The sequence below is a fragment of the Mesorhizobium sp. CCNWLY176 genome, from assembly GCF_037153935.1.
In the GTDB taxonomy this organism is placed as follows: Bacteria; Pseudomonadota; Alphaproteobacteria; order Rhizobiales; family Rhizobiaceae; genus Mesorhizobium_M; species Mesorhizobium_M zhangyense.
In genome coordinates, this window is the sequence record NZ_JBBBDZ010000007.1 from 1 (window position 1) to 224,739 (window position 224,739).

Genomic DNA, 224,739 nt, shown 5'->3' on the forward strand with positions numbered 1-224,739 from the left:
ATTACGGACCACCAGCAAGCCTCTTGAAGACACTTAAAACTTGGATCAAACAACAAATCTCCTAGGACAGCCCCAAATTTAAAGTGCTTTTTCCTAGTGCACGCACTTTGCCGTACGTCGCAACGCTGCTGAACATAACGGCACTAACATTCTTAAATTCTTCACGGCTGAAAATGCCGAGCGGCAGAGCCACATCACCATTTTTCAAAAAGGTCTCGCGGCCCTCCTGGTCGTATAGCAGCCGTTGCATTGCGACGTCGCCTAACTGGAAGCTATCAGGAGTAGCAAAATTATGGAGGGCGATAACATACGGCCTATCTCTGACATGAGGCAGCGTAGAGTATCGCCTTTCATAAAGACGCCGCTTGGCATCAAGGCTGTTATAAAAGCGAGCTAGAGTTTCGGTGTATCGCTGTTCGATATCCTGGGATCTTGTCAGATCGGATAGCGTCTTTTCCCATTCCGCCTTTGCACCCATCGCGTGGCTCGATATGACAGCCTCGATTAATAGTGGGACATCAGATGCCACAAAATCAGGGGCCTCATGGGAAAAGTCTATTCCAATCCCAAGGCTTTTCATCACTGCGAAAAGGTAGAGTTCCCACCAGCAGGAATTGAACGTCAATTGAAATTCCTGAACGAATTTCCCGTCTCTATCGACGAACCCTTCGGCCCATTGGGACAGAACCTCCCGGACATCCCAATCGGTGTCCGAGAGCATTCTAATGAAATTGGGGTGCTGCCTTGAAAGAGGAACGACTGGCGTAAAGAGATCAATGGACATGATTTGACCGCGTCATGGTTCCGAGACGGAATGAATGATTGAGAGCAAAGCCAAATCAAAAAAACAGCTGGTCCGGCTATCCAGAATTGGTCATTTGCTATCGTTCTCCTCAAGAGGGCCGCCGCGCTCCAAAATGGCCTTGCCCTTCAGCGAGGATGTCGTCCTAACGACGGTCAAAACAAATGTTCTCGACTTGTCCTGGATTGTCTGGGGACCTCGTTTGGCACTCGCATCGAGCATTTCGTCAAAGCGACTGCGTGCTTCCTCAATTGTCCAGATGCCTGTCCCAATAGACATTGCCTTCTCCACGTCACTAGTCATGGGCAGCGGATATATACGCCACCGTGGACATCACCGCTATTAACGGAATGCCGGCGATTTTATTGCTTACGTATGGTTTTCGTACGTCATATTTCAATTCGAGATCGCCGTGAGCCCTCCCGAGATGTTTATTCTCGACACGAATGTGTTGAGTCAGTTTGCATATAGGAAACCACATCCCGGAATTTTGTCGTGGCTGCAAAACCTATCTGCCTCTGTTGCCATCCCATTCGGTGCCGTCATCGAAATCCAAAGGGGCATTGAGAAACTCTCGCTGCACGACAGCGTCCGTTCATCTGCGTTACAAGAATGGCTGCAATCTCTTCTTGTGTCGGATATCCCATTTTTGGGCATGGACGCACCTACAGCCCAGCTCTATGCGAGAATGACCGCGGTTCCCGCGCTACGTGACTTCTGGATGCCTCCCGCAAATGCGAAGACACCAAAGCTCGGTCAGGATCTGTCCATCGCTGCCACCGCCATTATCCATAATGCCCCAATCGCGACGATGAATACCAAAGATTTTCTGCGGATCAATGGCTTCTTCCCACTCCCTGGGGTGTTTGATCCCGCGGCCGCTACATGGTCAGTAGCGCCCGCAAATTGGGGCATCCATCATCAGCCTGTGTGCATTCAATAATACGATGGGCTGTTTCGGAAACTAGGCTCTGAATCTGTGATTTGCGTGGTGTTCCCTTGAGAGTTCAAGGATATGTCCGCATTGATAGCTGCGAGCAGCGGTCATGCTCTCGACGGCACGGCGTGTTCCGTCATTCGTCATCTGCAGATAGTGTTGAGTCGAGGTCGACCTCGACGTCCCCGACCAGCGCTTCCAGCCGATCACGCAGCGCCCCGTCGAAGGCCTGCAGCCGCTCGGGGTGGGTCTGTATATCAGCTTCAAGAAAATCGAGAGATGCGCCGAGCACCGGGTCGGCAGCGCCGCGACAGGTAATGCCGCGAACAGTTTGTGTGATTAATCTGAGCCACCGCGACCCCTTGGAGTTGCTGGCCAATACCAAGCGCTCGATGTCGGAGCCTGCGACTTCGCCAAGTTGAAGCAGTCGTTGGCTGATTTCCTCCACTGCTTTCCTATGCCTGACGATCAACATTTTTGCTCTGCGGAACTCGCTATTTAGTGTTGCATCCACCAATCTTCGCAGGTCTGAATCTTGTTGCAGAAGTGAGAACAAGTGGCGATCTTCGTCGGAGCTGCGGTATTGAAAGCTATTGCCCAGGCCGTAGCTGGCCTCCATTCGCAACCCGCTCATGGTCGCCTGATGGAGATCTGATCCTTCTCGACCACCAGCTCCCGCCGAACGGCAGCCGAGAATTACGTCTTCAGCCGCCATACCACCGAGTGAAAGCGCAATACCGTCGAGATATTGATCTCGCAGTCGCTCCTGCACTTGTTCACCCTGGAATACTGCGCCCCCACCTTGGCGAATTCCCGAAATCGTCGGATCGAAGTGCTCCAAAATCGTGATCTTCTCCAACTTGCCGACGCCCAGGACGAGCCCCACAACAGCGTGCCCAGCTTCGTGAATAGCTGCTCGGTGACGAACTCGGGCCGGAACAGGAAGCAACGCTGGCAGCGCCCCAATCAGGTCGTCCATGAACAATGGGCGTTTTGAACGGCGTGCCGATCTGCGGGCATTACGGACGAGCATTTCCAAAGATGCGCCAGACCAACCTTCAGTCCGCTTACATAGCTGTTCCAGGTCGCAATTGCAGAGATCGTTGCGTAGGTGCCATCTTAGAATTCCGTGGCGTCCTTCATGGTCTGGGTTTTGAATTCTCAAATGGCGATCGAAGCGGCCTGGGCGGGTGAGCGCCGCATCAATCAAAGCTGGTTGATTGCAGGCTCCTACAACGACAACTCCCTCGCGGCCTTCGACGCCATCCATGCATTCGAGGAGTGCCGATACAACTTCGGTCGAGTATTGACGGTTATGGCCATCAAAGTGCTCACGATCACCGATCGCATCGATCTCATCGAGGAATACAACACTGGGCACATTTGCCTTCGCCTCTTCGAAGGTTTTGCGCATGGCCTTCAACATCTCTCCAAGATGGCCTTGGGATTGCCATCGCGCGACCGATCCCAGAACTAAGTGGGCGTCGCAACTGCGGGCCAACGCAGCAGCAAAGGTGGTCTTCCCGGTTCCGGGCGGCCCAGACAAAAGGAGCCCCCTGTCGACCTCACTCCACTGAATTTTTCCAGATCGCCAGTCCGCCAGATCTACCGCTAATTGCTTTCCCCATTCGCATGCCTCGCCGAGTCCATGCAGGTCCTCGAGAGTTGGAGCCGAGTTAGATCGTGGTGTTTCCGTCTTGTGCTCAATGGCAAGCTTCATGCGCTCGATAGACGCAGCAATCGACCTGCCCCTTCGAAGCCCTGCCGCAATGATGGGGAATGGTAGGGCTGAGATGAACTCTGCCTGAGTTTTGTTGGCTTTTTCATTTAGGCATAATCGGCAGGCCGCCGAAATATGCTCGGGCGTCGGTTTTTCAACGTGAACGATGGCGTCAGCCATAATCGCAAAATCACTGGGCAGTGCTTCTAGGGCTTCCGCGACCACAAGAACCTGGGCGTAGTCGCGCAACGCTGCAGTCAGACTTGCATCGTTGGATTTCGATGACCCTTTGCATTTTCGGCCAATCACAATGGAGCGGTCATCTTCGAGGTCGAATACACGGGCGAAGTTACTCGTCGCGATTAGGCGTGCAGCTTTTTCGTAGACCTCGATGTCCGCATTTTCTGGGATGACAATGCCAATCACGGCGGGCAACCCCCTCTGCAGGTTGCGCTGTCCGCGGCATGCTTTGACGATTCCGCAATAGGCGAGAAAAGTGGTCGGAGATTTGTTCAGTTTGTTCCGAAATTTTTTCATATCGTTGGTCACCATGCGGCTAATGCCACAGCGTATTTTCAACTGGCGGCATTGGCGGTGAGATTGGGATCAGGAGCGACAGCGCCTGACTGTGGTCTCTGGTCCAATTCTGGCCCCGTCGAGATCAGCCTCGACGAAACGATGCAGGATGAGCGAAGCGAGACCAGCTATCGCGCGGGTTTCATGGAAGACGGGCAGGCATTCCGCGAACGTCAGCGATCCTTGCTCGTCGAGAGCGGCAAGCAGCCGAATTCGATCGCCTAACGGACACTGCCATCGGGCGTAGCGAAGCAGATCGCGGGAATTCTCTAGGCGAAAGCCAGATTGAATTTCATGGACTGACGAAGATTGATATCCCCGTCCTGATGATCGAACGGCTTCAGCAATCCAAGCGTTTTCGACAACACCGCTTGCAGCGTCATGCAGCCAGACTTCGCCCGGCCCTTCGACAAGGAAATCAGGAACGTGAAGTGTGGTTCTTCTACGAAATGCGATGGGCAAACACGACCAAGACTGCACGTCGGGGTCTGTATCAAGAAGACAAGCCAAATCACGTGCGAGTTGGCTGCGAAAAAGAGGCTCACCAAGGCACCTGACCGTGCCTTTAGGTTTAAAGCTATTACCTGCCGCCTTCGCTCGAACAGCAGCAAGGTACTCGTCAGAAATGCTCGGCTGGGTAGACATCTGTCACTCTCAAACGCGGTACTGCAACGAGTCGCTGCGGATTGGCAGCGAGCGGAGCAGTCAACGTATGAGATGTGTCAGATGAGTTGTCATGTCCGGAACAAATAGCGAACAAGTATGCCCCGGTCAACCAGGAATTTAGGGTCGCGGGGTCTTCCGCAGCCTACCTGGTTTTGGCTGTTTATTGTGTTCTGCTGCTAACCGCAGCATGGCTGCCCTTCGCCCTTCGCGGGTCCACAGCACGAGCTGGTTGCCTTCTGCTCGGCCAGCCAGCGATCCCTGGGCTTGCAGCTTGCGGCCCTCGGCAATAGCTCGACGCGAACATGGCCATCGACAATGACGGGTTTCGATGCCTTGTGAAGTTGCATTGGCGCGACGCCATCGCTGACCTCGAATGTGAGCTTTGCCGTAGGATCAAGCGCCAGATGCTCCGTGACCTTGCGGATGATGGCAGTGAACTTGCCCGATGGCATATGCGTGCGTTCACCCTCTTCGACATCCCATAGCTGAATGAAAATCTCGGTCCAGGATTCATGGTTGGCACCGCAGTCCAGTGCAGAGAACGCGCCAGCCTTGACCTCGGTGACGTGATAGCCGGGTTTCACAGGCCTCCCGTCATAGCTGAACAGCAGTGGCATATCCTTGTGCTCTCCGAGGAAGTCGAGCAGTTCGCCAATCGTGATGTCTTCAAAAGCGGTTTGGGTGGCCAATTTAAATTCGCGGTTGTCAGGAGTGAGCATCTGCGTTATTCCTCGTTTTGACATTTCTAGGATTATTGAAATATGGATGAACGTCAAGCTCTAATCGCGTTTGGGGCTATGTCCCAGGAAACCCGCCTGAAGATCGTCCGCCTGCTGGTGAAGGCAGGTCCAGAAGGCATGGCTGCTGGCAATATCGCCGAAGCGGCAGGGGTATCGGCCTCAAACGTATCGTTCCATCTCAAGGAACTCGAGCGTGGTGGGCTGGTCGCTGCTCGCCGCGACTCGCGATCGATTGTGTATTCAGCAGAGTTTCAGGCGTTGAGCGGCCTGATCCGCTTTCTGATGGAAGATTGCTGTGCCGGAAACCCGGCAATATGCGCACCCGCCCTCGTCCCGTCGTGCTGCGAACCAGCGGATATAGTTCAATGATTGTCCTGGGTGAACAGGTCACTCCTGATGATCAGGATTTCATCGCTGCTCTCGAAGCAGAGCAGTTGCCGATCGACGATCTCGGCGAAAACGGCCGCCTGTTCTTCCGCTTCACACAGAACGGCACGCCAGTAGGTTTCGGTGGTTTCGAAGCACTTGGAGAGCACGTGCTTCTCCGTTCAATCGTTGTTTTCCCGCAATTTCGCGGTCAGGGGATCGGCCATCTCATTGTCGAAAGCTTGCTGGAGCATGCCGCCTCGCTTGGCGCGAAAAATGCCTATCTGCTGACAACATCTGCCGCCGACTTCTTCGAAGCTATCGGATTCAAGCAAATCGGACGCGATGGAGTTCCGCCAGAAATACTCTCAACACGGCAGGCATCGTCACTTTGCCCGTCAACTGCCACCTTCCTGACCCGCCCGGTTTCGAACCGAGCCGCCATTCCCCAGGCCTCCAGCACCACGGAGATCATCCGATGACCGACCGCATCTACAATGTCCTGTTCCTGTGCACCGGAAACTCTGCCCGCTCAATCCTCGCCGAAAGCATCCTGCGTCAGGAAGGAGCTGGCCGCTTCAATTCATTCTCTGCAGGTAGCCAGCCCAAGGGCACGGTGAACCCCTTCGCACTGAAGGTTTTGAAAGCCCTCGATTACCCCTCCGATGGTTTCCGTTCGAAAGCCTGGGACGAGTTCGCGGCGGCTGGTGCACCCGAAATGGATTTCGTCTTCACTGTCTGCGACGACGCGGCTGGCGAGGTCTGTCCTGTTTGGCCAGGGCAACCGATGACCGCCCATTGGGGCATCGAGGATCCTTCCAATGTCGAGGGCACCGACATCGAGAAGGAACGCGCCTTCAGTACTGCAGCCCGCTTCATGAAGAACCGCATCATGGCGTTCCTCAGCCTGCCGCATGCCTCGATCGGCCGCATGGCGCTCGACCACCATCTTAAGGCTATCGGTAAACTTGAGGGAACGACCTCGAAAAGTACGGACGCAGCCTGATCATGTCGACATTCGAACGCTATCTGACCCTCTGGGTCGCACTGTGCATTGTCGTTGGGATCACCCTCGGCCATCTCATGCCGGGAGTATTTCAGGCAATCGGTGGTGCGGAGATTGCCAAGGTCAACATCCCTGTCGCCGTTCTGATCTGGCTGATGATCATCCCGATGTTGTTGAAGATAGACTTCGCCGCTCTCGGTGAAGTCGGCCGTCACTGGCGCGGCATCGGCGTGACACTGTTCATCAACTGGGCGGTCAAGCCGTTCTCGATGGCGCTGCTCGGCTGGCTCTTCATTGGCTGGCTGTTCCGGCCCTATCTGCCGGAAACACAGATCGATTCCTACATTGCAGGCCTGATTATTCTGGCTGCGGCCCCTTGCACGGCCATGGTCTTCGTCTGGTCGAACCTGACCAAGGGCGAGCCGCATTTCACGCTGTCGCAGGTGGCGCTCAATGACGCCATCATGGTGGTCGCCTTCGCGCCGATCGTCGGCCTGCTGCTTGGCCTGTCGGCGATAACCGTGCCATGGGACACACTCGTCCTCTCTGTCGTTCTCTACATCGTCATTCCCGTTATCATCGCTCAACTGGTGCGCCGCAGCCTGCTTGCGTCTGGTGGCCAGGCCGCGCTGGATAATCTGCTGCGGACGCTGCAGCCATTATCGCTTGTCGCACTTCTGGCGACCCTTGTTTTGCTGTTCGGTTTTCAGGGCGAACAGATCATTGCGCAGCCCACGATCATCGCGCTGCTTGCCGTTCCGATCCTGATCCAGGTCTATTTCAATTCCGGACTGGCCTACCTGCTCAACCACATTTCTGGTGAACAGCATTGCGTTGCAGGACCGTCCGCGCTGATCGGTGCATCGAACTTCTTCGAGTTGGCCGTCGCCGCCGCCATCAGCCTGTTCGGGTTCAGCTCTGGTGCCGCGCTCGCCACCGTCGTCGGCGTCTTGGTCGAAGTCCCAGTGATGCTTTCGGTTGTCTGGATCGTGAACCGCAGCAAGGGCTGGTACGAGCGCGGCGCGGCCGTCACTGCAACCAAGGAAGCCGAAAGGACCGCATGATGGACGTCACCATCTATCACAACCCCGATTGCGGCACATCACGCAACACACTGGCGCTGATCCGCAATGCGGGCATCGAGCCGACCGTCATCGAATATTTGAAAACGCCGCCGACACGCACCGTTCTCAAGGACCTGATCAGCAAGGCCGGCCTCACCGTTCGCGAGGCGATCCGGGAAAAGGGAACGCCCTACACGGACCTTGGCCTTGACGACCCGACGCTGACCGACGAAGACCTGCTCGACGCCATGATGGAACACCCGATCCTGATCAACCGCCCTTTCGTGGTGACGCCATGGGGTGTGCGGCTCAGCCGTCCATCTGAGATCGTGCTCGAAATTCTCCCGGTCCCGCAGAAGGGGCCCTTCGCCAAGGAGGATGGCGAACTGCTGATTGATGCCGAAGGAAACCGCGTTGCCTGACCTGCCCAACATTGTGGACGAAGCGCTTCAGCTTCCCGACCTCGTGCGGCTATCCAAGCCGTTCCCGACCCACAAGCCGCGCATCCTGCTGCTCTATGGTTCGCTGCGTGCCCGCTCCTACAGCCGCTTCCTGGCCCAGGAGGCAGCACGCCTGCTTGAACATTTCGGAGCGGAAACCCGCATCTTCGATCCGACCGGTCTTCCCCTGCCCGACGGAGCACCGATCGACCATCCAAAGGTGCAGGAACTGCGCGAACTGTCGCTCTGGTCCGAGGGTCAGGTCTGGTGCAGCCCCGAGCGTCATGGCGCTATGAGCGGTGTCATGAAATCTCAGATCGACTGGATCCCCCTTGCCGTCGGGTCAATCAGGCCGACGCAGGGACGCACGCTTGCGGTCATGCAGGTGTCTGGGGGCTCTCAGTCCTTCAATGCGGTCAACCAGATGCGTGTTCTCGGCCGCTGGATGCGGATGATCACCATTCCGAACCAGTCGAGTATCGCCAAAGCGTATCAAGAGTTCGATGAGGCTGGCCGGATGAAGCCTTCCTCCTATTACGATCGTGTCGTCGATGTCATGGAGGAACTCGTGAAGTTTACCCTGCTGACCAGGGACGTTTCCGGTTACCTGACTGACCGCTACAGCGAGCGAAAGGAAGATGCCGAAAAACTCGAAGCGCGGGTCAAGCTGAAGGCCATCTAGTCATCAAAGGTGTCGATTCAACGGTGCTGCCAAACCTTCACAGCGGACACCACCAGGATCAGGGAAAGAACGGGCAGAAGCACATTGCCAGGCACTATGCCAAGCAATCTCCCACCTATGAAGGTGCCGACAATCGAGCCCGCAGCCATGATCAGAAGGAATGTCCGGTTGCGTTTCAGGACGGAGAAGCTCTGATCCCTGCTGTAGCGGGCAAATCCGGCAATCGTGGTTGGCAGGCTCACAGCCAGGGAAAGGCTGCCTGCCAGCTTCACGTCGGCACCGAATAGCAAAATCAGCGTCGGTATGAGGAGTTCACCGCCAGCTACGCCGAGCAGTGAAGCAACAACACCGATAAAGAAGCCCGCCACTATGCCTGCCGCAATGAGATAGCCTCCGCTCAGGCCAGCCGCGCTGTTGCCATCGTGCCCCAGCAGCAGAACGACGGCCATCAGGACAAGCAGAATGGCAATGATCCTGAAAAGGGTTTCCGAACTGAGCCGCGTCGCCCATCCAGCTCCAACCCATGCCCCGAGAATGCTTCCGGCAAGCAAATTGGCAATCACTCCCCAGTTCTGAAGCAATTCCGCGGCGGGGATGGTCTGCATACGGAACGGCAAAGCCGTTGCAACGACCACGAGGCTCATGGCTTTATTAAGAATGATTGCTTCGAGTGGCCCAAACCGAAACAGACCAATGAGAAGTGGCAGCCTGAATTCGGCACCGCCCAAACCTATCAATCCGCCCAACGTGCCAATGACAGCACCGCCGCCAAACGCTGCCACTCCCGATCGCGAGGTAACTTCGGAATTCTCATTCACTCGCGTCGTCTCCGGGATGGTCTCGATGCCTGACACCTCAATGCACCATTGCAGGTTCAGTTTGCAAACGCACGTTGGCTGTCTTCGGACTGTTATATTTCGACGATTCTCGAAATATAGATTGACGACGTTGGAAACAGCAATTAGCCTATTTCCATGAATATCGAAACAGCAGCAAAACAGCTGGAAGCCCTCGGCAATCCGACACGATTGCGGGTCTATCGAGCACTGGTCCGCGCTGGCGAGGAAGGCCTGCCCGTCGGTCATCTGCAGGAGAAGATCGGCATTGCCGCATCAACCCTTTCCCATCATCTCCATCGCCTTATCGCAACGGAACTCGTCACCCAGGAACGGCAAGCAACGACGCTCATATGCCGTGCCAACTACCCGGTAATGCATGGCCTGCTGGGTTTTCTTGCCGACGAATGTTGCGCGGACGCGGTCTTAATCAAGCGAGACGATGCCGCCTGATTTCTCTCTTTTTTGACGTCAATTTCAGTAATCCCGGAAGAATGGAATATGGCCTCGGCAGTTTCAATTGAGCATCGTCGCAGCGCCATCATCTGGGGATTGGGTCTGACCCAGATCATCGGTTACGGCACGCTCTATTACAGCTTTTCCATCCTCGCTCCCGACATGGCCCGGGATTTTGATTGGTCCCAGGAATGGTTGTTCGGGGTGTTTTCCGCTGCCCTGATTGTCGGTGGACTGGCGGCTCCGACGATCGGCCGCTGGATGGATCGTTACGGGGCTGGCCGCACGATGTCATTTGGATCGGTAATCGCGGCAGTTGCCCTGCTGCTGTGCGCCTTTGCACCAGAACGGGTGACCTTCATTGCGGGAATGGTGGTCATCGAGATCGCTTCGGCCTTCGTGCTCTACAATGCGGCATTCGCTCTTCTGGTCCAGATCACGCCGCAGACGGCGCAACGAAGCATTACCCACCTCACGCTGATTGCGGGTTTTGCCTCGACGTTGTTTTGGCCAATTACCTCCCAGCTTCATGAGCATCTGACATGGCGCGAAGTCTATCTGGTCTTTGCGGGCATCAATCTACTCGTCTGCCTTCCAATCCATTGGTGGTTGGCATCAACGATGAAGGCAATCAAGGTACGTGAGGCTTCGGCCTCGACGTCGGGGTTTGCAGCGGTGATTGGGAACATTTCGAATGAAGACCGATCAAGAGCATTCGTGTTGTTGGCTGTCGGCTTCGCGCTGGAAGGATTTGTGCTTTCAGCCCTCCTGATTCACATGGTTCCACTCCTGACCGCGGTCGGCATGGGCACAACCGCGGTTCTGGTCGGAACGGTTTTCGGTCCCTCCCAGGTCTTCAGCCGCTTCATCAATATGCTGTTTGGAAAAGGCCTGTCGCCACTGGTTCTGGCGGTCATCTCCGCCGCTTTCCTGGTCCTGGGCCTTTGCGTACTGCTGACCACAGCGCCATCGATATACGGCGGCATTGCTTTCGCCATACTCTTTGGTCTCGGCTCGGGCCTGATGAGCATCGTCCAGGGGTCCCTGCCCCTGCATCTCTTCGGCTCGGTCGGCTACGGGGCTATGTTGGGGCGGATTTCGGCCATCCGTCTCATCGCCTCAGCCCTAGCACCGTTTCTGTTTTCGTTCCTGATGGTTCACGTCGGAACATGGTCCGCACTTTCCGTCGCCATTGTGCTCGGCGTTGCTGCAGCGATAGCTTTCGCCAGCATCGGCTGGGGTCGTCGGGCACCAAAATTGGCACTCGACGCAGATGGACTACGAACGGATTGAGTATCTTGCACTACAAATTGAATGCTCGGCTACGCACTGGTACGATGCTCGGTGCTGACATCAAACTCGCCGGACCACCGTCACTCGCGGCTGGCCTGCTCATAGTGCTAGTCGGCGCGTCACACGCTACTGCGATTGGTGGCGTTGACCTGATGTTGAGCTACCAATGACTTCGACGCGTCTCCCCTCCCCCAAGAACTTGTTCGTTTACATCGTGCCGCCAAGCACCTGTGAAATGGTCCTCGCGGGGCGTCTGGAGATCGACACGCAGGTAGCAGCTGAAAATACCAGTCGATTTGAGTACGAACATTCGTATGTCAGTAGGCCAGACGCGGTGCCGCTAGATCCCGTTGAATTGTATACCGTTTCTGAAGGCACATTCATGTCTCGCCACGGTAACGCACTTTTTGGTGCTCTGAGGGATGCCACGCCCGACGCTTGGGGCCGAGCCGTCATTGACCGCATTCTTTGTGATACGGCATCGGAAATTGGTTATTTGTTGCAATCACCTGATGATCGGATGGGCGCGGTGGTCTTCGGCCAAAGCAGGTTGCCGCCACCGCCGAAGACCCACTTCAACTCCTTCACGGACCTTGAACGACTGATGAAAGTAGCCGATGCGATCCACGAAGGTTCCGTCGCAAATGTCGATCTACTGCAGAGATTTGCAACCTCAATGGGAGGTGCCCGACCCAAAACAGTCGTCGAGCTCGAAGGTTCGCTGTGGCTCGCCAAGTTTTCCAAGCCGAACGACAGGTACGACGTCGCTCGTATTGAACACGCAACCATGCGCCTTGCCGCTGAATGCGGGATCGATGTTGCCCATACACGCACCATCTCGATCGGAGAACGTTCCATCTTACTGGTAAAGCGGTTCGACCGTGAGCTTACCGACAGAGGATGGCTACGCCATCGGATGGTGAGTGCGCTTACCGTCATCCAGGGAGCGGAGAATGAGCATTCCAATTGGAGCTATGTCCGCCTGGCTGATCGAATTCGTCAGTTTGGAAGCGCGGAAGGTCGAGATCGGGCTCAACTGTTTCGCCGTATCGCTTTCAATATGCTGGTGAACAACGATGACGACCATCCTCGCAATACTGCGATGATCTCGGATGCTAACCAGGGATGGCGGCTGTCACCAGCGTATGACCTCGTTCCCAAACCCGTTCTCTCCCAAGAACGCTATCTTGCTATGGAAGTTGGCATCGCTGGCCGGATCGCGACGCGCCAAAACCTTCTGTCTCAATGCCAACGTTTCGGCCTAAATATCCCCACTGCCGAAGCCATAGTCGAGGAAATTAGATCAATCATAGAGCGGCGTTGGTACGATATTTTCCGGGAGTCGGGTGTGCCTGAGGCGGATTGTGAAGCGGTTAGGGGCGCAATGCTTAATCCAGGATTTGAGTGGAAAGCAGAACCTGCCTAAATCACCAACCATTTCCAGTCTTGTGATGCGCCGCGAGTGCCTGCTCCTGCCCAGACGACAATGAGCGTTTGGAGCACAATTCTCCTTGACGGGAACTGGCACTGACCCGCGTGACGGTGCCCAAAGGCTATTCTCGTAGGCGGCCCAGAGCGCCGCACTCCGAGGCAATTATGCCTCAAAACTCAATCGACGAGTAACGCCAGACCAGACACATCTGCTTTTTGAAACGCTGATCGAATAGCGGTTTCCATAGAGTTGACCAATTCTCGGGCAGCGCTGCTCCCTTTCGAAAGCACGAGCTCGGAATCTCCTAGTGATGGCAGGAAGCCTGCACCATCAACCCGCAGATCGGCCGTCATCGAAATTTGCGGAAGCACTCCGATGGCCGTGCCAGCTGCAATAGCCGACCTCACCCCCGCCAGGCTTTCGCTTGTGCAAACCACCTGGAAATTGACCCCCGACGCCTCCAACAATTCGAGACAGCGAACCCGCCACCAGCAGGCTTTATCGAACAAAGCAATGGGAAGAGGATTTCGGCCCGAAACTTCCGTGAATGCTGAAGCAGCCCATATGGCTGGCTCTCTATGGATCACGATATCGGCTGGCGACACCTCCTGCGGAGAATGGAGGGCAAGATCGAGTTGGCCCCGTGAAACCAAATCTGGAAATTCTGTGCTGGAGCCGCAGCGAACCACCACTTGGGCATTTGGTTGCGCTTCCGAGAATGATGCCAGTATCGAAGCCAATACCCGTTCGCCATACTCATCAGGTATGCCGATCCGGATTTCTCCGCTGGGTTGCTGTCCTCTCATCTCCATGACCGCGTGATCCAGGATCGAGGTCACCCGTCGCGCAACGGGAAGCAAACGCTCCCCTTGCGCCGTCAACGCCACGCCCCGTCCATGCCGCTCGAAAAGCTGGTGCCCGACGGTATCCTCCAGTTTTTGAATTTGCAGGCTAATTGCCGATTGGGTTCGAAACAGTTTCCCCGAAGCACGGCTCACGTTTCCTTCCTGAGCCACCACCAGGAAAGTTCGCAGGAGGTCACTCTCGAGCTTAGGGAACAAGCTATCGTCAGAACTCATGGCTGATATATATACTATTCGTTTTTCTCATGAAAGTAGACCGCCTATCGTCATGGACAGGAGGCCTGCATGTCCATTTCAGACACCATTCCCCGCCAATTTCGGCTGTCCGTCTGGCTAATATCGATCGGCCTGGTCTCGTTTGCCGCATTCTGGTGGCCGAGAATTGCCTTGGACTTGCTTCGGTTCGTCGCTGCCAGTTTCCTCGACGTCGCAGTGCTCATAGGCATTGGTCTTCTCTTGTCGTCTTGGGTAACGGCAAGTGGTGCAGGCGCGATCTCCGCACAGATTTTCAAGGGTCGCCCCGTCTCGACCATCGTACTGGCGTCCATTGCGGGAACGCTTACGCCTGTCTGCGGGGTAACAGTCCTCCCCCTGATGACGGGCCTTCTAAAGTCGGGAGTTCCACTAGCTCCTATCATGGCGTTTTGGTTGTCATCTCCGGTAACCGATCCAGCGATGTTCGCGGCAACCTGGGCAACACTTGGTCTTTCGTTTGCCGTGGCCAAAACGCTCAGTGCACTATGGCTCGGAGTGTTTGCTGGGGTTGCAACCACGGCGTTCGGCAGCACCCAGGCAGTGAGAAATCCACTTCGTCGATCAGCGACGATTGGAGTTGGATGCGCCACCGCAGCGACTCAAGGGTTCAAGGCCTGGGTTTGGAGTGACCGCGAAAGAAGTCGAATGTTTTGGGCGGATTTCCTGCAGACAACCAAGCTCGTTACAACCTGCCTCACCTTGGCTTTTGCCGCGGAGTTCCTATTGCGTGGTTTTTTGCCCGAACACTTGCTGGCGGACTACGTAGGGGCCAACTCGTCGTACGCGATTCCACTGGCCGTCTCCGTGGGTGCCCCCATGTATTTGGACGGATATGCCGCCCTCCCCATGGTTCGTGCTCTTCTCGATCTGGGAATGTCTCCCGGAGCAGCACTCGCCTTTTTGGTTTCTGGTAGCGCGGTCAGCATCTGGGGGGTGCTTGCGGTGGTCCCGATCCTGCGGACATCGACTCTTGTCCTTTTCGTTGCATTGGCCGTGATCGGTTCGCTGGTTGCTGGATACTGCTTCGACTGGTTCTGGAACCTGTACTGATGCTTCGCCTGTTCCGACGCTTGGCGACGTACCTTCAGCGAGCAGTGATGTCTCCTTCTCCGAAGCGACGTCTGCTTGCGGAACTCGACCAAAGATTGCTGGACGATATAGGCATCACCCGCGAACAGGCTAGGGAGATCGACGGAAGAACCGCGCTTCGGTGTGACAGATCAATGAAGGCGGCTGAAAATACCGTCCCCTTTCCCGCTTCCAAGATTGGGGAGGGCAAAAATGAAAATAATCGCCACTTAGCAGCGAAGATTTGAAAACTTTTGCGACTTAACGCGTTCCGCTAGTCTCACAGTGCCCCCTTGATGGACGCGAAAGTCGCCTCTATTGCATGACTTTCTAGGTGTTTTTGCGAGAGCAGCTAAACGATTTACATAGGCTGCGAAAGGTCGAGATTGCTTGGCCTGCCAACGTATCGACCTAGTCAGGGCGTGAATGCATCCAATTTCATAGGGTAGAAATGGTTGGCACGAGCGACCGCATACTGATCATGGGTAACGGAGGTTCTGGCAAGACTTGGCTGGCCGGAAGCCTTGCTGAAATTTCGCAGCATCCTGTGATTCATCTGGACGATATGCACTGGGAGCCTGGTCATTATGGCATAGCTCGAGAAAGAGAATTCAGAGACAAATTGGTAATGGAAGCAGCAGCGGCCGAGCGCTGGATCATGGAAGGAGTGTACGGTCAGTTGGTCAATATGGTCCTTTTCCGAGTTACCGTGTTGATCTGGCTGGATTTGCCAGAGGAAGAATGCATCGCCAATGCTCAAAGACGCGGCATCCAAGGCGGAGGGAGTGAAACTCGTTTTCAGGACCTTTTGAAATGGATTGCAGAATACCGGGCAAGAAAGAACAACTGGAACTCATTTGAGGCGCACGCGAAGCTGTTCGACGCCTACCCCGGTCCAAAACTGCGTCCCAGAAACCGCCCTGAAATCGCTACCTATTTGGACGCGGTGTCTGCTCAGGGCGGAAACTGAAATTAGCGGACCCGCAACTACATCAGGAAGTGGCGCGTTTAATCAGTAATATTAGGGTGTTGAAAACGGCGTCGGAGCATGCCTTCTTACGTCATGCCAGCCTTCTTCTACGTGCGCTTTAAACCAAATTGCACCGCTGAAATGGCATTTTAACTACCTATCGATCGACGACCTGCTGGGGAGAATTCTCCAAGATTTGTTGCACCAGAAAGCAATCGAGAACTGTGTGAAATGGCTAACGCTGTCGATGAGCGGCACGCGATAGGATGATAGCAGTTGGAAGTCTCTTGGTGTCAGGTTTCTCAGAGCGTAGTGCCACTCACACTTGGGTGAGATTAGAGCGGCATCAAATGATGCGGGCCACGATAGCTATGGCAATTTCGCGCTATCAGCGGTGATAGTGTTGGTGCCGCATTCCCATTTTTTGCATCGGAAAGGGCTCTAGGTGATCACGGCCGGAAAGACGCAATAACATTTTTAAACAGGCTCCCAATCGGGGAAGGCTGCTTTTCCCTCCTCTGATCAGTGAGTAAACCTATTTTCCTCAACTTTATCTCGATCGCCTGCTTCGAGACCTTAAACTCTGACGACAGAGTTGACAGTAATTGATCATAAGGCTGCGAGTTACACGGCTGGTCGTCGACAAATATGTAGCCATGCCCTCGATCTCGGATGTCAAACTTGATCCGGGCTAGGTCAACTTCGGCGCAAAATACGTGACTGGGCAATAAAACATTGGACGCGAAGGAATTGGCTTGGAACTCAAGCCGCTCATAATTGAAAGCATGAACGGCCTCTCCGTCGACAAACAAATCTCTTTCAACGATTGTTTCTGAACGAAGATACCGATCGTGCTTCAAACAAAAATGCCCGATCTCGTGTCCCAGGGTAAACCGTTCTCGATTACTGTTCGCGTGAGAATTTATCGTGATCGATTTGCGATCGAAGTTTGCTGAACCCAGTATGGGCGTGCCATCCTCATCCTCAATTAACTGCTCACTGAATTGCAGGTTTATGGAGAGCATAGAACAAATTTTCTCGAGATCGACGGGGCCAGATTTGTAGCCCACCTGTTCCAGGATCTCCTGAGCTGATTTTTCTATCTGTTCAGCGGTGAGATACGGCACAGATACTCGGGCGCTTCCATCTTCGATCTCATCATCGACGGATAGCCCCGGTTCAAGGCTACGAAGAAAGTGATTGATGGTGCCGAAAAATTTTCCGTCATGAAAAGCCGAGAATTTCAGGGACTTAATAGGACGTTCGTTCCGAAAGATTTGTGATTTTACGAAACGATTCTCGAAACAAAAACTACCACTGCGATCGGCTACGACTTCCAGCCCAGCCCCGTCGTATTTCACGATCCCCATGGATCTGCTTCTGGCGAGATTATCCGCACCGGATTGCAAACGCGAAGATACGACTAAAACACCTTTAGCCGCGTGCCTGAAGATCCGCCCCAATTTATCCGAAAAATCAGTTACGCAAGTCTCCGGAATGCCACCTTCGTAGTTTTTGCACTCAAAAACAATGTAGGAGAATGGACTGGTCCTGCCCTTTTGGTAAATCTCGATAACAACGTCGAATTGAACTTCAGCCTCTCGCTCCTTGCAGTAGTAACCCTTCTTCTTGAAGATCTCGCAGTTTTCTGATGGGTGTAAGCCGTAAACAAGTTCACCTCGACGCTTTTGTTCAAGGAGATACTCATAGAAATTATCTTCCAGCTTATCGCCCTTTTCCGTGGAATTCACGAGAGGCCCTCAACTTTGGCAACAGGAGGATGATATTCCAATATTTTACGCCAATTTACTATTTCCAAGTCGGTGGCGTCTTCAGGGCCGCGCGACGCGTCGATCTGTGTGTGATTTAACTCGCGTTGACCCGACTGCGGCTCCCGCCGTCAACAAAGCGATACTAGGGTGGCACGGATGCGACTGGCCAGACTCTCTGCTCCGGGTGTCGAAATCCAGGTCTGCCAAGCAACGTGAGCCGCACGACCTTCTGTCAATCGGCCCGCAAAGAGGTTTTGCGCGGCGGGCTTCGGCAGTGCGACAGCATCATGAAACTCGAAATCGCGCGTCCATCTGACGGCAGCAATCCAATCGGACTTATCGAGGTTGTGGGGTTTAAGAGAAATCCGAGGAAAAGGCCCATCAGTGCCAAGGATGCGGGACTTCACCTCAATCTTCCCGTAGGTCGGAGACAGAACGTCGCTGCCACGATTGTTCCCGCCGACGACTTCTCCATCGGTGGAAATCGCTACAGCGAGTTCAGCGAGAAGCTGGTGGCTGATGCTATCGTACCGCTTTATGCACTTTGCCGTCCGCAGGATTTGGTACATTTCTGCCGCGTCGTCGCGGGCATGGGTAGCCTTCAACTCAATCTCCATCCAGGGCTTCAAGACTTTGTAAAAACGATGGCCACTTCGGGCCGACTGCGGTCATGGGTAAATCCCTGGAAAGCGGATTCCAGACGAAGGCGTATAGGACAACGTAAGAGCAGAACATCGATTACGGTTTTGCCTACAATGAAGTGGGAAAGGCCATCACGTCCGCGTGCTGCAGGTTCTCGAGGGCAATACGCCTCCTCGAAAGGGTCTCGTGATATTCTTGGGCCTCGATGTCCTTGAAGAAAGGGGCTCCAGGAGCAAGACGCTTGACCGCTGCTTCAACATCGTCGAGCGATGCCCGAAAGAATTCCTTGCGGAAATTCTGAGAGTTGACTCTCGTAGGCTCAAATTCGCCATGAAGCGCCCTTTCAAGGGTCGGAGCGTCGTCGCTGTAAATTATGGCGTGCGTATCAAAAATGAATGGCACGCTTGCGTCCCCAAGCTCGCGCACTCGATCCATCGGATCCAGGCGACGCGTAAGCCCAATTTTGACGACGTCCTCTCCAAATGATCCGATGTTTGAGATGATGTAGACGTATCCGGAACGGGTTCTTTCTGCCATCGCCTGGGCACGTTCGACCTTGGCATGCGCCTCGGCCAATTCCTGCTCCAGCATTTTTATCTGATCGCTGAAAGCATCGAGTTGTGGACCAACAATCTTGGCAGCCTCGAGCTTCGCCTTGGCCAGCAGGTCGGCATAATGCTGCTCCTCATCCTGAGCTTCCTCCATGTCACGCAAAAGCCTTTGCTCCTCCCGCGCGAGACGAGCTGTCTCCGCACGTTCGTCCCGTTCCGCCTTCAGTTTCTCTCGATATTCATGGGTCAGGTAGAGTTCCTGAAGCTTCAGCTTGAGATATTCGCTGGCGATAACTGTCGAATTTGATGCATTGAGTTTGTCAATCTGCTCCTGGGCGCGAACGATACGCTTCTCCATCGCATTGACATTGTTCCAGCGTGTGTTGGCAATCGCAGCCTCGCATTCATTGTTGAATGCCCGCAGGGTCAGTCGAATATTCCGGTTCGTCATGGTCTGGCCCTTTGCCGAACTACCATTAACGGTCCAATTGGTTGTGGAGATAACCGCCGTCTTGTCCGCAACCTTCTTTTTCTGCTGTTCCCGAACCCTAACAATTGCTGCCTTGTATTCTTCACTGTCAGTGAAATCGAAATGGGGCTCATAAACGCCCATCTCAGCAAATGCGAGACGATCATCGAAGATTGCAACCTCAGCGATCATGCGGTCGTAAATCTGCTTTTTGTCCTTATAGGCACCTCGCAAGGTTTCGATTTCGTCCTTGGCTGCAGCAATGACATCGCCGAGACGTACCGCTTCCGTATCGAGATCAACCAAACCGCCGAAACGCGTCTCGAGGTATTGAACCCGCGTTTCCGCCTCCTTCTTGGCTGCCTGCAGTGCTTTGATGGCTGTCAGAGATTTTTCGATAAGTGCATTTTTCTCATCGATCGACACATGAGCGGCTCGAGCGCTCTTTCTCGATCGCCACCATTTGTATGACGTGAAAATAAGGAAAAACGGCATCGTCAAAACGACGAGCGCTATCACAACGGTAATAACTTGCGACTGATCCAAAGCACTCCCCCGAGCCTGCAACAATAGTTCCCGCTTGATAAGCAAATTGTCAATTCAGAGCTTTGAGAATCCATTGTTCAGCTATTCGATATAGCCGGGATGAATATCCTGGGGCTATGATATAGATCGATTTTTGCATGTATCGGCATATCTCGAAGTCTCGTCGCCGTTTCGATCGTGACCTCCAGCGGCTTGATTTCCATTTTGAGCACCAACGCCCGTAACCTCGCGAAGCGGGATGCAATCCATGCACTAGGCGGCCAATACATTTTCCCACGCGGAGGAACACATCAAGAACGAATGCAAGTGAAATTAGTCAAGAGGAATATTTTCTTCATGACCAGAGATTGATATTCTGCGTTTGAAATTCGTTAGGATTCGAGATCAAGCGAGCAACTGCAGTGAAGGTATTTATCGATGCGAACCTCATCATTCAGACCGGGAAGCCGCCTGGTGGTCCGTTGTTTTCACGAGTTATTGATCTGGTAAACGCAGGGTACGTCACAGTCGTCACTACTGACCTGACCATCTCGGAGGTTGCCAAAAAACACACCCTGAACGACTTTGAGGTGGTCAAGGAGGTCGGTCGCCCGCATTTTCGGAAACTCCTGCACGAGCTATTCAACGTTGACCTTCCTGACTTTGGGAAGGATGACATCCGTGAAATGCTGTCTAAAAAATATCTTGCCGAGACAGAAAAGATGTTTGCCGCGTTGAAGGCCAAAATCCTTACGATTGACGACATCAAGCCATCAGTCGTTTTCAATTCCTACAGTGCAGCTAAGGGATTCTTTGCTGGTGAGAGCAAACGGGATCAATTCCCTGATGCTTTCATCTTTGAATGCCTGAAGGCAGAAGGGACCGCAGAGTCACCATTGACGCTCGTAACCGACGATAGAGATTTCACAGCTCCTTCGCGCGAGATCGAGCACCTGGTCATCGTGAAATCAATCCCCGACCTCTTCAAGAAACTCGGTTTTGAAGTGGAGGCTCCAGACCTCAATGAGTTCTTGGAGGCGCAGGCGGCGGACCTGCGATCAAAGATTGAAGCGGATCTGGATGGTTGGGAACTCGGGGCCAGCGATATCGTAGATGCAGATATCGACATTGAAAAACTGGACGCCTTCGATCTATCTGATCTGACGGTCTTCAAGCCAGTTGATCGCGAAGACTTCATTTTGTTGACTGGAACCGCATCCGTAACTTTGTCGGTGACGTATAGGCATCCAGACTGGGAAAACGGCTATCGAGATCCTGACGATCGTTCTTGGATGCCTTATGGCACCGTAGAAGGGGAGACCACGATCACCATTATCGAGAAATTCTCGATGGCGATCGAGCCGGATGAAGATGGGAAGCCACTTGCGATCAACGAGCTTTCTTTCCGGAATAGCTTCTTCCACGTCGACATCCAGCCTGACGATGGATGGCCATATAAGTAAAGTTAATCCGAGGCTCCCTTCTTCGCCACCACGTCGAGACGAGAAAAATAGCCATTGTCCTAGATAAATTAACTGCCAGCTTAGCATGGCAGGGTGCGGACTTAACCCTTTTTGGACCGCGGCTATCTGCAGCCAAAACTGCTGCAATCGCCAATATCCGCCATTTCTTGTAGTAATGTGAGTTTTGATTAATAAAATTTGTGATCAGACGTCTGTCATATATTCTAGAAAATTAGGTGATTCGAAAAATCTGTCAGCTCCTTGGCTTGGGGGACTGGAATGCTCGAACGGAAATATTTTCCTTGTTTCAGCACGCGTGCGTTCGAATTTATGGCGTACTCGCGTTGCTCAAATTCGGTGAAAGACTCAATCCTTCCCGTCATAACGTTAACTCGTCAAAAACTTGCAGAGTCCTTTTCTGACACTTTTGACCTCGTCTCCGACGCCGCCGAAGGCAGGCCAATAATCCTGGATTTTGATACGACTCCACGTGTGGTGACCTCTGCAGAGGAAGCAGCAGCGATCCGGCGGCAGAAGGCGGCAAAACGTGAAGCCCTAGACGGAAAGAAGCCGCGCGAACGAACCGAAAAGGAACTGGCTCGTTATGCTGAACTGAGGAGACGGACAGAGCAGTTCAATGCGCATTTGCGCGGGTTTTTAGAGCCTCGACATGGTGCGGCCGCATGGATAGCGATGGCGGGCGCGCATTCAGGTGTTGTGCCTGTGGTGCGTCTGACATCCATGGAGGCCGTGAACGGTCAAATCGCTGTGGCGAACCAAAATATTTATCCTGTGGCATTTCGGATCGATCCGGAAAATCCCGAAGAAGTTGCCATGGCTGGCGCAGGAATAGCGGCCCTGCACAATCCAGGATCGTCGTACCTCCTTCTCGATTCAGGATTCGTGCGCAACCGCGCATCGAGCTCTGCCGCAGCCACCGAAGCCGCACTCCAGCAACTGAAGAATTCGGCAGGAGAAGCTTTCGGGGTCAGCCGTAAGGTCGTTATCAGCGGCAGCTTTCCGGCTTCCTCACTCCGTGAACTGCCGCGGCTGCTGCAGATGGAAGAAAGACTTCATCACGACAGCATATCTGGCTCATGGTCCGTCGAATACGGGGATCATGCTTCGCTACCGAAAAAGTCAAACAGAAAGGGAGGCAACGGTTGGTTCCCGCATGTCGACCTTACATTGGATCGCCACTGGAGGGTGGAGCTGGAAGAACGCAATTCTGATCCGACCGGTTATGTACGTTGCGCAAAAAAGACCGTCAACTCCGATGATTGGAAAAGACGCACGCAGTGCTGGGGAACTTCTGTGATCGAGGAAGTTTCCGCTGGGACGACGACAATCGACAAAACAAAATTCGTCGTACCTGGACCTTGGATTGCAGTGAGGGCCAATCAACACATCAGTCGACACGCTGCGTACAAATGACGGTGTTCCTGCCGAAGGCTCCTATTTCAAATGACTTTTGAAACTCGGCACGCCTCTTGAGCAGGCTCCGAACCTCGGCTGCTAGATTCTGTTTTCGGATGGCACCCATGGCCCGACGGGACAGCTCACTGTAAGGTGCCGTGCGAATTCCCGAATCCAAGCCAAAGCGTTCGAGCAGGATCACAAGTTCTTCCCGCTCAAGCAAAAATGTCAAAGCTTCAGGATCAAGGTGTTTGTTGATGCGCCCGCGACGCAAGGTTTTGAGATGAATCTCACCTGACGTTTTCGCCGTTGCCTTCACGATGGACCACCAATCGGGCACCATAGTCACGGCGTTGTTGAGATGTCGGTCTCCGACTACCAACGTCATTTTGTCGGCTGCGCCGCCAAAATATGTCGCCTGTCTGCCCAATCTACTAAGGGTGTCCAGATCGCTTTTGATCTCCACCCCTTCCAACTTGCCATTTATGACCGCAATATCGAGCCGCCCCGATCCTCTTGCCGTCTTCAACTCTTCAACGATCACTGCATCATCGTCAGCATGCCGCGACACCAGCGCCGCCTTGACTGCATCTCGAATCATTCGGTCGTTGGTCGGGGTAAATCTACGAGGGGCCATCGTCCACAAATCCGTTTTATCTACGATCACCGCAGGTGCAGCGAGTATCAAGTCCTTTAACGGTCACAATTAGATTGTTGCCCGCAGACCAGTTAAGAAATGACATCCCTCCCAGGCAGCGGCGCGCTTCATCGGCAAGTTGTTGCTATGCGGCTTTCCGAAGCTCTGCAATCTTCTGGAATTCCGAAAGAATGTCCGGATAATATTCCGCCATATGCCGCACTACCCTCGCGTTTTCCAGGAGGCGAGCCACATAACCAGTTGCGAGAACGACATCAAGGTGATCGCTCCCGTAGTCTTGCTCAATAGCTCTAAATTCCCGATCGAGCGTGGCGGATTCGCTCTCCATCATCTCAATCTTTTGCTGACTCAGCCCTCGCACGGTTTTGGTTCCGCGAACAAGTTGGCCTTCAGGTGTAGCAGCGACAAGTGACTTTGCGTAACTAACGGAATACTTGTTCATCGCGATCATTAGTTCCACCGCTTCGATTTGCCTAATCGACTTCAGTTTCTTGAATTCGCGGATCGTGTTAATGGGAACATGCTTGTCCTTGAGCAGTTCGACGGCCTCTGGACATATACCATCCAGCAGGCTCCGCTTGTGACGGATGGTGTCGATGTTGACGTTCAACGCACGCGCGAGCCGTTCTTCTGGTACTCCCTTTTCGATCGCTTTCAGGATCATTTTGTGTTCCTGAATGATTGCAATGCGGCTAACTCGTTTGTTGTAGGTAAATGCCTCGTCTTCCGTAGCTACTAGACACACGACCTCCGTATCACCTCTTGATCGAAGTATGTCGATACGGATATGACCATCGAGCAGATGGAAACGGGCACCGTCAGATCTGTCCCTTATTACAACCGGGGGTTCTATGATGCCGACCTCCGCCATCGAAGCAGCGATCTGGGCATACTTCACCGATTTTATGATTGCTGGCGTAAGTTGCCTGAGCGGCATGATATCGGCGATCGCAATTCGCAGACTAGAGGTCTCGAATGCGAGTTTCACGGACAATGCCTGGCGTGCTCCGTTCATCGCTTTTCTTCCTGGGGAGAACCGAGGCGCAGAGCCAGATTTTTGGGCAGCGTTCTAAGGCCTTCATTGCAAAGTAGGTCACGGAATTGATCATCGGCCAGCAGTCTGCGCATAGCCTCAGCAATCAAGATCAGTCGGTTTTTCGCAGCTTGTGCACGCTTTACCAACATGCGTTTCCGTTCCGTATCCTGCTGATAAGCATGGAGAAGGGCTTCAGTCGACATTTCGGGTGGTTTGACGCGCTGATCGTTCTTCAGTCCCTTTCCCTGGAGGCGTCGCTGCTCCACCAGCCGTTTTGCAGCCAGAAGTTTGCGTCCTCGGAGCAGGTTCTTTTCATACGCGCTCTGAAGTGCCGCCTGCACGTCTTGATCATCCGCCTCTGCAATATCCAGCGCGACGCTAAAGGGGATATGACCGGATTCAACCGAACGCAGCAATCGCTGCTCGCCATTTTCAAGAAGCCTGATAACGGCATAGACGTACTCCGCTGTCAGACCCGTTTTTCGTGCGATGTCTGCCACACGATGACCGCGCTGATTCATGCCACCAATATCCTGCAGCAGGTCGATCGCCCTGTGCTGCCGCCGAGCACAGTTCTCGACTAGGCTTGCGACAAGGCAATCTTCTGGATCGGCGCTAACTACGAGTGCAGGGACCTCACGTTGACCAAGTGCCTTGTAGGCTTCAAGCCTGCCCTGACCGCAGACAAGATCGTAGTACGGCCCTCCAGCTTCGGCACGACGGGTAACCGTGATCGGGCGCTTCAGTCCGATTTGAGCTATGTTGTCGACTATCTCTTTGAAGCCTCGTTTGTTGCGAATCCTTGGATTGACTACGGTGATCCTTCCTATGGGGATCATTTCGATCCGCTGTGCTGGAGTGGCAGACATCATGCAGCCTCCTGTAGAGGAGCCCGGGAAGTCATGGAATAAAAGGATTCCAGTGTGTCAAAACGGTAGGCATCGAGCGACAGGCCATTATGGTCGCAAAGATGCAGGATGGCGGAGTGCATATCCATGCGTGGCAATAGATAATAGTCCTGCACTCGCTCGTTCGAAGCATCCATTCGGATGGCGATCGTCAAATCAGGATTGAGAACAGTGTCGAACCGCAGCTTCCAGCGACGCGACCCTGCGCGGGTATGGAAGCAGCGGACGATAACGATGCTTGCGATGAACTCGTGGTTTATCGCAAGCATGTCTGTATCTGGGTCCTGCTCGACTTCACCCCCAGCATCCCTGATGCCCTCGAGCGCTGCCGCCACCACCTGAGGATGCATTTTTCGCAGTGTACGATTTATTTCTAGATATCGGTAATCGTGTTCCGGTACGAAACCTACGAGGGCATAGGCACGCAACAGGCTGCCAAAGCGTGACAAATAGGAACTGCTTGAAGGACAATCCTCGGTCTCGTCGATTATCATTCCCGAAAGGTGACCGCACTTTTCAAGAATTCCTGCAAGAAGATCCAGCATTCGTTCGTCCGACAAGCGCTCCGACCTCTTTGCAATGATCGCCTTTGCCTGGCTGAACACATCCTTGCTCACAATCGGTCGGAAGACATTATCTGCCCGTATCCAAGAATCCTCTGAAACCTTTACGCGCGACTGCTTCAACTTGAATGAAGTCCTGCCCCATACATTGTTCCCGATGTATTTCTCATTGATTAGGAGCTGGTGAACTGTCCCTCGTGTCCATTGCCGACCAAGGTCAGTCAAAAGGCCACGGGAGTTTAGTATTTCAGCTATCTCCCGTTCTGCACGGTTCTCAGCGACGAATTGATGATAGACTTGCCTCACGATCCGAATTTCACTCTCCGGTCCGGGCACAAGGATGACCCGATCAGTCGCGATGCTCTTGTGTTCTCCCTGACCTAGCTCACCCTTGGGATTGCCGTTCTGGTCGACGAGCACCCGACGCAGGCCATAACCAGCCGGGCCGCCTTGACGGAAGCCGAGGCGGATGAGGTGCGATTGCCCCGCGAAAACTTTTACCGAAAGCTCGCGACTATATTCCCCAGCCATTGCCCGTTTGACTGTCTTCACGATGGAAGAGCCAATGCTGCCGTCATTCTCGAACTGTTCAGCACAGTAGTGCACTCGAATTCCGGCGCGTTTGCACTGGAGTTCAATTGCTGCGGCCTCGTCCGGGTCCTGGAAGCGTCCCTAACGGCTCACATCGTAGACGAGGATTGCCGCATAGTCGGCACGTCCCGTTTCGACATCGTCCAGCAAGGTCCTCAGAGCATCCCTGCCGATAAGACGAAGCCCGCTTTTACCTTCGTCGGCATATGTCAGGACGATTTCGAATCCTCGCTCGTCGGCATATCGCCGTATCGCAGCGACCTGATTGTCGGTCGAATACTTCTGATGTTCCGTCGACATACGGACGTATTGGGCGGCCCTTATCCTAGAAGTTGGGGATTGGGATTCGTTCCCGTCCGTCTGGTGCCATTTGATTACCATTGCGGGCCACGAGCGAAAAAGCAGAAAGCTTCGTATTAATCTAGCTCAAGGAGCCGGAAATATGTTTCCAAAAAGCGGCAATAAATTACCGCTTGGACAGCCAGGCGAAGGCGAAGCGGCCTATGCAGCCGCCATATCAAATGCCCTAATCTCTGAGGTCGGCTCAAGTCACGTGGCGACAAAGACTGTAATGTTGTGGTCGGGCGCGAGCGAGCGGAGCGCAAGACATTGGCTGAATGCGGATTACGGTCCAGGGGGATGGCATCTTATTCTACTGGCACGCAATTCAGCTGCGGTAACAAAAACCATCTTACAACTTGCTGACCGCGGCGGCCTGGAACTGACTCTTGAGATCACGGCAGTGCGCTCTGCATTAATCCGAGCGACCGCCATCATTGATGCATTGGCTACAGAGACGTGATCCTCCCGACCCGCGGCCGCCCAACATCCACCAATGTCAGCCCGTTAACTTTGATCGACAAGTTGCAATTTAGGATCTTGCCAAGCAAATGGGCTCCTGCCATAAGCCGCCTCCCGACGACAGCTCGGGCAGGACAGGGTTAAACCATGAACGCCAAAATCATATCGAAATGTGTGTGGGACATCCGCGCAACGGCCTAATGGCATCGGTATGATTGTCCGATGCCACGAAGCATCGGAATTCGATTTCCCACCTCAACAAAATCTTCATAGCCTGTGATTTGTGACGTGTTGATCATCGACACGCACCTATCGCAGCTTGTTATCTGACGTTCCGCGTCAGGTATTTCAACGTTCATCTCGTCCAGAGATGGACATCTCCAACCGTCGTCAACAACAACCAGCCAAAGGAGGCAACAATGATCTATTTATCCCCCCTCGCCGCCTCCAGCGGCTCAACGGCACAAATCCACATAACGCGCTGATCTCCCGGACCACGGTCCGAAACAACAGCACCGGGGAGAATTCAAACACCTCCCGGATTTCAGACAGCTCGGCCGCACCCTGCGTGCCGACAACAGGAGATTTGTGCCCATGTCGAACAAGAGTACCAGCAATCTGCAGCCCACCTTGGGTGGACCGCGTCGCAAGCACGGTCGTGCATTAGCTCGTGCAGGTATTACTCCGCAATCAGCCCGCGCAGGGCAATTGTGGATTCCCCCATCTGCATCACTTGCGTCACGAAAGATCAGTTTTCGTTCGAGAGGGTCTTTTCGGGGAACGATTGTGAACGCTCGAGCCAATCGGGAGATGCATTACGAAAGCACTCTCGAGCGGGATGCAATGTACATTCTGATGGCTCGTCGGAACGTCGCTGAAATCCGCGATCAGCCACCTGCTGTTCGCTATTTCGACCGGGACGGTCATTCTCGGCATCATTGGTTCGACCTTGAAGTACACCTGACCAACGGGACCCGGTATGCGTTGGCAGTCAAGCAAGAGTCCCAGGTCGATCGCAGTGGCATTCTCGAAACACTCGACTTGATCCGCGAACAACGTCCAGCAGGTTGCGCAGAACACATCGCGCTCAGAACCGAGCGACAGATCACTCGTGTTCGCGCTGATAACGCACGGCTGATCGTAAGGGCAAATGGCTGCCGCAGGGAAGACGACGTCGAGCAGATGCGGACATTTGTCCAAACACTGCGAGGCTCGGCGAAGATTGGTGACGTGCTGAGGGCGTCGAACGCTGATGCGCGTGGTTTCATGGCCATTGTGTGCCTCATCTTCGACGGAGATCTGGTCACCGTCGGAACCAATCCCATTACGTCTGAAACGCAGATCCACCTGAGTGGCACCGAACAAATCGGAGGGAGGTGAATTGATGACAACTGAACCAATCGCACCTCGTTGGGCATATGGCATCTACGACAAGATCGTCGTGGACAACACCGAATACGTCCCGGTTTCTAGTGACACGGACTCGCATCTCCTCCGTCGGGTTGCGGCCCCAGACCTTTGTGAATCCTTTACGCACGAGGCACTCTTCGATCTGCACAACGCAGGTCGTTTGAGGCGTTTCAAGAACTTTTACTTCTCGGTAAAGGCCAAGGCTCGCAAGGTATCAGTCGAGGTTCGCTTGTCGGATCTCAGCAAGGTTCAACAGGCGAAGGTGCTATGGCGGAAGGAATATTGCGATCGGTTCCTCCGCATGGAGGTCAATGCCGAGGCGAACCGCTCCGACGAATCTATGCTGCAGGCGATCAGAACGATCGCGCCAGCCGTAAATGCTATGGAGATCAACTCTCAATCTGGCTCAACGCGCTGCGGGTCCCAGGCTATGGTACGCCAGGCCCCCAGCCCTACCGCATTGCGAAAGTGGCTTCGGAAGTACCAGGCTTGGCACTACGACCCAATTGTTCTTCGTGACAATTACGGACTCAGCGGAAATCGTAAGCAGCGACTGCAAGACGAGGTCTACGCAATCCTAACCAGCGTTGCCAAGCAGTACGCGGACCCGCTGAAGCCGAGCAAGGCCTCGATTTACGAAGCACTTCTCACAGAGTTCCGACTGGTCAATCAGCAGCGCCAGGCCCAGGGCTTGGCCCAGTTTGCCATTCCCAGCATGCAATCGCTTCGCAGGGAAATCGCAAAGCTCGACGACTTTCGGGTGATGGCGGCTCGAGAAGGTGAAGAGAAGGCGAAGAAGCATTTCTATCTTGTGAGAGGCGGCCTTGGAGTTAGCCGCCCGCTCGAACGAGTGGAAATGGATGACTGGAATGTCTCATTGAAGACGCTGCTGGAAAAGGCAGGGGTCTGGAGCCGTTTGCCGAAGGAGGCAAGGCGCGAGGCTGAGCAGAGACGCGTTTGGGTGTCCGCAGCGATTGACTGTGCAACGCGTTGCATCGTCGGACTATATTTCATTGATGGCTCTCCCTCGTCTGAGGCCGCCATCAATACTCTGCGCATGGTGGTCAGCGACAAGTCCCAGTCGGCCAAGGCGGCTGGTTGCCAAACGCCTTGGGACATGGGCAGCGCAGGTATCGAGACAATCTGCACCGACACTGGTTCCTCCTTTGTAAGTTATGAGTTTCGAGCCGCCTGCGCGGCACTGCAGATTGAAATCATGTTCCCGCCAGCGGGCCTGCCGCAAATGCGAGGCCGGATTGAGCGCGTCTTCTCGACTTTTCACCAACAGCTCGTCGCCCGCTTCCATGGTCGGACGTTCGAAAATGTAGTCGCGAAGGGCGATTACAATGCGGAAGCGATGGCCGTAATCGACGCGGACGAACTGCGGACGATGCTTACTCGATACGTTGTGGATGTTTATCACAACACCCCACACGAAGGCCTCGGCGGAGAAACCCCTCGTAACGCCTGGATCAGGCTGAATCGCCAATTCTCAACAGAGCAAACCCTCGACGAGGATGTTGCTCGTTCAATCTTCGGCACGACGATGGATCGAATGATCCGCAAGGAAGGTGTCGAGTTGTTCGGCCTTTTCTACCAAGACATCAAGCTGCAGGAGCTCCGCCGCAACAACCAAAAGAAGACTGTTCTTGTCCGCGTCGACCAAACAGACCTTGGTTTTGTTTCTGTTCGCATCGAAGGCGGCTGGCTGACTGTTGCATGCACACGGCCGGGCATGGACGGCGTCAACCTTCACGAATGGGTTGCCGCCAATGAGAAGATCAGGCGGGAATTCGCCGAACAAGCGAAGATTAGTCACGATGTTCGGTTGCAGGCCATCGAGGACATTCGAAACTTTTCGAAGGCGGCAACCGAACGCGCTGGGCTTGAGCCACCTACCTATTCCTCTGACCAGGTCATCAAGCTTGCCCGTTGGGGTGTCAGTGGCCGCCGCTCAGAGGAAATGGATGCTGATGGCGGCGATTTCCTCGCGGACGAGGCTGTCGATACCAGCATCGGCGAGTCGACCGTACTTGGCCAAGTGCTCGATGCCGCTGGTGCTGGCGCTGCTGTCGGTTCCGACGATGGCGTCCTCAATGCCCACGACGATGCCGTTTCCACTGCCGACGACGATGACGACATGTTTATGGAGATTTGAATTGCCTGATATTGCGGAAGTGGACTTTGCACCAACCGACGGAATTGCTCCTGTAGATCGCGCGGAAATCATGAAGCGCGTGCTCAGCGTCTATATCGGACACAAGCGCGACCAGCTGCTCGAAGCCGAAATCGACAGACTTATTGAAAGCTGCGAGATGAGCAAGGCTATAGGCCCTGAGCACTCCTCACGGGTGGGAAGACTCGCCGAGGGGCGAATTCTTGCTGTCATGGGAAAGCCAGGCGCGGGCAAGACACGGGCGCTAGAGCGAGTTTTTCGGAAGCGTGAAGAGTTCTGGGGAAGTTCTCATGGGCAGGAAAACTCGCACCTCATTTCTGTGAAGGCTCCGTCCCCGTGCACGCTGCGACAGCTGGGAAACACGCTTCTCCAGGCGCTCGGCTATGATGTGCAGAGAGAACTTCGGGAAAATGTCGTCTGGGACATGGTCCGCCATCGGCTCCAGGTCCGAGGAGTTCGCTATGTACATATCGATGAAATCCAGCACGCAGTCGAAAAGGCGAACCGCAACGAGCTGCAAAAGGTCAGAGACACGCTGAAGGCCCTGCTGCAGCAGCCTGAGTGGCCAGTTTGGCTCATTCTGTCGGGCAAGCCCTCCTTTGCCAGTTTCATTGAGGACGATACCCAACTCAAAAGACGAAGCCGCTTTGTTTCCTTCGGAGATCTCAGTCTCGCTGACGACGCCAAGTTGATCAGGAATACGTTGAGCTGGATCGTAGAAAAGCGAGCTGAACTCGAGCTAGCCACTGCTTCCCTCGGGGAGCCCTTTTTTGCGCGATTGGTACACGCTGCCGAGGGGCAGTTCGGCATTCTGGTCGAGTTCGTACAGGACGCCATCCATGAAGCGCTCATTGAAAGATGCGCGACGGTGAAGTTGGAGCATTTCGCCAAGGTGTACGAGGCCCGCTCCGGTTGTTCTCGTGACCGGAACGTCTTTACGGCAGATCAGTGGCATCTGATCGACGTCTCCATGGCTCTGCAAGATAACCAAGTCGACGATCACCAGGTCGAGGACATCCAGTCTGAAAAGAAAGTGAGGGATAAGAAAAACAAATGACGCCGCAGCTACCAATCAACATGACAGTACCCATTGGCCGAGGAGAATTGCCGTCGAGTTTTGCCTCGCGAACGGCCTTCGTAAATCGGCGCAGCGCGCGCGACTTTTGTTTGGACATGGGCTTCAAGTTCCAGGATGTGGTCGACGGCAAGCCAGAGGCATTGGCCAGATTGGCTCACTGTGGCCGTTCGGTCGTCGATGTACTGGATCGGTCTGCATTCCGTCGTGTCGAAGCACGTCTCTTTGAATTCAACGGGGAAATCATCAGTCGCAGTGGGCTGCTGAGAGGACGCGTTCGCGCTTGCGCTTCATGCCTGATGGCGGACATGGAGCAAATTCAGTGTGAAAGCGAAGCCCGACCATATCAGAGAGCACACTGGCTGATCGGGCATATCAGAACCTGCCCGCATCATGATGAAGCTCTGATCGACGTTGCTCACGATCTCGCCCCTAATGGTCTACACGACTTCACGAAGATGGTTATTCCGGTTCTGCCATCGCTGGCAGCACTTCGTGAGAGCTCCGCACGACGGAAGCCGTCAACGCTGGAACATTACCTGCTCTCACGTTTGAACATGGGGAGCCATACACCGAACTGGCTGGATCGCTTCCGTCTCGATGCGGTCGGCAAGCTGTGTGAGATGCTCGGGGTGGTAGACGCCCATGGTGTCAGAGTGCGCCTGAACGATCTTACCGAAGATCAGTTTTTCGAAGCCGGAACTCGCGGATTCGAAATTGCCTCACAGGGTGAAGCCGACATCCGGGAACTTCTTGCAAATCTTCAGAGAAGACAAGATCCCGCCAAAAAAGCTGCTGGGCCGAAGTCAGCCTTCTATCGCCTGTACGAGTGGCTCGCTCACGAGTCCGAAGATGCCGCCTTCGATCCCCTGCGTGATGTTGTTGCTCGACACTGCATTGAGACGATGCCGCTGGGGCCAGGAGATGAGCTCTTCGGGAAACCGGTTCATCAACGGCGGCTACATTCTATCCATACCGCCTCGCGTGAATACGGAACTCACCCGAAGCGGCTTCGCAAGCTGCTGCACCTAGCTGGTTATCTAAGCGACGAGGCTAATTCGCAGGTGGACGACCATGCATTGTTCAATGCGGAAGCGGCGCACGAATTCATCGAACGAGCCATCGACGCCCTCACCTTCAAGGAAGCTGCCAATTATCTCAACGTCCCACGTCCCCATGACGTCTCGCTTCTAGACAGTAGGTACGTCACGCCCATCGTCGATGCCGATCGGCAAACGCTGAATCATTATGCATTCGATCGAGATCGATTGGATTCATTCCTGAAGCTTCTGCTGTCAGAAGCATCCGTTTTGGCTCCCGGTGAGGATGGCTTCGTCGGCATTCTGGAAGCAGGGAAACGCGCTTGTTGCGGAGTGATGGAGATCGTGGATCTCATCATGGACAAGAAACTGAAGGTTCGGACGTCGCCTTCCGAGAGAGGTTTCCTTTCGGCGATGGTGGACTTGTCAGAGCTACGATCGCTCGTGAGGCTGGAAGACCACGGAGGCATGTCGCTTCGACAGGCAGAAAAATCCTTGGGCGTAACCACGGGCGTCCTAAAAGCGCTTGTCATGCACGGCCACCTCCCCAGTCGAGTCGAGGTCAATCCGATCAATCGTTGTCCGCAAACGGTGATTGATCCAGCCGACATGACGATTTTCAAAACGACTTATGTCTCTCTCATGCAGCTCGCCGAGGAAACTGGCATTCATTTCAATCGCCTGAAAATGGAGTTAGTTGGCATTCCGCTGGCGATGGATCGAGACCTCATCGGTTCCCGTTTTTACCACCGTTCATCGATCCCACCTCTATGATTTGAGCATCTAGGTTCGAATGCAAAACCCGGCTCCGGCCGGGTTTTCTTTTGTCCGCACGCCACTGAGGCATTTTATTGCGTTTGCGCAGAGGCAAATCATTGGGTTTTCTCACCGAACCCAGAGGCAGTCTGGTATAAAATATCGTTTTAATTCAATGGTTTATGATGCTTTCAAGGCATTCTATTGGGTTGGTGACAGCAGCAGCAGCTGCTGCTGTCGCTAAACGCATAGTTTGGTAACAAATACCCAAAAGTCGCCTCAAAATACCCAAAGGTCCGCCGAATGGCGGACCTTTGTTCGAGAAATCTCACGAAGGCCAAGGAGCCAAACTTGGACGTTCGCGATAATATTGGCAAAAGTGGCCGCCGTTTCCGGATCACAAACCATTGCCGAGCTTTGGATACTGCATCCCGCCGCAGGACTGAACGGCCGCAGCTCGATCGATCTGGTTGCCACACCGTTCGGTGCTACCCTCGTCGAGCCATATCTCGAACGCTTGGAAGATGGGGTTTATATCTAAGGATCTTTCAGATCCGTCGCCGGGCAACCGCAGTTTAGCGGCAGCACGGCTTTTCGTCAGATTTTGGCGACCCACAGCAAGATGCCAACGACCTCGCCTGTTCAGCCAGCCATCGATCACGCGGCTTGCAGCTCGCCGGACGGGGTGAGAGTTCGACGTGAACCTCGCCATTGACCACGGCCGGCATGGATGCTTGATGAAGTTGCATGGGAGCAATGCCGTCGCTGACCTCAAAGGTCAGTTTTGCGCTCATGTCGAGTGATAGGTGTTCCGTCACCTTGCGGATGATCGCAGTGAACCTTCCCGACGGCATGTGGGTCCGTTCGCCCTCTTCAACATCCCACAGCTGAATGAAAATTTCGGTCCAGGATTCCGGATTGGCACCGCAGTCCAGTGCGGAAAACGCTCCGGCCTTAACCTCGGTGACGTGATAGCCGGGTTTCACCGCCCGCCCGTCATAGCTGAACACCAGTGGCATATCCTTGTGATCTCCGAGGAAGTCGAGAAGGACACCGATACCGATATCATCAGCGATGATTTTTACAGGCTGCTCAAATTCGAGGTTGTCAGGGGTAAGCATCTACGTTATTCCTCATTTTGACATTTTTAGGATTGTTGAAATATGGAAGAACGTCAAGCTCTCATTGCCTTCGGAGCAATGTCCCAGGAAACCCGGCTCCGGATCATCAGACTTCTCGTGAAAGCAGGCCCGGACGGAATGGCTGCCGGCAACATCGCCGACGCAGCTGGTGTCTCGGCGTCCAACGTTTCGTTCCATCTCAAGGAACTGGAACGTGGTGGTCTTGTTGCAGCCCGGCGTGAGGCTCGATCGATCGTCTACACAGCCGAGTACCAAGCTCTGAGCGGTCTGATCCGATTCCTCATGGAGGATTGCTGCGCTGGAAACCCTGCCATTTGCGCTCCTGCCCTCGTTCCGTCCTGCTGCGAACCCGCGGATACGGTGCAATGAGCGTCAATGTCGAACCGATCGCGCCTGACGCTCAGGATTTCGTTGCCGCACTCGAGGCAGAGCAATTGCCGATCGACGATCTGGGCGAAAACGGCCGCCTGTTCTTCCGCTTCACGCAGAACGGCATGCCTGTAGGTTTCGGTGGTTTCGAAGCACTTGGAGAGCACGTGCTTCTCCGTTCAATCGTTGTTTTCCCGCAATTTCGCGGTCAGGGGATCGGCCATCTCATTGTCGAAAGCTTGCTGGAGCATGCCGCCTCGCTTGGCGCGAAAAATGCCTATCTGCTGACAACATCTGCCGCCGACTTCTTCGAAGCTATCGGATTCAAGCAAATCGGACGCGATGGAGTTCCGCCAGAAATACTCTCAACACGGCAGGCATCGTCACTTTGCCCGTCAACTGCCACCTTCCTGACCCGCCCGGTTTCGAACCGAGCCGCCATTCCCCAGGCCTCCAGCACCACGGAGATCATCCGATGACCGACCGCATCTACAATGTCCTGTTCCTATGCACCGGAAACTCGGCCCGGTCGATCCTCGCCGAAAGCATCCTGCGCCAGGAGGGGGCTGGGCGCTTCAATTCATTCTCTGCAGGTAGCCAGCCCAAGGGCACGGTGAACCCCTTCGCACTGAAGGTTTTGGAAGCCCTCGATTACCCCTCCGATGGTTTCCGTTCGAAAGCCTGGGACGAGTTCGCGGCGGCTGGTGCGCCCGAAATGGATTTCGTCTTCACCGTCTGTGATGATGCAGCCGGCGAAGCCTGCCCGGTCTGGCCGGGACAACCGATGACTGCGCACTGGGGCATCGAGGATCCTTCCAATGTCGAGGGCACCGATATCGAGAAGGAGCGCGCCTTCAGCACCGCTGCCCGCTTCATGAAGAACCGGATTATGGCGTTCCTCAGCCTGCCGCATGCTTCCATCGACCGGATGGCGCTCGACCATCACCTGAAAGCCATTGGTCGTCTTGACGGTTCAAGCTCAAAGACCACGGACGCTGCCTGATCATGTCGACATTTGAACGCTACCTGACCCTCTGGGTCGCCCTGTGCATTATCGTGGGCATTGCGCTCGGCCACCTTATGCCGGGGGTATTTCAGGCAATCGGTGGTGCCGAAATCGCCAAGGTCAACATCCCTGTCGCTGTCCTGATCTGGCTGATGATCATCCCTATGCTGTTGAAGATAGACTTCGCAGCCCTGGGCGAAGTCGGCCGTCACTGGCGTGGCATCGGCGTGACGCTGTTCATCAACTGGGCAGTCAAACCGTTCTCGATGGCACTGCTTGGCTGGCTCTTCATCGGCTGGCTGTTCCGGCCCTATCTGCCGGAAGCCCAGATCGACTCCTACATCGCCGGGCTGATCATTCTGGCGGCTGCCCCCTGCACCGCCATGGTCTTCGTCTGGTCGAACCTGACCAAGGGCGAGCCGCATTTCACCCTATCTCAGGTCGCACTCAATGACGCGATCATGATGGTCGCCTTCGCCCCGATCGTCGGCCTGCTGCTTGGCCTTTCGGCCATCACCGTGCCGTGGGATACGCTCGTCCTGTCGGTCGTCCTCTACATCGTCATCCCCATCATCATCGCACAGCTGATGCGGCGCAGCCTGCTCGCATCAGGCGGACAAAAAGCCCTCGACCGCCTCTTGCGAACCTTGCAGCCGCTATCGCTCATCGCGCTTCTGGCAACCCTGGTTTTGCTGTTCGGCTTTCAGGGAGAACAGATTATTTCGCAGCCCACGATCATCGCTCTGCTGGCCGTTCCGATCCTGATCCAGGTCTACTTCAACTCCGGGCTGGCTTACCTGCTCAACCGCATTTCTGGCGAACAGCATTGCGTTGCAGGACCGTCCGCGCTGATCGGTGCATCGAACTTCTTCGAGCTGGCCGTGGCCGCTGCCATCAGCCTGTTCGGCTTCAGCTCTGGTGCCGCACTCGCCACCGTCGTCGGCGTCTTGGTCGAAGTCCCAGTGATGCTCTCGGTCGTCTGGATCGTGAACCGCAGCAAGGACTGGTACGAGCGCGGCTCGGCCGTCACTGCAACCAGGGAAGCCGAGAGGACCGCATGATGGACGTCACAATCTATCACAATCCCGATTGCGGCACGTCCCGCAACACGCTGGCGCTCATCCGCAATGCGGGCATCGAACCGACTGTCATCGAATACCTGAAAACGCCACCGACGCGCGCCGTTCTCAAGGACCTGATCAGCAAGTCTGGTCTCACGGTTCGCGAGGCGATCCGGGAAAAAGGAACGCCCTACGCGGACCTCGGCCTCGATGACCCAACGCTGTCCGATGACAACCTGCTCGACGCCATGCTGGAACACCCCATCCTGATCAACCGTCCGTTCGTGGTGACGCCATGGGGTGTGCGGCTCAGCCGTCCATCCGAGATCGTGCTCGAAATTCTTCCCGTGCCTCAGAAGGGACCCTTCGCCAAGGAGGACGGCGAATTACTGATCGATGCTGAAGGAAATCGAATTGCCTGACCTGCCCAACATTGTGGAAGAAGCGCTTCAGCTTCCTGATCCCGCCCGGCTGTCCAAGCCATTCTCAACCCATAAGCCGCGCATTCTGCTGCTTTATGGTTCGCTGCGCGCCCGCTCCTACAGCCGCTTCCTGGCACTGGAGGCAGCGCGGCTGCTTGAACATTTCGGGGCCGAACCTCGCATCTTCGATCCGACCGGCCTTCCCCTACCCGACGGCGCGCCGACAGACCATCCAAAGGTGCAGGAATTGCGCGAACTGTCACTCTGGTCAGAGGGCCAGGTCTGGTGCAGCCCGGAGCGTCATGGGGCCATGAGCGGCGTCATGAAATCCCAGATCGACTGGATCCCTCTTGCCGTCGGCTCGGTTCGTCCGACGCAGGGGCGCACGCTTGCAGTCATGCAGGTGTCCGGAGGATCGCAGAGCTTCAACGCAGTCAACCAGATGCGGATTTTGGGCCGCTGGATGCGCATGATTACCATTCCCAACCAGTCGAGTGTCGCAAAAGCGTATCAAGAGTTCGATGAAGCGGGGCGAATGAAGCCGTCCTCTTATTACGACCGCGTCGTCGACGTCATGGAGGAACTCGTGAAGTTCACGCTGCTGACCCGGGATGTTTCCGGTTACCTCACCGACCGCTACAGCGAGCGCAAGGAAGATGCCGAGAAACTGGAGGCAAGGGTCAAGCTCAAGGCTATCTAGGATACGGCACCCGGCACCGGTACAAAGGACCGCAGCACATCGATCAAGTGCGGGACGCGTGCTGCGCGATCCCTCACTTTTGCCATCAATTTCAACAATTCCGGAAGAACCGAATATGGCCTCGGCAGTTTCAGTTGAGCATCGTCGCAGCGCCATCATCTGGGGATTGGGCCTGACCCAGATCATCGGTTACGGCACACTCTACTACAGCTTCTCCATCCTTGCTCCGGAAATGGCCCGCGATTTCGACTGGTCTCAGAAATGGGTGTTCGGGGTGTTTTCTGCTTCCCTGCTTGTCGGCGGGCTCGCGTCACCCTTCATCGGCCGCTGGATGGACCGTTACGGGGCTGGGCAGATGATGGCGCTCGGATCCATCGGTGCAGCACTTGCCCTCCTGCTGTGCGCCTTTGCGCCAGAGCGGCTGACGTTCATTGCGGGAATGGTCGCGATCAAGATGGCGTCGACCTTCGTCCTCTACAATGCGGCATTCGCCCTTCTGGTCCAGATCACACCGCAAACGGCGCAACGAAGCATCACCCATCTCACGCTGATTGCTGGTTTTGCCTCGACACTGTTCTGGCCGATTACCTCCCGGCTCCACGAACATCTGACATGGCGCGAAATCTATCTCGTCTTTGCGGGCGTCAACCTCTTCGTCTGTTTTCCGATCCATTGGTGGTTGGCGCTAACGATGAAGGCGATCAAAGTGCGTGAGGCTTCAGCCCGAACGTCAGCTGTTACCGCGGTCGTTGGGAGCATTTCGACCGAGAACCGTTCAAGAGCATTCATTTTGATGGCCGTCGGCTTCGCACTCCAAGGATTTGTGCTTTCAGCCCTGCTGATTCATATGGTGCCGCTCCTGACCGCTGTGGGAATGGGCGCAAGTGCGGTTTTGGTCGGAACGGTATTCGGTCCTTCCCAGGTCTTCAGCCGCTTCATCAACATGCTGTTCGGAAAGGCCCTATCGCCGCTGGTTCTGGCGGTCATCGCGGCCGCTTTTCTGGTCCTGGGCCTGTGCGTATTGCTGACCACTGCGCCATGGATATCCGGCGGCATCGCTTTCGCCATACTCTTCGGCCTCGGCTCGGGTCTGATGAGCATCGTTCAGGGGTCATTACCGCTGCACCTGTTCGGCTCAGACGGTTATGGAGCGATGCTGGGACGAATCTCCGCAGTCCGTCTCATCGCCTCGGCGCTGGCCCCGTTTCTGTTCTCATTCCTGATGGCTCACATCGGAACATGGTCCGCGCTTTCCGTCGCAATCGTGGTCGGCATTGCCGCAGCCATGGCTTTTGTCAGCATAGGCTGGGGCCGTCAGACACCGGAATTGGCGCAGGAAACATAGACCGACGCCCTCGAAATCGACCTTGTACTGCAGGTAGGGTATCTGCAGCTTCAGGCCGCGGGGATTTCCCGATATCGGCAGAGCTGTGATCTCGAGCGCCTGGCTACGCTCGACCGGAAACTTCCGGTTTCTGAAACGATGAGCGAAGGTTTCCTTACAAGAGCGCTACTGTACAACGACGGAGGCAGTGAAGGTGTAGCCAACGCCATAGACGACCTTGATCGGTACCGCCAGATTGATTTGTTCCTCCAGTTTGCGGCGTAGCCGACTGACGACGGCATCGAGATGCCGGTTGTCGAAGTTCGCTCTGGGACGGGCAACGGTTTCTATAAGATCCTCGCGCTGGCAGATCTCTCCACAGTTGCTGCACAGCACACTCATAAAGGCGAACTCGGTTGCGGTCAGTTTGAGCGAACGGTGATTGGGCGCGATCAGCATCCAGTTCGTGCCGTCAAGCACCCACTGATCATTGTTGCCGTTCGCAGAACCAGGCAGCTCTCCCGTCCGTCGCAGCAAGCTGCGAATCGCGGCTTCGATCTCACGCAGTGTGCTGTGCTTGACCAAGTAGATGTCGGCGCCGCTTTCAAAGCCACGGATACGGTCTGCGCTTTCGCCAAGTGCTGTCAGCATGATGATGCCGCAGGCACGTGACTTGCGGATTTCGGCTGCCAGCTCGAATCCATTCCCATCGGGCAGCCCGACATCCAGGATGATGACAGCAGGCGCACTGCCGTCCGCGAGCGCCTGACGCAATTCCCGCGCTGTGGCTACACCTTCAGCCGTAAAGCCTGTCAGCTCCAGGAAATCAGCCAGATCCTTACGCAGCCGGGGCTCGTCCTCAACGATCAGAATATGCGTCATGCCGTCAGTTCCTCCAGCGAAGATTGATCTGTCGCTTCGCTTGACAGAGGCAGTTTCACGATCGCCGTCATGCCCTGGCCGTCGTTGGCCAGCAACTGCAGCTTGCCGCCATGATAGACGAGCAGCTTTCGTGAAGAGTAGAGGCCGAGGCCGGTTCCGGTTCCGGCCATCGTATTGGAGGCCCGGAAGAAGCGCCTGCCGATCTTGTGACGCTCGGCCTGCGGAATGCCCATGCCATGATCACGGACTTGGACGACCACATTTCGACCTTCCCTACGCACATCGATATCGACCGGCTTGTTCTCTGGCGAATATTTGAGCGCGTTGTCGATGAGGTTGATAAGGACGGTCGCCAGCATTTCGGGATCGGCGAAAAGCGAAACGGCATCGTCTTCGACGGTGAAGATCAGGCGCTCACCGCGTTCGGTCATCTCGAAATGCAGTCGCACATCCGCGATCAGGGAATCGACGCGTATCGTCTCCGGCCGGAACCCGCTGTCGCGATCATTGGCCATGAAACGGTCGATCAGGGAAAACAGGCGATTGAGCGCCTCGCCAATTCCGACGATGCGTTCCTTGGTCGCTTCTGGTGACCTGTTCCCGACAAGGCCGATCATGTCGACAGCGTTGCGGATAATGGCGAGCGGGGTGCGGAACTCGTGACTGACGACGCGCATGAAGTCCGCCTGCTCATCGCGAAGCGCGCGTTCGGCCTCAAGGCTTGCGTTCAATCGGCTTTCCAGCCGCCGTCGTTCCTGCACCTCTCGCGACAAGGCAGCGTTCTTCTCACGCAGGTCGGCGGAGAGCCGGGAACTGACCATGAAGAGCAGGCAGGCGAAAAATGCGATCAGGAACAGCGTGCCTTGCAGCAGATACCAGGCGTTGCGGTCGGCCAGAATCGGGCCGCTCTGAAAATCGGCAGGCAGCAGATATTCGATGACGCTCTGGATGATGCTGGCGGCCATATACTCGGCGAGTATTCCAATTGTTATCCAGCGCAGAAGCGTCGGCTGCGTGCGGTCTCGCATCAGCCCGAGGCACATCACCGACATGATCATGACGGTAAAGAAAGTCGACGTGTGGATACGGATCGCTATGTTAGCCGGGTCGACTGCAACAGCGGCGCTCCAGGCAACGATCTGGAAAATGAGTAGCGAAACACCGATCCAGGTATAGCGCGGCTGTCCCAGAAAACGGGCCAGGCCCTCGGCGAGCAGCACCAGCCCCAGCTTGATAACCGTATTGTGCAGGACGATAGCCAATGCGGCTGGTTCCGTGCCGCGAACGATCATCAAGAGAAGTCCGACAGCAATCGCGGCAAAACCTGCGGCAAGGAACTTGAGTTCGTAGAGATGTCGCCAAGCCTGCCAGACGAAAACCCAGGCGACCGCCTGCAGGCTTGCGGTTGCAAGAGTGACAACCAGAACGGTCTTGAGGTCAAGCATCCCTGAATGTTCGCACGGGGTCCCCCTGCCGCACCTCTTGCCGCTTTGAAGCTAAACCTTGCAGGAGTTGAGCGAGGAGGCAAGTGCGGCGCGCGCGCTGCAAGAATTGGTCAGAATTCAATAGAATTGATCGGTGGAATTGTCGGTCGCCATGACCTTATCGTGATCTGGATTTCGATGCGGCACTGACAAATCCCTCCGCGAGGCGATCTGGTTCGCCTGACGGAGTGTCAAGATTTGGAGAGGATTGTCCGGGCGATGCCGAGAGGGGCGTCGTGCGGGTGATCTTGCAACGCTCTCCGCCGCACGAAGTAGTGGTCGACCGCCCTGATGGTCGATCCATATCGGCGGGGGGTGAGCATGACGTTTCGCGGTGGACACCGGAACATCGTCACTGATGGCGGCAAGGCGTGTCCTGTCAGATCGCCATTGTCCCGGCTCGTGCTCTTCCTGGCGCTTCTGTTTTCCGGCCTCGGTTTTGCCGCATCGGCACAAGCGCAGACGGCCATCGTCACATGGGATGAACCGGTACCGGTCTCGGCCATTGGGGGGCCTAGCGGTATGTTGAGCAGCGGCGATGCCGTGGACGTCGGCACGATTGTCACGTTCAGGATCGATGTCCTCACCGGGATGACGTATCGCAGTCCGCCGAGCGGCTGCGACATCTCCCATGACGATGGGGACACGTGGCGCGCCACCATAACCGAGACATGCCACGTCACCATCCAAACCAGTATTATTACGATGTTCGCTACCGGGCCGACCGAGGTTGCGATCGGCGAAAACTACACGAACCCCATCTTTGTGAACGGTGGGGATAGCCCGTTCACCTTTACGCTGGTGTCAGGAGAACTGCCGGATGGCATCAGGCTTTCCGATGGCGGCACGTTGTCGGGCACGCCGAGAGAAGAAGGACGTTTCGACTTCACGGTTCGCGCGACAAATGAATACGGGCATTTCGGGACACAGTCCTTAACGCTGACGGTCTTTGGCGCGGGCTCCGCGCCAACGATTACCAACGTCTCGCCGTCCACAGGCCCGGCGGAGGGTGGCACCAGCGTGGTCATCACCGGCACGAACCTGACCGATGCGACGGCGGTGACTTTCGGCGGTGCCCCGGCGGCCAGCTTCGCGGTGATCACCGATACGGTGATCACCGCCATAACTGAAGCGCATGCGCAAGGCCCGGTCGACGTGGCGGTGACGACACCCAACGGCAGCGCCACTGCGGCAGGCGCGTTCACCTACGACGCTCCCGTGGTGCTGTCGCTGTCGATCGACGACGTCACCGTTGTCGAGGGCGATTCCGGCAGCACCTTTGTCACCTTCAACATAACGCTCGACCGGACCGTGCCGCAGTTCAGGGAGGTGACATTCGATATCGCCACGGCCGATGGTACAGCCACCGCAGGCGTCGACTACGTGGCTCTCAGCGGCACCGGCGTCAGCATCGGTCCGGGGTCTATCGGCGGGCCTGTCACGGTACAGATACTCGGCGACACACTCAGCGAACCGAACGAAACCTTCTTCGTGAACGTGACGAATGTCGTCGGAGCGACGGTGGTCGACGGCCAGGGAGTGGGGACGATCGTCGACAATGATACGTCGGCAGCACCAACGATCACCAGCATCTCGCCGACCAGCGGCCCGACGGCCGGCGGCACGAGTGTCGTTATCACCGGCACCAACTTGACCGGGGCGACGGCGGTGACTTTCGGCAGCACTGCGGTGATAAGCTTCACGGTCGACAGCGCTACGCAGATCACCGCCACGACATCGGCGCATGCGGCAGGCCCGGTCGACGTGGCTGTGACCACGCCCGGCGGCAGCGCTACCGCGGCAGGCGCGTTCACCTACGACGCTCCCGTGGTACCGCGGCTTTCGATCAATGACGCGTCAGCGGTCGAGAGCAACGGCAACGTCGCCTTTACCGTGTCGCTCGATTCCCCTGCCGGGCCAGGAGGGGTTACATTCGACGTCACCACGGCCGACGGTACGGCGATCGGCGGCGAGGATTATCACACCCACAGCGGGTCCGGTTACATACCGGCGGGCACCAATGTCTATTACCACTCCGTCGGAATGATTGACGATGCGCTTGACGAAGCGAATGAAACCTTCTTCCTCAACGTTTCCAATGTCGCTGGAGCGGTGATAGCAGACGGCGTAGGACAGGGAACCATCGTCAACGACGATACAGCCCCGACAATCACCGGCATCGCGCCGCCGAGCGGCCCCTCGGCCGGTGGCACTACGGTGACGATCACGGGAACAGACTTCACCGACGCGAGCGCCGTGAGCTTCGGCGGCACGGCGGCGTCCAGCTTCACGGTCGACAGCAACACGCAGATCACTGCCACGACACCGGCGCATGCGGAAGGCCCGGTCGATGTGGTGGTGCTCACGCCCAGCGGCGGCGATACCGCGACCGGCGCGTTCACCTACACCGCTCCCGTGCTTCCGTCGCTGTCGATCAGCGACGTCACCGTGTCCGAAGGCAACTCCGGCCAGACATGGGCCGTGTTCACCGTGTCGATCGACCAGGCGACCTCAACTGCGGTGACGATGGACATCGCCAGCGCTGATGGCACCGCCATCGCCGGCGACGACTATCTGACCAATGCCGTCAGCAGCGTAGGAATCTCGCCGGGGGTTACCAGCCGCCAGTTCGACGTCAGAATACTCGGCGATACTCTCAACGAACCGGATGAGACCTTCTTCGTGAACGTGACCAATGTCGTTGGCGCGACAGTGGTCAAGGGGCAGGGTGTGGGGACGATCGTCAACGACGATGTAGCCGCCCCGACGATCGCCAGCGTCGCACCCACCAGCGGCACGACCGAAGGCGGCACGAGCGTCGTCATCACCGGCACGGACCTGACCGGCGCGACAGCCGTGACGTTCGGCGGCACCGAGGCGACCAGCTTCACGGTCGACAGCGCCACGCAGATCACCGCGACGACACCAACGCATGCGGAAGGCGCGGTCGACGTGGTGGTGACCACGCCCGGCGGCAGCGCCACCGCGACGGGCGCGTTCACCTATGAAGTGCCTGCCTCGAACGACGCCAGTCTTTCAAACCTCTTGATCAGTGCAGGCACTCTGAACCCGGCCTTCGCTCCCGGCACCACCGGTTACACCGTGTCCGTTCCGAGCACCGTCAGTTCGCTAACCCTGACCCCTACGGCCGCGGATACCGGTGCGACGATCACCGTCAACGGCCAAAGCGTCACATCGGGATCGGCTTCATCGGGGATTTCACTCGCAACTGGCGACACAACCATCACGGTTGTCGTGACAGCACAGGACGGGACGACGACAAGAACCTACACGGTCACTGTCACACGCGCCGAACCAACGATCACCGTCGGCCCGAACGCGCTGCCGGGTGGATCGGTGGGCAGTGGCTATGGGCCGGTGACTTTGACGGCCAATGGCGGCACAGGGCCTTACAGTTTCGAGGTGACGGCCGGCAACCTGCCTGCAGGATTGTCGCTCAGCATCAGCGGAGAGTTCAATGGCACCCCAACCGTGGCCGGAAGCTTTACCTTCACCGTGACAGCTACCGACGACAACGGATTCACCGGCACCCGCGAGTACACGCTCGCCATCGACGCGCCAACGATCACGATCGCTCCAGACACACTACCGGGCGGATCGGCAGGCGTGGCCTATGAACCGGTCGCCATGACCGCCGATGGCGGCGAAGCACCCTACGCCTTCAGCGTGACGACCGGTGATCTGCCTGAGGGCCTGTCGCTCGCCACGACCGGCGAGATCAGCGGTACGCCGACCGAGGCCGGCAACTTCACCTTCACCGTAACGGCAACCGACGACAACAACTTCACCGGCACCCGGGAGTACACGCTGGCCGTCGATGCACCGACGATTTCGATCGCTCCAGACACACTGCCGGGCGGATCGGCAGGCGTGGCCTATGAACCGGTCGCTATGACCGCCGATGGCGGCGAAGCACCCTACGCCTTCACCGTGACGACCGGTGATCTGCCTGAGGGCCTGTCGCTCGCCACGACCGGCGAGCTCAGCGGCACGCCAACCGAGGCCGGCAACTTCACCTTCACGGTAACGGCAACCGACGACAACGACTTCACCGGCACCCGGGAGTATACGCTGGCCGTCGATGCGCCGACGATTTCGATCGATCCAGACGCGCTTGCGGACGGTGTGGCTGGCTCAGTCTATGGGCCGGTGGCCCTGTCCGCCGACGGTGGCACCGGGCCTTACGGTTTCAAGGTGACGGCTGGAGACCTACCCGCAGGATTGTCGCTCGCCACGACCGGCGAAATCACCGGCACACCGAACGAGACTGGCAGCTTCACCTTCACGGTAACAGCCACCGACGACAACGACTTCACCGGCACCCGAGAGTATACGTTGGCCATTGGCGCGCCGGCGATCACGATACATCCGGACTCGTTGGCAGACGGGACGGCCGGCTCGGCCTATGGGCCGGTGACACTGACCGCTGACGGCGGCAACGAGCCTTACAGTTACGAGGTGACAGCCGGCGACCTGCCAGCAGGATTGTCGCTCAATACTGGCGGTGAGTTCGCCGGCACCCCAACCGAGGCCGGAAGCTTCGCCTTCACCGTGACCGCAACCGACGACAACGGATTCACCGGGGCACGGCGACTCTCGCTTTCGATCGCCGCCCCTGAGATCGAAATATCGGTGCCGCCATTGGCTGATGGCAGGGTCAATTCAGTTTATGAAATGGTGCAACTGTCTGCCTCGGGAGGCACAGCGTCCTATGAGTTCGCCGTGACCGGGGGTAAACTGCCTAAGGGCATCGTCCTTGCGGCTGACGGCGCATTGTCCGGGACGCCAACGGAAGCCGGCGACTTCTCGGCCACAGTGACGGCCACCGATGGTCTCGGCTTCACCGGGACTGCCAATCTTTCAATTAAAATCAGAAACCTCAATGTCCCGGTCGCCCGGGACATGACATTGGAGGTCATGTCCGGAACCCGCGGCTCCATCGATCTCACGAAAGGAGCAACCAACGGCCCGTTCACCCGAGCCGATATCGCGGTCTATCCCGCGACCGAGGCAGGCAAGGCATCCATCAGGGGCGATCGCGCTGCCTATATGCTGGATTTCGCGGCTGCCGGCACCTTCGCGGGATCGGCAAGCCTGCAATACACGCTGTCGAACGCCGATGGGCGCTCGGCCCCAGCCACGGTGACACTCAACATCATCGCGCGACCCGATCCGTCGCAGGACCCCGAGGTAATTGGCCTTTTGACGGCCCAGGCAGAGGCAGCGAAGCGCTTCGCCAGGACGCAGACGGATAATTTCAACCGCCGCCTTGAGCAGCTTCACGACGAAGGCGAGCGCCGGCGCAATTCGATGAACGTCAATATCGGCCTTACGCAGCGCGATTCAGATCAGGCAGCCTATGCAGAAGAAGACGAACGCGATCCCGTCGCGGACGCCTTCCGCAGGATGGACGCCGGCAAGAAGGAAAGCGAGACGCCTGCTTCCGGTTCTGCCGACTACAATCCTCTCGGCAACTTCGCGGTCTGGTCGGGAGGCTATGTCAATTTTGCGGAAAGCGACAATGGAAGCATTGATCTCGACAGCACGCTGGTAGGCGTTTCCGGCGGCGTGGACTATCGCTTCACTCCCAAATTCGTGGGCGGCCTCGGCTTCGGTTACGGCCGTGACAAGACCGATGTCGGGGGCAACGGAACGGAAAGCCGTGGGCGAGCATGGTCCATGGCCGCCTATGGCAGCTACAAGCCGACGCCGGAGATATTCATTGACGGCTTGATCGGCTACGGCCTCATGGATTTCGACAGCCGCCGCTATGTCACGGCAACTGGAGATTTCGCCACGGGATCGCGCGGCGGGCAGCAGATCTTCGGTTCGCTGACGGCTGGATACGAATATCGTCAAGACCGCTGGCTGCTCTCGCCATATGGAAGACTGGAAGCCTCTCGCTCCAAACTCGACGCCTTTTCGGAGAGCGACGGCGGTATATGGGGGCTGACCTATGGCGACCAGACCATCGACACGCTTTCCGGTATCCTTGGGCTTCGGCTCGAATACGCGTTGTCTATGGACTGGGGCGTCTTCAAACCTCGTGCCAGGCTCGAATACACCCACGATTTCGAGGGATCGAGCCGCGCGAGCCTTGGCTACGCCGATATTGGCACGCTGCCGTATTCAATCGATATCGATCAGTTCTCCAGGGACCACCTGACAATCGGACTGGGCTTCGACGCACAGATCGGTGACGCCTGGAACCTCGGTTTCGACTACCAGACCGCCTATGGAAGCGGCGGGCAAAGTCAGGATCACACCTTCGCCATCAAGGTTGGATCCCGTTTCTGAGACTTCACCAAAATGAGATCAAAACAGCCAGACCGCGGAGATCTGCCGCCAACTTTGGAAAGATTGACGTCGGTTGCCGCATGCGTAAAAAATGATGATGCGTCTGGGCGGAGGGACAACCTCATGATGCATGAACAATGGCAAAAGCAAACAGGATCAATTCTCCGAGTCACGCTCTTGGCGATCCACAATATCAGACGCATTGTCAGTTTGCGTTGGAGCCTTCGGTGATCAAGTTGCTGGAAATGGCAACTGCCGCCGGATGGGATGCCGCGCAGGTTTCCTATGCAATCATGATGCTTGCTGCCACCAATCTGAAATCCTCGAACAACGTCCCGGATCAACCGTGAACTACGAGCAACGCTACGATTGGACTGGTGCGAGAACGCGCCGCCGCTAGCGCAGCGCTCAGAGTCATATTTACGGGACGTATCGATTAGTCGGGGCTCGAAGATCTATTGCCCCTTCTGGGTCAGGAAGAAACACCGGTCCTACAACCCTGACCTTGCGTTCGGGCTCGAGCGGACGGGCCGTCGTTTCAACACTCCCCTGTGTCTGGACAATCACGTCCCTTTCCTGGTCCCTTCCCAAGTCCGCCGATATTTTCGGATCAGCTACCGGATTCGGTTCCTCGACAGGAGCAGCGGTTGGACTGGTCGAGGACGTTGCCTCGTTCGATGGTGCGGGCTCGGCCACAGCTTCTGAAGCGCCCTGCCCGTTGCAGCTGCAGTTTGGCGGGCGAGCCAGGCTTTCTCGCCTGTACAGATATGCCGTGGGCATCTCGGAATAAGGCTTGCCATCGACGGCTGAAATCATGGCGGCGGACTCGTTGCGGATATCCGGCGCCTCCTCCCCCTCTTTAACCTCCTCGACCATTTGCGCATCGTTTTCCTGAAAGAAAACCTGCATCTCAGTGCCGGGACACATAGCCTGGCAATTCCGAAGATCGCGCGAGAACTGACGCCGGGACGATGAAAAGGACATTGGGAAGTAATAACCGTCGCATGTCCGCACACAGACGGTCCGATATTCACCAGGGATGGATTTCATACTCTGCCGCGCGTTTGTCGGCTGCATTGTCCTGGCCTGCTGCGGCTTCGGTCGCGAGGTCGAGCGTTGAACTGGCCTGATCTTGCGCTGCTCGCGAGGCTCCATGGCGCGATTGAGCTTCTGATCGGTGAGGTAGTTACCCCGATCCGAGTCAGCCACCAGGATTATACGGAAACGTTCACTGCCATTTAAACCAGCCGCAAATTGACGGACGGCGCGCATGTCGGCCAAAGCCGGCGCAACCGCAAGGCAGAAATATGCAACAATCCCGAGTGTAATTCCGTTCGTTACGGCCCGCATCTGCCCTCCGAAACGTATTTCTCAGCAAAGCCATATGCTAACATATGTTAGTTTTTAGTTTCCTATGTCAACCGATCGTGTCATCTTTGCCACGCGGCGGACCTGAAAGGGAGCGCCATTGGCCGGCGTGGTCCCCCTCATCCTCCCCGATTGCGCCGGCCTCTCATCGGAGCAACTCGGTCTCCGGCAACGTAATGCCGTGACGGAGACTTGGCTCTGCTGGTCCGGGATAGATTTTGGAATCCAGCGCTGAAGAGACGCAATTTCGCTGGACGATGACGCAAAAAATCGCCGCCCGCGTCCCGCTGGCCTCAACCGACGAAATCAACGAATTCCGGCTGAAACACGTGGCCGTCCCTATGCACCCGGATGGCGGCATGTTCGCGCAAATGGGCAGGAACCAGCAACATATCCTCTGCAACGCACTCGGACAGCAGGGCGTGGCGCGTCGTCCACGCCAGGCCGGCGTCCGAACACAGCGAACTCGAAACTTCGGGCAGGCGAAGCTGGAAGGGACTGTGCAATGCGTCTGAACAGAGAATGGCCTTCTTCCCCTCTCGCTCGACCCTGAGCCCCACCATGCCCGGCGAATGTCCCGGCAGAGGCACGAGCGTCAGTCCCGGGCAGATCTCATGATGCGGTTGAACCCAATCGACCATTCTGCCCGGAAGCGGAACCACACTATCCGCATAATATGAGGGCGGCTCGGCTTGAGCGCGCATATGGTCGCGCTCAATGCTGGGGATGAGATAGCGCGCATTCGGGAACGTAGGCTGCCAGGTGCCGTCCATCCATTGCGTATTCCAGCCGACATGATCGACATGGATATGGGTGCAGACAACCAGATCAACCGTCTCCGGCGCAACACCGTGTTCGCCAAGGCTATCGAGAAAACCAGTATTCTTTCGCCCGTGCCATTCCGGACGATGCCGCGGCTTTTCTTCGCCGATGCCCGTATCGACGATAATGGTCAGGCCATCCACTTTGACAATGAAGCTTTGAATCGCAAGCCGGACGACACCGTTCGAAAAGTCCAGATACGATGGTTCCAGCCAGCTCTGCTCTCCAGCAAGAGAAGCGAGATCCAGTTCCGGAAACAGAAAGTCGACACGCGGCTCGAACTCCTGCTCGAGGACCGAGACAATCCGGCAATCGCCAATCTGGAGCATCTTTGCACGACCGATTCTGAGTGCGGTTTCACACCGCATCCGTTGATTTTATGAGATGCAGCGGCCGCCGGGCATAGCGCAAAACGGACGGGAACGATGGCTCCCGTCCGCAGTTTTTACGATGGATCAGGGCCGTTTCATTTTGCAGTCGGCGCTGACCGGAAGCGACGTTTCTTCAGCACTCAGGACCTTGACCGGCTCAAACCCCATATCGGTATCATCGACCTTGTCGCGAGCGTTCTTCGAAACTTTGGTGATGACCAGTGGCAGCTGGATCTGATGGTCCTCGGCACGCATCGAAAGCTTGCCGTGGGGCCAGTCGACCTGCACGGTTTCCAGAGACTTGGCGAGGTCGTTGACCGCGACCTTGTCCGCCTTTGGCAGCGCGGTAATCGCAGCGCCCAGCATGCTCAGCGTCTGAACGCTGTTGTTCATGTAGGCGACAGGGTCACGTCCGGCAGCTGCTTTGAATGCAGCACGATATTTCTCGCCGGCTTCGCCGCTTGCTTCGGCGTTGAACAGTTGTGCGCTGTGGCTATCAAGAGCAGACGCGCCTGCGGCGGCCAAGTTTCCAGGCTCGTCAAGGAAGGTGCTCGCAAAACGCGCCTTCAGTCCAGAGGCCGATGCCGCCTGGAGGATGAGCCGCAGATCGCTTCCGCTGCTGGCCGTAAAGATCGTGTCGGGCGCGGTGGCGCGAACTTTCTCGATGAACGGCGAAAAGTCCTTGATCTTGAAGACGTCGTGGCGCGTCTGGCCGACCAACTTGTAGCCGTAGGTCTCGGCATTCTGCCCGACCGCCGCCTCCATCTCGCGGCCCATCGTGTAATCGGGCTGGAGGGAATAGACCTTTTCACCCAGCGACCCTTCGTCCTTCATGACCTTTGCCAAAGCGTTCTGCCGGATGAAGGGTGTTGTCGTGAAGTGGAAGGAATAGAAGTCGCAATCGGAGCCGATGAAGTTCGATCCTTCCGAGCCGACGATGAGCAGCATGGCCGGATCGTCCGGATTGCGCTGGTTCCAGCGGCGGATGTCCGCCAGGTTCTGCGCAGCCAAAGGCGAAGTTCCCGCACCGATGAAGACGCGCGCACCGTCGGCAATCGCCTGCTTGAAGCGATCGGCAGCACCCTGCGTCGTTCCGGAATCGTCATAGACGCTAATGTCCAGCGTGTTGCCGGTTTCGCCGGCGGCTTCGTTGAACGGTTTCTGGACGAAGCCGATCGTGGGATCGTACATGGCGCCGATAAAGGCCAGCGGCCCGGTCTTCGGCGTCAGGAAGGCGACTTTCACGGGTTCTGCAGCGGCTGTGCCTAGAGCAATGGCCGATACCGCCGCGGAGATCGCAAGGCGCAATAATTTCATTGGTTTCCTCCACTTGGTCAAACAAGCTGGGCCGGCCGAGCCGCTATCTCAGCCAGCATCCACCGTCAGCTTGTCCTCAACTTCGCAGACCGGTATCAGCTCGGGCGAAAGCTATGCAGGGCATATCTATATGTCAATAGACTATCTTTTAGCTTTAAAGCAGTTGAGACGGCATCTTCAGCCCGTCTCAGATAGACCGTTCGCCGCATCCGAATGGTCCGACAGCCCGGCAAGGACGTCGATCGATTGCAGGGCACGGTCGGATGGAATAGCGTCGAGGTTGCATCTTGAGTGGACTCTCCGGGACACCCACATTATGCGCTGGGACCTGAAACGACATCGAATCTCGGAGCAATGAGATGAACACGCTGAGCACCGAGCCTACCTGTCATGCCGATACCGACGCCCTGCTCCCGAGACCAGGTCGTTTCATCCGGCCTGGGCTTGCAAGCGTTTTTCGCTCCCTTGCTCTTTGTGCTTTGGTCTTTTCCGCAACGATTGCGGCTTCGGCATTCCCGGCTCGCGCGCAGGACTGCAGAAGTTCGCCGGCGATTGGAATGAACTGGAGCGGCTGCAACAAGAAGCAGATCATACTCGGGGGCAGCAATCTCGAAAACGCCAATCTGTCTGATACCGATTTCTCGCAGACCGACCTCAGCGGTTCCAATCTCAAGTCGGCGAACCTGGAAAAGGCGACCTTGGTGCGCGCTTCGCTTGCAGGCGCCAATGCCGACAAGGCAAACTTCGCCAAGGTCGAAGGCTATCGCTGTGATTTCTCGGACGTTTCGGCCGAAAACGCCTCCTTTGCCAGTTCCGAATTGCAACGGACCAATTTCAGCAATGCGCATCTTACCGGCGCCGATTTCGAGAAGGCCGAGCTCGGCCGCGCCAGTTTCGACAAGGCGGTGTTGACCGGCACCCGTTTTCCCATGGCCAACCTTTCGCGCGCCAGCTTCGTCGGCTCGGTTTTCGAAGGCGCGATAGACTTCGACCGCGCTTTTATGTTTCTGACAAGAATCGAAGGCGTGAACCTGTCCGCAGCAAAAAACCTGCAGCAAGGACAGGTCGACCTGGCCTGCGGTGACAGCACCACGAAGCTGCCGGCCGGCCTGACGGTACCGGCAAGCTGGCCCTGCTCCGCCGCCGACTGAGGCGCGGCAGCCCTCAACATGTGCCAGTCGCTTGGCATGGCACTGCGCGAAGGCACCGAATTGAGAACCATACTTGCAGCTCCGATTGTGAATTGACCTTGCGATCGACGACAGGAACCGGAGAAATCTCATCCTTTCTATGAATTGACGTGCAGGGATCGGCAAAGCAAACGTGGCTTGCGACCAAGATATGGCTTCGGGAAGGAGCCGGATCCAGGCAGAGGAGAAGAGGCTAAAGTTTCGGGAGGAAACATGGTCGGACACTTACCCGCCCTTCATGCAGACCGCATTCAGGCCGCGATCACTTCGGACGCCGCAGCGAAGTCCGCTCTTGTAGCGTCCTGGCGACGTTCATCATCCTTGCATCAGCTCGATCCGGCAGAACGCAAATCCCCCAGGCACCTGACCGAGGCGGAACTGAGGGAAGCGCGACAGAAGATCGAGCCGCTGCTTGCCGCCGCGGGTCCCAGCCTGGACAGGCTCTATCTGGCCGTCGGCGGCGTCGGTTGCTGTGTACTCCTGGCCGACCGAGACGGCGTGCCCGTCGAGCGCCGCGGTGCACCATCCGACGACGAGACGTTTCATTCCTGGGGCCTGTGGACCGGCTCCGTCTGGAGCGAGGACAGCGAAGGCACCAACGGCATCGGCACCTGCCTCGTCGAGCAGCGCGCGCTGACCATCCACCGCGACCAGCATTTTTTCACGCGCAACACCGCGCTCAGCTGCACCACCGCCCCCATCTACGATCACGAGGGCAATCTGGTCGCCGCACTCGACGTATCCTCCTGCCGCGCAGACCTGACGGAAGGCTTTGCCAATCTGATTTCGATGGCGGTCATCGACGCTGCACGCCGCATCGAGGCGGAGAATTTCCGCATGTCATTCCCGATGGCACGCATTCTGCTGGCACCGACGATCGACAAGAGCGTCGGCGCGCTTGTCGCCGTCGATGCCGACGATCTCGTGGTCGGCGCGACGCGCTCTGCACGGCAGGCGCTCGGCATCACGCCGGATTGCCTTACGCGCCCTCTCCCGGCAGTCGATCTGTTCGGCGCAACACGGGGCGAACCGGAGAACCTTGCCCATGCCGAGCGCAGCGTCCTGCAAAGGGCGCTTGCCCGCGCGGATGGCAACGTCACCGCCGCAGCCCAAGTGCTGGGCATCAGCCGCGCCACACTGCATCGAAAGCTGAAGCGTCTCGACGTATCGCGCACGCATTGATTTTGTGCCTGCGAGGTGTCGCAGTCTTGCGACACCAAGGGGCTGCAATCGCGGCCGTACGGGCTGACAACGCATGAAGCAGCGCCGATCCTGTCTCTCGAAACGCCGCATCCTGTGGCGTCGCTTCTCGGGAGGAAGACATGAACAAGGTTGAATTTTCCCGCACGGCCAAGGTTCCCTTCGCCAAGCGCTACGACAACTTCATCGGCGGCAAATGGGTCGCGCCCAAATCCGGAAAATATTTCGAAAACATCTCGCCTGTAACCGGCCGGCCGCTCGGCGAAATCGCGCGCTCGGATGCGTCCGATATCGAAGCGGCCCTTGATGCGGCCCACAAGGCAAAGGACGCCTGGAGCAAGACTGCCGCAGCGACACGCGCCGACATGCTGCTCAAGATCGCCGACCGCATGGAGGAGAACCTCGACCTCCTCGCTCTGGCCGAGACCTGGGACAACGGCAAGCCGATCCGTGAATCCACCGCAGCCGACGTGCCGCTCGCCATCGATCATTTCCGCTATTTCGCCGGCGCATTGCGCGCACAGGAAGGCAGCCTCTCGCAGATCGACGACGATACCGTCGCCTACCACTTCCATGAACCGCTCGGCGTCGTCGGCCAGATCATTCCGTGGAACTTCCCGCTTCTCATGGCCTGCTGGAAGCTCGCGCCGGCGCTGGCTGCCGGCAACTGCGTGGTGCTGAAACCGGCCGAACAGACGCCCGCCACGATCATGCTCTGGGCCGATCTCATCGGCGATATCCTGCCTGAAGGCGTGCTCAACATCGTCAACGGTTTCGGCCTCGAAGCCGGCAAGCCACTGGCCTCCTCGCCGCGCATTGCCAAAATCGCCTTCACCGGCGAGACGACGACCGGCCGGCTGATCATGCAATATGCCAGCCAGAATCTCATCCCGGTGACGCTGGAACTTGGCGGCAAGTCGCCCAACATCTTCTTCAGGGATGTTGCCTCCGAGGATGACGATTTCCTCGACAAGGCGATCGAAGGCTTCGTCATGTTCGCGCTCAACCAGGGCGAGGTCTGCACCTGCCCGAGCCGCGCGCTGGTGCATGAGAAAATCTATGACAAGTTCATGGAAAAGGCACTGAAGCGCGTCGAGGCAATCGTCCAGGGCGACCCGCTCGACCCAGTGACGATGATTGGTGCGCAGGCATCCAGCGAACAGCTCGAAAAGATCCTGAGCTATTTCGACATCGGCCGCCAGGAAGGCGCAGAAGTGCTGACAGGCGGCGAACAGAACCACCTGCCCGGCGATCTCGCCGGCGGCTACTACGTCAAACCGACGATCTTCAAGGGCCACAACAAGATGCGCGTCTTCCAGGAGGAGATTTTTGGGCCGGTGGTTTCGGTCACCACCTTCAAGGACGACGACGAGGCTTTGTCGATCGCCAACGACACGCTCTACGGCCTTGGCGCCGGCATCTGGACCCGCGACGGCACACGCGCCTATCGCTTCGGCCGCGCCATCCAGGCCGGCCGCGTCTGGACCAACTGCTACCACGCCTATCCGGCGCATGCTGCCTTCGGCGGCTACAAGCAGTCCGGCATCGGCCGTGAAACGCACAAGATGATGCTCGATCACTACCAGCAGACCAAGAACATGCTGGTCAGCTACAGCCCGAAGAAGCTCGGCTTCTTCTGATCGCCTCCTGAGCATCGGACCGAAAAGTGGAACCCGGTTTTCGGAATATTCCGATGCTCATTCAAAGTGTTAGATCGTCCATTGTGCGTCCGAATGGACGCACGGCGATCTAAGGCGTCGGCGGCGTGGTCGAAATGGCCACGCCGCCTCATCTTTTATCAGGGAGTATCCGCATGCTGGAAAAAGTTTCTCTGGGAAAGGTCTCATCCACCCCGGAAGCGGAAGCGTTCCTCGCCGAAATCATCGCTGATCACGGCCCCGTCCTTTTTCATCAATCCGGCGGCTGCTGCGACGGCTCCTCACCCATGTGCTACCCGCGCAGCGACTTCATCGTCGGCGATCAGGACGTACTTCTGGGCATGATCGGCGAGACGCCGGTCTATATCAGCGCCTCGCAATTCGAGGTGTGGAAACACACCGACCTCATCATCGATGTCGTGCCCGGTCGCGGCGGCATGTTCTCGCTCGACAATGGCCGCGAGAAGCGGTTCCTGACGCGCTCGACGATCTGCGCGGTTCCATGAAGCTCCCTGATCTTTTCAGTGCCAGGCAAGCAGAAACCAAAGACAGACACTCGACGAAATTTGGGCCGTGTGTTGTTGCACAGCATGAGCCTGCCCGCGCTTCCCTCTGAAAGCGCAGGCGTTTTTCGCAGTAGAGCTCCCCTACTTCTTCGCCTCTTCCACCACCTCGTCCCATGTCTTCACCTTGGTCTGGCCGTCGAGGAACGGCAGCGTGGTCGAAACCAGTTCGGGTGCGAAGAAGACGTCATAGTGGGTGCGGTTGGGGATGATCGCCAGACGGTTCTGCGACATGGTCTCGCGCATCCAGCCGGCGTCCTTCAGCCCACCGCCGAGCAGCTGATAGAACTTCACGATATGCTCGGGTTTGTACATGTCGCTGTCGGCGAACACGATCATGACCGGCATTTTCAGCGTCTTGACGTCTTGCGAATAATCATAGTCCTGGCGCATGAAACTCCCCATCTGGCCGAGCAGTTTCGGGAAATCCTCCGGCTTGGGTGCCACCTCTCCTTCTCCCCTTGTGGGAGAAGGTGGCCGAGCGGAGCGAGGTCGGATGAGGGGTGTTGGCCGGAATGCGGCGATGGGCGGGCAGCCTGAAGGCCTTTCCTGGAACGGATCACTCCGTCCAACACCCCTCATCCGTCTTGGCGCTGCGCGCCAATCCACCTTCTCCCACAAGGGGAGAAGGGAGAGAGGTGCCCTTGCTAAGCCACCATCGGCTCCAGCGCCAGCCGGCGGCGGCCGCCGGGCGCGCGCAGCGGTCCGAGCGAGGAACGCGGTACAACGAGATCCATGCCGCGCGCGACAGCGGAGGCGACCGAATTGCTGTTCTGGGTCAGGAAGGAATAGCGCAGGCCCGAAGCGGCGATGCGGTTCACCGTCCTCATGCCCCGCGCCCAGCGCGCCGCGATCTCGCGATGAGGCGCTTCCAGCAACAGCACGGTGCGCGACGTCGGGCGGATATGGAATTCCGGGCAGTACGCCAGATTGCGGCGCGCATAGTCGGTTTCCACGGCGGTCAGCCGGCCGAAGATCGAGAAATAGTTGAAGGTGCCGTCAGGATTGCTCGCCCCGCCATTGATCTCGTAGAGCGGCCGCCCGCCGGGGTCGACCCAGACGATGAAATTGTGGCTCGGCACCCCGGCAAAGCGCGGAATCGGGTACGAACCGAACAGGATTCGGTGCTTCATGGCGGAACGGCTTTTCACAGGAATTCTAGCGTAGATTCCTGTTTATTCGTTTCGCCGTCTAATGCAATCGATTGGCCGATCAAGCTTTGTTTATTGCAGTTTGATGACGCGAGCCGGCAAAAATATGTGGGTGCGTTTTGCAGCCAGCCATCACCTGAATGTCGACACACCCTAGCCGCGCCGCGCGACCAGTATTCCGGCAAGGACGATAATCCCGCCAACTGCCTGCATGATGCCGATCGTTTCGTTGAGCAGAAGCCACGCCAGTATGGTCGCGACCACAGGCTGGATCAGCAGCGTCAGCGACGAGAAGGCCGCCGGCAGCCAGGCCAGCGCGAAGATGATCAGCCCCTGCCCGCCGGCGTGGGTAATCCAGGCAAGACCGAGCAGAATCGCCCAGCCGAACAATGTGAGAGGCCAGAACCCGATTTCGAAGAACAGCGCCAGCGGCAGCATGCAGACGGCTGCCGAGCCGGTCGTCCACAGCATGGTAGTCAGCGTCGAATAACGGCTGCGAACCTTTCCGAGCGCGAGGATGTAGCCGGCATAGAAGACCGAGGCGATGATGGCGATGACGTCGCCCTTGATGTCGCCGCCGCCGAGGGCTGCCGGCCCGCCCTTGAGGATGACGACGCCGGCCAGCGCCAGAGCGAGCCCGGTGAGGAAAATGCGGCTGATTTTCGTGCGGAAAAGAAGCCAGCCGCCCAGCGTCACGAAGATCGGCGCCATGTTGGCGAGCAGCGTTGCATTGGCTACCGACGTCAGGTGAAGCGAGATGTGCCAAGCGACAAGATCGCCGGCGAGCATGACGCCTGGCACGCACAGGCCGATATAGTCGGAAAACCCGGCAGGCCGCGCATCGGCCTTGCCACGCGCCGGGCTGGCCGCCTGCCAGGCGAGAAGCGGCAGCATCCCCAGCGCCACGCGCCAGAACGCAGTCGTCATCGGCCCGACCTCGGAAAGCCGCACGAAAATCGGCGAGCAGCCAATCACGATGCCGCCAAGGAGCAACGCGGCCAGCGCCCAGCGTTGCGATCGCGGGATCGCTGGCGCGGTGATGGAGGTGCTGCTCATGGACATTAAACTCTGGCGGCCGAAAGGACTATGGGCGCATCCATAGACCCTTGCGGCCACCAAAATCACAGCCAGCGCGGCTTAAGCGGCGGTCCAGCCAGAGCGGAGCGATCGTTTTGATAACTCGCCCTGCCGAGGCATATGGCGTGGGATTTCGAGAACCGGAGCGGAATGGACATTAGGTCCATGAGCACCGGAAGCGCAGAAAACCGCGTCAGATGACCGGCAGGACGAGTTAGGAAACGATCTCTCAGTAGTCGATGACGCCGTCGAGGGCATAGTGCTTCACCGTCTTGCGGTTGGCGATCAACTCGTCGACCGTCGGCTTGCCGGTCATTGCGCGCGAAATGGCGATCTTGGTCGCCTCGTAATTGGTGCGGTAGAGATCCTTCTTGTCGAGGTTCTCGTCCTCGGCGCAGCGCGGATCGAGCCAGATCATGATGATCATGCACAGTTCGTCGGCCTCGTCCTTTGGCAGGATGCCCTCGGCAAGGCAGTCGACGATGGCGTCGCCGGTGGCGGCCTGCACGACGCCGCCAAGCAGCTCGGCATAGGCCATGTTCTTGATGGTGACCTTCGTCGTCATCATCGTCGCCGGCTTCACCTGCTGGTTCAGGTCGCGCACGACGAACATGCGGGTGTGGCCCTTCACCTGCCCCATCATCGAGGCGAAAGCCTGCCCCACCGGCCCGCGTACCGAGCCGATCAGAACCTCGGGCATCGCGTCCGTCGCCTGTCCTTCGGCCGCAAGCACCGTCGCCTCGCCCGTGCGGAACCAAATATCAGTCATGATTTTTTCCTCTCGTGAATATGGCGCGCAACTTATCGGGCAGGCCCGGGCCGGTCCACTGGCCAGAACGTCACAATCTGTCGTTCAGGGGCACGGATTGCCGACACGCTGGTGAATGTCGTCGACGGCCTTCTGCATCTCGTCGGTCCAGGTTACGTCGGCAGCCGCCAGCGCCATTTCGAGCTGCGGAATCGAGGTGGCGCCGATGATGTTGGAGGTCACGAACCAGCGGCTCGTCACATAGGCGTTGGCGAAGAGCGCCGGTTCCATGCCGAAGTTTCTGGCAAGCTCGTTATACGCGAGATGTGCCTCGGCGGCATAGGGCGTCTCGTAGCGCTGGGCGCGATTGAACAGCGTGGTGCGCGCGCCTTCAGGCCGCGCGCCGTGGTCGTATTTTCCGGTCAGATAGCCCTGCGCCAACGGCGAATAGGCAAGAAGGCTGACATCCTCGCGTTCGCACACTTCGGCAAGATTGACCTCGAATGTGCGGTTGACGAGGTTGTAGGCGTTCTGCACCGAGGCTGCGCGAGGGCCGATGCCCTTGTCGCTCTCGTTAAGAAAGCGCATCACGCCCCAGGAGCTTTCGTTGGACAGGCCGAGATGCCTGATCTTGCCTGCCTTCACCAGTTCGTCGAAGACAGCAAGCGTCTCGGCGATCGGCGTTTCATCCTCGGCGCGCTTGCCCGGCTCAGTAGCGATACGCGTCGGGTTGGAGCCCCAGGGGATAAGCCGATCCGGAAAATGGATCTGGTAGAGATCGATATAGTCGATCTGCAGCCTTTTCAGCGATTTCTCGACCGCATCGAAGATGTCGGCGCGCACCAGCTTCGACGGCCGCCCTCCCCGGAACCATTCATTGGAAGTGCGGCCGACGACCTTGGATGCAAGCACAATGCTGTCGCGGTTGCCGCGCGCCTTCATCCAGTTGCCGACGATGATTTCGGTGCTGCCCTGCGTCTCGGGCTTCGGCGGGATCGAATAGAGCTCAGCCGTATCGAGAAAATTCACGCCTCGCGAGAAAGCGAGGTCCATCTGGGCATGACCCTCGGCCTCGGTGTTCTGTTGTCCCCACGTCATGGTTCCAAGGCAGATCCTGGAAACGGAAAGGTCGGTGCGGCCAATGCGGCGCTGCTGCATGGAAAATCTCCGGAACTGGAAGGGTATTTCGCGTGGTCACGCTGGGAAGGATGCCTCAGCATAAACCGGAGACGGCCCCGTCGCCAAGCAGCGGCAGCCAAATTTACTCGCCGTCCGGACAAATCCGTAAAAACTGGCGTCAGCGCTTGGCTGGCTTGGCGGCCCGCCGCTTGGCGTCGTCGATCAGCATGTTGGCGACCTGCATGCGCACCATGGCGCGCTGGCGCAGATGCGGCGCCACGCGGTCGGGATGATTGTGGAAAGCAAAACTCCGACGGAGCCGGCCAAAGTCGGCACTCGCTTTTGCCGCCGCCAATCCAAGTTCCTTGGCAATCTCCTCGGGATCTATCGGCGGCAGCTTTTCGATCTCGGCTACCTCGTCAGCCGCCAGCCGATCAAGATTTGCGAGCAATGCAGCAAAGCCTGCCTCGAAATTCTCGGAAACGTCGCGATATTCGGCGGTAGCGGTCTCCGTCGAGACTTTGATCCGACCGGAATGAAGCTCATCGGCAACGGACATATAATCGAACGGCACCGATGGGCGGGGAGATGCCTCCTCGAATGGAGCCGGATTGACGAAAAGATCGTCAAGCAACGAGGCAAAATCGCGGTTGGTATTTGTTCCCAAGACAGGCTCCTCTGCCGTCAACGCGCGACTGGCCATTTCGCTCCCGACAGTAGGACAGCGCTCGTTAAAAATAGCTTGGCGCGATGAGAAGAAATTTAGGCGCCAACGGTTTCGTGCAGACCGCTTCTCCAAAAATGCGGGCCGCACCGAAATGCAGCCCGAATGCGTCTTGCGACGAGGAAAAACCGGCTTTCGACCGGCATGGGAAAATACGGGCCGCGCGGAAGAAAGTTTCAGCCCGGGTTTTGATGAAACACATGGCAGCCATGCAATTGCTGCTCTGCACAATGAATATAAATCGATTATATTGGTTATGGGAGGACCAACGAAGGGTCCTGATCATGAAGTTCCTGACTGAAATGTTCACCAGCCGGCGCCACCGCGAAAACAGCCGCTACCGCGCCGCGTTCCAGATGCTCGACGCGATGAGCAATGCAGACCGCGCCGACATCGGCGTAAAACCTGCCGATTTTCCGCGCATCGCTCGCGAAATGGCTCTCAAATAACAGCCAACGGTCTCCGGCGCCTCGCGCCGGGACGACTTTTGCTGCGGATGTTTGGCCGTCACGACCACGCCGCATTCCATGGCAGATACTATCCGTCGAATGGGAGATTCGCGGATGAAACGAATAGTGCTCGCCGCCCTTGCCTCGAGTCTGGTTGCCGCTTCGGCGCTGGCCGCCGAGCCAACCTATCTCGACAACCGTTCCGACGCCGCCTCGCTTATCCGCTCGCTCTACAATGCGGTTAATCGCCAGGAATATTCCCGCGCCTGGGACTATTTCGGCGATACCAAGCCTGCGAAGGATTACGAGGCCTTCGTCAAGGGGTACGAGAACACCACCGAAGTGCAGGTCGTCACCGGCGAAGCCAGCGCCGAAGGGGCCGCGGGAAGCACCTATTTCAGCATTCCCGCCGCGATCCTCGCTCGCAAGAAAGACGGCAGCGAAGCCGTGTTCGGCGGGTGCTACACAGCGCGTCTCGTGAACCCCCAGCTACAGGAACAAACCTTTACCGGCCTGCGCATAGAAAAGGGTGATCTGAAGCCGAGCGACAAACCGCTGGGGGAAGCCCTGCCCGCCTCATGCGGCGATGGTCCGGCTCCGACGCCCAAGGATGCCGTTCTGGAAGAGGCCAGAAACGCATTTGCCGCCACCCATTCCAAGCAATGCACCTCGCTTGCGCCCGGCCAGCCCGACGACGCAATAAAGCCCGAAGAGCACACCATCTCGTTTCATCCCGCCGGCAGCGCCGAAAGCGACCCTGAGCAGAAGGCACGGCTTTTCCGCTTCTTCTGCCTGGCTGGTGCCTACAACGAAATTCACGTCTATTACCTGGCCGACGAGACGAATGGCGTGCGCGAACTGCATTTCGCGACGCCCGAACTCGACATTCATTACGAAGGCGGAAACAGCGAGGGCAAGGTCGAGGCAATCAACATCATCGGTTACCGCAGCGAAAACCAGCTCATCAACTCATCCTACGACGAAGCTACCAAGACTATCACCTCACACGGCAAATGGCGTGGCGTTGGAGACGCCTCCTCAGACGGAACCTGGCTGTTCCGCAACGGCGATTTCACCCTCGTGCAATACGACGTCGATGCTTCCTATGACGGCGAAATCAACCCTGAATCGGTCATCGACTACAATACGGCCCCTTAAATCGCGGTCCAAAAATGACCGCGAAACAATGGGATAGCGTCACCGCTTGAGAGAAAGCATCCAGTTGAGAACCTCACGCCAGTCGGTCATGCGTATCGGCGTGCCATGCGTACCGGTCTCGAAGCGGACGAAGCGGGTCGGATAGCCGGGCGACTTGGCCGAAATCGACCGGAAGAATGCCTCCTGCTTGTCGATCGGAAAGACCGGGTCCTTGCTGCCCTGCCCGAAGAAAACCGGTACTTTACGCTTGAACGCAGGGCTGATCAGGAAGCCGTCATCCCACAGCGACCCCAGCAGCAGCAGGCCAGATATCCGGGGCGCGATGGCTTTGTCAGCGGCAAGTTTCCAGCACAAGGCACCGCCCATCGAACCGCAAGCCACGAACACCGGCGCGCCGGGCGATTGCTCCGCGTAATGCGCGATCAGTGCGGAAATCTGTGCGGCACCCTTGTCGCCGAAATCCGGGAAATCGGGTGAGAGGTAAAGGCCGCCATTTGCGGCCATCAGGTTCTTCACCCGGTTGAAATTGCCGCCGAAGGTAAAATCGTCGACGCCCTGCTTACGGCTGCCACCCTGCCCGTGCAGATAGACCGTAATCAGCCTGGCATTCTGCTGCGTACCGACCGCGACGTGCCGGATGTCACCGCTGTCGGTCTTCAGCACCAGATCCTTCTGGACCTTGCGAACGCCGGTGGAAACATATTTGCCGCGCACGCGCCGTTCGGGAATCTCGTCACGCTCGTTGATGTCGCGCATCTCGCGATAGTCGACCACCGTATAGGCGCCGCCCTGCGCGGTGGACAGGATGTCGGGATAGGCAAACAACTCGTCCTTGAAGGGAGAAAGCGTCAAACCGTCGGCAGCAGCGAGCGGCGGCGCAGCCGCCAGAAACAGCGCGGACACCAGCGCTCCGCGCAACATGGTCTTGAGAATCATGAGCCTCGCTTCTCAGGTTTCCTGCAGGATGCCGCCAGCTTCCACCATGGCGTCGCGCGTGTCGACGTCAATCGCGGCACCTGCGCCGATCTCGACATCGATAACGTCGGCACCCTCGGCCTCGACGATATGGCGCGCGCCTGTGTCGCCCTGCAATGTCGCAACGGCAGAAAAGAGCGCGCGCGGCAGAAGCACCGGATTGCCGCGCTTGCCGTCATGGGTGGCGCGAACGATCGATTGTGCCCCGGACCTTCGGAACGCCTCTACCATATGATCAAGATCGGCAGCCGTTACCGCCGGCATGTCGCCCAGCACCACCAGCGCACCGGCCGCATCGTCCGGCAAAGCGGCGATGCCCGCTTTCAGCGAAGAAGAAAGCCCGGACGCGAAATCCGCATTGTGGACAAGCTTCATATCGAGCCCGGCAAGCGTTCTTTCGATCCAGTCGGCCTGATGACCGGTAACGACGATCGTGCCGGCAGTACGCGATGCAATCGCGCGCTCGGCACTTTGCCTTATCAGAGGCTTGTGGTCGAACAGCGCCATCAGCTTGTTCGGCCCGCCCATGCGGCTCGACCTGCCTGCGGCAAGCAGCACGACATAGACCTTCGGGTTGCGCGGTTTCTCGCCTATCTCGCGCGGCTGCGGCCGTGTCGGAATTTCCATCAGCAGGCCGCCGACGCCCATCCCGGCAATGTCCATGCCGGTGACCGGAAGCCCGGCAATCATGCGATCCAGCACCCAGTCAAAACCGTTTTCCTTGGGACTGCGGGCGCAACCCGGCGCGCCGATCACCGGCTTGCCGCTGACCTCGCCAAGAACGAGCAGATTGCCGGGATCGACCGGCATGCCCGCGCGAACCACCTTGCCGCCGGCCTGAACGATCGCAGCCGGGATAACATCCTCGAAATCGCTCATCGCCGATGCGCCGAAGACGACAACCATATCGTTGTCGACTAGCAACTCTTCGACGGCCTGCTTCACCGCACCGGTTTCATGTGGCGTGCGGCGCTCCTGCGTTATCCGGCTTTGCGACCGGGCGAAACGCGCAGCCGTGATGTTCGCCGTCTTGTTCAGCACGCTTTCCTTCAGGCCGGGAAGCATGGTCTGGACGAGCCCGATGCGCCTTGGCAGGAAGGGATGGACCGCAAAGACTTCGCCCGATTTCACCAGTCCGGTTACCCGCGCGACCAGGTCGCTCGGGACCGCAAACGGAATGATCTTGATGGTCGCGACCATCTGGCCTTTCTCGACCTCGGCATATTGGGCAACGGTTGCGATGGTGATTGCGGGATCGACGGCATTGACCGCGTCGATTGTCGCCTTGTCGACGGTGAAGACACCGGAAGCCTCGGCGTGAAGATTGACGCGGCCGGTCGCTGCCGGCTTGGTTTCGATATTGTCGGCCGAGAGCGTTTTGGCGATGCGATCGGCCGCCGCGTCCTCGCCGAGATCGCCCGGATCGAGCCTTGCAACGACGAGTTCGCGAATGCCGGCGGCATTCAGCGCGGTGATGTCTTCTGCCGACAGCACATGCGCCTTGCGCAAACGCTTTTCACCCACTGAGACCGAATGCGCCAGTATCGCGCCTTCGGCGTCTTCAGTGCGGATCGCCCCGAACTTCACGCCGCCTGGCCCTTTGGCAACCTTGCCGTACCGCGCGAACGGAATGCGCGAATGACTTCAGCCAGCACCGCAACGGCAATTTCGCCCGGGCTGGCCGAGCCGATGTCGAGCCCGATCGGCGCGTGGATTTTTTCGATGCCCTCGCTTGGCGCGCCCATGGCCATCAACCGCTCGACACGCTTGGCGTGGGTTTTGCGGCTGCCCAGCGCGCCGATATAGAAGCAATCGGCGTCGAGTGCGGCTTTGAGTGCAAAATCATCGATCTTGGGATCATGTGTAAGTGCGGCCAAAGCCGTGTAGCCATCGAGCGGATGCGCCTTCAGAACATCTTCCGGCCATTCGGCAAACAGCGTCACATCGGGAAAGCGATCGTCGGTCGCAAAAGCCGTACGCGGATCGATGATTTCGAGCGGATAACCCGCGATCTGCGCCATCGGCGCCAACGCCTGGCTGATATGAACCGCGCCGATCACCACCAGCCGGGGCTGCGGCAGATGGACATTCAGGAAAAAATTCCGCCCTTCAGCCACGACCGAACCGGAATTGCCGCTGCGAAACGCCTTGACGATCGCCTCGCCAAGTTCCCCCGCAACCGTATCGCCCTCGCGCACCATGCGGTCGCGGCCATCGCCCAGATCGGTGACGAGTATAGCCGCGCGTCGCGCCCGGCGCTCAGCGTTCAGCTTTTTGAGATGCAGCGGATCCATGCGGCCTACCCCAGCCGCTCGACATAGACTTTGATGCGCCCGCCGCAGGAAAGCCCGACCTGCCAGGCGGTCTCGTCGGCAACGCCGAATTCGAGCATGCGCGGCTTGCCGCTTTCGATCACGTCCGCAGCTTCGGATACGACTGCGCCTTCGACGCAGCCACCCGACACCGACCCATGAAAATTGCCCTCGGCATCGATGACCAGATGGCTGCCGACCGGCCGCGGCGCCGAGCCCCAGGTTTCGACCACGGTGGCGATGGCGACGTCCTTGCCGTTCTTCATCCAACCTTCCGCGATGATCAGCGGGTCGCGGCTTTCATCGAGATGCGCTGTGTTTTGCATGACGCTCCCTCACGTTTCATCGATTTCCCAGACACCAAATATGGTCACGCTGCATGCGGTCTGCCAATCCCCATCCAGCGGCGGGGATCAACATCGCGTGTCGTCGCCTTGTCCAGCGATGCGCAGAGGTCGGACAGAGCGTTGAGATTGTGCACCGGGCGGAACTCGTCGACATGCGGCAGCATCGCCTTGACGCCGCGAGCACGCGCTTCGAAACCGTCGAAGCGCAGAAGCGGATTGAGCCAGATCAGCCGCCGGCAGGATTTTCTCAGCCGCTCCATCTCTTCGCTCAGGCCGGCAACGTCGTCCCGCTCCAACCCGTCGGTAATCAGCAGAACGACAGCGCCTTGCCCAAGCACGCGGCGCGACCACAGCCGGTTGAACTCATGCAGCGTATCGCCGATGCGCGTACCGCCGGACCAGTCCTGAACGGCAGCCGAACTGTCCGCCAACGCCTCATCGGGATCGCGATGGCGCATCTGGCGGGTCAGGTTGGTCAGCCGCGTGCCGAACACGAATGTATGCACGCGCCTGCGCTTTTCCGTCAGCGCATGCAGGAAATGCAGAAAAATGCGCGTATACTGGCTCATCGAGCCGGAAATATCGGCCAGAACCACCAGCGGCGGGTGGACCTCGCGAACCGAGCGGAATTTCGGGAGAATAAGCTCGCCGCCGGTGCGGGCGGCGGCCCGCATCATGGCGCGCGGATCGACACGGCCGCGTGTGTCGGGCCGAAAACGCCGCGTCGCGACCATATCGAAAGGCAGTTGCAGGGCAGCGATGGCGCGCTTGGCATCGCTTATCTCGGCAGCACTCATCTGCGCGAAATCCTTGCCGCGCAGCATCTCGTTGCCCGACACGGTGAAGCGCGCATCGATCTCGATTTCAGGAATCTCGCGCGGCGGCTGGTTCTTTTCGTGGCCTTCGAACATCGCCTGGCTGACGCGGTTTTCGGCGGTGCGCGGCTTCTGCTTTTCGCGCTTGTCGGGCGCGACCGGCGAAAACATCGCGATCATCTTCTCGATCAGTTCGCGCGATTTCCAGAACAGCCGAAAGGCCTCGTCAAATGTGGCATGGTCTTCGTGTCGCGAGACCAGCACGGCATGCAGGGTCCAGTAAAAGTCGTCCCGGCTGCCGATGCCCGCCACCAGCACCGCCTCTATCGCATCCTTGACCGAAGCCGGCCCGACGCGCATGCCGGCCTTGCGCAAGGCACGGGCGAAATAGACGATGTTGTCGGCAATGCGCCCTTCGGGCTTGGCGGTTTTCGGAGTGGAACGAAAATTGTCCATCGCCCGCCGTCTACTCCGCTGCCGAAAGCTCCGCCTTCACCTCATTGAGGATGCGGCGGCCTTCGCCCTGCTCGATGCGCGCGATGTCGTCCTGGTATTTCAAGAGCACGCCGATCGTATCGGAAATGGTTTCGGGATCGAGCGCGACCTTGTCGAGTTCGGTCAAGGCGCTTGCCCAGTCGATGGTTTCGGCAACGCCGGGCACCTTGAACAGCTCTATCTCGCGCAATTTCTGGATGAAGCGGACGACCTCAGCCGAAAGCCGCTCATTGGCCTGCGGCACCTTGCGGTTGACGATTTCCAGTTCGCGCTCGGCATTGGGATAATCGACCCAGTGATAGAGGCAGCGCCGCTTCAACGCATCGTGGATTTCGCGCGTGCGGTTCGTGGTGATGATGACGATGGGCGGTTCTTCCGCTTTGATCGTGCCCAACTCCGGCACGGTAACCTGGAAATCGGAGAGGATTTCGAGCAGGAACGCCTCGAACGCTTCGTCAGTGCGATCGAGTTCGTCGATGAGAAAGACGGGCGCTGCGCCCTCCTTGCCGGTCAGCGCCTCGAGAATTGGCCGGCGGATCAGGTATTTTTCAGAGAATACGTTGCGTTCCATGTCGGAGCGGTCGACCTTGCCGGACGCCTCCTCCATGCGGATCTCGATCATCTGCGCGGCATAGTTCCACTCGTAGACAGCAGAGGAAACGTCGAGGCCTTCATAGCATTGCAGCCGGATCAGCCGGCGGCCAAGAGCCTGGGCCAGAACCTTGGCAATCTCGGTCTTGCCGACACCCGCCTCGCCTTCCAGGAAAAGCGGCCGCTTCATGCGCAGGCTGAGGAAAAGCACCGTCGCCAGCGCCCGGTCGGCGACATAATCCGCCCCGGTCAGCATCTCGAGTGTTTCGTCGATCGATTGGGGAACCGGGCGTGGCGTCGCTTCGTTCATTGCGTCTCCATGGGCCTTATCGGCCAAGGACGTGATAGCCGCGGTCGTGATAGACGAGCGGCTCCAAATTATCGCCGATGCGCAGGCCTGTCACCCTGCCAAAAAGCACACGATGGGTCGCGAGATCCTTGGTATCGACCAGTTCGCAATCGAAAACCGCCAGCGCATCGGCAAGCGTCGGCGCGCCGCTGGAAATCGTGTTCCACTGCGCAAGCGCAAAACGTTCGTCGGCCGACAGCTTCGTGATGCCCGAAAAACCTGCGGCCAGGTGCTGGTGATGCGAAGACAGCGTATTCAACGCGAAATTGCCGTTCTCGACGAACAACTGATTTTTGGGGTTTTCGCGGTTCAGGCAAACGAGAATCATCGGCGGCGTATCCGATACCGAACAGGCCGCAATCACGGTCGCGCCGCGCCTGCCGGCGGCCCCATCCGTGGTCACGACATGAACGGCTCCGGCAAAATGGCTCATCGCATCCCGGTAGGCCTGCGGCTCGATATCGTTTTTCTTCAACACTCGGTAAACCCCAAGACAATCAGTTGTCCGGTATATATGGCCAAGGACATAACGCCACAAGCAATGCGACTTGGGCCACCCTTGAATTAGCGTGTTGCGCTATCAAGGGGCAGCCTTTACCTCTTGGCCGGAAAATGATGCCGGCTATGCCCTTGCCGGCATTGGGGGAAACGTTGAAACCTATGCGGATCGCAGGCTTTGTCATTGGCGCACTGTCGGCGCTGGCGCTCGCTGGCGCGGCTTGCGCGGAGCCGATGCGCATTGGCGTTGCCGCACCGCTCAGCGGCCCATCCCAGCTTCTCGGCGAGCAGATCCGCAACGGCGCGCTCGAAGCGGCAAGCGCCCCGGAGATCACGCTTGAAGTCGCCGATGACGCCTGCACGGGTGAAGGCGGCGCGACGGCCGCCCAGCGATTTGTCGACGCAAAAGTACAGATTGTCGTCGGCATTCTCTGCACGGAGGCCGTTGAGGCCGCCTTGCCGATCCTGAAGCAGGCAAACATCCCCGTCATCACGGTTGGCGTGCGCACCGATAGCTTGACCGATCGCCGCGAAAAAACTGGCTGGCCGGTGTTTCGCCTTGGCCCGCGCGCCGACAGCGAACGCGAGGCCGCCGGGCGTCTCCTGACCCGGCTTTGGCGCGAGGAGCTTTTCGCGGTCATAGACGACGGCACGATCTACGGGCGTGAACTGGCCGAAAGTTTTCGCACGGCGGCTGAGCAGAGCGGGCTAAAGCCCGTATTTGCCGACACATTTCGCCCGCAGCTGGACAACCAGATCGGTCTCGTCGGCAGGTTGCGCAAGGCAGAGGCGACGCATGTCTTCGTCGGTGGCGACCGCGATGACATAGCCATCATGGCCCGCGACGCAAAACAGATCGGCACCGACATCATCTTTGCCGGCGGAGAGAATTTGCGATCCGCACCGGGCGACGTGCCGCTCGCCGAAGGCACATTGATGATCGCTCTTTCAGAATGGTCCGATATTGCCGCGCCGGCCGCCATCGAGAAGCTCGCCGCCAAGGGAATAGTCCCCGAGGGCTACGTGCTTCCGGCCTACGCAGCCGTCGAAATCGCCATAGCCGCCGTGACCGAAGCGGCTGACACGGGAAAACCGTTGGCCGGGACGCTGGCCGGCCGCGAGTTTTCCACCGCGATCGGCCCCGTGCGCTTCAATGACAAAGGCGATCTCTCAGCGAACCCCTATCGCCTGTTCCGCTTCGACGGTTCACGCTTTATCCCAGTGGACGAGCAATGACCTTCAGGATCGGCCCGAGCAATCTGATCACCGATGTCGCCGGCTTGCGCGTCGGCAATGCGGACGATGCAAAGCTCAAATCCGGCGTTTCCGTGATTCTCTGCGACGAGCCGGCTGTCGCCGGCGTGCAGGTTCTGGGCGGCGCGCCCGGAACACGCGAGACCGACCTGCTCGAGGCGCACAATTCGGTCGAAACCGTCAATGCCGTGGTGCTGTCGGGTGGATCGGCGTTCGGCCTCGACGCCGCCTCCGGCGTGCAGGCGGCACTGCGTGAAAAGGGCATCGGCTTTGCGGCGCGCGAGTTTCGCGTCCCGATCGTGCCGGCTGCGATCCTTTTCGACCTGCCGAACGGCGGTGACAAGGATTGGGGCCTTTATCCGCCGTACCGCGAACTCGGCTATGAGGCAGCGCAGAACGCAGCACTTGATTTCGCGATCGGCACCGCCGGCGCCGGGACGGGCGCGTTGAGCGCGGGATTGAAGGGCGGCCTCGGTTCGGCCTCGACGCTGCTGCCCAACGGCGTCACCGTCGGCGCATTGGTGGCCGCGAACCCGACCGGATCCGTCACCGTGGGCGACAGCCGCCATTTTTGGGCCGCCCCCTGGGAGATCGGCGACGAATTCGGCGGGCTTGGCCTTCCGGCGCCCCTGCCCGCAGACGCCCAGGACGTTCGGCTCAAATTCCGGGACCAGCTGAAAGCCGGCGAAAACACCACCATCGCTGTAATCGCCACCGATGCGGTCCTGACCAAGGCCGCGGCCAAGCGACTGGCAATCGCCGCTCATGATGGCTTTGCCCGTGCCATCTGGCCAACGCACACGCCAGTCGATGGCGATCTTGTCTTTGCACTCGCGACGGGCTGCAGCGGAAAGACACTCGAAATAAACGACGCCATCGACCTCTACGCCGCCGCAGGTTCGACCATGGCCCGCGCCATCGCCCGAGCAATCTTTGCCGCGACCCCGGCCGAGAACGACCTGTTTCCCGTCTGGACTTCACGAAAGACCTGATTTGCCATTCATTAGGGCAACGCCACTAGGATGTTGGATCATCATGACGCTTGGAAAAATCGTCCGGTTAGGAAGAAAGCCATGAAGCCGATGCGACTGATCGCTTTTGCCGCCACCGCTTTTCTGGCGACGGCCTCGATCTGCCGCGCCGGCGACGTCGCCAATCTGGAAGTCATGGGCTTCAGCGCCGACGGCGGGATATTCGCCTTCGAGGAATATGGCGTGCAGGATGGATCGGGCTTCCCCTATTCCAACCGCTATTACATCGACACGTCCACCGACAAATTCCTGCCCGGCTCGCCGGTGCGCGTCAGGCTCGATGACGAGAGCGCGAGCCTCGAAGCGGCTCGAAAGCAGTCTTCCGAGCTTGGCGACAAGATCGTCAAGGGAACGGGTCTGAATCGTGGAATTGCCGCAGGTTCCAGCCCGGTAACCGAACTGAACGCCGATCCGCATCGCATGGTCGTCAATCCGCGCCCGGTGTTCCCGCCCATAGACGCTCCGCTCGAGGTTCGGCTTGAGGAAATTCCCTTGCCCGCAGCCGGGAGTTGCGAGGGGATGGGCGAGACATCCGGCTTCCGCCTGCTCCGTGTCGATGCACGTGACGACGGCCAGACCGCCCTTCTCCATGAAGACAAGACAATCCCGCAAAGCCGTAGCTGTCCGCTCGGATACCGGATCGGCGGCATCCAGACCTTCTTCGGCGAAGGTGGCAAACCCGCTTTTGCCGTACTGATCGCCATACGTGGCGTCGGCTTCGAAGGTCCGGACTACCGCTGGATAGCGGTGACGGGCCGATTGTGAGCGCTTCCGGCATAGCGGCTGTTGCCGGCAACCAAGGGGTCCGGAAGTGTCTCCTCGCACGCCTTCGCCGCACCCGCCCGTCAGTTCGGGTCGCATCGATAGGCGCACTGCTTTGGGCCATCGCGATGGCCGGCAGCGCGCTTTTCAATCTCATGCTCGATGCCTGGGAAACGCCAGATAAGATGCGGACCGTGACAACACTGTTCGCAGCCGGGGGATTCTTGGCCTTTCCGCTCGGTCTATGGGCCGCCGGCTTTCTTTCAGAGGGCAAGCGCGCCGAAACGGCATTCGCCGCCGCATTCGTTTCCTTCGCCGTCGCAACGATAGGCGTTACGGCTGTGCTTTATGCCATTCAGTATCGCCTCTACTACGCGCAATGGCACGCCGACGCATTCACCGTGATCTGGGCATTCCAGATCGTTTTCACGGGCCTGGCCGCATTCTATCAGTTCACAGTGCTGGGGATTCGCTTGTTCTTCCCGATCGGCTTCGTCGTCCTGTTTATAGCTGCTTTGTGGTTTGCGCGCCGTCTGCATTGAGCAATGCGCCCTCCTCTGTTAGGACGCCGCTGAACAATGCTCACATGGATGCCCTGACATGATCCCTCGCTATTCGCGCCCGGAAATGGTTGCCATCTGGTCGCCGGAAACGCGCTTCCGCATCTGGTTCGAGATTGAGGCCTATGCCTGCGACGCGCTGGCCGAGATCGGCGTCATCCCCAAGGAAGCGGCGAAGACGATCTGGGAAAAAGGCGGCGCGGCAAAGTTCGACGTCGCCCGCATCGACGAGATCGAAGCCGTCACCAAGCATGACGTCATCGCTTTTCTCACGCATCTGGGCGAATTCATCGGCCCCGAAGCGCGTTTCGTCCATCAGGGCATGACCTCGTCGGACGTGCTCGATACGACACTCAACATCCAATTGGTGCGCGCAGCCGACCTTCTGCTGGCCGACCTCGATCGTGTGCTGGCCGCCCTGAAGAAGCGCGCGTTCGAACACAAGGACACCATCCGCATCGGCCGCAGCCACGGCATCCATGCCGAGCCGACGACGATGGGCCTGACCTTCGCCCGCTTCTATGCCGAGATGGAACGAAACCGGGCGCGTCTGATAGCAGCCCGCGCCGAAATCGCCACGGGCGCCATCTCCGGCGCGGTCGGCACCTTCGCCAACATCGATCCGTCGGTGGAAGAATATGTCTGCGAGAAGCTCGGCTTGGTGCCAGAGCCCGTTTCGACGCAGGTCATCCCGCGCGATCGCCACGCCATGTTCTTCGCCACGCTCGGCGTCATCGCGTCGTCGATCGAGAACGTCGCCATCGAAATCCGCCACATGCAGCGCACCGAGGTTCTGGAAGCGGAAGAATTCTTCTCGCCCGGCCAGAAGGGTTCCTCGGCCATGCCGCACAAGCGCAATCCGGTTCTGACGGAAAACCTGACTGGCCTCGCCCGCCTCGTGCGCATGTCGGTTACGCCCGCGCTCGAAAACGTGGCGCTGTGGCACGAGCGCGACATCTCACATTCCAGCGTCGAGCGCGCCATCGGACCGGACACGACCATCACGCTCGATTTCGCGCTGAACCGCCTCGCCGGCGTCATCGAGAAGCTGGTGATTTATCCGGAAAACATGCTGAAGAACCTCAACAAGTTCCGCGGCCTGGTCCATTCCCAGCGCGTGCTTCTGGCCCTGACGCAGGCCGGCGTCTCACGTGAAGACTCTTACCGGCTGGTCCAGCGCAACGCCATGAAGGTCTGGGAACAAGGCGCTGATTTCCTTGAGGAACTGCTGGGTGACAAGGAAGTGACGGCCGCCTTGTCCGAACAGGAAATCCGCGAAAAATTCGACCTTGGTTATCATACCAAGCATGTCGACACGATCTTCAAGCGGGTGTTCGGCGAAAGCTGAGGCGGAACCGAATACAGTCGCGGTCGTTATAGCTGCATACGACCTCCCATCAAAAAAGGGCCTGTGCATTCCCTGCAGCAGGCCCTTTTTATTTGCCGATTTTTGGCGCCTGAGCTTCAGACCTTGTTCGGCACCGTCCTGATAACCGTGCCCCACGGGTCTTCGCGCGTTTCTTCCGCCTTGGCGGTCGCCGAGCGCATTTCGACCCAGGTCAGGCCGGTCTGGCCGCTTTCGCGCTTTCCGGCACCCGGGCTCTGCCAGGAATTGGCGCCGATGTGATGGTGATAGCCGCCGGAAGACAGAAAGACGGCGCTGCTGCCATATTTGGCAACGGTGTCAAAGCCGAATTCCGAGTTCCACCAGTCCTCAGCCTCGGCGGGCTTGCCCACGCGCAGATGGACGTGACCGATCACGCTGTTTTCAGGCGCGCTCTTCCACTCAGGGTTGCCGACCGGCACGGAAGCAACGATACCGGGGATATCGAGCGCCGCCGTCGCCATTTCGACCTGCGCGCCGTTCCATTTCCAGCTTTCGTGCGCGCGGTCGGCATAGATTTCGATGCCATTGCCTTCCGGGTCGGTCAGATAAAGCGCTTCGCTGACAAGATGGTCAGACGCACCGTCAACGGCGATGTTGTTGGCGATCGCATGCTTGATCCAGCGCCCAAGATCGGCGCGCGACGGCAACAGGAACGCGGTGTGGAAGAGGCCGGCGCTGCGCGGGTCTTCCTGACGAGCGGCAGCGTCGTTTTCGATTTCCAGCAAAGGACGGCCGCTGGCGCCCAGCGTGATCACAGACCCCTCCCGCGCCAACTCTTCCAAGCCAACCACGGCGCGATAATAGGCGGCAAGGTTTTCGGCGTTCTTCGCCTTCAGGCCGATGCGGGAAACGCTGATCGGCGTAGTGGCGGCAAATGGCAATTCGCTCATGTCTGGCTCCGTTCGGCCAGTGCCTGTCCCCGCCCCGAAAGCGAGCAGACCGGCAACGCCGACAAAATTACGCCGTGTGAGTTGCAAAAGCCCATCCCCTGAAATCAACGACGCTTACGTTGCCGGTAACATCGGGCGCAGCCACACGCCGCGCAAGCCGCAAATCAGGAAACACGCTGTTCAGCATTGCGACAGCAAACCGGGGAGTTGCATGCGCCGCCTGCCATCGCTACATGCGCGGCATGAAGGTAAAAGACGCAGATATTCTCATCGTCCCCGGCTACACCAACTCAGGCCCGGATCATTGGCAGACGCGCTGGGAGCAGAAACTCTCCACCGCGCGTCGCGTCGAGCAGGCCGAGTGGTCGAAGCCGGTCGTCGAGGACTGGATCGCAGCGGTCGTCAAAGCGGTGAACGAGGCGGAAAAGCCGGTGGTGTTCATCGCCCATTCGCTTGGCGTGCCGACAGTCATCCAGGCGATCCCGCAATTCGAAAAGCCGATCGCGGGTGCTTTCTTCGTGGCTCCCCCGGACGTCGCCAACCCCGAAATCAGGCCGAAGCATCTCATGACCTTCGGGCCCTATCCGCGCGACCCGCTGCCTTTCCCGTCGGTCGTCGTCTCCAGCAGCAACGATCCGTTCTGCTCGCAGGAAATGGCCGAGGACATCGCGGCTGCCTGGGGCTCGAGGTTCATTCATGCCGGTGAAGCCGGCCACATCAATGCGGATGCCGGCTACGGGCCATGGCCCGAAGGCACGATGGCTTTCGCAAACTTTCTCAGCAACCTGCCGGGTTAGCGGAATATCCCTAGCGCAGGGAGCCGCGCGCCGTCTTGAGCAGCGCTTCCGCACCCATGGCGATGTAGCGGTGCTCGGTGCCGAGGGCCAGGAAACGATAGCCCATATCGACGAAACGGCCGCTCATGGCCGCATCGACGACAAAAATGCCGGCATGCTTGCCGGCAGCCTTGGCTTTGGCGGCAATACTCTCGATCGTTTCCATCATGTCTTCCAATGTCGCGTCGACCGTCGCGCCATTGGTCCATGCGATGGAGAAATCGGCGGGGCCGACGAAGATGCCGTCGATTCCCGGCGTTTCCAGAATGCCGTCGAGAGCTGCAAGGGCTGCGCGCGTTTCGATCATCGCGAAGGACACCGTTTTCGCGTTGTTTTCCCGCAGCCAGGCTTTCATGTCGCTGCCGCCGGCGCGCGGCAGCGCGAAGGATGGCCCCCACGACCTTTCGCCGACCGGTGGATATTTCATCGCCGCAGCGAAGCGCTGCGCGTCCTCCACCGAGTTCACCATCGGCGCGATGACCGCTTCCGCGCCGAAATCCAGCGCCCGGCTCGCCATGTCGAAACGGCCGACCGGAATGCGCACGACCGGATGCTTGTCCGCCCGCAGCACGGGAACGATGCCGCGCAAGACGCTGTCCTCGTGATGACCACCGTGCTGCATATCGAGGGTCACCGCGTCAAAACCCTGTGCGGCAACGATCTCGACCGTGAGCGCATCCGGAATGCCGGACCATGCGGTTATCAGCGTCTCACCGGCGGCCAGTCGGGATGAAAATGTCATGAAGCAGCTCCTCGAAGTTTCCCGGCTCATCTCACCCGGAAACTTCCGCCAAGGCAAAGAAAAACCGCCCGGCATGCGGGCGGTTCATTTGGGCCAACGCCGGGAAGGCGTCAGGAATTCATGATCTGCTCGGCCGCAGTCGCCAGCAATTCGTCCATGGTGCGGCGAATCTGGTGGTCGGACTGCTCGACGCCGGCGGCATCGAAATCCTTGCGTATCTTACGGAAGACGTCGTGGTCGCCGGCTTCCTCGATATCGGAAATCACCACTTCCTTGGCATAGGCGTCAGCATCGGCACCGGCCTTGCCAAGCTTTTCGGCTGCCCAAAGGCCCAGCAGCTTATTGCGCCGCGCAGTCGCCTTGAACCGCAGTTCTTCGTCCATCGCGAACTTCTTTTCGAAGCCTTCTTCGCGGTCCTTCATGCTGCTCATGGCAATTCCTCCGGATCTGATATCGATTCGTGACGTTGAATATGGGTTGTACCAGCACAAACCAAAAGGTGGCGTCCGGGTCAATACGCGCTCTTATAGCCTGCGGTGCGGCATTTCGTATGGGAAAGCGGTTGATTGAGAAGATTTGCTGATTGAGCAATTGCTGCGTATGAGATAGAGACCGCATGAAACCCACAACCGCCGCGTTTCGCGTGCGAGATGAAGGGACCGGTTACGTGCCGCCAGCCCTTGAATCCAGAGAAAAATGATGAAAAATCGCCGCCGCATATATGAAGGCAAGGCCAAGATCCTCTATGAAGGCCCTGAGCCGGGAACGCTTATCCAGTTTTTCAAGGACGACGCCACCGCCTTCAACAAGAAAAAGCATGAAGTCGTCGACGGCAAGGGCGTGCTCAACAACCGCATATCCGAGCACATCTTCACCCATCTGAACCGCATGGGCATCCCGACGCACTTCATCCGCCGGCTCAACATGCGCGAGCAGCTGATCCGCGAAGTCGAGATCATCCCGCTGGAAGTCGTTGTTCGCAACATCGCAGCCGGCTCGCTGGCCAAGCGCCTCGGCATCGAGGAAGGCACGGTCCTGCCCCGCTCGATCATCGAATTCTACTACAAGGCCGACGCGCTCGACGATCCGATGGTATCGGAAGAGCACATCACCGCCTTCGGCTGGGCGAGCCCGCAGGAAATCGACGACATCATGGCACTTGCCATCCGCGTCAACGACTTCCTCTCCGGCCTCTTCCTCGGCGTCGGCATCCAGCTCGTCGATTTCAAGATCGAATGCGGCCGCCTCTACGAAGGCGACATGATGCGCATCGTCGTTGCCGACGAGATCTCGCCGGACAGCTGCCGTCTGTGGGACGTGAACACCCAGGAGAAGATGGACAAGGACCGTTTCCGCCGTGATATGGGCGGACTTGTCGAGGCTTACCAGGAAGTCGCTCGTCGCCTCGGGATCATGAATGAGAACGAGCCGGTGCGCCCGACCGGCCCGGTTCTCGTAAAACACTGAGCTTATCGGCGCGGAAGCCAGCTTCTGCGCCGTTTCATTTCCACGCAAATATCCGGAGACAAGCGGCCGTGATCAAAGCCCGTGTAACCGTTACACTCAAGAATGGCGTGCTGGACCCGCAGGGCAAGGCCATCGAACATGCGCTTGACGCACTCGGCTTCGGCGGCGTCGGCTCGGTCCGCCAGGGCAAGGTCTTCGACATAGAGGTCGACAGCACCGACAAGGCAAAGGTGGAAGCCGACCTCAACGCCATGTGCGACAAGCTTCTGGCCAATACGGTGATTGAGAACTACGCGGTGGAGATCGCCTGAGACGAGATGTCAAGGGACGTCCAGATATCCAAGTTCATGAGCCTCGTCCTTCGGCATTCGCCCGAAGAGGCCGGTTTGACGTTGGACGAAAACGGCTGGGTCGACTTCGATGATCTCTATCGGGCTATCGATGTGCGGTTTGGCGTTGCGAAAGCCGAAGTTGAGCGCATCGTGGCTGAAAACCCGAAAAAGCGATTCATGCTGATCAATAATCGCATTGGCGCGGCACAAGGTCATAGCGTTGGGATCGATCTCCAATTAACGCCTTCAGCGCCGCCCGCGATGCTCTACCACGGTACAAAAACGGAATTCCTTGCATCCATTCTCAAAGAAGGTTTGCAAAGCCAATCGCGCCAGCATGTACATCTATCGAACGACATTGAAACGGCAAGAATAGTCGCTCGACGCCGCAAAGGCGCTGATGCGATCTTGGCCGTTGACAGCAGCGCGATGTCAAACGATGGGATAGTCTTCTTCTTGTCTGAAAATGATGTCCGGCTGACCGATCATGTCGCGCCTCGATATCTCAAGCATCTGACCGAGCGGGATCTGCCATGAAATCAGCCGTTGTCGTCCTCCCTGGCCTCAATCGCGACCGCGACATGATCGCGGCGCTGACCAAGATTTCGGGTAAAGCACCCGTAACCGTCTGGCAGACCGACACCGAAATACCCGATGTCGACCTGATCGCCATTCCCGGGGGCTTTTCCTATGGTGACTACCTACGCTGCGGCGCGATTGCCGCGCGCATGCCGGTCATGCGCGCGATTGCCGACAAGGCAGCCAAGGGCGTTACGGTCATTGGCGTCTGCAACGGTTTCCAGATTCTCGTAGAGGCCGGCATGCTGCCCGGCGCACTGATGCGCAACGCGTCGCTGAAATTCGTCTGCCGCGAGGTCAAGCTTCAGGTGGCTAATGCCAACACAGCCTTCACTCGCGGCTACAAGCCGAACCAGATCATCCGCAGCCCTGTGGCGCACCACGACGGCAACTACTTTGCCGATGCCGACACGCTTGCCCGCATCGAAGGCGAAGGCCAGGTAGTCTTCCGCTACGCAGAAGGCACGAACCCCAACGGCTCGATCAACGACATTGCCGGCATCGTCAATGACCGGGGCAATGTGCTCGGCCTGATGCCGCATCCCGAAAACCTGATCGAGGCGGCCCATGGCGGCAGCGACGGTCGGGCGCTGTTCGAGAGCGCGTTGGGCGGATCGTCACGCCAGCCGGCACTGGCCGACGCTTGAGAACCCGGCGTAGAGTTCTTCATTTCTTCCTGTATCTTACTGATCGTAATCAACGATTCGAACCAGCGGGCGTCGGCGCATGAAGAATTTTCGCATTCTGACGGTAGCTCTCGTATCGCTGCTGGCGCTCGCTGGCTGCCAGTCCGGATCGAAGCCGTCGACGCCATCGGTTGGCTCCGGCAAGAGCGCGTCACTGCTGGCGATGGAAACGGTCGCGATCGCCGCCCATAAATGCTGGTTCGCCAGCAAGGACCCGGCCTTCAAGTCCTATCGCCTCGCCAACGAACTGAACGCCTTCGGCGGCACGCCCCGCTTCCTGCTCGTGCCGGCCAAAAACTATGGCGGGCTTCCCCTGCTCGTCGTGCAGGCGCGCGGCAATTCGAGCCGGGTCGAATCCTTCGGCCCGCTGATGTCGGAGCCCATCGGAGCGCGCATCCACGCCGACCTGACGCGCTGGTCGAGCGGCAACAACGCCTGCGGCAGCGCGGCTTAAGCCACGAGCCCGGTCTGCTTTTTTCGACCTGCGATCAATCCAGGAAAGAGCGAATACCTTCGCGATAGGCTTCGCTTCTTGAAATGCCGATATCGGCAAGCTGCGCGTCGGTCAGTTCCATCAGCGCCAATCTGCTGCGCCGCTTTTCCAGACGCATTTCCAGCCACTCAATGAATCCGACAACTGCGACATTGACCTTGCGCAGGTAGTCCGACCGGCCCGACGAGGGCTCCTCGGGAATTGAACCCTTCCTGATTGTATCAATTGCACTCATTGTCATCACCTTGGGAGGTCTTATATTGGGTGCAATCTCTTTGTATTGACTCCTTTTGAATGGCAATGTAGAAAATTGTCACCATGACAAATTGGCTTCCTAATCTTTCCGAAGGTTCTGGCCCGCTCTATCTGCGCCTGGCCGACAGGATCGAATCCGACATTGGCGCAGGCACATTGCCTGCCGGCGAAAAACTGCCGCCGCAGAGAAACCTCGCCTACGACATCGGCGTGACCATCGGCACTGTAGGCCGCGCCTATGCGCTTTTGCGCGAACGCGGTCTTGTCAGCGGAGAAGTCGGGCGTGGAACCTATGTGCTCGGGCGCGGCATCGACGCGAACGACAACATCGAGATAGCTGCCGTCGCACCAAGGGAAGGCACGCGCCTCGCAGAACCGCCCATCGGCAAACTGCGCTTCGACAGCACTGCCGCGCCGGATGTCGGACAGGGCAAGATAATCGAGACGATCCTGTCGGCAATCACCCGCGATCATCCGCAGGAGGTCGCCAGCTATACAAGATCGTTCCCGGATCACTGGTTCGAAGCAGGCCGCCACTGGTTGTCACGCAACGGATTCAAACCGCAGGCGCCCAGCATCGTGCCGACGCTGGGCGCCCACGCCGCCGTAATTTCGGCCATATCAGCCCTCACCTCTCCCGGCGATTACATACTTTTCGAACACGTGACCTATACGCAGATCGCAAGGAGCGCGGGTCTTGTCGGCCGACGCATGGCCTTGGTCGAGTCAGATGAGAATGGCGTCGATCCGGAAGATTTCGAGCGTATCTGCGCGCAGAAGCATCCAGCCATGGCCTTTTTGATGCCGACGGGCCAGAACCCCACCGGCACCATCATGCCCGCGGAACGCCGCGCGGCGATTGCCGACATCGCGCGGCGTTACAATGTCCTTCTGATCGAAGACGATCTTTACGGAGCCTTGACCGACGACCCGACGCCGCTTCTTGCCGAATTCGCACCGGAGCGCACTTTCGTGGTTGGCGGCCTTTCGAAGTCGGTCGCGGCCGGCGTTCGTGGCGGCTGGATCTCGTGCCCGCTCAATTACAGGCACCGCGTCCGCGTCGCGCACAAGATGACGACCGGCGGAATGCCGTTTCTGCTCGCTGAGGTCTGCGCGCAGCTCGTGCTGTCCGGCGAGGCTGCCGCAATCCGTGCGCGGTCGCTGGCAGAAATCAATGCGCGTTTGGCGATAGCCCGCTCTACGCTTGCCGGCCATGATTTCACCTCCAATGATGGCGTTCCCTTCTTCTGGCTATCCGTCCCCGAGCCGTGGCATTCAGGCACGTTCAAGAACGCCGCCTACGAACAGGGCGTGCTCATCGACGACGAGGACGAGTTCAAGGCTGGCCGCTCAGACCGTGTTTTCCATCGCGTCAGGATCGGCATCTCGGCCCCGCACGATCGTCATGAAGTCGCAGACGGACTGGCGGCAATCCGTCGCCTTCTCGACGAAGGCCGTGCGGGCTACGACAGTTTCGGCTAAAGCATCGGACCGAAAAGTGGTCCCCGGTTTTCGGAATATTCCGATACTCAGTCAAATCTTAGATCGCCCTTTGTGCGTCCGAATGGACGCACGGCGATCTAAGGCCATCTTCCCGGTGAATTTTCGGCCTTTTGCGGTATATCCCGGCGGCAGCTTGCGCTATTGAGCTATTTTTCGACGCCCCAAGGAATCCGCTGGCCATCATGACCATCTCCAACGACGTGAAAATCACCGACGAGCTGATCGCATCGCACGGGCTGAAGCCCGACGAGTATCAGCGGATACTTGATCTGGTCGGGCGCGAGCCGACATTCACCGAGCTCGGCATATTTTCCGCGATGTGGAATGAGCACTGCTCATACAAGTCTTCCAAGAAGTGGCTGCGCACGCTGCCGACCAAGGGCGATGTCGTGATCCAGGGGCCGGGCGAAAATGCCGGCGTGGTCGATATCGGCGACGGCGACTGCGTGGTCTTCAAGATGGAGAGCCACAATCACCCCTCCTACATCGAGCCTTATCAGGGTGCGGCGACCGGCGTCGGCGGCATCCTGCGCGATGTCTTCACCATGGGCGCGCGGCCGATCGCTGCCATGAACGCGCTGCGCTTCGGCGCGCCTGATCATCCCAAGACGAAGCATCTGGTGGCTGGCGTCGTTTCAGGCGTCGGCGGCTACGGCAATTCCTTCGGCGTTCCGACCGTCGGCGGCGAAGTCAATTTCGACGCGCGCTACAACGGCAACATCCTCGTCAACGCCTTCGCCGCAGGCCTTGCGAAGACTGACGCTATCTTCCTGTCGGAAGCCAAGGGCGTCGGCCTGCCGGTCGTCTATCTCGGTGCCAAGACCGGACGCGACGGCGTCGGTGGCGCGACCATGGCGTCTGCCGAATTCGACGACAAGATCGACGAAAAGCGCCCGACCGTGCAGGTCGGCGATCCCTTCACCGAAAAATGCCTGCTGGAAGCCTGTCTTGAGCTGATGGCGTCGGGCGCCGTCATCGCCATCCAGGACATGGGTGCAGCCGGCCTCACCTGCTCCGCCGTCGAAATGGGCGCCAAGGGCGATCTCGGCATCGAGCTCGATCTCGACAAGGTGCCAGTGCGCGAGGAGCGCATGACGGCCTATGAAATGATGCTCTCCGAGAGTCAGGAGCGCATGCTGATGGTGCTGCGCCCCGAAAAGGAAGAAGAAGCCGAAGCGATCTTCCGCAAATGGGGTCTCGACTTCGCCATCGTCGGTAAGACGACCGACGATTTGCGCTTCCGCATCATCCATCAGGGCGCGGAAGTCGCCAACCTGCCGATCAAGGACCTCGGCGACCAAGCGCCCGAGTATGACCGCCCGTGGGTCGAGCCGAAGAAGCGCGAGCCGCTCGCTGCTGACGACATTCCGCAGGCCGACGTTGCCGACGCGCTGCTGAAGCTTCTCGGCAGCGCCAATATGTCGAGCCGTCGCTGGGTCTGGGAACAGTATGACACGCTGATCCAGGGCAATTCGCTACAATTGCCGGGCGGCGATGCAGGCGTAGTGCGCGTGGAGGGCCACGCCACCAAGGCGCTCGCCTTCTCCTCCGACGTCACGCCACGCTATTGCGAGGCCGATCCCTACGAGGGCGGCAAGCAGGCGGTTGCCGAATGCTGGCGCAACCTGACGGCAACGGGTGCTGAACCCCTCGCCGCCACCGACAATTTGAATTTCGGCAATCCCGAGCGCCCTGAAATCATGGGCCAGTTGGTGAAAGCCGTCGGCGGCATCGGCGAAGCCTGCCGCGCGCTCGGCTTCCCGATCGTTTCGGGCAACGTCTCGCTCTACAACGAAACCAATGGTCAGGGCATTCTTCCTACGCCGACCATCGGCGGCGTCGGCCTCATTCGCGACTGGTCGAAGATGGCGCGCATAGGCTTTGCCGCAGAGGACGAGGCAATCCTGCTTGTAGGCGCACCATCGGCATGGGGCACGCATCTGGCGCAGTCGGTCTATTTGCGCGACATCCACAATCGCACCGACGGCCCGCCCCCGCCGGTCGATCTCGCTCACGAAAAGAAGGTTGGCGACTTCGTTCGCACGCTCATTGCGGACGGCATCGTCACTGCGGTCCACGATCTTTCCGACGGCGGCCTTGCGGTCGCAGTTGCCGAAATGGCGATGGCCTCCGGCATTGGCGCAACCGTCAATCAATTGAAGGGTTTGTCGCCGATACCTACCTTCTTCGGCGAGGATCAGGGCCGCTATCTCGTGACGATCCCGCGCGACAAGGTCGACTGGTTCTTCGAGGAGCGCGTCAAGGACACCGGCGTTTTCGCGCCCTGGATCGGCACCACCGGTGGGCGCGAATTGAAACTCGGCGAGGCGCGTGCGATATCCGTGTCCGAACTGACCGACGCGCATGAAGGCTGGTTTCCGAAATTCATGGAAAACTGACCAAACAAATTTTGGACGTATTCGTACCCGATGCGCCCTCAAGGGCGCGAGGGTCGCGAACAGGACTGATGCGGCTCGCATAGCCACTCCTGGTCAAATCGAATGAGAGTGCTGAAAATGCGCGATGCGAACACCGTCAACGTCGTTACCACCATGCACCGTGGCGGTTACGAACAATACGGACGAGAAATGGTCCGGTCGTTCCTGCAGCACTGGCCGAGCAATGTGCGGCTGACCATATACGCCGAAGACTTCGATGTTGCCGAAACCTCGGAAAAGCTCGAAGTCCTCGATCTTCACCAGATGTGCCCGGAGCTGCTGGCCTTCAAGAAGGCCAACCAGGAACCATGGCAAAAGGGCTTTACCGGATCGAGCGTAGGCAAGGAAGCGCGCGTAAAACTGACGAACAAGTACAATTTCAAGTTCGACGGCGTGAAATTCTCGAACAAGGTCTTTGCCTATTGCAAGGAAGCATCCCGCACCGATGCGCGATACCTGGTCTGGCTGGATGCCGATACCGTTACATTGAAGCCGGTTCCCGCAGATTTCATCGCATCTCTTGGAGATACCTTCGTCGAATACCTCGGACGACGGTACACGCACAGCGAATGCGGCTTCATGCGCTTCGATCTGCATCACCCGAACGCGCAGCAATTCTTCAAGGCCATGCAGGCCATGTATGAGACCGGTGAAATCTACACGCTCAACGAATGGCACGATTCTTTCGTTTTCGACGTGGTGCGAAGTGTTCTGAGCGCCACCGGAACGATTGATGAGCATAGTATCTCGAGCTACGACGTATCGAGACACCCCTTCGTCAACTCGGTTCTGGGCACCTACATGGATCACCTGAAGGGCGATGAGCGGAAAGCCGCCGGAAGTTCATCTCTGCGCGACCATGGCAAGGAGCCGCTTCCGCGCAAGATTCTGCGGAAATTGAAGCTGGTGAAGGACGTTTAGAGCAAATTGACGCTTTACGGCTTTCACACCGGATTTCTGCTCAGCCCCAAGGTAACGGGTGCCTTCTGCCGTGGAGCGAAAGCGCCGCTTCGGCATATATCGAGCTATCTCGAAAACGGCCTGCCGGACGATGCCACCGCCGTTGCGATGTACGGCATTCTTCGTGGCACCGGCCAGCTCTACCGCGAGGCAGAGAGGCGCAATCTTGATTTCTACTATCTGGACCACGGTTACTTCGCGCGAAGCGACCACTGGCTTAACTGGTTCAACAGAAGTCCCAGCTGGTTTCGTGTCACCAAAAACGGGCACTCCATAAACAAACTTACGGCCGGCAACGATGACCGTTTCCGGCGGCATTTCGAAAAACATTATCCCCTGCGGCCCTGGCGGGGTGGCAAGGGTGAGGCCATCGTCATCCTGCCGCCAACGCCGGCGATACGCTGGTTCTTCGATTGTGATGACTGGGGCCGGCAGATCGTCGAACAGATCCGCCGTTTCACCGACATGCCGATCGTCTGGCGTGAAAAGCCCAACGCCAAGAATATCGACGACACCGGCAATCCGGATGGAACTTTTTCGACCCCGACACCTCCCGCGGTTGATCGGCTCGAGATCAGCAAGGCCAGTCTCCAGGCTGATCTGGACAAGGCGGCGATGGTGGTCTGCTACAACAGCAACGTAGCGATCGAGGCGGTCCAGCAGGGCATTCCGGTCTATTGCGAAGAGCAGTGCGCCGCCTTCCCGATTCGATTTTCCCTGGAGAGCTTGAGCGATCCGGCCTCGCTCGAAAGAGAACCGGATCGCTGGAATTGGCTGGCTCATCTCGCCAACAATCAGTTTTCCATGTCGGAACTGAAAAGCGGCTACGCCTTCAGGCATCTTTCCCAGCGCTAACGCATGGGGATGGGTGCGCAACAGGACGGCCCGACAATTGACCTTCACTGCCCCAGCCGCCATATCTCATGGGGACAGATGCATTGGGAGACCGCCTCATGGCAATGGACGCACACGACATCGAAAAACTCATCAAGGACGGCATTCCGGACGCCAAGGTGACGATTCGCGACCTGGCAGGTGATGGCGATCACTATGCCGCAGAAGTCGTGGCCGAGAGCTTTCGCGGCAAGAGCCGTGTCCAGCAGCACCAGATGGTCTACGACGCCCTGAAGGGAAACATGGGCGGCGTACTTCACGCGCTTGCCCTGCAGACCAGCATTCCTGAATGATTTCAATGCCATACGCGTTCGCGCGTTGAGCGCTAACGTTTCCTCGACACCGCCAGGATCGGTCCCGCTGGATCGGTCTTCCCGACAAGAAGCTTGCTGCCATTGGAAAATGCGGAGATGAAGCCGTCGAAATAGAGCGCGTTGCGGCATTTCAAGCCGTCGCTGAACAGCCGCGCAAACGAACCGAAGCTGACAGGCGAACGGGCGATGACGAAAATCGCCTTGCCGTCGGCACTGACGCCAACGCCGTTGCGGACATTGCGCGAACTTCCATTCGGCTCGAAGCGAGCATGAATGACGCCGTCAATCACTAGCATCGGCCCTGATTGGGTCCCCAGGCGCACGTCCGGCCGCGCGGCAGCAAACGCTTCCGACTCCATCACCAGCACTTCGCCTGATTTCGTCATCGCGAACACGCCGTTCGGCTTCATGAAGAAATTACCGTCGCCGTCGGAAAGATTCAGGGGTTCCTTCGTGATCCCGTCTTCGACATAGAGCCCGACCGGCGAAAGATCCCGATGATACATACCGGCATTCATGGCGAGCAGCACGGGCGTGCCCTGCGCCTTCATCGCCCTGGTGAAGGCATCCACTGATCCAAATGGTTTTCCGTCCGCTCCATCATGGAACAGCCCGATATCGTAAGCGTGCGGATCGATCGTGCACACGATGTAGCCGATGCCCTCATAATCCTGCTCGCGGCATGGCTCGGGCAGTTCCTGGCTTTGAAAAACCGGAGGCACGGCTGGAGGTTCGGGTCGCCTCCAGACGAGCATCGCCAGGGCCGCAAGCCCGGCGATAAGCAGAATTGCAGCAAGAGCGCGTTTCATGAACCTCAAAAAGTCCTGCGGATGCGATTAAGAATCGGATCGATCTTGCTCTTTTCTAAAGCAAAATTGACCGATTTCCGCCTATGGCCCATAGAATCACGGCAACTGCCGGTCTTGTTTCGGGCTGCCTATCGGTTTATTTGGTTTATATGATTTGAGCCTGGCTCCCACAGGCGTGAAAGGATACCCGATGAGCGGAATCAACGATTACATCGCCAATGAGGTCAAGACCAACGACGTCGTGCTGTTCATGAAGGGTACGCCCGGTTTCCCGCAGTGCGGCTTTTCCGGACAGGTTGTACAGATCCTCGACTATATCGGCGTCGACTACAAAGGCGTGGACGTGCTGACCTCCAATGAGCTGCGTCAGGGCATCAAGGAATATTCCAACTGGCCGACCATCCCGCAGCTTTACGTCAAGGGCGAGTTCGTCGGCGGCTGCGATATCATCCGCGAGATGTTCCAGGCCGGCGAGTTGCAGGCTCTCTTTGAAGGCAAGGGCGTCACCACCAAGGCGGCCTGACGCGATCCTACCGGGGGTAGCCCCGCCTCGGTAAATATCCATCTCCCGCAGACGCGGGACTGTGCAACGAGTGCGCCGATCACCGGCGCATTTTCGTTTTTGACCTACGGATTTTACCATGGACCAACATGTTTCGCCGGCTCCGGAAGCCGAAAAACTCTCTATTCCGCAGTGGGAATTCATTGCCCTTGCCGCAGCTTTGATGGCGCTGAACGCGCTTGCCATCGATATCATGCTGCCGGGACTTCAACAGATCGGCGCAAGCCTCGGTGTCGACAACGAAAACCACCGGCAATATGTGATCTCTGCCTATTTCGGCGGCATGGCGCTCGGGCTGCTGGGCTACGGTCCGGCTTCCGATCGTTTCGGTCGGCGAGGCCCCTTGCTGTTCGGCCTTGGAATTTACGTCATCGCCGCACTTGCGGCCGCCATTGCGCCCAACTTCGAAACGCTGCTCGCATTGCGCGTGATACAGGGTTTTGGCGCCGCCTCGACACGCGTGATTGCCGTGTCCATGGTTCGCGACCGCTTCGGCGGCAGGGCCATGGCCGAGATCATGTCGCTCATTTTCATGGTCTTCATGGTCATCCCGGTCGTGGCACCGAGCATCGGCCAGTTGATCATGCTGTTCGCCAACTGGCACATGATCTTCGTCTGCATGGGCGTGGGGGCGCTGTTCATCTCGCTGTGGGCATTCTTCCGCCTCCCCGAAACGCTTCACCCCGAGGATCGTCGTCCTTTCACGATCTCGGCGATCGGACAGGCATTTGCCATCGTGCTCACCAACCGCATCTCGCTCTGGTACACGCTGGCATCGACGATCATCTTTTCCGCGCTGTTCGGCTTCATCAATTCCGCGCAGCAGGTCTATGTCGGCATCTACGGCCTGGGCGTCTGGTTCCCGGTGATTTTCGCTGCGATCGCCGGCATGATGGCGCTTTCGTCGTTCCTGAATTCGCGGCTGGTCATGCGCGTCGGCATGCGCCGGCTGTCCCATGGAGCGCTGATCGGGTTTTTGACCGTCAGCACCATCTGGTTCGTCTGGTCGCTGTTTGGCCAGGTGCCGCTGGTCGGCTTCATCCTGCTGTTTGCGGCGGCGATGTTCCAGTTCGGCTGGATCGGCTCGAACTTCAACGCGCTGTCGATGGAACCGGTCGGACACATCGCCGGATCGGCTGCCTCGGTGCAGGGCTTCATGCAGACGCTGGGCGGCGGAATAATCGGCGCGGCAATCGGCCAGTCCTTCGACGGCACGACGACGCCCCTTGCGGCGGGCTTTTGCGGCGTCGCCGCGATCGCGTTGATAATGGTGCTGATTGCAGAAAAAGGCCGGTTGTTCCAGCCTCATCACAAGCCGGCTTAATTATCCTCGGCAGCAGGCGCTTCTGCGCCTTCTGTCGTCTTCAGCCCTGCAAAATCGAAGAGCTTGCGGTCGAGCAGATGGCTCGGCCGCGCATTGGCGAGTGCGCGGATCATCGTGTCCTTACGGCCCGGCATGCGTTTTTCGATATCGTCCAGCATCGCCTTCATCAGATTGCGTTGCAGCCCTTCCTGGCTGCCGCAAAGGTCGCAAGGTATGATCGGGAACTTCATGCTGTCGGCAAACTTCTGGAGATCGGTCTCGGCGCAGTAGCTGAGCGGCCGCAGCAGCATCACGTCGCCATCATCGTTCAACAGCTTGGGCGGCATCGCAGCCAACCTGCCGCCATGGAACAGGTTCATGAAAAAGGTTTCGAGGATATCTTCGCGGTGATGTCCTAGCACCAGTGACGAACACCCCTCCTCGCGGGCTATGCGATAAAGGTGCCCGCGCCGAAGCCGCGAACAGAGCGAGCAATAGGTGCTGCCCTCGCTCAGCTTCTCGGTGACGATGGAATAGGTGTCGCGATATTCGATGCGATGCGCGATGCCATAGCGGTCGAGATATTCCGGCAGGATGTGTTTGGGAAAGTTCGGCTGACCCTGGTCGAGATTGCAGGCGATCAGCTCGACCGGCAACATACCGCGCCATTTGAGATCGAGCAGGATGGCAAGCAGCCCGTAGGAGTCCTTGCCGCCCGAAAGCGCCACCAGCCAGCGCTCGCCGGGTTTGACCATGGCAAAGTCGTCCATGGCCTGCCGGGTCTGCCGCAGCAGCCGCTTGCGCAGCTTGTTGAACTCCACGGATGACGGCGTGTCGCGGAACATGGCGTGACAGGCTTCCCCGTCGAGATCGGAGATAGGCTCCGGCATCATGTTCATGGCGATGGCTTCCGCAACTTTTACAGTTCAGACCGGATTAAAGGACCGGGCAGATAAAGAAAAGGCCGCCCGAAGGCGGCCTTTTCGCAAATTCGAAGAAATCGAACTGAAATAATCAGCGCGAATAGAATTCGACGACCAGGTTCGGTTCCATCTGGACTGCGAACGGAACGTCCGCCAGGACCGGAACGCGGGCGAAGGTCGCAACCATCTTGTTGTGATCTGCTTCGATGTAATCCGGAACGTCGCGCTCTGCGAGCTGCACCGATTCCAGCACGATGACGAGCTGCTTCGACTTCTCGCGCACTTCGACGACATCGCCGGCCTTGCAGCGGTACGAGCCGACATTGACGCGGCGGCCGTTGACGTTGACGTGGCCGTGGTTGACGAACTGACGGGCAGCAAAGATCGTCGGAACGAACTTCGCGCGGTAGACGACCGCGTCGAGACGCGACTCGAGAAGACCGATCAGGTTTTCCGGCGTATCGCCCTTGCGGCGGTTCGCTTCCTCATAGGTCTTGCGGAACTGCTTTTCCGAAATATCGCCATAGTGGCCCTTCAGCTTCTGCTTGGCGCGCAGCTGCAGACCGAAGTCCGAGAGCTTGCCCTTGCGGCGCTGGCCGTGCTGGCCGGGACCATATTCGCGCTTGTTGACCGGGGACTTCGGACGGCCCCAGATATTTTCGCCGAGACGGCGGTCGATCTTGTACTTTGCGGATTCGCGCTTGCTCATCGCATTCCCTTTCAAAACAATGCACCCGAAACCTCGTGTTTCGAGCGAAGGAAACGCGCCCTCCTCTGGCCTCCGTTTTCGAGACCTGACAGGATTTTCCCGCTAAGCTTGCCGGAAATATCCACGGGACACGTCAATTTGCAGGGCTGGGAATTCACCAAAGGCTAAAAGCCCAACCTTGCGGCATAAAAGTCAACACCGGGCGTTGCGGCCCGGTGCTGGCGGGTGATTAGGCGAAGTTTTCCGCAAAGTCAACGCGTCAGGCGTTTTCGGCGTCGAATCTTGCCCTGGCGCGCACCAGAAGATCACGATTTTGCGCCGCCCAAAGCCCAAGGGCGCCGATCGGCACTGCAATCGACTGTCCGACCTCTGTCAGCGCATATTCCACCTCCGGCGGCGTTGTCGGCTTGACCGTCCGCCGCACAAGGCCGTCGCGCTCCAGCGAGCGCAATGTCACCGTCAGCATGCGCTGCGAAATGCCTTCGATCGAACGCTTCAGCGCATTGAAGCGCACCGGGCGCTCCTGAAGGTTGATGATGACCAGCAGGCTCCAGCTGTCTCCGATGCGGTCCAGCACATCACGCATGGGGCAGCTGCCGCGCTCGTCGCGGTCGAAACCGGGATGAGCCTGCAGCAGCGGTACGCGCTCCTCCGTCTGTGTGCGGGCGTTCACGTGGTTCTCTCCATGTAACCTGGGCACCAAATCATGCGTTCTTTTCCTGCCCTGCGATCAAAGATATATAGTTATTGTTGGTAACCTGATTACAGATCATACCCGCCCTTGCCAATCCGGCGAGAGTGGGCGGAAAGGAAAAATCATGAAGATCGCACTCATCGGCGCCTCCGGCTTCGTCGGCAAAGCCGTTCTTAGGGAAGCTTCATCGCGCGGCCACACGGTCACCGCGCTGGTACGCAATCCGGACAAGGTGGACAAGCTTGCCGGCGTCACCGCAAAGCAGGTTGACGTAACTGACAGCAAAGCGCTCGCGCAGGCCCTCGCCGGCCAGGATGTCGTGATTTCCGCCTTCAACGGCGGCTGGGGCGACCCCGACATCTACAACAAGCACCTCAACGGTTCGAAGGCGATTGCCGACGCGGCAAAGGCCGCCAAGGTCCGCGTGATCGTGGTCGGCGGCGCAGGCAGCCTGCTCGCGCCCGATGGCAGCCAGTTTGTGGATTCGCCGGACTTCCCGGCCGCCTACAAGGACGGCGCCCTCGCCGCTCGCGACTCGCTCAAGGCGCTCCGCAGCGAAACAGGGCTGGAGTGGTCGTTCCTCTCCCCCGCATTCGTCCTTGCGCCCGGCGAGCGCACCGGCAAATTCCGCTACGGGGGCGATCAGCCGGTTTTCGATGCCAACAACGAAAGCAAGATTTCGGTTGAAGACCTTGCCGTCGTTCTGGTCGACGAGGCCGAAACGGCCAAGCATACCGGCAAGCGCTTCACCGTCGGATACTGATCAAATCGCGGCCTGCCGGATCATTTCTTCTTTTCCGGCAGGCCCTTGCGCTTCGTTTCGGCAAATTCCTCGAGCTGCTTTTCGCTCATCGATTCATACATTTCCTTCGATGCACCCTTGAGCTCGCTCTTCTTGGTTTCGCCGCGTTTGGCAGACAGTGCCGCTCCGGCGGCCATCTGCTGGGCCTTCGATGTTGCTGGCATCTCGATATCTCCCTTGAGAGTTGATGCCGGATAACGCCTCTTCAATGCGGTGGTTCCCATACTTTTCCATGCCGATGCTGTGCATGCCCGACCTAACACATTGGAATCATTCTAACTTCAACGAGAAGTGATCCGGGCTATACTTGACGGCGCACATCACCTTTATATTCTGCCGTCCCTCGGCAGCCGCGCCTCCCCTCGTCCTGCGCTGTCCGAGCGGTCCTGGAGGGACCTCGATATGAAGCTTTCTCGTTTCCTTTCCCTGTCCTTGGGCGCAGTTGCCCTTGTTTCTCTAGCCGCAGGCGCTTCCGCCGCGACCGACCAAAAGTCCTTCACCATCACGATCAAGGATCATCGCTTTGCGCCCGCCACGCTGAAGGTGCCGGCAGGCGCGGAATTCGACCTTGTGGTGGTGAACGCCGATCCGACGGCCGAGGAATTCGAGAGCCAGGATTTCCACGTCGAAAAGGTCATCCAGGGCGGCAAGCAGGCGACATTTCACGTCGGCCCGCTAACGGCGGGCTCCTACGGCTTCTTCGGCGAGCGGCATGAGGATACGGCTCTCGGCAACATGTTTGCCGAATAAGCCATGATCTCCACCTTCATCATCGTTTTTCGCGAAACGCTGGAAGCAGCGTTGATCGTTGCCATCGTGCTGGCCGCGAGCGCCGGCATCGCCGGGCGCACCCGCTGGGTAGCGACAGGGATAGTCGCCGGCCTGGCCGGGGCTGGACTGCTGGCGCTGTTTGCCGGTCGTCTTGCCGACATGTTCGAAGGCAATGGCACCGAGATCTTCAACGCCGTCGTTCTGCTGCTCGCCGTGGTGATGCTCGGCTGGCATCAGATCTGGATGAGCACCCACGGCGCGGAACTGGTCAGCGAGAGCAAATCCGTCGGCCAGGATGTGCGCGAAGGCCTGCGGCCGCTTTCGGCGCTTGCCCTCATCTGCGCAGTCGCCGTCCTGAGAGAAGGCTCCGAAACAGTTCTCTTCCTCTACGGCATTGCCATCGACGGAGAACTCGACGCCAGGTCGATGCTGCAAGGCGGAGCGCTGGGCGTGGTGGCAGCGGCGCTCGTAGGGGCATTGTTCTACGGCGGGCTGCTTCGCATTCCGTTGAAGCATGTCTTCAAGGTAACGGGCGCCATCCTCCTGCTCATTGCCGCCGGTCTGGCGGCGCAGGCTGCGGCCTTCCTCGTGCAGGCAGGCGTTCTGCCGCCGCTCGGCTACGACATCTGGAACACCTCGGCGATCCTACCGCAGACAAACCCCGTCGGCTTCCTGCTGCATATTCTGGTCGGCTATGTCGCCCGTCCCGAAGGCATCCAGATCGTCGCCTATATCGCAACGCTTGCGATCATCCTCGCCGCATCCGGTTTGGTGCGGCGCATGCACCGGGAAGCCTCGGTCAGACCGGCTTAAGCCCAAAGCCCTGCATCAGCCGGCGGGTTGGAAAATCCGGCTTCGCAGAGGTGAAGATGGCGCAGTCCGGTTCGTGCTCGACAGCGTTGCTTGATGTCCCGTCGAGCAGCGACAGCGCCCGACGCGCGATCGCCTCGGCCGGGTCGAGCCAATCGACCGGCCACGGTGCCAGCCTTCGAAAGACATTCGCCAGAAACGGATAATGCGTGCAGGCAAGCACGACGATGTCGGTGCGCTTGCCGTCTTCCTCGACAAAGCATGGTTCGATCTCCGCGCGGATCGCCGCATCGTCCATCGTCTCGCCGCGGATATGCGCCTCGGCCATGCGCGCCAGGTTCTGGCTGCCGACGAGGCGCACATGGCACTGCGCGGCGAATGACTGGATCAGGTCGCGCGTATAGGCGCGCTTGACCGTGCCCGGCGTCGCCAGCACAGAGACGAAGCCCGAACGTGTTCGCTCAGCCGCCGGCTTTATCGCCGGAACGGTGCCCACAAATGGTGTCTTCGGACAGGCTGCGCGCAGGTCCGCCATGACCAAGGTCGACGCCGTGTTGCAGGCGATGACGGCGATCTCGGGCCGATGTTCCTCGATCAGGCTGCCGAAAAGATCGACTATGCGGCGCTTGAGCGCCTCCTCCTCCCATTCGCCGTAGGGAAAACCGGCATCGTCGGCGACATAGACGAAACGCCGATCCGGCATCAGCACCCGCGCCTCGCGCAGCACCGTCAGCCCGCCGATACCCGAATCGAACATCAGCACCGGGCGATCAGTCATCGTGCGCTTTTTCCGCTTTCTGCGTTGCGGGATGCGTGGCGCGATCGGCCTCGGCCTTGCGCTCTGGGTAGCCGGCGCCGCGCGGCACTTTTGGTGAGAAATAGTCCAGCGAGGAAATGACCCCGCGCAACAGCTTGATCTCCTCCAGCGTGAAGGCGGCGCGCGTGAACACGGCGCGCATATTGTCCAGCATCTTCGGCTTCTTGGCCAGCGGCCGGAAGTAACCACGCGCATCCAGCGCTGCTTCCAGATGGCTGAGCATGCCGTTCAGATGGGTCTTGCTGGCCGGCGTCTGTGCCGGGCTGGTGAACGGCGTCACATCGACATCCTCAAGGCCCGACTTCATCCATTCATAGGACATCAGCAGCACCGCTTGCGCGATATTCAGCGAAGCAAAGGCCGGATTGACCGGAAAGGTAACGATCTCATCGGCCATCGCCACTTCCTCGTTGGACAGGCCAAAGCGTTCGCGTCCGAAGAGTATGCCGGTGCGCTCGCCCGCAACAAAGCGGCTACGCAGCATCCTGCCCGCCTCCACTGGTCCGCGCACATGCTTGAAGCCGTCGCGCTCCCGCGCAGTGGTGGCAAAAAGGAAATTGAGGTCGGCGACCGCAGATTGCAGATCGTCGAAGACGACGACGCCGTCGATCACATGATCGGCCTTGCTGGCTGCAGCCCGGGCCTTTTCGCTTGGCCAGCCATCGCGCGGCTTGACCAACCGCAGTTCGGACAGGCCGAAATTCGCCATGGCGCGCGCGACCATGCCGATATTCTCGCCGAGCTGAGGCTCGACAAGAATGATCGCCGGGCCTTCGGCAATCAGGGGTTTTTCGCGATCAGTGCCTGCCATATCTGAAACCGTTTTGTTCGCGGCCTCTCTCGCACAGTTTTCAGTGAAACGAAACCTTGCAAGGGACGGCGCGCCAACCGTTTTCAGCCCAACATCTTGACCCAATGATGGTGGCTTTTGACATCATTGGCAAACGAGCGAACGTTTCCCGATGTAGCGTTTGCGCAGCCAACGGTGCTTTGCTATACGGGCCGCAACCCTTCGCGAAGCCCTTGGAACAACTCTGTTCCTCTCCCAGAAAGAGGCATTTCTCAATGACGAAAATCAAGGTGGATAATCCGGTCGTCGAACTCGATGGCGACGAGATGACCCGCATCATCTGGCAGTTCATCAAGGACAAGCTGATCCACCCCTATCTCGACATCGATCTGAAATATTTCGATCTCGGCGTGGAGCATCGCGACGCGACCGACGACCAGGTGACGATCGACGCCGCCAACGCGATCAAGAAGTACGGCGTCGGCGTCAAATGCGCCACGATCACGCCGGACGAGCAGCGCGTCGAGGAATTCAAGCTGAAGAAGATGTGGAAGTCGCCCAATGGCACCATCCGCAACATTCTGGGCGGCACCATCTTCCGCGAACCGATCATCATGAAGAACGTTCCGCGGCTGGTTCCGGGCTGGACGAAGCCGATCATCGTCGGCCGTCATGCCTTCGGCGACCAGTACCGCGCCACCGATTTCAGGTTCCCGGGCAAGGGCAAGCTGACGATCAAGTTCGTTGGCGAAGACGGCCAGACGATCGAGCATGAGGTGTTCGACGCGCCCGGCTCCGGCGTTGCCATGGCCATGTACAATCTCGATGAGTCGATCCGCGAATTCGCGCGCGCCTCGCTGAACTACGGCCTGCTGCGCGGCTATCCGGTCTATCTCTCCACCAAGAACACGATCCTCAAGGCCTATGACGGCCGCTTCAAGGACATCTTCCAGGAAGTCTACGAGCAGGAGTTCGAGGCGCAGTTCAAGGAAAAGAAGATCTGGTACGAACACCGCCTGATCGACGACATGGTTGCCTCCAGCCTGAAGTGGTCGGGCGGCTATGTCTGGGCCTGCAAGAACTATGACGGCGACGTCCAGTCCGACACGGTCGCACAAGGCTTCGGCTCGCTCGGCCTGATGACCTCGGTGCTGATGACGCCGGATGGCAAGACTGTCGAGGCCGAAGCCGCGCACGGCACGGTCACACGCCATTATCGCCAGCACCAGAAGGGCGAAGAAACCTCGACCAATTCGATCGCCTCGATCTTCGCCTGGACACGCGGCCTCGCCCATCGCGCCAAGCTCGACGACAACCTTGAACTGAAGAAGTTCGCCGATACGCTCGAGCGCGTCTGCATCCAGACCGTCGAAGCCGGCTACATGACCAAGGATCTTTCGCTGCTGATCGGCCCGGACCAGCCGTGGCTTTCGACCACCGGCTTCCTCGACAAGATCGACGAGAACCTCAAGAAAGCAATGGCCGCCTGATCTTCAGATCTACCGGGCGTGAAGAACGCCCGGTAAGACCATAACCCAACAAACGAAAAGGCCCGCGGCATCTGCTGCGGGCCTTTTCGATTCCGAATGAAAGTTGCGTCAGGCGCCCGCCAGCGCCGCCCTGACCGCCGCGATGGCCTCGGACGCCTTGCTGCCATCTGGACCACCGGCCTGGGCCATGTCGGCGCGGCCACCGCCACCCTGCCCGCCGAGTGCGGCAGATGCAACGCGCACCAGATCGACCGCGCTGAAGCGCGCCGTCAGATCATCCGTCACGCCGACGACAACGCTCGCCTTGCCGTCATCACCGGAGCCGACGAACACGACAACGCCCGAACCGAGTGAGCTCTTTCCGGCATCGGCCAGCGGCTTGAGATCCTTCGGCGTCACGCCTGAAACGGACTTGCCGAGGAAGCCGACGCCGGCCACGGTTTCGCGTTCTTCGGCAGCGCCATTGGCTGAAGAACCACCAAGGGCGAGCTTCTTGCGCGCTTCGGTCAGTTCACGCTCCAGCTTCTTGCGCTCATCGAGCAGCGCCTCCACGCGCGCAGGCACGTCGCCCGGCGCGACTTTGAGGGTTGCAGCAGCAGCCTTCAACCGCCGGTCCTGTTCGTCGAGATGGCGGCGCGCCGCCTCGCCTGTCAGCGCCTCGATGCGCCGGACGCCTGCCGCCACCGCACTGTCCGCCACGATGCGCACCAGGCCGATGTCACCGGTCGACCTGACATGCGTGCCACCGCAGAGTTCGACCGAATAAGGCCGGTTCGCCTTGACGCCGGAAACACCGGTGCCCATGGAAACGACCCTGACCTCATCGCCGTATTTTTCGCCGAACAGCGCCATCGCGCCTTCCGCGATCGCATCGTCCACGGACATCAGCCGCGTGGTGACCGGGCTGTTCTGCACGACGATCTCGTTCGCCATGCGCTCGACCTCCTCGAGCTCCTCCGAAGCAATCGGCTTGTTATGCGAAATGTCGAAGCGAAGCCGCTCGGGCGCGACCAGCGAGCCCTTCTGCGCAACATGGGTGCCCAGCACCTCGCGCAGCGCCTCGTGGATGAGATGCGTCGCCGAATGGTTGGCCCGCAACCTCGTGCGACGCGCATGGTCGACCTTCAGTTCGACGGCAGCGCCTGTCTTCACCGCGCCCTTCGTCACGTTGCCGTTGTGGACGAACAGGCCGTCTGCCTTCCTCTGCGTATCCGAAACCTCGATCGAAAAGCCTTCGCCGGAGATAATCCCGGTGTCGCCCATCTGGCCACCGGACTCGCCGTAAAACGGCGTCTGGTTGACAATGACAGCGACCTGCTCGCCCTCCTTGGCCGCATCCACGACCGCGCCGTCCTTCACCAGCGACAGAACGATGCCTTCCGCCTGCTCGGTCTCGTAGCCGAGGAATTCCGTCGCACCCGCCTTTTCGCGGACGGAGAACCAGACGGTTTCGGTCGCCGCCTCGCCGGAGCCGGCCCAGTTGGCGCGCGCCTCGGCCTTCTGCCGCTCCATCGCCTCGGTAAAGCCGGCCAGATTCACCGAGATGTTGCGCTGACGCAGCGCATCCTGCGTAAGATCGAGCGGGAAACCGTAGGTGTCATAGAGCTTGAACGCCGTCTCGCCGTCCAGCATGTCACCGTCGCCAAGCGTTTCGGTCGCGTCGGCGAGCAGTCCGAGGCCGCGTGCGAGCGTCTTGCCGAAGCGCGTCTCCTCGAGCTTCAGCGTCTCCGTGATAAGCGCCTCGCCGCGTCCGAGTTCGGGATAGGCCTGGCCCATTTCGCGCACCAGCGCCGGCACCAGCTTCCACATCAGCGGCTCGTTCGCGCCGAGCAATTGTGCGTGGCGCATGGCCCGGCGCATGATGCGCCGCAGCACATAGCCGCGTCCCTCGTTCGAGGGCAGCACGCCGTCAGCGACAAGGAAGGAAGACGAGCGCAGATGGTCGGCGATCACACGGAACGACGCAACGGTGTCGGCATCGGGAGCGCGGCCGAGGGCGGAAGCCGTGACGTCGATCAGATGGCGGAACAGGTCCGTCTCGAAGACGCTTTCCACGCCCTGCAGGATCGAAGCCATGCGCTCCAGCCCCATGCCAGTGTCGATTGAGGGACGCGGCAGCGCAACGCGCTCCTCCTTCGTCACCTGCTCATACTGCATGAAGACGAGGTTCCAGAACTCCAGGAAGCGGTCGCCATCTTCTTCCGGGCTGCCGGGAGGGCCACCCCAGATATGCTCGCCGCGGTCGATGAATATCTCCGAGCATGGCCCGCACGGCCCGGTATCGCCCATCGCCCAGAAATTGTCCGAGGTCGCGATGCGGATGATGCGATCGTCGGAAAAGCCGGCGATCTTCTTCCAATAGCCCACCGCCTCATCGTCGGTGTGGTAGACAGTGACGAGCAGCTTGTCCTTGGAAAGTCCGAACTCCTTCGTGATCAGGTTCCAGGCGAGCTCGATCGCGCGCTCCTTGAAATAATCACCGAAGGAAAAATTGCCGAGCATCTCGAAGAAGGTGAGATGGCGCGCGGTATAGCCGACATTGTCGAGGTCGTTATGCTTGCCGCCGGCGCGCACGCTCTTCTGGGCGGTCGTGGCACGCGAATAGGAACGCGTCTCCAGACCGGTGAACACATTCTTGAACTGGACCATGCCGGCATTGACGAACATGAGCGTCGGGTCGTTGCGCGGCACGAGCGGGCTCGACGGAACGACCTCGTGCTCGTTCTTCCGGAAATAGTCGAGAAAAGTCGACCGGATTTCGTTTACGCCACTCATGTCTTTGCCTTTGTGAGAGCTCCGCCGTGCTGAAGGCGGAAAATGGACATGGCCTTTTAGCCTTCGCACCCACACCTGTCCAGAACGCCAAAGTACCGCAAATCCATATCCGCGAAAGGCCGCGCCGGTTCAAAACAAAACCGCCGGCACAAAGGTCGGCGGTTTGTCAAAACAGCTGAAGCGCGACCAGCCTATGCTTCGTTGGCTTCGCCAGCATCATCCTCGAAATCGGCTTCCGGTCCACCTTCAAGGAATTTCTCGGCGATCAATCCTGCGTTCTGCCGCAAGAGCAGTTCGATCTCGCGAGCCGTGTCAGGATTATCGCGCAGGAACAGCTTTGCGTTTTCACGGCCCTGGCCGAGACGCTGTGAATTATAGGAGAACCATGCGCCCGACTTCTCGACCACGCCGGCCTTCACGCCGAGATCGACAAGTTCGCCGGTCTTAGAAACACCTTCGCCATACATGATGTCGAATTCGACCACCTTGAAGGGCGGCGCCAGCTTGTTCTTCACCACCTTGACGCGGGTCTGGTTGCCAACGACCTCATCGCGATCCTTGACCGCACCAATGCGACGGATGTCGAGGCGAACCGAAGCATAGAATTTTAGCGCGTTACCGCCGGTCGTCGTCTCGGGCGAACCGAACATCACGCCGATCTTCATGCGGATCTGGTTGATGAAGATGACCATCGTGTTCGAACGGGAGATGGAAGCTGTCAGCTTGCGTAGCGCCTGGCTCATCAGGCGCGCCTGCAGACCCGGCAGGGAATCACCCATCTCGCCTTCGATTTCGGCCCGCGGCGTGAGTGCCGCAACAGAGTCGACGACCAGAACATCAACAGCGCCTGAGCGCACCAGCGTATCGCAAATCTCCAGAGCCTGCTCACCGGTATCCGGCTGCGAGATCAGGAGGTTCTCGAGATCGACCCCAAGCTTGCGGGCATAAACCGGATCAAGGGCATGCTCGGCATCGACGAATGCGCAAATGCCACCCTTCTTCTGCGCCTCGGCAACCGTATGCAGCGCCATCGTCGTCTTGCCCGAGCTTTCCGGACCGTAGATTTCGATGATGCGGCCGCGCGGCAGGCCGCCGACACCGAGCGCGATATCCAGGCCGAGAGAGCCGGTCGAAACCGTCTCTATCTCGACAATCTTCTCATTTGCGCCGAGGCGCATGATCGAACCTTTTCCGAAAGCGCGCTCGATCTGCGACAGCGCGGCATCCAGAGCCTTTGATTTGTCCACCGTTTTGTCCTCTACAAGCCGCAACGAATTCTGAGCCATGATACATTACCCCTTGGACGTCAATGAAAGGCCGGGCAACCCGGTTTTGTCATCAACATGTACCTCTTTTGTTCTAATTTGGCAAGAGGTCTCAAGTGGTTGATAAATAATCGATTTCCACACATGTTCTATTTTTGTACCATAGACACACACTGATAGCTGCGATTGCGCAGGCATTTGGCTGCCGGAGGCGCAGCCTCCGCGAATCGCTGCTTCGGATTGTCCAACACCCATGCCCGCGCGATAAGATCCGCAAGATCCGCCACCGGGTTTTCATTTTAACAGGATGCGCGATGAAGTCTTCCAGAATTCTGGCCATAGGCGGCGCGCATATAGTCCGGCACGGCCAGATCACAGGCTCATTCACGCCCGGCGAATTCAATCCGGGCGTGATGCGCGAGGATGTCGGCGGCGATGCGTTCAATGCCGCGCGGATAGTCATACGACACGGCGACTCCGCTTCGCTGATCTCGGTGAGAGGCGGAGACGTCGCGGGCGAAACCGTATCCTGCGCCATTGCCGCAGAAGGTATTTCGGACCTTTCCGTGATTTTCCTGGATCGCAAGACGCCGAGCCGGACGGTCTTGCTGGACAGCGACCACCGCCTCATTGCCGGGCTCGACGACACGGCGCTCTACGACCTTGTCTTTCCGAAGCAGATGCGGCGTTCGAAGATGCGCGAGGCGGTGGCGCAATCCGACGCAATTCTTTGCGATGCCGCCATGCCCGCCGCTGCCCTCGAAAAGCTCGCAACGCTCGCCGCCGGCAAGCCGTTGTTTGCGATTGCAGAGTCTTCGACCAGGATCCTGCGTTTCGCGAATCTTCTGCCTGAACTCGCATGCCTTTTCATGAAACGCGAAGGCGCCATTGTGCTTTCGGGCGATAGAGGAAAGAGCGAGATTGCATCGATTGCAGAGGAGCTGCGCGAGCGCGGCCTCGCATGCGGCATCATCATGGAAGACGACGGAACAACCGTCGGTTTCGACCGGAAATCCCTCTTTTCGATTCGAGCGCTCGATCCCGCATATTCACTCGCGGCATTGGCAGGCGCCACAATAGTCGCTCTGATGCGCGGATTGCCGATGCGCGAGGCGCTCTCGGCAACAAGCCCGGCTCAAGAACCGGGCACTCACTTGCCGGCGCGCAAGCCCGCCTCATAGGCCCTGCGCGCCCAGACCGTCATCTCTTCGGGATCATCGAGCGCGTCTTCAGGGATGCTCCAGTAAGGCATGGCGACTGTCTTGCCATGCCTCGACCCGGTGTAGGTCCATTGGGTGCAGCCGGCAGCTTCGAAATCGGGCGCGCTTTGTGCATCTGCCTTCAGCCGGAATTCGCCACGGATCTCGACCGCGATGATGACGCCATCGAAATAGACGCCCTTGCCGCCAAACAGGCGACGGATTGAAACCGGCCCAAGCCCGTCGAAAATTTCGCGGATGCGTTCGTCGTCCATGGCGTGATGATGTCACGCGGCCCTGAACTTGTCATGCTGGCAACCAAAGCTCTGCTGACAGGTTTAACGCCCGTACGTGATATATCGAAGCGATCGATTGCCAGGAGTTGCCAGAATGCCCGTCCTGCTCAAAGGCTCATGCCACTGCGGTGCCGTTCATTTCGAAGTCGAGAGCCATACCCCTGCCCCCTACCAGCTCTGCTACTGCTCGATCTGCCGCAAACAGCAGGGCAGCGGCGGTTATGCCATCAATCTGGGCGCCGACAATGAGACGATGAAGGTCACAGGCAAGCGCCACATTGGCGTCTATCGTGCCAAGATCGAGGACGACGAGCATCCGGTCTGCGAGGTTTCCAGCGGAGAGCGCAATTTCTGCAAGAGATGCGGGGCAGCCCTGTGGCTCTACGACCCGACATGGCCGGAGCTTGTCCACCCCTTCGCCTCAGCGATCGACACCGACCTGCCCATCCCGCCGCAGCGCACGCACCTGATGCTGAAATACAAGGCGAACTGGATTGAGCCGGATATCGCCAAGGGCGACAAGACATTCGACGTCTATCCCGAAGAATCGATCGCCGAATGGCACAAAAGGACCGGTATGTGGGTCGACTAGGCCGTTCAGGCAGCGCCGGCTGACGCTCTCGCCTCGGCAAGCTGCTTGAGGTCGGCGGGCTTCAGTTCGACAGATTCACCGCAGCCGCAGGCCGAACTCTGGTTCGGATTGGTAAAGGTGAACCCGGTGCGAAGCTGCGTCACCTCGAAATCCATCACCGTGCCGAACAGGAAAAGCGCTGCTTCCGGCGCGACATAGACATGGGCGCCGTCACGCTCGATGTGATCGTCCTTGGGGTTGGGCTCGGTCACGAGATCGACCGTATACTCCATGCCCGCACAGCCGCCCTTCTTGATGCCAAGGCGAATGCCCTGCGCACCTTCACGGGTCGCCACGATCTCGTTGACGCGAGAAGCGGCCTTTTCGGTCATGCTTATGACGGCAAAGCGTCCCATTTCATTCTCCATGCCCATGCAGGTTCAAGGCCTGCCGGATACCCTATAGATGGTCGATCGAAGTCCGGTTGGCAAGTCGCAATCAGATATCGTCGTCCCGGTAGTACGCGATGAAATCACGATGGCCTTCAAGCACCGTCACCACTTCGAAGACGTCATCCATATACCGAAAAAAGATGACGTAGCCCTTGAAAGCGAAACTGCGCAGACCCGGCTTCAACTCCGTTCGCTCTCGCCCGAGCGTACCGGGAAGCGACGCCAGCCTGGCGCACTTTTGCCTTAGCTCACCGACAAATGCCTCGGCCAGGAAACGGCTGCCGGTCGTGGTCGCAATGTAAATTGCGATATCCAGAAGATTGTCGAGCGCTTCACTGGAAAAGCGAAGTTCCCGCATCAGGGCAGTTCTGCCGCCCAGCTGTCGAGTTTCGCCTTCAGCGCCCGTTCGACGTCTTCCTCGCTGTGATTGCCACCACGGTCGATTGCGGTCTCGATTGTTTGCCGGAGTGCCAGAAGCTTCGCCTCACGCTCTTCTACGAGGCGCAGACCCTCTCGAACCACTTCGCTGGCGGAACCATATCTTCCCTCTTCAACGGCCGAGGCTACAAAACTTTCCCAGCGTTCTCCGAGCGACACATTCATGATGCTCTCCTTTTCAAAGCATCATACAAAAATAACAGAAAATGCGCAATTTTTGTTATCAGCGCGCTCAATACCACCCGACGGCGACCTGCGCCTCTTCCGACATGCGGTCTGGCGTCCACGGCGGATCGAAGGTCATGTTGACCTCGACGTCGGAAACGCCTTCCACCGCGCCGACTGCATTCTGCACCCAGCCCGGCATTTCGCCGGCAACCGGGCAGCCGGGCGCGGTCAGCGTCATGTCGATCTTGACCGAGCGGTCGTCTTCGATGTCGATCTTGTAGATGAGGCCGAGTTCATAGATGTCGGCCGGAATTTCAGGGTCGTAAACCGTCTTCAGCGCCGAGACGATGTCGTCGGTCAGCCGCGCCAGTTCTTCGGCGGGAATGGCCGAAGCTGAAACCACGCTGCCGCCCTGCTCTTCCTCGGGCTTGGATTCGGTTGCAACGCTTGCGTCTTCCATCATCATCACCCGAAGAATTTCCGCGCTTTTTCAAGCGCTTCTGCCAAAGCATCCACTTCAGCGCGCGTATTATACATGCCGAAGGATGCCCTGCATGTGGAGGTTACACCGAAGCGTTTCAACAGCGGCTGTGCGCAATGCGTGCCGGCGCGCACCGCCACGCCCGCCCGGTCGATGACCATCGACACATCATGCGCGTGAATGCCCTGCAGTTCAAACGACACGATCGCGCCCTTGCCCGGCGCGTCGCCGAAGATGCGCAGCGAGTTGATCGAGCGCAGGCGCTCATGCGCATAATTCTTCAGATCGGCTTCATGCGCGGCAATCGCCTCGCGGCCGACCTTTTCCATATATTCGAGCGAAGCGCCGAGCCCGATCGCCTGGACGATCGGCGGCGTGCCGGCCTCGAAACGGTGCGGCGGGTCGTTATAGGTGACGTTGTCTTCCGTCACCTCGGTGATCATCTCGCCGCCGCCCTGGAAAGGCCGCATGCGCTCCAGCATATCGCGCTTGCCATAAAGCACGCCGATGCCGCTCGGCCCATAGACCTTGTGCCCGGTGAAGACGAAGAAATCGCAGTCCAGATCCTGCACGTCGATAGGCATGTGCACAGCACTCTGGCTGCCGTCGACCAGCACCGGAATGCCGCGCGCATGCGCAATCCGCACGATTTCCTTGATCGGCGTGACGGTGCCGAGCGCGTTCGACATCTGCGTGATCGCTACCAGCTTGGTGCGGTCCGTCAGGCGCTTTTCGAATTCCTCGATATGGAACACGCCTTCATCGTCGACCGGCACCCAGACAAGCTTTGCGCCCTGCCGCTCGCGGATGAAATGCCACGGCACGATGTTGGAATGATGCTCCATGATCGAAATGACGATCTCGTCATCCTTGCCGATATTCGGCATGCCGAAACCATAGGCGACCGTGTTGATCGCGGAAGTCGTGTTCGAGGTGAAAACGATCTCTTCCGCACTGCCGGCATTGAGGAAGCGGCGAACCGTTTCGCGAGCCTTTTCATAGGCATCGGTCGCGGCGTTCGACAGGAAATGCAGGCCGCGATGCACATTGGCGTATTCATTGGCATAGGCGTGCTGGACCGCATCTAGCATGACCTGCGGCTTCTGCGCCGAAGCGCCATTGTCGAGATAGACCAGCGGCTTGCCATAGACTTCGCGCGACAGGATCGGAAAATCGCGCCGGATCGCCTCGACGTCGTAGGGGGCTAATACTTGGTCCATGTCAAACCTCCCTGCCGTCATCCTCGGGCTTGTCCCGAGGATCTACGAGGTTCACGCTGGCAAACGCTTCCCTTTCAACGCAGCAGATCCTCGGGACAAGCCCGAGGATGACGACGCGAGGGCTATCGGCACCGCCAACCATCATGCCTCACCCATGCGTCTGGAACCATCCGTCGAGCAGCGCTTCCAGCGCCTCGACAACCGGCTCGACTTCCAGTTCCTCGATGACCTCGGCGACGAACGCCTTGACCAGCAAACCGCGCGCCGTCTTTTCGTCGATGCCGCGCGCCATCAGGTAAAACAGGTGGTTGCGGTCGATCTCGGTGACGGTAGCACCATGGCCGCACTGCACGTCGTCGGCAAAGATTTCGAGCTCCGGCTTGGCCGAAAACTCGCCGTCATCCGACAGAAGCAGCGTGTTGCAGGCCATCTTCGCGTCGGTCTTCTGCGCATACTGAGCGACATTGATGCGGCCCTGGAACACGCCGCGCGCCTTGCCGGTGACGACGTTGCGGATGACTTCCGTCGAACTGGTGTGCGGTACCGAATGGTCGAGCACCATCGTGACGTCGGTATGCGTGTCGCCGGCGAGCAGATTGATGCCGCGCAACGTGAATACAGAGCCTTCGCCGGCCGCGTCGACGATAATCTCCTGACGAACCAGCTTGCCGCCGGCATTCATCACAAAAAGCGTCAGCTTCGAATTCTTGCCGAGTTTGGCCTTGAACTGCGCCAGATGCGTTGCCGTGTCCGGCTGCTCCTGCACGATCAGCCAAAGCACCTCGGCATCGTCACCGAGCAGAAGCTGGCTGATCGAGCTGACGAGTGCGGCGCCCTCGCCGGTCTGTCGCTCGACGATCGTCGCCTTGGCGCCGGTGCCGATACGGACGGGGAAGCGCATATGCGTCTGTCCGCCGGCCTGCACATTCTGTAATTCGAGCGGTGTTTCGAGTTCGGTGCCGTCAGCGATATCGACGAAATAGCCGTCGGCGACAAAGGCGGTGTTCAGCGCGCCGATCGCGTCGTCAAAACCGTAAGGGTCGAGCGCCGGGGCAAAGCTGCCGTCCGTGAGCTTCTCGGCCAGAGACTGGACAGTCACGCCTTCGATGGAAGGAAGCTTGCCTGCGGCCGCACCGTTGAGCGCCGAAAGCACCGTCGAACCTTCAAGCAGCGGCGCAATGGCCTTGGCCTGAACTGCACCGTCATAGGCCGGAACCGAGGTCAGCAGGCGGCGCAGGTCGGTATAGTGCCAGGATTCGATGCGCTTGGTCGGCAGGCCCGCCTTCAGCGCCTCGATGGCATCGTCGCGCTTGACCATGACCTCGCCGTCGCCCGGCAGCAGCGACAGGCGCTCGCCGAACGCGTCGATCAGCGCCGTTTCGGCTGCCGTTCGTTGCGGTGTTGCATGCATATTCATGACACTCACCTATGCCGCCTCTTCGATGATCCCGGCATAGCCGTTCTCTTCCAGCTCGAAAGCCAGCGACTTGTCGCCCGACTTGATGACCTGGCCCTTGTAAAGCACATGCACCGAGTCCGGCACGATGTGTTCGAGCAGGCGCTGGTAGTGGGTGATGACCACGATGGCGCGGTCCGGCGAACGCAACGCGTTGACACCGTCCGAGACGATCTTCAGCGCGTCGATGTCGAGGCCGGAATCGGTCTCGTCGAGCACGCAGAGATTTGGCTGAAGCAGCTTCATCTGCAGGATTTCCGCTCGCTTCTTCTCGCCGCCGGAGAAGCCGACATTCAGCGGACGCTTCAGCATCGCCATGTCCATGCTGAGCAGGCCTGCCTCTTCCTTGACGCGCTTGATCAGCTCAGGAATCTTCAGCGGCTCTTCGCCGCGCGCCTTGCGCTGGGCATTCATCGCGACTTTCAGGAATTCCATGGTCGCCACGCCCGGTATCTCCATCGGATACTGGAAAGCGAGGAAAATGCCCGCGGCAGCACGCTCGGCGGGATCCATCTCAAGGATCGACTCGCCATTGTACAAAATCTCGCCTTCGGTGACCTCATAGTCAGGCCGGCCGGCGAGGATGTAGGACAAGGTCGACTTGCCCGAACCGTTCGGGCCCATGATAGCGGCAACTTCGCCGGCCTTCACGGTAAGGTTCAGCCCGCGGATGATTTCAACGCCGCTCTCGGCGATCCGGGCATGCAGGTTCTTGATCTCAAGCATATTTTTCTTCCTGAATTCCAATACCGGTCAGCCGACCGAACCCTCAAGCGAAATGCCGATGAGCTTCTGCGCTTCGACCGCGAACTCCATCGGCAGTTCCTGGATGACTTCCTTGACGAAGCCGTTGACGATCAGCGCAATGGCTTCTTCCTGCGGAATGCCGCGCTGCATGACGTAGAACAGCTGGTCCTCGGAAATTTTCGAGGTCGTCGCCTCATGCTCGAACTGCGCCGACGAATTCTTTGCCTCGATGTAGGGCACGGTATGCGCACCGCAGTCCTCGCCGATCAGCAGTGAGTCGCACTGGGTGAAGTTGCGCGCATTCTCCGCCTTGCGATGGGCCGAGACCTGACCACGATAGGTGTTCTGCGAGAAGCCGGCGGCGATGCCCTTAGAGATGATGCGGCTCGACGTGTTCTTGCCGAGGTGCAGCATCTTGGTGCCGCTATCAACCTGCTGGTAACCGTTCGACACGGCGATCGAATAGAACTCGCCGCGCGAATTGTCGCCACGCAGAATGCAGCTCGGATATTTCCAGGTGATCGCCGAACCGGTCTCGACCTGCGTCCAGGAAATCTTGGAGTTCTTGCCGCGGCAATCGCCACGCTTGGTGACGAAGTTGTAGATGCCGCCCTTGCCCTGCGCGTCGCCCGGATACCAGTTTTGCACGGTCGAGTATTTGATCTCGGCATCGTCGAGCGCGACAAGCTCGACCACGGCTGCGTGAAGCTGGTTTTCGTCGCGCTGAGGTGCGGTGCAGCCTTCGAGGTAGGAAACGTAAGCGCCGTCCTCGCAGATGATCAGCGTGCGCTCGAACTGGCCGGTGTTCTTCTCGTTGATACGGAAATAGGTCGACAGCTCCATCGGGCAGCGAACGCCCTTGGGCACGAACACGAACGAACCGTCGGTGAAGACGGCCGAATTCAGCGTCGCGTAATAATTGTCGGTCGTCGGCACCACGGTGCCGAGATATTTCTTCACCAATTCCGGGTGCTCGCGGATCGCTTCCGAGATCGAGCAGAAGATAACGCCGGCCTGCGCCAGCTCCTTCTTGAAGGTCGTGACGACCGAAACGGAATCGAACACCGCGTCGACCGCAACGCGGCCGGACTTGTAGACATTGTCGCCAGCTTCGTCGAACTCGTCGGCTTCCGCCTTCGGCTTCTGGACGCCGGCGAGAATCTCCTGCTCTTTCAGCGGGATTCCGAGCTTTTCGTAGACCTTCAGCAATTCCGGATCGACTTCCTCAAGCGAGGTCGGCCCCGGCGTGCTTTTCGGCGCGGCGTAGTAATAAATGTCCTGAAAATCGATCTTCGGATAGTTGACGCGCGCCCAGGTCGGCTCCTCGAGCGTCAACCAGCGGCGGAAAGCCTCAAGACGCCATTCCAGCATCCATTGCGGCTCGTCCTTCTTCTTCGAGATGAAACGGATCGTGTCTTCGGACAGGCCTTTCGGCGCCTTGTCCATCTCGATCTCTGTCTCAAAACCGTACTTGTATTGGTCAACGTCGATCTTACGAACCCGATCGATCGTATCCTGCACAGCAGGCATAAGCGTTCTCCATCCACGCCGGGGTCAAGGCCCGACAGTTTTCAAACTATGGCACCGCTGGCGCGGCGTAAGTTCCATATAGTGCGTCTTGCCGGGAAATTCACCCGTTGGAAGCGTTACAAACGCTCCAAAACGCACCGACTCGTTGGCCCAGAAGGCCAAATTCCATCCACCCCTCAGGCGGCTTTCGTTTTTTCGGCGCGACGCGCCAGGATTCCAGCTAGCACCGCCGTGAACTGCTCGATCTCGGCCTGCGTGGTCGCCGGGCCGATCGAGACGCGAAGCGCGCCTTCCGGATTGTCGTGTCCCATGGCCTTCAGCACATGGCTGGGGCCGACTTTGCCCGACGAACAGGCCGAGCCGGCCGACAGCGCCACACCCGCCAGATCGAAGGCGATTTGCGACGTTTCCGATTTGACGCCTGGAATAGCGAAGAAAATCGTATTGGCAAGCCGTTCGCTCCGGCGTCCGAATATTTCTGCATCGGGCGCAAGCGACAGGATCGAAGCTTCGAGGCTGTCACGTAGCGCCCGAACCTGATCGATCCCGGCGAGCGCAATCTTTGCTTCGCGTGCAGCCGCACCAAAGCCGGCAATCGCGGCGAGATTTTCCGTGCCCGCACGAAATCCGCGCTCCTGCCCACCACCGGTGACGAGCGCCTTCGGCATCATCAGGTCGGATGCGGCAACGAATGCGCCGACGCCTTTCGGCCCGCCGATCTTGTGCGACGACAATATCAAATAGTCGGCATAACCCGTTGCCAGATCGAGCGGAATGCGGCCAGCGGCCTGAACCGCATCGACCACGAATACACCACCAGCCGCCTTGACGACCTCGGCGATCTTGCCGAGCGGCTGGATCACGCCGGTTTCGTTGTTGGCGGCGTGGATAGCTACGAGCGGCAAACCTTCGGCCTTGTCGTGAGCAGCGAGCGCCTGCCTCAAAGCGTCCAGATCGGTAATTCCGTCACCATCGACGCCGATATGGATCGTGCGCTCAATGCCGAAGCGGCCGCCGTTCAACAGGCAGGGATGATCGGCAGCCGACACATAGACCTTCGACATGCGGACCGCGCCGCGCCCCATCTGCCAGTCCGGCGTCAGAAGCGTCGTCGCGGCCTCAGTCGCACCCGAGGTGAAGACGACATGCTCGGGCTTGGTGTTGATCAGCGCAGCCACGTCGCGCCTTGCATCCTCGATGATGCGCCGGGCCGCCCGTCCCTCACTGTGAACGGAGGATGGATTGGCTATGATGCCGAGAGCTGCGACCATGGCTTCGCGCGCGCCCGGCAACAGCGGGGCGCTCGCATTGTGGTCGAGATAGGCGCGTGAGGCAGCCATTTGCGCTCGATCGGTCCTTTAATTCGGCATTCCGCCGGGTTGAACGTTATTTCCTTGAAATTCCAAGGCCAGACGTCCTATTTACCCGCATTGTCAAACAGGTGGCCAGCCCACCCAGTTTTGAACAGTTCTAAACTAGCTTCTAAGAAGACGCCCGCGCTGCGTCAAGGCCAGCGGCAGAATTGTTCCAAGCGGCGGTCAAGTTTTTGCACGAGTTAAGTGGAGTTATTCATGCCTGAGGTCATTTTCGCCGGTCCGGCCGGTCGTCTGGAAGGACGCTATCAGCCGTCGAAGGAAAAGAATGCGCCGATCGCCATCATCCTGCATCCGCACCCACAGTTCGGCGGCACGATGAACAACAAGATCGTCTACGACCTCTTCTATATGTTCCAGAAGCGGAATTTCACCACGCTTCGCTTCAATTTCCGCGGCATCGGCCGCAGCCAGGGCGAATTCGACCACGGCACCGGCGAATTGTCGGATGCCGCCGCAGCGCTCGACTGGATCCAGGCATTGCATCCGGATTCGAAGACCTGCTGGGTTGCCGGCTACTCCTTCGGCGCCTGGATTGGTATGCAGCTTCTGATGCGCCGTCCGGAGATCGAAGGCTTTATCTCGATCGCGCCGCAGCCCAACACCTATGATTTCTCCTTCCTGGCCCCTTGCCCGTCGTCCGGCCTTATCATCCATGGTGATGCCGACAAGGTCGCACCGCCGAAGGACGTTCAAGGACTGGTCGATAAGTTGCATACCCAGAAGGGCATCACGATCACGCAGAAGACGCTGCCCGGCGCGAACCATTTCTTCGCCAATGACGCCGAATTGCTGCTCGAGGAATGCTCCGACTATCTCGACCGGCGCCTCGCCGGCGAACTTTCCGATCCACGGCCCAAGCGGCTGAGATAAACACGCAGGACAAACGCCGATGTACCAGCCTCCTCATTTCATCGAAACGCGGCTGGACGTCCTGCATTCCCTGATTCGCGCGCATCCGCTCGGCCTGCTCGTCTCGAACGGGCAGGACGGCCCGGTCGCCAATCCGTTGCCTTTCCTGCTCGATGGCGGCGTGCCGCCGCATGGCAGGCTGCGCGCGCACCTTGCCAGGGCAAACCCGCAATGGCGCATGCTGGCCGATAATCCCGACATGCCGGTGCTTGTCGTGTTCCAGGGGGCGGACACCTATGTCACGCCGTCCTGGTACGAGACGAAGCGCGAAACGGGAAAGGTCGTGCCGACCTGGAACTATGCCATCGTTCAGGTTCGTGGCCGGGTGCGCGTGATCGACGACAAGGACTGGCTCGCCGGTCAGATTGCGGAACTAACCGCCAGCCACGAAGCCGCCCGCGCCGAACCGTGGAAGGTGACCGACGCGCCTAAAGCTTTCATCCAGGCGCAGATCAAAGGCATCATCGGCCTCGAGATCGACATCACCAGCATCGAAGGCAAATGGAAGGTCAGCCAGAACCGCCCGGTCGCGGATCGCGCCGGCGTGGCGGAGGGGCTGGAAACAGAAACGACCGGCACCGCCGAGATGGCGCATCTGGTGCGCCAGTATGGCGGGCTGAGCGGCGAATAGATCAGGCTCGCACTTCGGACGGTTGAGCCAGTACGCCGCCGCTAACCGCTTCCCGGCAGCCCGTGGTCGTCGGGAAGGTCAGCGGCAGTCCGCTCAGCGACCGCACCGCCAGGAAAGCCCAGGCTTCCGCCTCTGTCGCATCGCCATCAAGCCCGGCGTCCTCTGCGACGATCACCTCGGCACCCGCCTTTTCAGCGCCGGCGCGCAAGTCGCCGACGATATGCGGGTTCTTGCGACCGCCGCCGCAGACGATCCAGAGTTTCGGCTTCTCGGGCATATGCTCGCCCGATTTCAGTATAGCTTCGGCTGAAACGGCTGCCAGCGTGCGCGCGCCGTCCGACAATTCCAGGTCTTTCGCGAGTTCCAGCGTGAAATCGTTGCGGTCGAGCGATTTCGGTCCCGCCTTCTCGAAGAACGGCACTTCCAGATAACGCTCGACTACCGAAACAATGATCCCACCCTCGCTGGCAATCGCACCGCCCGCATCGAACGGCACGCCGCCCTCGCGCGAAACCCATTGGTCGATCAGCGTGTTGCCGGGCCCGGTATCGAAAGCGACCGGATCACCCTTCTCAGGCACATAGGTGATGTTGGAAATGCCGCCGACATTAACGAAGACGACCGGATATCGCCCGGAAAAAGGCTCCGGCAGGGTCCGCGCCAGAGCGGCATGATAGGCGGGCACCAGCGGCGCGCCCTGCCCGCCATGCACCATGTCGTTGGCGCGCATGTCGTAGACCACCGGCACGCCAAGCTCGCGCGCCAGAAGCGCACCGTCGCCCAGTTGCACGGTGACACCGGCTTGTGGACGGTGCAGCACCGTCTGGCCATGGAAGCCGATCACGTCCGGCCTGCCCCATGCGCCGGCCGGCGAGGCCAGAAAGGCTTCGACAGCGCGCGCGTGCCGCAGTGTGATTTCACGTTCGAGGTCCGCCAGATCGCCGGGCCGATCCTCGCGCTTCACGATGGCCTTCGCCGTTTCCAGCGAATTCTCGATGCGCCGCCTGAAAGCGGCCTCGTAAGGCACGAACAGCGACGGCCCTGTCTCGATTTCGGCGACGCCGTCGGTCCGCAGCATGGCGATGTCGATGCCGTCCATCGACGTACCGCTCATCAGGCCGATCGCGCATGTTGTCGTCATTTTGGTCGCCGTTCTTGTGATTCCCTGCCGCCAGATGCTAAACGCGCCCGACCACACTTGCCACGGCAGCCTCGTATGCGCCGTGGAATTCTCGGGAAAGAAAAAATGTCCGCCTTCAAATCCGATTTCCTGCGCATCCTTTCCGAGCGCGGCTTCATCCACCAGACATCAGATGATGCCGGCCTCGACAAGCTTTTCGCCACGGAAACGGTTTCGGCCTATATCGGCTTCGACCCGACGGCATCGAGCCTCCACGCCGGCGGCCTGATCCAGATCATGATGCTGTACTGGATGCAGCAGACCGGACATCGGCCGGTGGCACTTATGGGCGGCGGCACGGGTATGGTCGGCGATCCGTCTTTCAAGGACGAGGCGCGCAAGCTGATGACGCCCGAGACGATCCAATCCAACATCGATGGCATCAAGAAGGTCTTTTCGAGCTACCTGACCTTTGGCGACGGCCCGCGCGACGCGGTGATGGTGAACAATGCCGAGTGGCTGCTGCCGCTCAACTACCTCGAATTCCTGCGCGACGTCGGCCAGCATTTCTCGGTCAACCGCATGCTCGCCTTCGATTCGGTAAAGCAGCGGCTCGACCGCGAGCAATCGTTGTCCTTCCTCGAATTCAACTACATGATCCTGCAGGCCTACGATTTCGTCGAGCTCAGCAATCGCTACGGCGTCAAGCTGCAGATGGGCGGCTCGGACCAGTGGGGCAACATCGTCAACGGCATCGATCTCGGCCACCGGCTGCGCACGCCGCAGCTCTACGCGCTCACCTCGCCGCTGCTGACAACCTCGTCCGGTGCCAAGATGGGCAAGTCGATGAATGGCGCGGTCTGGCTGAATGCCGACATGCTGAGCCCCTACGAGTTCTGGCAATACTGGCGCAACACCGAGGATGCCGATGTCGGGCGCTTCCTGAAGCTCTACACGACGCTTCCGCTGGATGAGATCGCGCGTCTCGAAAAGCTTGGCGGTTCGGAAATCAACGACGCCAAGAAGGTACTCGCCACCGAAGTGACCTCCATGCTGCATGGCCGCGACGCCGCACAGCAAGCCGAAGAAACCGCGCGCAAGACTTTTGAGGAAGGCGCTTTCGCCGACACGCTGCCGACGGTCGAGATTGGCAAGGCTGATCTTGAAGCCGGCATCGGCATTCTTGCGTTGTTCGTGACAGCCGGTCTTGCCGGCTCCAACGGCGAAGCCCGCCGCCACGTTCAGGGCGGTGCGGTGCGCGTGAATGATGCTGCCGTTTCCGACGAGCGGAAAATCATCTCGGGCGCCGATCTCACCTCCGAAGGCGTCGTGAAGCTTTCGCTCGGCAAGAAAAAGCACATCCTGGTGCGGCCGGTTTGACCGACCGCCAAACGGCTGCTCACTGAAACTCGAAGATCGACCGGAATATTCCCGGCGCAATGACCGACAGCGGATTGATCTGCATGTTGGGTGACTTGGCGTTGCCAGAAAGCCGGTAGGTCACGCCGATCAGCCCGCGGTCGCGCCCATTGCCCAGGATTGCACCGAACAGCGGGATCTCGCCAAATATCCGGTTCAGGCCATAGGCGGGCATGAAAGTGCCGGTCATCGCCATGTTTCCGCGCTCGTCATAGAGCGTCCCCTGGAAAGTCGTGCCGATCAGCGGCCCACGAAGCACGCCATTGCCGATCTTCAGATAGCCCTGGCCTTTTTCGATCTGGGCAAAGCCGCGCTCGAACTGCACCCGCGACGTATCGATATTGCTTTTCACCGCCTGGTTCAGGCTGCGCTCGTCGCCGGGTGGCGTGGTCGACACGATCGACGCCAGCCTCGGCTCGTTTACAATCCAGAAGTTGCTGGTGTCGACCTGCCCACGCATGGGGCCGTCGCCGGCAGCCGACAGCGCCAGCTTGATGGCCCCACCTTGCATATTGTCGTAGATGTTCATGAAACGCAGGATCGCCCCGGCGTCCGCCGACTGCATCTGCAGGCTGCGCTGGCCGCCATCCGACGAACTGCGCACCGTGACCGCGCTTCCCGAACCAGTCACCGCCGACACCTTCAGTCCGTTCACCCTCGACCCGGCGCCGCTGTAACTGACAGCGACGTTGGAGAGTTGCTCGCCGCCAAACCCGGTAATCGCCTTGACGTCGAGATTTACGGAAACCCCTGCCCCGCCGTTCGCTTTCCCGGGACTCGAGCCGACATCCGAAGTGAACTGCTTGATCAGTGACCGCGCATCCATCTGGCTGCCACTGACGTCTACCGAATAGCTTTTGCCCGAACGCTTGATCGAAACCGCGACATTGTCGTCGCGATTGAGTTTCACCGTCGTAAGGCGGGCAGAGGAGAAACTTCCGCCTGCAAGCGCTATCGAGCCGCCGAGCGCAAACGATTTTCCTTCGAGCTTGAAGTCCGACAGCGTCGAATTGCCTTCGGATTTCTGCAGCGTGAAACTGAGGTCGGCAGCGATCCCCGGACCTTTCGACCAGCCCACCCAAGGTATGTCGAGTTTTGTGTTCGTCAGGTCGGCTGTGACGCTCTGCTTGCCCGCCGTCGTTGCATCGAGATTGACCTTGATCGTGCCCGAAACCATGGTTGAAAGCTCGGGCATGACGCTTTCGCGCGTGGCATCGTCAAGCACAAGCTGAACCTTGCGCTGACGTTCCGGTCCGCCGCCCCGCAACGGTTCGACAATAGAAATATCGGCGGGAATCCCGTTCAGTTTTGCCTTGGCGGCGATCACGGCATTGTCGGGCTCGACGACGATCGTACCGTCCGCATTGCTGATGCGCTGGCCATCGAGCGGCCTGGCAAGCGACAGATTCTCATAGGCGAGCGCCACATGCCAAAAGAGCTTGCTCGCATCGATACCCTTCGAAAGCGGGATGTCCGCCTTTACGTTGCCGCTCACCTTGCCGCTGAACTCATCCGGCTTCATGCCCACAAAGCGCATGGCGTTGATCGGATCGTAGGAAGCGAGCTCGGTGATTGCGGCAGCCTCGCCAGCAACATTGATGTCGAGCGCCCCAATCAGCGGCGGTCGATTGGCTTTCTCAATCCTGAGTTTGCCGTCGCTGGCGGCCACGCTACGACCGCTCGGAAGAAAAACCGTTCCCGACGATAGCGAGATATCGACATCGTTGCCCCGGAAATCCACCACGCCCATGGCGTCGCGAACCGGCGGTATCAAACCCGTTGTGTCGAATCGCGTGTCATCCAGCTGAAACCTGCCCGAGACCTCGTCGGCGGTGAGCGGGATGCCGTTTCCGAGACGATCGGGCACGACCTTGAACTGCAACCGGCCATCAACGACCCGCCCGCCGAAAACATGATCCAGAACCCAGTTTCGCGCCCCCTTGGCGGCAAACCAGGGCCATATTTGCTTGACGTGGGACACCTGCATGTCGTGGACGTTCAACGCCAGCGCAATCCCCGGTGCCTTGCCGCCGCCGGGGATTTCCAGCGAAGCTGTTCCAACAACCTCTCCGGACCCGCTTTTGACGGCGATCTGGTCGGCGGTTATCAGATTTGCCTCGGCATCGAAGGTGCCGTTCACGCGCGCGATCACATCAAGCGCGGGCTCGGGCGAATCGCCGGGCGCAAGGGTTGCTGTACTGCTGACAAGTTCATACCGGTAGGCCGGCTTGTCGCCGGCAAGGCCGGTAGCCGGCCGAGGCCCTATGGCACCGTTGAATTCGAGGTTGGTCCGCCCGGTGGCCACGCGAAGCCGATCGATCTCGATCTTGTTCGACCCCGTCAGCAGCGTGGCCTGAACATCGACTGCGCCGTTGAAAGCTCCGTCCTTGCCCAGGTCAAGCACTGCGCGATCGAGCGAGAGCGACGCCGTCAACTGGCTGGGATTGGTTGCAATTCCTTGCTGTCCGGCGATCGTCAGGCTGAAATCGCCAACATCGCTGCTGTTTTCTGTCGCCGGCGTTTCCTGCGCGGACGTTTTTTCCGTCAAGGCAGCCGTCTTCACCTGCGCGTTGAGGTCGGTGATACGGCGCGAAACCGTATCGCGCGTAGCCGTGCCGGTCAGCGTGAGCTCGCGGCCATCGATCTCGACGTCGCCAGTAAAGGTGAGTTCACCTGGCGCGGATTCGCTTAGCGAGGCTTCGGCTATGCGTACGATGCGCACGCGACCGTCTTCCGGAAGGATGAATTCGACATTCTCCAGCTGTATCTGGCGCGTCGAGCCGACCTCCAATGCGTCAAGCGCCCGGCTGACCTGACCGAATATCGCTTCGGCGACCTTGTCGGGATTGATCAGGCCGTCGTCGTTCTTCAGGATTTTGGTCCAGTCGCCCCTGTCGGCCATCGGCATCGCTGCCGTGGTGATCCGCGCATCGGAAATCCTGGCGCTCCCAAGCCGGATATTGCCCGAAAGCAACGGCAGGAAGCGCACCCCGAATCGCACCAGCCCCGCATCGATGATCGGCGCTCCGTCAGCGGCTTTTACGCTCACATCGCGAACCTCCAGCGCAACCAGCCGTGAGCCGTCGACGGAAACGCCGGCAGGCCCCATCGAAGCAGTGACGTCCACGCCGGCAAAGGTCTCGATCGCCTTCTCTGCTTCGGCGCGCAGCCGTTCGCTGCCCATTCCGGAATACCCGATTACGAAAATAACCGCAGCAAGCACCCCGAACACGATCGCCAGCACCGCTCCAGCCGCTAGTGCGAACCTTCCGCAGCGCCTGGCAATTGTCGGGCGCGGCTTTCCGAAGTCCTGGCCCTCCGCAGATGGAAAGGCGCTAAGATCCGTGATTTCGTGGCGCCGAAACCGTATCTTCTCGTGTTTTGGTACCTTGTGATCCACACGGTATCCCGTGACAGCGTTTCAGTCGTGGACGAATCCCAGAACGACAATATATCTCTGTGGGTTCGCGCGTAACCTCAAACAAGGGCACCGATATGACTGAACTCTCGGCAGGAGACAATGCACCGGACTTCGAACTGCCACGAGATGGCGGCGGGAAACTCAGCCTTGCCAGCCTTCGTGGCCAGAAAGTGGTGCTCTATTTCTACCCCAAGGACGACACTTCTGGTTGCACGGCAGAATCGATCGACTTTTCATTGCTGAAGCCCGATTTCGAGAAGGCAGGCGCAATCGTCCTCGGCATGTCGCCTGACAGCGTCAAGAGCCACGACAAGTTCAAGACCAAGCATAAGCTCGCGGTCGAACTCGTCGCGGACGAGGAACGCAAAGCTCTCGAAGCATATGGAGTGTGGACCGAGAAAAGCATGTATGGGCGCAAATATATGGGCGTGGAGCGCTCCACATTCCTGATCGGTGCGGACGGCCGCATCGCCAGGATATGGCGCAAGGTGAAAGTACCCGGCCATGCCGCCGAGGTCCTGGAAGCTACACGCGCACTGTAGAGTGGAACAATTTCGACCTTCCGGCGTTTGATTTTCGAACGATCAACCACGCGGAGGAAGACATGTTACGCGGCGTATTGCTGTGGATGCTTGGCATCCCTATTCCGATCATCATCCTGCTCTGGCTGTTCCTGCGATAGCCGCAAAGCGGATGGAAATTGAGTTTTGAAAACCCGCCTCATGGCGGGTTTTTTGTTTCCGCATCCCCTCCCCAACAACGTATTCCTTTCTGATTGCGCAGTTAAAATCAGCGCGCGAAAAGCTTTGTTAACCCTAACAATGTGTAATCAACCTGTCGTTGGTCTCCGGCGTGGAAGTTGGTTCCGTGAAACAATCCGATCAGGCAGTGGTATTCGGTAAACGCAAGGAACCGCACACGATCATCATCGCGCGCGGCAGCGAAATCAGGCATTTCACGGTGCGCCCCTGGATGGCGGCCTTTGTCGGTTCGGCATTTGCAGCACTGGCGATCGGCTATCTTCTGGCGACGTCCTACCTGGTGTTGCGTGACGATCTCATTGGTGCGGCCACCGCACGGCAGGCGCGCATGCAGCAGGCCTATGAGGATCGAATCTCTGCTCTGCGCTCACAAGTGGACCGCATAACCAGCCGACAATTGCTCGACCAGCAGCTTATGGAAACGAAGGTTTCCGAACTGATCGAGCGTCAAAGCCAATTAACCAAACGTCACGGCAGACTTGGCCCGTTGCTGGATCGTGCGGAAGCGGTGGTGAAGGGCGCAACGCCTGCAGACGGCTCCGCACCGGCAAAACCAGAAACACGCGTTGAACTGGTCGCTCCGGCTGCCGACACGCAATTGGCCTACGCCGCAGTCGGCAGCACAAAGAACCCGTTCGCCCTGTGGTCGACCCGCAACTCGGCAGCCCAGGCAGACTCATCTGCCGATCATGCCGACAAGGTGTTCGTCACCCTCAACCAGTCGCTGCGCACGATTGAGAGCGAACAGCTCGCCCGCATAGATTCCCTGGCTGAAAATGCCTACCAGACCGCCGACGCCATCTCCGACGCGCTCGAGTCAGCCGGTCTTCCCGTTGACGCAGATTTCGGCAAGACCGATGTCGGCGGCCCGCTGATTGCCGTCGACAATCCCACGATGTTCGACACCAAGGTGAAGGAACTGGACGAGGCGCTGGACAAGCTCGACAAGGTGAAGAAGGAAGCGCAGCGGCTGCCTTTGGCCAATCCCGCGCCGGGCCGGTCGATTTCCAGCACCTTCGGCGTACGTCGGGACCCGCTGCTCGGCACCCCTGCCCTTCATTCGGGCATGGATTTTCGCGCACCCATGGGCTCGGACGCGCGCGCCACCGCCGCAGGAACAGTCGTAAAGGCCGGCTGGAACGGCGGGTACGGCCGCATGGTCGAGGTCGATCATGGCAGCGGCTTCTCGACCCGCTACGCTCATCTGAGCAGGATCGACGTCAGGGAAGGCCAGAAGATCGCCACCGGCGATACGATCGGCGAAGTCGGCACCAGCGGCCGCTCCACCGGCCCGCATCTTCACTACGAGGTCCGCCGCAACGGCGAAGCCGTCGACCCGCTGCGCTTTCTGAAGCTGGGCAAGAAGGTCGGCCAGTATCTCTAGGCGATAAGAACCCGGGCTACTTTACCAGCGCTGCCGTCCGATCCAGGGCGGCGCCGAAACCTTTCAGCGAAATCGAGAAATTCACCGGCTGGCCGTTGTCGCTTGCCGCGGCCGCGAGTTTGAGTGCCGTTCCGCCCCGCAGCGCGGTGACCATCGCAGCATCGAAGCTGACCGGGACGAGGCACCCGGCCGGTATGCATGTGCGAAAACGCAGAGGCTTTCCGGCAGGCTTCTCGTCGACCTGAAGGGTAACGCCCGAATCCAGCGCGAGGCCAAACGGCAGCGCAAGGACGCCTTCTGTCTTGCCGGCGTCAATCTTGTTGATCTCTATCGCGAGGATGCGCTGGCCGCTCTGCTGGGCCTGCTGTTGCGACATCGAGCAGAACTTTCCCTCCCCCCGCTGCACGCAGGCCACCTGCCAGTCCTCATAGGTTTCCTGCAACGAGGATGCCCCACCAGGGAGGTTTGAGGGAGCCGCTGGAGCCGTCGCGTTCTGCGCCAGCAGAACGTCCCCCTGGCCCGCGGGAATGCTCTCAGCAAGCTGATCCGGCTGAACCGCTGACATCGTTCCCCCTGTGGCCGCATGGGCGGCCAGGGCGACCGCGCTTGCCGCGATGATCGACACAGCTGTGATTTTCAAACGTCCGCCCATGCCCGACACTCTCCCCCTTGAGATGCAGGCACAGCAAAGTCCCGCGGCACCATGCCGTCGACACAAACCTGCCCGCCCATTCTGCCTTTACATGCGATGTCGCGCGAAAACCATGGTCAACCACGGCACGGCAGACGAAACAAAGCTCAATGGAGCCGCACGCCAGCTGACGCCTGGCTCAAATGGCTGCCTTGAGGCTTTCCTCGATGTAGGCCTGGCGAAGCCTGACAGCTACGGCGCCGGGATTGCCGTCACTCAACGCAGTTCCGTCGATCTCCACCACCGGGCAGACAAAACCCGTCGCCGAGGTCGTGAAGGCTTCGCGCGCCGTCAACGCTTCCGCGATCGAGAATGGCCGCTCTTCCACTTTCATTTGCAGTTCGCGCGCGCATTTCAGGACGGCCGCTCGCGTGATGCCGGCAAGAATGTCGCTGGACAGGTCCCTGGTCACGATCGTGCCGTCCTGCGTGACGATATAGGCGTTGTTCGAGGTGCCTTCGGTCACCAGCCCGTCCTGGACGAGCCAGGCATCGTCTGCGCCCTTCTCCTGCGCGATCATCTTCGCCATTGACGGGTAGAGCAACTGCACGGTCTTGATGTCGCGCCTGCCCCATCTGAGATCGTCTACCGAAACCACGCGGGCACCACGCTTCGCCAGGGGGCTGTCCACGATCGATTTTGCCTGCGTGAACAGAACCAATGTCTGGGGAACATCCCTGGGGAAGGCAAAATCACGGTCGGCAGCGCCGCGCGTGACCTGAAGATAGACCAGCCCTTCGACGACGGCATTCTTTGCAACGAGTTGGCGATGAATGTTGAGTAGTTCTTCGTCCGGGCAAGGCATCGCCATCCCCAGTTCGGCAAGCGATCGGCGAAGGCGGCGCAAGTGGCCGTCGAAGTCGATCAGCTTGCCCTCCAGCACGGAGGTAACCTCATAGACGCCGTCAGCGAACAGAAAGCCCCGATCGAACACCGAAACCTTGGCGTCGCTCTCCTGAACGTACCCGCCGTTTACGTAGACAATCCGTTCCATTCGACGGTCCATTCCTGTTTCGAACTGGGGGAAAGCTAGAACAATGGATGCCGGGAGGAAATTGGTTCTGTCAGATCAACACAATAATCCACATACCAATTCCGTGCCCGGCTATCGCCTTAGGCACGAATACAAGTATTCGAGATTTTGGAAGGAAACATTTCTGAACGACTATAAGTCGTTCGAGAAATGGCGCGAGTGACGGGGCTCGAACCCGCGACCTCCGGCGTGACAGGCCGGCACTCTAACCAACTGAGCTACACCCGCGCAAGACGCAGACACTTGAGTTCGTGCCGCGTCGTTGGGCGTGGAATTAAGGGGTTCGGTGGTGAGTGTCAAGCGCTCCAGTGCAGCATTTCGCCACTCGGCTAAAGGTTTTTTCACAAGCAGCGCAACAACCAAGAAACCGGACGATAATACCAAAAAACCCGCGAATTCTCCTTGCGGTTCAGAGACGAACCGCTTAAACGTCCGCTCGCGTCGGGCGATTAGCTCAGTTGGTAGAGCGCTTCGTTTACACCGAAGATGTCGGCGGTTCGAGCCCGTCATCGCCCACCAAATCCCTCCGGTCATTACATACCGTCAAAGCAAAGCGGCATGTCGCTTTGCGCGACCGCGATCGTCGCGGTTCGGCTGACGCCAAATCTACGACAAAGAAAAAGCCGGGCGTGGGGCCCGGCTTTTCCAAATTCGACAATTTGTCGAAAACTTAGTTCACGGCGTCCTTGAGACCCTTGCCGGCCGAGAACTTCGGCACGGTGCGCGCCGGAATCTGCACTTCGGCGCCGGTCTGCGGGTTGCGGCCCGTCGAAGCGGCGCGTTTTGACACGGTGAAATTTCCGAAGCCGACCAGACGAACGTCGCCACCCTTCTTCAGCTCGCCGGTGATCACGGAGAAGACCGCTTCAACAGCGGACTGCGCATCGCCCTTGGCAATGTTAGCGGCCTCAGCGACAGCAGACACCAATTCGTTCTTGTTCATTAAAATTTCCTTCCATGAGAAAACCGGGACTAACGACTCAACCGGCAGGAAACGGACTTTAGAAAGAACTGTTCCCTCAACCAAGCCAGAAAGTCCGAGAATCCTTGGTTTTCCGGGATTTTTCAACGAAAAAAGCCGGGCACGAGGCCCGGCTTTCACTTCATCTGGCTAAATACGTGCCGTCAGCGCTCAATGAGCGAGAGTCTTGCCCGCATCGTCGGTCGCGTCGGCCTTGGTTGCCGGAGCGTCAACCGGCTCCGTCCACTCGATCGGCTCGGGCATCCGCACCAGCGCATGGCGCAGGACTTCGCCGACGCGGCTGACCGGAATGATCTCCATTCCGCTCTTCACATTGTCCGGAATCTCCGCCAGATCCTTGGCGTTTTCTTCCGGAATCAGCACCTTCTTGATGCCACCGCGAAGAGCCGCGAGCAGCTTTTCCTTCAGGCCGCCGATGGGCAGCACCCTGCCCCTGAGCGTGATCTCGCCAGTCATCGCCACATCGGCCTTCACCGGGATACCGGTCAGCACCGAGACGATGGCGGTTGCCATGCCCACACCGGCCGACGGGCCGTCCTTGGGCGTAGCGCCTTCCGGAACGTGGACGTGGATGTCACGCTTGTCGAACAGCGGCGGCTCGATGCCGAAATCGATGGCCCGCGAGCGGACATAGGATGCCGCCGCCGAGATCGATTCCTTCATCACGTCGCGCAGATTGCCCGTGACCGTCATCTTGCCCTTGCCGGGCATCATGACGCCTTCGATCGTCAGCAATTCGCCGCCGACCTCAGTCCAGGCAAGACCCGTAACCACACCGACCTGATCGTCCGCCTCGACCTGGCCGAACCGGAAGCGCGGCACGCCGAGGTAGTCGGACAGGTTCTCGGCAGTGACCTTCACCGACTTCTTCTTGGTCTTGATGATTTCGGTGACCGCCTTACGCCCGAGCTTCATCAGCTCGCGCTCGAGACTGCGCACGCCGGCCTCACGACTGTAGGTCTGAATGATCGCGCGAATCGCATCCTCGCTGACCGAAAACTCCTTCGGCTGAAGCGCGTGGTCGCGAACCACCTTCGGCATCAGGTGCCGCTTGGCGATCTCGACCTTCTCGTCCTCGGTATAGCCGGCGATACGGATAATCTCCATGCGGTCCATCAAGGGCGCAGGGATGTTCAGCGTATTTGCCGTCGTCACGAACATCACGCTCGAGAGGTCGTATTCGACCTCCAGATAGTGGTCCATGAAGGACGAGTTCTGCTCCGGATCGAGCACCTCGAGCAAGGCCGACGACGGATCGCCACGGAAATCCTGGCCCATCTTGTCGATTTCATCGAGCAGGAAGAGCGGATTGGACTTCTTCGCCTTCTTCATCGACTGGATGACCTTGCCGGGCATCGAGCCGATATAGGTGCGGCGGTGACCGCGGATTTCAGCCTCGTCACGAACGCCACCGAGCGCCATGCGCACGAATTCGCGGCCGGTCGCCTTGGCGATCGACTTGCCGAGAGAGGTCTTGCCGACGCCGGGAGGGCCGACGAGGCAGAGGATCGGCCCCTTCAGCTTCTTCTGGCGACTCTGGACGGCGAGATACTCAACGATGCGGTCCTTGACCTTGTCGAGGCCGAAGTGATCCGTATCGAGCACGTCCTGCGCGAAGCCGAGATCCTGTTTGACCTTGGAGTTCTTGCCCCACGGTATCGACAGGATCCAATCGAGATAGTTGCGCACGACCGTGGATTCGGCCGACATCGGCGACATCGACTTGAGCTTCTTCAACTCGGCATCCGCCTTTTCGCGTGCCTCCTTGGAGAGCTTGGTCTTCTTGATGCGCGCCTCCAACTCGGCAACCTCGTCGCGGCCGTCTTCGCCTTCGCCGAGTTCCTTCTGGATCGCCTTCATCTGCTCGTTGAGGTAGTATTCGCGCTGCGTCTTCTCCATCTGGCGCTTGACGCGCGAGCGGATGCGCTTTTCCACCTGAAGCACGGAAATCTCGGCTTCCATGAAGCCCATGGCCTTTTCAAGCCGCTCCCGCACGGAGAGCGTGCCGAGCATTTCCTGCTTCTCGGGGATCTTGATCGCGAGATGCGAAGCCACCGTATCGGCGAGTTTGGAATAGTCGTCGATCTGGCTGGCGGCACCGACCACCTCGGGCGAAATCTTCTTGTTGAGCTTCACATAGTTCTCGAAGTCGGAAACCACCGAGCGGGCGAGCGCCTCGACCTCGATTTCTTCTTCTTCGGGCTCCACAAGCGCCACCGCCTTCGCCTCATGGAAGTCGGCACGATCGGTAAAGGAGGTGATCTGCGCCCGCGACGTACCCTCGACCAGCACCTTCACCGTGCCGTCCGGCAGCTTCAGAAGCTGGAGAACGTTGGCGAGCGTGCCGACCTCATAGATCGCATCGGCTTCGGGATCGTCGTCGGCTGCATTCATCTGGGTCGCGAGCAGTATCTGCTTCTCCGCGCCCATCACCTCTTCCAGCGCCTTGATCGATTTTTCACGCCCGACGAAGAGCGGAACGATCATGTGCGGAAACACCACGATGTCGCGCAGCGGGAGGACTGCGTAAACAGCGTTGCCGGAAGACCGGGGTATCTTGGCCATTGTCCAACCTTTCATTTCGCGATCGCCATTGGCCAATCGCGAATCTCATATTAACGGCCACAGACCGTTCCGCCTATCCACCGTTTGGTACAGGGATTTTAGCACGGAATACAGCCCACAACCTCTCTCCGTTAGTTGGATGCGCGGCTAACAAAGATCAAGGGCAAACAACACAGCCGCATACTTCTCGTCGCACTATCCAACGTTTGCCCTATCCTCGAAACGCGAAACGGCGCCTCTCGGCGCCGTTTGCTGGATATTTTGCAGCGAAAACGGGCTTAGGCGCTGACGTTGCCCTTCTTTTCCTTCTGCTCCGAATAGATGTAGAGCGGCCGGGCGCTGCCGGTCACCACTTCCTCGGAGATCACAACTTCCTGAACGCCTTCCAGCGCCGGAAGCTCGAACATCGTGTCGAGCAGGATAGCTTCCATGATCGAACGCAGGCCGCGCGCGCCGGTCTTGCGCTCGATGGCGCGCTTGGCGATCGCCGAAAGCGCGTTCTCATGGAACGTCAGCTCGACATTTTCCATCTCGAACAGACGCTGATACTGCTTGACCAGCGCGTTCTTCGGCTCGGTCAGGATCTGGATCAGCGCCGGCTCGTCCAGGTCTTCCAGCGTCGCCAGGACCGGCAGACGGCCGACGAACTCCGGGATCAGGCCGAACTTCAGGAGGTCTTCCGGCTCGACGAGGCGGAACACTTCGCCGCTGCGGCGATCCTCCGGCGAAGCCACGATCGCGCCGAAGCCGATCGAGGTCTTTCTGCCGCGATCCGAGATGATCTTGTCCAGGCCGGCAAAGGCGCCGCCGCAGATGAACAGGATGTTGGCTGTGTCGACCTGCAGGAATTCCTGCTGCGGATGCTTCCGGCCACCCTGCGGCGGCACGGAGGCAACGGTGCCTTCCATGATCTTCAGAAGCGCCTGCTGCACGCCCTCGCCCGAAACGTCGCGGGTGATCGAGGGATTGTCGGACTTGCGGGAAATCTTGTCGATTTCGTCGATATAGACGATGCCGCGCTGGGCCCGCTCGACATTGTAGTCGGCCGACTGGAGCAGCTTCAGGATAATGTTTTCGACGTCCTCACCGACATAGCCTGCTTCGGTAAGCGTCGTCGCATCAGCCATGGTGAAGGGCACGTCGATGATGCGGGCAAGCGTCTGCGCGAGCAGCGTCTTGCCGCAACCGGTCGGGCCGATCAAAAGGATGTTAGACTTCGCCAGTTCGACATCGTTGTTCTTCGATGCGTGGGCGAGCCGCTTGTAGTGATTGTGGACGGCCACCGACAGCACGCGCTTGGCGTAGGGCTGCCCGATCACGTAGTCGTCCAGAACCTTCAGAATTTCCTGCGGCGTCGGCACGCCTTCGCGCGACTTCACCATCGAGGTTTTGTTTTCCTCGCGGATGATGTCCATGCAAAGTTCGACGCATTCGTCGCAGATGAAAACCGTTGGGCCGGCGATCAGCTTGCGCACTTCATGCTGGCTCTTGCCGCAGAACGAGCAATAGAGCGTATTCTTGGAATCGCCGCCGCCGTTGCTGACCTTGCTCATCTTGTCCAAGTCCTTTCAGTACTGCCCGGCCGATAGACTGGCTGAACCTCTTACGCCGTTGGTCGCGGGAATCCACCGTTGCTGGCATTCCAGCATTTCCAACGTATTCCATACGAAACACAAGTCAGAAAACGTGGCAATCGATTCGCGGCGCCCCCACTGAAAGTTAAGCCGCCGAAATTCAACATAGGCTTAACGTAGGTCGTAGCTCTCGCCGAGGAAACAGCTAATTGTGACCGAAATGCCGCAAGCCGAGTCAAAAGTGTGTCATTCCCACAGTCTCGACCGGCAAAGCGTCATTTCGTCGCCGCTGGCTCCGGTGTTTCGACAACTTCACGCGAGCTGATGACCTTGTCGATCAGACCGAAATCCTTGGCCTCGTCGGCGGTCATGAAATGATCGCGATCGAGCGTCTTTTCGATCTCTTCGTAGGTTTTGCCTGTGTGCTTGACGTAAACCTCGTTGAGGCGGCGCTTCAGCTTGATGATGTCCTGGGCATGGCGCTCGATGTCCGAGGCCTGCCCCTGGAAGCCGCCTGACGGCTGGTGAACCATGATGCGGGCGTTGGGCGTGGCAAAGCGCATGTCCTTGTGGCCAGCGCAAAGCAGCAGCGAGCCCATCGAAGCGGCCTGGCCGATGCAAAGCGTCGAAACGGCCGGCTTGATGAACTGCATCGTATCGTAGATCGCCATGCCGCTGGTGACCACGCCGCCCGGCGAATTGATGTAGAGATTGATCTCTTTCTTCGGGTTTTCGGCTTCCAGGAAGAGCAGCTGCGCGCAGACCAGCGTCGCCATGCCGTCTTCGACCGGACCGGTGATGAAGATGATGCGCTCCTTGAGAAGCCGCGAGAAGATGTCATAGGCGCGCTCGCCGCGATTGGTCTGTTCGACCACCATCGGAACGAGGTTCATTGCGGTTTCGACGGGGTTTCTCATTAAATGTCCCTTTGTCAGGATTTGGATTCCGGCACCGGACGGGCAGAATCTGCTATTGAATGTCTCTCGTTAAATAGGATGCCGCCTCACCATTGCGCAAGTGCGGGTTCGAATAGCTTGAAGTGCTGTCTGCAGGCATTCCGAGCTATTTTTCGAGAACTTCCTTCACGACGGTCGCCAACTGCTTCAACGAGAAGGGTTTTGGCAGGAAACCGAACTGCGCATCGGCCGGCAGATTTCGCGCAAAAGCGTCCTCGGCATAGCCTGAAACGAAGATGAACTTGATGTCCGGCCGCAGCTTGCGCAACTCGCCAAGCAGCGTCGGACCGTCCATTTCCGGCATGACGACGTCCGATACGACGATATCGATCTTGCCGCCAAGCTCGTGATAGACCTCCAGCGCCTCGACGCCGGATGAGGCCTCGTGCACGGTGTAGCCGCGCGAGGTCAGCGCCCGCATGCCGCCCATGCGCACCGCATCCTCGTCCTCGACCAGGAGCACGGTTGCGGAACCGGACAGATCGCGCGCGGCGTCCGATACCTTCGCGGCGGGCGCGCTTGCGGCTTCGGTCGGCTGGCCGCTTGCATCGGCCATGGGTTTCACCTCGGCGATGTGGCGCGGCAGAAAGATGCGGAAGACCGAACCCTTGCCCACTTCGGAATCGCAATAGATGAAGCCGCCGGTCTGCTTGATGATGCCGTAGACCATCGACAGGCCAAGGCCGGTCCCCTTGCCGACCTCTTTGGTGGTGAAGAACGGTTCGAACACCTTCTTCAGCACGTCCGGCGCAATGCCGCTGCCGCTATCCTCGACCTCGACGACGACATAATCCGCCGGCACGAGTTCGCGGTAGGTGTAGGCCTTGCACTCTTCTGCCGTGACATTCTTCGTTCGCACGGTGAGATCGCCACCGTCCGGCATGGCATCGCGCGCATTGACGGCGAGGTTGACGACAACCTGCTCGAACTGGCCGAGATCGACCTTCACCGGCCAGAGATCGCGGCCGTGATCGACCTTGAGCTTGACCGAATTGCCGACAAGACGCGCAAGCAGCATGCGCAGATCGGCGAGCACGTCGGTCAGATTCAGCACTTCGGGCCGAAGCGTCTGCTTGCGCGAGAACGCCAGCAGCTGCCGCACTAGTGACGCGGCACGGTTGGCGTTCTGCTTGATGTTCATGATGTCGGGGAAGGACGGGTCCGACGGACGATGGTTGGTCAGCAGCAGGTCCGACGCCATGATGATAGCTGTCAGCACGTTGTTGAAATCATGCGCGATGCCGCCGGCAAGCTGGCCGACAGCCTGCATCTTCTGGCTCTGCGCCATCTGGCCCTCGAGCGCCTTCTGCTCGGTGGTTTCGACGGCATAGACGATGGCCGCCTCCTCGGCGCCCTCTCCGCCAGTGCCGTCGGCAACCGCATTGACATAGAAGCGCATATGGCGCTCCTCATTGTCGGGCAGCACGGTCTCTATGGGCGATATGTCGACCTGGTGCTGCCGCGCCTTTTCAAGTGCGGCGGCCAAAGCGGGGCGATCACGTTCGTGGATTACGGTGTCGAGCCTGACATGGCGGTCTACGGCGTCCCGGTCGACCACGCTCGAGAACAGCGACAGGAATGGCGCATTGGTGCGCAGGATACGGCCTTCCTGGTCGACACCGGCAATCGCCATCGGCGTCGAGTTGAAGAACCTTGTGAACCGCACCTCAGAGGCACGCAAATCGGCTGAGGAATCCTCGCCCTGCATGCGGTTCAGCACGATGGTGCGCGTCGGACCGTTCATGCCGTCGCGGCTAGCCGAGACGCGGTGCATGAAGCGCACCGGCAACGCCTCGCCGGTTACGGTTGCGAGATCGAGGTCGATCACCGCATTGCGGGTGGTACCCGGATCGGCCTTCACCGACCGCACGAGCGCCATGCCGTCTCCGGCGACGATCTCATGCAGCGTGGTTGCGCCCGGCGTGAAGCTTGCCAGATCGATGCCGAGCCATTCGGCGAGCGTCGCGTTGATGTAGGTAACGCGGCCTTCCTGGTCGGCCGAGAAAAACCCGGCAGGCGCATGGTCGAGATGATCGATGGCCTTCTGCAGGTCGAGGAAGAAACGCTCCTGCTCGGCCCGTTCGGTCGAGATGTCGGACAACTGCCAGGCAAGCAACGGCTGGCGCTGGCCGGGCACCTTGAAGGTGCGCGCCCGCACCCTATACCAGCGAGCGCCAGGTTCGGCACCGGGTCGCACCGACTGCGACAGGCGAAATTCGCCATCGCCCGCCTGTCCGTCCCGCAAGCCGGAAGCCAGGCGATAGATCGTCGGCGACGCCTCGGGGATATCGGAGAGCAGGCCTTCCACCGTCTTCAGGTCGGGGGCATTTGCCGCGCCCGTCATGTCGGCATAGGCGCGGTTCGCGTAGACGACCCGGCCCTTGGTGTCGGTGACGATAAGACCCTGCGACATGGAATCGACGAAGGCCTTGGACAGTTCGTCGGTCGTGGAGCGTGGCGCGATCTGTACGAAGCCGATGGCCGTGGCAAAGAGATAGCCAACGCCGATCATCGCCAGCACGCCGAGCATGCCCAGCAGGAAGGGATCGCCCAGACGCTCGCGGAAAATGCCGAATACGATCGCAGCACCCGTAAGCACGACGATAAAGACGATCAGGCGCGTTATCGCGCCCGGACGCGTATTCTGGTCGACGATCGGTACGGGATAAAAATCGCCGCGCATTTCCTTGGCCATACGGTCCGTCTCTTGCCTGTTTTCCCCAGATTCCCCCTGCGGGCGTGGAACCGGTTGAATCACATTCTTCCCAACGCGCATAGGCCTAGCCTGAAAAAGCGCAGGGAAAAACCGGGCTCGTTGTCAGCTAGGGCATTTCGAGTGTCCAGGGCGTGAAAGGCAACTTGCGAATATTGCCGTCCACGGTCTAGTGTCGCGCGGGCGAAATGAGCTGGGGACGTCGATGATGGAATGGTTGGATAACATTGCAGGGCCGGGATATTCGGCAGCCATCCTCTGGACCTTCGCCGCTCTCATTCTGCTTGTCATCGTCCTCATCATCATCAAGCTCGTGCGCAGCATGACGTTCGGCACATTCGTTGCCGGCGGACGCAACCGCAAGACGCGGCTGGCCGTGATGGACGCTACTGCCGTCGACAGCCATCGGCGGCTGATTCTCGTTCGCCGCGACGACATCGAGCACCTGCTTCTGATAGGCGGCCCGACCGACGTCGTCGTCGAGCGCGATATCCGGCTGACCCAGCAGCGGCGGCCTGCACTCACCGGTGACGGCGCGCAGGAAGCCCCGGCAAGACCTCGCTCTTTGGAGCAGCAGGTTCCGGCCCGCCCGGCACCGCAGCCTCGCCCTCCGGAGCCCGCCCCTGCGTCTCAGCCAACGCAGATTGCGCGCGCCCAGGCGCTCGCAGCCGCTGTTCGACCCGCGCCGGCGCCTGCACCAAGACCCGCACCAGCACCGGCGCCGACGCCGGTTGTTGCCAGAGTGGAGCCGCCACGCGTGCCACTTTCGTCGCCCGCCCCGCGCCACGAACCGCCCGTCCAGACTGCCTCGCGATACCAGGCTCCAGTTGCCGAGCCATCCCGCCCAGCCGTTCAGAACGATGAGCTCGATGAGTCCTTGCTGAAGGAGCTTGAATTCTCGCTCGACGATGAGCCTAAGCCTGCAGCCGCAAAGGCACCGGATGTGTCGCTTGACGACGAAATGACCAAGCTGCTCGGCGAGCTTTCCAGCCACAAAAGATGAGCTGATCCGCAGAAAATAAAAAAGGCGGCCTGAGCCGCCTTTTTTATTTTGCTTGCCACGACGCTATCAGTCGTCGCGATAGACCTTTTCACGCCGTTCATGGCGCTCCTGCGCCTCGATCGACAAAGTGGCGATCGGGCGAGCATCCAGACGCTTGAGTGCGATCGGCTCTCCGGTCTCCTCGCAGAAACCGTAGGTGCCTTCGTCAATGCGTTGAAGTGCAGAGTCTATTTTGGAAATAAGCTTCCGCTGCCTGTCGCGCGCCCTGAGCTCGATAGCACGGTCCGTTTCGGACGAAGCGCGATCTGCAAGATCGGGGTGATTGGCGTTTTCCTGTTGAAGAATTTCGAGTGTTTCACGCGCTTCGCGCAAAATGTCATTCTTCCAGGTGACAAGTTTGAGACGGAAGTAGGCTTTCTGCCGCTCGTTCATAAACGGTTCGTCTTCCGTGGGAACGTAAGCGGCATCAACGAGTTCGTTCATTTCGACTCACCCCATTACCCGTTTTTTTGCGCCTATATATTCGCCGACCTTTAACCGCACAAGCGCAATCGACATCCCCTTCACGCAATTGTCAGTCGCAACGTCCGCCAAGTTTCGCGCCACGGAGGCTTTCCTGAAATCAAGCAATTCAGACAATTGGCCTATATCAAAAGCAGTAGATCACTACTGCGACCGACCGAGAAACAACGGCTTTCTCATCATTCGGTTGCGCAATTGACCGCCCGTCGCTAAATCGTCTCCAACAATCGGCAACGCGAAAAAGCCGTTCAAGGGAGGGGTTGCGTGGCGAGCAGGCTGTATCTACTCAGGCACGCCAAAGCCGGTTGGGCCTTGCCCGGAATGCGCGATTTCGATCGACCTCTCGATCCGTCCGGTATGGCAGACGCCGAAACGACGGGCGTGACGATGCGTGCCCGCGACTATGTGCCGGACCTCACCCTGTGCTCCAACGCGGCACGTGCACGCCAGACGCTGGAAGGCATCGCCGGCAACGCCGACACTGGAAAAGTCCTGTTCTTCGATGATCTCTATCGCGAGGATGCAGCAGCCTACCTGAAAATCATCCGGGAAAACGGCTGCCTTGGCTCGATCCTCGTCATTGGCCACAATCCCATGATGGAAGATCTCGCCATGGCGGTCGCCTCCGACGGCGATGAAGAGGCCTGCACCACGCTGCATGCCGGTTTTCCGACTTCCGGCCTTGCCGTGATCCGGTTCGACGAAGGTCTCTGCGAAGCTGCTCCCGGCAAGGGTTTTCTCGAAGCGTTCATAACGCCGGCGGATGCATAAGACGCTCCAAATCCCTGCCGGCGCTTCAAATCGGGATCGCATTGCCTATATCGGGAGGCATCCACAGACGAGGTTTGGCCTTTGGCGTCTCTGACCACTTTCACCGACGAGGCGCGAATAGCGCTGGACACGATCACGGAGCGGACCACGGGCCTGTTTGCGCCGTCTATGCGTGTGGGCGTCACCGGCCTCTCACGCGCCGGCAAGACTGTTTTCATCTCCGCCTTCGTCCACAACCTCATCCAGGGCGGACGCCTGCCGCTGTTCGAGGCGCAGAAATCCGGCCGCATTTCGCGCGCCTTCCTGGAAGAGCAGCCCGACGATGCCGTGCCGCGCTTTCAGTATGAGGATCATATCGACGCGCTGGTGAACGCGCGGACCTGGCCGGACTCGACACGCGCAATCTCGGAACTGCGGCTGACGATCGAATATGAATCCGCTTCCGGCTGGAACAGGATGTTTTCAGCAGGCCGGCTGTCGGTCGATATCGTCGACTACCCCGGAGAATGGCTTTTGGATCTGCCGCTTCTGGGCAAATCCTACAGTGAATTCTCTCACGACGCCTTCGAGATGGCCGCACTGCCGGTTCGCACCGATCTGTCGGAAGCATGGCGAAAGCTATCCGAGACGATCGATCCCAACGCCGACGCAGATGAGATGGCGGCCCGAAAACTGTTCGAGAGTTTTGCGGCCTACCTGAAAGCCTGCAAGCTGGACGAACGCGCATTGTCGACCTTGCCGCCCGGCCGTTTCCTCATGCCCGGCGATCTCGAGGGCTCGCCGGCACTGACCTTCGCGCCCCTGCCCGGCCTCGGAAATGCCCGTCCCCGCGCCGGCTCGCTCCATGCCATGATGGAACGGCGCTACGAGGCTTACAAAACCCACGTCATCAAGCCGTTCTTCCGCGAACACATAGCAAGGCTAGACCGGCAGATCGTGCTGATCGACGCTATGCAGGCGCTGAATGCCGGCCCGGGCGCGATTGCCGATCTGGAGCGCGCGGTCACCGAAATTCTCGCCTGCTTTCGCCCAGGGCGCGGCAGCTTCCTGACCGACCTGTTTTCGCGGCGCATAGACCGCATCCTCGTCGCCGCCACCAAGGCTGACCACCTGCACCACGAAAGCCACGACAGGCTTCAAGCAATCGTGCGCCGCCTCACGGAGCGTGCCGTCGCGCGCGCCAATCTGTCGGGCGCCGACGTGGATGTGCTGGCCATGGCAGCCGTCCGCGCAACGCGCGAAGGCACCGTCAAGCAAGGCCGGGAAACCCTTCCTGTCATCATCGGCACACCGCTGGAAGGCGAAACCATCGGCGGCGAGACATTCGACGGTAAGACCGAAACAGCCATATTTCCCGGTGACTTGCCGGCAAAAGCGGATTCAGTTTTTGAAGTTAGCGGCGCCAGCGGACATCAGACCAATGGCGACCCGACCATCCGCTTCGTGCGCTTCCGTCCGCCGAAGCTGGAAAAGACTGCCGAGGGCGTCACCCTGTCGTTGCCGCATATAAGGCTGGACCGGGCGCTGCAGTTCCTGATCGGAGACCATCTCGCATGAACGCGCCCCGAAAGCCGGCCGCCTTCCGCATCGAGCCGGAAGCAGCCGAGGAAAAACTTGCTCCGCCCTCGAAACGCACGGCCACCGAGGCTCCGCGCAAACCACGCGCGATGAAGACGGATGTGGCAATCGTCACACCCGCCGAAATCGACGTCTTCGACGAGCCCGACATCATTGCGAGCGAGCCGCCACCGGCATCCGCGCCAAGGCGTCATTCGAAACTCGCCTCGATCTTCCTCGGCGCGCTGGGAATACTGGTTTCGCTCGCCGTCGGCCTGTGGACGGACCAGCTTATCCGCGACCTGTTCGAGCGCGCCGAATGGCTGGGCTGGCTTGCGGCAGGCGTGGCGATCATCGCCGCACTCGCGCTCGTCGTGATCCTCCTGCGGGAAATGCTGGCGCTTCGGCGCCTTGCATCGGTGCAAAAGCTGCAGACGAAGGCGCTGGATGCGGTTGCCCGCGACGATCCAAAGGCTGCGCGGGCGGTAGTCGAGGAACTTTCCGCCTTCGTGGCCGGCAAGCCCGATACGGCAGCCGGCCGGCGCACGCTTGCCGAACTGCGCGACGAGATCATCGACGGCGCCAATTTAGTGAAGCTTGCCGAAACCGAAATCCTGAGCCCGCTCGACGCCCGCGCCAAGGTGCTCATCCTGGATGCGGCCAAGCGCGTGTCACTGGTGACCGCCGTCAGCCCGCGCGCGCTGGTCGACGTTGCCTATGTCGTGTTTGAAGCGGGCCGGCTCATCCGGCGTTTGTCTGAGCTTTATGGCGGCAGACCCGGGACGCTTGGTTTCTTTCGCCTCGCCCGCAGCGTGCTGGCTCATCTGGCCGTTACCGGCTCTATCGCCGTCGGCGACAGTTTCGTGCAGCAGATCGTCGGCCACGGCCTGGCAGCGCGGCTTTCGGCCAAGCTGGGCGAAGGCGTGGTCAATGGCATGATGACCGCGCGAATCGGCATCGCTGCGATGGAAACGGCACGCCCCTTTCCCTTCATCGCGCAAAAGCGGCCGGGCATGGGTGACTTCCTGTCCGCACTGACCTCCTTTGCGACCAAAAAACAAACGGAAAAAACGCCTGCGGAAGATTGATCGAGAACTTCGAAATTGACCTCGAAGCCATTGCGTGGGATGGCCAAAGTGACGAAGCATTAACCAATCTTGGTCATGGTTCAGGAAATCGTAACCACGTTTCCTTTGTCTCCGGGTGTCCCTTGATGAAACGCGCAGTTCTATTCACCGTGTTGCCAATCGTGGCATTTGCCGCTGCAACACCAAGCTCTGCGGATACCGTTCAGGGACCTCAGCGCGACAAGAAATTCTTCCAGAGCGTCGAAGGCGACTGGGTCGGACCGGGCGAGATCGTCGCCGGCAAGTACAAGGGCACGAAGTTCAACTGCACATTCACCGGCTCCACGCCTTCGGGCAAGGTCGGGATGACGCTGGATGGCGGCTGCCGCGTCGGCGTCTTTACGCAGAAAATGTCGGCCACCGTCGAGCATAAGGGCAGCAAGGGTTACAAGGGCACCTTCCTTGATGGCGCCGCCGGCAAGGGCCTGGATATCATCTCCGGCAATGTCGTCGATGGCCGCAAGGTCGTGTTCGCGCTCAACCGCAACCAGCTCAAGGGTGTGATGCAGGCGCGCATTCCCGACGACAACACGATGAACGTCACGGTTTCAGTGCGCGTCGATGAGCAGATGGTGCCGGTTATCGGCATGAGCCTGAAGCGCGTCGACGCAACCGCTGTCGGCACGATCGCGCGAAAATAGCCGACAACGAAAAAAGCGGCCGTCTCGCGACGTCCGCTTTCTGAAAAAATCAAAAAATATCAGCCCTTGATCGCCGTGATCAGCTCGTCATAGGCCTTGCAGGCATCGGCTGAAGTCGTTGAACCCTGATATTTTGTGCCGATCTCCTGCACCTTCGTGGTCAGTTCGGCTGCCTTTGCAGGATCCTTCGTAATAGCGGCCTGCAGTGCCGTCGTCAGTTCCTGTGCCTTTTGGGTCAGCACTTCAGACGTGCATTCCGGTGCCTTGGAACAGGCCGAGCCGGCGAGCGCGGCAAAGCCGACCGCGACGAGCAAAAATTTCTTCATTGTAGTCCTCTCCTTGAAATAACGGCAAAAATGACAGCCGCATGTCTCAAGCCCCCCGCTTGGCCAGAAGCCAATCGTGCTTTAGCGCCCGTTTGTGACGGTTTGCAACTGCAACGCGAAAACCTGGAAGGAAAATTAGATGAGCCAGGCGTTTTTTGGTGGATTTACCTGTTTTGCGGAGAATGATGGGCATACATCGTCGGATTCCCCTCCCTTTCCGGGCTTTTCGCGCGGGGCGTAAGCTTCTATCCTGACACCTATCTCCCTTTCGCCGTGCAAACGTCCGGCGCGAACAATCAGGACAGTTCATGGCGGCGGAAGCTTCGAACAGCGATCTCATTCAGGTGGTGGCATTGCTCGGTGCCGGCGTCATAGCCGTTCCGATCTTCAAGCGCCTGGGGCTGGGCTCGATCCTTGGCTACCTCGCCGCCGGCCTTGCGATCGGCCCCTTCGGGCTCAAGATTTTTTCCGACTCGGCTGCCATCCTGCATGTCGCCGAACTTGGCGTGGTGATGTTCCTGTTCATCATCGGGCTTGAAATGCAGCCGTCGCGGCTTTGGGGCTTGCGAAAACAGATATTTGGCCTCGGCGTGATGCAGGTCGGCGTCTGCGCTCTGCTTCTCACCGGCGTTGGCTTCCTGACTGGATTTCCGGTGTCGCAATCCTTCGTCGCTGGCGCCGGTTTCGTGCTCACCTCGACCGCCATCGTCATGCAGATATTGGAAGAACGCGGCGAGATGTCGTCGCCCAACGGGCAGCGCATGGTCTCCATCCTGCTTCTGGAAGACCTGGCAATCGTTCCGCTCCTGGCGGCGGTGGCGTTTCTTGCGCCCGTCGCTGCGGGGCACATGGAGACGACTTGGTCGACCCGGCTTATCGATATCGGCATAGGTCTGGGATCGATCCTCGGCCTCGTGATTGCGGGGCGCTACCTGCTCAACCCGCTGTTTCGCATTCTTGCCGATTCGCAGGCCCGTGAGGTGATGACGGCAGCAGCCCTGCTCGTTGTGCTTGGATCTGCACTGGCCATGCAGCTCGGCGGCCTGTCGATGGCGATGGGCGCGTTCCTGGCCGGCGTGCTCCTGTCCGAATCCACATTCCGCCACCAGCTCGAAGCGGATATCGAACCATTCCGCGGCGTCCTGCTCGGCCTGTTTTTCCTCGCCGTCGGCATGTCGCTTGATTTGCGGATCGTCGCCGCCAACTGGCAGATGGTCGCCTTCTACGTCATCGCCTACATGCTGGTTAAGGCGCTTGGCATCTATCTCGTCGCGCGCTTCCTGAAGTCCAGTCATCGCGTGGCGCTCGAACGTGCGGTGATCATGGCGCAAGGCGGCGAATTCGCTTTCGTGCTGTATTCGTCGGCCATGGCGGTCGGCATCATCGACGGAGAGGCAAACGCCATCCTCACCGCCATCATCATCATTTCAATGGTGCTCACGCCACTGGCGATTGTCGCCTTGCGCTATTTCACACCAGCCGTGGAACAGACGCTGGATGGCGTCGAATTGGCTGAAGATCTGCAAGGCAGTGTGCTCGTCATCGGCTTCGGGCGCTTTGGCCAGATCGCCAGTCAACCATTGCTGCTGCGCGGCATCGACGTTTCCATCATCGACAACGATGTCGAGATGATCCAGGCCGCCGCTACATTCGGCTTCAAGGTCTATTATGGCGACGGCACCCGGCTGGATATCCTCCACACGGCCGGAGCCGGCCGCTCACGTGCCGTGCTGATCTGCGTCGACAAGGGCGATGTCGCCGTCCGCATTGCCGAGCATATGCGCGCGGAGTTCCCGCTGGTGCCGGTTCTGGCGCGCGCCTACGACCGCGGCATTGCGATGGACCTGATCCAGGCGGGCGTCGACTATCAGCTCCGCGAGACTTTCGAATCCGCCCTCGCCTTCGGCCAGTCGACACTCGAAAAGCTGGGCGTCGATGAGGAAGAAGCGGCAGAAGTCATCCAGGACGTGCGCCAGCGCGACGCCGCCCGCCTCGATGCGCAGCTTGCCGGCGGCCTGCAGGCCGGCCGCGGCTTCATGAAAGGCAACATGCCGGTGCCGGCACCGCTGACGCCGCCAAGGCGCCCCGGACGGGCAATGGACGAGGGAACGGCAACCGTTCTCGGACAATCGGTAACAGCGGAAGGAAGCCAGAATTGACGATGGAATTGGACCGGAACGCGCTCGAAATCCTCGAATTCTGGCGCAAGGCCGGCCCCGACCAGTGGTTTACCAAGGACGCCACCTTCGACAGCTCTTTTCATGATCGCTTCCGCGACCTGCATTTCGCCGCCGCCAGGCGCGAACTGGACCATTGGGCTGATCATCCAGAGGGTTGCCTCGCACTGCTGATCCTGCTCGACCAGTTCCCGCGCAACTGTTTTCGCGGCACGGCACATATGTTCGCGACCGATCCCCTCGCACGTCATTTCGCACGCAGGGCCGTGGAGCTTGGCCACGACGAGACCATCGACCCTGAATTGCGCGTGTTCCTCTATCTGCCCTTCGAACACTCGGAGCATCTGGACGATCAATATCGATCGGTGGAGCTGGCGCGATTTCTGCCGGAGTCCTTCATGAAATACGCGATCGAACACCGTGATATCGTTCAGCGTTTCGGGCGCTTCCCGCATCGCAACCGGGCTCTTGGTCGCGAAACGACGCCGGAGGAACAGGCTTTTCTGGACAGCGGCGGATTTGCTGGCTGAGCCGGCGCCTGCTTCAGCCCCGCCACCAATTCCTGCCCGTCGGGAGTTGCTCGATACCGGCGCGATCGATCTGTTTCAGGCGCTCGGCCAGGCTCACGCCGCTTATGGAAAAATCCGGCGCGATCTCCGATAAGGGCACCAGCACGAAAGCGCGCTCAAGCATGCGGGGATGCGGCACCTCCAGTCCGGCTTCGTGGATCGTGCGGTCGCCGAACGCCAATATGTCGATGTCAACGAGGCGTGGTCCCCAGCGCTCTTCGCGGACCCGCTTGAGCTTCCGCTCCGATTCCAGGCAAAGGTCGAGCAGTTCACGCGGCGGCAACGCAGTCGCGATCTCGGCGGTTGCGTTGAGGAAATCCGGCTGGTCGACTTTGCCCCATGGCGGTGTGCGGTAGAGCGACGAGACCGCAACGACCTCGGTCTGCGGGTCATCGTCCAGCATGCGCAAGGCGGCGGCCATGGCTTTCGCCGGATCGCCGAGATTTCCACCCAGGCTGAGATAGACGCGCTCTTTTTTGGAAATCGACAATCGCAACCTCGGCTTGACCGGAATTCTTAAGATAAGGATTTGGCAGTTTCGCGCGCGAAGATAGCATCCGCGACGGCAAGCGCGTCGGCGTTGATCGCGACATTGTGCACCCGAAATAGCGCCGCCCCTTTCAGGCGAAGAACGACGCTTGTGGCAGCTGTGGCGGCATCGCGAGCCTCGGAGTCCTTGCCCGAGACATAGCCCACGAACCGCTTTCGCGATGTACCGACCAGCCACGGAAAGCCGAGGGCGTGCAGTTCGGAGAACCTTGCCATGAGCTGCAGGTTTTCTTCCGAATCCTTTGCAAAGCCGAACCCCGGATCGAGCAATATCTGTTCGTTACGCACGCCGGCCTCATGCGCGATCCGCAAGGATCGTTCGAGAAACTCGAACTGGTCGGCGATGACGTCAGGGTTCTTCTCGCGCTCCCGGCCGGTATGCATGATGACAAGCCCCGCCCCGGTCTCGGCTGCGAGCCTGCCGATATCAGGCTCGCGCTGAAGGCCCCACACGTCATTGACGATATGCGCGCCAGCAGCCACCGCAAGCCTCGCCGTCTCCTCGCGATAGGTATCGACCGAGATCAGCATATCGCCGGCCTTCGCAAGCGCCTCGATGACGGGCAATACCCTTGCCTGCTCCTCTGCCGGCGACACCGGCGTTGCACCGGGACGGGTCGATTCCCCGCCGACATCGATGATCGACGCGCCTTCGCTCACCATGAGCTGCGCCTGCTCGATGGCCCTGTCGGGCGCATTGAAGAGGCCGCCATCCGAAAAACTGTCCGGCGTGACGTTCAAAATCCCCATCACCAGCGCCTTGTCACCAATGTCGAGGTGCCGGCCATGGGCCAGCTGCCATCGTGTCGTCACGGTCGATTGCTCTTTTTCATCAGGCGAAGGCACAAAAAATCAACACTTGTTGCAGCAAGACTGGTTTGGCGGCGATTTCGGTTGCACACCAAAGTGCGCGTAAAGCAAGGTACAGCAAGAGGCAATATGAACAAACGTATCCTGCTGGCCCTCGGCTTGATCACCTGCTCGGCCATTCCCGCCGGCGCTGTCAGCCTTTCGAAGACCTACAGCTATTTCTCGGTCGGCGGCAACACGCTGGATCAGATCGAGAACGAGTTGGCCAAGCACGGACCACAGGTGAAAACCTCCAACAAGCGGCACCCCGGCGCCACGCAGATGGAATTCACCACCCGCCTCGGCTACGCCCAGGGAACAACGGCATTCGCTTCAAGCTTTTGCCAACTTGCCGAGGCGAAGGTGACCTTGAAGGTAAAAATCATCCTTCCCAGATGGAGCCGCCCTCGCAAGGCCGAGCAGGATGTCAGACTGATTTGGGATACTCTGGCTTCGGATATCAAGCGGCATGAGGAAGGCCATGTCGTCATTGCCAAGAATTATGCCCGCGAGATGGAACGGGCCATGAAGGCGATTGACCGGCAGAAGGACTGCAAAACGGTTCTGGCGAAAGCTAAGGAGATCCGTGCCAGAATTCTCGAAAAGCACGACAGGGCGCAGGAACAATTCGACCGGGTTGAAAGCGTGAATTTCGAAAGGCGCATCATGCGCCTTCTGGGATATCGCCTCGAGCGCATGGAAGCGGCGCGCCGCGCCGGTTGAATGCAGCCTAATCAGCCACGCCAAGCTTTTTCTGCAGGCTGGAAGACGACGTCGTGTACTGGAACACGATGCGTTCGCCGGGGCTGACGATCTTCTTGGCAGCCTGCGCCATCAGCGCCACTTCGTGAAAGCCGGAAAGGATCAGCTTCAGCTTGCCCGGATACCAGTTGATGTCGCCGACGGCGAAAATTCCCGGCACCGAGGTTTCGAACTTCTCCGTATCGACCGGAATAAGGTTCTCATGCAGATTGAGGCCCCAATCGGCGATCGGCCCAAGCTTCATGGTCAGCCCGAAGAACGGCAGCATGCGCGTGCAAGGAATTTCGACGTCGCCATCAGGCCCCTTGATGGTTGCGGATGAGAGCTGCCCGTCGCTGCCCTTCAGGCCGGTCACCTGCCCGACCTGAAAATCAAGCTGCTTCATCTCCTGCATCGCGTACATCTTGTTGACACTGTCAGGTGCCGCGCGGAATTCCGGGCGGCGATGAACCAGTGTGACGCTTTTTGCGACAGGCTGCAGGTTGAGCGTCCAGTCGAGCGCGGAATCGCCGCCACCGACAATGACGAGATCATGGCCGCGGAATTCTTCCATGCGCCGGACGGAATAGAAGACGCTGCTGCCTTCATAGGCCTCGATATCAGGTATCGGCGGTCGCTTGGGCTGGAACGAGCCGCCACCGGCAGCTATCACCACGACCTTGGCCTCGATCACCTCGTCTTCGTCCGTGGTGACCCGGAACGTGCCGTCTTCGAGCTTTTCCAGCCCGGAAACCATGCGGTTGAAGCTGAATTCCGGCTTGAACGGAGCGATCTGCTCCATCAGCTTGTCGACAAGGCCTTGCGCCGAGATCGAAGGCCAGGCCGGAATGTCGTAGATGGGTTTTTCAGGATAGAGTTCGGCGCATTGGCCGCCGGGCCGGTCGAGAATGTCGATCAGACGGCACTTCATATCGAACAGGCCGAGTTCGAACACGGCGAACAGCCCGACCGGCCCTGCTCCGATGATCAGAACGTCCGTCTTGCTGCTCTCCATATTCCTGCCCTCGACTATGATCTGTTGAAATTTCCCCAGCAGGATATCAGGAATGCATGAGCTTGGCCGGCAACAGCGGAATTATCCCTGGCGCTCCGGAACCTGCACCACGAGCCCGTCCAGTTCATCACGCACCTTGATCTGGCAGGACAGGCGCGAATTCGGCCGAACGTCATAGGCGAAGTCGAGCATGTCTTCTTCCATCGCCTCCGGCTCGCCGACGATATCGGTCCAGGCTTCGTCGACATAAACGTGGCAGGTGGCGCAGGCGCAGGCGCCGCCGCATTCCGCCTCGATGCCCGGCACGGCATTGCGGATGGCGTTTTCCATGACGGTCGAGCCGTTTTCGGCTTCCACGTCGAAGCGCGTGCCATCGAAGGCGACAAAGGAAAGCTTGGTCATTACTGCCCCTGAGATGAATACCAAGCCGAGATAATCACTCCGGCGCGCAAGTCAACTGCGTCGCAAAAGCGGCCTCCCGTGGCGTATTCGAGAACAAGTGGAGAAAATGCCTATCGATTGATAGCGGCGACGAACTCGCGGACTTCGTCAATAAGCCCAGACAAACGCTTCAAAACATTGCGATCTTCGGGCTGCTTTTCGATTGCGGTCGCGCAGTCGGCAATGGCGAATGCGCCAACGCCGCGGGCGGAACCCTTCAAGCCGTGGGCCAAACGAAGACGCTCATTTGTGCTGGCAGTGGAGATCTGGTCGCGAACCTGCAGAGCTTGCTGCACAAACAATGCCAGCACTTCCTGCTCGAGCGCGCGATCACCCATCGTTTGACGGGCCAGATGAACCAGATCGACCGGGCGAGACCGTGCCGAGCCGCAGCTTTCGCCGCCCGGCATCGAAAATGCGACGGCGTTGGATGTATGCAGTGCCATTTCAACCTTCTTGTCATGCACCCGGCTAGATCAACCAGGCTAGCGTAATCATGTGGATAACGGGTTAATGTGCGAGAGCGCGGAAATCCGTCGCAAAGCCGCCCAAATCGTGGCTTCGTTAACCTTATGTTTAAAGTTTTACGTATCTGGCCGGATTCAAGTTTCCTTTACCCGGCTGTGCCACTACGATACGGGCGGTCCATAATAAGCCTCGCACGCGGGCATATAAGCGCCGAAATTTGGCGACCTCGCGGCAGTAGTACAGGGTAACGGCGAAATGGCGAAAAAAACTTCGACAACGAAGAACCTCGACAGCGAAGTCGCAAAAGAGCTCGAGGAAGCCCTCGACTTCGACCTATCGGCAGGCGCCGATGAGCTGGATATAGCAGCCTCGATGGAAGATCTGGAGGCGCAGATATCGCAAGCCGCTGACGAACTCGCACGCGAGAGCCGGGCCGAAAAAGCCGCTCAGCCTGCTGTACAGAACGCGCCTTCGAAGTCTTCAAGTTCTAATTCCAATTCCAAGAAGACTGCTGCTCCCGCTACCGAACTTCGCCCGGTTGAGCAGCCGAACGGACGCCCATCCGGCTTTTCGCCAGCCAATGACGACCAGCAGCGCGACTACAGGTCGGTTATGCACGGCATAAACCGGCGCTCGTCGAACGGCGTCTATTGGGTCGTGGCAATTCTCTCGCTGCTTTGGATCGGTGGCGGCTTCCTTCTCGCCAACATGCTGTTTTCGCCAAGCATTCTTGAGATCCGATCGATCGATCAGGTCCTGGCGCGCCCATACCTTATCCTGCTCGGCGTCCTCACTTTCACGCCAATAATCCTTTTCTGGGCTTTCGCGCTCATGATCCGCCGCGCGCAGGACATGCGCCTCGCCGCCCAGTCCATGACGGAAGTGGCATTCCGCCTCGCGGAGCCGGAGAACCTGGCTCAGGACCGCGTCATGACCGTTGGCCAGGCCGTGCGCCGCGAAGTGGCTGCCATGGGCGAAGGCATCGAACGCACCCTCGCCCGCGCTGTCGAACTCGAAACGCTGGTCCACACCGAAGTCAACCAGATCGAACGTTCCTATTCGGAGAACGAAGCACGCATCCGCTCGCTCGTCGACGGGCTCGGCAGCGAGCGCGAAGCCGTGGTGACCCATGCCGAACGCGTGCGCGCATCGATCACCGGCGCACATGAGACGCTGCGCGACGAGCTCGGCTCAGCCAGCGAAGTCATTCGCGACAACATCCTGAACGCCTCGACCAAGCTGTCGATGACGATCAACAATTCCGGCGACACGCTGATCGATCGCATCAACGAAAGCGGCGCTTCGATCTTCGAGTCGATCGACCAGCGCCTCGACACGATCGGCGACCGTATCACCACTTCCGGCGAGGCTTTCGCCAGCCTTCTCGACACGCGCATCGCCAAGCTTACCCAGAGCACCGACGACATGACTCGGTCGCTTTCGGATCTGCTGGACGACCGCACCTCCGGCATGGTTTCGCTGCTGGGCGGCGCTGCCCGCACGCTGAATGCAGACTTCGAGGCAAGCCTCCAGGGCATCGAGCGCACACTGGCCGAACGCGGCCAGGTGCTGATCAGCGAGTTCCAGACGCGCGCCGAAGCGCTCGACACCGGCACGCAGAAGCTCAATGCCGCGCTTGAAGCCCGCGCGCGCCAGATCAACGAAACGCTGGTCGATCGCGCTCGCGAGATCGCCAACACCTTCTCGGAAGGCAAGCAGAGCCTCTCCACCGTCATCGACGAAGGCCGCGCACGGATCGGCTCCGAAATGGCCGACATCGTCATGTCGACCTCTTCCATGCTGGAAGCACGCGCCGGCGATTTCGCAAACCGGCTGGAGTCGGCCCGCAACGTCGTTTCGGACGCGCTCGACGCGGACATCCAGAAGCTTAGCGACGCGCGTCAAAGCATTGACGAAGCAGTCGAGAACCAGTCGCGCAAGTTTGCCGAAAGCGGCGAACGGATAGCCGAAACGCTTCGTGGCGATCTGTCCAAGTTCGAGGAAAATCGCGCAGGCATCGAGGAGGCCGTCAGCCTCCAGGTGCTGAAGCTGGCCGAAGGCCGCACCCTCATCTCGCAGGCGCTCGACGAGGATCTGCGCAAGATCAACGAATCCCGAGCGACCATCGACGCATCTCTCGGCGATCATCTGGAGCGGCTGGCCGAAGGCCGTGCAAGCCTCACCCGCGCGCTCATGGAAGATTCGCAGAAACTCACCCAAACCCGCGCCGGTATTGACGAAATGGTCGCTGGCCACGTCGGCAAGCTGAGCGAAGGCCGCAGCATTCTTTCGCGCGCCTTGGAGGCTGATCTTGGCAAACTTGCCGAGAGCCGCAGCACCATCGATAATCTGGTCACCAGCCAGGTCGAGAAGCTCGCCGAGGGCCGCGATATCCTTTCGCGCGCCCTGGAAACGGACCTGGGCAAAATCGCCGACAGCCGCTCTGGCATCGACAATCTCATCGACGGGCAGCTCGAAAAGCTCGACGAAGGCCGTCTGCGCCTCACCCGCGCGCTTGAAGACGACCTCAACAAGCTCGCCGAGAGCCGTTCCGGCATTGACGGGCTGGTCGCTGGCCAGGTGGAAAAGCTGGCCGAGGGCCGCGACATCCTCAAGCGTGCCCTGGAAGCCGACCTTGCCAAGCTTGCCGAAAGCCGCAGCAACATCGACAATCTGGTCACCAGCCAGGTCGAGAAGCTGGCCGAAGGCCGCGACATTCTCTCCCGCGCACTCGAAACCGATCTCGGCAAGATCGCCGACAGCCGTTCGAGCATCGACAACCTCATCGACGGGCAGCTCGAAAAGCTCGACGAAGGCCGCCTGCGCCTCACCCGCGCCCTGGAAGACGACCTCAACAAGCTCGCCGAGAGCCGCTCCGGCATCGATGGGCTGGTCGCAGGTCAGGTCGAAAAGCTGGCCGAGGGTCGCGATATCCTCAAGCGTGCACTGGAAGCCGACCTTGCCAAGCTGGCCGACAGCCGCTCGAGCATAGACGGTCTCGTGGCAAGTCAGGTCGAGAAGCTCGCCGAAGGTCGCGACGTTCTCTCTCGTGCACTCGAAGCTGATCTCAACAGGATCGCTGACAGCCGTTCCAGCGTCGACAACCTGATCGACGGGCAGCTCGAAAAACTTGACGAAGGTCGCCTGCGCCTCACCCGCGCTCTCGAGGACGACCTCAACAAGCTGGCCGAAAGCCGGTCCAGCATCGACGGCCTCGTTGCCGGTCAGGTCGAGAAGCTGGCCGAAGGCCGCAATATCCTCAAGCGGGCGCTGCAGGAAGACTTGACCACCATCGGCGATATGGTCGGTGCGCACGCAGACAAGCTCGGTGAGGGTCGCGCAAACCTGACACGCGCCCTGGAAGACGACCTCAGCAAGCTGGCCGAAAGCCGCTCCAGCATTGACGGGCTGGTTGCCGGACAAGTGGAGAAGCTGGCCGAAGGCCGCGACATTCTCCGCCGCGCGCTGGAAGCCGATCTGTCGAATATCGACCGCATGGTTTCCCAGCATGCAGGCAAGATGAGCGATCACCGTCAGCAGTTGACGCTTGCGCTCGAAGACGACCTCAACAAGATCGCCGAGACACGCTCGGGGCTGGATGGCATCGTCTCGACGCATGTCGAGAAGCTTGCCCATGGCCGCGATATCCTCTCGCGCGCCCTGGAAGCGGATATGGCCAATATCGAGGGCCTCGTCGCAGCGCAGGTGGAAAAGCTGGTGGAAGGCCGCAAGGTTCTGTCGAACGCACTTGAGGCCGATGTGGCCAGCATCGAGGGCGTCATCGCCGGACAGGCTGAAAAGCTCGGCGAAGGCCGCAGCGTGCTTACCCGCGCGCTGGAGCAGGATATAGAGAGCATCGAAAACCTCATTGCCAGCCAGACCGAGCGTCTGGCAGAGGGCCGCGCCATGCTGGCCCGTACGCTGGAAGAGGACTTGCAGAAGCTCGCCCAAAGCCGTTCAGGCATTGACGGCCTCGTCGCCGGACAGGTGGAAAAGCTGGCCGAAGGCCGCGACATTCTCCGCCGCGCCCTGGAAGTCGACCTGCAGAAGCTGGCCGACAGCCGCTCGAACATCGACAACATCGTTGCCGGACAGGTCGAGAAGCTGGCCGAAGGCCGCAACATCCTGTCGCAGGCGCTTGAAGCCGACCTGCAGAAAGTCACCGACAGCCGCGCAGACGTGGATGGCATCATCGCCGCCCACATCGGCAAGCTCTCCGAAGGCAGGGATATGCTTTCCCGCGCTCTTGACGATGATCTGAACAGGCTCGCCGAAACCCGTCGCGAGATCGATGAAGCCGTTTCCGGTCACATCGAGACGATTGCCGGCAAGCGCGCCGACATCGCCGATGCCCTTTCCGCCGACGTCGAGAAGATCGAGGAAGCGTTCCGCCGCCAGACCGGCGTCATCGAGGAACGCACCGGTACCATGGAGCGCGCGCTTTCGACCGGCATCGACAATGTCCGCCTCGTGCTGGAAAAGAGCGCCGTCTTCGTCGCCGGCGCCCTGCGCGAGAAGGTTCTGGAAGTAACCTCGGCCTTGAACGAGGAAGCCGGCAAGGCCTTCACGGATGCCGACCGCCAGATCGCGGACCGCGCCGAGCAGACCTCTGCCGCACTGCTTGCCCGCGCCGATGACATCACCCGCGCCTTCGAGGAAGCCGACGGCCGCCTCGCCGCCCGTGCGCAGGAAACGTCGTCTTCGCTGATCGCACGCGCCGAAGAAACCGCCGACACGCTGGCGCTGCGCGCAGGCGATATCGTCAGGACCTTCGACGACGCAGACCAGAAGCTGGTGGCTCGCGCTGTCGAGACCGCGAGTTCGCTCGCGGTTCGCGCCGGCGACATCCTGCGTAACTTCGACGATGCCGACCAGCGTCTCAGCATGCGCATCGGTGAATCGGCCGATGCGCTTGCCGCGCGCGCTGCCGAACTCGGCCGTATCTTCGATGCAGCCGACCAGCAGTTCATCTCCCGCATCTCGGATGGCGCAACCACGCTTGGTTCGCGCGCAATCGAGATCGTGCGCAACTTCGAGGAAGCAGATGCTCGCCTCGCCGCTCGCGTCGGAGAGACAGCCGAAACGCTGGCCGGACGTGCTGCCGATATCGGACGTGTCTTCGACACCGCCGACGAGCGTCTTGCAGCAAGGCTCAGCGAATCCTCGTCTGCGATCGGAACGCACGCAAACGACATCGCCAACGTCTTTGCCGAGACCGAGCAGCGTGTTGCTGATCGGGCCAAGCAGACCGCGGTCGAGCTGGATGCTCGTGCACGCTCCATCGAAGAGACGCTCACCAATGCGGATCAGCGCCTCGCGTCGGGTGTCGAGGCCGTCGCCGCGCGCGTTGATGAGCATGTTGCCAATGCCGAAATCCGGCTCGCTTCGAGCGCCGAAAATGTCGGCCAGAAGCTCAACGAGCAGATATCGCAGGCCGAGGCACAGCTCGTTTCCCGTGCCAATGTCATCGCCGAGACCTTCACGGCGGTCGGCCAGCATATCGGCCAGAGCACGAACGACGCCGCACGCACAATCGGCGCCAACACCCGCGAACTGAACACGATGCTTGCCGAGCGTTCCGCCGAGATCACCAAGATCCTCGACGAAACCGCTCGTCCGCTTGTCGAACGCTTCTCCGAAAGCGGCGACGAACTGCAAAAGAGCCTCGAACTGGCCACCCAGAAGGCAACGGATCGTCTTCGTTCCGAAAACGCCGCTCTGGTCAATGCGCTCGCCAACCGCACCGCAGAAACCCTGTCTGCTGTCGAGGGCGCGCGCAACAATCTGTCCGAAGGCGTTACCGATCTGATCGGCCGGCTTGGAGCGTCCAGCTCGCAGCTCAACGACCTTATCGAAAAGGCCGCAACAAACCTCGCCAATGTCGATGATCGCCTGGCCGGCAGCACGCAGAGCTTCGCTGCGACAACGGAAAAGGCGGCTCAGACCTTCGCAAGTTCGGCACGGCTGGTGGACTCCAACACCACCCGCCTTACCGAACTGTCGTCCAACACGCTCAAGGAAGTGGCCTCAATCGCCACGCGCTTCGACGAGCACAGCCGTCTGCTGACGAGCGCTTCGGAACTGCTGAGCTCGGCCCAGAGCAATCTCGAGCACACACTTGAGCGCCAGTCGTCGCTGGAGGATCTGGCGGTTGGTCTGGTCAAGAAGTCGGAAGACCTTGAGCGGATCATGCGCTCCTTCGAGGATCTCGTCGGCAAGGCGCTGGACAAGGCCGAGGATCGCACCCTCGCCTCTACGGACAAGATCCGCATCGCGATATCGGACGTGGTGGAATCGGCGACCAAGCGCTTCGCCGACGCCACCGAGGACATGCGCCGCACGGCAAGCTCCATCAAGAGCGAGCTCGACGACACCCGCGCCGAGCTCAAGAAGGGCGTGCTCGACATGCCCGAGGAAGCAAAGCAGTCCACCACCGCCATGCGCCGCGCCGTTACCGAGCAGATCAACGCCCTCAAGGAACTCTCCGAGATCGTTGCGAAGTCCGGCCGTACCGTCGATGTTTCCGACCGTTCAGCACAGCGCCCGGCGGCTGCGCCACAGGCACGTGCGCCGGAGCCGCAGCGTCGTGCTCCTGCCCCGCAGGCTCCTGCTACGCCGCAGCCCCCCGTGCCACACCTGCCGCTGCGCGGGACGCTGGAGATGGAACGTGCGCCTGATCCGGCCCCACGTCCCCGCGAGGGCAATTCGCGGGCGCAACCCGGCGGCTGGGTCCGTGACCTGCTGAGCGGTGCGTCGCGTGAAGAGGCCCACCCTGAAGCCACCGCAAATGCCTCACGCCCGGCAGCAAGCCCGCGTTCGGCGGCCCATGTGGTCGAATCGCTGAACTCGCTCTCGGTCGACATCGCGCGAGCAATCGATCATGAAGCGTCGATCGAGTTGTGGGATCGCTACAGGCGCGGCGAGCGCGACGTGTTCACGCGCCGTCTCTACACGCTCAAGGGCCAGCAGACCTTTGACGAAATCCGCCGCAAATATCAGGCCGACGCCGAGTTCCGTGCCGCTGTCGACCGTTACTGCGACGATTTCGAAAAGTTGCTGAAGGACGTTTCACGCAACGATCGCGACAACGTCATGGCCCAGACCTACCTGTCTTCGGATACCGGCAAGGTCTACACCATGCTTGCCCATGCAGGCGGGCGGTTGCGCTAAGCCGTATAGGAATACAGACAAGCAAAAGGGCGGGAAATTCCCGCCCTTTTTATTTGCCCTGAGACAGCCGGCTACCGGCGATCAGATCTCGGAATCGGTCCATGTGACGATATCGCTCGCGGCCTGCCCGAAAGCGCTGTTCAAGGCCCGGACATAGGCGTCGTTGCCGCTACCCGAAACCGGTGCGCTGGCCTCGAATATCCGCGAAGCCCGCACGGTGCCGTTGCGGTCATTGAGCAGGCGCACGAAAAGCTCGACCTCGGCATGCGGTCCGCCATCGACCCGCACTTCGAAGGCGCGAACCTCGGCGATGACCTGATAGTCGATCGCCAACCCCTCACCCGGCAATCCGACACCGGCAAAACTGCCCGAACGCTGGAACGTTTCGGCCAACCGGGCCTGCACGATCTTCGGCAACCGATCGGCCCATTGGGCGCCTTTCAGAAACTGGATGACGCCGGGAGCCGGCTTTATGACGATGTTTTCGCCATCCAGCGCCTTCAGGGCCGACGGCTCGGCAATCAGAATCTGGGTCCGGTTACGCGCTTTCTGTGCGTCGCCAGCAGCCGGTGCGGACAATTCATAGGTGTCCAGCGGCGCAGGACCGCCACCCGGCAGGAGCGCGCATCCCGAAAGTGCCGCAGCGATAATGGCAACACCAGACATCAGCTTAACTGTCTTCACGGCAGATCCTGTCCGAAATTTCCCCAACCATAGCCGCGACCGGCGGATTTGTTCCCTTCGGCGAACTGTTTCATCATATACGCTCGCCAACCTCAACGCCGTGTCCGCCCGTCATACTGACGGACCGCTCCGTCGCCACCCGTAATGATCCGCTGCGGATTCTTCTCCAGATCGGTTATGGCCTGCTCGATTCGATTGATGGAGCGGCGGCTATCACGCACCAACGAATCCACATCGCGCAGTCCCTGCCCCGAAAACCGTGCGAGCCCCTCGGTGATGACGCCGAGGCGCGCATTCAGCGTGTCGGCGACCTGACGGAAGGATTTCAGCGTCGCGCTGACATCGGTCATCACGCCCTCCGCTTCCCCCGAGCCCAACAGGCTGTCGACCTTGGCCAGGACGCCGTCAATGCGCACGGAGGCGGCGTTCAGGCGCTGCGTCAACTGCCCGGCATCGCTGATCATCTGGTCGATATCGTCGGTGCGACGGCTGAACCTCTCAGTCACCTTCGACACGTCCGCCGCCGCGGTCTTCGCATCGCGGCTGGCCATCTCGATATTGCCCAGTGCCGAGCGTACGGTTGCCGGGTCGACGCCCTCCAGAATCTTGTCGACTTTCCCTACTGTGCCGCTGGTCTTCTGCGCAAAATCGTTGATCGACGCGACCGCCGTGTCGACGCCGGCGATGATCTTGTCGAACTGCTTGCTGTTCTCGCTCAGGCTCTTGGTGAACGTGTCGACATTGGCGACGATCGAGGAGATTTTATCCTTGTCGACGGCTTTCAGGATGTCTTCGGCAGCCTTGAGCGTACCGTCCAGCTTACCGGAAACGCCGGCCAGTTCTTCCGAAAGCTTGGAAACGCTGTCGAGAAACTTGTCGACCCCATCGGCATTGCGCCCGAGCGCATCCGAGAATTTCTGCGCGTTTTTCACCGTATCGGTCAACGGACCACGAACGTCGCTGGTGAAGCCTTCAAGCTGCGACAGCACATTGTCGGCGCGCTTGAAGATGTCCTGCGCCGTCTGCAGCAGATTCGTTACCGCCGAAGGGTTGGCGGTGATTTCGGCCATCTTTCCGGAAGCTTCAGCCTCGTCGAGCAGATTGGCCTCCGTTTTGTCCGCTCCCTTCAGCTCGATATTGGCCTGGCCGGTCAAGCCGGCAAGACCGATATCGGCCTGCGTCGATTTCGTGATCGGGGTCGCACGATCGATCTCGGTATCGGCAATGGCGACAGTGGGATTATCGACATCGAGAAACACCCGCCGCACGTCGCCGACTTTCACGCCGTTGAACAGGACCTGGCTTCCGCGGCCCAACCCGGAAGCAGAGCCCGGAATGCGCACGCGCAGCATCGACGTCTCGCCGCGATCGCCGACCGCCGCCGTCCAGTAGACGAATGCGAAGGCCGCGAGCACCGCAACGAGCGTGAAAATTCCGACGACGACGTAGTTGGCTCTGGTTTCCATTCCCGCCTTTTACTTTATGCCCTTGCAGCCATATCGATCTGCCGTGCGCGCTTGCCTCGAAAGTAAGACTTGACCCACGGCTCATCGCTTTCAAGCATGTTCTGGATCGTGCCTTCCACCAGAACCCTTTTCTTGCCGAGTACGGCAATTCGGTCACACACCGCAAACAGGCTGTCGAGATCGTGGGTCACCATGTAGACGGTCAGGCCCATCGTGTCGCGCAATTTGGCGACGAGTTCGTCGAAATCGGCAGCACCTATCGGATCGAGCCCGGAGGTCGGCTCATCAAGGAAGACGAGATCCGGGTCCAGCGCCAGCGCGCGGGCGAGTGCTGCGCGCTTGATCATGCCGCCTGAAAGCTCGGACGGAAACTTGCCGGCAGCATCGCGCGGCAGGCCGACAAGCTCGATCTTGAGCAGCGCCAGCTCGTCCATCAGCCGCTTCGGCAGGTCGAGATATTCGCGCATCGGCACCTGGACGTTTTCCAGCACCGTAAGCGCCGAAAACAGCGCACCTTGCTGGAATAGCACGCCCATGCGCATGTCCAGCTTCAGGCGATCGGCATCGCTTGCCTTGTCGACGTCGACGCCAAAAAGCTTGATCGTTCCGGAGCGCTTCTGGTTCAGCCCGAGCACGGTGCGCAGCAGAACCGACTTGCCCGCGCCGGAAGCGCCGACAAAGCCGAGAATCTCGCCGCGCCTTATGTCGAGCGACAGGTTTTCCAGCACGATCTTGTCGCCGAAGCCGACGGTGATGTCGCGGGCCGACAGCACGATATCGTCGGCCCGCGCCGCAGCATCCCCGTTCTCCCTGATCGAGTTTTTGCTGCTCATCGCCATCCCTAGAAATCGATGGCCGCAAAGAAAATCGCGAACATCCCATCGAGAATGACCACGATGAAGATGGATTTCACCACCGACGCGGTGACGTGCTGGCCGAGTGATTCGGCGCTGCCGCCGACTTTCAGGCCTTCGACCGAAGCGAGGATGCCAATGATCATCGCCATGAACGGCGCCTTGATCAGTCCGGCAAAAATGGTGCTGAGGTCGATGCTGAGACGCAGGCGGTCGATGAACGCCGCCGGCGCAATGTCGGAATAGAGCCAGGAAACCAGGATAGCGCCGCCGAGTGCTGCGAAATTCGCGGCGATCGTCAGGCACGGCAAGGCGATGACGAGCGCGACGAGACGCGGAAACACCAGGACGCCGACCGGATTGAGGCCGATCACCTTCAGCGCGTCCACTTCCTCGCGCATCTTCATGGAGCCGATTTCGGCGGTAATCGCGCTGCCGGAGCGGCCGGCGACCATGATCGCCGTCATCAGCACGCCCAGTTCACGCAAGACCAGGATGCCGACGAGATCGACGACGAAGATGTCAGCGCCGAAATAGCGAAGCTGGAACGCGCCCTGCTGGGCGACGATTGCCCCGACGATTGCCGACATCAGCACCACGACGGGGATCGCGCCCACGCCCATACGGTCGATCTGATTGAAGATAGCCGCCAGATTGACACCATGCCCGCGACCGAGCTTCATCTGGGCACCGCGGATCGTCGAGCCGAGAATACTCATCGAAGCCAGGAAATCGTCCCGCATCGCGTAGACGCCACGGCCGATGTTTTCGAGTATCGCGATGATGAAGTTCGGACGGGTTTCTACGGCGTCGTCACCGGCCTTGTCGGAAGCCTCGCGTATCGCACCGAGCAGGATGGAAGCGACTTCGCTCTGGCCTTCCAGCTTTGCGCTTGTGCCCTGAGATTCGGCCGATCTCATCAGCCGGTCGACCAGCCAGGCGCCAGCGGTATCGATCCTCTCGATGCCGGAAAGATCAAGCGTCATTGCGCCCGCGCCCTTCCGGGCTTCGATCTTTCGCACATCGGCATCTATCAAAGCGACGGTGCGCGTCGTCCAGGCTCCGGACAGAGCATAGGACAATGCGCCGCCTTTCCCCGTCTCCGTGATGCGGGGACCGGCCTCTTCTGTCGCGCTCGTTTCCTTGCCGCCATTGAACAACATTGCGGCCTGTCTTATCCCGTCATTCAGGGTCTGTCACTTTCTCGGGCCGTGCTGCATCGACTGGCGGAGAAGAAAAATATGACGCGTGTCCTTTCAGTCAATGCCGAGCGTTTCCCCATCGCCGGCATCTTCACAATCTCGCGCGGCTCGAAGACCGAAGCGGAAGTCATCGTCTGTACGATATCGGATGGCAATTTCGTCGGGCGAGGCGAATGCGTTCCCTACAAGCGTTACGGCGAGACCATGGAAGGCGTTCGTGATGCTATTGAGGCAATCGCGCCCGCAATAACGGCGGGCATGGATCGCAAGGCACTTATCGGCGCTATGCCGGCCGGGGCGGCCCGCAACGCCGTGGATTGCGCCCTGTGGGATCTGGAGGCCAAGACGTCAGGCAACCCTGTCTGGCGAGACCTTTCCCAGACCCCGCCGACATCGCTCGAAACCGCCTACACATTGTCTCTCGGAACGCCCGAGGCTATGGCAATGCAGGCGCGCGAGAACGCGGATCGGCCGCTGCTGAAGGTCAAGATCGGCGGCGACAACGACATCGCCCGTATTCGCGCCGTCACCGAAGCAGCGCCCAACAGCCGAATCATCCTTGATGCCAACGAAGGCTGGACAGACGAAAACATCCGCGAAAACCTCGCCGCAGCAGCCGAACTCGGCATCGCATTGATCGAACAGCCATTACCGGTGGGCAAGGACGCAATCCTGCGCCACGTTCCTCATCTCGTCCCGCTATGCGCCGACGAAAGCGTGCACGGCGTCGACGATCTCGAAAAACTCGCCGGCCTTTACGACGCGATAAACATAAAGCTGGACAAGGCCGGCGGCCTGACCGCTGCATTGGCGTTGCGCGACCGCGCCAAGGACATGGGCTTTTCGATCATGGTCGGCTGCATGGTCGGCACGTCTCTAGCAATGGCACCGGCAGTGCTTCTGGCGCAGGGCGCAGACTTCGTCGATCTCGACGGCCCCCTGCTTCTGGCACGCGACCGTGCGCCCGGACTGATTTACCGGGGTTCTGAGGTCTCACCGCCTGATGCGGCGCTCTGGGGCTGACCTTGCCGCAAGCGCTATGAAGACCAGTCCAATCATAGCTACGGCAGCCATCACATAGAAGCCGCCAATGCCGAAGCGCCCGTAAAGCGGTCCGGAAACGAGCGTCACCGTCGCCATCGAAAGGCCGTTTGCGAAGAAGGCAATGCCCTGGGCCGCCCCGGTGCGCTCTTCCACCACGGTTTCGGCAATCAGCTTTTGCACGCCGATCAGAATGAGCGCCGTCGAAAAGGCATGCAGCGACTGGACGGCGAAGAAGCCGCCAACGCCAAGCCCCATCGGCCAGATCAGCGGAAAAGCGAGCCAGCGGATGATCGCGGCCAACCCCGCCAGCAGAAGCAATTTCGTCGGCCGCATCCTGCCAAAAATACGCGTGAAGATCATGAACATGCCGACTTCGGCAACAACCGCCGAAGCCCAGAGCAAGCCGATCACCGTGTCGTCGATGCCGATCGATTTCCAGTAGATCGAGATGAAGCTGTAGAGAAAACCATGGCTGGCGACGATGATGCCGGCTCCGGCCACGAAGAACACGAAATAGCGATTGAGAAGCTTCGGCGCCGATTCCTGAATATCGACGGCAGAGAGCGGTGATGCGCGCCGTGGCCGTCCGAGGCGGGGAGCAATGAACGATATCGCCAGGATTGCGACCAGCCCAATGGAAATCATGACCGGCACGGCCTCCGCACCCGTCAACGACAGAATCGCCCCACCGGCAAGATTGGCACCGAGAAAGGCCGCCGATCCCCAGATGCGCATATTGGCATAGGTGGAGCCGAACCGCCTGACGCCTGAAAGCGCCAGTGAATCGGTAAGCGGCGCATGTGGCGTCCACGCCACCGCCAGCGCGAGCGAAACGGCGAGCACGGTCACGTAGGTGGGCGGCAAAAAATAGCCCGCCGAGATCAGCAGCGCGGCGGCAACCATCACGATCAGCACATTGGCGCGATCCTTCGCCTCATCGGCCATGGCAGAGATGAACGGCGTGGTGACGACGCGCAGGAACATCGGCGCGGCAAGGATGATGGCGATCTTCTCCGCATCGAAGCCCTTAGACTCCAGCCACAACGGGAAATAGGGAAGATGCACGCCCTGCGGAATGAAAAGCGCCGCGAAGATCAGTGAAATGCGCAGTTCGAAATGACGCGGCTTGACGAGCTGTTCAGGCGAGAGCGGCGGCAATGACATTGAGGGCGCGCAGTCCAGGTAGCGCGACTCATGCGAAAAGATTCAGCCGCGTAGCTGGCTCACTTAACACGGTGAGGATTGCTGCGAAATGTCCTGGTCCAGCGGTTTCCTGAGTCAGGCGCGTCTGGCTTTGCTGCAAAACCTTCGGCCGACCTGCAGCCTTTCGGATCGCCGGCTGATGGCCCTGATGGCCGCCGAGCACGCCAAGTCGCATCCCATGCCTGCTTGCCGGTTGCGGCGTCGTCGATGACGCCGGAGCATGCAGCGGCAAGCCCTCAGTGCGCTTGCGGCGCCCGTCTGCCAGATCTCTAAACATGGTCGATTTGCCCGTCAGGCCGCCTTGACGCCGCCGCCTTCGATTACAGTCGGCACAAAGGCCGGTTCCGCGGCTGGAGCTTTTGCCTGAACCTGCGGCCACCACAGGATTTCCATCGAACCGTCGAAATGCTCCACGACCGCCGTGCAGCTTTCGACCCAGTCGCCGGTGTTGATGTAACGCACGTCGCCGAAATCCTCGATCACCGCATGGTGGATATGCCCGCAGATGACGCCGTCGACATCCGAGCGGCGCGCCTCTTCGGTCAGGACCTCCTGGAAGGCGCCAATGAAATTCACCGCCTTCTTGACCTTGACCTTGGCCCAGGACGAGAACGACCAGTACGGCATGCCGAACAGACGCCGCGCCCGCGAGACGACGCGGTTGACGATGATAGCCATGTCGTAGGCCTTGTCACCGAGATAGGCGAGCCAACGGGCATTGTGCACGATGGTGTCGAACTGGTCGCCGTGAATGACGAGGTAGCGCTTGCCGTCGGCGGCCTCGTGAATGGCCCGGTCGGCAACGACGATGCCACCGAAATGCACACCTTGAAACATGCGCAGGAACTCGTCGTGGTTTCCGGCGATGTAGATGATGTTGGTGCCCTTGCGCGCCTGTCGCAGCAGTTTCTGGACGACGTCATTGTGGGTCTGCGGCCAGTGCCACGACCGGCGCAGCCGCCAGCCATCGACGATGTCGCCGACGAGATAGATAGTCTCCGCCTCGTGATGGCGCAGGAAATCGATCAGGAACTCCGCCTTGGCCGGCTTAGAGCCCAGATGGACGTCAGAAATGAACAGGGTGCGGAATGCGCGAGGTGCTTCGCCGGACATGGGTTCTGTTCCGTTGCTGTCGCGCAGCCTATGCCCCGATTCATGCAACAGGCGTATGACGGTTGCGGTTTGTGTCGCTCGCGCGATAGGTTGGCCGCCTGCAAATCGGAGAAGACACATCATGGATCTCGGCATTCGGGGAAAAACGGCGATCGTCTGCGCGTCAAGTCGCGGATTGGGGCGCGGCTGCGCCATTGCTTTGGCGGAAGCCGGTTGCGATCTCGTCGTCAACGGGCGCGATGCTGCGGTCCTGGCGAAAACCGCACAGGAGATTCGCGACCGCTTTGGCGTGAAGGTCATCGAAGTTCCGGGCAGCGTTTCCGACCCGGAGGTTCAGAAGCAATTGCTGGCAGCAGCTCCCGCGCCGGATATTCTGGTCAACAACAATGGCGGGCCGCCCTTCCGCGACTTCAAGGAACTCGACCGGCAGAAGATGCTCGACGGGGTCGTCAACAACATGATCACGCCGATCGAGCTCGTCCAGGCCGTGGTCGGTGGCATGGCAGAGCGCGGCTTCGGCCGTATCGTCAACATCACATCGCTGTCGGTCTATGTGCCTATCCCCGGCCTCGACCTGTCGTCAGGCGCGCGTGCCGGCCTGACATCGTTCCTGGCAGGCGTTGCCCGCACGGTTGCCGACCGCAACGTGACCATCAACAACATGCTTCCAGGCAAGCTCGACACAGACCGGCTTCGCGGCCCCCACGAGCCAGGCAGCGTCGAATCACCCGAAGCAGCTACCCAGCGCAAGACGCGCATCAGCGCCGACGTTCCGGCCAAACGCCTCGGCACGCCGGAAGAGTTCGGACAGATCTGCGCCTTTCTCTGCTCGGTTCATGCGGGTTATCTCACCGGGCAGAACATACCCGTCGACGGCGGCCTCTATGTGAGCGCCTTCTAACGCGAATCCACCAGCTGATTCATTTTACGAGATTCTGACGGCAAATGACTGGAATCATGGGAATTTCCTGATTCCAGTTATTTTCGTTGCCGAACCGCCTCGAAAAACCGGAATCGCGTGCTAAAACACAGTCGAAACGATTGAATACGGGGTTAGACCGCTACCATGAACAACGAAAAAAAGAACGATGCGGCTCGCTCCGATTTCGAAGAAGCGGCGCTGTACTTCCATAAGTACCCGGTGCCGGGAAAGCTCGAGATCCAGGCAACCAAGCCGCTGGGCAACCAGCGCGATCTGGCGCTGGCCTATTCGCCTGGCGTGGCAGCACCCTGCCTCGCGATCAGGGACGATCCCGCAACGGCAGCGGATTATACGGCGCGCGCCAATCTGGTCGGCGTTGTCTCGAATGGCACTGCCGTGCTCGGCCTCGGCAATATCGGCCCCCTCGCCTCCAAGCCGGTGATGGAAGGCAAGGCCGTCCTGTTCAAGAAATTCGCCGGCATCGATGTGTTCGACATCGAGATCGACGCACCCGAAATCGACCGCATGGTGGAGACGATTTCGGCCCTCGAGCCAACCTTCGGCGGCATCAACCTCGAAGATATCAAGGCGCCCGAATGTTTCGAGGTGGAGGAACGGCTCAAGGCCCGGATGAAAATCCCGGTCTTCCACGATGACCAGCATGGCACCGCGATCATCGTTGCGGCAGCGGTGCTGAATGGGCTCGAATTCGCCGGCAAGAAGATCGAGGACATCAAGATCGTCACATCGGGCGCCGGTGCGGCAGCTCTTGCCTGCCTCAACCTCCTGGTTTCGCTTGGCGCCAAGGTGGAAAACATCTGGGTCACCGATCGTTTCGGCGTCGCCTACAAAGGGCGGCTGGACGAGATGGATCGCTGGAAAGACCCTTATGTGAAGGATACCAATGCGCGCACGCTCGAGGATGTCATCGGCGGCGCGGATGTATTCCTCGGTCTCTCTGCGGCAGGCGTTCTGAAGCCTGAACTGCTGAAGCACATGGCGGAAAAGCCGCTTGTCCTGGCATTGGCCAATCCGACGCCGGAGATCATGCCGGAGGTGGCCCGCGCGGCACGGCCGGACGCCATGATCTGCACTGGCCGTTCCGATTTCCCCAATCAGGTCAACAACGTACTGTGCTTTCCTTACATCTTCCGTGGGGCACTCGACTGCGGTGCGAGCGCCATCAACGAAGATATGAAGATGGCCGCTGTCCGCGCCATCGCCGCCCTTGCGCGCGAGGAACCGTCGGATGTCGCGGCGCGCGCCTATTCCGGTGAGACGCCGGTCTTCGGACCTGACTTCCTGATCCCCTCGCCGTTCGACCCGCGCCTGATCCTGCGGATTGCGCCGGCTGTGGCCAAAGCGGCCTGCGAGACCGGCGTAGCCACACGGCCGATTACGGATTTTCCGGCCTATATCGACCGGCTGAACCGCTTTGTCTTCCGCTCCGGTCTTGTCATGAAGCCGGTGTTTTCCACCGCGAAGATGTCGACGGCCAAGCGCGTCATCTATGCCGACGGCGAAGACGAGCGCGTGCTGCGCGCCGCACAGGTGGTGCTTGAGGAAGGCATTGCCGAGCCGATCCTGATCGGCCGCCCGAATGTCATCGATGTCCGGTTGCGGCGCTATGGCTTACGCATTCGTCCCGGCACGGATTTCGAGCTGATCAACCCCGAGGACGATCCGCGCTACCGCGACTATGTCGATCAGCTGATCGAACTCGCAGGCCGGCGCGGTGTGACCCAGGAAGCCGCGCGCACCATGGTCCGCACGGACACGACCGTCATTGCTGCACTTGCCATGCGGCGCGGCGATGCCGATGCCATGATCTGCGGCCTCGAAGGGCGCTTCGCCCGCCACCTGCGCAATGTGACGCTGATCATCGGACCGCGCGCCGGCGTCAGCGACCGTGATCTCTCCACGCTGTCGATGCTGATTTCCAGCCGTGGCGTGACGTTCTTCACCGACACCTATGTGACGGTTGATCCCTCCGCAGAGGAAATCGCCGAGATGACCATACTGGCGGCCGAGGAAATCCGCCGCTTCGGCATCGAGCCCAAGGCGGCATTGCTGTCGCACTCGAACTTCGGCTCGCGCGACTCCCCGAGCGCATTGAAGATGCGCGAGGCAGCCGCGATCCTGAAGAGGATCGCGCCCGAGCTTCAGAGCGACGGTGAAATGCACGCAGACTCCGCTCTGTCGGAACATCTGCGGCAGCGCGTCTATCCGCATTCCACGCTCAAGGGCGAAGCCAATCTCCTCGTCTTCCCCAATCTCGATTCAGCGAACATCGCGCTGACCACGGTAAAGCAGATGACGGACGCCCTGCATGTCGGGCCGATCCTGCTCGGCACCGAGCAGCCTGCGCATATCCTGACGCCGTCGGTTACATCGCGCGGCGTCGTGAACATGACCGCACTTGCGGTGGTGGAAGCAGCTCAAAAGGCTCAGGCGACCATCTCGAAAGCCGGCTAACCAATAGCGATCACGAAAAGGTCAACTGTCCAAACGCGAAGAAAGAGTTAACCTCGTATGTGGTAACGGAGTGACGCCTGATCAGCGGCGGAATCTTTGATCAGGCATAGCAAACGTTCGGGGGGCGCCTGATGGCCGGGTTGAACGGTTTGGCACGTGCATTGGCGGCGCTGCTCGTCTTGGCTTCGATCGTCTTCGCAACCTCGGCGATAGCCGCTAGCTCCCGCGTTTGCCGGCAGCTCGAGGCCGAGCTCGCATCCGCTGGATCAGGCGGTGGCGGGTCCGCACAATTTCGCAGATACGATGCAGCGCTGAGCAAACAGCGCCAGCAGCTTTCTGCTGCAAAGGGCAATGCGCGCGCTGCAGGCTGCGGTTTCTCCCTGTTCGGCAGCAATGTGCAGCAATGCGCCAGGATCAACGCAAACGTCCAGAAGATGGAACGCAACGTCGACACCCTTCAGCGCAAGCGCGATCAGTCTGCCGGGCGTGGAGGCGGAAGATCGCGAGCGACCATACTCGCTTCCCTCAACGCCAATGGCTGCCGCAATCAAGTAGTGGCGCGGCAACCATTTTCTCCTCGCACGGACAATTCGGATAGAGGCAACTACCTGGTCATGCAGCCACAGGTTGGAACCGGCGAGCGGCGCCAGACAATCGACAACGCACCAGTGCGTACCGCCCGGCAGGTCGCCAAGCCCAATCAAGCATCTGGTATGCAAACGCCGAGCGGCCAGTATCGAACCGTCTGTGTGCGCACATGCGACGGCTATTACTTCCCGATGTCCTTTGCGTCTTCGAAGCGCGAATTCGCCCGCGATCAGCAGAATTGCCAAGCGATGTGCCCGGGCGCCGAGATGCAGGTCTTCTTCCACCAAAGCAGCCCTGCGGCAGTGCAGGAGGTCAAGGAAGGCGAAGAGGCGCCCGAGATCAGCGACGAGTCGGCCGACATGGTTTCCTCCGTCAGCGGCAAGCCATATTCCGAGATGCCGAACGCTTATCTCTACAAGCGCGAAACCCTGCCAAAGCCGGAAGGCTGCAGCTGCAATGCACCGAAGAATTTCGAAGTGATTGCCGGAAACCCGCCACCTTCAAGCGAAGCGACCTCCTCGACTGCGCCAAACGAGTCTCCGTCGATCCTGCCGGTGGCGCCACCTGCTGCCCAGGAAACGCACGCAAGCTCCATTCAGAAACTTGGGCCGGAACCTGCTGCACAGCCTGTGGAAACCAAGCCTTCGGAACTTGCCCCACTAGACCCCAACCGCAAGGTCAGGGTCGTCGGGCCAATGTTCCTTCCCGACCCAGAAGGGGCAATAAATCTGCGAGCTCCGGGCCTGAGGCAAGCCCCGTAAGCGCCAGCCGCAAAGGCATGAACAACGTCTTGCCCTTGCGCTTGGTTTCTTCTTTTACGTCACCGGTCCAAGCCTTCCAGGTCGAATGATCCCAAGGTTCTTCGGGCAGCATGTCGAAAGCCTGATTGACGAATTCACGATCCTTGTCCGAGAGTTCGACAGGCTCCTCAGGTCCCTGATTGACGATGCGCCACCAACTCGTGGCATCGGCCAGCTTTTCAAGATTTCCGCGCACCGCCAGCCAGAACGGCTCGGCCTTTTCTCCGGAAATGCCGAGTGCCGAAAGCCGGTCCTGCGCTTCGTTGAACGGCAGTTGATGGAGCAGCGCGCGGTTGAGCACGATAAGCTCTGCGGGATCGAATTTCGACGCGGATTTCGATGTGGCCGCCGGATCGAACCGCTCGGCCAGCTCGGACATATGGGGCACGGCGGCCACGTTTTCCGACGTCCCGATCAAAACCGCAAGCGAGGCAACTGCCATCGGCTCCAGGCCGGATTCGCGCAGGCTGCTGATCGAAAGCGCACCGGTGCGTTTCGAAAGCCCCTCGCCTGTGCTCGTCGTCAAAAGATTATGATGGCCGAATGCCGGCGGCTCAGCACTGAGCGCCTTGAACAGCGCGATCTGCACGCCGGTATTGGTGACATGGTCGTCGCCGCGGATGACATGGGTCACACCCATGTCGATATCGTCGACGACGGACGGCAGCGTGTAGAGATAGGTGCCGTCCTCGCGCACCAGAACCGGGTCCGAGAGCGAAGCGAGATCGACGGTTTCTTCGCCACGCACGACATCACCCCACTGGATTTCGGTGCGTTCCGTCTCGAATGGGTTATCCCTGAAATTGGGCAGCAGGAAACGCCAATGCGGCTTGCGGCCTTCGACCTCCAGCGCCTCGCGCTCCTCACCGGTCAGCTTCAGCGCCTCGCGGCCATAGACCGGCGGCAGCTTGCGGGAGAGCCGTATCTTGCGCTTCAGCTCCAGCTCTTCCGATGTCTCGTAGCAGGCGTAGAGCAGGCCCGCCGCCTTCAGCTTCTCGACCGCCGCGTCATAGGCATCGAAGCGCCGAGACTGATAGTCGGTGGCATCGGGAAAGATACCAAGCCAGTGCAGGTCGTAAAGGATGGCGTCGGCATATTCCTGCTTCGAGCGTAGCACGTCGGTGTCATCGAAGCGCTGGATGAAGCGGCCGCCGTTCTTCATGGCAAACAGCCAGTTGAACAGCGCCGTGCGGGCATTGCCGATATGGATAAGGCCTGTCGGCGACGGGGCAAAACGAACGGTTACAGTCATTTTCCCCGGTTAACGGATGGATATGGCCTTGGCAAGACTGCACCCGCCGGCCACGCAGACGCGCAGCCGGCGGATTGGGCCCTTTAGACCACCAGGCCCTTGGTCAGCTCCAGCGCCTGCCGTTCGAACAGGCGGCGATAGATGCCACCTTTCAGGCGGATGAGCGCCTGGTGATCGCCCTCTTCCACGATCCGGCCATTGTCGAACACCAGAAGCCGGTCGAGCGCCCGCACCGTCGAAAGCCGGTGCGCGATGACCAGCGTCGTGCGCCCGATCATCAGCCGCTCCATCGCCTGCTGGATCAGCACCTCCGATTCCGAATCAAGGCTCGATGTCGCCTCATCCAGTATCAGGATCGGAGCGTCGGCCAGAAACGCACGCGCAATTGCCACGCGCTGGCGCTCACCGCCCGACAGCTTCACGCCGCGTTCACCCACCAGCGTGCCATAGCCCTTCGGCAGCCGGGTGATGAAGTCGTGCGCACTGGCAAGCTTCGCCGCATTCTCGATCTCGGCCTGCGAAGCACCCGGACGCGCATAGGCGATGTTTTCGGCAAGCGACCTGTGGAACAGGATCGGCTCCTGCTGCACGATGGCGATCTGCTGGCGCAGCGATGCCTGCGTCACCTGCGAAATATCCTGCCCGTCGATCACGATGCGACCACCGCTTACGTCGTAAAGCCGCTGGATCAGCTTGACGAAGGTCGTCTTGCCCGAACCCGAGTGCCCGACAAGACCGACACGCTCACCGGCTGCGATCGTCACCGAGAAATTCTCGTAGAGCGGCAGCCTGTGGCTTCCATAGTGGAAGGTGACGTTTTCGAAATCGATCCGCCCGACGGTGATCTCGATCGGCTTGGAATAGGGCTTGTCCTCGATGCCGAGCGGCTGGCCATGGATATCGACCAGTTCCTCCATATCGTTGACCGAGCGCTGCAGGTTGCGCACATGCATGCCGACATCGCGCAGGTAGCCCTGAAGCACGAAGAACGAGGTCAACACGAAGGCGATATCGCCGGCACTCGCCTGCCCGCGCGACCACAACAGCAGCGCAAAGCCGATCACCGCCGCCCGCAGGACGAGCAGCGTCGCACCTTGCGTCGTGCCGTTGATGGTGCCGCGAACCCAGGTCCGCCGCGTCCGGTGCTGCCATTTGGCGGTCACCTTGGCGAGCCGGCCGTCCTCACGCCTTTCCGCGCCAAAAGCCTTGACGACGGAATTGCAGCTCACCGCATCGGCCAGCGACCCGCCGAGGCGCGTGTCCCAGCGATTGGCAAGACTTGCAGCCGGCGCGACATAGCCAAGCGACAGCGACACCGTCACCGCGATGTAGATCAACGAGCCGATACCGATGATGACGCCCATCATCGGCCAATACCAGCCGAGCAGCAGCGTCGAGCCGATGAGCATGACGAGCGACGGAAACAGGGCGACCAGCAGCGTGTCGTTCAACAGGTCGAGCGCCCACATGCCGCGCGTGACCTTGCGCACGGTCGAGCCGGCAAAGCTGTTGGCATGCCAGTCCGTCGAGAAACGCTGGACACGGTTGAACGCGTCGGCCGCGATATCCGACATCATGTTCAAGGTCAGGTCGATGATGCCCATGAAGGCGATGTGGCGCATGACGATCGCGCCAAGCGCCAGCGCCAGCAGCGTGAAAAACGCAGCGAGTGCGGCATTCCACGCAACCACATCCGTCGCCGCGCCATTGGCGACAGCGTCGACCAGCCGGCCGGAATAGAGCGGCGTCAGCACGTCGGCCAGGGTCGAAACCAGAACCGCAGCTGCGATCACCGAAGCGCGGACAGGCTGACGCTGCCAGTGGCGGGCGGTGAAGCCCAGAACGCTGCGGAACGCGCCGCCGCGCCAGTCGATACGAAAACGAGCCATGATGTCATTCGGGCGAAAAGCGTCACCCGATCCCAGTAAAGTCAGTTTTGAAAACACCGCGAAGGACGACAAAACGTCCGGAAATGCGGGTACGAAAGGAATTTGGCTGCAAGCCCGATCAATGCGATCGGGCGGCGACCGAGATCGAAGAGTGCCAAGTTCTAAACTGGCTCCAAACCGCCAAGCAATCAGCTTGGGCGACGGAGCATCACAGACCTAGGCCTCGAGACCTCGCATGAAATTGTCAAATCCTGGCATTCGTACCCTCCCAAAAGGGAATCGCAGAAATTTGCTTATATGTGAGGCCTGCGTCTTCGCCAAGATAGGCCGTGTCGCAAAATGCAACTGGCATAAACGGTGAGGCGCTTTTGCAACAGCCGCGTGTGTCAGCTATCGGTCTTGCGCGCCAGCCGCATGTACATCCCGTCTGCCGAGGTGACGAAACCGAACTGTTCGTAAAGCTTGTGCGCATCGCCGGTACGCAGGCTCCAGCTGCCAACGCCGGCGAGATCGGGATGGTCGAGCAGTGCCGCTATGAGCTTCTTGCCAATGCCGGCACCGCGCCGATCAGGCCAGATGATAACGTCACAGAGATAGGCGAAACAGGCATAGTCGGTAACGGCGCGCGCAAAGCCGACCTGCTCACCGTCGATAAAGGCAGCGGCGCAAAATGAGTTGTCGAATGCGCGGCGATGTATCTCGTCGCTCCGGCCTTCGCCCCAGTAGCTCTCCTTGATGATCTCCGAAGTCTTCTGGAAATCGATCCGGAAGGGGTCGAAGCTGATCTCGACATCGGCCATTCTTGTCAGCCCCGATCGCGGTATCGGTTGGTGATGGGATAGCGGCGGTCGCGCCCAAAATTCTTCTTGGTGATCTTCACGCCCGGCGCCGACTGCCGCCGCTTGTATTCGGCGATGTAGAGCAGATGCTCGATGCGGTGCACCGTGTCGCGGTCATGGCCGCGCGCGACGATGTCGTCCACGCCCATCTCGTTCTCGACGAGGCATTCGAGGATATCGTCCAGCACCGGATAAGGCGGCAGCGAATCCTGGTCGGTCTGGTTTTCACGCAGTTCCGCCGAGGGCGCCTTGTCGATGATGTTTGCCGGTATGACTTCGCCCGAAGGTCCGAGTGCTGTCGGCGGCACATGGCCGTTGCGCCAACGGGCCAGCGCGTAGACCTGCATCTTGTAGAGGTCCTTGATCGGATTGAAGCCGCCATTCATGTCGCCATAGAGCGTGGCGTAGCCGACGGACATCTCCGACTTGTTGCCGGTCGTGACGACCATCGACCCGAACTTGTTGGAAATCGCCATCAGGATCGTACCGCGCGCACGGCTTTGAAGGTTCTCCTCGGTGATTCCTTCCTTGGTGCCTTCGAACATCTGTTCCAGCGCGTGCAGGAAGCCTTCGACCGGCTCGAAGATCGGCACGATGTCGTAGCGGCAGCCAAGCGCGCGGGCACAGTCCTCGGCGTCCTTCAGCGAATCCTTCGACGTATAGCGATAGGGCATCATCACGGCGCGCAGCCGCTCCTCGCCCAGCGCATCGACGGCGAGCGCCGCACAGATCGCCGAATCGATGCCGCCGGACATGCCGAGAACGACGTTCTTGAAGCCGTTCTTGTTCACATAGTCGCGCAAGCCCAGCATGCAGGCGCGATAGTCGGCCTCTTCCTTTTCGGGAATCTTTGACATCGGCCCGCCGGTGCAGGCCCATCCCTCATCGCTACGCTTCCATGTTGTGACGGAAAGTTGCTCCTCGAACTGCGACATCTGCATGGCGAGCGTCTTGTCGGCGTTGATCGCGAAAGACGCTCCGTCGAAGATCAGTTCGTCCTGCCCGCCAAGCTGGTTTGCAAAAAGCAGCGGCAGGCCGCTCTCGATCACCTGCCGGATCGCCACCTGATGGCGAATATCCACCTTGCCGCGGTAGTAGGGCGAGCCGTTCATCACCAGCAGCAGCTCCGCCCCGCTTTCGGCCAGCGTCTCGCAGACGGCCATGTCGTTCCAGATATCCTCGCAGATAGGCAAACCGAGCCGCACGCCACGGAAATTGACCGGCCCCGGCATGTCTGGACCCGGCTGGAACACGCGCTTCTCGTCGAACTCGCCATAGTTGGGCAGGTCGACCTTGTAGCGCTCGGCAATGATCTTGCCGCCATCCAGCACCATGACGGAATTGTGCGTACCGCTCTTGCGCTTCAGCGGTGTGCCGATGATGACTCCGGGACCGCCATCAGCAGTATCCTTCGCAAGATCCTCTACCGCCCTTTCGCACGCTGCCAACAGCGCCGGCTTCAAAACAAGGTCCTCAGGCGGATAGCCAACAATGAAAAGCTCGGTGAACAGGACGATGTCGGCACCCTGGCGGGCAGCATCCGTTCTCGCCTCGCGCGCCTTGGCGAGATTGCCGGCGATGTCGCCGACGGTCGGGTTCAACTGGGCAACTGCGATGCGCAGGATATCGGGAGCGGCAGGCTTCTTTGTCATATCAGCGGTGTAGCGCGACGGCTTTATGCTTGCAACGGACAGCGCAGCCAATGATTTAGGCCACAATGCTCAACATGAGCATAACAGACGGATTTCAACGTGGGTCATAGCGCTCGCACCCTTCGGCCAGCTATTCGCCCGTATATTCGCGGATCGTCTCGGGCGCGTGGTTCTCGCCGATCGACATCGCCAGGATGCGCGAAATGTGCTTGCGCGGCAGTCCCGTCTTCTGCACCCAGTCGTTGATTTGAATCTGTATCCGGGAAAGATCGCGTTTCGATGTCGGGTTTTCGCTAATGTCGAGCCCGGCATCGCGCAACGCCGCGCCCATATCCTGCGAGATGATAAAGCTGTCCCAATCCAGCCAGCGCAGGAAATACTGCCCGGTATTGCCGCCGAGCCGGCTGCCATGCTTGGCCAGATATGCGGTCAGGCCGATCTGGTCGTCGGCGGGCCATTGGGCGAGGAATTTGCCGAAGCTGCCATGCTCTTTCGACATTCGCTCGACGAAAGCGGCATTGTCGCGCACCGATTTTATCTTCTGCGGATTGCGCACGATGCGTTTGTCCGCCGTGAGGTCATGCCAGAAGTCGTCAGGTTGGAAGAGCAGGCGCTTGGGCTCGAAACCCAGAAATGCCTCCTCGAACCCGGGCCATTTCTGCTCTATCACCCGCCACACGAAACCTGCAGCAAAGACACGCTCAGCCATGGTCGAGAGAATACGGTGGTCCGGGATTTTCGCCAAAGCCGCATTGTCTGGCGCTGAACCCAACAGGGAGGCAAGAACCGCCTCGCCGCCCTTGCGCTTTGCCGCGCGAGCACGGATTTTATCGAAGTCGAGCATTGCGGCCTCCCTGCAACTTGGCACATCGTAGCATTTTCAATCGCATCGCAGCATCCGTCCACCCCGCTCGATGCGACCACTGACAGTCCTGATGACAAGCATATGGAGGGGACGATGCACAAGACCGTTGCCGACCTTGCGGGCCGTTGGCTGACCCGCAAACCCGAGGCTTTGACCGACCTCGAACATCGCGTGCTGCAAAGCGCGATCGACCGAAAAGCGATAGCGAAGAACACGGCCAAGGCTTACAAAGATCGTCAATCCTTCGGCGAGCGTCTCGCCGATTCCATCGCCCGCGTCGGCGGCTCGTGGACGTTCATCCTGTCCTTCCTGTTCTTCCTCGTGGTCTGGACTGTGGCAAACGTCTACCTTCTTCGAACCGACGCCTTCGATCCCTACCCTTTCATTTTCCTCAATCTGGTCCTGTCCATGCTGGCTGCAATACAGGCGCCAGTCATCATGATGTCGCAGAACCGGCAAACCGAACGCGACCGCATCGACGCCACGCACGACTACGAGGTCAATCTGAAGGCTGAAATCGAGATCATGGCTTTGCATGAGAAACTCGATGAACTGCGCCATCAGGAGATGCTGGCGATGCGCGACAAGCTGACCGAACTGACGGAAATGATGCAGCGGCTGGAAGCACGCCTTGCTGGAAAGGGTGGGACCGCTTGAAAGAACCAGCCTTTCTCAGAGAGGAACGCCGGTGAACCGCTCGATGATGGCAATGCCCCAGACGCCGGCGGCGATAATCACCGAGATCAGCACCGCCAGCGAGCCGCAGTCCTTTGCGAGCTGGATGTCGATGTTGAACTCGCGCGAAACTGCATCGCAGGCAGCTTCGATGCCGGTGTTCAGCACCTCGACCATTATCAGAAGCAGCAGCGCTCCTATCAGCAAGGCATAGCCGCGCCAGCTCGATGCCACGAGCCAACCGACCGGGATCGCGATCGCAAGCAGGATAACCTCCTGCTGGAATGCCTTCTCGGAGCGGATGAGCCGGCTAAAGGCCCTTACCGAATTGTGGAAAGCGTTTATCAGCCGTTCCATTGCATAAATCCCCCGCCGAATCGCCGGAAGGGGATCATGTAGCGCACCGGGCTTTAGTGGAACAGATAGGAATCATTGGCGAAAAAGCCGTGATCGACCGAATTGTGAACCCGCTCCGCCCTCACCTTCTCGCCAGCCGCACCATAAGCAAAGAAAATGGGCATCAGATGCTCGTCGGTCGGATGGTTTTCTGATGGAAACGGCGCCTTGTTCTTCCAGTCGAGGATCGAAGCCGTGTCGTTGGCCGCCAGCTTCTCCCTGAACCAGTCCGTGAAGGCATTCACTTTGCCCGCAAGCGCCGGGTCGGGCGCTGCTCCCCGGCGCATGACCGAAAAGTAGGCGCGCAGATTGTGTGTGATGTGGCCGGAGCCGATCAGCAGCACACCCTCTTCGCGCAACGGCGAAAGCGCCTGCCCGACCGCATAGTGCCAGGCGGCATCCCGCTCGGGATCGATCGAGACCTGGACGATTGGAATGTCGGCGTCGGGGAAAGCCAGTTTCAACGGCGTCCAGGTGCCATGATCGTAGCCGCGTTTGCCCAATCGCGCCGGATCGAGGCCTCCCTGTTCGAGAAGGCCAAGAACCTTTTCGGCAAGCTCCGGTGCGCCCGGTGCCGGATACTTCATCTCGTAAAGTTCAGGCGCAAAACCGCCGAAATCATAGATCATCTCGGGTCTGGGATCGGTGACCACCGTCACGCCATGCGTTTCAAAGTGAGCGGAAACCACCACGATGGCCTTCGGCGTCGGCACTTTATCCGAGATCGTTTCAAGATAATGCCGCGCCGGCGTGTCGCTGATGACAATATTCGGGCCGCCGTGGGAAATGAACAGTGTGGGCATGGTGGTCATGGGCTTTCTCCTTGACCATCATATACGCCCGTTCAAACAAGCTGGGCAGAGCGCCAGCCGTCGACGAACCGTTCAACAATCGAGAACGTTTTGAATTTTCCCGTTCAGTTTCCTGCCACTTTGATAGTGGGCGTGGATTTCGAAAATTGCGGCAGGCCGTCATCGATTTCGTAGTAGTCCCCTTTATCGGCGACGAAGATATGGCTGTGGGCTTCAAGCCCGCTCGGCGTATCGAAGGCGCCGGCCATGACCGAAATCGTATCGAGCTCGTCATGCTTCCAGAAAAGAACCGAACCGCAAACGCTGCAGAAGCCGCGCCTGGCGGTATCCGACCCGCGATACCAGGTGATGTTGCTTGCCCCTTCGATCATGATTCTGTCATCGGGAACGTTGGTTGCTGCGAAGAAATGGCCGCTTTGCTTGCGGCATTGCTTGCAGTGACAATAAATCACGCCGCGCAACGGTCCCGACGTCGTGAAATGGACAGCGCCACAGCTACAAGAGCCAGTTCGTGTATCGTTCATCTCGTGCCCGCAGTGCTAAAAGGTAGCGTTTTTCGCTGAGTCCGCTGATATCGCCATAAGTATATTCAACTTACTTTGGTAATTGCGACATTGAGGCAGAAAATTCACGATCAATCCCGCGGGTGTGCAATTGTGAAACAATCTTTCACCCGATCGATGCCCATCAACTTGCGCCTGTTCTATCAGTCAATTAAGGAAACTTTAGCTCGGCAGCATATAGCATGGATGCAAGCAGAGGTCGCAGGGGGGCGTCCTCATGGGCCGGTTCAGTTGTATGCGCCGGCGCAAACTCTCATCCCCGATCGTTCTTTTGGTCGTCAGGCTGTCTGACATTGGAAACGGGGCCGGCTTCGGTTCCAATGGTGAAGTGGAGCAACAATGCAGCCTGCGGTCGCCACAGGCGAGGAAATCAACGACCTCGCTATCAACACGGTCATGACCATGCGCCAGATGGGCGTCGTGGCCTTGCCGCGCAACTACGAGATTTTCTACGAGGCCCTGTCGGGTTCGAACCCGAAGCTCAGCCTCGAGGTCATCGCGCTGGGCAATCGGCCGCCCCAGGATCAGCTCGACCAGATCGGCCGCAAGTATTTTGCGCAGAACCACACCCAGAGCATTGTCGAAAATGCCCGCGAAGTGATCGCCAAGGAATTGGAAGATATCGCCGGCATCCTTCGCAGCGAGCGCAACCACATCGAGCGATACGGCCAGATTCTCGATCAGACCGCCGACGGGCTGAACAGCCGCACGGCGATTTCACGGGAATTGCTGCAGAAGATCGCCGGCGTCATGTCGACTGCGACGAATTCGACGATCGACCACGGAAAGCAGGTGGCGAATACGCTCAGCGAGAAATCGGCTGAACTCGAAAGCGTCAAATCCAAGCTCGAAGAATACAAGAAGCTTGCAGACACCGATCCGTTGACGCTGATCTGGAACCGCCGCGCTTTCGACAAGGAAATCGCCAAGGTCTACAACAGCAGCCGGGGCATCCTGTTCAACGCCCTGATCCTTGCCGATATCGACCGCTTCAAGGAAATCAACGACCGGTACGGCCATCCCGTCGGCGACAAGATCCTCCAGATCATCGCCGGCATCTTCCGCACCAGCATTCGCGAAGACATGTTCGTCGCCAGGACCGGCGGCGAGGAATTCGCGCTGATCGTCGAAGGCGCCAGCGAGCAGTCGACATTCGACATCGCCGAGCGCATCAGGCTGCTGATAGAGCGGGCGTCCTTTTCCAGCGGTGGCCAGACGAACGTCAATTACGGGCCAGTCACGGTATCGATGGGCGTCTGCATGGCCTCCGAGGCCGAGAGCGCTGAAGATCTCTACGCCAAGACCGACCGCGCGCTTTATCGCTCCAAACTCAACGGCCGCAACCGGGTTACCAGGTTCTCCGAGATTCCCGAGCGTTCGAGCAAGAGTTGGCTGCTCTACCGGAAGGATTGATACCGGGCCGCTCTCACACGGCACTATCGCCGATGACTGAAACAAAAAAGGCGCTGGAAACCAGCGCCTTTTTACGTTTTTAAAACTGGCAGGTCAGCCGTTCACGACTTTCTTCTCGGTCGTGCCGGCGTCCTTCTTGAGCAGGTCAGACACGAGGAAGGCCAGTTCGATCGCCTGATCGGCGTTGAGGCGCGGGTCGCAATGCGTGTGGTAGCGATCCTGCAACTCCTCGTCGCGGATGGCGCGCGCGCCGCCGGTGCATTCGGTAACGTTCTTGCCGGTCATCTCGATGTGGATACCGCCCGGATGCGTACCTTCGGCGCGATGAACCTGGAAGAAGCTCTGCACTTCGCGCAGGATACGGTCGAACGGACGCGTCTTGTAGCCGGCAGCTGTGATCGTGTTGCCGTGCATCGGATCACATGACCAGACGACGTTGCGGCCTTCCTTCTTCACCGCGCGCACCAGCTTGGGCAGATGCTCTCCGACCTTGTCTGCGCCGAAACGGGCGATCAGCGTCAGGCGGCCCGGCTCGTTCTCGGGGTTCAGCATGTCGATCAGCTCGAGCAGGCCGTCAGCGGTCAGTGAAGGACCGCACTTCAGGCCGAGCGGGTTCTTGATGCCGCGGCAATATTCGAGATGGGCATGATCGGGCTGACGCGTGCGATCGCCGATCCAGATCATGTGGCCCGACGTGGCGTACCAGTCGCCAGATGTGGAATCGACACGGGTCAGCGCCTCTTCATAGCCGAGCAGCAACGCCTCGTGGCTCGTATAGAAATCGGTCTCGCGCAGCGCGTAATTGGTCTCAGACGTGATGCCGACGGCCTTCATGAAGTCCATCGTCTCGGTAATGCGATTAGCGAGAGACTCATATTTCTCGCCCTGCGGGCTGTCGGAGACGAAGCCCAGCATCCAGCGGTGAACGTTCTCCAGGCTGGCATAACCGCCCTGCGCAAAGGCGCGCAGCAGGTTGAGCGTAGCCGCCGACTGGCGATAGGCCATCTCCTGCCGGGCCGGATCGGGAATGCGCGACTTCTCGTCGAACTCGATGCCATTGATGATGTCGCCGCGATAGCTCGGCAGCGTCACGCCATCCTTGGTCTCATTGTCGGACGAACGCGGCTTGGCGAACTGGCCGGCAACGCGGCCGACCTTCACCACCGGCTGCGCGCCGGCGAAGGTGAGCACCACCGACATCTGCAGGAAGACGCGGAAGAAGTCACGGATGTTGTCCGCGCCATGTTCGGCGAAGCTCTCGGCGCAATCGCCGCCCTGCAACAGGAAAGCGTCTCCGGCGGCGACCTGCGCAAGCTGTTTCTTCAGCTTGCGCGCCTCACCTGCAAAAACGAGCGGCGGAAACGATGCAAGACGAGCTTCGGTCTCCGCCAGGGCAGCCTGATCCGGAAAAGCCGGAACCTGCTGGATCGGCATGTTTCTCCAGGAATTCGGGGACCATTTCGTCATTGTCGCACCCAATACGTATCTTCAGGGCAGGAATTGCCCGGCAAATCTCCCGCTTTCGGGAACGGCGCTCTATACAGGAAGCCGGCTGGCTATTCTACCCTGGAATTCCGCGGAAATCGAACGGTTCCGCCGCCCTATTCGACCCGCTCGCCATTCCTGACCAGATAGGTGGGCTTGTACATGGTGACCAGTTCCTCGGCTGCCGTCGGGTGCACCGCCATGGTGCGGTCGAAATCATCCTTCGTGACACCTGCTTTGAGCGTAATGCCGAGAAGCTGCGCCATTTCACCGGCATCCGGGCCTAGTATGTGAGCGCCGATCACCTTTCGCGTATCGGCGTCCACGACCAGCTTCATAAGCATCTTTTCCTGACGCCCGGAAAGCGTGTGCCGCATCGGGCGGAACGTCGCCCGGTAGATTTCCAGATTTGCAAACCTCTTGGCCGCGTCGTCTTCCGACAGGCCGACCGTGCCGATTTCCGGCTGCGAGAAAACGGCGGTCGCGATGCAGTCATGGTCTGGCTGTGTCGGGTTGCCCTTGAACGCCGTCTCGACAAAACACATCGCCTCGTGGATGGCCACCGGCGTCAACTGGACGCGATTGGTGACGTCGCCGATCGCCCAGATATTCTCGACATTGGTCCGCGAGTAACCATCGACAATGATCTCGCCGGTCTTGCCCAGCTCGACGCCCGCGTTTTCCAGCCCAAGGTTTTCGGTGTTGGGAATACGCCCGAGCGCCAGCATGACCTGATCGACCGTCAGCACCTCGCCGCCCTGCAGGTGCGCGTCGAGCCTGCCATCGGGACGCTTGTCGATAGCCTTGAACATCTCGTGGCAGAGAATACGGATGCCCTTCTTTTCCATGGTCTCATGCAACGTGCGCCGCAGGTCCATGTCGAAGCGGTTGAGTATCTCCTTGCCACGGTAGATCAGCGTCGTCTCGACCCCGAGCCCATGGAAGATATTGGCGAATTCGACGGCGATGTAACCGCCGCCGGCAATCACGATCGCCTTGGGCAGCTCGGGTAGATCGAACGCCTCGTTGGAGAAGATGCAGTGCTCATGACCAGGCAAGGCGACATGCGGATTTGGCCTGCCGCCGGTCGCAACCAGAATCTGGTCGGCGGTGACGGTACGGTTTTCGCTCTCCAGCCTTATCGTATGCCGATCGACGATGGTCGCCCGCGTGTGAAACACCTCACCGCCCGCCCCTTCGACATTGCGCTGGTAGATCTGTTCCAGCCGCGAGATCTCTTTGTCCTTGTTGGCAACGAGCTTGCGCCAGTCGAAGCTCGCCTCGGGCACAGTCCAGCCATAACCGGCGGCGTCCTCGAAATGCTCGGGAAACTGCGAAGCATAGACATAGAGCTTCTTCGGCACGCAGCCGCGGATCACGCAGGTGCCGCCGAACCGGAATTCCTCGGCGATCGCCACCCGTTTGCCGAGTGCCGCCGACACCCGCGCGGCACGAACCCCGCCGGAACCTCCGCCAATGACGAAAAGGTCGTAGTCATATGCAGTCATGATTCTGTCTCCGTGCGCGGCAAGTGACAGTTAGGAGCCAAAACCGCAAAAGAAAAGCCCGGCAGAGGCCGGGCTTTTCAGCGATGCAATTTTGTAAGGCTCGATCAGTTGGCGGGAGCAGGCGCCGGCGCCGGTGCTGCCGCGTCAGGCGTCGGCGTTGCCGGATCGGTGATCGCCGGAGCGGACTTGCCCTCAAGCGCCTTGTCGAGCGCCTTGCCGGTTTCCTCGGCGAGATCACGAGCGACGCCGCGCTGCCAGATATCGGCGGCCTTGCTGACTTCGCGCGCCACGATCGGGCCATCGGAAAGAAGCTTCTTGCCCGGCGCCGAATTGTAGAAGGCGGCAATGCCGTTCAGATCCTCGACCGAGAAGACCCGCGCATAGGCAAGCGCTGCTTCCTTCTCCAGGTCGGCACGGCGGCCGGCAAGCTTCAGCGTCGTTTCATCGACCGTCGAGGTGATGACTTCCTGAAGGTCCGGATTCTTCTGGATAAGCTGTGCCTTCAGCGCTCCCGCTGCCTGCGGCAGGATGTTGTCGTACAGGTCGGTGGCATGAATCGCCGCCACCGCCTCGCGGGCTGCCTTCAGGTGCGCGTCCGAGATTTCCTGCGAAAAGGCCGGCGACGCGATTGCGACCATTGCGGAAGCCGCCAGAACCGCGGAGAAGCGGCGAACACGATTGACCAACGTCATAATGGATAAAACTCCCTCTTTATTGGGTCGCGCGGACCGTTCTGATGCCGTCCGCACCCGCGATGACTGCCGCCTGCGCCAAGCCCAGGAACAGACCGTGCTCGACAACCCCCGGAACGGCGTGAAGACCATTTGATAGCGCTCTTGGATCGGGAATGCGGCCAAAAGATGCGTCGACGATAAAATGTCCGCCGTCTGTAACAAAAGGCGCGCCGTTCGTCATCCTCAATGTCAGCGGGCCGGAAAGGCCAAGATTTTCGGCAACGGCAGCGATTGCCAGCTCGGTTGCCTTCAGTCCGAATTTGTTCACCTCTATCGGCAGCGGAAACTTGCCCAGCGTGTCGACCAGCTTCGATTGATCGGCAATCACGATCATTTTCTTCGAGGCTGCGGCCACGATTTTCTCGCGCAGCAGCGCGCCGCCACCGCCCTTGACCAGCGTGAGCTGCGCATCGACCTCGTCGGCGCCATCGATCGTCAGGTCAAGCTCCGGTGTCTCATCGAGCGTCGACAATTGAACGCCCAGTTCGCGGCACAGCGCTGCGGTGCGTTCGGAAGTCGGAACACCGATGATCTTCATGCCCGCCGCGACCTTTTCGGCAAGCAGCCGGACAAATTCCTCGGCAGTCGAGCCGGTGCCGATGCCGAGCCGCATCCCGTCCGTGACATGTTCAAGCGCGGCTCGCGCCGCCTCGATCTTCAATGCTCTTGCATCCATGGGTGTGTCGCCGCAGTCCTTGTTCGGTGGCGCTCCTAGCATCTTTGGCCGCTTCGGCAAAGGCTTTCTGCCCTTCAGGCTCAATCGACTTTGCTTGCGCCGCAAGGTCACTCACGCTATGCGCGACTGACTTATTCCTTAAGCCGCAGGACATTTCATGAGCAGCCCAATCATCGTATTCGACCTCGACGGAACATTGGTCGACACGGCACCCGATCTGCTCGAGAGCCTTAATCACAGCCTCGGCGCCGGTGGCGTGCCGCATACCGACGCGACGGGCTTCCGCAGCTTCGTCGGCCATGGCGGCCGGGTGATGATCGAGCGCGCTTTCGCTGCCAGCAGGACGCCGCTGCCGGTTGCAGAACACGACCGGCTGTTTGCGCTCTTCATCGACCACTATGGTGAAAACATTCCCGGCAAGTCCCTGCCCTATCCGGGCGTGCTGGATGCGCTCGATCGTTTCGCCGATGCAGGCTTCCTGATGGCGGTCTGTACCAACAAGACCGAAGGTTTTTCGCGCAAGCTTCTCGAAGCGCTCGATATGACCCGGTATTTCGCTGCGATCTGCGGCCAGGATACGTTCGCATTCCGCAAGCCGGACCCTCGGCATCTGACCGAAACCATCGCAATGGCCGGAGGCGATCGCGATCGCGCAGTGATGGTCGGCGATTCGCAAACCGACATCGACACGGCCAAGGCAGCCGGCATTCCGGTGGTCGCGGTCGATTTCGGCTATACCGATCGGCACGTACGCGAATTCGAGCCGTCGAAAATCATCTCGCATTTCGACGAACTGACGGTGGCGCTGGCCGACAAACTTATCGCGGCAGCAAACTGATCGGTGCCTTGACTTCGGTCATTCCCGTCCCTTATATCGCGGCTCGCTTGGCCTTCGGGCAACGAGCGGGCGATTAGCTCAGCGGGAGAGCACACCCTTCACACGGGTGGGGTCGCAGGTTCAATCCCTGCATCGCCCACCATACCCCTTGCCCGATTTTTCCTGATTGCGCTGACTTCAGCGTATCGTCAGCCAAAGCGTCCAAAGGACTGTGGCAAGCAACGGGTAGTTGCTTGCGAAGAGCCGCATGATCCAGCGGGCGGCGCCCGCTGTGTGGGACACCTGAAGTTTCAGAACTCGGTGTCGGCCTGGGAGACTTGCCGGATGCTCGGCGTACGCACTGCCTCGGTTTTTTCCAGAGCCGTCTTCAGATGCGCGTCGCGATCGTAGACGTCGCCGAAATACTCGACCTTGCCGTTCATTTCCGGCCAGGCCGTGAAATAGGCGACATAGACCGGAATCTTGCGCGTGACGCGCTCGGATGAATGCCCTTGCTTCAGCTTCTGGGCGATATGGTCGACCGTCGTGTCCAGCACTGCCGCCGCCATGCCCCGCGGGTCCTTCAACCTGACACAGCCATGACTGAACGCCCGCGAATCGCGGTCGAACAGGCTCTTCTGCGGCGTGTCGTGCATGTAGATCGCATGCTTGTTGGGGAACAGGATTTTCAGCTCGCCGAGAGCGTTGGCCTCGCTGGGGGTCTGGCGCACGCTGTAGGGAATTTTTGCGCCGTACTGTCCCCAGTTGATCGAAGACGACGGAATTTTTCGACCTTTCGAATCGGTCACTTCATAGCCGGAGCGGTCGAGATAACCGGGATCGCGGCGCAGTCTTGGCAGCATCTCGTTGACGATGATCGACTGCGGAACCCCCCAATAGGGATTGTAATCCACCTGCTCGATTTCATCGTAAAAGAAGCTTGTCTGATTGGTCGGCCGACCGATGACGACGCGCATCTTCAGCTTTTCCGTATCGCCGTCGATATAGCTTGCCGTGAATGCCGGCTGGTTGATGAAAACGCGGGGGCTGCCGAGATTGGAGGGCAACCAGCGCATCTGCTCCAGCGCGAAGAGCACCTTGTCGACACGATCCGCTTTGGACGTTCCGGCGAGTTCACCCACGGTGCGCGGCCCGATCACGCCGTCCGGCTTCAGACCGACCTTTTCCTGCGCCATCTTGATGACCGGCACCAGCTCGTCAACATAGGCCTCACTCGCGCCGAGCCGCGTAATGACCTCCGAATATTGGCCGATGTCGTCGGGATAGTCGCGGGCGATCAGCTGCAGCAGCTTCGGCAGTTCCGGGCTGCTTTGACCCGGCCGCAAGAACAGCTTCGGATCGACGACGATGTCGTTTTCCGAACTGGCTTCCAACGACTCAAGTTCGACGCGCAAGGCTTGGTATTCCGCGTTCTGCGGATGCCAGGATTCCAGATAGCTGTGAACTTCGCCGGTATGAGCCAGCGTCTTCAGGACGTTGACCATGTCCAGCGGCTTGGCCGGAAAATCGTGATATCCGGAAATCCTGTTCGGATCGACGCGGCCATTCTGCGCATCGCGAACATAGCGCAGCACGCGCGCCGAGAGCGTCATCTCAAAACGCATCAATTCGCGCTGACGCGCGGCCATGTCGTCGAGCGAATAGCCGGTGGCCGGTACCGTGACGGCATAGTCCGCCGCGTCCAGTCCATGGGTAGGCGCCTCGCCCAGAACCCGAACCGCATCCTGCGCGCGCGCGTTCGCGGTCGCACCGCTTACCCAGATGTAGTCGGGATTGGCCGCGTAGTAATCGGCAAGAGCCTTGGCGACGTCCTTTTCGGCGGAGAGGTCAAATCCATCCAGCCCGGCAAGGCCCTCCCGAAAGGAGGTCCCGCCCAACGACGGCTCGAACGATACCGGCTCTGCAGTCTTCGACACCGCGCCGAAGTCGACGCGAACGAGCGGATCGGCCTTGTAGGTGTAATAGGTCGGACCCGTGATCTTCGCCACCGGGGCAGCAGCTGCCGTACGCTTGGGCTGAGGAACTCGCCTCTCGGCGCGCGGCGGCGGCGGAAACTCTTCCCTCTGCATGCGCTGCACACGCCCGCCACCAAACAGCGCATCGAACAGTCCCTGCGCATTTGCAGGTGCGCCGAAAACCAGCGAGGCGGCAAGAACCGTGATCGGCAGCGCTGCGGTTCTTTTCAGAGAGAAGATCATTGATTATCCATCTCCGCCCGAACTCCGGACGGTTTCCCCGTTTTCTCGCCGCGCCGAGAAAAATCGGCTCGTCCACTGCCGATGTAGGGCGCGACTATACCGATTCATACCGATTTCGTTAAGGGAAGATAAATTTCGGCAACGTTGTTGCCTTGCAGCTTCACAAGGGCGTGAGCAAAGCCGGAACGCATCGGTCGCGATGCTGAGCGGTGACTGCTAATGGACGGAGGCTGGCTGGCGCGGCTGTTCCACGAAACCCACCGCTTCCGCCACGACAGTCTGGTCGGACAATATGCGGCGATGCCCGAGGTTTTCAGCCCACAAAAGCCTGACATGGTCGCCGGCAGCCGCAAGCGTCTTGGCGTCTGACGCCGGCACTTCCGCATCGTTGGGCGCATGGATGACCAATGTCGGTATCTGCATTTGCGCGATATATCTGGATGCGACGAACTCGGCCATCGGATGACCGGAGATTCGCTTGATCTGATTATCGAGCGCGCGGGCCGATTTATCCCCGACATTCGTATGCCTGCGAAATCCATTGAGCACATCCGTCAGCGCATTTGGCGCTGCAATCATGACCAGGCGTTCCGTCGGCAGAGGCGCAGTGCCCTTGATCATGCCGGAAGCCGCGCACGCTGCGACCGCGCCGCCGAAGGAGTGGCCGACGACGGCAGCGAACGGGCCGAACCATTGAGCCGCTGCCACTGTGGCTTCGACAGCCAAAGCCATGTTGAGCCTGCGCCCTGTCGACCCGCCGTGACCCGGCAGATCGAGCGACATCACCCGAAAGCCCGCCTTGCGGTAGCCCTCGATGAGCGCGCGCATATATTCGGTGCGCGAGCGCCAGCCATGGATGACGAGCACGGTCGCGGTCGCAGGATGGTGCTCGGGGCGAAATTCATGAACGCTTACGCATCCCGAGCCGACTTTCAGCCGATGGTGCCGCGCCTCCGCCATGAAGCCTCTGGCGGCTTCGACAGCGCGCCGCTCGCCCGCGCTCAGCTTTTTCGGGTCAGGCGTTCGGCAGAAGAGTTCAAACGCAGCGCGTCCGCCCAATCGCGGTGCTATATGCTCGGCAGCACCGAACACACCCCGGATGACCTTCAAACCAATTGATGCCATATTGACGATCCGACCAACGGTTCAACTGTGAACATAATAGTTCAAACATGAACAATAAACAAGACCTTCCCTGGGACAATCCGCGATTCCGCAACTGGATCGCGCTGGTGCGCGCCGAAAAGGCCGTCGTGGCTGCCTTGAGCAAGGCGTTGCAGCCGCTCGACCTGAAGCTCGCGCAGCTCGACATGCTGATGAACCTCTATCGGCACCCTGGCATGTCCCAGCATGATCTTGCCCGCAAATTGCTGGTCGGACGGTCGAACATTACCATGCTCTTGCCCCAGTTGGAAAAGCGCGGCCTGCTTACCCGCGAAAACGACGCCAAGGACAAGCGGATCATGCGGCTGACCCTCACCGGCGAGGGAGAGACGCTCCTGATGGACGCGCTGCACATCTACAACGGGCTGATCGAGACGGTGATGGCCCAAACCTCTCCGACCGAATGCGACCGCATGGGCGCTATGATGAACCGGATTTCCGAGTTGATGAAAACCGCCTGAAGCCGGTCGATCCGCCTACCACATGCTAGCTTTTGCGCGCTCGGGCCACTCGCGATCATATTTCTCGCCATCGATGTTTTTCTGGCTCGTCACCGCGAGTATCTGGCCTGGTGTCGGCAGCGACTTCGGGTCGACGTGCTTTTCCGGGTTCCACAGTTCGGACCGGACGATCGCCCGCGCGCACTGGAAATAGACGGCCTCGACCGCAATAACCGTCACCGAGCGCGCCGGCTTGCCTTCGACCGTGAAGGACGCGCAAAGCTCGGCATCCGTGGTGATGTAGGCTCGGCCGTTTACCCGCAGCGTCGTGCCCGAACCGGGAACCAGAAACAGCAGCGCCACCCTGTCATCGCGGATGATGTTCTTCAGCGAATCGGCGCGGTTGTTGCCACGCCGGTCGGGCATCATCAGCGTCCGCTCGTCATGGATGCGCACGAAGCCGGCGAGATCGCCACGCGGCGAACAATCGAGACCTTCAGGCCCGGTCGTGGCAAGCGCTGCGAAGGGCGACGCTTCGATGAAGGCCGCATATTCGGGAATGATGTGGTCGAGTTCCTTCACCAGCGAGGTCTCGCCGGGCAGGCCGTAGAGCGCTTCGAGCTGTTCGACGGTGGTGATCTTCGACATTCCCAAACCTCCGATTTCTCTCGCGCCGTTATCCGAGTTCGGTGACGTTTTTGCGACGCTATCCCCGGCTCATGCCCTTTTGCTGAAGCTCCGCGAGATAGGCATTCCAGCGCTCGTCTTTCTCGTGGCCCAGCGTGTGCAGGTAGTTCCAGGTGAAGATGCCGGTGTCGTGCGTGTCGTCGAAGATTATGCGCACCGCATAGTTGCCGACCGGCTCGATCCGGGAAATCGCCACGTTGCGCTTGCCCGGCACGGTCACCCGCTGTTCCGGCGAGTGCCCCTGCACTTCCGCGGAGGGCGAGGCAACGCGCAGCAGTTCGGCCGAAAGCTCGAACGGATGGTGGTTGGGAAACGTCACCGTCAGTGTCCGGCGATCCTTCGATACTCTCAGTTCAGTTGGCGCCGTCATCGTCCTACCCTTGTTTCGGCCCCTTCCCTACGCGCCTTCGGGTTCACCGAAAAGGTGAAAAAGCTATGCCACAAAGCCGACATTGCGGCGTCGGCTACGGAGATGTTACCAAAGACCGATATCACCTACCTTGAATGACGGGTACGAATACACGACATTCAGGGCAAGAGCCGTCGCGCTGACGGCATTGGGAAACGCCATCGCATGAACATGATCGATCCATTCGGGCGCACGATCAGCTATCTGCGCGTGTCGGTCACCGACCGTTGCGACTTCCGCTGCACCTATTGCATGGCGGAAGACATGACCTTTCTGCCCAAGAAGGATCTGCTCTCGCTCGAGGAGCTCGACCGGCTGTGCACCGTCTTCATCGAGAAGGGCGTGCGCAGATTGCGGTTGACCGGCGGCGAACCGTTGGTGCGCAAGAACATCATGCATCTGGTGCGCGAGCTTTCGCGCCACCTCAAGAGCGGCGCGCTTGAAGAGCTGACGCTGACCACCAACGGTTCGCAGCTTGCCCGCTTTGCCGGCGAGCTCGCCGATTGCGGCGTCAAGCGCATCAACGTCTCGCTCGACACGCTCGACCCGGAAAAATTCCATGCCGTCACCCGCTGGGGCCATCTCGACAAGGTGATGGCCGGCATCGATGCCGCCCAGGCTGCCGGGCTCAAGATCAAGCTCAACGCGGTGGCGCTGAAGGGCTTCAACGACGCCGAACTGCCCGAAATGCTGCGCTGGGCCCATGGCCGTGGCATGGACCTGACCGTCATCGAAACCATGCCGATGGGCGAGATCGATCTGGACCGCACCGACCAGTATCTGCCGCTGTCGCTGCTGCGCGCCGATCTCGAGCGCCAGTTCACGCTGACCGACATTCCCTACAAGACCGGCGGCCCGGCGCGCTATGTCGAGGTTGCCGAGACCGGCGGACGGCTCGGCTTCATCACGCCGATGACGCATAATTTCTGCGAAAGCTGCAACCGCGTCCGGCTGACCTGCACCGGCACGCTCTATATGTGCCTCGGCCAGGAAGACGCCGCCGACCTGCGCGCGCCACTGCGCGCCTCGGAAGGCAACGAGCTTCTCTCCAGCGCCATCGACGAAGCCATCGGCCGCAAGCCCAAGGGCCACGACTTCATCATCGACCGCCGCACCAGCCGCCCCGCCGTCTCGCGCCATATGAGCGTTACCGGCGGGTGAAGGTGTCCTCTTCCCTTCTCCCTTGTGGGAGAAGGTGGATTGGCGCGCAGCGCCACGACGGATGAGGGGTGCTGGACGGAGTGATCCTTTCCAGGAAAGACCTGCAGGCTACCCGCTCATCGTCGCGTTCCTTCCAACACCCCTCATCCGACCTCCCCTTCGGGTAGGCCACCTTCTCCCACAAGGGGAGAAGGAGAGGCGCACTTCATCATCGCCACGCCTGCTTTCGCATCTGGCCATTGTCAAAGAACTCCCTCTACGAGGGTGGGAAGCGGGGCGCTTGGCCGTGCCTTCCTAGTGTAAATACGTGGCGCAGCTTCCGCGCCCCGCTCGGTGTCTGTCCCGAAGTCGGCCGGTCACAACGCCCGCTCCATGTACATTCCATGGACAAGACGCCGCGGGTTCTCCGCATCCTGCGCGATCTGCCCTTGATCCTTCCGCCGCAAGCTTGTCGCCTGCAACTTCCAGCCAGGGCATGCGGCCGCAGGACGCCGGCCTGTGTCGGGCCCTCGGGTTCCTGGCTACCACACCAGGGCGGGAGGTCACCGCCGCTCCCCCTTGATCCCGGTTCCAGAACCCGGTCCCGCAAGAGCGATGGGGGGATTATGCAGGCGGTGTTTTGGGGTGAGGAAAGATTGGGCGTGAAAAAATGTATGGGGTGAGTGGAAACAATGGGTTATGTGGAAATTGGGTGAAAATCTTTCCCACAGTTTCCGCGAGTTTTACCGTCCACAGTTCTGCACCGCTGTAGCCTTTATCGATGTTCCGGCATGGATCCCCGGGCTCTTCGCCCTTCGCTTCGCTCGTGCTGCGACCCGAGGATGACGAGCTTGTTATTTGCGCGTCTGCAAATCACCAACGCTTGAGATCAGCGGCAAGCCTAAATGCATCCGTCATTCTCGACCTCGTGAGCGAGGAACGAGCGGTGTCGGGAATCCATGCCTGAACGGCAAACCCGAGCCTGTGGTACAGAACAAGCGCAACGGAATGCCTACCGTCAAAGCAAATGCCACGAAATGTCGTGCCAATGTGGATTGTGTTCCTCGATGAGGTTGATCTTCCACTGACGTGGCCACTTCTTGATCACCTTCTCACGGGCGATGGCATCAACGACCAGATCGTATTCGTCGAACCACACAAGGCGCATGACACCATAGCGTGCGGCGAATTTCGAACCGGTTCCGGTCTGGTGCTGCAACAAACGACCGGCAAGGTCTGACGTGACACCGACATACAGCGTCCCGTTCTTCTGTGAAGCGAGAATGTAGACATACCCCCGTCTGCCCATATCGCCGAGTGTAAAGCCACAGCTTTGCGGAGCAAGGGCGTCTACTCTCTTACCGTTGCCCCATCGTCCACCGTCGCTACTCCGTCCCAACCTCCACATGCCACCATTTCGGCCGTCCGCCTCGGTTGGTGTGATAGGTGGGCATCAGCTCTTTCGCTGCGGGCTTGTCGAAGGCTCCGAGCAACAGGGCGACAACCGGCTTGTCGTCGATGGCGCCGAGGGAGCTGCCGCAGGTGGGGCAGAAGGCGCGGCTGGAATAGTCCGACGAGCGATAGACGGACGGCTTGCCGACGGGTCCGGTCCACGCCACCCGATCGCTTGGGAACTCGACCCAGGGCGCCGTCAATGCGCCGGTGTGGCGCTGGCACATGCGACAGGAGCAGGTATGCGGCTTTTCAGCCGGGCCGGTCGCCTCGAAGCGAACGGCGCCGCAAAGGCAGCCTCCAGTGTATAGCTTCGGTTTCTTCGCTCGCTCTTTCATCAGCCCCCCACGGCAAAGTCCGCAATCATAAACCCGGTGCGGAATCTCAGACTGGATCGGTTCTGATCGAGTCTCAAGCCATGAACAAGCCGAATTGATCGCGCACCCAGCCGCTGGACGGCAGTTGCCTCAGTTCGCTGTGGCCCGCTCCGCCTGCTGCCGCGCGACCACTTCCAGATAGGCCGCCTGCAGCGTCTGGCGCACGGTCGGGCCAGAGATGGTGTTCGGTGCGCCAAGCTGCTCGACGCGCAGCTCGGCCATGAATTTCTCCCACATCGGCAGACCGCCCTCCTCCAGAAGCCGCGCGCGGATGCTGAGATCTTCGCTGACGGGGAGCCATTTGCGGCCCCAGGCGCCGAGGTGGGCCATGATCGGCACCAATTCGATCGCCTTCTCTGTCAGGCTGTAGATGGCCTTCTGCTTGTGGCTCGGGTCGTCGGTCTTGGTGAGCATGCCCTCTTCCAGCAGCATCTTCATGCGGTCGGCGAGGATGTTGGACGAAATGCCCTCTTCCGACCGCAAAAGCTCGCGAAAGTGGCGTTTGCCGCCGAAGATCATGTCGCGAAGGATCAGCAGGCTCCATTTGTCGCCGAACACTTCGAGCGAGAGGTTAATCGGGCAGCCCGAGCGATGAGCAGCGTCCATCAAAAAATTCTCCGAAAAACCGGTTGCAATTCCATAGCAGTGCAATTATCGTTCAACTGGTTGCTAAATACAATCACTATTTGATGCACCGGCGCGAGCTGACGGTCGACGGGAGAAAGCGATTCCATGTCACTCACCTATCATTTCCATCCCCTCGCCTCCTTCTGCCACAAGCCTCTGATCGCGCTATACGAAAACGACACCCCGTTCGAGACGGTGCTGGTCGATCTCGGCGACGAAAGCTCCAGCGCGGAGTTCAGGGAATTGTGGCCGGTCGGCAAGATGCCGGTGCTGCGCGACGCCGCCCGCGACCGCGTCGTGCCGGAATCGACCATCATCATCGAGTATCTGGACCGGTATTATCCCGGCGCGGTGCGGTTCGTGCCCTATGACCCTGAAGAAGCCTGGCGCACCCGCCTCTCCGACCGCTTTTACGATCTCTATGTGCAGGAGCCGATGCAGAAGATCGTCGTCGACCGCATTCGCCCGGCAGGCCAGCACGATGGTTTCGGCGTCGAGCAGGCGCGCGCAACGCTTCGAACCGCCTACGGCATGATCGAGCGCGACATGGCCACGCGGACATGGGCGATGGGCGAAGCCTTCACCATGGCCGACTGCGCTGCAGCACCCGCGCTGTTCTATGCCGACAAGGTCGAACCTTTCGCCGTTACGCACAGGCACATGGCAGCCTATTTCGACCGGCTGCTGAACCGCCCTTCCTTCGCCCGCGTGCTGAAGGAGGCGGAACCCTATTTCCATATGTTCCCGACGCAGAACCTGAACTGAAACCGAAAGGAAACAGACATGGAACCGCACAAAATTGTTCCGCACAGCGAATGGGTGGCGGCACGCAAGCGCCTGCTCGCCCGCGAAAAGGAAATGTCGAAGGCGCGCGATGCGCTGAACGCCGAACGCCGGGCCCTGCCGATGGAACGGGTCGCGAAGGACTATGTCTTCGACGGCCCGAACGGCCGGGTAAGCCTTGCCGACCTGTTCGAAGGCCGGCGCCAGCTCCTCATCTACCACTTCATGTTCGACCCGGAGTGGGAGAATGGCTGCCACGGCTGCACCAGCTTCGCCAACAGCCTGCCGGATCTGTCCGAGCTGCATAAACGCGAGACCACGCTGGCCATGGTCTCGCGCGCGCCTTTCGGGAAGCTGGCCGCCTACAGGCAGAAGATGGGTTGGACGGTGCCGTGGTATTCGTCCTTCGGCAGCGACTTCAACTATGATTTCCATGTCACGCTGGACGAAAACATCGCGCCCATCGAGATCAACTACCGCGGCAAGGCCGAGTTCGAAGCCGCGAAAGGCGCCTGGGACCAGTGGGGCACCGAACTGCCGGGCCTCAGCGTCTTCCTCCGCGACGAAGGCCGGATCCTGCACAGCTATTCGACCTATGCACGCGGGCTGGAGCCATTGGTGCCGGTTCTGCACTATCTCGACCTTGCACCGCTGGGTCGACAGGGCTCGTAAGCCAGCGAATTCAAATCCATATCGGGAAGATGAAATGACCGACTCAAAGAAGAACGGGCGCGCTACCTTTGTGCTCGTGCATGGCGCATGGGCGGGCAGTTGGTCGATGATGCGGGTTGCCGATCTGCTGACGGCCAAGGGTCACCGTGTCTTCGCGCCGACGCTGAGCGGGCTTGGCGAGCGTTCGCACCTTGCAGGACCGGACATAAACCTCACCACCCATGTCAACGACGTCGTCAACGAGGTGCTGTGGAAGGACCTCGATAATATCGTGCTGGTCGGGCATTCCTATTCCGGCATCGTCATAACCGGAGTGGCCGAAAGGATCAGCGAGCGCATTGCCTCGATCGTCTATCTCGACGCGTTCATACCCGCAGACGGCCAGTCCTTCGCCGATTTCGCCGAAGGCTGGGAACTCGTCGGCGAAACGATCCCCGCTCCGCCGACCTCAAAGGGCGACTATCTTGATGAAAAAGACCGCGCCTGGGTCGACGCCAAAGCGACGCCGCACCCAACCGCATCGCTGAAGGAAAAGCTCCGCGTTACCGGCGCCTACCAGCGCGTACCGAAGAAAACCTATATCCAGGCCACCGGCTGGGAGAGCCCGTTCGGCCAGACCGCTGAGGCTTTGGGAAAGGACCCGAGCTGGACCGTCAGGCAGGTCGCCTGCGGCCATGATGTCGGCATCGACAAGCCGCAGGAACTGGCTGACCTTCTGGTCGAAGCTGCCTAGACCTGCGAAAGCGCAGCTTCAGGCTTCCTTCCTTGTTTGAGCCTTCGCCCTGCTGCCCGCCGGCGCTTTCTTCGCCTTCTTCTTGGCCTGATTGAACTCGATCGCGGCGCGGACGAGGTTTTTCAGAGCGTTCTCATCGATCGTGTCGCCCTCGAAAACATCGATCGCCCGCCACACCTTGCCGTCGAAGCCCGCGTTGAAGAGCTTGTCGGGGTCCGGGAGGCTCGCACCGTGGGAAAAGGTGAGCTTCACCTTGTCCTTGTGGGCGTTGCCGACAGCGATAATGCCGTCGCGGGACCATACCGGGCTTCCCATCCACTTCCATTCCTCGATGATCTCTACGTCGGCCTCGAGGATGCTCCTGCGGAGGCTGGCGAGCGTCTTGCCGCGCCAGTCGTCGAGTTTTGCGATCAACTGATCGATCTGTTCGGATGGAGTCATTGGATTTATGTCCTCGAATTCCTGCCCCGCTCATGGTCACGATAGTCGCCATTGTGGGGTAAATTCAAGGAACGACCACCACGCCAAGCCGACCCTGCTGCCTGCCGCTCGTGACAGCAGGAAAATTTAGCCGGCAAACCTCCGTTCGTGACCTCTTGCAACGGCAGCGTTGGCCGAACCTCCCCGGTGGCCCAGCGCTTTGCCATTGCTGTTTAGGCACCGGATGTTACATCCTGTGCCTAACGATAAAGAATCGGAAACGCCTTGGCACTCTCTCCCAACCTTCGCGGCGCCATGTTCATGGTGGTGTCGATGGCCGGGTTCACATGCAACGACGCGTTGATCAAGCTGGCGTCGATGCACATGAATTTCGGCCAGGTGATCCTCGTGCGCGGATTGTTCGCGACGGCGCTGATCACCCTGCTTGCCTGGCATCAGGGCGCGCTGAAGATGCCGCGGCTGATATTCCACCCGATGATCGGCCTTCGCGTGCTGGGCGAACTCGGCGGCACGATTTTCTTCCTGATCGCACTCCAGCATCTGCCCATAGCCAATGTCTCCGCCGTGCTTCAGGCTCTGCCACTCGCGGTGACGATGGGCGCGGCGCTGTTTCTGGGCGAAGGCGTCGGCTGGCGCCGCTGGCTGGCGATTGTCGCCGGCTTTGCCGGCGTCATGATCATCGTGAGGCCGGGCTTTGAGGGTTTCAACATCTTCGCATTGTCGGCGCTGGTCTCGGTTGCCTTCTGCGCCTTGCGCGACCTGGCGACCAGACGCCTGCCGCCGCACGTTCCATCGCTTCTCGTTTCCGCAGTCACCGCCACGGTGATCATGCTGTGCGGCGCAGTGCTCATAACCCCGCTCGGCGGCTGGACGCCGATGGAGTTCGAATACGTCGCCCTGCTCGGTCTTGCGGCAGTGCTCGTCCTGTTCGGTTACCAGTTCGTCATCATGTCGATGCGCACCGGCGACATCTCCTTCATCGCGCCATTCCGCTATACCGCGCTGCTCTGGGCGATCGTGCTTGGCTATCTGATCTTCGGCGACGTCCCCGACATTGCCATGATCGTCGGCGCGAACATCATCGTCGGTTCCGGCCTCTATACGCTCTACCGCGAACAGGTCGCCGGAAAAACCGCGCCAGCCGCGCAAAGCACAGGCCCGGCAATGGCGCCGGACGGCATCTAGGCTCGGGATATGGCGGCAGGCTTCCTGAACAAGGCGACGCCGCCGCATGTCTTCACGCTGGTGACGGCAGCAGCAGCCAGCACGCTGTCGATGAACGTCTTCCTGCCATCCCTGCCCGGCATGGCCAGGCATTTCGACGCTGAATATGCCGTCGTGCAGCTGGCTGTTTCGCTCTATCTCGCCGCCACCGCCATCCTGCAACTGTTCATCGGGCCGGCATCCGATCGCTTCGGCCGGCGGCCGGTGATGCTGTTCTGCTTCGCGCTTTTCATTCTCGGCACGGTCGCGGCCCTCTATGCGCCGACGATCGAGCTGCTGCTTGCCTGCCGCCTGCTTCAGGCGAGTTCGGCAGCCGGCATGGTGCTATCGCGCGCCATCGTGCGCGATACCGTCGAGGCAGCCGAAGCGGCGAGCAAGATCGGCTACATCACGATGGGCACCAGCCTGGTGCCAATGATAGGGCCGATTATCGGCGGTTTCCTCGACGAGTTCTATGGCTGGCATGCTACCTTCCTGCTGATGCTTGCGGCAGGGTTGTTCGCCTTCGCCATCGTCTGGCTTGATCTCGGTGAGACGAACCGGCAGAAATCGTCGAGCTTTGCCGCGCAGTTCCGCACCTATCCGGAAGTTGTCGGCTCGCGGCGCTTCTGGGGCTATACGCTGACGGCCGCCTCCACATCCGGTGCTTTCTTCGCCTTTCTCGGCGGCGGGCCTTACATCTCGTCGGAAATCCTGCACCTGACGCCATCGCAATACGGACTGTATTTCGCCATCGTTTCGATCGGCTACATGCTCGGCAACTTCATGTCGGGCAGGTTTTCGCGAACGGTCGGCATCAACCGCATGATGCTCTACGGCAATGTCGTGACGGTACTGGGCATGATGCTGTCGATCGCGCTGTTCTGGTCCGGCTACAACCATCCGTTGTCGCTGTTCGGCCCTGTCTTCTTCGTTGGCGTTGGCAACGGCGTTACGCTGCCCAACGCCAATGCCGGCATCGTCAGCGTCAGCAGCCATCTGGCGGGCTCGGCGTCCGGCCTTGGCGGCGCGCTGCAGATCGGCGGCGGCGCGGTGCTTGCTGTGGTCGCAGGTGCGCTGCTGACGCCGGAGACCGGCCCCTACCCGTTGCTTTGGGTCATGCTGCTTTCGGCGCTGGCAGGCACGCTGTTCACCCTTTATGTGATGTGGGTGTCGCGGCATCCGGGCAAGGAAGCGTGAGTGTGCAGGAAGATATTGCGGGATTGATTCTTTCAGGCGGCCGCGCGACGCGCATGGGCGGTGGCGACAAGACGCTGCGCCCGCTGGGCGGCGGAACGATCCTGTCGCAGGTGATCTCGCGGCTTGCGCCACAGACCGGACGAATGGCGATCAGCGCCAATGGCGACCCGGCGCGACTTGCCGGTTTCGGGCTTCCGGTCATTGCCGACACCGCAGGCGCCGGGCCTCTGGCCGGGATTCTGGCGGGCATGAAATGGGCAAGCCCTGCCGCCACCCATATTCTGACGGTTGCCGGCGACACGCCCTTCTTCCCCGCTGATCTTTGCGAAAAGCTCGATGCAGCCAGAAAGGGCGAAGCGGCCCGCATTGCGGTGGCATGCTCGGACGGAGAACAGCACCCGACATTCGCGCTGTGGCCCGTTACGCTGCACGACGAGCTTCTCGTCTTTCTCGGCGGGCAGCATAAATTCCGCGTGCGCGCCTTCATCGAAAGCCATGATTTCGTCGAGGTCGATTTTCCGATGCTGGACGTGGCCAAAAAAATCGTCGATCCCTTCTTCAACATCAACACCCCCGGCGAACTTCAGGAAGCCGAGGCGATCGTGCGGGCCATGATTTGACACAGCGCGTATTCGGCATCACCGGCTGGAAGAATTCGGGCAAGACCACGCTGACCGAAAGGCTCGTGGCCGAATTGACCGCGCGCGGCTGGCGCGTTTCCACGGTCAAGCATGCGCATCATGCGTTCGACATCGACAAGCAGGGCACAGACAGCTTTCGCCACCGCGCGGCAGGCGCCGGCGAAGTTGCCATCGTGTCGGGCAAGCGCTGGGCGTTGATGCATGAACTAACCAGCGAGGATGAGCCCTCACTCGACGCCATACTGGCGCGCCTTTCGCCCTGCGACATCGTGCTGGTCGAGGGCTACAAGCGCGAGGCGCACAAGAAGATCGAGGCGCGCCGGCTGGAAGCGAAAGACACGGCACCGCTGTCGGCCAACGATCCTAACATCGTTGCCATCGCCGCCGATCATCCGGTGTTGGGAGAACGCCTGCCAACATTCGGCATCGACGACATTGCCGCGATAGCCGATTTCATCGAAACCACGACCGGCTTGAAAAAGCTGACGTAACGTCATGTCCCGGCAGCGATTTATGCTGCCGGAATGAACTTGCGTACACACCGGCAAGTTGACGTAAAGTCGTTTGCCGGGGGCGTATTTGCAGTTGCTTTCTTGCTGAAAACAGACGCAGTATCGCGCTCTGCGGGCCACCGGGAGGCGGCCCTGGACGACGCCGCAACCATCAGCGGCGGGCAACAACAGAGAGGAACATCATGCGTATTCTTATGCGTGTCGCGCTTGGGGTATCGGCAATCGCGCTGGCAATCGGCGCAGCCCAGGCCCAGGAAAAGACCATCAAGATCGGCACCGAAGGCGCCTATCCGCCCTTCAACAACCTGACCGCCGACGGCAAGCTGGAAGGCTTCGACATCGATATCGCCAACGCGCTGTGCGAAGAGATGAAGGCCAAGTGCGAATTCGTGACCCAGGACTGGGACGGCATCATCCCCGCCCTTCAGGCCGGCAAGTTCGACGCCATCATCGCGTCCATGTCGATCACACCGGAACGCCTGGAAAAGGTCGACTTCTCCGCCAAATACTACAACACGCCTTCGGCCATCGCCGTCCCCAAGGACAGCGACATCAAGGGCGTGACCAAGGAAGACCTCGCCGGCAAGACGATCGGTACGCAGGGCTCCACCACCCACTTCAACTATGCGGAAAAGACCTTCACCGACGCAACGGTCAAGGCTTACCCGACCGCCCAGGAATATCAGCTCGATATCGCCAATGGCCGTCTCGATGCGGTGGAAGACGACATCGTCGTTCTGTCGCAGTGGCTTGATTCTGCTGACGGCGCCTGCTGCAAGCTGCTGGGCCAGCCCTCGCCGCAGCCGGTCGAGATCTTCGGACAGGGCGCCGGCATAGCGGTCCGCAAGGGCGATGCCCTGGCAGCCGAATTCAGCGCTGCGATCAAGGCGATCCGCGCCAACGGCAAGTACAAGGAAATCAACGACAAATACTTCAAGTTCGACGTCTACGGCGCCGAATCCTGATCCGATTGAAGCGCGAGGGCGGCCAAATCGCCGCCCTCGCCTTTTAGACAGAACAGGAGACTGGCGCGCGGATGGAAAACGTCTGGACGCTGCTCAGCTGGGGACCAGAAGGTTGGAGCGACGACATCGCCTGGGGCGTTCTCGTCACGGTCTCGCTCGGGCTCGCCACGCTTCCGGTCGGTCTGCTCATCGGCTTTCTGGTGGCGCTCGCCAAGCAGTCGCCCGAACCGTCGCTGCGGATTGCCGGCAACGTCTACACCACCATCTTCCGCGGCCTGCCTGAACTGCTGACGCTGTTCCTCGTCTTCTATGGCGCGCAGATCGGCTTGCAGCAGTTGCTTCATCTGATTAGTCCCGGCACCAATATCGAGATCAACAGCTTCGTTGCCGGCATGGTGGCGTTGGGCGTGGTCTTTTCGTCCTATGCCAGCGAGGTTTTTCTCTCGGCCTTCCGCGCCATCCCGCAGGGGCAGTATGAGGGCGGCTATTCGATCGGCCTTTCCAAGGGCCAGACGATGCGGCTGGTGGTTCTGCCGCAGCTGATCAAGATTGCGCTGCCCGGCCTCGCCAATCTCTGGCTGATCCTGCTCAAGGACACGTCGCTCGTCTCGGCCATCGGCCTTGCCGACATATTGCGCCAGAGCGGCATTGCCGCGCGTGTCACCAAACAGGCTTTCCTGTTCTTCGGCTTCGCCTGCATGATCTATCTGGTGCTGGCGATCATCTCGTCCTTCGGCATCAATGCCATCGAGCGCTGGGCCGGGCGAAGGGAGGCGCAGCGATGAGCGCCGTCACCGAAACCAGCACCGACGTCGACCGCCCGCCGGCCATTCCCAGGCCTTGGACAGCCGCGCGCATAACGGGACATGTCTTCATCGTGCTGTGGCTGATGCTCGGCGTCGCCATGGTGGGTTATCTCGTCAACGCCTGGAACCCGGACCTTTTCGAAAAATATGCGCCCTATTATCTGTCGGGGCTGCTCGTCACGCTGCAGCTCGTGGCGGTCTCGATCGTACTCGGCGCGCTGCTTTCGATACCGATCGCCTATGCGCGCATGTCGAAGAACAAGCTGCTGAACGCCCTGGCCTATGCCTATGTCTATTTCTTCCGCGGCACGCCGCTGCTGGCGCAGACTTTTCTCATCTATTACGGCCTCGGCTCGTTCCGGCCGCAGCTTGAAGCCATCGGCCTCTGGGTCTTCTTCCGCGACGCGTGGTATTGCGCGGTCTTCGCCTTCTCGCTGAACACCGCCGCCTACCAGGCCGAGATCCTGCGCGGCGCCATCCAGAGCGTGCCTAAGGGCCAGTGGGAGGGCGCGGAATCGCTCGGACTGCACAAGTATCAGATCCTGCGCAAGATCGTGCTGCCGCAGGCGCTGATCGTGGCGCTGCGTCCCTATGGCAACGAAATCATCCTGATGATCAAGGGCTCGGCGATCGTGGCCATCATCACCGTCTACGACCTGATGGGCGAGACGCGCCGCGCCTATTCGCGCACCTTCGATTTCCAGACCTACCTCTGGGCGGCGCTGATCTACCTGTCGATGGTCGAGACGCTGCGCCACGGCATCGAATGGATCGAGCGGCGCATCACCAAACATTTGAAGCGCTGAAATCGGCCGGCACGCCGCAATTTTATTGACGCAGCGGCAATTCCCTTTACGACGGCTTCACCACTGACGCCTATGCTTGGCGTCATACGGGGTGCAGCGGCCGAATGGCTTTTCAGATCGATCTCAACACGTTGATGCTTTGCTCGATGCTGGTGACGGCAACCTGCGGGGTGCTGTTCCTGCTCGAGGCATGGCGGCGGCGCGAAATCGCCTCCAGCCTGTGGTGGGGCATCGGCTTTGCCTGCTCGACCGTTTCGCTCCTCTTCTACATCGCCTCGTCGGCCCCTCACCTCGATTGGCTGGGTCCCGTCGGCAATGGTTTCGTCGTGGCAACCATGTCCTTCATCTGGGTTGGCGCGCGCTCCTTCAATGGGCGTTCGAGCGCGGTTGTTCCGGCACTCGCCGGACCTTGCCTGGTCATCTTGGTGCCGCTCCTGATGTCCCGGCCGCTCGAAGCCTGGAGCGGCGCAGTGCCGTTTTTCTTCGTGTTCTCGTTCTTCAGTCTGATGGCCGGCTTCGAGTTCTGGCGCGGCGGCGGGGTCAATCGCTACCAGAACGCCCTGATCCTGGCCGTGACCAGCAGTTTCAACGGCATCTACTATGCCGGGCGCGGCGGGGTGCTCTGGCTGACGAGCCCGGACCATCCGTTCTTCACTGCCTATTTCGGTTCCAAGGTGGCCACCATCGAGGTGATGCTGCTTATCCTCATTTCCAGTTTCAGCCTCGTTGCACTCGGCCGCGAACAGATCGAAATGGCACTGCGCCGCGCAGCCACGCATGACGGGCTGACCGACGTTCTCAACCGGCGCGAGTTCGTCCAACGGGCGGAACAGTCGTTGCAACGCCTTGCAGTCACCCGTGCGCCGGCGACCGTGCTGATCATGGATCTCGATTTCTTCAAGAAGATCAACGACACCTACGGCCACCCCGTGGGCGACCAGGTGCTGGTTATGTTCGCGGCCATGGCCAAGAGCACAATTCGCGGGAGCGACCTTCTGTGCCGCCATGGCGGCGAGGAGTTCGTCGTCTTCCTGCCCGGCGTCGGCCAGAGGCGGGCGATCGATATTGCCGAGAATATCCGCGCGCGCTGCGCCGAGATCGCGATTGTCACCGAACGCGGCACGCTGCGGCCGACCATCAGCATAGGCGTTGCATCCGCCCCCTTCTCCGAACGTGATCTGCCATCGTTGATCGCAGAGGCCGACGAAGCCCTCTACCTGGCCAAGTCCGAAGGCCGCAACCGCGTCGCCACGGCTGCCTGAGCCAATCCTTCATCCTTGACGAATCCGCTTGATGGCATAGACCTGACGCTAGCAGTTGGAACAGTTTTGAAGAGGTAGAAATAATGGCGTCAGTGGCATTCCTGGGACTTGGCGTGATGGGTTACCCGATGGCAGCGCATCTCAAGAACAAGGGCGGACATGACGTCACCGTCTACAACCGCAGCGTCGCCAAGGCGCAGAAATGGGTCGGCGAGCATGGCGGCAGCCACGCAGTAACGCCGCGCGAGGCAGCCAGGGACAAGGATTTTGTTTTCTCCTGCGTCGGCAATGACGACGACCTGCGCAGCGTCACCATCGGCCTGGACGGCGCCTTCCAGTCGATGAAGAAAGGCGCGATCTACATCGACAACACCACCGCCTCGGCGGAAGTCGCGCGCGAACTCGGCGAGAAAGCATCGGCGCTCGGCATCTCCTTCCTCGACGCGCCGGTTTCCGGCGGTCAGGCCGGTGCAGAGAACGGCGCGCTGACCGTCATGGTCGGCGGCGAACAGGACGTCTTCGACAAAGCCAAGCCAGTGATCGACGCCTATGCCAAAATGGTCGGGCTGATGGGCCCGACGGGTGCCGGCCAGCTCACCAAGATGATCAACCAGATCTGCATCGCCGGACTGGTTCAGGGCCTGGCCGAAGGCATCCATTTCGGCAAGAAAGCCGGGCTCGACATTGAAAAGGTAGTCGAAGTTATCTCCAAGGGTGCCGCCGGCTCCTGGCAGATGGAAAACCGCCACAAGACGATGAATGCCGGCAAATATGATTTCGGCTTCGCCGTCGACTGGATGCGCAAGGACCTCGGCATCTGCCTCACAGAAGCCGACCGCAACGGCGCATCGCTTCCCGTCACGGCACTTGTCGACCAGTTCTACAAGGATGTGCAAGGCATGGGCGGCAAGCGCTGGGACACGTCCTCGCTGCTGGCACGACTGGAGAAATAGGCGCACCATGGCGACGCCCCTGCCCGATCCTTCCTGGACTACGCAGGATATCGTCGCCCATCTGAAATCACTCGGCACCGAAGAAAACCGCGCCGGCATGGCGCGGTTCGGCATCGATATCGAAACAGCGCTCGGCGTCGGCAACTCCGATCTGCGGCCGCTCGCCCGCCGTATCAAGCGAAACCACGAGCGCGCGCTGGCGCTCTGGGACAGCAGCTACCGCGAAGCGCGGCTGCTGGCAGGCTTCACCGACGAGCCGAGCAAGATCACCATCGAGCAATGCCGCCGCTGGGCCGGTGACTTCAATTCGTGGGAGATCGTCGATGGCATTTCCGATCTGTTCGTCGAAACGCCGTTCTGGCGCCAACTGATCGAGGAGTTCTCGGTCGACGAGCGCGAATTCGTCCGCCGCACCGCCTTTTCCATGCTCGCCTGGGGCGCGGTGCATCTCAAAAAGGAACCGGATGCCACTTTTGCCGCCTATCTGCCGCTGATCGAGCATCATTCTACCGACAGCCGGAACTTCGTGAAGAAAGCCGTCAACTGGGCTTTGCGCCAGATCGGCAAGCGTTCGCCGAAACTTCATGGCCATGCTCTCGCGCTGGCGAAAAAACTTGCCGCCTCGACCGACAAGACCGCACGCTGGATCGGCAAGGATGCGGTAAAGGAATTGACCGACCCGAATATCTTGGAGCGCCTGCATGCCAAGGCCGCAGCCAAGTGACCACACGAGGTCCATCACGGCTTTCTGCATTGACCCGCCCCTTGCCTGACGGTTTTATGCACCGGATGAATGGGGAGCACTATTGGTGAAAACGGTTTTCAGATTGGCCTTGCTGGCGGGTATCGCCCTCGCTGCCCCCTATGCGAACGCCGCCTCGCCGGCCACGACCATTTTCTGGAAAGATCTCCGGCCAGCCGGGCAACAGGCCGCCGAAGGCCCGGGATTGCCGATGGTCGCTGCGAAAATGCCGGACCATGGCGAAACGCTGTCAACAAATCTGGACGGAAAGACGGTGACGCTGACCGGCTACGCGCTTCCGGTCGATCGCGATGGCGACCTTGTCTACCAGTTCCTGCTCGTCCCCTGGACCGGCGCGTGCAGCCATATGCCAACACCGCCGCCGAACCAGATCGTTCTCGTCACCATGCCCAAGCCCTACAAACTGGCGAAAGCCTACGAGGCCGTATCGGTAACCGGCACGCTGAAGCCCGGCATGGAGAAGAGCCAGCTCTTCATTCTCGATGGCGTCTCGATCGTCCAGTCCGGTTACAGTTTCAGCAAGGCGGATGTCGCATCGGCCGAAACCGTGCCGGATGCGGTTGTGGTGCCGCAGGCCAACCCGTGGAGCTTCATGAAGAAGTGAAGCACGGCCGGGAGGCGCGAACCTCCCGGCAAGCTGTCATCAAGCGGCGTTGGAGCCGGATTCCTTGTCCAGCACCATATAATCCAGCGGCAGTTCGGTCGTGTATTTGATCTGCTCCATCGCGAATGCCGACGACACGTCGCGAATCTCGATCTTGGCGATGAGCCGCTTGTAGAAGGCGTCGTAGGCCGAAATGTCCGGCACCACCACGCGCAGCAGATAGTCGACATCGCCGCTCATGCGATAGAATTCAATGACTTCCGGAAATTCCTGAATGACCTCCGAGAAGCGCCGCAGCCATTCGTGGCTGTGCGAATTGGTGCGTATCGACACGAAGACGGTGACGCGCGTGTTGATCTTTTCCGGATCGAGGATGGCTACGCGCCGCTTGATGACGCCCTCCTCCTCGAGCTTCTGGATGCGCCGCCAGCAAGGCGTCGTCGACAGGCCCACCTTTTTTGCGACATCGGCGACGGCAAGTGTCGCGTCTTCCTGAAGAAGGCGAAGAATTTTTCGATCAAGGCGGTCCATGACGGCTCCGTTAGAAAATTATTCCGCCATAATCTCCCTAACGAAAGCGTTTCACAAGAAAGGAATTCTCCAGGGACCGGGAATTTTCGCAAAGACATTGCCGGAATATCAGGAAATGCGATGCCGGATTTCCGATTTGAGAACAGGCAGCAATTCCATTTCAAACCACGGATTCTGTTTCAACCACCCCGTATTGCGCCAGGACGGGTGCGGCAGCGGGATGACGCGCGGCATCGTCGAAGCGTCGTGGATGGCGCGCCAGTCCCTCACTGTTTCATTCAATGACGCCCTGCGCGTCGCGGCCAGATGCCAGCTCTGCGCATAAAGCCCGATCGCAAGAACAAGATCGACCTGTGGCATGAGATCGATCAGCTTCCTTCGCCAGGCGGGCGCGCATTCGCGGCGCGGAGGCAGATCACTGCCCTTGGCATCCTGCCCCGGAAAGCAAAAGCCCATCGGCACGATGGCGAAGTTGCGCGCATCGTAGAACTGGTCGCGCGTCACGCCGAGCCAGTCACGCAGCCGGTCGCCCGAGCGATCGTCGAACGGCAAGCCGCTGGCATGAACCTTCGTGCCCGGCGCCTGCCCCGCAATCAGGACGCGGGCAGACGTGGACGCCACCACGACCGGCCGCGGCTCATGCGGCAAGGGCCGGCCAAGCGGCTGCTCGACGCAGATGCGGCAGGCGCGGATTTCCGCAGTAAGCCGGTCGAGTTCGGCAGGCATGGATCAGGCTTTGGCGCTCGGCCGGGCAGTAATCGCCTGATACCAGCGGACGACATTGGTCAGTTCTTCTGGGACGGCGATGCGCGCCGGCTTCATGAAGTCCACGGCAATCATGCCGGTGATATCCGCAATGGAGAATTCCTCGCCGGCAGCAAATTCGCGATCGGCCAGTTCCCCGTCGAGAATGGTGAGGAATTCCAGGACCTTCGGTTTGTTTGCTTCACCCCATTCGGGAACCTGCGGGACTTCCCATTCCTTCATCGCCGGGTGGATGTGGCGGAACGCCTGCGCCACGCAGTTGAGCAGATTGAACTCCATGCGCCGCTGCCACATCTCGACCCTGGCCTTGCCGAGTGCGCCGCGTCCGAACAGCGCCGGCTCGGGGTGAAGCTCCTCGAAATAGCGGCAGATGGCGACGGATTCGGTAAGAATCGTGCCGTCGTCGAGTTCGAGCACAGGCAGGCGCTGCAGCGGGTTGCGCCGGGCGACCTCGTCGCCCTTATGTCCCATTGCACCCATATCGATGGGCACCAGCGGCACCTCGATGCCCTTCTCGGCCAGGAATACGCGGACCCGCCGCGGATTGGGCGCGCGCCCGCCATCATAAAGTTTCAATCCAACCTCCCTGTCTGTCAGGCTTGCGATTATAGCGTGGCTTCACGACAATCGAAGCATCTCCCTCAACCAATTGAGCATCGAACCTGCGCTGCCGTGATGCGGCTCCACCGGCATGCGATGCGTGTCGCGCCACTCGCGCGGACGCTCGAACGTGCCGGCCCAGATACCCAGGCCCTTCTGGCGCGCTGCCCGTTCCAGATCGTCGTAGTCGCCATAGGCGACCGCCCACCCCTGCTCCACCTGCGCGCGGTTGAGATCGACGCCGCCGGCCGTGCATACGCCCAGCAGCCGGTTGTAACGGTCGCGCTCCCAGCCCGAACAGGAAACGGATTTGCCCGCGACAAGCCGCGCAAGCGCTTCGCGAGAGCGCCGGCCGCAGGGATAGTCGGCGCCGTCCTTCTGGCAAACTTGAGTATATTCCGGTGCGTCGATGCCGCGCAGGCGGATGCGCTCGGCGCCGAGCGTGATCGAATCGCCATCATTGACGATCGCCGAGCCGGTGGCCTGACGGGTTTCGACCCGGTCGAGGCGCGCAACGACGAGGACAATCAGCCCGAGAATCGCAAAGGCGAGGCAATAGTCCAGAAACTTCCGGAATGGGCTGCGTGGCGGCGTGTAGCGCCGCCTGCGCGACCAGTTCCGCGACATTCGAGTCATATGGCAAACAAACTCTTAATCATTCCGGCCTAGTCTGCGGCTTGTAATCATTTGCTCGCGTAAGTTGAAGACATTCATGCCGTTGCTGCGCTCTAACACAGCGGACAAATTCATTGTGGACCGCAGGAAACCGCACCGCAACAGCGATGTCGCGCGCGCGGTGCGCAAAACGCGTGACCGGCTTTCGCACCGGCCCGGCGCGCTCGCCTTCGACCGCGAACTGCTGAAACTTCACGCCAATGCGATGGTGGGCAGCGCGACCGCCATTCCGCTGCTGGTTCTCGCAATAACCGCCACCGGAATTTTCATCGGCATGCGCGGCGAGATCATGGTCTGGGCGCTGCTGACAATGATCTGCTATGCGGGACTGGCGCTCTATGCGCACCGCGTCGAAAAATCAGAGACGACCAAGCTCGAAACCGCACGGACCACGCGAAACTTCCTGATCGGGCATTTCATCACCGGTCTCGGCTGGGCCTATTTCGCGGCGATCGGCTGCAACGAATGCCAGGTCGACCAGTTTCCAGTCGTCAAGGCTGTCGTGCTGCTGCTGGCGATGGCGGCCACGGCGCTGATCGCCTCTTCCCTGCGCGGCGCGCTGCTCACCACTTTTGCAGTGCCGGTCGCAGTCTATGCCGCGTTCGGCGTTACCGAACCAGACCCGGCCGATCTCGTCATGCTGGCGCTGCTGGCGCTTTCGCTGCCCTTCTTCGTCTATGTCGCCAGCCGCCTCAACCGCTCGTCGGTGATGCTGCTTTCCTTCCGCTCCGAAAAGGACGGGCTGATCGCCGAGCTGGAAACGGCGAAATCCATGTCGGACGAGGCACGCCGCCGCGCCGAGGAGGCCAATCTCGCCAAGTCACGCTTTCTTGCCTCGATGAGTCACGAATTGCGCACACCGCTGAACGCCATTCTCGGCTTTTCCGAAGTGATGTCGAACGAGGTTCTGGGGCCGATGCAGAACCCGACCTACCGCGACTATGCCCGCGATGTGCACGATTCCGGCCAGCATTTGCTCGACCTCATCAACGAAATCCTCGACCTGTCACGCATCGAGGCCGGCCGCTACCAGCTCAACGAGGAACCGGTGCGCCTTCTCTACATCGTCGAGGAATGCTGCCACCTGATGGAACTGAAGGCCTATAACAAGAACCTGAAGGTGATCCAGGAGTTTGAGCCGGAGCTGCCGCGCCTGTTCGCCGACGAGCGCGCCGTGCGCCAGATCACGCTGAACCTTCTGTCCAATGCGATCAAATTCACCTCGTCCGGCGGCGAAATCCGCGTGCGCGTCGGCTGGACGGCGGGTGGCGGGCAATACATTTCAGTGAAGGACAACGGCCCCGGTATTCCGGCCGAAGAAATCCCGGTGGTGCTGTCAGCCTTCGGCCAGGGTTCGATCGCCATCAAGAGCGCAGAACAGGGAACCGGGCTCGGCCTGCCGATCGTCCAGGGCCTTCTGGAGATGCATGGCGGCGAGTTCCAGCTTCACTCCAAGCTGCGCGTCGGCACGGAAGCCATCGCCATCTTCCCGGCGTCGCGGGTCATGGAAGTCCTGCCGGCGCTGCCGACGAAGGCGGCGGTGGCAGTTGGTGGCCGCCGGCGCTGAACCCGGGGTGAGTTCGCTTCAGATTATGTTAGAGCGGCGGCTATGCCGGTGCTGCACAGCGCCGCCGCCTTGACCATTCCGGCGGCGAGCGCACCGCCCGCCCCTTCGCCATGGCTGATGCCGAGATCGAGCAAGGGCCGCATCCCGAGCTTCTCGACAGCCTTCGCATGGCTAGGTTCGGGCGAAAGCTGCGCGATCACACAATGATCCAAGGCGCCCGGCTGAATTGCGTAAAGCACGGAGGCTGCTGCGGTTGCGGCAAAGCCATCAAGGATGACCGGGATACGCTCCATGCGCGCGGCGATGATGGCGCCGGCGATGGCCGCGAACTCGCGCCCGCCGACACGGCGCAGCACCTCGAACGGGTCTTTCAAGTGGCCGGCATGCACGGCAAGGGCTGCGTCCACCACCTCCGCCTTGCGGGCAATCATAGCTGCATCGGCACCCGAACCCGGCCCGACCCAATCCGCACCGGTACCGCCATGGAGAGCTGCAAGAATCGCAGCGGCGACAGTCGAGTTGCCAACCCCGAGATCGCCGATGGTGAGAAGGTCCGTGCCGGCGATCGCCTCCATGCCGAAAGCCATGGTAGCCGCGCAGCCGCGCTCGTCCAGCGCTGCCTCTCGAGAAATGTCGGCGGTCGGCAGATGCAGCGCGAGGTCGAAGACCTTCAGGCCGATATCGTAGGCCAGGCAGATCTGGTTGATCGCCGCCCCACCCGCAGCGGTGAGTTCGACCGCGCGGGCGGTCGCGTCCATCGTTCGCGGCGAGATGTTTTGTTCGACGACGCCGTGGTTACCGGCAAAGATCGCGACCAGCGGCCGGTTCACCGCAGGCGGTCGTCCGGTCCATGTCGCCAGCCATGCCGCGAGCTCTTCCAGCCGTCCGAGCGAACCCCGCGGCTTGTCGGCGCGGTCGAACTGTTCGCGCACGCGCTCGCCAGCCGCCGCATTGCCCGCCGGCAGTTTCGTCAGCAAGGTGCGAAAATCGTCAAAGGGAAGCGCGCTGGTCATGTCGTAAATGTCCGCTAAAGTCGTCGTCGGCTGCGGCATAGCCGCGATGGCCGCGTGGCACAATGGGCCAAAGGCCTGGGGCTTGCATTGGCGATCCGTCTGGCCCATCTGGAAAGGACAACGGGAATCCGAAATGGCGGCGATCGAATCACCGTGCATCCTTGTCTGCTCGATGGACATGAAAACCGGCTATTGCTTCGGTTGCGGGCGCACGCGCGACGAAATCTCCGCCTGGCTCGACATGACGCCGGTGCAGCGCCGCGAGGTGATGGCGCTTCTGCCGGCGCGGCTCGAAACGGTCGAGCGGCGGCCTCGCCGCGAAACGCGGCGCACGCGCATGGCGCGAGAACGCGGCCAGGTGATTTGACTGCATGAGCCGTTCGATCTGGATCATTCTTGGGGTTATGGCGGTCGGGCTGGTCCTGCTCGTGCTGAACGACATGAGCGGCGATGTTTCCGGCCTGTCCAGCGACACATTCGGCCGCGTACTCTATCTCGGCATTTTCGGCGCGGTGGTTGGCGCCGGCATCCTCGGCTCACGGCACCGTCTGGGTAACGTGGCCCGCAATCTGGCGCTGTGGCTGCTGGTGATCCTCGTGTTCATCGCAGGCTATCAGTATCGCTATGAATTGCAGGATATCGCCAGCCGCGTCACCGCCGGACTGGTGCCCGGCAGCCCGCTTTCGATCACCGACTCCGACGGACGCACGACGGTGACGCTGGAAAAAATGCCGAACGGCCATTTCGAAGCCCGGATTTCGGTGGATGGCGCGGCCATGCAGGTTCTGGTCGACACGGGCGCGACAAGCACCGTGCTGACGGCCAACGACGCCCGCCGCGCCGGCTTCGATCCTGAAACGCTCGCCTATACGATCCCGGTTTCGACCGCCAACGGCAACGCCACCGCGGCAAGGGTGACGGCCAAGGAACTGACGCTCGGCGCGATCACCCGGCGCAACGTGACGCTGCTGGTCGCCGCCCCCGGCATGCTCGACCAGAGCCTGCTCGGCATGAATTTCATCGGCACGCTGTCAGGCTTCGACATGCGCGGCGACCGCATGATCCTGCGGGACTGACGCCGTAAAATTTCAATCGGGAGGATTGGAATGAAGGTCAAGCGCATCGTAGCCAATATCGACACGCCGGATGTCGTCGCAGCCAAACGCTTCTATCACGACATTCTCGGTCTCGACCTGCTGATGGATATCGGCTGGATCGCAACCTACGGCTCGCAGGAAGAAATGCGCGTCCAGATCAGTGTTGCCGAGCAAGGCGGCTCGGGAACGCCAGTGCCGGATCTTTCGATCGAGGTGGACGATTTGGATGAGGCGCTGGCGCGTGTGAAGAAAGCGGGCGTCGCGGTTGAATATGGCCCAGCGGATGAGCCTTGGGGCGTGAGGCGGTTTTACGTGCGCGATCCGTTTGGGAAGCTGGTGAATATTCTGGCGCATGCGGCTTGATTCACGAGCGCTTACGCGATTCCCCCTCTCCGTCGCGCTTCGCGCGCCACCTCTCCCCCGCTTTGCGGGGGGCGAGGAACCTAGGTTCTGTGAGGTCGCTGCGTTTCAGGACTTGGGTTCCTCGCCCCATGAAATGGGGAGAGGTGGCGCGCGAAGCGCGACGGAGAGGGGTAACCGGGAATCACGAAAACTGCCGGTTCTGACTTGAGGTCATCAGGCCGCCGACAATTCCCGCCGCTCATAGATATGGTCGACAATACCCCAGTCGCGGGCTTCCTCGGCGGTCATGAAGTAATCGCGGTCCAGCGTGCGCTCGACCTCCTCCATGGTGCGCCCGCAATGCTTGGCATAGAGCGCGTACATGCGCTTCTTGACCTTGATGATATCCTCGGCGTGGCGCTGGATATCCGATGCCTGCCCCTGAAACCCGCCTGACGGCTGGTGCAGGATGATACTGGCATTGGGCAGCGCAATGCGCATTCCCGGCGCACCGGCCATCAAAAGAAAGGATCCCATCGACCCGGCGGTACCCATGCAGACGGTGGAAACCGGGCTGTTGATGTACTGCATCGTGTCGTAGATGGCGAAGCCGCTGGAGACAACGCCGCCCGGCGAGTTGATGTAGAGCGCGATCTCCTTCTTGGGATTGTCGGATTCCAGCGACAGAAGTTGCGCGCAGACGAGCGCCGAGACATTGTCATCGATCGGCCCGTTGATGAAGATGATGCGCTCGCGCAGCAGCCGCGAAAAGATGTCGAAGGCGCGCTCGCCCCGGCTCGACTGCTCGATGACCATCGGCACGAGATTGGAAATTCCGCTCATGGTCGTTCTCCTGTGAGGATATCAGGCCGCCAACAACATGGAGGCGGGCCGGTTCGAATTGGCGGCCGCGATCGTCTTCGGCCGCGCAACCGGGAGCGCCACGACACGCGCCTCATGGGCGATGCGCAGATGCGTGCCGCCAGCCTCGGTTCGCGTGAGATCGAAGCTGACCGTGCTCGCCACGCCCTCGCGCTCGGCATCGCCGTCGCGCCAGGAATAGCGGATGTGCCGATGCGGCTCGATGTCGAGCACTTCGCACTCGACCTTGCCGCCCTCGCCCGGCGCGTCATCGAAGGAAAAGCGCGCGCCCTCCTCCGGGCGGATATCGTTGGGCAACAGCCAGGCGGAAAGCAGTTCCGGCACGGTCAGCGCGCGCCAGACCTTTTCCGGCGCTTCGGCCAAGGTGCATTCCACGACGATTTCCTCATGGTCCTGCGCACGGTCATTGCTCATTGATCCATTCCCTTCAGCACGTCCTTCAGCCGCTCGACACGATCCGGCCAGAAATTACGGTAGCGCTCAACCCATCCGGCCAGCGGCGACAGGCCCTCGGGCTCGACGCGATAGAACACGTTGCGCCCTTCCCGCCGCTCGGTCACCAGCCCGGCCTTGCGCAAGGCAGCCAGATGCTGGGAAACCGCCGGCTGCGAAATTTCAAAGCCTGCCTTCAGGTCGCCGACGCTCATCTCGCCGCCCGCCAGCCGCTCGAACACGGCGCGACGGGTGGGATCGGCAAGGGCGCGAAAGATTTCCGACTCGATCATGCCAGACATATAAGTAGATACTTATTGGATTGGCAAGCACAATTCCTGTCGGCGTTTGGCCGATGAAAATTCGGAGGAGCTAGGACTGGGTCAGGCGGCCTGGCTGGCGCGCTCGAAATCGATCTCGGCAAAGGCCTGGCGCAACACATCCGGCCCGGCGCCCGGACGGGTGGCGTCGGTGGACAGTATCTGGCGGAAGCGCCGCGCGCCGGGCATGCCATGGAACAGCCCGACCATATGGCGCGTGACATGGCCGAGACGCCCGCCCTCAGCAATATGACGGCCGGCATAGTCGGCCATCGTCTCGATCAGCGCGGCAAAGTCGAAATCGCGCGCGGCATCGCCATAGAGCGCGGCATCGGCATCGATGAGGACGCCGGGCGTGTGATAGGCGGCACGGCCGAGCATGACGCCATCGACATGCTCTAGATGCCGGCGGCCTTCATCCAGCGTCTGAATACCGCCATTGATGCCAATGAATCGATTCGGATTTTTGGCCTTGAGCCGGTAGACGCGATCATAGTCGAGCGGCGGGATATCGCGGTTTTCCTTGGGGCTGAGCCCCTCCAGCCACGCCTTGCGCGCATGCACCCACAGCGCATCCGCGCCAGCTGCGAAAACCCCGTCGGCCAGCGCATCCAGCGCCGGTTCGGGGTCCTGCTCGTCGACGCCGATGCGGCATTTGACCGTGACGGGTATCTTGACCGCCGCCTTCATCGCCGCCGTGCACTCGGCGACAAGCGCCGGCGTCTTCATCAGGCAGGCACCAAAAGTGCCGGACTGCACGCGGTCGGACGGGCAGCCGACATTGAGGTTGATCTCGTCATAGCCGAACGCCTCGCCGATGCGCGCGGCCTCAGCCAGCTTGGCCGGGTCGGAACCGCCAAGCTGCAGCGCAATCGGATGCTCCGGCAGCGAAAACCCAAGCAGCCGCTCGCGCGCACCATGAATGACGGCGTCAGCCACCACCATCTCGGTGTAGAGCAGCGCACGGCTGGTGAGCTGGCGATGGAAGAACCGGCAATGGCGGTCCGTCCAGTCCATCATAGGTGCAATAGACAGTCTAACGTCTTGGTATTTCATCGTTTTCTTTAACATCAAATCATTAGGTCGTGCCGAGTGCACACGAATATAGGCCACAGTGCGACACTTTTTGGTACGTTTAGATGGCTGCCTCGGCGGCAAAGGGCAAGAGCCAGATCGGCGACCGACGCAGGATAAACTCGACAGGCTGATAACACATTTCGACGCAACCCTCATCAGATCATGCCGGTCGGCTGCATCATGTCTGGCCTTAGTCTCCGGCCGTCAGCGGCGCGCCGGGGAGATAGAGCGAGATCGGCCGGATTTCATACACTGCAGTCGGATTGGCACGACGCAGGTCGCGCGCCGCTGCGACGGCTTCCTCGAGCGTCGGAAAATCGACTACATAGAAACCGAGCAACTGCTCCTTGGTTTCGGCAAAGGGGCCGTCAGTGATCAACCCGGCACCCTCCCCTCGCAAGGTCACGGCGCCCTGGGTCGGGCCGAGCCGTGCGGCCGGGCCCAAACGCTTTTCCCCGACGAGGCGATCATTGACCTGGAGCAGTTCAGCCATCAGCGTCGCATCCTCCTCTTTCGTCCAGGATTCGACCACTCCCTCCTCGTGATAAGCCAGGATGGCGTAGAACATCGATCGTCTCTCCCTGTTTCAGTCGATTTTCGCCAAACAAGCCGCATCACGGATATGCTGGAAGACCAGGCACATCCAGCCATCGTTGGCGCTGACGTTAAATATCGGCCCCCCGAACAACCGCCGCCTCTTCCTCCAGCTTCCGGTATGGGAACAGCCGCCGAAGCGTCACGTAGAATACAGGCGTCAGGAACAGGCCGACGATCGTCACGCCCAGCATGCCCGAGAACACCGCCGTACCCAGCGATTGCCGCATTTCCGCGCCCGGACCCGTAGCGATCATCAGCGGGACGACGCCCAGGATGAAGGCGAAGGCGGTCATCAGGATCGGCCGCAAACGTAACCTGGCAGCTTCCACCGCCGCTTCGACCGCAGACGCACCATGCTCCTGGCCCTGCCGGGCGAACTCGACGATCAGGATGGCGTTCTTGGCGGCAAGACCCACGAGAACGACCAGGCCGATCTGCACCAGAACGTTGTTGTCCAGTCCGCGGAACGCCACGCCGAGGAGCGCCGCCAGCACGCCGAGCGGCACGATGAGCACGATCGCGAACGGCATGATCCAGCTCTCATATTGAGCAGACAGCGCGAGAAAGACGAACAGCACCGACAGCCCGAAGATCAGGATCGCCGTGTTGCCGGTCTGGCTTTCCTGCAAGGCAAGTTCCGTCCATTCGAACGATGTTCCTTGCGGTAGCGTTTCGGTAGCAACCTTCTCCATGGCCTTCAGCGCATCGCCGGTAGAGACGCCGGGCGCAGCGTTACCCTGCACCGGCACGGAGACATACATGTTGTAGCGCTGCACCAGCGACGGTCCGGTCACGTCGCGGATTTCGACCAGCGTGCCGAGCGGCACCAGCGCGCCCGTAGCCGATCGGACCTTCAGCTTCAGAATATCGTCACGCTCCAGCCGGAACGCCTGGTCCGCCTGCGCCCGGACCTGGTAGACGCGGCCGAACGCGTTGAAGTCGTTGACATAGGCAGTGCCGAGATTGATCGACAGCGTCTCGAATATGTTGGGGATCGGCACATTCAGGATGCGCGCCTTGTCGCGATCGATCTCCAGGAAGAACTGCGGGCTCGAGGCCGAGAAGGTGGTGAACACACCCGTCAGACCCGGCGTCTGGTTGGCCTTGCCGGCAATCTCATAGGCGAGCGCCAGTATCGGCCGCATGTCGGCGCTGTTGCGCTCCTGCAGCATCATCTTGAAGCCACCCGAATTGCCGATGCCGGGCACTGGCGGCGGCGGCAAGGCGATGATGAATGCCTCCTGGATCGACTGCAGGCTGCCATAGAGATTGCCGATGATCTGTCCGGACGACTGCCCCTCTTTCAGCCTTTCCTCGAAGCTGTTGAAGGCCGCAAAAATCACGCCCGAATTGCTGGCGTTGGTGAAGGTCGCACCGGAGAAGCCGGCAAATGCAACCGCGTTGGCGACGCCGGGCGTCTTCCTGATGATTTCCGATGCCTTCTGGACGACGGCATCGGTTCTGCCCAGCGAGGAGCCTTCCGGCAGTTGCACGACGACGATGGCATAGCCCTGGTCCATCTGCGGAATGAAGCCGCGCGGCACCGTCTGCAGCATATAGACCGTGGCATAGATCAGAGCGGCAAAGACCAGCAGCATTCCCAGCAACGCAGCCCACGAACCGACGAGCAGATGCACCAGTCTGGCATAGCCATGCGAAAGCTTGTCGAAGCCGTTGTTGAAGCCATCCGCGAGAGCGCGACCCCACCGCGCCAGGACGAAGTTTGAATGCTCGCCATTGTGGTGAGGCTTGAACAATGTGGCGGCGAGCGCCGGCGAAAGCGTCAGCGAATTGAAAGCGGAGATCGCCGTCGACACCGCGATGGTGATGGCGAATTGCAGGTAGAACTGACCGGAAATGCCGGGGATGAAGGCCGTCGGCACGAAGACAGAAATCAGCACCAGCGAGATAGCAAGCACAGCGGTGCCGACTTCATCCATCGTCCGGTGGGCAGCGCGTCGCGGCGTCTGCCCGAGCGCGATGTTGCGTTCGACATTCTCGACCACGACGATCGCATCGTCGACGACGATACCGACCGCCAGCACAAGCCCGAAGAGCGTGAGCATGTTGAGCGAGAAACCGAAGGCATAAAGGAACGCCAATGTGCCGATCAGGGAGACCGGGATCGCCACAATGGGCACGATCGCCATGCGCCAGGATTGCAGGAAGACGATGATGACGATGACAACCAGAAGGATCGCTTCGGCGATCGTCTTGTAGACCTCGTTGATGGATTCGGCGATGAACTCGGTCGGGTTGTAGACGATCTCGTAGGCGAGACCTTTCGGGAAATCCGCCGCCAGATCGGCAACGGTTTTCTGGATTTCGTCGGCCGCTGCCAGCGCATTCGTGCCGGGCCGCTGGAAAATGCCGAGCGCCACGGCCTGCTTGCCGTTGAGATAGGAATTGGTGACGTAGTCCTTGGCGCCGAGTTCGATGCGCGCGACATCCTCTAGCGAGATCAGGCGGCCCTCAGTCGACTTGACGATGACGTAGCGAAAGTCGCGCGCATCTTCAAAGCGCCCTTGCGTCGTCACCGTGTATTGAAAGGCCGATCCGCCCGTGACTGGTGGTGCGCCGATCGAACCGCCGGAAACCTGCACGTTCTGCTCGCGCAATGCCTCGACCACATCGCCGGCCGTCATGCCATATGCCGACAGTTTCTCCGGGTCGAGCCAGATGCGCAGCGCATACTCGCGTTCGCCGAAGATGATGACGTCGCCGACGCCATCCAGCCGCAACAGCACGTCGCGAATGCGCGTGCGCGCATAGTTCGAGACGTAGAGCTGGTCGTAGGTATCGTCCGGCGACAGCATGTGCACGACCATCATCAGGTCTGGCGAGCTCTTCGCGGTCGTCACGCCGAGGCGCCGCACTTCTTCCGGCAGGCGCGGCTCAGCCACCGAGACGCGGTTCTGCACCAGCACCTGGGCCTGATCGAGGTCGGTGCCGATCTCGAAGGTGATGGTCAATGCCATTGCGCCGTCCTCCGACGAGTAGGACGACATGTAGAGCATGTTCTCGACGCCGTTGATTTCCTGCTCGATCGGCGTGGCAACCGTTGCGGCGACTGTTTCGGCATCGGCGCCGGGATAGGCGGCGCGCACCACGATCGTTGGCGGGGCGATCTCGGGATACTGGGCGACCGGAAGCTGCGTGTAGGCAATGCCGCCGACAATCAGAAGCACGATCGAAAGGACCGCAGCGAAGATCGGGCGGTCGACGAAGAAATGAGAGAACCTCATTGCGGTTGCCCTTCGGCCTTGGGCGGCAAGGTGATCGTTTCGGGCTTGACGGTGACGCCCGGGCGCACACGCACGAGCCCATTGACCACCACGGTTTCATCGCCCGTCAGGCCTTCGCGGATGACACGGTAGCCATCGATGCGCGGGCCGGTGCGTACAGGCTTGGTCGAAACCAGCCCCGCCTGATCCACCACGAAGACGATGCGACGGTTCTGGTCGGCGCCGATCGCCTCGTCCGGCAGCAAAACGCCGGGATGCGGCAACGAGCCCGGCACATTGATGCGGCCGAACATGCCCGGCTGCAGCATCCCTTCCTTGTTGTCGAAGCGGGCGCGGGCGCGCATCGTGCCGGTTGCCTCATCCAGCCGGTTCTCGGCAAAGTCCAGCTTGCCTTTGACGGCAGCCTCGTTCTGGTCGGCCACGCGCACCGAAACGTCTATGCCGCCTCCCCCTTCCTGAATGGAGCCGCCGCGCTGACGCGCATCGCGGGCATAGGAAAAGTACGCCCGCTCATCGATGTCGAAATAGAAGTCGATGGGGTCAAGTGCGACGATCGTGGTGAGCAGGGTCGAGTCCGGCTGGACGAGATTGCCTTGCGAGACCAGTCTCCGGCCGATGCGGCCTGATAGCGGCGATTTGATCTCGGTGAATTCCATGTTGAGGCTGGCGGTGCGCAATGCGGCCTCGGCGCCCTGATGCTGGGCCTGCGCGGAGAGGAACTCGCGCCGGCGGTCGTCGAGTATGGAGGCGGAAAGATTGCCGGACTTTGCCAGTTGCTCGGCCCGGTCCAGTTGCGTCTTGGAGAATTCGAGCAGGCTCGTCGCCACATCCACCTGCGACTTCGCCGCGTCATAGGCGGCCTGGTAAGGTCGCTGGTCGATGGTGAAAAGCGGGTCGCCTTTCGCCACTATCTGGCCGTCGCGGAAATGCACGTCGGCCAGATAGCCGGCGACGCGCGAGCGGATCGCGACATCGTCGATTGCATCGAAGCGCCCGACGAATTCGTCGTCTTCGACGATATCGCGTACAACCGGCTTGGCGACGGTTACCGTCGGCGGTTCCTGCTGCTGGGCAGAGGCGCCGGTTACGCAGAGAAGCAAGCCCGCGCCCATCAAAGCCCCCAGCGCATCGCGCCATGACGGCCTTCCTCGACACGCAGTGGAAAGGGAGGACAATCTGCCTGCTATGCTTTCCATCGGACACCCCTCATGTGACCTCTGCAAGTTATATCGATTTAAATAGCAAGAGAGGCGCAAAGCAAGTGCCTGCCCGCAAGACAAGCATAGTTCCCGGCAACGGCTGCAGCGCAATCCCCGATTGCGGTTTAACTCCTCTGTCGAAAAAGATGATGGGCGGGGCCCGGCCGCCCCCTGACTATCGCTTCTGAAGCGGGATGTTCAGGCTCGAACAACGGAAGTTCTTCCGGCCGACAATGATCGAGGCGACCTGGCAGATTTCATATTCTGCAGGATCAGACATGGTGGCTGGCGAGCGCCACGCCGAGTCCGATGAGGATCGTACCGCAGGCTTTCTGGACCATCCATCCGGCCCCGCCGCCCATCAAGCGTCCAACTGTAATCGAGGCGATGCCGACCGCGGCGAGGTCGGCCATCGAGAAGATGAGATTGACGATGATGCCGAGGATGAGGAATTGCAGCCCCACGGGAATGCTGGCCGACGGGTCCACGAATTGCGGCAGGAAGGTCAGGAAGAACAGCGCGGTCTTGGGATTGAGGATTTCGACGACCATGCTATCGCGAAATGTGTTCGGCGCCGGACGGGCACCGTCCTCACCGTTGCGGCTCCAGCCCAGGAACATGGCAAGGCCGAGCGTGATGAGGTAAGCGGCACCCGCAAATCGGATTATCGAAAAAACGACCGGCGCATGCTCCATCAGTGCGGCGAGACCCAATGCGGCGGCTACGATATGCACGTAACAACCGAGATGAACGCCAAGTGCCGCCATCAAGCCTGCCTGCCGGCCATGGGCGAGAGTCTGCGCTGTCATATAGAGAATTGCAGGCCCCGGCACGCAAGCGAAGGCAAGCGTTGCGATGGCAAACGGAATCCACAGATCCAGCGATGGCATGATGGCTCCTCCCACATGTTTCAACCGTGGGAGGGATAGGCTCGGCTCCAAGGGGAAGACATACGGCAGATGCCGTATTTGAACCGCCGTCGCTGTCCGATAGTCAGTTGATGGTTAAGAAAATACTACCCTGAACCCCTGCCCGGTCCTGTCAGCCGGCGGGCAATCCAAGGCGAACCGCATAGGCGGTCAGTTCGGCGGCACTATGGAGATTAAGCTTTCGCATCAGGTTTTCCCGATGCTTGCGGGCGGTCAAAGGACTGATGCCCAGCCGCTCTGCAATTTCCCGCGCGGTCATGCCTTGCGCCACCAGCGCCAGGATTTGATGTTCGCGCCGCGTCAGCGGAATCGGCGACAGGATTTCCTGCGCCGCCGCCGGCCTGCTGTTTCGCGCCGGCTCGCTGATCGCAAAGCGAACGGTCTGCGCCAGATAGGTTCCGCCGTTCTTCACCGCTTCGATGGCCGCACCAAGCTCCTCGGGGTCGCCATCCTTGGTGAGATAGGCACTGGCGCCAGCCTCGAGAGCGGCGCGCACCGTTCTCGGCTCGATATTGGCTGTCAGGACCAGGATCTTCAGTCGAGGAGCCAGAAGCCTTATGTCGGAGATGAACTGGATTCCGGCAACGCCCGGCATGCCGAGATCGAGGATCAGCAAGTCGGCGCGCGTACCCCGCACATGCCCCAGCAAGGCTTCGCCGTCCGCCGCCTCGGCAACGACAGACACATTTTCCATCACAGAGATGAGCAGCTTCAGTCCTTCACGGACAATGGCATGGTCATCGGCAAGAATGGCGGTGAGCGGGCGAATCATTTGGTCAGCGGAAATTCCCTTGGCGCCAACTTATGGGAAACAAGTTGCCTATAGATCAATCGTTTTTGGGTAAGGACCGTTCGGACGATGTTCGCGCGGCGCTTGGAGGGGCCTGATGCAGGAAGACAAGATACGCCAGGCTCTCATCGAGCTTCTGTATCGCAACTCCTACGGCGTGGTTATCTCCAACATCGTCATTTCTCTCGCTGCGGTATATGTGCTGAAGAATGCCGTTTCCGCGAACTGGCTGACCGGATGGCTTGGCGCGCTTTATCTGCTTACCGCCATCCGGGTTCTTGCCTCCCGCCGGTTTTTCAGCCGCAAAAGAGATGCCGGGGCGATCATGCGATGGGCATGGCTCGCTGCAGGCTTTTCCTGGGTGTCGGGCCTGTTGTGGGGCGCGCTCGGCTGGGCGGGCTTCCTTCCCGAGGCGCCCATCGTGCTTTCCTTCACCGTTATTGTGCTGACGGGCCTCGTCTGTGGCACGGTGCCGTCGCTTTCGGCTTTTCCGCCGGCTCTCATCGGCTCGATTCTCGCGACCGTCCTGCCGATTGCAGCCCGTTGCATCATGACCGAAAGCGACATTTCCGGCGCCTTCCTGTTCCTGCTCGCGTCCCTTGTGGCGATCAATTTCTACTACTGCCGCATCACCTACCGCATGCTGCGCGAAACCGTCAGCCTGCGACTGGAAAACGAGAATCTGGTCGATCACCTGCAGGAAGAACGCGACCGGGCACAGACGGCAGACCGCGCCAAGACACGTTTTCTGGCGGCGGCCAGTCACGATCTGCGCCAGCCGATCCATGCCTTGAGCTTGCTGGTTTCCACGCTTGCCATAATGGGGCAGCGCGGCAATGTACCCTCCGGCGAGGCGCGAGACCTGGCAAGCAGGGCGAAATCCGTCGTCGGAAACCTGAGCGGGCTCCTCAACGCATTGCTCGATATCTCCCGGCTCGACGCGGGGATCGTCACGGTTGCGAACGAAGCGGTGGAGTTGCGCGAACTGTTCCGCGACCTTCGCAACGAATTCGCCGCGGAAGCGAAACAGCGCGGCCTTGAATGGCGCGTCGTCGACAGCGACCTGCGGGTCGATAGCGACCCCATGATGCTCAAGCGAATCCTCAACAACCTTGTGTCGAACGCTTTTCGCTACACCAAGGAAGGCGGCGTTCTGCTCGGCTGCCGCAGGCGCGGCGATCTGGTGGAAATACAGGTCCTGGACACAGGCCCCGGCATCCCCGCCGATCAGCAAGCAATGGTCTTCGAGGAATTCGTGCAGCTGCAGAACCCGGCAAGGGATCGCACGCAAGGTCTGGGGCTTGGCCTCGCCATCGTTCGCCGTACGACCGAGCTGCTCGGACATCCGCTGAGGCTGGTTTCCGTGCCCGGGCGCGGCTCGATGTTCTCCGTGACGGTTCCGAAAGCCGGAGCGGTGGAGGCCACTTTGCATGGCAGCGAGACACTACCCGCCGGTATCGCCGCACCCGTCGGCATCATGGTCGTGGAGGACGAGAATGACGTTCTCGACGCCATGGTTCGGCTGCTCACCCTGGAAGGGCATCGTGTCTATGCCGGCCGATCTGCTGCGGAGGTACGAAAAATCCATGCGGGAGCGTTGAAGACCGGCGACGCGCCGGTCGATCTCATCATCGCCGACTACCGGCTGGGTCGCGGCGCCACCGGCCTGGAAGCGATCCAGACGCTTTGCGGCCACGTCGGCCGTCATGTCCCGGCCATCATCGTTACCGGCGACACCTCGCCATCGCGCCTCAAGGAAGTCAGCGCGAGCGGCGTTCGTATCCTGCACAAGCCGATCGCCGGCGAGGAACTGCGTGAAGCGATCGCCGCAGCCTGCCTTCAAGGCAATGAGAACAACCCTCGGCGCTGATATTGCAACGTAACGCTGATTGAACTGGAACATTGCGGCTTGACCGGACTGCCCATACGCTAGGGCATGGCGACATCGAAGCTGCAGCCCTATCGCAAAAAGCGGGACTTCTCGAAAACGCTTGAGCCCGCCGGCAATCTTTCGGGCGATACGGGTAGCCGTTTCGTCGTCCACAAGCATCACGCGACCGCAGATCACTACGATCTGAGGCTGCAGGTCGGCGACGTGCTGAAAAGCTGGGCCGTGCCGAAAGGGCCGTCGCTCAACCCCGCGGACAAGCGGCTTGCCGTCGAAACCGAGGACCATCCGCTGGAATATATCGACTTCGAGGGCGTCATACCCGAAGGCGAATATGGCGGCGGCCCGATGATCGTCTGGGATACCGGCGTCTGGGCGCCAATGGACGATATCGAGAAAAGCCTGAAGACCGGCGCGTTCAAGTTTCGCCTGGCCGGCGAAAAACTCAATGGCGGCTGGATGCTGGCGCGGCTGAAGCCAAAGCCAGGCGATGACGATCAGCGCAACTGGCTCCTGTTCAAGGAGCGCGACCTCTCCGCCGACACGAAGATCGACATCCTCGCAAAGCGCCCGGAAAGCGTGAAATCCGGCCGGCGGATCGAGGAACTGGTGCAGAAGCCCAAGCCGGTGCGTAAGGCCGCCAAGCTCGATCCTGGTTCTCTCGCCGGTGCCGTGAAGGGAGACGCCCCGACGCGCATCGAGCCTCAACTCGCGACCCAGATAGCCGCTCCGCCCGGCGGGGACGACACCCGAGAGGTCTGGCTGCATGAGATCAAGTTCGACGGCTACCGGACGATGGCGCATGTGTCCGGCGACACCGTGCGGCTGATTACCCGGGGCGGACTGGACTGGACGAAGCGCTACGGCGACCTGCCGGATCAATTTCGGCGATTGCCGAGCCGCGACGTCGTCATCGACGGCGAAATCGTCGTGCTGGACGACAAGGGCATCAGCCGTTTCTCGCTGCTGCAGGATGCGCTGTCGGAAGGACCCGGCAAGAAGCTTGTGTTCTATGCCTTCGACCTTCTCCATCTCGATGGCTGGAACCTTGCCAAGGTTGCGCTGGAAAAGCGCAAGGAGCTGCTTTCCCAATTCCTCGCGGGGCACATAACCGCAAATTCGGCAATCCAGTTAAGTGACCATGTCGATGGCGACGGGCGCGCGTTCTACGAAAAGGTCTCGGAGCTGGGGCTCGAAGGGGTCGTCTCGAAACGTGCGTCAGCGCCCTACCAGAGTGGCCGCTCAAAAACCTGGACCAAGAGCAAGGCGTTGATGGCAGGCGATTTCGTCATCGCCGGATACACTGTTTCAGAAGCGGCCGAAGGCCTCGCCGCCCTTGCCGCGGCCGAATGGGTGGACGGCGAACTGCAATATCGCGGCAAGATCGGCACGGGATTCGATGCTGACATGCAGGAAGAACTGCTTGCCCGGCTGGAGCCCCTGCATGACGGCGCAACGAAGCTCGAGGGTGCGCCGAAGGAGATCATCTGGGTCCGCCCGGTACTGTCGGCGCATGTCCACTATGCCAACCGCACGGCCGACAACGCGCTTCGTCACGCGGTGTTCAAGAGCCTGCGCGACGTGGAGCTTACCACGCCTGTCTCGACAAAGCGCAAACGGCTGATTTCGGATGCCGATCTCGCAAGCATCTCCGTCACCAATGCAACGCGCCGGCTGTTCGGCAAGTCCGGCCCGACCAAGCTCGACATAGCGCTTTACTATGCCATGGTCGGAGACTTCATGCTGCCGCATATTCTCGCCCGTCCGGTTTCGCTGTTCCGCTGTCCGACGGGAAAGCTTACGGATTGCTTCTTCCAGCGCCATGCCTTCACCGGCATGCCGTCCTCGATGGCGACCTTCGACACCACCAATTCGGAAGGCGAGACGAAGTCCTATATCTCGGTGGAAGACGCCAGAGGCTATCTCGCGCTGGCGCAGTTCGGCGTCATCGAGTTCCACAGCTGGGGATCATACCGGAAGCGCCTCGACAAGCCGGATCGCGTCGTCTTCGATCTCGATCCCGGCGAAGGCATCGCCTGGCGGGAAGTGGTCGAGGCGGCCGTTCACATCCGCGGCGAGCTTGAGGAGCTGGGTCTCGCCCCGTTCGTGAAGACGTCAGGCGGCAAGGGCATCCACGTCGTCGTGCCGATCTCACCCAAGCTCATCTGGAAAAAAGTACATCAGGCAACCAGCGCCATAGCCAGCCATCTTGCCGCCACAGCACCCCAAACCTTCACCACGACGATGGGCAAGGACAATCGCGTAAAGCGGATTTTCATCGACTATCACCGCAATGCGCGCGGGCACACTGCGGTCGCCCCCTACTCTCTTCGGGCGCGCACCAACCTGCCCGCATCGACCCCGGTAAGCTGGACCGATCTCGAAACCATCGACGCTCCGGAGGATTTGAACTATTCTTCGCTGCCTGGCCTCTTGGCCACGTCAGGCGATCCTTGGGCCGATATAGAAGATTTCGCTAGGGATTTGCCGTTATTGTCTGAAAGCAGGAAGTCATCGTAGTACCGCGTAGGAGACGATCATGGCGCCCAGGGCAAGCTGGAAAGGTTACCTTAAACTCAGTCTCGTGAGCTGTCCGGTCAGGCTCTATCCCGCCACGAGCACGAGCGAACGCATCAGCTTCAATCAACTTCACAAGAAGACCCACAACCGGATCAATATTAAGCCTGTCGATCCTGAACTGGGCCTGGTCGAACGATCCGATCTGGTGAAGGGATATGAATACGAAGACAAGAAATACATCATCATCGAGGATAGCGATCTCGAAAGCATCAAGATCGAATCCACGCACACGATGAACATCGAAGCCTTTGTGGACGAAGGCTCTGTCGACGTCATCTATCAGGACGCGCCCTATTATCTGGCGCCGGACGGCGCAATGGCCGAAGAGACGTTCGTGGTGCTTCGGGAAGCATTGCGGAAGACCGGCAAGCTGGCGATTGCACGCCTCGTCCTGTCCAGCCGGGAACGCGTGATCACCATTGGCGCTCGCGAAACCGGCATGTTCGTCTGTACGCTGCGAAATCCGAGTGAAGTGCGCGGTACGGCTGAATATTTCGGCAACATCCCGGTCGGAAAACCGGATGCCGAGATGCTGCAACTCGCCGAAGCGCTCATCCAACAGAAACAGACGACTTTCGATCCCAAGAACTACGAGGATCGCTACGAGGTCGCCTTGATGCAGATGATCCGCGAGAAGCTCAAGGGCCACAAGCCGATCGTCGCGGCAGCTCCCGATCGCGGCAATGTCATCAACCTCATGGATGCCCTGAAGGCGAGCCTGTCGCAATCGAAACCGGCAGCCAAGAGCAAGACCAAGGCCGAACCGGCAGCCAAGTCCAAGGAAAAGGCCGCCGCCGCAGCGGCCAAACCGGCAGCCAAGAAAAAAGCCTGATGGCGGCTGCCGGCCAGATATTCGGCATCGTGGGCGCGCTCTCCGCGTTTCCAAGGCGAATGGCCGCCCGCGAGGTCGAACGGCAACATGGCCATCTCCGGCGGGGGTTAACCCGCCGAATGTCGCATCTGGTCTTCGGTCGCGGGCTGCTTACGCGGGCAAGCGAGACCGAGATCGATACGCTGTTCGATGCTGGAATGAGCCAGGGCACACGGCTCCTGAGCGAGAAGGGCTTTCTTCGGCTGCTGGGGCTGATGCCCTCGCCGGAGGCATCAGCACTCACGGAACAGTCGTTGGTCGACCAGTCCGGGCTGTCCCCGCGGATGCTAAAGCTTCTTTCCCTATTCGACGCTTTCGAGCATGACGCCGAGCCTTACTCTTTCCGGGATCTGATCCTGGCCAGGAAATACGCCGGGCTGGTTTCCAGCGGTGCTTCCTGGAGCGCCATTGCAAGATCGGTGCATCGATCCGGTCCGGTGAAGTCGCTTACCGCGTTGTCGCTCCACCACGAAGGTTCGGACGCAATCTACGCGCGCCGCGCGGAAGGCTTGAGCGAACTCGACGGCCAAATGCTGTTCGAACTTGGAATTCCCGGCGAAGCCGAACTTGAGGATATCTTCCTGCAGGCCGAAGCGGCAGAGCATGAAGGCCAATATGCGGATGCTGCAGCCTTCTACCAGCGCTATCTCGCAATCGATCCGAACGACCCCGTCGCCGCTTTCAACCGTGCGAACTGCCTGAAGGCGGCAGGCCTGCCGTTGGATGCCGCGCAGGACTATGCCCGCGCTATCAAGCTCGATCCCAGCTTCGTCGAGGCGTGGTTCAACCTCGCCGGGCTGATGAGCGAAGATGGACGGGTCGATTCCGCGCGCCGCCACCTTCTCAAGGCGATCGAACTCGACAGCGCATACGAAGACGCAATCTTCAATCTGGCGAAGCTCGAATTCGACGCCGGCAATCTCGGCGAAGCGCGGCGCTGGTGGGAGCGCTATCTCGAACTCGACGGCGATTCCGAATGGGCGCGAACGGCTGCCCGCGGCATCCAGTTCGTCGACCTTCAGCTTGCCCAAAGAACGGCAGGCTGAGATGTTCCTGTTCGATGGACCGGATGATGCTCCCGTCACCATCCTCCTCGCCCACGGTGCCGGCGCGCCGATGGATTCCGCATCGATGACGGCTACCGCCAAGGCTATCGCACAGGCAGGGTTTCGCGTCGCGCGCTTCGAGTTCGGTTACATGGCCGCACGCCGGACCTCGGACAGCCGCAAACCCCCTCCCCGTGCCGAGACGCTCAATCCGGAATACGAGGCGGCCGTGGCCGAACTTGGCGCGAAAGGGCCGCTCATCATCGGCGGAAAATCCATGGGCGGACGGGTCGCCAGCATGGTTGCGGACGAACTTCATGCAGACGGTAAGATCGCCGGGCTTCTGTGCCTCGGCTACCCCTTTCACCCGCCCGGCAAGCCCGAACAACTGCGCACCAAGCATCTTGCCGGGCTGAAAACGCCGACCTTGATCTGCCAGGGAACACGCGACGAGTTCGGCACTCGCGAGGAAGTTCCAGCCTATCAGCTCTCCGACAGGATCGAGATCCTGTGGCTCGAGGATGGAGATCACGACCTCAAGCCTCGCAAGAGCATATCCGGCTTCTCGGCTGCAGATCACCTGAAGACGCTTGCCGATGCGGTCACCGCATGGGTGGGCAAACTAGCTCCCTGACCATGCGACCGGCATGAAGATCGCGACCTTCAACGTCAATGGCATCAACCGCCGGCTCGAAAACCTGCTGGCGTGGCTGGCATCGGCCAAACCCGATATCGTCTGCCTGCAGGAACTGAAGGCGCCCGACAAGCAGTTTCCAAAAAGTGCGATCGAGGCGGCGGGTTACGGCGCGGTCTGGCGCGGACAATCGGCCTGGAACGGCGTCGCCATCCTGGCGCTCGGCAGCGAACCGGTACTCACCCGCACCGAACTGCCGGGCGATCCATCCGATTCACAGAGCCGCTATATCGAGGCTGCAGTGAATGGCATCCTGATCGCGTCGCTCTATGCACCCAACGGCAACCCCCAGCCTGGCCCGAAATTCGACTATAAACTTGCCTGGCACGATCGCCTGATCAGTCACGCCACGGAGCTTCTGGCGACAGGGCTGCCTGTCGTGCTCGCCGGCGACTACAACGTCGTCCCCGAGCCGCGTGACATCTATCCGACACGATCCTACGACGACAACGCGCTGGTCCAGCCTGAGAGCCGCGCGGCTTTTCGCAGTCTTATCGAACAGGGCTGGCTAGATGCACTCCGCAAGGTCCATCCCAAGGAGACCCTTTACACATTCTGGGACTATCGGCGAAACCGCTGGCCGCGAGATGCCGGCCTGCGCCTCGACCATATTCTTCTAAGCAAGAAGCTGGCTCGGCGGCTCAGCGGAGCCGGCATCGACAGGGATGCTCGAGGAATGGACAGCGCAAGCGACCATGCCCCGGCATGGATCACGCTTCGGAAATGAGAGTTAAGTTGCGTTCAACAGCCCGAGGCCCCTGCTCGGCTCAGGCGTCGCGAACCGGTTCAAGAGCCAGATCACGTTCAGGACGCGCACCGGCCTCCAGCCGTGAAAGTTCACGCTCGTTGACGTCGTAATACT

At 59.8% G+C, this 224,739-nt stretch carries 219 protein-coding genes, 3 tRNA genes and 1 pseudogene (1 of these 223 only partly in view); 108 read left to right on the top strand and 115 right to left on the bottom strand.

Translation table 11 applies throughout. The features are described from left to right. Positions 1-61 precede the first annotated feature (61 nt). Positions 62-784 carry a hypothetical protein gene (locus WBQ96_RS13170; RefSeq protein ID WP_336550987.1) on the bottom strand — a complete coding sequence of 241 codons (723 nt, stop codon included), beginning with the start codon at positions 782-784 and terminating at the stop codon, positions 62-64. Positions 785-874: 90 nt separating this feature from the next. Then, a complete protein-coding gene (locus WBQ96_RS13175; protein WP_336550985.1) occupies positions 875-1,081 on the bottom strand; it encodes a hypothetical protein in 207 nt (68 codons plus the stop codon). A gap of 148 nt (positions 1,082-1,229) precedes the next feature. Here WBQ96_RS13175 and WBQ96_RS13180 point away from each other — a divergent pair, with 148 nt between their 5' ends. Beyond that, the gene (locus WBQ96_RS13180) at positions 1,230-1,745 is read left to right on the top strand and encodes a PIN domain-containing protein (protein ID WP_336550983.1); all 516 of its coding nucleotides are present in this window, start codon (positions 1,230-1,232) and stop codon (positions 1,743-1,745) included. A gap of 130 nt (positions 1,746-1,875) precedes the next feature. On the opposite strand, the gene WBQ96_RS13185 is transcribed toward WBQ96_RS13180, so the two are convergent. The 3 genes from WBQ96_RS13185 to WBQ96_RS13195 all read right to left on the bottom strand — a co-directional run bounded on the left by WBQ96_RS13185 (position 1,876) and on the right by WBQ96_RS13195 (position 5,420). Continuing rightward, the gene (locus WBQ96_RS13185; RefSeq protein WP_336550981.1) at positions 1,876-4,011 is read right to left on the bottom strand and encodes a type II toxin-antitoxin system PrlF family antitoxin; all 2,136 of its coding nucleotides are present in this window, start codon (positions 4,009-4,011) and stop codon (positions 1,876-1,878) included. A 54-nt stretch (positions 4,012-4,065) separates the two neighbouring features. Next, complete coding sequence (locus tag WBQ96_RS13190; protein ID WP_336550979.1) at positions 4,066-4,680, bottom strand: hypothetical protein; 615 nt, start codon at positions 4,678-4,680, stop codon at positions 4,066-4,068. A 197-nt stretch (positions 4,681-4,877) separates the two neighbouring features. Continuing rightward, positions 4,878-5,420: a DUF6428 family protein gene (locus WBQ96_RS13195; RefSeq protein ID WP_336550977.1), complete on the bottom strand. Its 543-nt coding sequence runs from the start codon at positions 5,418-5,420 to the stop codon at positions 4,878-4,880. Positions 5,421-5,462: 42 nt separating this feature from the next. Here WBQ96_RS13195 and WBQ96_RS13200 point away from each other — a divergent pair, with 42 nt between their 5' ends. The 6 genes from WBQ96_RS13200 to arsH (WBQ96_RS13225) are packed head-to-tail and all read left to right on the top strand — an operon-like array spanning position 5,463 to position 8,999. Continuing rightward, positions 5,463-5,810 (top strand): ArsR/SmtB family transcription factor, encoded by a 348-nt coding sequence (locus WBQ96_RS13200; protein WP_336550975.1) that lies wholly within the window; start codon positions 5,463-5,465, stop codon positions 5,808-5,810. Beyond that, positions 5,807-6,289, top strand: coding sequence for an arsenic resistance N-acetyltransferase ArsN2 (arsN2, locus tag WBQ96_RS13205; protein ID WP_336550973.1), 483 nt, complete (start codon positions 5,807-5,809; stop codon positions 6,287-6,289). Before WBQ96_RS13200 ends, arsN2 (WBQ96_RS13205) begins: the two co-directional genes overlap by 4 nt. Continuing rightward, on the top strand, positions 6,286-6,813 hold the full coding sequence (locus WBQ96_RS13210; RefSeq protein ID WP_336550971.1) for an arsenate reductase ArsC: 528 nt from the start codon (positions 6,286-6,288) through the stop codon (positions 6,811-6,813). Before arsN2 (WBQ96_RS13205) ends, WBQ96_RS13210 begins: the two co-directional genes overlap by 4 nt. Before the next feature lie 2 nt (positions 6,814-6,815). Beyond that, entirely contained in the window at positions 6,816-7,877 is a 1,062-nt protein-coding gene (gene arsB / locus WBQ96_RS13215; RefSeq protein WP_336550969.1) for an ACR3 family arsenite efflux transporter, read from the top strand. Next, a complete protein-coding gene (arsC, locus tag WBQ96_RS13220) occupies positions 7,877-8,299 on the top strand; it encodes an arsenate reductase (glutaredoxin) (RefSeq protein ID WP_336551018.1) in 423 nt (140 codons plus the stop codon). Before arsB (WBQ96_RS13215) ends, arsC (WBQ96_RS13220) begins: the two co-directional genes overlap by 1 nt. Then, positions 8,274-8,999, top strand: coding sequence for an arsenical resistance protein ArsH (gene arsH, locus WBQ96_RS13225; RefSeq protein ID WP_336550968.1), 726 nt, complete (start codon positions 8,274-8,276; stop codon positions 8,997-8,999). Before arsC (WBQ96_RS13220) ends, arsH (WBQ96_RS13225) begins: the two co-directional genes overlap by 26 nt. 17 nt (positions 9,000-9,016) lie before the next feature. On the opposite strand, the gene WBQ96_RS13230 is transcribed toward arsH (WBQ96_RS13225), so the two are convergent. Continuing rightward, a complete protein-coding gene (locus WBQ96_RS13230; protein ID WP_336550965.1) occupies positions 9,017-9,817 on the bottom strand; it encodes a sulfite exporter TauE/SafE family protein in 801 nt (266 codons plus the stop codon). A 156-nt stretch (positions 9,818-9,973) separates the two neighbouring features. Between WBQ96_RS13230 and WBQ96_RS13235 the strand changes: the two genes are divergently transcribed. The 3 genes from WBQ96_RS13235 (at position 9,974) to WBQ96_RS13245 (ending at position 13,010) form a co-directional block, all read left to right on the top strand. After that, positions 9,974-10,288, top strand: a complete 315-nt coding sequence (locus WBQ96_RS13235) for an ArsR/SmtB family transcription factor (protein WP_336550963.1) — start codon at positions 9,974-9,976, stop codon at positions 10,286-10,288. A gap of 48 nt (positions 10,289-10,336) precedes the next feature. Further along, a complete protein-coding gene (gene arsK / locus WBQ96_RS13240) occupies positions 10,337-11,584 on the top strand; it encodes an arsenite efflux MFS transporter ArsK (RefSeq protein ID WP_336550961.1) in 1,248 nt (415 codons plus the stop codon). A 166-nt stretch (positions 11,585-11,750) separates the two neighbouring features. Further along, the gene (locus WBQ96_RS13245) at positions 11,751-13,010 is read left to right on the top strand and encodes a type II toxin-antitoxin system HipA family toxin (protein WP_336550959.1); all 1,260 of its coding nucleotides are present in this window, start codon (positions 11,751-11,753) and stop codon (positions 13,008-13,010) included. A 182-nt stretch (positions 13,011-13,192) separates the two neighbouring features. Here the strand turns inward: WBQ96_RS13245 and WBQ96_RS13250 are convergent, their stop codons facing one another. Continuing rightward, positions 13,193-14,095 (bottom strand): LysR substrate-binding domain-containing protein, encoded by a 903-nt coding sequence (locus WBQ96_RS13250; RefSeq protein WP_336550957.1) that lies wholly within the window; start codon positions 14,093-14,095, stop codon positions 13,193-13,195. A 69-nt stretch (positions 14,096-14,164) separates the two neighbouring features. Between WBQ96_RS13250 and WBQ96_RS13255 the strand changes: the two genes are divergently transcribed. Then, entirely contained in the window at positions 14,165-15,184 is a 1,020-nt protein-coding gene (locus WBQ96_RS13255) for a permease (protein WP_336550955.1), read from the top strand. Between the two features lie 469 nt (positions 15,185-15,653). Further along, positions 15,654-16,172, top strand: coding sequence for an AAA family ATPase (locus WBQ96_RS13260; RefSeq protein WP_336550954.1), 519 nt, complete (start codon positions 15,654-15,656; stop codon positions 16,170-16,172). A 449-nt stretch (positions 16,173-16,621) separates the two neighbouring features. Here WBQ96_RS13260 and WBQ96_RS13265 read toward each other — a convergent pair whose 3' ends face one another. From WBQ96_RS13265 to WBQ96_RS13275, 3 genes are all read right to left on the bottom strand, one after another. Continuing rightward, positions 16,622-17,923, bottom strand: a complete 1,302-nt coding sequence (locus WBQ96_RS13265; protein WP_336550952.1) for an ImmA/IrrE family metallo-endopeptidase — start codon at positions 17,921-17,923, stop codon at positions 16,622-16,624. Positions 17,924-18,072: 149 nt separating this feature from the next. Continuing rightward, positions 18,073-18,561: a hypothetical protein gene (locus tag WBQ96_RS13270; RefSeq protein WP_336550951.1), complete on the bottom strand. Its 489-nt coding sequence runs from the start codon at positions 18,559-18,561 to the stop codon at positions 18,073-18,075. A gap of 133 nt (positions 18,562-18,694) precedes the next feature. Next, positions 18,695-20,152, bottom strand: coding sequence for a DUF4041 domain-containing protein (locus tag WBQ96_RS13275; RefSeq protein WP_336550949.1), 1,458 nt, complete (start codon positions 20,150-20,152; stop codon positions 18,695-18,697). Between the two features lie 401 nt (positions 20,153-20,553). Between WBQ96_RS13275 and WBQ96_RS13280 the strand changes: the two genes are divergently transcribed. Continuing rightward, on the top strand, positions 20,554-21,594 hold the full coding sequence (locus WBQ96_RS13280; protein WP_336550947.1) for a PIN domain-containing protein: 1,041 nt from the start codon (positions 20,554-20,556) through the stop codon (positions 21,592-21,594). A gap of 279 nt (positions 21,595-21,873) precedes the next feature. After that, positions 21,874-23,028, top strand: coding sequence for a beta family protein (locus WBQ96_RS13285; RefSeq protein WP_336550945.1), 1,155 nt, complete (start codon positions 21,874-21,876; stop codon positions 23,026-23,028). On the opposite strand, the gene WBQ96_RS13290 is transcribed toward WBQ96_RS13285, so the two are convergent. The 5 genes from WBQ96_RS13290 to WBQ96_RS13310 all read right to left on the bottom strand — a co-directional run bounded on the left by WBQ96_RS13290 (position 23,003) and on the right by WBQ96_RS13310 (position 27,147). Beyond that, positions 23,003-23,698: a sce7726 family protein gene (locus tag WBQ96_RS13290; protein ID WP_336550944.1), complete on the bottom strand. Its 696-nt coding sequence runs from the start codon at positions 23,696-23,698 to the stop codon at positions 23,003-23,005. The two genes, WBQ96_RS13285 and WBQ96_RS13290, sit on opposite strands and share 26 nt — an antisense overlap. A gap of 94 nt (positions 23,699-23,792) precedes the next feature. After that, on the bottom strand, positions 23,793-24,683 hold the full coding sequence (locus tag WBQ96_RS13295) for a plasmid partitioning protein RepB C-terminal domain-containing protein (protein ID WP_336550942.1): 891 nt from the start codon (positions 24,681-24,683) through the stop codon (positions 23,793-23,795). Further along, positions 24,680-25,576, bottom strand: coding sequence for a plasmid partitioning protein RepB C-terminal domain-containing protein (locus WBQ96_RS13300; RefSeq protein ID WP_336550940.1), 897 nt, complete (start codon positions 25,574-25,576; stop codon positions 24,680-24,682). The genes WBQ96_RS13295 and WBQ96_RS13300 overlap by 4 nt, the downstream gene beginning before the upstream one ends. Then, positions 25,573-26,781 (bottom strand): recombinase family protein, encoded by a 1,209-nt coding sequence (locus tag WBQ96_RS13305; protein WP_336550939.1) that lies wholly within the window; start codon positions 26,779-26,781, stop codon positions 25,573-25,575. The genes WBQ96_RS13300 and WBQ96_RS13305 overlap by 4 nt, the downstream gene beginning before the upstream one ends. Positions 26,782-26,847: 66 nt before the next feature. Then, positions 26,848-27,147 (bottom strand): recombinase family protein, encoded by a 300-nt coding sequence (locus WBQ96_RS13310; protein ID WP_336550937.1) that lies wholly within the window; start codon positions 27,145-27,147, stop codon positions 26,848-26,850. Between the two features lie 61 nt (positions 27,148-27,208). Here WBQ96_RS13310 and WBQ96_RS13315 point away from each other — a divergent pair, with 61 nt between their 5' ends. The 6 genes from WBQ96_RS13315 (at position 27,209) to WBQ96_RS13340 (ending at position 34,565) form a co-directional block, all read left to right on the top strand. Continuing rightward, on the top strand, positions 27,209-27,568 hold the full coding sequence (locus WBQ96_RS13315; protein ID WP_336550936.1) for a hypothetical protein: 360 nt from the start codon (positions 27,209-27,211) through the stop codon (positions 27,566-27,568). Between the two features lie 593 nt (positions 27,569-28,161). Next, positions 28,162-28,947, top strand: coding sequence for a hypothetical protein (locus tag WBQ96_RS13320; RefSeq protein WP_336550934.1), 786 nt, complete (start codon positions 28,162-28,164; stop codon positions 28,945-28,947). A gap of 4 nt (positions 28,948-28,951) precedes the next feature. Further along, positions 28,952-31,135 carry an integrase gene (locus tag WBQ96_RS13325; RefSeq protein ID WP_336550932.1) on the top strand — a complete coding sequence of 728 codons (2,184 nt, stop codon included), beginning with the start codon at positions 28,952-28,954 and terminating at the stop codon, positions 31,133-31,135. A 1-nt stretch (position 31,136) separates the two neighbouring features. Then, positions 31,137-32,210 (top strand): ATP-binding protein, encoded by a 1,074-nt coding sequence (locus tag WBQ96_RS13330; RefSeq protein WP_337035899.1) that lies wholly within the window; start codon positions 31,137-31,139, stop codon positions 32,208-32,210. After that, positions 32,207-34,042: a TniQ family protein gene (locus WBQ96_RS13335; protein ID WP_336550929.1), complete on the top strand. Its 1,836-nt coding sequence runs from the start codon at positions 32,207-32,209 to the stop codon at positions 34,040-34,042. The genes WBQ96_RS13330 and WBQ96_RS13335 overlap by 4 nt, the downstream gene beginning before the upstream one ends. 361 nt (positions 34,043-34,403) lie before the next feature. Beyond that, positions 34,404-34,565 carry an antitoxin Xre/MbcA/ParS toxin-binding domain-containing protein gene (locus WBQ96_RS13340; RefSeq protein WP_336551016.1) on the top strand — a complete coding sequence of 54 codons (162 nt, stop codon included), beginning with the start codon at positions 34,404-34,406 and terminating at the stop codon, positions 34,563-34,565. A 34-nt stretch (positions 34,566-34,599) separates the two neighbouring features. On the opposite strand, the gene WBQ96_RS13345 is transcribed toward WBQ96_RS13340, so the two are convergent. Next, positions 34,600-35,145: a DUF6428 family protein gene (locus WBQ96_RS13345; protein ID WP_336550928.1), complete on the bottom strand. Its 546-nt coding sequence runs from the start codon at positions 35,143-35,145 to the stop codon at positions 34,600-34,602. Positions 35,146-35,187: 42 nt separating this feature from the next. Between WBQ96_RS13345 and WBQ96_RS13350 the strand changes: the two genes are divergently transcribed. The 7 genes from WBQ96_RS13350 (at position 35,188) to arsK (WBQ96_RS13380) (ending at position 40,069) form a co-directional block, all read left to right on the top strand. Beyond that, the gene (locus WBQ96_RS13350; RefSeq protein WP_336550926.1) at positions 35,188-35,535 is read left to right on the top strand and encodes an ArsR/SmtB family transcription factor; all 348 of its coding nucleotides are present in this window, start codon (positions 35,188-35,190) and stop codon (positions 35,533-35,535) included. After that, the gene (gene arsN2 / locus WBQ96_RS13355) at positions 35,532-36,014 is read left to right on the top strand and encodes an arsenic resistance N-acetyltransferase ArsN2 (RefSeq protein WP_336550924.1); all 483 of its coding nucleotides are present in this window, start codon (positions 35,532-35,534) and stop codon (positions 36,012-36,014) included. The genes WBQ96_RS13350 and arsN2 (WBQ96_RS13355) overlap by 4 nt, the downstream gene beginning before the upstream one ends. Beyond that, entirely contained in the window at positions 36,011-36,538 is a 528-nt protein-coding gene (locus WBQ96_RS13360; RefSeq protein ID WP_336550923.1) for an arsenate reductase ArsC, read from the top strand. Before arsN2 (WBQ96_RS13355) ends, WBQ96_RS13360 begins: the two co-directional genes overlap by 4 nt. Positions 36,539-36,540: 2 nt before the next feature. Then, positions 36,541-37,602, top strand: coding sequence for an ACR3 family arsenite efflux transporter (gene arsB, locus WBQ96_RS13365; RefSeq protein ID WP_336550921.1), 1,062 nt, complete (start codon positions 36,541-36,543; stop codon positions 37,600-37,602). Then, positions 37,602-38,024 (top strand): arsenate reductase (glutaredoxin), encoded by a 423-nt coding sequence (gene arsC / locus WBQ96_RS13370; protein WP_336551013.1) that lies wholly within the window; start codon positions 37,602-37,604, stop codon positions 38,022-38,024. The genes arsB (WBQ96_RS13365) and arsC (WBQ96_RS13370) overlap by 1 nt, the downstream gene beginning before the upstream one ends. Further along, positions 37,999-38,724: an arsenical resistance protein ArsH gene (arsH, locus tag WBQ96_RS13375; protein WP_336550919.1), complete on the top strand. Its 726-nt coding sequence runs from the start codon at positions 37,999-38,001 to the stop codon at positions 38,722-38,724. The genes arsC (WBQ96_RS13370) and arsH (WBQ96_RS13375) overlap by 26 nt, the downstream gene beginning before the upstream one ends. Before the next feature lie 115 nt (positions 38,725-38,839). Beyond that, on the top strand, positions 38,840-40,069 hold the full coding sequence (arsK, locus tag WBQ96_RS13380) for an arsenite efflux MFS transporter ArsK (RefSeq protein ID WP_336550917.1): 1,230 nt from the start codon (positions 38,840-38,842) through the stop codon (positions 40,067-40,069). A gap of 165 nt (positions 40,070-40,234) precedes the next feature. Here arsK (WBQ96_RS13380) and WBQ96_RS13385 read toward each other — a convergent pair whose 3' ends face one another. Next, positions 40,235-40,930, bottom strand: coding sequence for a response regulator transcription factor (locus WBQ96_RS13385; RefSeq protein ID WP_165113442.1), 696 nt, complete (start codon positions 40,928-40,930; stop codon positions 40,235-40,237). Next, a complete protein-coding gene (locus tag WBQ96_RS13390) occupies positions 40,927-42,375 on the bottom strand; it encodes a sensor histidine kinase (RefSeq protein ID WP_336550915.1) in 1,449 nt (482 codons plus the stop codon). Before WBQ96_RS13390 ends, WBQ96_RS13385 begins: the two co-directional genes overlap by 4 nt. A gap of 360 nt (positions 42,376-42,735) precedes the next feature. Between WBQ96_RS13390 and WBQ96_RS13395 the strand changes: the two genes are divergently transcribed. Both WBQ96_RS13395 and WBQ96_RS13400 read left to right on the top strand, forming a co-directional pair. Beyond that, positions 42,736-48,732: a putative Ig domain-containing protein gene (locus WBQ96_RS13395; RefSeq protein ID WP_336550913.1), complete on the top strand. Its 5,997-nt coding sequence runs from the start codon at positions 42,736-42,738 to the stop codon at positions 48,730-48,732. A gap of 137 nt (positions 48,733-48,869) precedes the next feature. After that, positions 48,870-49,082 (top strand): hypothetical protein, encoded by a 213-nt coding sequence (locus WBQ96_RS13400; protein WP_336550911.1) that lies wholly within the window; start codon positions 48,870-48,872, stop codon positions 49,080-49,082. Between the two features lie 70 nt (positions 49,083-49,152). Here the strand turns inward: WBQ96_RS13400 and WBQ96_RS13405 are convergent, their stop codons facing one another. The 3 genes from WBQ96_RS13405 to WBQ96_RS13415 form a co-directional block, all read right to left on the bottom strand. Beyond that, on the bottom strand, positions 49,153-50,082 hold the full coding sequence (locus tag WBQ96_RS13405) for a DUF2865 domain-containing protein (RefSeq protein ID WP_336550909.1): 930 nt from the start codon (positions 50,080-50,082) through the stop codon (positions 49,153-49,155). A 311-nt stretch (positions 50,083-50,393) separates the two neighbouring features. Continuing rightward, complete coding sequence (locus WBQ96_RS13410) at positions 50,394-51,251, bottom strand: MBL fold metallo-hydrolase (protein ID WP_336550908.1); 858 nt, start codon at positions 51,249-51,251, stop codon at positions 50,394-50,396. 126 nt (positions 51,252-51,377) lie between these two features. After that, a complete protein-coding gene (locus tag WBQ96_RS13415) occupies positions 51,378-52,610 on the bottom strand; it encodes an ABC transporter substrate-binding protein (RefSeq protein WP_336550906.1) in 1,233 nt (410 codons plus the stop codon). Positions 52,611-53,041: 431 nt separating this feature from the next. On the opposite strand from WBQ96_RS13415, the gene WBQ96_RS13420 reads away from it, so the two are divergent. The 4 genes from WBQ96_RS13420 (at position 53,042) to WBQ96_RS13435 (ending at position 57,164) form a co-directional block, all read left to right on the top strand. Next, complete coding sequence (locus WBQ96_RS13420) at positions 53,042-53,761, top strand: pentapeptide repeat-containing protein (RefSeq protein WP_442920837.1); 720 nt, start codon at positions 53,042-53,044, stop codon at positions 53,759-53,761. A gap of 252 nt (positions 53,762-54,013) precedes the next feature. Then, positions 54,014-54,982: a helix-turn-helix domain-containing protein gene (locus WBQ96_RS13425; RefSeq protein WP_336550903.1), complete on the top strand. Its 969-nt coding sequence runs from the start codon at positions 54,014-54,016 to the stop codon at positions 54,980-54,982. A 140-nt stretch (positions 54,983-55,122) separates the two neighbouring features. Continuing rightward, positions 55,123-56,640 (top strand): aldehyde dehydrogenase, encoded by a 1,518-nt coding sequence (gene adh, locus WBQ96_RS13430; RefSeq protein WP_336550901.1) that lies wholly within the window; start codon positions 55,123-55,125, stop codon positions 56,638-56,640. 173 nt (positions 56,641-56,813) lie between these two features. Further along, complete coding sequence (locus tag WBQ96_RS13435; RefSeq protein ID WP_336550898.1) at positions 56,814-57,164, top strand: DUF779 domain-containing protein; 351 nt, start codon at positions 56,814-56,816, stop codon at positions 57,162-57,164. Between the two features lie 141 nt (positions 57,165-57,305). Here the strand turns inward: WBQ96_RS13435 and WBQ96_RS13440 are convergent. From WBQ96_RS13440 to WBQ96_RS13465, 6 genes and pseudogenes are all read right to left on the bottom strand, one after another. Beyond that, a pseudogene (locus tag WBQ96_RS13440) lies at positions 57,306-57,668 on the bottom strand (alpha/beta fold hydrolase); the annotation flags it as partial. Positions 57,669-57,868: 200 nt separating this feature from the next. Further along, on the bottom strand, positions 57,869-58,354 hold the full coding sequence (locus WBQ96_RS13445) for a hypothetical protein (protein WP_336550896.1): 486 nt from the start codon (positions 58,352-58,354) through the stop codon (positions 57,869-57,871). A gap of 171 nt (positions 58,355-58,525) precedes the next feature. Continuing rightward, complete coding sequence (locus tag WBQ96_RS13450; protein ID WP_336550894.1) at positions 58,526-59,428, bottom strand: DMT family transporter; 903 nt, start codon at positions 59,426-59,428, stop codon at positions 58,526-58,528. A 250-nt stretch (positions 59,429-59,678) separates the two neighbouring features. Then, the gene (gene fae, locus WBQ96_RS13455) at positions 59,679-60,218 is read right to left on the bottom strand and encodes a formaldehyde-activating enzyme (RefSeq protein ID WP_336550892.1); all 540 of its coding nucleotides are present in this window, start codon (positions 60,216-60,218) and stop codon (positions 59,679-59,681) included. An 84-nt stretch (positions 60,219-60,302) separates the two neighbouring features. After that, complete coding sequence (locus WBQ96_RS13460) at positions 60,303-61,355, bottom strand: aldo/keto reductase (protein ID WP_336550890.1); 1,053 nt, start codon at positions 61,353-61,355, stop codon at positions 60,303-60,305. Positions 61,356-61,494: 139 nt separating this feature from the next. Then, positions 61,495-61,983: a hypothetical protein gene (locus WBQ96_RS13465; RefSeq protein WP_336550887.1), complete on the bottom strand. Its 489-nt coding sequence runs from the start codon at positions 61,981-61,983 to the stop codon at positions 61,495-61,497. 113 nt (positions 61,984-62,096) lie between these two features. Here WBQ96_RS13465 and WBQ96_RS13470 point away from each other — a divergent pair, with 113 nt between their 5' ends. Both WBQ96_RS13470 and WBQ96_RS13475 read left to right on the top strand, forming a co-directional pair. Next, on the top strand, positions 62,097-62,489 hold the full coding sequence (locus tag WBQ96_RS13470) for a hypothetical protein (RefSeq protein ID WP_336550885.1): 393 nt from the start codon (positions 62,097-62,099) through the stop codon (positions 62,487-62,489). A gap of 114 nt (positions 62,490-62,603) precedes the next feature. Then, positions 62,604-63,647, top strand: coding sequence for a DUF1176 domain-containing protein (locus tag WBQ96_RS13475; RefSeq protein WP_336550883.1), 1,044 nt, complete (start codon positions 62,604-62,606; stop codon positions 63,645-63,647). A gap of 39 nt (positions 63,648-63,686) precedes the next feature. Here the strand turns inward: WBQ96_RS13475 and WBQ96_RS13480 are convergent, their stop codons facing one another. The 7 genes from WBQ96_RS13480 to WBQ96_RS13510 are packed head-to-tail and all read right to left on the bottom strand — an operon-like array spanning position 63,687 to position 70,009. Further along, positions 63,687-64,568, bottom strand: coding sequence for an alpha/beta hydrolase family protein (locus WBQ96_RS13480; RefSeq protein ID WP_336551009.1), 882 nt, complete (start codon positions 64,566-64,568; stop codon positions 63,687-63,689). A gap of 27 nt (positions 64,569-64,595) precedes the next feature. Further along, positions 64,596-66,209, bottom strand: coding sequence for a molybdopterin-binding/glycosyltransferase family 2 protein (locus WBQ96_RS13485; protein WP_336550882.1), 1,614 nt, complete (start codon positions 66,207-66,209; stop codon positions 64,596-64,598). Next, complete coding sequence (locus WBQ96_RS13490) at positions 66,206-66,916, bottom strand: XdhC family protein (RefSeq protein ID WP_165113404.1); 711 nt, start codon at positions 66,914-66,916, stop codon at positions 66,206-66,208. Before WBQ96_RS13490 ends, WBQ96_RS13485 begins: the two co-directional genes overlap by 4 nt. A gap of 5 nt (positions 66,917-66,921) precedes the next feature. After that, complete coding sequence (locus tag WBQ96_RS13495) at positions 66,922-67,260, bottom strand: XdhC family protein (RefSeq protein WP_165113402.1); 339 nt, start codon at positions 67,258-67,260, stop codon at positions 66,922-66,924. A gap of 44 nt (positions 67,261-67,304) precedes the next feature. Continuing rightward, on the bottom strand, positions 67,305-68,552 hold the full coding sequence (locus tag WBQ96_RS13500; protein ID WP_336550877.1) for a vWA domain-containing protein: 1,248 nt from the start codon (positions 68,550-68,552) through the stop codon (positions 67,305-67,307). Between the two features lie 10 nt (positions 68,553-68,562). Then, positions 68,563-69,492 carry an AAA family ATPase gene (locus tag WBQ96_RS13505; RefSeq protein WP_336550875.1) on the bottom strand — a complete coding sequence of 310 codons (930 nt, stop codon included), beginning with the start codon at positions 69,490-69,492 and terminating at the stop codon, positions 68,563-68,565. A 16-nt stretch (positions 69,493-69,508) separates the two neighbouring features. Beyond that, positions 69,509-70,009 carry a flavin reductase gene (locus tag WBQ96_RS13510; protein ID WP_336550873.1) on the bottom strand — a complete coding sequence of 167 codons (501 nt, stop codon included), beginning with the start codon at positions 70,007-70,009 and terminating at the stop codon, positions 69,509-69,511. Positions 70,010-70,191: 182 nt separating this feature from the next. On the opposite strand from WBQ96_RS13510, the gene WBQ96_RS13515 reads away from it, so the two are divergent. The 5 genes from WBQ96_RS13515 (at position 70,192) to purB (ending at position 74,984) form a co-directional block, all read left to right on the top strand. Beyond that, complete coding sequence (locus tag WBQ96_RS13515; RefSeq protein WP_336550871.1) at positions 70,192-71,265, top strand: branched-chain amino acid ABC transporter substrate-binding protein; 1,074 nt, start codon at positions 70,192-70,194, stop codon at positions 71,263-71,265. Beyond that, a complete protein-coding gene (locus WBQ96_RS13520; protein WP_336550869.1) occupies positions 71,262-72,275 on the top strand; it encodes a P1 family peptidase in 1,014 nt (337 codons plus the stop codon). The genes WBQ96_RS13515 and WBQ96_RS13520 overlap by 4 nt, the downstream gene beginning before the upstream one ends. 81 nt (positions 72,276-72,356) lie before the next feature. Then, positions 72,357-73,079, top strand: a complete 723-nt coding sequence (locus WBQ96_RS13525; RefSeq protein ID WP_442920836.1) for a DUF2259 domain-containing protein — start codon at positions 72,357-72,359, stop codon at positions 73,077-73,079. Positions 73,080-73,204: 125 nt separating this feature from the next. Beyond that, positions 73,205-73,618 (top strand): hypothetical protein, encoded by a 414-nt coding sequence (locus WBQ96_RS13530; protein WP_165113390.1) that lies wholly within the window; start codon positions 73,205-73,207, stop codon positions 73,616-73,618. 58 nt (positions 73,619-73,676) lie between these two features. Then, positions 73,677-74,984: an adenylosuccinate lyase gene (purB, locus tag WBQ96_RS13535; protein WP_165113388.1), complete on the top strand. Its 1,308-nt coding sequence runs from the start codon at positions 73,677-73,679 to the stop codon at positions 74,982-74,984. 116 nt (positions 74,985-75,100) lie between these two features. On the opposite strand, the gene WBQ96_RS13540 is transcribed toward purB, so the two are convergent. Further along, on the bottom strand, positions 75,101-76,000 hold the full coding sequence (locus WBQ96_RS13540) for a VOC family protein (RefSeq protein WP_442920835.1): 900 nt from the start codon (positions 75,998-76,000) through the stop codon (positions 75,101-75,103). Positions 76,001-76,155: 155 nt separating this feature from the next. On the opposite strand from WBQ96_RS13540, the gene WBQ96_RS13545 reads away from it, so the two are divergent. Then, complete coding sequence (locus tag WBQ96_RS13545) at positions 76,156-76,710, top strand: RBBP9/YdeN family alpha/beta hydrolase (RefSeq protein WP_336550863.1); 555 nt, start codon at positions 76,156-76,158, stop codon at positions 76,708-76,710. Between the two features lie 10 nt (positions 76,711-76,720). Here the strand turns inward: WBQ96_RS13545 and WBQ96_RS13550 are convergent, their stop codons facing one another. Continuing rightward, positions 76,721-77,491, bottom strand: coding sequence for an HpcH/HpaI aldolase family protein (locus WBQ96_RS13550; protein WP_336550862.1), 771 nt, complete (start codon positions 77,489-77,491; stop codon positions 76,721-76,723). A gap of 110 nt (positions 77,492-77,601) precedes the next feature. Continuing rightward, positions 77,602-77,922 (bottom strand): DUF1476 domain-containing protein, encoded by a 321-nt coding sequence (locus WBQ96_RS13555; protein ID WP_336550860.1) that lies wholly within the window; start codon positions 77,920-77,922, stop codon positions 77,602-77,604. A 268-nt stretch (positions 77,923-78,190) separates the two neighbouring features. On the opposite strand from WBQ96_RS13555, the gene purC reads away from it, so the two are divergent. From purC to WBQ96_RS13580, 5 genes are all read left to right on the top strand, one after another. Then, on the top strand, positions 78,191-78,958 hold the full coding sequence (gene purC / locus WBQ96_RS13560; protein ID WP_165114391.1) for a phosphoribosylaminoimidazolesuccinocarboxamide synthase: 768 nt from the start codon (positions 78,191-78,193) through the stop codon (positions 78,956-78,958). Positions 78,959-79,026: 68 nt separating this feature from the next. Then, a complete protein-coding gene (purS, locus tag WBQ96_RS13565) occupies positions 79,027-79,269 on the top strand; it encodes a phosphoribosylformylglycinamidine synthase subunit PurS (protein WP_165113382.1) in 243 nt (80 codons plus the stop codon). A 6-nt stretch (positions 79,270-79,275) separates the two neighbouring features. After that, positions 79,276-79,827 carry an RNA 2'-phosphotransferase gene (locus tag WBQ96_RS13570; RefSeq protein ID WP_336550859.1) on the top strand — a complete coding sequence of 184 codons (552 nt, stop codon included), beginning with the start codon at positions 79,276-79,278 and terminating at the stop codon, positions 79,825-79,827. Further along, positions 79,824-80,516 (top strand): phosphoribosylformylglycinamidine synthase subunit PurQ, encoded by a 693-nt coding sequence (gene purQ / locus WBQ96_RS13575; protein WP_336550858.1) that lies wholly within the window; start codon positions 79,824-79,826, stop codon positions 80,514-80,516. The genes WBQ96_RS13570 and purQ overlap by 4 nt, the downstream gene beginning before the upstream one ends. 79 nt (positions 80,517-80,595) lie before the next feature. Continuing rightward, positions 80,596-81,009 (top strand): hypothetical protein, encoded by a 414-nt coding sequence (locus WBQ96_RS13580; RefSeq protein ID WP_336550857.1) that lies wholly within the window; start codon positions 80,596-80,598, stop codon positions 81,007-81,009. A 34-nt stretch (positions 81,010-81,043) separates the two neighbouring features. On the opposite strand, the gene WBQ96_RS13585 is transcribed toward WBQ96_RS13580, so the two are convergent. Beyond that, on the bottom strand, positions 81,044-81,283 hold the full coding sequence (locus tag WBQ96_RS13585) for a DUF1127 domain-containing protein (RefSeq protein ID WP_246245603.1): 240 nt from the start codon (positions 81,281-81,283) through the stop codon (positions 81,044-81,046). 83 nt (positions 81,284-81,366) lie between these two features. On the opposite strand from WBQ96_RS13585, the gene WBQ96_RS13590 reads away from it, so the two are divergent. From WBQ96_RS13590 to WBQ96_RS13610, 5 genes are all read left to right on the top strand, one after another. Beyond that, positions 81,367-82,785 (top strand): aminotransferase-like domain-containing protein, encoded by a 1,419-nt coding sequence (locus tag WBQ96_RS13590; protein ID WP_336550855.1) that lies wholly within the window; start codon positions 81,367-81,369, stop codon positions 82,783-82,785. A 203-nt stretch (positions 82,786-82,988) separates the two neighbouring features. Then, positions 82,989-85,205, top strand: coding sequence for a phosphoribosylformylglycinamidine synthase subunit PurL (purL, locus tag WBQ96_RS13595; protein WP_336550853.1), 2,217 nt, complete (start codon positions 82,989-82,991; stop codon positions 85,203-85,205). 117 nt (positions 85,206-85,322) lie between these two features. Continuing rightward, a complete protein-coding gene (locus WBQ96_RS13600) occupies positions 85,323-86,165 on the top strand; it encodes a hypothetical protein (protein WP_336550851.1) in 843 nt (280 codons plus the stop codon). 6 nt (positions 86,166-86,171) lie between these two features. Next, a complete protein-coding gene (locus tag WBQ96_RS13605; RefSeq protein WP_336550849.1) occupies positions 86,172-87,059 on the top strand; it encodes a hypothetical protein in 888 nt (295 codons plus the stop codon). 98 nt (positions 87,060-87,157) lie between these two features. Next, on the top strand, positions 87,158-87,391 hold the full coding sequence (locus WBQ96_RS13610) for a BolA/IbaG family iron-sulfur metabolism protein (RefSeq protein WP_091912773.1): 234 nt from the start codon (positions 87,158-87,160) through the stop codon (positions 87,389-87,391). Positions 87,392-87,423: 32 nt separating this feature from the next. Here WBQ96_RS13610 and WBQ96_RS13615 read toward each other — a convergent pair whose 3' ends face one another. Beyond that, a complete protein-coding gene (locus WBQ96_RS13615) occupies positions 87,424-88,221 on the bottom strand; it encodes a phosphodiester glycosidase family protein (RefSeq protein WP_336550847.1) in 798 nt (265 codons plus the stop codon). Positions 88,222-88,411: 190 nt separating this feature from the next. Between WBQ96_RS13615 and grxD the strand changes: the two genes are divergently transcribed. Both grxD and WBQ96_RS13625 read left to right on the top strand, forming a co-directional pair. Further along, a complete protein-coding gene (gene grxD / locus WBQ96_RS13620; RefSeq protein WP_091912769.1) occupies positions 88,412-88,744 on the top strand; it encodes a Grx4 family monothiol glutaredoxin in 333 nt (110 codons plus the stop codon). A gap of 118 nt (positions 88,745-88,862) precedes the next feature. Then, positions 88,863-90,107, top strand: coding sequence for a multidrug effflux MFS transporter (locus WBQ96_RS13625; RefSeq protein WP_336550845.1), 1,245 nt, complete (start codon positions 88,863-88,865; stop codon positions 90,105-90,107). Here the strand turns inward: WBQ96_RS13625 and ttcA are convergent. The 3 genes from ttcA to WBQ96_RS13640 form a co-directional block, all read right to left on the bottom strand. Next, positions 90,104-90,985, bottom strand: coding sequence for a tRNA 2-thiocytidine(32) synthetase TtcA (ttcA, locus tag WBQ96_RS13630; protein WP_165113359.1), 882 nt, complete (start codon positions 90,983-90,985; stop codon positions 90,104-90,106). The genes WBQ96_RS13625 and ttcA overlap by 4 nt on opposite strands. Positions 90,986-91,100: 115 nt before the next feature. Then, complete coding sequence (gene rpsD, locus WBQ96_RS13635) at positions 91,101-91,718, bottom strand: 30S ribosomal protein S4 (RefSeq protein ID WP_336550842.1); 618 nt, start codon at positions 91,716-91,718, stop codon at positions 91,101-91,103. A gap of 259 nt (positions 91,719-91,977) precedes the next feature. Continuing rightward, positions 91,978-92,391 carry a winged helix-turn-helix transcriptional regulator gene (locus tag WBQ96_RS13640; RefSeq protein WP_336550840.1) on the bottom strand — a complete coding sequence of 138 codons (414 nt, stop codon included), beginning with the start codon at positions 92,389-92,391 and terminating at the stop codon, positions 91,978-91,980. A gap of 145 nt (positions 92,392-92,536) precedes the next feature. On the opposite strand from WBQ96_RS13640, the gene WBQ96_RS13645 reads away from it, so the two are divergent. Beyond that, the gene (locus WBQ96_RS13645) at positions 92,537-93,175 is read left to right on the top strand and encodes an NAD(P)-dependent oxidoreductase (RefSeq protein WP_442920834.1); all 639 of its coding nucleotides are present in this window, start codon (positions 92,537-92,539) and stop codon (positions 93,173-93,175) included. A gap of 20 nt (positions 93,176-93,195) precedes the next feature. On the opposite strand, the gene WBQ96_RS13650 is transcribed toward WBQ96_RS13645, so the two are convergent. Further along, on the bottom strand, positions 93,196-93,378 hold the full coding sequence (locus tag WBQ96_RS13650) for a DUF3008 family protein (RefSeq protein ID WP_165113353.1): 183 nt from the start codon (positions 93,376-93,378) through the stop codon (positions 93,196-93,198). Positions 93,379-93,616: 238 nt separating this feature from the next. Between WBQ96_RS13650 and WBQ96_RS13655 the strand changes: the two genes are divergently transcribed. Further along, on the top strand, positions 93,617-93,964 hold the full coding sequence (locus WBQ96_RS13655) for a cupredoxin domain-containing protein (RefSeq protein WP_165113351.1): 348 nt from the start codon (positions 93,617-93,619) through the stop codon (positions 93,962-93,964). 3 nt (positions 93,965-93,967) lie between these two features. Continuing rightward, complete coding sequence (locus tag WBQ96_RS13660; protein WP_336550836.1) at positions 93,968-94,798, top strand: FTR1 family iron permease; 831 nt, start codon at positions 93,968-93,970, stop codon at positions 94,796-94,798. Here WBQ96_RS13660 and murI read toward each other — a convergent pair. Together murI and WBQ96_RS13670 are read right to left on the bottom strand one after the other, a co-directional pair. Next, positions 94,785-95,573: a glutamate racemase gene (gene murI, locus WBQ96_RS13665; protein WP_336550834.1), complete on the bottom strand. Its 789-nt coding sequence runs from the start codon at positions 95,571-95,573 to the stop codon at positions 94,785-94,787. The genes WBQ96_RS13660 and murI overlap by 14 nt on opposite strands. Next, positions 95,566-96,423, bottom strand: coding sequence for an RNA methyltransferase (locus tag WBQ96_RS13670; RefSeq protein ID WP_336550832.1), 858 nt, complete (start codon positions 96,421-96,423; stop codon positions 95,566-95,568). The genes murI and WBQ96_RS13670 overlap by 8 nt, the downstream gene beginning before the upstream one ends. 254 nt (positions 96,424-96,677) lie before the next feature. Here WBQ96_RS13670 and WBQ96_RS13675 point away from each other — a divergent pair, with 254 nt between their 5' ends. Next, the gene (locus tag WBQ96_RS13675; protein ID WP_336550831.1) at positions 96,678-97,892 is read left to right on the top strand and encodes an NADP-dependent isocitrate dehydrogenase; all 1,215 of its coding nucleotides are present in this window, start codon (positions 96,678-96,680) and stop codon (positions 97,890-97,892) included. 108 nt (positions 97,893-98,000) lie between these two features. On the opposite strand, the gene alaS is transcribed toward WBQ96_RS13675, so the two are convergent. Beyond that, complete coding sequence (alaS, locus tag WBQ96_RS13680; protein ID WP_336550829.1) at positions 98,001-100,667, bottom strand: alanine--tRNA ligase; 2,667 nt, start codon at positions 100,665-100,667, stop codon at positions 98,001-98,003. A gap of 191 nt (positions 100,668-100,858) precedes the next feature. Beyond that, entirely contained in the window at positions 100,859-101,953 is a 1,095-nt protein-coding gene (gene recA, locus WBQ96_RS13685) for a recombinase RecA (protein ID WP_336550828.1), read from the bottom strand. Positions 101,954-102,246: 293 nt separating this feature from the next. Here recA and WBQ96_RS13690 point away from each other — a divergent pair, with 293 nt between their 5' ends. After that, complete coding sequence (locus tag WBQ96_RS13690; protein ID WP_336550827.1) at positions 102,247-103,113, top strand: PfkB family carbohydrate kinase; 867 nt, start codon at positions 102,247-102,249, stop codon at positions 103,111-103,113. Here WBQ96_RS13690 and WBQ96_RS13695 read toward each other — a convergent pair. After that, positions 103,083-103,406, bottom strand: a complete 324-nt coding sequence (locus WBQ96_RS13695; RefSeq protein WP_165113337.1) for a TfoX/Sxy family protein — start codon at positions 103,404-103,406, stop codon at positions 103,083-103,085. The two genes, WBQ96_RS13690 and WBQ96_RS13695, sit on opposite strands and share 31 nt — an antisense overlap. A 115-nt stretch (positions 103,407-103,521) precedes the next feature. On the opposite strand from WBQ96_RS13695, the gene WBQ96_RS13700 reads away from it, so the two are divergent. Further along, positions 103,522-104,019 carry a GFA family protein gene (locus WBQ96_RS13700; RefSeq protein ID WP_336550825.1) on the top strand — a complete coding sequence of 166 codons (498 nt, stop codon included), beginning with the start codon at positions 103,522-103,524 and terminating at the stop codon, positions 104,017-104,019. A 5-nt stretch (positions 104,020-104,024) separates the two neighbouring features. Here WBQ96_RS13700 and sufA read toward each other — a convergent pair whose 3' ends face one another. From sufA to WBQ96_RS13745, 9 genes are all read right to left on the bottom strand, one after another. Next, positions 104,025-104,414, bottom strand: a complete 390-nt coding sequence (gene sufA, locus WBQ96_RS13705; protein ID WP_091912737.1) for a Fe-S cluster assembly scaffold SufA — start codon at positions 104,412-104,414, stop codon at positions 104,025-104,027. Positions 104,415-104,496: 82 nt separating this feature from the next. Beyond that, positions 104,497-104,808, bottom strand: coding sequence for a type II toxin-antitoxin system RelE/ParE family toxin (locus WBQ96_RS13710; protein WP_336550823.1), 312 nt, complete (start codon positions 104,806-104,808; stop codon positions 104,497-104,499). Further along, positions 104,808-105,053: a type II toxin-antitoxin system ParD family antitoxin gene (locus tag WBQ96_RS13715; RefSeq protein ID WP_336550821.1), complete on the bottom strand. Its 246-nt coding sequence runs from the start codon at positions 105,051-105,053 to the stop codon at positions 104,808-104,810. The genes WBQ96_RS13710 and WBQ96_RS13715 overlap by 1 nt, the downstream gene beginning before the upstream one ends. A 67-nt stretch (positions 105,054-105,120) precedes the next feature. Next, positions 105,121-105,522: an SUF system Fe-S cluster assembly protein gene (locus tag WBQ96_RS13720; RefSeq protein WP_442920833.1), complete on the bottom strand. Its 402-nt coding sequence runs from the start codon at positions 105,520-105,522 to the stop codon at positions 105,121-105,123. Further along, positions 105,522-106,757 (bottom strand): cysteine desulfurase, encoded by a 1,236-nt coding sequence (locus WBQ96_RS13725; RefSeq protein WP_336550819.1) that lies wholly within the window; start codon positions 106,755-106,757, stop codon positions 105,522-105,524. Before WBQ96_RS13725 ends, WBQ96_RS13720 begins: the two co-directional genes overlap by 1 nt. A gap of 148 nt (positions 106,758-106,905) precedes the next feature. Next, the gene (sufD, locus tag WBQ96_RS13730) at positions 106,906-108,174 is read right to left on the bottom strand and encodes a Fe-S cluster assembly protein SufD (protein WP_336550817.1); all 1,269 of its coding nucleotides are present in this window, start codon (positions 108,172-108,174) and stop codon (positions 106,906-106,908) included. Positions 108,175-108,183: 9 nt separating this feature from the next. Then, positions 108,184-108,939, bottom strand: a complete 756-nt coding sequence (gene sufC, locus WBQ96_RS13735; protein ID WP_165113321.1) for a Fe-S cluster assembly ATPase SufC — start codon at positions 108,937-108,939, stop codon at positions 108,184-108,186. 27 nt (positions 108,940-108,966) lie between these two features. Further along, complete coding sequence (gene sufB / locus WBQ96_RS13740) at positions 108,967-110,490, bottom strand: Fe-S cluster assembly protein SufB (RefSeq protein WP_165113319.1); 1,524 nt, start codon at positions 110,488-110,490, stop codon at positions 108,967-108,969. 176 nt (positions 110,491-110,666) lie between these two features. After that, on the bottom strand, positions 110,667-111,830 hold the full coding sequence (locus WBQ96_RS13745) for a cysteine desulfurase family protein (protein WP_336550814.1): 1,164 nt from the start codon (positions 111,828-111,830) through the stop codon (positions 110,667-110,669). Between the two features lie 231 nt (positions 111,831-112,061). On the opposite strand from WBQ96_RS13745, the gene WBQ96_RS13750 reads away from it, so the two are divergent. After that, positions 112,062-112,736 carry an alpha/beta hydrolase gene (locus tag WBQ96_RS13750; RefSeq protein WP_091912724.1) on the top strand — a complete coding sequence of 225 codons (675 nt, stop codon included), beginning with the start codon at positions 112,062-112,064 and terminating at the stop codon, positions 112,734-112,736. A gap of 19 nt (positions 112,737-112,755) precedes the next feature. Beyond that, a complete protein-coding gene (locus WBQ96_RS13755; RefSeq protein ID WP_336550812.1) occupies positions 112,756-113,406 on the top strand; it encodes an FMN-binding negative transcriptional regulator in 651 nt (216 codons plus the stop codon). Position 113,407: 1 nt separating this feature from the next. On the opposite strand, the gene WBQ96_RS13760 is transcribed toward WBQ96_RS13755, so the two are convergent. Next, a complete protein-coding gene (locus tag WBQ96_RS13760) occupies positions 113,408-114,547 on the bottom strand; it encodes an anhydro-N-acetylmuramic acid kinase (RefSeq protein WP_336550810.1) in 1,140 nt (379 codons plus the stop codon). 105 nt (positions 114,548-114,652) lie between these two features. Between WBQ96_RS13760 and tyrS the strand changes: the two genes are divergently transcribed. Next, complete coding sequence (gene tyrS, locus WBQ96_RS13765) at positions 114,653-115,906, top strand: tyrosine--tRNA ligase (RefSeq protein WP_336550808.1); 1,254 nt, start codon at positions 114,653-114,655, stop codon at positions 115,904-115,906. Between the two features lie 19 nt (positions 115,907-115,925). Here tyrS and WBQ96_RS13770 read toward each other — a convergent pair whose 3' ends face one another. After that, on the bottom strand, positions 115,926-119,345 hold the full coding sequence (locus tag WBQ96_RS13770; RefSeq protein WP_442920832.1) for a hypothetical protein: 3,420 nt from the start codon (positions 119,343-119,345) through the stop codon (positions 115,926-115,928). Between the two features lie 95 nt (positions 119,346-119,440). Between WBQ96_RS13770 and WBQ96_RS13775 the strand changes: the two genes are divergently transcribed. Next, positions 119,441-119,908, top strand: coding sequence for a peroxiredoxin (locus tag WBQ96_RS13775; RefSeq protein ID WP_336550805.1), 468 nt, complete (start codon positions 119,441-119,443; stop codon positions 119,906-119,908). 325 nt (positions 119,909-120,233) lie between these two features. Beyond that, positions 120,234-121,511 (top strand): M23 family metallopeptidase, encoded by a 1,278-nt coding sequence (locus WBQ96_RS13780; RefSeq protein WP_336550804.1) that lies wholly within the window; start codon positions 120,234-120,236, stop codon positions 121,509-121,511. Between the two features lie 16 nt (positions 121,512-121,527). Here WBQ96_RS13780 and WBQ96_RS13785 read toward each other — a convergent pair whose 3' ends face one another. From WBQ96_RS13785 to WBQ96_RS13795, 3 genes are all read right to left on the bottom strand, one after another. Continuing rightward, positions 121,528-122,163, bottom strand: coding sequence for an invasion associated locus B family protein (locus WBQ96_RS13785; RefSeq protein WP_336550803.1), 636 nt, complete (start codon positions 122,161-122,163; stop codon positions 121,528-121,530). A gap of 178 nt (positions 122,164-122,341) precedes the next feature. Then, the gene (locus WBQ96_RS13790; RefSeq protein ID WP_336550800.1) at positions 122,342-123,196 is read right to left on the bottom strand and encodes a D-amino-acid transaminase; all 855 of its coding nucleotides are present in this window, start codon (positions 123,194-123,196) and stop codon (positions 122,342-122,344) included. 190 nt (positions 123,197-123,386) lie between these two features. After that, positions 123,387-123,463, bottom strand: a tRNA-Asp gene (locus WBQ96_RS13795). A 215-nt stretch (positions 123,464-123,678) separates the two neighbouring features. Here WBQ96_RS13795 and WBQ96_RS13800 point away from each other — a divergent pair. Next, positions 123,679-123,754, top strand: a tRNA-Val gene (locus WBQ96_RS13800). 151 nt (positions 123,755-123,905) lie between these two features. Here the strand turns inward: WBQ96_RS13800 and WBQ96_RS13805 are convergent. From WBQ96_RS13805 to cckA, 5 genes are all read right to left on the bottom strand, one after another. Continuing rightward, positions 123,906-124,178 carry an HU family DNA-binding protein gene (locus WBQ96_RS13805; RefSeq protein ID WP_165113299.1) on the bottom strand — a complete coding sequence of 91 codons (273 nt, stop codon included), beginning with the start codon at positions 124,176-124,178 and terminating at the stop codon, positions 123,906-123,908. A gap of 189 nt (positions 124,179-124,367) precedes the next feature. Next, the gene (gene lon, locus WBQ96_RS13810) at positions 124,368-126,782 is read right to left on the bottom strand and encodes an endopeptidase La (protein ID WP_336551001.1); all 2,415 of its coding nucleotides are present in this window, start codon (positions 126,780-126,782) and stop codon (positions 124,368-124,370) included. Positions 126,783-127,060: 278 nt separating this feature from the next. Then, on the bottom strand, positions 127,061-128,335 hold the full coding sequence (gene clpX, locus WBQ96_RS13815; RefSeq protein WP_091912880.1) for an ATP-dependent Clp protease ATP-binding subunit ClpX: 1,275 nt from the start codon (positions 128,333-128,335) through the stop codon (positions 127,061-127,063). Between the two features lie 296 nt (positions 128,336-128,631). After that, the gene (gene clpP, locus WBQ96_RS13820) at positions 128,632-129,273 is read right to left on the bottom strand and encodes an ATP-dependent Clp endopeptidase proteolytic subunit ClpP (protein ID WP_165113295.1); all 642 of its coding nucleotides are present in this window, start codon (positions 129,271-129,273) and stop codon (positions 128,632-128,634) included. 145 nt (positions 129,274-129,418) lie between these two features. Next, on the bottom strand, positions 129,419-132,007 hold the full coding sequence (gene cckA / locus WBQ96_RS13825; RefSeq protein WP_336550796.1) for a cell cycle histidine kinase CckA: 2,589 nt from the start codon (positions 132,005-132,007) through the stop codon (positions 129,419-129,421). Positions 132,008-132,233: 226 nt separating this feature from the next. On the opposite strand from cckA, the gene WBQ96_RS13830 reads away from it, so the two are divergent. Beyond that, positions 132,234-133,028, top strand: a complete 795-nt coding sequence (locus WBQ96_RS13830; protein ID WP_336550999.1) for a hypothetical protein — start codon at positions 132,234-132,236, stop codon at positions 133,026-133,028. Between the two features lie 66 nt (positions 133,029-133,094). Here the strand turns inward: WBQ96_RS13830 and dksA are convergent, their stop codons facing one another. After that, complete coding sequence (gene dksA / locus WBQ96_RS13835; RefSeq protein ID WP_091912705.1) at positions 133,095-133,511, bottom strand: RNA polymerase-binding protein DksA; 417 nt, start codon at positions 133,509-133,511, stop codon at positions 133,095-133,097. 303 nt (positions 133,512-133,814) lie between these two features. On the opposite strand from dksA, the gene WBQ96_RS13840 reads away from it, so the two are divergent. From WBQ96_RS13840 to WBQ96_RS13855, 4 genes are all read left to right on the top strand, one after another. Continuing rightward, positions 133,815-134,321 (top strand): SixA phosphatase family protein, encoded by a 507-nt coding sequence (locus WBQ96_RS13840; protein ID WP_336550794.1) that lies wholly within the window; start codon positions 133,815-133,817, stop codon positions 134,319-134,321. 81 nt (positions 134,322-134,402) lie between these two features. After that, the gene (locus WBQ96_RS13845; protein ID WP_336550792.1) at positions 134,403-135,878 is read left to right on the top strand and encodes a YcjX family protein; all 1,476 of its coding nucleotides are present in this window, start codon (positions 134,403-134,405) and stop codon (positions 135,876-135,878) included. Continuing rightward, the gene (locus WBQ96_RS13850) at positions 135,875-136,966 is read left to right on the top strand and encodes a YcjF family protein (RefSeq protein WP_336550790.1); all 1,092 of its coding nucleotides are present in this window, start codon (positions 135,875-135,877) and stop codon (positions 136,964-136,966) included. The genes WBQ96_RS13845 and WBQ96_RS13850 overlap by 4 nt, the downstream gene beginning before the upstream one ends. Before the next feature lie 125 nt (positions 136,967-137,091). Next, positions 137,092-137,646 carry a hypothetical protein gene (locus tag WBQ96_RS13855; protein ID WP_165113282.1) on the top strand — a complete coding sequence of 185 codons (555 nt, stop codon included), beginning with the start codon at positions 137,092-137,094 and terminating at the stop codon, positions 137,644-137,646. Between the two features lie 59 nt (positions 137,647-137,705). On the opposite strand, the gene WBQ96_RS13860 is transcribed toward WBQ96_RS13855, so the two are convergent. Then, positions 137,706-137,972, bottom strand: coding sequence for a hypothetical protein (locus tag WBQ96_RS13860; protein WP_165113280.1), 267 nt, complete (start codon positions 137,970-137,972; stop codon positions 137,706-137,708). Positions 137,973-138,280: 308 nt separating this feature from the next. Between WBQ96_RS13860 and WBQ96_RS13865 the strand changes: the two genes are divergently transcribed. Both WBQ96_RS13865 and WBQ96_RS13870 read left to right on the top strand, forming a co-directional pair. After that, positions 138,281-140,131: a monovalent cation:proton antiporter-2 (CPA2) family protein gene (locus tag WBQ96_RS13865; RefSeq protein WP_336550787.1), complete on the top strand. Its 1,851-nt coding sequence runs from the start codon at positions 138,281-138,283 to the stop codon at positions 140,129-140,131. Positions 140,132-140,133: 2 nt separating this feature from the next. Then, positions 140,134-140,679 (top strand): DUF924 family protein, encoded by a 546-nt coding sequence (locus WBQ96_RS13870; protein ID WP_336550997.1) that lies wholly within the window; start codon positions 140,134-140,136, stop codon positions 140,677-140,679. Between the two features lie 13 nt (positions 140,680-140,692). On the opposite strand, the gene folK is transcribed toward WBQ96_RS13870, so the two are convergent. Both folK and folP read right to left on the bottom strand, forming a co-directional pair. Next, positions 140,693-141,208 (bottom strand): 2-amino-4-hydroxy-6-hydroxymethyldihydropteridine diphosphokinase, encoded by a 516-nt coding sequence (gene folK / locus WBQ96_RS13875; protein WP_336550786.1) that lies wholly within the window; start codon positions 141,206-141,208, stop codon positions 140,693-140,695. Positions 141,209-141,234: 26 nt separating this feature from the next. Further along, entirely contained in the window at positions 141,235-142,080 is an 846-nt protein-coding gene (gene folP, locus WBQ96_RS13880) for a dihydropteroate synthase (protein ID WP_442920831.1), read from the bottom strand. 126 nt (positions 142,081-142,206) lie between these two features. On the opposite strand from folP, the gene WBQ96_RS13885 reads away from it, so the two are divergent. Continuing rightward, positions 142,207-142,839, top strand: a complete 633-nt coding sequence (locus WBQ96_RS13885; protein WP_336550784.1) for a DUF922 domain-containing Zn-dependent protease — start codon at positions 142,207-142,209, stop codon at positions 142,837-142,839. Positions 142,840-142,846: 7 nt separating this feature from the next. Here the strand turns inward: WBQ96_RS13885 and WBQ96_RS13890 are convergent, their stop codons facing one another. The 3 genes from WBQ96_RS13890 to WBQ96_RS13900 form a co-directional block, all read right to left on the bottom strand. After that, positions 142,847-143,872: an NAD(P)/FAD-dependent oxidoreductase gene (locus WBQ96_RS13890; RefSeq protein WP_165113272.1), complete on the bottom strand. Its 1,026-nt coding sequence runs from the start codon at positions 143,870-143,872 to the stop codon at positions 142,847-142,849. An 81-nt stretch (positions 143,873-143,953) separates the two neighbouring features. Beyond that, on the bottom strand, positions 143,954-144,274 hold the full coding sequence (locus WBQ96_RS13895) for a 2Fe-2S iron-sulfur cluster-binding protein (RefSeq protein WP_336550782.1): 321 nt from the start codon (positions 144,272-144,274) through the stop codon (positions 143,954-143,956). Positions 144,275-144,384: 110 nt separating this feature from the next. After that, positions 144,385-144,759 (bottom strand): Hpt domain-containing protein, encoded by a 375-nt coding sequence (locus WBQ96_RS13900; RefSeq protein ID WP_205826484.1) that lies wholly within the window; start codon positions 144,757-144,759, stop codon positions 144,385-144,387. Positions 144,760-145,036: 277 nt separating this feature from the next. On the opposite strand from WBQ96_RS13900, the gene WBQ96_RS13905 reads away from it, so the two are divergent. Continuing rightward, positions 145,037-151,951, top strand: a complete 6,915-nt coding sequence (locus tag WBQ96_RS13905) for a kinesin (RefSeq protein ID WP_336550780.1) — start codon at positions 145,037-145,039, stop codon at positions 151,949-151,951. Positions 151,952-152,032: 81 nt separating this feature from the next. Here the strand turns inward: WBQ96_RS13905 and WBQ96_RS13910 are convergent, their stop codons facing one another. The 4 genes from WBQ96_RS13910 to WBQ96_RS13925 all read right to left on the bottom strand — a co-directional run bounded on the left by WBQ96_RS13910 (position 152,033) and on the right by WBQ96_RS13925 (position 156,118). Further along, entirely contained in the window at positions 152,033-152,617 is a 585-nt protein-coding gene (locus tag WBQ96_RS13910) for an ABC-type transport auxiliary lipoprotein family protein (protein WP_336550994.1), read from the bottom strand. Positions 152,618-152,727: 110 nt separating this feature from the next. After that, positions 152,728-154,101, bottom strand: a complete 1,374-nt coding sequence (locus WBQ96_RS13915; protein ID WP_336550778.1) for an MlaD family protein — start codon at positions 154,099-154,101, stop codon at positions 152,728-152,730. A 14-nt stretch (positions 154,102-154,115) separates the two neighbouring features. Continuing rightward, positions 154,116-154,934: an ABC transporter ATP-binding protein gene (locus WBQ96_RS13920; protein WP_336550776.1), complete on the bottom strand. Its 819-nt coding sequence runs from the start codon at positions 154,932-154,934 to the stop codon at positions 154,116-154,118. 8 nt (positions 154,935-154,942) lie between these two features. Further along, positions 154,943-156,118, bottom strand: coding sequence for an ABC transporter permease (locus tag WBQ96_RS13925; RefSeq protein WP_336550774.1), 1,176 nt, complete (start codon positions 156,116-156,118; stop codon positions 154,943-154,945). A gap of 78 nt (positions 156,119-156,196) precedes the next feature. Between WBQ96_RS13925 and dgcA the strand changes: the two genes are divergently transcribed. Next, a complete protein-coding gene (gene dgcA, locus WBQ96_RS13930) occupies positions 156,197-157,180 on the top strand; it encodes an N-acetyl-D-Glu racemase DgcA (RefSeq protein WP_336550772.1) in 984 nt (327 codons plus the stop codon). On the opposite strand, the gene WBQ96_RS13935 is transcribed toward dgcA, so the two are convergent. Further along, on the bottom strand, positions 157,151-158,365 hold the full coding sequence (locus WBQ96_RS13935; protein WP_336550770.1) for an MFS transporter: 1,215 nt from the start codon (positions 158,363-158,365) through the stop codon (positions 157,151-157,153). The two genes, dgcA and WBQ96_RS13935, sit on opposite strands and share 30 nt — an antisense overlap. Before the next feature lie 330 nt (positions 158,366-158,695). After that, a complete protein-coding gene (locus WBQ96_RS13940; protein WP_336550768.1) occupies positions 158,696-159,517 on the bottom strand; it encodes a UDP-2,3-diacylglucosamine diphosphatase in 822 nt (273 codons plus the stop codon). A 121-nt stretch (positions 159,518-159,638) separates the two neighbouring features. Between WBQ96_RS13940 and WBQ96_RS13945 the strand changes: the two genes are divergently transcribed. The 3 genes from WBQ96_RS13945 (at position 159,639) to WBQ96_RS13955 (ending at position 164,263) form a co-directional block, all read left to right on the top strand. Further along, positions 159,639-160,418: an SDR family oxidoreductase gene (locus WBQ96_RS13945; RefSeq protein WP_336550767.1), complete on the top strand. Its 780-nt coding sequence runs from the start codon at positions 159,639-159,641 to the stop codon at positions 160,416-160,418. 165 nt (positions 160,419-160,583) lie between these two features. Next, positions 160,584-162,914 (top strand): NADP-dependent malic enzyme, encoded by a 2,331-nt coding sequence (locus WBQ96_RS13950; RefSeq protein WP_336550765.1) that lies wholly within the window; start codon positions 160,584-160,586, stop codon positions 162,912-162,914. A gap of 131 nt (positions 162,915-163,045) precedes the next feature. Next, positions 163,046-164,263 carry a DUF2865 domain-containing protein gene (locus WBQ96_RS13955; RefSeq protein WP_336550764.1) on the top strand — a complete coding sequence of 406 codons (1,218 nt, stop codon included), beginning with the start codon at positions 163,046-163,048 and terminating at the stop codon, positions 164,261-164,263. On the opposite strand, the gene gltX is transcribed toward WBQ96_RS13955, so the two are convergent. From gltX to WBQ96_RS13980, 5 genes are all read right to left on the bottom strand, one after another. Beyond that, positions 164,181-165,554: a glutamate--tRNA ligase gene (gene gltX / locus WBQ96_RS13960; protein WP_336550762.1), complete on the bottom strand. Its 1,374-nt coding sequence runs from the start codon at positions 165,552-165,554 to the stop codon at positions 164,181-164,183. The genes WBQ96_RS13955 and gltX overlap by 83 nt on opposite strands. An 83-nt stretch (positions 165,555-165,637) precedes the next feature. Then, a complete protein-coding gene (locus WBQ96_RS13965; protein ID WP_336550760.1) occupies positions 165,638-167,443 on the bottom strand; it encodes an ABC transporter ATP-binding protein in 1,806 nt (601 codons plus the stop codon). 386 nt (positions 167,444-167,829) lie between these two features. Then, entirely contained in the window at positions 167,830-168,243 is a 414-nt protein-coding gene (locus WBQ96_RS13970; protein WP_336550759.1) for a GNAT family N-acetyltransferase, read from the bottom strand. Positions 168,244-168,248: 5 nt separating this feature from the next. After that, entirely contained in the window at positions 168,249-169,934 is a 1,686-nt protein-coding gene (locus WBQ96_RS13975) for an NAD+ synthase (protein ID WP_336550993.1), read from the bottom strand. Positions 169,935-170,064: 130 nt separating this feature from the next. After that, positions 170,065-170,778, bottom strand: coding sequence for a DNA-3-methyladenine glycosylase I (locus WBQ96_RS13980; protein WP_336550757.1), 714 nt, complete (start codon positions 170,776-170,778; stop codon positions 170,065-170,067). A gap of 114 nt (positions 170,779-170,892) precedes the next feature. Here WBQ96_RS13980 and WBQ96_RS13985 point away from each other — a divergent pair, with 114 nt between their 5' ends. Then, positions 170,893-171,456, top strand: coding sequence for a DUF1003 domain-containing protein (locus tag WBQ96_RS13985; RefSeq protein ID WP_336550756.1), 564 nt, complete (start codon positions 170,893-170,895; stop codon positions 171,454-171,456). A 15-nt stretch (positions 171,457-171,471) separates the two neighbouring features. Here the strand turns inward: WBQ96_RS13985 and WBQ96_RS13990 are convergent, their stop codons facing one another. From WBQ96_RS13990 to WBQ96_RS14000, 3 genes are all read right to left on the bottom strand, one after another. Then, the gene (locus tag WBQ96_RS13990) at positions 171,472-171,831 is read right to left on the bottom strand and encodes a diacylglycerol kinase (RefSeq protein WP_336550755.1); all 360 of its coding nucleotides are present in this window, start codon (positions 171,829-171,831) and stop codon (positions 171,472-171,474) included. Positions 171,832-171,884: 53 nt separating this feature from the next. Then, the gene (locus WBQ96_RS13995) at positions 171,885-172,682 is read right to left on the bottom strand and encodes a DODA-type extradiol aromatic ring-opening family dioxygenase (protein WP_336550753.1); all 798 of its coding nucleotides are present in this window, start codon (positions 172,680-172,682) and stop codon (positions 171,885-171,887) included. A 104-nt stretch (positions 172,683-172,786) separates the two neighbouring features. Beyond that, entirely contained in the window at positions 172,787-173,206 is a 420-nt protein-coding gene (locus tag WBQ96_RS14000) for a GFA family protein (RefSeq protein ID WP_336550751.1), read from the bottom strand. Positions 173,207-173,584: 378 nt separating this feature from the next. Here WBQ96_RS14000 and WBQ96_RS14005 point away from each other — a divergent pair, with 378 nt between their 5' ends. Beyond that, the gene (locus WBQ96_RS14005; protein ID WP_336550750.1) at positions 173,585-174,658 is read left to right on the top strand and encodes a GGDEF domain-containing protein; all 1,074 of its coding nucleotides are present in this window, start codon (positions 173,585-173,587) and stop codon (positions 174,656-174,658) included. Between the two features lie 93 nt (positions 174,659-174,751). Here the strand turns inward: WBQ96_RS14005 and WBQ96_RS14010 are convergent, their stop codons facing one another. The 4 genes from WBQ96_RS14010 to rpiA form a co-directional block, all read right to left on the bottom strand. Then, entirely contained in the window at positions 174,752-176,125 is a 1,374-nt protein-coding gene (locus WBQ96_RS14010) for a class II 3-deoxy-7-phosphoheptulonate synthase (protein ID WP_336550749.1), read from the bottom strand. 134 nt (positions 176,126-176,259) lie between these two features. Beyond that, positions 176,260-177,651, bottom strand: coding sequence for a glutathione-disulfide reductase (gene gor / locus WBQ96_RS14015; RefSeq protein WP_336550748.1), 1,392 nt, complete (start codon positions 177,649-177,651; stop codon positions 176,260-176,262). A gap of 104 nt (positions 177,652-177,755) precedes the next feature. Further along, positions 177,756-178,343, bottom strand: a complete 588-nt coding sequence (locus tag WBQ96_RS14020; protein ID WP_165113227.1) for a DUF2059 domain-containing protein — start codon at positions 178,341-178,343, stop codon at positions 177,756-177,758. Between the two features lie 19 nt (positions 178,344-178,362). Beyond that, positions 178,363-179,061 carry a ribose-5-phosphate isomerase RpiA gene (gene rpiA / locus WBQ96_RS14025; RefSeq protein WP_119817417.1) on the bottom strand — a complete coding sequence of 233 codons (699 nt, stop codon included), beginning with the start codon at positions 179,059-179,061 and terminating at the stop codon, positions 178,363-178,365. 157 nt (positions 179,062-179,218) lie between these two features. Here rpiA and WBQ96_RS14030 point away from each other — a divergent pair, with 157 nt between their 5' ends. Both WBQ96_RS14030 and WBQ96_RS14035 read left to right on the top strand, forming a co-directional pair. After that, complete coding sequence (locus WBQ96_RS14030; RefSeq protein WP_091912646.1) at positions 179,219-179,899, top strand: phosphoglycolate phosphatase; 681 nt, start codon at positions 179,219-179,221, stop codon at positions 179,897-179,899. A 67-nt stretch (positions 179,900-179,966) separates the two neighbouring features. Further along, positions 179,967-180,041, top strand: a tRNA-Val gene (locus tag WBQ96_RS14035). 148 nt (positions 180,042-180,189) lie between these two features. On the opposite strand, the gene WBQ96_RS14040 is transcribed toward WBQ96_RS14035, so the two are convergent. Continuing rightward, positions 180,190-182,097 (bottom strand): L,D-transpeptidase family protein, encoded by a 1,908-nt coding sequence (locus tag WBQ96_RS14040; protein ID WP_336550744.1) that lies wholly within the window; start codon positions 182,095-182,097, stop codon positions 180,190-180,192. Between the two features lie 216 nt (positions 182,098-182,313). Continuing rightward, entirely contained in the window at positions 182,314-183,222 is a 909-nt protein-coding gene (locus WBQ96_RS14045) for an alpha/beta hydrolase (RefSeq protein WP_336550743.1), read from the bottom strand. A 47-nt stretch (positions 183,223-183,269) separates the two neighbouring features. On the opposite strand from WBQ96_RS14045, the gene WBQ96_RS14050 reads away from it, so the two are divergent. After that, the gene (locus WBQ96_RS14050) at positions 183,270-183,722 is read left to right on the top strand and encodes a MarR family winged helix-turn-helix transcriptional regulator (RefSeq protein ID WP_336550742.1); all 453 of its coding nucleotides are present in this window, start codon (positions 183,270-183,272) and stop codon (positions 183,720-183,722) included. A 15-nt stretch (positions 183,723-183,737) separates the two neighbouring features. On the opposite strand, the gene WBQ96_RS14055 is transcribed toward WBQ96_RS14050, so the two are convergent. Continuing rightward, complete coding sequence (locus WBQ96_RS14055; RefSeq protein ID WP_336550741.1) at positions 183,738-184,349, bottom strand: pyridoxamine 5'-phosphate oxidase family protein; 612 nt, start codon at positions 184,347-184,349, stop codon at positions 183,738-183,740. 58 nt (positions 184,350-184,407) lie between these two features. Next, the gene (locus tag WBQ96_RS14060; protein WP_119817405.1) at positions 184,408-184,758 is read right to left on the bottom strand and encodes a gamma-butyrobetaine hydroxylase-like domain-containing protein; all 351 of its coding nucleotides are present in this window, start codon (positions 184,756-184,758) and stop codon (positions 184,408-184,410) included. A gap of 204 nt (positions 184,759-184,962) precedes the next feature. Between WBQ96_RS14060 and moaA the strand changes: the two genes are divergently transcribed. Next, complete coding sequence (gene moaA, locus WBQ96_RS14065; protein WP_165113213.1) at positions 184,963-185,958, top strand: GTP 3',8-cyclase MoaA; 996 nt, start codon at positions 184,963-184,965, stop codon at positions 185,956-185,958. A 997-nt stretch (positions 185,959-186,955) separates the two neighbouring features. Here moaA and WBQ96_RS14070 read toward each other — a convergent pair. The 3 genes from WBQ96_RS14070 to WBQ96_RS14080 form a co-directional block, all read right to left on the bottom strand. Then, on the bottom strand, positions 186,956-187,246 hold the full coding sequence (locus WBQ96_RS14070; RefSeq protein WP_336550740.1) for a GIY-YIG nuclease family protein: 291 nt from the start codon (positions 187,244-187,246) through the stop codon (positions 186,956-186,958). A gap of 76 nt (positions 187,247-187,322) precedes the next feature. Next, positions 187,323-187,727 carry a GFA family protein gene (locus WBQ96_RS14075; protein ID WP_336550739.1) on the bottom strand — a complete coding sequence of 135 codons (405 nt, stop codon included), beginning with the start codon at positions 187,725-187,727 and terminating at the stop codon, positions 187,323-187,325. A gap of 129 nt (positions 187,728-187,856) precedes the next feature. Beyond that, the gene (locus tag WBQ96_RS14080) at positions 187,857-188,372 is read right to left on the bottom strand and encodes a winged helix-turn-helix transcriptional regulator (RefSeq protein WP_165113209.1); all 516 of its coding nucleotides are present in this window, start codon (positions 188,370-188,372) and stop codon (positions 187,857-187,859) included. Positions 188,373-188,498: 126 nt separating this feature from the next. On the opposite strand from WBQ96_RS14080, the gene WBQ96_RS14085 reads away from it, so the two are divergent. The 3 genes from WBQ96_RS14085 to WBQ96_RS14095 are packed head-to-tail and all read left to right on the top strand — an operon-like array spanning position 188,499 to position 190,581. Continuing rightward, positions 188,499-189,158 carry a glutathione S-transferase family protein gene (locus tag WBQ96_RS14085; RefSeq protein WP_336550738.1) on the top strand — a complete coding sequence of 220 codons (660 nt, stop codon included), beginning with the start codon at positions 188,499-188,501 and terminating at the stop codon, positions 189,156-189,158. An 18-nt stretch (positions 189,159-189,176) separates the two neighbouring features. Then, positions 189,177-189,848 carry a DUF899 domain-containing protein gene (locus tag WBQ96_RS14090; protein WP_336550737.1) on the top strand — a complete coding sequence of 224 codons (672 nt, stop codon included), beginning with the start codon at positions 189,177-189,179 and terminating at the stop codon, positions 189,846-189,848. A 34-nt stretch (positions 189,849-189,882) separates the two neighbouring features. Next, positions 189,883-190,581 (top strand): alpha/beta fold hydrolase, encoded by a 699-nt coding sequence (locus WBQ96_RS14095; protein ID WP_336550736.1) that lies wholly within the window; start codon positions 189,883-189,885, stop codon positions 190,579-190,581. An 18-nt stretch (positions 190,582-190,599) separates the two neighbouring features. On the opposite strand, the gene WBQ96_RS14100 is transcribed toward WBQ96_RS14095, so the two are convergent. After that, positions 190,600-191,022: a DUF1801 domain-containing protein gene (locus tag WBQ96_RS14100; RefSeq protein ID WP_336550735.1), complete on the bottom strand. Its 423-nt coding sequence runs from the start codon at positions 191,020-191,022 to the stop codon at positions 190,600-190,602. Between the two features lie 264 nt (positions 191,023-191,286). Between WBQ96_RS14100 and WBQ96_RS14105 the strand changes: the two genes are divergently transcribed. The 11 genes from WBQ96_RS14105 (at position 191,287) to WBQ96_RS14155 (ending at position 200,737) form a co-directional block, all read left to right on the top strand. Then, a complete protein-coding gene (locus WBQ96_RS14105) occupies positions 191,287-192,207 on the top strand; it encodes a DMT family transporter (RefSeq protein WP_336550734.1) in 921 nt (306 codons plus the stop codon). Between the two features lie 9 nt (positions 192,208-192,216). Further along, positions 192,217-193,425: a multidrug effflux MFS transporter gene (locus WBQ96_RS14110; protein WP_336550733.1), complete on the top strand. Its 1,209-nt coding sequence runs from the start codon at positions 192,217-192,219 to the stop codon at positions 193,423-193,425. Between the two features lie 2 nt (positions 193,426-193,427). Next, positions 193,428-194,045, top strand: a complete 618-nt coding sequence (gene mobA / locus WBQ96_RS14115; protein WP_336550732.1) for a molybdenum cofactor guanylyltransferase MobA — start codon at positions 193,428-193,430, stop codon at positions 194,043-194,045. After that, positions 194,042-194,557 carry a molybdopterin-guanine dinucleotide biosynthesis protein B gene (gene mobB, locus WBQ96_RS14120; RefSeq protein WP_336550731.1) on the top strand — a complete coding sequence of 172 codons (516 nt, stop codon included), beginning with the start codon at positions 194,042-194,044 and terminating at the stop codon, positions 194,555-194,557. The genes mobA and mobB overlap by 4 nt, the downstream gene beginning before the upstream one ends. A 203-nt stretch (positions 194,558-194,760) precedes the next feature. Further along, positions 194,761-195,543, top strand: coding sequence for an ABC transporter substrate-binding protein (locus WBQ96_RS14125; protein WP_336550730.1), 783 nt, complete (start codon positions 194,761-194,763; stop codon positions 195,541-195,543). A 71-nt stretch (positions 195,544-195,614) separates the two neighbouring features. After that, complete coding sequence (locus tag WBQ96_RS14130) at positions 195,615-196,328, top strand: ABC transporter permease (RefSeq protein ID WP_336550729.1); 714 nt, start codon at positions 195,615-195,617, stop codon at positions 196,326-196,328. Beyond that, entirely contained in the window at positions 196,325-197,155 is an 831-nt protein-coding gene (locus tag WBQ96_RS14135; RefSeq protein WP_336550728.1) for an ABC transporter permease, read from the top strand. The genes WBQ96_RS14130 and WBQ96_RS14135 overlap by 4 nt, the downstream gene beginning before the upstream one ends. A 104-nt stretch (positions 197,156-197,259) precedes the next feature. After that, on the top strand, positions 197,260-198,417 hold the full coding sequence (locus WBQ96_RS14140) for a GGDEF domain-containing protein (protein ID WP_336550727.1): 1,158 nt from the start codon (positions 197,260-197,262) through the stop codon (positions 198,415-198,417). 83 nt (positions 198,418-198,500) lie between these two features. Then, positions 198,501-199,370 carry an NAD(P)-dependent oxidoreductase gene (locus WBQ96_RS14145; protein WP_336550726.1) on the top strand — a complete coding sequence of 290 codons (870 nt, stop codon included), beginning with the start codon at positions 198,501-198,503 and terminating at the stop codon, positions 199,368-199,370. Positions 199,371-199,377: 7 nt separating this feature from the next. Beyond that, positions 199,378-200,094, top strand: a complete 717-nt coding sequence (locus tag WBQ96_RS14150; RefSeq protein ID WP_336550725.1) for a DNA alkylation repair protein — start codon at positions 199,378-199,380, stop codon at positions 200,092-200,094. Positions 200,095-200,176: 82 nt separating this feature from the next. After that, positions 200,177-200,737 (top strand): DUF3299 domain-containing protein, encoded by a 561-nt coding sequence (locus WBQ96_RS14155; protein WP_442920830.1) that lies wholly within the window; start codon positions 200,177-200,179, stop codon positions 200,735-200,737. A 39-nt stretch (positions 200,738-200,776) separates the two neighbouring features. Here WBQ96_RS14155 and WBQ96_RS14160 read toward each other — a convergent pair whose 3' ends face one another. The 4 genes from WBQ96_RS14160 to WBQ96_RS14175 form a co-directional block, all read right to left on the bottom strand. Further along, entirely contained in the window at positions 200,777-201,268 is a 492-nt protein-coding gene (locus tag WBQ96_RS14160) for an Lrp/AsnC family transcriptional regulator (protein ID WP_091912597.1), read from the bottom strand. A 108-nt stretch (positions 201,269-201,376) separates the two neighbouring features. Further along, positions 201,377-201,994, bottom strand: coding sequence for a uracil-DNA glycosylase family protein (locus WBQ96_RS14165; RefSeq protein WP_442920829.1), 618 nt, complete (start codon positions 201,992-201,994; stop codon positions 201,377-201,379). A gap of 3 nt (positions 201,995-201,997) precedes the next feature. Next, positions 201,998-202,609 (bottom strand): glutathione S-transferase, encoded by a 612-nt coding sequence (locus WBQ96_RS14170; RefSeq protein ID WP_336550723.1) that lies wholly within the window; start codon positions 202,607-202,609, stop codon positions 201,998-202,000. A 42-nt stretch (positions 202,610-202,651) separates the two neighbouring features. After that, on the bottom strand, positions 202,652-203,260 hold the full coding sequence (locus WBQ96_RS14175) for a thermonuclease family protein (RefSeq protein ID WP_336550991.1): 609 nt from the start codon (positions 203,258-203,260) through the stop codon (positions 202,652-202,654). An 85-nt stretch (positions 203,261-203,345) separates the two neighbouring features. Between WBQ96_RS14175 and WBQ96_RS14180 the strand changes: the two genes are divergently transcribed. Next, complete coding sequence (locus WBQ96_RS14180; protein WP_336550722.1) at positions 203,346-204,875, top strand: sensor histidine kinase; 1,530 nt, start codon at positions 203,346-203,348, stop codon at positions 204,873-204,875. 23 nt (positions 204,876-204,898) lie between these two features. Here WBQ96_RS14180 and WBQ96_RS14185 read toward each other — a convergent pair whose 3' ends face one another. Next, a complete protein-coding gene (locus WBQ96_RS14185; protein WP_336550721.1) occupies positions 204,899-205,888 on the bottom strand; it encodes a nicotinate-nucleotide--dimethylbenzimidazole phosphoribosyltransferase in 990 nt (329 codons plus the stop codon). A 133-nt stretch (positions 205,889-206,021) separates the two neighbouring features. On the opposite strand from WBQ96_RS14185, the gene WBQ96_RS14190 reads away from it, so the two are divergent. The 3 genes from WBQ96_RS14190 to WBQ96_RS14200 are packed head-to-tail and all read left to right on the top strand — an operon-like array spanning position 206,022 to position 207,348. Further along, a complete protein-coding gene (locus WBQ96_RS14190; protein ID WP_165113169.1) occupies positions 206,022-206,255 on the top strand; it encodes a DUF1289 domain-containing protein in 234 nt (77 codons plus the stop codon). Positions 206,256-206,259: 4 nt separating this feature from the next. Beyond that, positions 206,260-206,964 carry a TIGR02281 family clan AA aspartic protease gene (locus tag WBQ96_RS14195; protein ID WP_336550720.1) on the top strand — a complete coding sequence of 235 codons (705 nt, stop codon included), beginning with the start codon at positions 206,260-206,262 and terminating at the stop codon, positions 206,962-206,964. Between the two features lie 30 nt (positions 206,965-206,994). Continuing rightward, positions 206,995-207,348 carry a VOC family protein gene (locus tag WBQ96_RS14200; protein WP_336550719.1) on the top strand — a complete coding sequence of 118 codons (354 nt, stop codon included), beginning with the start codon at positions 206,995-206,997 and terminating at the stop codon, positions 207,346-207,348. A 213-nt stretch (positions 207,349-207,561) separates the two neighbouring features. Here the strand turns inward: WBQ96_RS14200 and WBQ96_RS14205 are convergent, their stop codons facing one another. The 9 genes from WBQ96_RS14205 to WBQ96_RS14245 form a co-directional block, all read right to left on the bottom strand. Next, positions 207,562-208,170, bottom strand: a complete 609-nt coding sequence (locus WBQ96_RS14205; protein ID WP_336550718.1) for an ATP-dependent Clp protease proteolytic subunit — start codon at positions 208,168-208,170, stop codon at positions 207,562-207,564. A 21-nt stretch (positions 208,171-208,191) separates the two neighbouring features. Then, positions 208,192-208,623, bottom strand: coding sequence for an SRPBCC family protein (locus WBQ96_RS14210; RefSeq protein WP_336550717.1), 432 nt, complete (start codon positions 208,621-208,623; stop codon positions 208,192-208,194). Then, the gene (locus WBQ96_RS14215) at positions 208,620-208,934 is read right to left on the bottom strand and encodes an ArsR/SmtB family transcription factor (protein ID WP_091912860.1); all 315 of its coding nucleotides are present in this window, start codon (positions 208,932-208,934) and stop codon (positions 208,620-208,622) included. Before WBQ96_RS14215 ends, WBQ96_RS14210 begins: the two co-directional genes overlap by 4 nt. Positions 208,935-209,024: 90 nt before the next feature. Further along, a complete protein-coding gene (gene dusA / locus WBQ96_RS14220) occupies positions 209,025-210,017 on the bottom strand; it encodes a tRNA dihydrouridine(20/20a) synthase DusA (protein ID WP_336550716.1) in 993 nt (330 codons plus the stop codon). 211 nt (positions 210,018-210,228) lie between these two features. Next, positions 210,229-210,606, bottom strand: a complete 378-nt coding sequence (locus tag WBQ96_RS14225; RefSeq protein WP_336550715.1) for a YciI family protein — start codon at positions 210,604-210,606, stop codon at positions 210,229-210,231. A 97-nt stretch (positions 210,607-210,703) separates the two neighbouring features. Then, complete coding sequence (locus WBQ96_RS14230) at positions 210,704-213,880, bottom strand: efflux RND transporter permease subunit (RefSeq protein WP_336550714.1); 3,177 nt, start codon at positions 213,878-213,880, stop codon at positions 210,704-210,706. Next, a complete protein-coding gene (locus WBQ96_RS14235) occupies positions 213,877-214,992 on the bottom strand; it encodes an efflux RND transporter periplasmic adaptor subunit (RefSeq protein ID WP_336550713.1) in 1,116 nt (371 codons plus the stop codon). Before WBQ96_RS14235 ends, WBQ96_RS14230 begins: the two co-directional genes overlap by 4 nt. A 359-nt stretch (positions 214,993-215,351) precedes the next feature. Beyond that, positions 215,352-215,969, bottom strand: coding sequence for a LysE family translocator (locus WBQ96_RS14240; RefSeq protein ID WP_336550712.1), 618 nt, complete (start codon positions 215,967-215,969; stop codon positions 215,352-215,354). Positions 215,970-216,120: 151 nt separating this feature from the next. After that, positions 216,121-216,780 carry a response regulator transcription factor gene (locus tag WBQ96_RS14245; protein ID WP_336550711.1) on the bottom strand — a complete coding sequence of 220 codons (660 nt, stop codon included), beginning with the start codon at positions 216,778-216,780 and terminating at the stop codon, positions 216,121-216,123. A gap of 115 nt (positions 216,781-216,895) precedes the next feature. Between WBQ96_RS14245 and WBQ96_RS14250 the strand changes: the two genes are divergently transcribed. From WBQ96_RS14250 to WBQ96_RS14275, 6 genes are all read left to right on the top strand, one after another. Further along, on the top strand, positions 216,896-218,668 hold the full coding sequence (locus WBQ96_RS14250; protein ID WP_336550710.1) for a hybrid sensor histidine kinase/response regulator: 1,773 nt from the start codon (positions 216,896-216,898) through the stop codon (positions 218,666-218,668). 66 nt (positions 218,669-218,734) lie between these two features. Further along, on the top strand, positions 218,735-221,206 hold the full coding sequence (gene ligD, locus WBQ96_RS14255) for a DNA ligase D (protein WP_336550709.1): 2,472 nt from the start codon (positions 218,735-218,737) through the stop codon (positions 221,204-221,206). Positions 221,207-221,225: 19 nt separating this feature from the next. Further along, a complete protein-coding gene (gene ku, locus WBQ96_RS14260) occupies positions 221,226-222,098 on the top strand; it encodes a non-homologous end joining protein Ku (protein ID WP_165113144.1) in 873 nt (290 codons plus the stop codon). Next, positions 222,098-223,183 carry a tetratricopeptide repeat protein gene (locus WBQ96_RS14265; RefSeq protein WP_336550708.1) on the top strand — a complete coding sequence of 362 codons (1,086 nt, stop codon included), beginning with the start codon at positions 222,098-222,100 and terminating at the stop codon, positions 223,181-223,183. The genes ku and WBQ96_RS14265 overlap by 1 nt, the downstream gene beginning before the upstream one ends. 1 nt (position 223,184) lies before the next feature. Then, positions 223,185-223,817, top strand: coding sequence for an alpha/beta hydrolase family protein (locus WBQ96_RS14270; RefSeq protein WP_336550707.1), 633 nt, complete (start codon positions 223,185-223,187; stop codon positions 223,815-223,817). A 13-nt stretch (positions 223,818-223,830) separates the two neighbouring features. Beyond that, the gene (locus tag WBQ96_RS14275; RefSeq protein ID WP_336550706.1) at positions 223,831-224,604 is read left to right on the top strand and encodes an exodeoxyribonuclease III; all 774 of its coding nucleotides are present in this window, start codon (positions 223,831-223,833) and stop codon (positions 224,602-224,604) included. 40 nt (positions 224,605-224,644) lie between these two features. On the opposite strand, the gene WBQ96_RS14280 is transcribed toward WBQ96_RS14275, so the two are convergent. After that, positions 224,645-224,739, bottom strand: the end of a protein-coding gene (locus WBQ96_RS14280) for a hypothetical protein (protein ID WP_336550705.1). The gene runs 148 nt beyond the window's last position; 95 of the gene's 243 nt are visible here — the last part of the coding sequence; the start codon falls outside the window, past its right edge — the gene reads right to left on this strand; its stop codon occupies positions 224,645-224,647.

What these genes read in the sequence shown, in the direction of transcription:
- WBQ96_RS14215 (WP_091912860.1), bottom strand. Translation starts at nt 208,934, where the DNA reads ATGATCGAGTCGGAAATCTTTCGCGCCCTTGCCGATCCCACCCGTCGC.
- sufC (WP_165113321.1), bottom strand. Translation starts at nt 108,939, where the DNA reads ATGCTTGAGATCAAGAACCTGCATGCCCGGATCGCCGAGAGCGGCGTT.
- WBQ96_RS13505 (WP_336550875.1), bottom strand. Translation starts at nt 69,492, where the DNA reads ATGAACGAAGCGACGCCACGCCCGGTTCCCCAATCGATCGACGAAACA.
- purL (WP_336550853.1), top strand. Translation starts at nt 82,989, where the DNA reads ATGACCATCTCCAACGACGTGAAAATCACCGACGAGCTGATCGCATCG.
- WBQ96_RS13945 (WP_336550767.1), top strand. Translation starts at nt 159,639, where the DNA reads ATGGATCTCGGCATTCGGGGAAAAACGGCGATCGTCTGCGCGTCAAGT.
- dgcA (WP_336550772.1), top strand. Translation starts at nt 156,197, where the DNA reads ATGACGCGTGTCCTTTCAGTCAATGCCGAGCGTTTCCCCATCGCCGGC.
- WBQ96_RS13950 (WP_336550765.1), top strand. Translation starts at nt 160,584, where the DNA reads ATGAACAACGAAAAAAAGAACGATGCGGCTCGCTCCGATTTCGAAGAA.
- WBQ96_RS13260 (WP_336550954.1), top strand. Translation starts at nt 15,654, where the DNA reads ATGGTTGGCACGAGCGACCGCATACTGATCATGGGTAACGGAGGTTCT.
- WBQ96_RS14245 (WP_336550711.1), bottom strand. Translation starts at nt 216,780, where the DNA reads ATGATTCGCCCGCTCACCGCCATTCTTGCCGATGACCATGCCATTGTC.
- WBQ96_RS13315 (WP_336550936.1), top strand. Translation starts at nt 27,209, where the DNA reads ATGTTTCCAAAAAGCGGCAATAAATTACCGCTTGGACAGCCAGGCGAA.
- arsB (WP_336550921.1), top strand. Translation starts at nt 36,541, where the DNA reads ATGTCGACATTTGAACGCTACCTGACCCTCTGGGTCGCCCTGTGCATT.
- WBQ96_RS14145 (WP_336550726.1), top strand. Translation starts at nt 198,501, where the DNA reads ATGGCGTCAGTGGCATTCCTGGGACTTGGCGTGATGGGTTACCCGATG.
- WBQ96_RS14030 (WP_091912646.1), top strand. Translation starts at nt 179,219, where the DNA reads ATGAGCAGCCCAATCATCGTATTCGACCTCGACGGAACATTGGTCGAC.
- WBQ96_RS13675 (WP_336550831.1), top strand. Translation starts at nt 96,678, where the DNA reads ATGACGAAAATCAAGGTGGATAATCCGGTCGTCGAACTCGATGGCGAC.
- WBQ96_RS13925 (WP_336550774.1), bottom strand. Translation starts at nt 156,118, where the DNA reads ATGTTGTTCAATGGCGGCAAGGAAACGAGCGCGACAGAAGAGGCCGGT.
- WBQ96_RS13985 (WP_336550756.1), top strand. Translation starts at nt 170,893, where the DNA reads ATGCACAAGACCGTTGCCGACCTTGCGGGCCGTTGGCTGACCCGCAAA.
- WBQ96_RS14160 (WP_091912597.1), bottom strand. Translation starts at nt 201,268, where the DNA reads ATGGACCGCCTTGATCGAAAAATTCTTCGCCTTCTTCAGGAAGACGCG.
- WBQ96_RS14265 (WP_336550708.1), top strand. Translation starts at nt 222,098, where the DNA reads ATGGCGGCTGCCGGCCAGATATTCGGCATCGTGGGCGCGCTCTCCGCG.
- WBQ96_RS13585 (WP_246245603.1), bottom strand. Translation starts at nt 81,283, where the DNA reads ATGAGTGCAATTGATACAATCAGGAAGGGTTCAATTCCCGAGGAGCCC.
- WBQ96_RS13395 (WP_336550913.1), top strand. Translation starts at nt 42,736, where the DNA reads ATGACGTTTCGCGGTGGACACCGGAACATCGTCACTGATGGCGGCAAG.
- WBQ96_RS14135 (WP_336550728.1), top strand. Translation starts at nt 196,325, where the DNA reads ATGAGCGCCGTCACCGAAACCAGCACCGACGTCGACCGCCCGCCGGCC.
- WBQ96_RS13670 (WP_336550832.1), bottom strand. Translation starts at nt 96,423, where the DNA reads ATGGCAGGCACTGATCGCGAAAAACCCCTGATTGCCGAAGGCCCGGCG.
- WBQ96_RS14050 (WP_336550742.1), top strand. Translation starts at nt 183,270, where the DNA reads ATGAACAATAAACAAGACCTTCCCTGGGACAATCCGCGATTCCGCAAC.
- WBQ96_RS13760 (WP_336550810.1), bottom strand. Translation starts at nt 114,547, where the DNA reads ATGACGACAACATGCGCGATCGGCCTGATGAGCGGTACGTCGATGGAC.
- WBQ96_RS13270 (WP_336550951.1), bottom strand. Translation starts at nt 18,561, where the DNA reads ATGGAGATTGAGTTGAAGGCTACCCATGCCCGCGACGACGCGGCAGAA.
- gor (WP_336550748.1), bottom strand. Translation starts at nt 177,651, where the DNA reads ATGACTGCATATGACTACGACCTTTTCGTCATTGGCGGAGGTTCCGGC.
- WBQ96_RS14250 (WP_336550710.1), top strand. Translation starts at nt 216,896, where the DNA reads ATGCAGGAAGACAAGATACGCCAGGCTCTCATCGAGCTTCTGTATCGC.
- purQ (WP_336550858.1), top strand. Translation starts at nt 79,824, where the DNA reads ATGAAATCAGCCGTTGTCGTCCTCCCTGGCCTCAATCGCGACCGCGAC.
- WBQ96_RS13920 (WP_336550776.1), bottom strand. Translation starts at nt 154,934, where the DNA reads ATGAGCAGCAAAAACTCGATCAGGGAGAACGGGGATGCTGCGGCGCGG.
- WBQ96_RS13785 (WP_336550803.1), bottom strand. Translation starts at nt 122,163, where the DNA reads ATGGGCGGACGTTTGAAAATCACAGCTGTGTCGATCATCGCGGCAAGC.
- WBQ96_RS13650 (WP_165113353.1), bottom strand. Translation starts at nt 93,378, where the DNA reads ATGCCAGCAACATCGAAGGCCCAGCAGATGGCCGCCGGAGCGGCACTG.
- WBQ96_RS13860 (WP_165113280.1), bottom strand. Translation starts at nt 137,972, where the DNA reads ATGAAGAAATTTTTGCTCGTCGCGGTCGGCTTTGCCGCGCTCGCCGGC.
- WBQ96_RS14235 (WP_336550713.1), bottom strand. Translation starts at nt 214,992, where the DNA reads ATGGGCGCGGGCTTGCTTCTCTGCGTAACCGGCGCCTCTGCCCAGCAG.
- WBQ96_RS14110 (WP_336550733.1), top strand. Translation starts at nt 192,217, where the DNA reads ATGGCGGCAGGCTTCCTGAACAAGGCGACGCCGCCGCATGTCTTCACG.
- arsH (WP_336550919.1), top strand. Translation starts at nt 37,999, where the DNA reads ATGCTGAAGGAAATCGAATTGCCTGACCTGCCCAACATTGTGGAAGAA.
- WBQ96_RS14270 (WP_336550707.1), top strand. Translation starts at nt 223,185, where the DNA reads ATGTTCCTGTTCGATGGACCGGATGATGCTCCCGTCACCATCCTCCTC.
- WBQ96_RS14200 (WP_336550719.1), top strand. Translation starts at nt 206,995, where the DNA reads ATGAAGGTCAAGCGCATCGTAGCCAATATCGACACGCCGGATGTCGTC.
- WBQ96_RS13645 (WP_442920834.1), top strand. Translation starts at nt 92,537, where the DNA reads ATGAAGATCGCACTCATCGGCGCCTCCGGCTTCGTCGGCAAAGCCGTT.
- WBQ96_RS13755 (WP_336550812.1), top strand. Translation starts at nt 112,756, where the DNA reads ATGTACCAGCCTCCTCATTTCATCGAAACGCGGCTGGACGTCCTGCAT.
- tyrS (WP_336550808.1), top strand. Translation starts at nt 114,653, where the DNA reads ATGTCCGCCTTCAAATCCGATTTCCTGCGCATCCTTTCCGAGCGCGGC.
- WBQ96_RS13600 (WP_336550851.1), top strand. Translation starts at nt 85,323, where the DNA reads ATGCGCGATGCGAACACCGTCAACGTCGTTACCACCATGCACCGTGGC.
- WBQ96_RS14085 (WP_336550738.1), top strand. Translation starts at nt 188,499, where the DNA reads ATGTCACTCACCTATCATTTCCATCCCCTCGCCTCCTTCTGCCACAAG.
- arsK (WP_336550917.1), top strand. Translation starts at nt 38,840, where the DNA reads ATGGCCTCGGCAGTTTCAGTTGAGCATCGTCGCAGCGCCATCATCTGG.
- WBQ96_RS13910 (WP_336550994.1), bottom strand. Translation starts at nt 152,617, where the DNA reads ATGTCTGGTGTTGCCATTATCGCTGCGGCACTTTCGGGATGCGCGCTC.
- WBQ96_RS13955 (WP_336550764.1), top strand. Translation starts at nt 163,046, where the DNA reads ATGGCCGGGTTGAACGGTTTGGCACGTGCATTGGCGGCGCTGCTCGTC.
- WBQ96_RS13210 (WP_336550971.1), top strand. Translation starts at nt 6,286, where the DNA reads ATGACCGACCGCATCTACAATGTCCTGTTCCTGTGCACCGGAAACTCT.
- WBQ96_RS14090 (WP_336550737.1), top strand. Translation starts at nt 189,177, where the DNA reads ATGGAACCGCACAAAATTGTTCCGCACAGCGAATGGGTGGCGGCACGC.
- arsH (WP_336550968.1), top strand. Translation starts at nt 8,274, where the DNA reads ATGCCGAAGGAAACCGCGTTGCCTGACCTGCCCAACATTGTGGACGAA.
- WBQ96_RS13390 (WP_336550915.1), bottom strand. Translation starts at nt 42,375, where the DNA reads ATGCTTGACCTCAAGACCGTTCTGGTTGTCACTCTTGCAACCGCAAGC.
- sufB (WP_165113319.1), bottom strand. Translation starts at nt 110,490, where the DNA reads ATGCCTGCTGTGCAGGATACGATCGATCGGGTTCGTAAGATCGACGTT.
- cckA (WP_336550796.1), bottom strand. Translation starts at nt 132,007, where the DNA reads ATGGCCAAGGAAATGCGCGGCGATTTTTATCCCGTACCGATCGTCGAC.
- WBQ96_RS14225 (WP_336550715.1), bottom strand. Translation starts at nt 210,606, where the DNA reads ATGTTCTACGCCATCCTGGCTTATCACGAGGAGGGAGTGGTCGAATCC.
- moaA (WP_165113213.1), top strand. Translation starts at nt 184,963, where the DNA reads ATGAACATGATCGATCCATTCGGGCGCACGATCAGCTATCTGCGCGTG.
- gltX (WP_336550762.1), bottom strand. Translation starts at nt 165,554, where the DNA reads ATGACTGTAACCGTTCGTTTTGCCCCGTCGCCGACAGGCCTTATCCAT.
- WBQ96_RS14175 (WP_336550991.1), bottom strand. Translation starts at nt 203,260, where the DNA reads ATGTCGCGGAACTGGTCGCGCAGGCGGCGCTACACGCCGCCACGCAGC.
- WBQ96_RS13460 (WP_336550890.1), bottom strand. Translation starts at nt 61,355, where the DNA reads ATGCAGCAGCGCCGCATTGGCCGCACCGACCTTTCCGTTTCCAGGATC.
- WBQ96_RS13850 (WP_336550790.1), top strand. Translation starts at nt 135,875, where the DNA reads ATGAACGCGCCCCGAAAGCCGGCCGCCTTCCGCATCGAGCCGGAAGCA.
- sufD (WP_336550817.1), bottom strand. Translation starts at nt 108,174, where the DNA reads ATGAATATGCATGCAACACCGCAACGAACGGCAGCCGAAACGGCGCTG.
- WBQ96_RS13400 (WP_336550911.1), top strand. Translation starts at nt 48,870, where the DNA reads ATGGCAAAAGCAAACAGGATCAATTCTCCGAGTCACGCTCTTGGCGAT.
- arsN2 (WP_336550924.1), top strand. Translation starts at nt 35,532, where the DNA reads ATGAGCGTCAATGTCGAACCGATCGCGCCTGACGCTCAGGATTTCGTT.
- WBQ96_RS13190 (WP_336550979.1), bottom strand. Translation starts at nt 4,680, where the DNA reads ATGTCTACCCAGCCGAGCATTTCTGACGAGTACCTTGCTGCTGTTCGA.
- WBQ96_RS13235 (WP_336550963.1), top strand. Translation starts at nt 9,974, where the DNA reads ATGAATATCGAAACAGCAGCAAAACAGCTGGAAGCCCTCGGCAATCCG.
- WBQ96_RS13360 (WP_336550923.1), top strand. Translation starts at nt 36,011, where the DNA reads ATGACCGACCGCATCTACAATGTCCTGTTCCTATGCACCGGAAACTCG.
- WBQ96_RS14205 (WP_336550718.1), bottom strand. Translation starts at nt 208,170, where the DNA reads ATGAGCGGAATTTCCAATCTCGTGCCGATGGTCATCGAGCAGTCGAGC.
- WBQ96_RS13905 (WP_336550780.1), top strand. Translation starts at nt 145,037, where the DNA reads ATGGCGAAAAAAACTTCGACAACGAAGAACCTCGACAGCGAAGTCGCA.
- WBQ96_RS14240 (WP_336550712.1), bottom strand. Translation starts at nt 215,969, where the DNA reads ATGCCATCGCTGGATCTGTGGATTCCGTTTGCCATCGCAACGCTTGCC.
- WBQ96_RS13435 (WP_336550898.1), top strand. Translation starts at nt 56,814, where the DNA reads ATGCTGGAAAAAGTTTCTCTGGGAAAGGTCTCATCCACCCCGGAAGCG.
- WBQ96_RS13615 (WP_336550847.1), bottom strand. Translation starts at nt 88,221, where the DNA reads ATGAAACGCGCTCTTGCTGCAATTCTGCTTATCGCCGGGCTTGCGGCC.
- WBQ96_RS13790 (WP_336550800.1), bottom strand. Translation starts at nt 123,196, where the DNA reads ATGGAACGGATTGTCTACGTAAACGGCGGGTACGTTCAGGAGAGCGAC.
- WBQ96_RS13805 (WP_165113299.1), bottom strand. Translation starts at nt 124,178, where the DNA reads ATGAACAAGAACGAATTGGTGTCTGCTGTCGCTGAGGCCGCTAACATT.
- WBQ96_RS13530 (WP_165113390.1), top strand. Translation starts at nt 73,205, where the DNA reads ATGGCCGGCAGCGCGCTTTTCAATCTCATGCTCGATGCCTGGGAAACG.
- WBQ96_RS13345 (WP_336550928.1), bottom strand. Translation starts at nt 35,145, where the DNA reads ATGCTTACCCCTGACAACCTCGAATTTGAGCAGCCTGTAAAAATCATC.
- WBQ96_RS13940 (WP_336550768.1), bottom strand. Translation starts at nt 159,517, where the DNA reads ATGTCCGGCGAAGCACCTCGCGCATTCCGCACCCTGTTCATTTCTGAC.
- WBQ96_RS13715 (WP_336550821.1), bottom strand. Translation starts at nt 105,053, where the DNA reads ATGAATGTGTCGCTCGGAGAACGCTGGGAAAGTTTTGTAGCCTCGGCC.
- WBQ96_RS13775 (WP_336550805.1), top strand. Translation starts at nt 119,441, where the DNA reads ATGACTGAACTCTCGGCAGGAGACAATGCACCGGACTTCGAACTGCCA.
- WBQ96_RS14075 (WP_336550739.1), bottom strand. Translation starts at nt 187,727, where the DNA reads ATGAAAGAGCGAGCGAAGAAACCGAAGCTATACACTGGAGGCTGCCTT.
- WBQ96_RS13250 (WP_336550957.1), bottom strand. Translation starts at nt 14,095, where the DNA reads ATGAGTTCTGACGATAGCTTGTTCCCTAAGCTCGAGAGTGACCTCCTG.
- WBQ96_RS13480 (WP_336551009.1), bottom strand. Translation starts at nt 64,568, where the DNA reads ATGTTGCGCGGAGCGCTGGTGTCCGCGCTGTTTCTGGCGGCTGCGCCG.
- WBQ96_RS14140 (WP_336550727.1), top strand. Translation starts at nt 197,260, where the DNA reads ATGGCTTTTCAGATCGATCTCAACACGTTGATGCTTTGCTCGATGCTG.
- WBQ96_RS13690 (WP_336550827.1), top strand. Translation starts at nt 102,247, where the DNA reads ATGAAGTCTTCCAGAATTCTGGCCATAGGCGGCGCGCATATAGTCCGG.
- WBQ96_RS13450 (WP_336550894.1), bottom strand. Translation starts at nt 59,428, where the DNA reads ATGAGCAGCACCTCCATCACCGCGCCAGCGATCCCGCGATCGCAACGC.
- WBQ96_RS14210 (WP_336550717.1), bottom strand. Translation starts at nt 208,623, where the DNA reads ATGAGCAATGACCGTGCGCAGGACCATGAGGAAATCGTCGTGGAATGC.
- WBQ96_RS14040 (WP_336550744.1), bottom strand. Translation starts at nt 182,097, where the DNA reads ATGATCTTCTCTCTGAAAAGAACCGCAGCGCTGCCGATCACGGTTCTT.
- WBQ96_RS14190 (WP_165113169.1), top strand. Translation starts at nt 206,022, where the DNA reads ATGGCGGCGATCGAATCACCGTGCATCCTTGTCTGCTCGATGGACATG.
- arsC (WP_336551013.1), top strand. Translation starts at nt 37,602, where the DNA reads ATGGACGTCACAATCTATCACAATCCCGATTGCGGCACGTCCCGCAAC.
- arsK (WP_336550961.1), top strand. Translation starts at nt 10,337, where the DNA reads ATGGCCTCGGCAGTTTCAATTGAGCATCGTCGCAGCGCCATCATCTGG.
- WBQ96_RS13525 (WP_442920836.1), top strand. Translation starts at nt 72,357, where the DNA reads ATGAAGCCGATGCGACTGATCGCTTTTGCCGCCACCGCTTTTCTGGCG.
- WBQ96_RS13185 (WP_336550981.1), bottom strand. Translation starts at nt 4,011, where the DNA reads ATGGTGACCAACGATATGAAAAAATTTCGGAACAAACTGAACAAATCT.
- arsN2 (WP_336550973.1), top strand. Translation starts at nt 5,807, where the DNA reads ATGATTGTCCTGGGTGAACAGGTCACTCCTGATGATCAGGATTTCATC.
- WBQ96_RS13310 (WP_336550937.1), bottom strand. Translation starts at nt 27,147, where the DNA reads ATGGTAATCAAATGGCACCAGACGGACGGGAACGAATCCCAATCCCCA.
- alaS (WP_336550829.1), bottom strand. Translation starts at nt 100,667, where the DNA reads ATGAGTGGCGTAAACGAAATCCGGTCGACTTTTCTCGACTATTTCCGG.
- WBQ96_RS13700 (WP_336550825.1), top strand. Translation starts at nt 103,522, where the DNA reads ATGCCCGTCCTGCTCAAAGGCTCATGCCACTGCGGTGCCGTTCATTTC.
- WBQ96_RS13570 (WP_336550859.1), top strand. Translation starts at nt 79,276, where the DNA reads ATGTCAAGGGACGTCCAGATATCCAAGTTCATGAGCCTCGTCCTTCGG.
- WBQ96_RS13870 (WP_336550997.1), top strand. Translation starts at nt 140,134, where the DNA reads ATGGAATTGGACCGGAACGCGCTCGAAATCCTCGAATTCTGGCGCAAG.
- WBQ96_RS13515 (WP_336550871.1), top strand. Translation starts at nt 70,192, where the DNA reads ATGCGGATCGCAGGCTTTGTCATTGGCGCACTGTCGGCGCTGGCGCTC.
- WBQ96_RS14070 (WP_336550740.1), bottom strand. Translation starts at nt 187,246, where the DNA reads ATGGGCAGACGGGGGTATGTCTACATTCTCGCTTCACAGAAGAACGGG.
- WBQ96_RS13200 (WP_336550975.1), top strand. Translation starts at nt 5,463, where the DNA reads ATGGATGAACGTCAAGCTCTAATCGCGTTTGGGGCTATGTCCCAGGAA.
- WBQ96_RS13830 (WP_336550999.1), top strand. Translation starts at nt 132,234, where the DNA reads ATGGAATGGTTGGATAACATTGCAGGGCCGGGATATTCGGCAGCCATC.
- WBQ96_RS13655 (WP_165113351.1), top strand. Translation starts at nt 93,617, where the DNA reads ATGAAGCTTTCTCGTTTCCTTTCCCTGTCCTTGGGCGCAGTTGCCCTT.
- WBQ96_RS14130 (WP_336550729.1), top strand. Translation starts at nt 195,615, where the DNA reads ATGGAAAACGTCTGGACGCTGCTCAGCTGGGGACCAGAAGGTTGGAGC.
- murI (WP_336550834.1), bottom strand. Translation starts at nt 95,573, where the DNA reads ATGACTGATCGCCCGGTGCTGATGTTCGATTCGGGTATCGGCGGGCTG.
- WBQ96_RS14045 (WP_336550743.1), bottom strand. Translation starts at nt 183,222, where the DNA reads ATGGCATCAATTGGTTTGAAGGTCATCCGGGGTGTGTTCGGTGCTGCC.
- WBQ96_RS13965 (WP_336550760.1), bottom strand. Translation starts at nt 167,443, where the DNA reads ATGGCTCGTTTTCGTATCGACTGGCGCGGCGGCGCGTTCCGCAGCGTT.
- WBQ96_RS13725 (WP_336550819.1), bottom strand. Translation starts at nt 106,757, where the DNA reads ATGGACCAAGTATTAGCCCCCTACGACGTCGAGGCGATCCGGCGCGAT.
- WBQ96_RS13710 (WP_336550823.1), bottom strand. Translation starts at nt 104,808, where the DNA reads ATGCGGGAACTTCGCTTTTCCAGTGAAGCGCTCGACAATCTTCTGGAT.
- WBQ96_RS13300 (WP_336550940.1), bottom strand. Translation starts at nt 25,576, where the DNA reads ATGATGTCTGCCACTCCAGCACAGCGGATCGAAATGATCCCCATAGGA.
- WBQ96_RS13990 (WP_336550755.1), bottom strand. Translation starts at nt 171,831, where the DNA reads ATGGAACGGCTGATAAACGCTTTCCACAATTCGGTAAGGGCCTTTAGC.
- WBQ96_RS14125 (WP_336550730.1), top strand. Translation starts at nt 194,761, where the DNA reads ATGCGTATTCTTATGCGTGTCGCGCTTGGGGTATCGGCAATCGCGCTG.
- sufA (WP_091912737.1), bottom strand. Translation starts at nt 104,414, where the DNA reads ATGGGACGCTTTGCCGTCATAAGCATGACCGAAAAGGCCGCTTCTCGC.
- WBQ96_RS13500 (WP_336550877.1), bottom strand. Translation starts at nt 68,552, where the DNA reads ATGGACAATTTTCGTTCCACTCCGAAAACCGCCAAGCCCGAAGGGCGC.
- rpsD (WP_336550842.1), bottom strand. Translation starts at nt 91,718, where the DNA reads ATGAGCAAGCGCGAATCCGCAAAGTACAAGATCGACCGCCGTCTCGGC.
- WBQ96_RS13975 (WP_336550993.1), bottom strand. Translation starts at nt 169,934, where the DNA reads ATGACAAAGAAGCCTGCCGCTCCCGATATCCTGCGCATCGCAGTTGCC.
- WBQ96_RS13320 (WP_336550934.1), top strand. Translation starts at nt 28,162, where the DNA reads ATGTCGAACAAGAGTACCAGCAATCTGCAGCCCACCTTGGGTGGACCG.
- WBQ96_RS14150 (WP_336550725.1), top strand. Translation starts at nt 199,378, where the DNA reads ATGGCGACGCCCCTGCCCGATCCTTCCTGGACTACGCAGGATATCGTC.
- WBQ96_RS13885 (WP_336550784.1), top strand. Translation starts at nt 142,207, where the DNA reads ATGAACAAACGTATCCTGCTGGCCCTCGGCTTGATCACCTGCTCGGCC.
- ttcA (WP_165113359.1), bottom strand. Translation starts at nt 90,985, where the DNA reads ATGAACATGATGCCGGAGCCTATCTCCGATCTCGACGGGGAAGCCTGT.
- WBQ96_RS14000 (WP_336550751.1), bottom strand. Translation starts at nt 173,206, where the DNA reads ATGAACGATACACGAACTGGCTCTTGTAGCTGTGGCGCTGTCCATTTC.
- WBQ96_RS13720 (WP_442920833.1), bottom strand. Translation starts at nt 105,522, where the DNA reads ATGATGATGGAAGACGCAAGCGTTGCAACCGAATCCAAGCCCGAGGAA.
- arsB (WP_336550969.1), top strand. Translation starts at nt 6,816, where the DNA reads ATGTCGACATTCGAACGCTATCTGACCCTCTGGGTCGCACTGTGCATT.
- WBQ96_RS13865 (WP_336550787.1), top strand. Translation starts at nt 138,281, where the DNA reads ATGGCGGCGGAAGCTTCGAACAGCGATCTCATTCAGGTGGTGGCATTG.
- WBQ96_RS13980 (WP_336550757.1), bottom strand. Translation starts at nt 170,778, where the DNA reads ATGCTCGACTTCGATAAAATCCGTGCTCGCGCGGCAAAGCGCAAGGGC.
- WBQ96_RS13415 (WP_336550906.1), bottom strand. Translation starts at nt 52,610, where the DNA reads ATGAAATTATTGCGCCTTGCGATCTCCGCGGCGGTATCGGCCATTGCT.
- WBQ96_RS13475 (WP_336550883.1), top strand. Translation starts at nt 62,604, where the DNA reads ATGAAACGAATAGTGCTCGCCGCCCTTGCCTCGAGTCTGGTTGCCGCT.
- WBQ96_RS13350 (WP_336550926.1), top strand. Translation starts at nt 35,188, where the DNA reads ATGGAAGAACGTCAAGCTCTCATTGCCTTCGGAGCAATGTCCCAGGAA.
- WBQ96_RS14180 (WP_336550722.1), top strand. Translation starts at nt 203,346, where the DNA reads ATGCCGTTGCTGCGCTCTAACACAGCGGACAAATTCATTGTGGACCGC.
- WBQ96_RS14055 (WP_336550741.1), bottom strand. Translation starts at nt 184,349, where the DNA reads ATGTCGAAGATCACCACCGTCGAACAGCTCGAAGCGCTCTACGGCCTG.
- WBQ96_RS13900 (WP_205826484.1), bottom strand. Translation starts at nt 144,759, where the DNA reads ATGGCACTGCATACATCCAACGCCGTCGCATTTTCGATGCCGGGCGGC.
- WBQ96_RS14095 (WP_336550736.1), top strand. Translation starts at nt 189,883, where the DNA reads ATGACCGACTCAAAGAAGAACGGGCGCGCTACCTTTGTGCTCGTGCAT.
- grxD (WP_091912769.1), top strand. Translation starts at nt 88,412, where the DNA reads ATGAGCGGAATCAACGATTACATCGCCAATGAGGTCAAGACCAACGAC.
- WBQ96_RS13995 (WP_336550753.1), bottom strand. Translation starts at nt 172,682, where the DNA reads ATGACCACCATGCCCACACTGTTCATTTCCCACGGCGGCCCGAATATT.
- WBQ96_RS14195 (WP_336550720.1), top strand. Translation starts at nt 206,260, where the DNA reads ATGAGCCGTTCGATCTGGATCATTCTTGGGGTTATGGCGGTCGGGCTG.
- WBQ96_RS13625 (WP_336550845.1), top strand. Translation starts at nt 88,863, where the DNA reads ATGGACCAACATGTTTCGCCGGCTCCGGAAGCCGAAAAACTCTCTATT.
- WBQ96_RS13895 (WP_336550782.1), bottom strand. Translation starts at nt 144,274, where the DNA reads ATGACCAAGCTTTCCTTTGTCGCCTTCGATGGCACGCGCTTCGACGTG.
- clpX (WP_091912880.1), bottom strand. Translation starts at nt 128,335, where the DNA reads ATGAGCAAGGTCAGCAACGGCGGCGGCGATTCCAAGAATACGCTCTAT.
- WBQ96_RS14185 (WP_336550721.1), bottom strand. Translation starts at nt 205,888, where the DNA reads ATGACCAGCGCGCTTCCCTTTGACGATTTTCGCACCTTGCTGACGAAA.
- WBQ96_RS13750 (WP_091912724.1), top strand. Translation starts at nt 112,062, where the DNA reads ATGCCTGAGGTCATTTTCGCCGGTCCGGCCGGTCGTCTGGAAGGACGC.
- WBQ96_RS13545 (WP_336550863.1), top strand. Translation starts at nt 76,156, where the DNA reads ATGAAGGTAAAAGACGCAGATATTCTCATCGTCCCCGGCTACACCAAC.
- WBQ96_RS13255 (WP_336550955.1), top strand. Translation starts at nt 14,165, where the DNA reads ATGTCCATTTCAGACACCATTCCCCGCCAATTTCGGCTGTCCGTCTGG.
- WBQ96_RS13890 (WP_165113272.1), bottom strand. Translation starts at nt 143,872, where the DNA reads ATGGAGAGCAGCAAGACGGACGTTCTGATCATCGGAGCAGGGCCGGTC.
- WBQ96_RS14230 (WP_336550714.1), bottom strand. Translation starts at nt 213,880, where the DNA reads ATGAGGTTCTCTCATTTCTTCGTCGACCGCCCGATCTTCGCTGCGGTC.
- WBQ96_RS13855 (WP_165113282.1), top strand. Translation starts at nt 137,092, where the DNA reads ATGAAACGCGCAGTTCTATTCACCGTGTTGCCAATCGTGGCATTTGCC.
- rpiA (WP_119817417.1), bottom strand. Translation starts at nt 179,061, where the DNA reads ATGGATGCAAGAGCATTGAAGATCGAGGCGGCGCGAGCCGCGCTTGAA.
- WBQ96_RS13580 (WP_336550857.1), top strand. Translation starts at nt 80,596, where the DNA reads ATGAAGAATTTTCGCATTCTGACGGTAGCTCTCGTATCGCTGCTGGCG.
- WBQ96_RS13180 (WP_336550983.1), top strand. Translation starts at nt 1,230, where the DNA reads ATGTTTATTCTCGACACGAATGTGTTGAGTCAGTTTGCATATAGGAAA.
- WBQ96_RS13245 (WP_336550959.1), top strand. Translation starts at nt 11,751, where the DNA reads ATGACTTCGACGCGTCTCCCCTCCCCCAAGAACTTGTTCGTTTACATC.
- purB (WP_165113388.1), top strand. Translation starts at nt 73,677, where the DNA reads ATGATCCCTCGCTATTCGCGCCCGGAAATGGTTGCCATCTGGTCGCCG.
- WBQ96_RS14010 (WP_336550749.1), bottom strand. Translation starts at nt 176,125, where the DNA reads ATGACGAAATGGTCCCCGAATTCCTGGAGAAACATGCCGATCCAGCAG.
- WBQ96_RS13490 (WP_165113404.1), bottom strand. Translation starts at nt 66,916, where the DNA reads ATGGATCCGCTGCATCTCAAAAAGCTGAACGCTGAGCGCCGGGCGCGA.
- WBQ96_RS13410 (WP_336550908.1), bottom strand. Translation starts at nt 51,251, where the DNA reads ATGCTCCAGATTGGCGATTGCCGGATTGTCTCGGTCCTCGAGCAGGAG.
- WBQ96_RS13915 (WP_336550778.1), bottom strand. Translation starts at nt 154,101, where the DNA reads ATGGAAACCAGAGCCAACTACGTCGTCGTCGGAATTTTCACGCTCGTT.
- WBQ96_RS13445 (WP_336550896.1), bottom strand. Translation starts at nt 58,354, where the DNA reads ATGAAGCACCGAATCCTGTTCGGTTCGTACCCGATTCCGCGCTTTGCC.
- WBQ96_RS13935 (WP_336550770.1), bottom strand. Translation starts at nt 158,365, where the DNA reads ATGTCATTGCCGCCGCTCTCGCCTGAACAGCTCGTCAAGCCGCGTCAT.
- WBQ96_RS13695 (WP_165113337.1), bottom strand. Translation starts at nt 103,406, where the DNA reads ATGGACGACGAACGCATCCGCGAAATTTTCGACGGGCTTGGGCCGGTT.
- dksA (WP_091912705.1), bottom strand. Translation starts at nt 133,511, where the DNA reads ATGAACGAACTCGTTGATGCCGCTTACGTTCCCACGGAAGACGAACCG.
- WBQ96_RS14165 (WP_442920829.1), bottom strand. Translation starts at nt 201,994, where the DNA reads ATGCCTGCCGAACTCGACCGGCTTACTGCGGAAATCCGCGCCTGCCGC.
- WBQ96_RS14020 (WP_165113227.1), bottom strand. Translation starts at nt 178,343, where the DNA reads ATGACGTTGGTCAATCGTGTTCGCCGCTTCTCCGCGGTTCTGGCGGCT.
- purC (WP_165114391.1), top strand. Translation starts at nt 78,191, where the DNA reads ATGAAAAATCGCCGCCGCATATATGAAGGCAAGGCCAAGATCCTCTAT.
- WBQ96_RS13425 (WP_336550903.1), top strand. Translation starts at nt 54,014, where the DNA reads ATGGTCGGACACTTACCCGCCCTTCATGCAGACCGCATTCAGGCCGCG.
- ligD (WP_336550709.1), top strand. Translation starts at nt 218,735, where the DNA reads ATGGCGACATCGAAGCTGCAGCCCTATCGCAAAAAGCGGGACTTCTCG.
- fae (WP_336550892.1), bottom strand. Translation starts at nt 60,218, where the DNA reads ATGACTGATATTTGGTTCCGCACGGGCGAGGCGACGGTGCTTGCGGCC.
- WBQ96_RS13335 (WP_336550929.1), top strand. Translation starts at nt 32,207, where the DNA reads ATGACGCCGCAGCTACCAATCAACATGACAGTACCCATTGGCCGAGGA.
- WBQ96_RS13745 (WP_336550814.1), bottom strand. Translation starts at nt 111,830, where the DNA reads ATGGCTGCCTCACGCGCCTATCTCGACCACAATGCGAGCGCCCCGCTG.
- WBQ96_RS13285 (WP_336550945.1), top strand. Translation starts at nt 21,874, where the DNA reads ATGCTCGAACGGAAATATTTTCCTTGTTTCAGCACGCGTGCGTTCGAA.
- WBQ96_RS13550 (WP_336550862.1), bottom strand. Translation starts at nt 77,491, where the DNA reads ATGACATTTTCATCCCGACTGGCCGCCGGTGAGACGCTGATAACCGCA.
- WBQ96_RS13660 (WP_336550836.1), top strand. Translation starts at nt 93,968, where the DNA reads ATGATCTCCACCTTCATCATCGTTTTTCGCGAAACGCTGGAAGCAGCG.
- ku (WP_165113144.1), top strand. Translation starts at nt 221,226, where the DNA reads ATGGCGCCCAGGGCAAGCTGGAAAGGTTACCTTAAACTCAGTCTCGTG.
- WBQ96_RS13520 (WP_336550869.1), top strand. Translation starts at nt 71,262, where the DNA reads ATGACCTTCAGGATCGGCCCGAGCAATCTGATCACCGATGTCGCCGGC.
- WBQ96_RS13385 (WP_165113442.1), bottom strand. Translation starts at nt 40,930, where the DNA reads ATGACGCATATTCTGATCGTTGAGGACGAGCCCCGGCTGCGTAAGGAT.
- WBQ96_RS14005 (WP_336550750.1), top strand. Translation starts at nt 173,585, where the DNA reads ATGCAGCCTGCGGTCGCCACAGGCGAGGAAATCAACGACCTCGCTATC.
- WBQ96_RS13610 (WP_091912773.1), top strand. Translation starts at nt 87,158, where the DNA reads ATGGCAATGGACGCACACGACATCGAAAAACTCATCAAGGACGGCATT.
- WBQ96_RS13175 (WP_336550985.1), bottom strand. Translation starts at nt 1,081, where the DNA reads ATGTCTATTGGGACAGGCATCTGGACAATTGAGGAAGCACGCAGTCGC.
- WBQ96_RS13405 (WP_336550909.1), bottom strand. Translation starts at nt 50,082, where the DNA reads ATGCGGGCCGTAACGAACGGAATTACACTCGGGATTGTTGCATATTTC.
- WBQ96_RS13590 (WP_336550855.1), top strand. Translation starts at nt 81,367, where the DNA reads ATGACAAATTGGCTTCCTAATCTTTCCGAAGGTTCTGGCCCGCTCTAT.
- WBQ96_RS13970 (WP_336550759.1), bottom strand. Translation starts at nt 168,243, where the DNA reads ATGGCCGATGTCGAGATCAGCTTCGACCCCTTCCGGATCGATTTCCAG.
- WBQ96_RS13295 (WP_336550942.1), bottom strand. Translation starts at nt 24,683, where the DNA reads ATGAACGGAGCACGCCAGGCATTGTCCGTGAAACTCGCATTCGAGACC.
- lon (WP_336551001.1), bottom strand. Translation starts at nt 126,782, where the DNA reads ATGGCCAAGATACCCCGGTCTTCCGGCAACGCTGTTTACGCAGTCCTC.
- arsC (WP_336551018.1), top strand. Translation starts at nt 7,877, where the DNA reads ATGGACGTCACCATCTATCACAACCCCGATTGCGGCACATCACGCAAC.
- WBQ96_RS13325 (WP_336550932.1), top strand. Translation starts at nt 28,952, where the DNA reads ATGACAACTGAACCAATCGCACCTCGTTGGGCATATGGCATCTACGAC.
- WBQ96_RS14060 (WP_119817405.1), bottom strand. Translation starts at nt 184,758, where the DNA reads ATGACGGCGCCAACTGAACTGAGAGTATCGAAGGATCGCCGGACACTG.
- WBQ96_RS13555 (WP_336550860.1), bottom strand. Translation starts at nt 77,922, where the DNA reads ATGAGCAGCATGAAGGACCGCGAAGAAGGCTTCGAAAAGAAGTTCGCG.
- WBQ96_RS14080 (WP_165113209.1), bottom strand. Translation starts at nt 188,372, where the DNA reads ATGGACGCTGCTCATCGCTCGGGCTGCCCGATTAACCTCTCGCTCGAA.
- WBQ96_RS14275 (WP_336550706.1), top strand. Translation starts at nt 223,831, where the DNA reads ATGAAGATCGCGACCTTCAACGTCAATGGCATCAACCGCCGGCTCGAA.
- WBQ96_RS13170 (WP_336550987.1), bottom strand. Translation starts at nt 784, where the DNA reads ATGTCCATTGATCTCTTTACGCCAGTCGTTCCTCTTTCAAGGCAGCAC.
- WBQ96_RS13195 (WP_336550977.1), bottom strand. Translation starts at nt 5,420, where the DNA reads ATGCTCACTCCTGACAACCGCGAATTTAAATTGGCCACCCAAACCGCT.
- WBQ96_RS13495 (WP_165113402.1), bottom strand. Translation starts at nt 67,260, where the DNA reads ATGCAAAACACAGCGCATCTCGATGAAAGCCGCGACCCGCTGATCATC.
- recA (WP_336550828.1), bottom strand. Translation starts at nt 101,953, where the DNA reads ATGGCTCAGAATTCGTTGCGGCTTGTAGAGGACAAAACGGTGGACAAA.
- adh (WP_336550901.1), top strand. Translation starts at nt 55,123, where the DNA reads ATGAACAAGGTTGAATTTTCCCGCACGGCCAAGGTTCCCTTCGCCAAG.
- clpP (WP_165113295.1), bottom strand. Translation starts at nt 129,273, where the DNA reads ATGAGAAACCCCGTCGAAACCGCAATGAACCTCGTTCCGATGGTGGTC.
- dusA (WP_336550716.1), bottom strand. Translation starts at nt 210,017, where the DNA reads ATGAAATACCAAGACGTTAGACTGTCTATTGCACCTATGATGGACTGG.
- WBQ96_RS14100 (WP_336550735.1), bottom strand. Translation starts at nt 191,022, where the DNA reads ATGACTCCATCCGAACAGATCGATCAGTTGATCGCAAAACTCGACGAC.